The following is a 230,686-nucleotide window of genomic DNA, read 5'->3' as shown; positions in this document are numbered from 1 at the left end:
CCAACTGGACAAACGGGTGGGGATTTCTCTGTCTCCCGTTTCTATTGGCAAATTCCGCATCCAGATTCACACGAAAATCGCCCCGGGAAATACTTTTCAATGCCTGAATCATCTCATTAAAAAATTCATACTGCCTGCCTTTAACTAGCGGACCGATGATTGTAATGCATATTCCAAAGAAAATGAACCCGAGCATGGCATTGATCAGAAAAGCAAGCAATTCATGCGGTTCCCATGGGATAAAGGAATACACATATCTCGTAAGGTAGAAAGCTGCTGTCCAGCAGGCAAACAGGGCCAGAGATACCAGAATGACGTTTCTGGCAATATGAAGAAATCCAGCCTCCTGCTTCATTGCCTTACCTCTAGGCGATAGCCCAAACCTCGCATAGTACGAATGCCGAAAGCATGCTCTTCCTCCGGAAACCGTTCACGAAGTCGCTTGATATGCACATCAATCGTTCTCTCGTCCCCTTCGTAATCATAACCCCAGATCTTTTCGATTAACTGATCACGGGTAAAGGTTTTGCCAGGGTAACTCGCAAGGGTGAATAGCAGTTCAAATTCCTTGCGTGGCAACACAATATCCTGATCACCTTTCTTGCACTCAAACGTATCACCCCGCAGGACCAGTTCACCAAGCAGGATCACTTGTGAAGTCATAATCCGATATCGTTTCAATAAAGCCTTCACCCGTGCAACCAGCACCAGCGGATCAAAAGGCTTCACCAGATAATCATCCGTCCCAAGGGTAAAACCTTTGATGATCTGCGAGGTTTCCCCTTTTGCCGTTAACATCAGCAGCGGCAGATCCGTCTGCTGCCGCAACTGGCGGCAGAGTTCCCATCCGTCCATGCCTGGCATCATAATATCAAGAACGACGAGGTCGACCTTATGGTCAGCGAGTAATCGCAGTGCATCCAAACCGTCAACAGCCTCGATTACGTGCAAACCCTCCTGCTGTAAAAAATGTCCAACCAGCTCTCGGATATGCGGGTCGTCATCAACGACCAATATGCTTGTCAAAGTGACCACCTCCATTTTTTCAACCTTGCCTTATACTCCACATCCTGTCAAGAAAAAGACCTTATACCATTAAGGCATAACATCTCTTTCCTGACATGCTACACTTTTTTAGCAAAATATGATGATTTCCAATTACGTTCTGCGCATATATGCACGTACTGTCAATGGTGCAAAAATAGCTACAATAACCGCAGCTCCGGCAAGGCTAGTCACCAGATCTGTGCCCATTGTCCCTTGATTCGCCAATTCTCGTACAGCCGAGACCAAATGGGATATCGGATTGACATTGACTACCCACTGAAGCCAATTCGGCATCGTATCTACCGGAACGAAAGCGTTCGAAGCAAAGGTGAGCGGAAACAACACAAGCATGGAAATCCCTTGTACACTGGACGCTGTACGTGCAATAACACCGAGAAAAGCAAAAATCCAACTGATGGCCCAAGCGCACACAATAACCAGCAATCCTGCCATGGCGACATGACCCAATCCACCTGCAGGGCTATATCCTAATAAATATCCAATTGTAAAGGTAAGGAATGTTGCAATGGTATAGCGGATCGTGTCTGCCAGCAATGCTCCGGCCAGTGGCGCAATACGTGCTATAGGTAATGATTTGAATCGGTCAAATACCCCTTTATCCATATCCTCACGCAATTGCACACCAGTAACGACTGAGCTTGTAATTACCGTCTGCACAAGTATACCCGGAATAATGACCAACAAATAAGCTTGAATATTTCCCGAGATCGCACCACCAAAAATGTACGTAAACATCAATGTGAAAATGATTGGCTGTAGCGTAACATCGAATAATTGCTCTGGTGTTCGTCTAACCTTCAAGATCCCGCGATAAGCCATCGTTAAGGAATTCCGGACGGTTTGCCCAAAGCTTGTGTATTTTCTCAGCTTACGGCTTGGGTTTTGTTTCGCTATTGTATTGTTCATACTTGCAACTCCTCCACTGCTTTTGATTCTTGAGACGTATGAGACGTATGAGACGCATTGCCACTCGCATCTTGGCCCGTAATGGTAAGAAATACTTCATCAAGTGTAGGTTTCTGGACACTCATCTCTGCCAGATCAATGCCTGCGGAACGGAAGGCAATCAGCAGATCTGCTGCAATATTCGCATTTGCCATCGGTGCAGTAATCTTCCCTGCTTCCGCCGATACGCTGGATTCTGTGCGAAGGATCTGCTCCACAATCTGACGGGCGTGTTCAATCCGTGTCGGTTCCTGGATGCGCAGTTGAAGTGATGCAGTGCCAACGGAGGCTTTCAAATCATCCACTGTGCCTTCGGCCACAACATGGCCCTGATCAATTACGGCAACACGATCGGCCAGTTGATCCGCTTCATCGAGATATTGTGTTGTCAGAAGCACCGTTGAACCGGTCTTGACCAACTGGCGAATCGTATTCCACATCTGTGCACGTGTCCGTGGGTCAAGTCCAGTTGTCGGTTCGTCCAAAAAGATCAGCGGCGGCTGAGCAATAAGGCTTGCTGCCAGATCCAGACGGCGGCGCATGCCTCCCGAGAACCCTTTGATCGGACGTTTCGCCGCCTCCGTCAAGCCGAACTCTTCGAGCAGCTCAGCAGTCTTGCGTTTCGATTCTGCACGGCCAAGACCCAGCAGCCGTGAAAATATCATCAAATTTTCGTTGGCACTAAGTGACTCGTCAACCGATGCGTATTGTCCTGTAAGTCCAATTAGCTGGCGTACGATATGTGACTCCTTCACCACATCATGTCCAAATATTTTGGCTGATCCTCCATCGGGCCGAAGCAGCGTGCCCAGCATCCGAATGGTTGTTGTTTTCCCTGCTCCATTCGGGCCCAGTACGCCATAGATCGTACCTGCCTTCACGTTCAGATTCACACCATCCACTGCACGCTTATCTCCAAAGATTTTTACAAGCCCCTCTGCTTCAATGGCCCAATCTCCAAGTTCATTACTTGTTGTTCTTTGCTGTATGTTTGTCAATTGTGGTTCCTCCCATATCGTTTATAGGGGAAGAATATCGTACTTTTATGAACTGAATATGAATGGAATCGGAAAGTTTTCAATTTCAAATCACAAAACCCCGCCAAGGTCCAAATGGACACCGGCAGGGTTCGAATCGGATTATAATACTCTAATTTGCAGGTTTGATATCAAAGAAGTCCAGTTCTCCATATCCTTCACCTTTGGAGAAGCGAATTTTGTTCACACCAGCCTTTAGCTGAACTCTCGCTGTAGACAGTCCCCAGTTCTCCCATCCCTTGTTCGTAATGTAGAAAGGACTGGCTGTGCCTCCATTCACACTCAGCAGCAGGTTGGACCAGTTGCCGCCTGCTGTGCCATTCGCTGTCCTCGCCAGGAGAATATATGTGCCCGCAGTTGCTGCATTGACGTTAAATTCTACATAGCTGTCCGCCGTATCGATATGACCAGCTTTCATGCCGCCTGAACCAGAAGGACTCTGGGATGCATAAGCGATCCCACCAAAGGTTCCCTCTTCTCCTTCATATCGAACGATTGACTTTTCTCCCGAAGGTAGAGCAATAGGTACGTTGGGATTCACCGGTGTACCCAAATTCGGTGTATTGTCGGCATTCCAGGTGAACTTCTGTAAGCGGATCTCACGATTCCATCCGGAATTATTGAATTTCGCTGTGTGGTACATGATCCAGTCCTCAGTCCCGTCAGGTGATTTCGTAAAAGAATGATGACCCGGACCGTACAAGCCGTTGCCGGATTGGAAGATAGGCTGAGTGCGCTTGCTCCAGGATGCCGGATTCAGCAAATTGCTTGAGGCGTTAGCGGTAATAAGCCCCAGACAATAGTCGTTGGTCCAACTGCCACTTGCCGAGTACACTAGACTGATGATACCGTTTCGAACGATCACCTGCGGTCCCTCATTTACATTCGGGGAATGATTGGTTTCCCAGGCGTAGGTTGGTCGTGCAATTTCCACGCGATTTGAATCGATAGTCCAGGGATTACTCATTTGGGCAATGTACAGATTTTGCCTTACATTCGTATCTCCTTCCCAGCCCGACCAGATGAAGTAGAGCTGTCCGTTCACCTGTAATACCGTCCCGTCGATAGCCCACTTGTTGTTGGGATCCGTAATCTGTCCTTTGTATTGCCAGGTTCCCTGTGTGGGATCAGCTGATGTATTTTCCATAACGTACATGCGGTGATTTACGTTGTCTCCACTATCCTTGGCATAATAGATGTACCATGCACCGTTGATGTAATGAAGCTCAGGGGCCCAGATGCCGCAGCAGCCGGTATTAACAACTGTGGTTGGAGCCGCATCAATGGTTGTTAATTGAGCTGACTTCCAGATGGTAACATTACCACCTGTTGTTTTAGTGAAATAATAGAATCCGTCTGTGTGCTTGTATACCCATGGATCAGCTCCATCCTGCATCACCACATTGTAGAAGTTATTCTGAACGGTAGCTGCATGCGTCGTCTGTCCCATTGGGAAAATAAGAAATGCACATAAGGCCAGCAACAATTTGTTCCTGTAATTCATTATTTTCATCTACAGTCACGCTCCCTATAGGATTATGAATCATGCGCGCTTCTGAAGTTCAACGTTCAATCTTCGATGGCAGCCTTGCGGGAATTAATGCGACGAATCGTTTCCGGATTGAATTTGGGACGCCGGTCATAGGTGTAGAGTCCATTCACTTCCTGTTCCACATCATATAGCTGGGTATAACAAAACCCGAACATCTTTGGATGGTCCAGCAGGACATTGGTTAGTCCCTCATAACGTTTAATAAAAGCTTCTTCGGATTGTGGTCTGTCTCCGTACCCCCAAGCTTTTTCATCTTGCTGATCCGGATTCCACCAGATGCCACCATACTCGCTAATAAAATAAGGCTGTCCTTCATACGTCTGCCGCTCCGGAAAGGTATTGAACACTTCGCCGCCGCTTTTCATCGGTTCATATCTGGCCCGGAACGTTTCCGGGTTCTGATCATAGTCATGCAAATCGAAGATATCCGTCACTACATGAAAGTTACCGCTGGTATCAATGACTGGACGTGTCGGGTCCATACGTTTAGTCATCTCATAGACAATGCGGAGCACGTCGTTATCCTGCCGGGTTCCATCACGATCCCACGTTTCGTTGAACGGACACCAGCCGATAAGCGATGGATGATTGAAGTCACGTTCCATGCCTTCCATCCATTCCGGCAGGAACCGCGCGAGACTTTCGGTCGTTGTGATATCCTGTCCCCAGTTGGCGTGTTCTCCCCATACCAGGTATCCAAGCTGATCAGCCCAATACAGGAAACGTGGCTCAAACATCTTCTCGTGCAATCTGGCTCCATTAAAGCCAAGCTCCATGGAGATCTCAATGTCCTTGCGCAGATCCTCGTCGCTGGGTGCCGTGTAGATCCCGTCCGGGTAAAAGCCCTGATCCAGCACAAGCCGCTGAAAAACAGACTTCTCATTGATGCGGAATGCCATGCCGTCCAGCCTCACTGTCCGCAGTCCGAAATAAGTGGCAACCGTGTCGCTGGTCTGATCCTGCCCATGCAGCTTCAGTTCCAAGTCATACAGTTTGGCATTCCCCGGCTCCCATAAATGGATTTCGGATAATGGGACGGTAAGCTTCACAGCAGGTCCATGAACAACCGCCGTTGCCGATCCAACATCCTTGCCGTCAAAGCAGGCAGTTGCAGCCAGTTCCCCTCCAGCAGCGTTACCGCATATCTTCACGTCCAGGTGCACGCATGCATTATCCGGATCAGCCGCGACTTTCATGTCGGAGAGATACACCTCTGGCACCTGCTCCAGCCATACCGTTTGCCAGATGCCGGTAGTCCGCGTGTAATCGCAGCCATGTGAGTGGAATCGTCCGCTCTGTTTGCCTCGCGGCTGAAGTCCAGAACGCACATCGTCTTCCGCATAAACCGTGACTACATTCGTTCCCAATGAAACATGGGATGTGATATCAAAATGGAATGGCGAATAGCCTCCCCGATGCTTGCCAACGGCTTTCCCGTTGACCCAGATCTCGGCTTCGTAATCAACAGCGCCAAAATGAAGCAAAATGCGTCCATTCATCCAGGTATCCGGGATTGAGAATTCCCGTTTGTACCATACTGCTGCCATAAAATCGGTATATGCCACCCCTGACAGCTTACTCTCTGGACAGAACGGAACAGTGATTGTTCCAGAGAGGGGATGTTCGGACTGCTCATAACCGCGTTCTTTCCCACTTTTGCCATGATCCATTTCGAACTGCCAAGTTCCGTTCAGATTGATCCAATGGTTACGCACCCACTGAGGGCGAGGGTATTCCGGGCGTGGTGTCAGTGTCATCTTGTCTTTATTCATACGTAAATCACTCCTATTAGCCTTTGATTGAACCGATGTATACTCCTTTTACAAAGTACTTTTGTAGGAAAGGATATACCATCAGTATTGGAATGGTGGACACAACAATGGTGCAATATTTGTTCTGTATTTGAATCAAAGTATAATTACACAATAATTAGATGTCAACGTTTTCAATTTATTTTCTTGTAATAAAATACGTCTGGTATTCTTGCTTACTTTCCCTTCAAACAGCATGAGAAAGTTAATTATTCACTGGGAAACTCCATTAAAATGCTGTTTCAATGCGGTAAAACCCAGTTTGAAGCCAACATATTTTTTACTTTCTTCGCCTAATTACAGCATGCGTTTTCACCAAAGTATTTATATGCTTTGCTTTTTAATTACAAAATAATTGTAACTATAGGCATACCTATCCACTATTCTCGAGTCTTATGTCTTACTCTCCCGATGGAATTTGAAGCGCATGATCATCGCTGAAAGGCACACCAAAATCAGGTGTTCCATCCCTGTTCCATTCAAATTTTTGAATGCGCGTTGCCCGTAAACCGGTATCTGCACCCGGCGCAGGAAGGGCATGAAATACGATCCAGTCTTCCAGACCATCCGGTGATGTAGTAAAGCTGTTGTGTCCTGTGGCATATACACCATTTTCCATACTCTTCCGAAAAACAGGCTGCGGGGATTTGGTCCATGATGAGGCTAGCATCGGATCATCTTCTTCATTCATGGTCAACATGCCAAGTGCATAATCTTCCGACCAGGTTGTGCTGGCCGAGAAAATCAGAAAAACTCGTCCATTTCGATGCAGCGTAACCGGGCCTTCATTAATCGCCATCCCGCCTTGCTTTTCCCAGGAAAGGGTCGGCGCTGTTAACAGCACATGGTCACCTGTAAAAGAGTAAGGGTTAGACATCCGCATTATATAGATCGCTGACCCATATTCCGGAAAATGACCGTAGCCTGCGTACAGAAAATAGAGTTGACCATCCAGTTTCAGCACGGTACCATCCAGACCAGGGACAGGAGTGTCCAGGGCCCCCTTCCATACCCAATCGCCATCCATGGGATTCGAGCTTTCATTCTCCAGCACGCAAATCCGCCGTGAATCGTCCCCTCCCCCATCATTGGCCGTATAGTATATGTACCATTTTCCGTTCAAAAAATGGATTTCTGGTGCCCACAAATGATGGCTGAAACGCCCGCCAGGCTCCGGTGACCAGATGATTTTCCGATTGCCTTCGTCAATGTGAGATAATCGGGTGGACTGAATAAGCTCCAGGTAATTGGAGCGCGTACGCATAAAATAATAATGACCATCGGAGTGCCTGTAGACCCAAGGGTCTGCGGATTGCAGTGCCACCGGATTACAAAATGTACTGGTTGTCATCTCTATTCTCTCCCTTCATGTCGTGCTATTTTCTATTATCTGGCAGGATTTGTTTGCAGACAATTGTGAAAACGATTTAATTCGGTTGTGAAAAAAGACAACCTTCAAGCGATTTCGTCGGTCGAAAAAAAACATCCTGGAGACGGTTTTTCCTGTTGAAGTTTTACTGAATGCTTTGCATCCGCCATTCCAGTGGGGTAACCCCGACAGATCTGACAAAATAATCATAAAATCGGCTGGACGAAGTGAACCCTACTTCCGAAGATATCATTTCAACCGCTTTGTTGGTTTGTTGTAACAGCCGTTTGGCTTCCATTACACGAAGATTGATAATGTATTGCTTCGGAGAAACCCCCACCGATTCCGTGAATTTCTTTCGCAGATTGCTTTCTGACAGGAAATGTCGAGAGGCCAATTCACTAACTGTAATCGGCGTGTAGTATGCCGAATGAATCTCTTTCAGGACTTCCTGAATGATACCTTGACCGGTTGGATCGATCACAGGATGAGGAGCTTCGATTGAGCAATTTCGCTGGAACAGTAGCAGTGCTGTCTCCAGCGCTAGACGTATTAAATGATTGGAGTCAATGCTCCGCTTGTCTTCGGACCGCCACTCCTTCTCCAATTCGGATAAACTGATATCTGCCCAGCGAAGACTATCTTGATTGAGATGGGCAAGCTGAATGCGATTCCTCTGATGGTCCTGCCCATTGAAGAGATATCGACAATGCACGGGCAGGTAGTCATGATAATAATGCACGGAAATGCCCTGCCATGGCTCGGTACACACATAACCGTGATAAAGCCCTAGCGGGATCATAATAAGGTCACCCGCAACTACTTTGACATTCTGCTCTGGTGAACTGTAATACCCTTCTCCATCCAGTATAAGTGTCAATTCATCATAAGCATGTGAATGGGACTTGAATATACCTTCACCCTTCTCCAGATGAAACAAGTTCGGTTTAAAACGCTCGATACTCACGATACATGAAGTACCGTTATTTGGCATATCTCGCATCCTTATCACCCGCATTCATCGTATACCTTACCTGCATAATAATGTTCTGTTCATGATCCCCGAACTCATCGCCAAACAGGTTAATGCCTCCCTGATGCCTGGCATCCGGATGGATTCCAATGCGTAATCTTAACTTGGGTTTATCCTCAAGATGAAGATCTGACAGGGATACATCCGAAATTTTCTCCTTGTCCAGCGTGGTCATGTTGTCGTCCACACGCCACTTTTTGAGAATGCCGTATTGTGTGGAACCATCAGACCACCATGCCGGATTAAGTTTACCTCGGCGGTCGCCCAAATCTCCGGGACTAGTCCACATCCCGATCTCAGTGCCATTCACCCAAACGGAAATATCCGAGGGCCAATCATTGTTATAGGTTGCTACTTCAGAACAGATTTCCATGGACAATTCCAAAGCTTCAATCGTTGCACCTTGCGGAATATCCATCGGAAGCAGATATTCCAGATAACCTTTTGCCAGCCAGATGATCTGAGCATCAATATGCTTAGGATGATAGAAGCTTGCCGGGTCGTCTTCCTTCAGAATCATGTCCTCCGTGCTCGCCATGCCGCATGTTGGCGCGACTTCACAGTCGCTGTAATGTCCTATCGGCATCTGTACTTCATAGACATTTGTATCCCGTGTGGGAAAGGAAGTCACTCGATCCAGGGCGATATGAATATCATCATAATTGCGGCTGCAAACCTTCATGGCCCCTCGAGAAGCTGGGAGCATTTCCGTATGTATTAAATTGGCTGCCTCCAACACTTTAATATGGTTGGCTACCGTTGACACCGGCAGGTTAAGTGCTTCGGCAATTTCGATAATGTTTAATTTGTTGGCATTAAGAAGCTGGAGAATGTCAATCCGGGAACGAGTCGACAGGGCATGGGTTACAGTTACCAGTTTTTCCGGGTCGTTAAAGCTGAGTTCCAGCACGTATTTGCTCTCCTTTGGAAAATATTAATTAAAATAATTCTACTTAATAACAGGAATAAACACAATGTTGCCATGTTCCATCCTGCTTGCGAAAGAAATCATTTGAGAACATTTTCCACGTAATCTTTCCTATAGTATAGGCAATGAATAGAAGTAATCTGCATTTCTTGCATTTCTTGCGAAAGGAAGGTTATACGTGATAAGTGAAATCAACAGTTGGATCAGGCATATTGCTTCTAACTATATATTGATTATTGCGGCAGCTGTCATTTTCTTCGCAATTAAGGCTGTGATTGGTTTCTATACCTACAAGCATTACAACAAACAATTGGACCATCTGCACCATAAAGTCGATCTGCTCATCAAGGAACAGCAGCGTCTCGCTCAGCAGTTTTCCGTTCCCAACGGAAACAGCGACATGTCGCAAAAAGAAGACCACTTCGAGTCTTCATCGCAAACTCCTCTAATGTGATCTTCTCATATAATATGGAATGGATGCTCTTGTAAGTCCCTCTCTACTCTGTTACGTAAACAGCTGTTTTATCATACGTATGATCATTTGCCAGCTTTAGCATAAATTCAGCCAAATTACTACGGGACAGCTTCAGTTTGCGTGAGTTATCCCCATGAATCTCTGCCTCATGAATATAGTTTCCATTGTGTGCATCCGATGTAAGAACCGGAGGTTGGATCAAAACCCAATTGAGCTTGCTGCTGGTGATGATTGCATCCTTTTCCCTGTGATCACGAAGCAAGTTCGTCATAAATGTGGGGATGATGTACTTGTATAAAAAGCCCAGTTTCCCTGCGTCTGGATGAACACCGATAAAGGATACGTGAATGAGTTTCCCGGTATCGTTATTCTCCGCCGCCTGAACGATGTTCTTCATGGCATCGATCAAGGGCAAGTCCCTTCTGAACATTCCTTTGGCACCCAACACAGAGAAAACTGCGTCATATTTCTCCTTGCTCAGCACATCGTTGATATCCGAATAACGGGTTGCCTCACCCTTCTCCACTCTCAGATTACGAGGCGATACACTAATCTTGGATGGATTTCTGACAAATGCAGTAACCGTATGGCCCGCTTCCAGCGCTCGTAACATCAGTTCATTTCCTGTTCTTCCGGTTGCTCCAAAAATAATGATATTCACATACTCACTCCCCTTTGGACGATTCGTTCTGAAATTCATTAAGAAAGGCTTCAATATTACCAAAAAGTACTCTAAGCTTCGAAAAATCACTTTTCGTAATATCCAGAAAATAAAAATTCATGGTGCCTTCCCGACTTACTTCAATAAGATTTGCATCTTTTAATATCTTCAGGTGATGGGAGACCGCTGGACGAGATAAATTTGTCTGTTTGGCCAGATCCCCCACACGGATTCCCCGATCACTGTCTATTTCACTCTGAATTAATGCCATAATAATGGATTGACGTGTCTGATCTCCAATAGCAACCAGTGCTTGTAGACAATCGTTGAATTCACTTGCCAATCTTTTCATGCGATCCTGTTTAGCCACGAACCTTCCCCTCTGTCAAATGGTTTAATTCTACGAACCATCCTAGCACAAAAAACAACTAAATAATCATTGGGAAAGATAATCGAGACGAATGAACAAGATCTCCGTTTATTGAAAATGAATATAGCCGGGCCAGACATTTCTGGAAAATACCTTGAACGTTATAAAAGCCGTGATTGTTTGTTGTTAAACATCCAATCACGGCTTTTATATATTGACTGTATGATATTAATCTTTCTCCTAGTGCACAATCTTCACAGGCAAGTACGTCAGAGACTGGCCTGGAGCCGAGACGGTAAGGTTATTTTCCAAATCAAATGATTCAACCGATTCGATGAAAGGTACCCTTTCTACAAACGCGGTCAAAGCAACACTTAATTCCATTCTCGCCAGTGGAGCACCCAGACAGAAATGCGGACCATTCCCAAAGGTGAGGTGTTTTTTGTTATTAGGACGGTGAATATTCAAGTCGAACGGATTTTCAAATATGGTTTCATCCATATTCGCCGCACTCATCCAGGAGATAACGACATCCCCTTTTTTCAATTCTACACCCAAGAGATCATTATCCTTCTTAACAGTCCGATGTCGCTTGGCATTATGGAAGCGATAACGAAGCATCTCTTCCACCGCAAGTGGGATCAGCTCAGGGTTCTCTCGTAATTGCACATACAGGTTGGGGTCATCATAGAGAAAAGAATAAAATGTATTAGATACCATGTGACTGGTTGTTTCGATACCAGCACCGAGCAAAAGCATGGTGGTTCGAACAATCTCATCATCGGAAAACTTCTCGCCGTCCACATCCACTTTCAACAGATCTGTAATGATATCGTCGCCAGGCTGAGTCCGTTTCTGAACGACAATAGGGTACAGGAACTGGTAATACTCCTGTGCTGCGACCTGCTTTTTCAGTTCCATTTCCTCTGCATTTTCTCTATTGGCGGGTTGAAACAGAATATCTACCCAACTTTTGAAGCGGTGGCTGTCCGTCAGCGGTATGCCCAACAAATCAGACATAACCATGGAAGGCAATGGTGCTGCCAGTGCTTGCACGATGTCGATCGTTGTATTGAGCTCGATATCCTCCACCAGTTGCTTCGCAATGTTCCGAATCCGTGGCTCCCAGTTTTTCAGACTGCGTGGTGTAAAAGCAGCTGAGAGCAACGAACGGCTTTTTTGATGACGCGGAGGATCTATGCTCGAAATATTCATTTTGTCCGGCGGTGTGCCTTCCTTGTTTTTAGCTCCGACTGAAATGGTTGTTCTTGAGCCTTCGGATGAAAAATATTCATGATTGCTTAGTACCTGCTTGACATCGTCATATCTGAACACATTCCATGTGTCCGTATCCTCATGATAGTAGACAGGTTTCTCTGACAACATTTTCCGAAACCAGTGAAGAGGAAAAAACTCTTCCGATCTGGACTGGAAATTGGTAATATCGTGAACACGAATCACTTCTTTGTACATCCAGTACACCGCCTCTCGAACTATTTTATCCAAAGGAAAGAGGGATTTCTTCCATGCCTCTGATAATCATCCCCAGCGCCACTTCAGTTCTTCGCCTCCCTTTGATTCCTCCTTTGTTGGCACATGAATTGACAGTTCAGCGCACAACCAATTTTATACTAATCGTATATTATTTGGAATGAAACTTTCGAACTATATTCATAATCTGGATAATTCAAGGTATATTTTTATACTATTCGTATATTTAATGACGAGAATTAAGTTCTTAAGGGTTATGTACTTTTGGGCAAAATAAACAAGCTCAAGAAATGAAAACATCATTAATCTGGGATTACAGATAGACAGGGATGAACATGTCTAAACCTCATACGTAGACCATATGGTTTACTATGGTATGCTTGAACACTAGACTCATTCTTTGCACATCGGGGTTACGTTCGGGAGGGATACAGTGAATTGGATACGTCCAGTGAATAGAGGAGAATCTGTCTTTAAAGTTAAAAATAATCGCATTATCTACTTTGCAAAATTATCTATTCCACTTAATGCCCTTATCGCAGTTGGAAAAATACTTTTAGGAATCTTTACGCTCTCCTTCTTTTTATGCATTAACGCCTTTTATAATATTGGCATCGCTGTTGCCAAGTATTACGCAGCAAAAGCACATGAGGACTCGAATCTTGATGATTCCAGCCCGGAGGAAATCCTAAAAAAACAATACGCGGCATACCGATTTATAGGCAATATTGTGCTCGCTTCAAGTACGGTGTACATCATTTATTGCAGTAAGTTATTATTCGTTACAGGCAGCAAAACACATTATCCTCACTATGTCGCCTTCATCATAGCTGCCGTTACTTTTACCGAAATCGCGGTATCTCTTGGGGGCGCCATTATGGCGAGACGGAATAATGAACCGGTCATTGAAGCCATCAAACTGACGAACTTCTCTTCATCATTGATCTCACTTTCATTAACACAAACTGCGATCATGTCATTCTCATACAAAGGAGATCCTACATTTTACAATGGACTGTCAGGCATCATTTTTGGTGCTCTGGCAGCACTCATCGGGCTGTATATGATATTACGAACTCCGACAGGAGATTAGCCCATTTATAGTCTGTTGAAAAGACATCTGCGTATAGTTGAGTCTGACTATAGCTGGATGTTTTTTTGTTATATCAAGTCATTGTAAGAATAAGCGCGAATTAAAGAGAACTGTTTGGCAAGGAAATGCGGTGCATAGGGCATGTCATTACGAAGCCAGGATACAATGGTACCAATCAGAGCTGAGGAACTGTACCAGATAGCGATTTCCTTATGAATACCCGCTTGTGAAAGAGAGCTTCCCAGCTCCAAGCTTTCGATCTTGGCCGAAACGAGTGTCGTTAGTAATTTCATGAGCCTCTCCGTAAAAATGGGGGTTCGTCTGGAAGCGAGAACGACGCGATAGAATTTGGAATGTTCAGCAAAGTGTTCAAGCAATTTCACAAGCACTGGCCAACCATCGTCTTTGGCAGCATCTTCAAATTGAGGAGCATATTCGTCCACAATTCGTTCAATGTGCTCGATCATCTCGTCCGCCATTTTCTCCATCATGTCTGTGATGTCCCGATAATGCAGATAGAAGGTCACACGGTTGATCGTCGCTCGTTCTGCAATCCGGTTGACGGACAATTTCTCGATGTCCATTTCCTGCAACAGATCTACAAAAGCATCACGAATCAACTGTCTTGTGCGAAGTATACGAGGATCTGTAGAAGACTTCTTTTCGTTTTTCATACAATATCACTCCTCAAATTTTAAAAATTACAATTTTAAATGATCAGTCGTTTATTTCCGAATTAGACGACATATTTTATTATTTCGTAAAATAAGCAACGAAAATACCCAAAATCGTAAATTGTAATCTTCGGGAATATGTATATAATTCAATAGATACAATGTAAACTATACAACACGTTGTAAATTTAGTCACGTGTGGATTGAAAGGATGGAATGGATTGAGCCAGGCTAGATTAAAAGAAAGAGATGACGTAAAAAAGGGCCCCATACTGTTTGTTATGATTTTGGGTGCATTTCTTGCCACATTGAACCAAACCGTTATGAGTGTGGCAACTCCGGAGCTGATGGGTGATTTTAATATCTCGGCAGCAACAGCCCAATGGTTTACGACAGGCTACATGCTGGTGAATGGTGTACTCATTCCTATCACGGCCTATTTCATGCAACGCTTTTCGACACGGCAATTATTTCAAGCTTCGATGTTTATTTTCCTCATCGGTACCATTATATCTGCCCTTGCGAGTAATTTCGGTACATTGTTGACAGGACGTATGGTTCAAGCAGCCGGTGCTGGTATTATCATGCCATTGTTAATGCATGTCATTCTTACCTTGTTCACTCCTGAGAAAAGGGGCGCCGCGATGGGGATGGTCGGCTTTGCCATCATTTTCGCTCCAGCGATTGGGCCAACCCTTGCTGGATATATTCTTGAGAACTACACATGGCAAACGATGTTTTACGGGATGATCCCACTAACCGTTATTGTTATTGGTTTTGCGTTTGTATATCTCAAAAATGTATCGGAACGAGTCAATCTCAAGTTCGACACACTCAGTGTGTTACTGTCCACGATTGGATTCGGCGCATTGCTGTATGGCTTCAGCCGGGCAGGAAGTCTGGGATGGTCAAGCGCAGAAGTAATCATATGCATTGCAGCAGGAGTCATTGCTCTTGGACTGTTCACATGGAGACAACTCGCGTCTGCAAATCCGCTGCTCGATCTGCGGGCTTTCAAGTATAATATGTTCTCACTGACAACAATCATTAATATCGCGATCACGATGATCATGTATGCTGATATGATGTTGCTTCCTTTATACCTCCAAAATGCACGAGGTTACACAGCATTGGAGTCCGGATTATTATTGCTTCCAGGGGCGCTTGTCATGGGCTTCCTGATGCCGATAACGGGTAGATTGTTTGACCGGTTTGGCGCAAAATGGCTGGCAATTATCGGGATGGTTATCACGATCGTAACCACCATCGGTTTTATCGATCTAACGGATTCTACTAGTTATACCTACCTTGTATTAATGTCAACAGGTCGTCGAATTGGTATGGCCCTGCTTATGATGCCTATCCAAACGGCAGGTTTGAATCAACTGCCACCAAGACTAGGACCACACGGTACAGCAATATCCAACACCGTCAGACAAGTAGCTGGCGCTGTGGGTACTTCATTGCTCGTAAGTGTAATGACCAGCCGCACAACAGCACATGTTCAAGATATGGTTGCAACGGGTGCAGCCAAAGGCTTAACCCAGCAGCAGTTGGGAATGGAATCCATGATCCAGGGAATTAATGATGCTTATGTTGTCATTATCGGCATTGCCGTTCTCGGATTGCTACTTTCCTTCTTCATCAAACGTACCAAACAAGCGACGGAGGAAGACTCCAAGCAGCCTGCAAGACAAAAAGTCTCGATGAATACAAATTAAAAATAGCATTAACATGAATTGCATTATGTAGGGTCTATTGTATCTTATATAAAAAGCGGCAGATCAGGACACTAAGCTTTACGTCCAATCTGCCGCTTTTTTTGTGGTGTATTACATAATATAAATGAACAATTTGCCTGCACACGTAAGTAAGAACAGCTGCGTTAACTCGTTCTCTCCATGAGGATCTGCCTGAATTGTTCGAGATACGATCTGCAATCTTTGACAATCCTGTTTGCCTCACACTGAAGAGAAGACGATTCAAATTCCGTTTGAAACGCCTGTAGCGTTACTTCCAACATGGAGATATTGATCTCTTTCTGCTCAACTAAAACAAGCAGCCCTTTGGTCAGTTCTTTCGCTTTAATAGGTACTTCCAATTGGAGAATAGAATGACTGAATTTCTGAAGACCTGCAATCAGGTTATTTTTATCCAACACTATTTCTTTGGAATCAGGAGCGATCATCAAAAGACTTGGAAAATCAATAATATGCTCTTGTCTTTCCAGCATGGAACGAAGCAAGATTTCAATGTAGTTCAGGATTTTGGGCACAAGATAGTTCCAATCCGGTTGGTCAAGATGGAAGTTTCTCCACATGTTCGAGATTTGATGGATCATGCCAAAACCAAAAATAGCCCCTTCATAAGCAAAAGGTTTTAATTCTTTCCCAAATACCTGTACCAGTCGTTCAGATAACCAATTTAACTGCATGCGAGTCAAATTTTTCAGATCGCATTCTCCAGAGTAGAAGCCTGTCCAGAATAGCTCCACAACAAGCTTTTTTTCTGGCAAAATCATCGGCACCATAATCTGATCCACCAGTAAATCAAAATCGGAAGCATAGCTTTGGCTCTCCAAATCTTTGCGAATCATCATATCTTCCTGTACACGTTGCTCCAGAATAGCAAGAATACAATCATCCTTGGAACCAAAGAATTTATAAAATGTTCCTTTGGACACACCTGACTTGTCTAAGATCATTTGTATGGAGGTGTTCGTTACTCCATGTTTCTCAAAGAGCACAAGCGCTGAGTCCAATAACATTTGTTTCCGTTTATTCATAAGTTCCCCCTGGATGATTTAGGTGGTTCACGTTACGCTATCTAATAATCTACTGCAAATCCACTGCAAACATCACATGTTCCTTCCCTATTCCCCTGATTTTAATATTTTGGTGGCCCGTCTCCTGGAAGCCAGCTTTACGTAACACTCGAATCGATCCGGCATTGTCGGGCAGTGCGCCTGCCTCCACTCGTTTTATTCCCGCTTCATTCATGGCAAAATCCAGTGCTAGCCGAAGGGCTTCACTCATGTATCCCTTGCCATTCTGCACTTGATCAAGCACATAACCAACAATCCATTTGGCTGTGGAATCCAGTTCAAGTTCGAACAGAGAAATCTCCCCAATGAGCTGATGCGTATTGTTCATGAAGATCCCGAAAGAGTAACGTTTCTCTTCTTCCCTGGCCTTGTTCCAACCTTCAAGAAGAGCGACCTGACCCTCCAATGTATAGAATGTCTCCAATCGTTCACTTGCCGATATTTCTTCGAAAACAGCCCGGTTACGGAACTGCAAATCCAGCAGTGATGCCGCGTCCTCCACGTTCAAAAATCGTAAATAGATGCGTTCCCCATGATTGCCCATCTGTATGTTCATCCTTGTCTCTGGTTGTAGTAGATTTCATTCATCAGAAATACGAGAGTTGCCTTTTATAAGCCATATCCCAGAACAGATATTCAAATTCAACACTTCTTCTGAATATGTCTTCAATGGCCTCTAGTTCCTGCTCTGTTTTATGTTCACATAATGCATCCAGTGTATCATAGAACCATTCGAATGAGTCGCGGAATTCATCACTTGCATAATTTTCGATCCAAGTCTGATAGAAATTGCCCTCTAATGAATCTCGATATTGTTCTTTTAATCTTGTGGCATAGTCGTAATACGTCCACGCACAAGGGAAAATGACGGCGATGATTTCGGCAACCCCACCTGTTTGTGCAACACTCATCATATTCGACGTATAGGCCTTGTTGTAAAGAGATGGTTTGACAGCATGATTTTCATCCAGCGTAATCCCAAATTCATTCATGTAATTTCGATGCAAATCCATTTCTTCGTATAGAATAGCGTGTTGAATCACCGTAAAGTTCGTCATCAGTTTTTCATCTGTCGCCTTCACCGCACCCATGGCAAAAATCTTCGCATATTCAATCAGATATGTATAGTCCTGAAGAAGATAAAACTTAAACGCTTCCTGATCCAGTGTGCCTTTCCCCATTTCGTGTAAAAAGGGATGGTTGTATCCATCTTCCCATACGGTTATGGACTTATCTTTTAACGTTCTTGAAAATGACATGATCATTTCTCCTTTTATTAAAATCATAATGTCCCAGCTTCAAATCAAGCTATCGCGTCCTGTCCAAAAGCAAACCAAAAAGCCCTTGTCCTATTTTCGGCAAGGGCAAAATAACATGAGTACATGTCATTTGCTCCCTACGTCAGTATTAACTAACAGGTTCAAAGGGTCAGGTTTTAACCTTCTCAACTGCGAACAGTCCCCCTGCAAATAGCTCAGGCTTATTACAACATGTGTTTTTCCAAATGTCAAACCATTCCTATTAATCTTCAAGTTCCCCTAAATCTTCTTGCAAGTTCTTAAGTCGGGTGCGGATGGTCTTAATCATACTTTGCACCTTGTTTAACTCATCCACCAATTTATGCTCATTCGAGATGTTCGTTGCAGAAGTTGAACGATACGCTGGAGATGTCCTTAACTGATCTAAATCCGATTCGTATGTCCGCCGCTCTTCCTCGGCTTTTGCCAATTCCTCCTCGGCGATGCCAATTTGGTGCTCCAGATAAATAATGTCTGATGAGTTGCCGTGAGTTAAGCGCTGTGAATACGTCATGGTTCACCTCATTTCTGATCATCCATTGCTTTTCCAAGATCATATGGCTGAATATCGATATCCAAATCTATACCAAGAGCCAACTTGGCCAGTTGACTTCCAATAAAAGGCCCCATCGTTAGACCGGACGCTCCAAGCCCGTTGGCTGTGATCAAGCCATTCCAACCAGGAACAGCACCCATAACCGGAAGAAAACCCGGTGTAAAAGGACGGAAGCCTACTCTTACTTCCAGAAACGTGCTATCAGCTAAACCGGGAGCTAGTTCCAATCCTTTATTCAAAATTTCCTGCATTCCGCCTGCGGTTACTCTTGTATCATATCCTTCAATATCATTTTCGTGAGTCGCCCCGATCACAATCTTCTGTTGATCAAAGGCTAACAGATATTGATCCGAAGGAGGTATGACCACAGGCCAGTTACCAGTGTCTTCTCGATCATGAACCTGCAAATGCATAATTTGCGCCTTCTGATAGTGAACCTTAAAATCAATGCCCAAGGGCTTCAACAGTTCATTAGCCCAAGCGCCGGCACACACAATAACCTCGTCAGCCGATATGACTTTACCGTCAACAACCACTCCAGTTACTCGGTCCGATTCATATTGAAGTGTCGCTTCCCCATCCATCAGGACCGCTCCATTTCGTTGTGCGGATCGGATTAAGGCATCACGCAGTGCACGTCCATCGATACGCGCAGCACCACTGATGTAGACTGACTGAACATTTTCCTCCAGAAGAGGAAAACGCTCATGGGTTTCTTTTGCATCCAGACGAGTAATATCAGCAATCTCCGGTGCATCTTCTTTACGAAGGTGTGCCCGCTCCTGCATCTTGTTGATTTTCTCCACATCCGTATGAATACTAAGAGCACCCACTTGAGCGTAACCTGTCTCTGTTTCCCCTTCGCTCTTGAGTTCTTCAATCAATCCGGGATAAAAACGTGCACCTGCCTTGGCGAGCTGATACCAATCCTGGTTGCGGCGCTGAGATAACCAGGGACAGATGATCCCGGCAGCAGCATCCGTAGCCTGCCCTCGATCTTTCCGGTCTATAATAAGAACTTCCGCACCCCGTTTTGCCAGTTGATACGCTGTGGAAGCCCCAAGAATTCCTGATCCTACGACGATGACTTTCTTCATGACTGCATCCCTTTCCTAAATCACTGTATCCATTATAGCGTATACTGTTTGGTCTGATAATGGCAAGGCACCGACATTATGATACATATTCCTAAAAGGTTTTCGATGAGAGGTTATCGAATTGAATAGACCGTTTAAATTAATGTTATTTATGTAATAAAATTCAAAACAAGTTTCTTTTAACTCTGTATCCGCGCCATTTACGCACACGACCTTTAACGAAATGAGGAATAACACAACGATGCCGAAACCTAGTATGGGGAATTCGCTGGATACCGATATGCCGCTTATGATTACAGGTCAAAACCAGCTGACCGTAGATGAATTAATGAATTGGAACGGCCACTCACGGGATTACAGCATTGTGCAGTGTATCGGGGGAACAGGGAAAATCGCAGCGAAAAATCATGAATTTTCAATTCGGGAAGGAACAGCTCTTATTATGTTCCCGGAGGTGACATACCGTTACGACAATCTGAGTGATTCATTGTTGTTCGATTGTTTGTCCTTTAATGGCTATTTATTGCCTCGCTTTCTGCATACCTTGCAGATCGGGGAGCTGCGCGCCTTCAAGCCGGACGGAATGCTTCATATCCTGTTGCATGAAATAACGTTGGCGCTACAGTCCCGGCACAAGGATCAGATCTGGCACGTATCCGCATTGCTGTACATGCTTCTGGTCAGGCTAACTATTGATGGAGATCGTTATGGTGCTTATGAACGCTCGGATGCCCGATTAAAGCTAGCCGGACTTGTTACTTTTATCAAGCAAAATTATGATCAGGATATCTCGCTCTCCATGCTTGCTCACCAAATGGACGTCACCGAACAGCATTTGAATCGGATATTCAAAAAGGAATTCCAACTGACTCCGCTTGAGTATCTGACACGATATCGGTTGTTAAAAGCCAAGGAAATGCTCGTCCATGACGCCGGAATAACTGCCCACGAGATTGCCCGGGCTGTCGGTTTCAACAGCGCCAGTTATTTTGGATCCGTATTCAAAAAATATGAAGGGATCTCCCCTATCGAGTTACGCAAGCAATACCAAAGTTAAAGGATTTCCATCGTGATCTCTGCCAGCGAGGTTAACCGCAGATCATACTTCGAGAATTCCAGATTACGCGTTACCTCGTTAGGCACAATGACACAGCGAATCCCCGCGGCTTTGGCTGCCTTCAGTCCATTCGGCGAGTCTTCGAACACAACCGCTTCGGATGCCCCGATCCCGAGACTCTCCAGGGCGAGCAGATACAATTCCGGGTCCGGTTTGACCCGCTTGACGTCCTCGGCTGTATGAATGACATCGAATAATTCGAAAATGCCGAGAGTACGTAAATAACCATGAACCCAATCCCGGGTAGAGCTGGAAGCAACGGCAAGTTGAATTCCCTTTTTACGGGCAGACTGGAGCAACTCATGCACGCCTGGAAGAATTGCTGCCTGTCCCAGGTAAGCTTCGTATTTCTGTTCAGAGAGCAACTTGATATGATCGTGATCGATCGGTTTTTGCAGCGCTTGCTCCAGGTATAGAAAAGGATGAAATTCTTCAAACGATGTTCCTACGTTTTTCGACCAAAGCTCCAGGCCAAGTTCAAGTCCATGCTCTTTATAAATATCGCGAAAAGCATAGAACCAGGGAGTCTCCGTGTCCACAATAAGTCCATCAAAATCCAAAATAAAGGCTTTTACCATTCCGCTTTTCTCCCTCCAATGATCAGCCGATTGGCAGGGAGATGGGCTTAAAAGCGTGCAGTCACGTCCGGACGGGTAACATTCATCGATAAAAAGTGACAAGTGCATCCCGTTCCGGCTGGTGACTGTCCAACAACTCCAGCCCGGATCTCCCCCTCTATCGGCATGCCGAAATATCGGATTAATTTCCACTCCACCCCATCGGGTGAATAAAAAAATGAAATGCAGTCCTCCACTTTGCGTATGCGCAGATAAGGATTCGTTACGGGAACTTCAACCGAATTGCAATCGTCGGATGAACCTTCCTTCGTCACCACCGACACAATAGTAGCTGCTTTTCCATCATACTCAAAACAAAGCTTGCACCAGTTTCGTTCATCCGCCATAACCATCAAACATCCGGAATCATATTGATTTTTCATGTCCACGGTTAGCTGGGTCGTCATTTCAAAATCGTTAGGCACGGGCATCGACAGAAATGGCGCAGTTGCACGGATGTGTTTACCCGCTGGGTCCCGGAAAAAGTCCGTATCGGCCTGAGCTTCTACAATCAGAACTCCTTGATCGGTATAAGACCAGCTCTTCGGCTCATTGATCCAATTCATTTGGTTTCTTGTTTCTGTTGCAAATACGTTTGTCATCTCTTTGCCTCCCAGGTTCATTTTCTGTATTATATATTCGTTCGATATACAGAAAACCCCTTCTCCTACATATTTTTGTAAGTACTGATCGCTTGGGAGTGTTTCTGGGGATCAGGGAGGAATAACATTATGACCATGAGTACGATGTAAAGTGCAAGAATGACACTGAACAACAGCACGGGATTATAGTGATACAGCAGCCCTGTAAGGTAACCTGATGGAATTGCTGTTAACGTCATGACGGTCTGCACAGCCGAGAACATATCCGCTTTTTCATGTGTACCCAATCGGTTCATAAGCAGTGAGTCCCGGTACGTTTGCAAGATGAAATTGCCTGCCGCCAGTACAATTAGAGTCAGAAATAACATGGCTATATTCCCCGCAGGGATCAACAGAAAAAGTATTGCACCCACTGTACTCAGAATGATCGAGGAACTGACATACTTTTCTTCTGAACGCCGTTTCATACGCGGGATAATGACCAAATACAAGAGCATGACGGTTACTGCGGTGATGACCGGGATAAATGAAATAATCTGATCATTGAATTTTAACTGTTCCTTAAAAAAAATCACCTGAAAAAAGTTCAGCTGCAGGATCAGATTGGAAAGCACCGTGATGAGAATAATCGGTAAAAGCCTCCGTTTGTAGAACGATTTGCCGAAAAGTCGCAGACTGGAAGCCAGACTCTGTATCACCCGTGTCTGGCTATGCATTCCCATAAGTTCCTTCCCTACTGCGGTCTCATCCGTATATCGGTTGCGAATGAAGAACATTACGGTCATGAGGATGCCACCGACAAAATAAATACTGGCTAGTGTTGGCACAATGCCAAAATCGGCAATCACTACCCCGGCGATCGGTGTCAGTACTCCAGCACCCGTAATGATCATGTTGAGAATGGCGAATACCTTGGATCGCTTGTGTTCTTCAACATCCTCAATAATTAGACAGTTGAAGGAAACCGTCACAAATTTGGAGGTTGCATTCAGCAGGTAAGCGATCAGAAACAACCAAAAATTCTGAGAAAAAGCCCAGATGAACATGGGAACACTCCAGGCAATCAAATCAAAAATCAGTGTTGTTCGCTTGCGACCAAGCTTATTCGTGATTGAACCCGCAAATAACTGAAATATAAAGGCAAAATAAAGATTCACCGAATTGATCAAACCAATTTCAATATCCGAAAGTCCGGCTTCCTTCATATATAAGGGAGCATAAAAAAGAACAATCGTGCCCGGAATGGCCCATACCGGTTCAAGTAAGATGGAGTACCGCGGATTTCTCGGCAAATCCTGTAGCAGCTTCAATCGATATCTCCCCCTTTACTGCGGTGTTTCACCGCTGCGAATTCCTGCTTTTCGCAGCGGCAAAACCACCAATTCTACATGCTTACAAGATCAGAGCTGTTTTAACCGAATTCATGGGCAACTTCTCTCCGGTACGCAGATGATACCCGATTGTCCCATTGAATGCCTGTTCATAATCACTCAGCAGTTCCGTAGAGGTAACCATTTGCTCCAGTTCCGAAATACTTTGTGCAAATTTCAATGCTGTACTGATCATCGAGTGATTAGCTACCGCACCAATGATACTGATGCCATCATTAATCACGGCAGTTGATTTGAACGTGACCTCATAGCTGTCGTCATAACCCATAGGAATGATCTTGCCGCCTTTGGCAATCATCTCAAATCCTACATGAAGCTGGTTACCAACCGCGTCCACTACAATATCAAACTTCTTGTTATTATTGATCTTGTATACTTTATCGAGCGTCAGTTCCTGAGGATAGAACACATGATCCGCGATCTCTGAAGCGAACTCTTTGCGGAATGGATCAACTTCCGTGCCTACAGTAAGCCTTGCCAATCGTTTGCTCACAAGCTGACATAGGGAACCTATTGCACCAGACCCGAGGACCAGTACAGAGTCACTAGGCTTAGTCCCTGCTTTCATGAACGTCTGAAGTACACATCCCAGTGGTTCGATCATCATGGCCGTTTCCCAGCTCATGGAATCCGGGATGGCATAGATATACTTTTCGTCCCCAACAAAATATTCAGCAAAGGTTCCGTGTGTCGTCATCCCTACTTGATAGTCATCAAAATTCTCGCAGTAGATGAACAATCCTTCGCGGCAATAGGAGCAGGTACCGCAAGATTGCGTGGGATCAACCAATACCCGATCACCTACCTTGAAACCGCGAACTTCGTCGCCAACCTCAATCACTGTACCTACACCTTCATGACCAATAATCGTTCCTTTATTCGCTGGCACTTTGCCTTTGACAATATTCAGGTCTGTACCGCAGATGCCTGAACCATAGATTTTAATTTTTACCTGGTTTGGCTTTTGTATGGTTGGCTCCTCAATATCCTGGTAAGTCACCTGTTTAAGATCCTGATATACGAGTGCTTTCATTGAATATTCCTCCTAGTCGATGTTCTTATTTGAATAAAATTTTAAACGTTTTCGTAAATCTCAATTCGAAAGGTGTTCCTGTTTCAGCATTTCTTTCCAGTCGGAAAGTGTCTGCAAGAGAGCTTCCTCCACCCACAACAATTCATCCCGGGTATGAGCATCTGAGAAAATAAAGTACCCTTTGGTAAAAATTCCGAAGTGGGCCATTCGTTTGACCATAAACTCTCGGAAAGGATCGGTATGAAAGTTTTCCTCCGAAATAGAGCTAATGGAGAAGCTCGCATAGGTACCCTTCAACACCAATTGATCGGTTAATCCAAGAAGTACGAGTTCAGCTTCAATCAAATCCATAATCCGAATAGTAGCCTCGCGCCAGCTAGGCCATACTTTAGCGCTTTTCATCAATCTCTCACATGCAATCGCTGCCGCGAGTGCAGTGGTCTCGCTGGAATGCGCGTTGCTGAATCTGACCTGACCTGATAACGACATCAGATGTTCCGGTCCCATCACGGCTGCGAGTGGCAGTCCATTCGCCATGCCTTTGGAAATACAAAGCAGATCCGGCCAGATGTCATACTCCCCAGCTGTAGCTTGCTTGCCCATTCGAATACCGGAGGTGACTTCATCAAATATGACAATGATATCCAATGACCGACATAGGGATACAACTTGCGCCAACGGGTCACGTTTCCATTCATTCGGACAAAGGACAATGCAGGCGATATCCTCGGGAGAGGATTGGATTTGGGCCTCGATACGCTCTGGTGAGGGCTTATCTATCCAGATTGTTGTGCGTTCGATATCCACGGGGATGCCTCGCTCTTTCGTTTCGCGGCCAAGTACCCATAGGCAGACCAGTCATGCCACCCGTGATAGGCCGTCGCGATGACCCTGCTTTTGCCACTTCCAGCACGAGCCAGACGTACGGCTCCACTGACGGCATCGGCGCCGCTTTTGGTGAATCGCAATGAGGGGTAGCGACCTTCAAACCGCTCCAAAATCAATTCAGCGCATTCAAGTTCAACATCAGCAGGAATAGAATAACTTGTCCCTTTTTTCAGCTGATGGATGACGGTTAATTGAACTTCGTGCCGTGCATGTCCCCATGGCGCCGTACCCATGGCCATCTCACAATCCAACCATTCATTTCCATCGATATCTATAAAACGGGAATTGCGTGCTTCTGCGCAGCATACGGGTGTATATCCCGGAAATAATCGTTCTGGTGCTTTGGCTAACGTACTGCATCCGCTCGGAATTACCTTTTCGACATGTTCCAACCACTCCAGATTCCGTGTAAACCTTACGGCACGATCCAGCGTGCTCTCTTTTGATTTCACCTTTGGTTCCTCCCTGTTTACTTGGTTTGTGAGTTAGCGAACTTTGGAGCCAGGCCAGCAGCCATCATATATACGATCCATGGTAATGACATTGCCATACAGATCAATAATCAGATCTTTGGCTCGATGAGCATGTCTCATCTCGATCCAGTAACGGTTTTCTAGCAAACGAGCGAAATTGTCCACCAGAAACAACAATCGGTTCTCGCTATGAATCAGCTCCTTGCCCAGAACCTGCGGCAGCCAGATGGCTCCATTAGAGTTAAAGCGGTTGGAATAGTCACGCACCTCAGCAACAGGCGCAATGTCAGCTTCCTCCAGCTTGGTCCAGAATGTATCTGCGTCGCTGCGCACTTCTGCAAGATCAATACCAACGATCGGCAAATGTTGATATTCACTCTGGCGATCAAGCTGTTCTTTCAGATGACCGAATACGAATGGCCAAACATCGGCCTCAATTTCCCCACCCCACTTTTTCCAGAAACGTGCCAGATTGTTTTTCCGGTTGAAGTTGCGATGAATGCCACTGCTCCGTTCCCAGTGATAGGCGAGAATATTCGGATTAATAACCGTTTCATATCCGGCTGCCCTTGCTCGCATCTGATAATCAAAATCCTCATAACCGTTAAAGAACTTCTCATCCAGTTCGCCTACCGTTTCATACACTTCCCTCTTCATACCAAACATGGCGAATACGACAAGCTGAACTGAAAATGTTTCCTTCGGAATGTCTTCAGGCGAGGCGTTCAGAAATAAGTGGCGGCCAATTGTATCGGCAAATGCAATACCACAATGCTGCACACCTCCCGTTTGCGGATAGAGCAGAACACCGCCAATCATACCGATCGTAATGTCGCTGTCCATCGTCTCTTTCATCATTGATTGCCAGTTCGGTTGAAGGATCGTATCGGAATCCAGGAAGAAAATATAATCTCCCTCTGCTCGCCGAAGTGCGCTATTGATTGATACAGCACAACCGAGTGGAAAATCATGCTGAAGTATTTCAATTGTTACACCTTCCCTTACCTCTTGCTTCAGTTTCTCCAGATGCTGTAAGACTGCAGAACCGGAACCATCGTTGATAAAAATGATTTGACTTGACGGGCTTACTGTCCGTAGCAATGAATCGGTGAACAGGTTCAGAATGTTATAGTCCTGGTTAACTGGCACAATAATGGTGTAAAGCATGGAATCCCTCCTGTTGGATATGACGGAATGAGTGCAAAAGCGAGTTGAAACGGTATCGCGTTCAGTGCAGATTATCGACCTCCTTGTCGCAAATTCACTGTCTTAATTTGGTAATGATTTGAATCTACTAGAAATTTATATCATTTTTTGTAAGTTTGAAATCTTAAATTCTGAACTCTGTTAAAATTTGAATATGTACTGAAAAGAAAATATGCGCCTTTCAAGTATCGCTGATAGCTCTCCACGCAAAAAAACACCTCCAAAGTGAGTCCGTATCCAATGACACGACCGACTCCACAATGGGGTGTTATATTGCATTATTATATGTTGTTATAAGGTAGTGGCTACTTATCTGGCCCTAAAGCCATGATAGAACGTATCCACAACCAGAGAAGCTGCTGATTTACGCGCAATATCACCACTTACAACCTGCTGCCACGTCAGAAACAAGATAGAATATAGCACATCTACAATCCAGTTTTTATTGACATCCTGACGAAAATAATTCTTTTGCTGCAACAAGCTGACCGCATGCAGTATAGGCTCTCTCAGCTTCAAATCTGCTCCCTCAATCTCAGGGTTATAGTGTATAGCTGCATCATGGGTAAGGAAGAATATTTTATCTCCTAACGGAATAAGCACTTCAATCAATTGCGGAATATATGTTTCACAGTTTTCCTCATCCAGCTGAATGTTTTGCATGGCCTCACTTACCACCTCAATCGCACGCAAGCCCAGATAAACCATTAATTGTTCGCGACTTTCCACGTAACGATGAAGAGTCGCAATGCCGATTTTTGCAGAGTCTGCGATATCATTCATGGATGCATTGGGCTTTTCAATCAGCAGTTTGGTTGCTTCGTCCAGAATCGAGTTAAGTCTTGTTTGCTTCATCGATGTCATTTCTTTTTTCAACGGGTTTACACCTCTTGCGGAGTTTATTCTATAAATTGATTCAATGATCCATCATTTGATTGGAATGTGACTTTAAAATTATAGCATAGTTGCTCACAATTCCGATGGCTGAACACGTAACAAGCATCACCTATTGATTGGTTATGTATTGCAAAGATATATGTAATGATTAAAAGCCGCCAAGCGGCGGCTCTTAGAATTTATATCTTTTATCTTTCCTTTTGCTTATAGCTCGATAATTCTCGTTGCAATATTTGCGCAAAATTCACTGTCATGCTCTACAAACAGAAGGGTCGGGGAGTACTCCAGCAGCAACTCTTCAATTTGCATGCGAGAAATGACATCTACAAAATTGAGAGGTTCATCCCAAACGTGCAAATGAGCTTTCTCACTCAGACTTTTGGCAATCAGAACCTTCTTTTTTTGGCCAGCGCTAAACGTCGAAATATCTTTCTCCAATTGAAGTCTGGAAAAATCAAGCTTTCTTAGTATGGATTTAAACAGGCTTTCATCGATTCCCTGCGTGACAGCATAATCCGATAAATGGCCTCCGAGATCAGACGTATCCTGTGACACATACGAGATCTTAACCTGATGATCCTTTCGAAAAAGGCCTGTATATGGGATATTCTCATCACAAATCAATTTAAGGATGCTTGATTTTCCAGATCCGTTTTTACCATAAAGCGCAATACGATCGCCTTTTTCAACTGTGAAACTGACGTCCTTACATACCGTATTGGAGTCGTATGCAATCGATACATGTTCCAATTCGACGAGTTCTTTCTTGTGAAAATCCAGTTGATGAATCTGGAGGCGTTCTGCATTTTCAATATTTTTGAGCAGTTTGGACTTTTCTTGGATGGCGGATTGCTGCCTCTGCTCGATATTTTTGGAACGTTTCATCATTTTGGCAGCCTTGTGTCCAATATAGCCTTTATCCACCTTTGAACCGGAATTTCTCGTACCATTTTTGGTTCTTTCCACTTCATGTGACCATCCGCCCGTCCGTTTGGCTGAGTCGGATAAACGCTTGATGTCCTTTATTAATTTCTCATTACTTGCAAGTTCAAACTGATCTTGCCTTTGTTTATTTTCCCACCAAGCTGAGAAGTTCCCTCTCTGAATCTCAATGTTATTTTTATTGATGGACAGGATGTGGTCTACGCTGTTATCCAGAAAGGATCGATCGTGGGATACCAAAATAAATCCACTTTTGCTGCGAAGATAATTACTGACGAGTTTTCTCGCATGAATGTCGAGATGATTGGTAGGCTCATCAATGAGCAAAAATCGATTATCCTTCAGGAACAAGGCAGCCAGCATCACCTTCGTTTGTTCTCCGTTTGATAAGGAATCGAAAGGTCGATACAAAATATTTTCCGAAACTTTTAACAGGTTAAGCTCTCGCACAAGCTGCCAGTGCAAATATTCAGGATAGACCTCTTCAATGACATCGAGGGTCATAGCTCCTTTATTCTCAACCTGAAAAGGAAAGTACTCAAAGCTAACATTCGCAGAAATAGTTCCGCTGTATTCATATTTACCAAGCAGAAGATTGAGGAATGTCGTTTTGCCTCTGCCGTTCCTTCCGGTGAAACCCAATTTCCAATCGGAGTCCAGCTGAAAACTCACATTTTCAAATATATTATCGTAACTGCCATCATAGGCAAAGGTTAGGTTGGTAACGTTGATTAAAGACATAAAGATCATCCTTTTTATGTGAAATATAAAAGTTAACCGACGGGATATTTACCACGACATGGTCCCTCACTTTATATTTGAACATAATCAGAATTTTAATCGCTCTTGAATGAATGACACCATTCCCCGTGTCACTGAGTTATTAGAATATCCTCAAATGAAAAAACGCAAAAAAGCCCCCATTCACCGGTGCTTTTTTGCGTAACTACATCAACCTGACTATACGATAAAATAAACCTGGCGCCTGAGAACTTAACGCCAAGATAATCTATGCATAGGAGGATAAAGTGCCGGATTCTGATTAGTTATGTTGTGAACCATGTCAGTGTTCATGTTCGTTGACAGGTTCACATAAACATCTACAACCTCTAATTCAGTCATCGCTCTATCCCCCTTTAAAAGCTCAATAATTTAATACCAGAAACTTAACATGGAATACAACCATGGGTCAAGGCGAGAAATCATGTCGATCCCTTTTAAACTCCACCTTCCACCCGACCCTCATGGATTTATAGTCACCATGCGCTGTATTTAATTTATTTCAATTATTAAACGGCCGCATACAGCGGTTTGTACACCGGATGCCACATGGCAGCTTTTACCGCCTCTTCAACGTCTTTCAGCTCTACACGCGCAACGCCATCTTCCACTGCCGCCTTGGCGACTGCCACTGCAACTTTGTACGAAACAGCATGCAGCTCTTTCACTCTTGGCAGAAGTGGAGCACCTGGTGCAGAGGAGTCTACCGAATTAGCTACGGCCACTGCAGCTGCGGTGAACATGTTTTTGGTGAACTTCGATGCTTTTGCAACAATCGCTCCCAGGCCCAAACCAGGGAACACAAAAGCATTATTGGATTGACCAATTTCATATAAAGTGTCATTAAACATGACAGATTCAAATGGACTGCCTGTTGCAATCAATGCTTTGCCATCCGTCCATTCAATCAGACTTCTTGGTGCTGCTTCGGCAAGCGAAGTCGGGTTGGACATTGGCATAATGATTGGACGTTCCACATGCTTCGCCATTTCTTTGATAACTTGTTCATTAAAGGCACCTGTCACACCAGAAGTGCCGATCAGAATCGTTGGTTTGATTTGTTTCACAGCTTCCAGCAAACTGACCTGTCCCTGCTCATTCAATGCCCAATCTTTCACTTCCGCAGCTTTACGCACATATGGTTTCTGGAATTCAAATAGACCTTCCGTCTCATCGGTAAGGATTCCGCGGTAATCGAAAGCCCAGAACCGGTTCTCCGCTTCCTCCCTCTCAAGCCCTTCTTCCATCATGGCGTCAAGAATCTGATCCGCGTTACCAATACCAGCGGCCCCTGGACCAAATACAAGGACACGATGCTCACGAAGAGGCACACCCGTCACTTGAACTCCGGACATGATTGCCGCAAGCGTTACCGCACCCGTTCCCTGAATATCATCATTAAACGTAAGCAGTTCTTCCCCATATTTCTGTATAATATTTCTGGCATTCACGCTGCCCAAGTCTTCCCAGTGAAGCAGGATATCCGGGAACCACTTTGTTGTTTCTTTCACAAAGGCTTCGATAAATTGATCATATTTTTCCCCGCGAATCCGTTCATGACGGTTGCCCACATACAATGGGTCATTCAGCAGTTTGGGATTATTGGTTCCGACGTCAAGCACGACAGGCAAAACGCGGCTTGGATCAACGCCTACGGCTGCTGTGTATACCGCGAGTTTACCAATCGCAATATTAATGCCGCCAACGCCCCAGTCTCCGATGCCCAGAATACTTTCCGAGTCGGTCACAACAATCAAATCTACATTTCCAGCGTGTAAACCACTGTTACGGAAGGCTTCCTCCAGCCCGTCCATATCATTAATGGATAAATATAAACCACCAGGTCTGTGATACTGATTGCTATATTCCTGAATAGCTTGGCCAACCGTAGGTGTATACACAATCGGCAGCATTTCACTAAGGTGATCCTTCATTAGACGGTAGAATAATACAATATTTCGGTTGAACAAATCACTAAGCATGATGCTTTTCCGCAAATTATCCGATTCATTCTGCAATTGCTGATATACTCGACTCACTTGTTCTTCAATATTTAAAACCATCGGTGGCAAGATGCCATTCAGGTTAAGCTCTCTTCTTTCTTCTTCGTTAAAGGCAGTACCCTTGTTCAACATGGGATTGGACAGAACATCCTTACCTTTCAAAGAGGTTTTTAAGTTTCCATTGGAATCTACAAAAAATGAGTTCATTTACTAATTGCCTTCTTTCATGATGTCTCTTGACGTTTTAACGCCTTTTTAATTTCTTTTTAACACTTAATAACTTTTGGTTAGTTATAGTTCTTCCGATGACAATTATAAAATATTTTCTATGGCATGTAAACGAACTCATGAAACTTTCATGAATGAAATTCAATTTCGTTTCGATAAATAAAATTTATCACTTTGTCATTTTTCAACAAATTCATTTTATAAACAGATTCTTTTGGAATACAAAAAAGCCACGAAACTTCGTGGCTCTACCACCTTTTATGTGGGCACAAGTATTGCTCATTCTTTTTGGTTGAGTGCTATTTGTACTCAGTACAAATAGCCTAAAAAATCGAGTTCTCCTTCACTCCATGACATGGTTCCGACTTCTCTAACCATCAACCCCTCGACCTTCTGAATTCCAACTCCAATTGTAGTTAAGGTCTCATGGTCAATTTTCAACCACTTACATGTGTTGTTAACCGTTTTGAATCCATTTTTGCTATATAAGTCCTCTTGATCAGCAAATAATAGCACAAAATCAATATGCCCTTTAGACAGCTTCTCCACTTCCGCTAGCAAAAAGGAACCGATTCCTTGAGAGCGATGTGTAATGGAAACACACAGATCAATGATCCCTAGGACTTTTATTGCATTTCCATTTAAATTCATTATTCTGTAATCTAATCCTACATGCCCAATCAGTTGATTATCTGAAGTGAATGCTAATATTCTGCAATGTGGAATTTGCTTGAAATACAATCGGTCTTTCGGAAAAACCTCTGGAAAACTGGCAACAAGCAATTCCTGAAGAAGCGTTGACCATTCTTCGTTCAAATCCATATCATAAGCTTTAATTAATTTCAAAAAATATCCCCCTTGATTAAATCGATTTCTGTTCTTTATTTCGTCTCTGCAACCTTACACACTTCTACGTATATCTTGATGATATACTCATCCGGATTATTTTCCGCAAAATAACTGAGCAGATCCATGGCATACACGTTTCCACAGATCTCAAATCCCTCACGTTCTATATACTCTTTGATGATTAGATACGTTTTGGGCATGCTTTCATATGATCCTCGATGATTCATGACAGCATACAATCCTTTGGGCTTGACTAGCATCGCTTCGCCAGGAATCGGTGCTTTTATTTGGTTGCAAAAGTAGTCCGGATAGAAGTGTCCCGTCTCAAAACTCTCCTGACAAACTACAGTCCATACCGGAAACTCATATTCGATCATTCGCTCTTCGCAATGGTTTCGATATTCGACAAACTTGCGGGAAAACTCCTTGTCTCCATCCCCCCGTTCCAGTTGAACGGCAATAAAATATTCTTTCTCGCATTCTTCAAAAGCCAGACCTTCATATGAAGCACTCATAGCTTGCCGTGTCATGACAATGGCACCATTCAAGAGCTTTTGCATACGTTTGATTCGGAGTTGTTCTAGCTCCAGTTCCTTCACTTTCTGTTCAAACAGCTCGATTAATAAAGGCGTATTTTGATTTTGAATAAAAGACTTAATTTCCTCGAGAGAGCTTCCCGCCTTCTTTAGCACATGGATTACATCAAGTACATAGGTTTGCTGAATACCGTAATAACGGTAACCGTTGGAATTCGTAAACTCCGGCTTTAACAGTCCAATCTCATCATAATGAAATAAAGTATGTTTAGTGACTCCGCAGATTTTTGCAAATTCACTGGTAGTAAATTGTTGTGTATGGTTTCCCGACATTGTACATGCCTCCGCTAGAATCTATGGTTCAAAAGTAAATTTGACTATAGGGTTACCCTATAGTTTATGGTTTGAAAATGCAAGTTATCTATATATATTGTTGGAGGGAAACATGTCAAAGTTAAAACGTTGGATGATTCTTGTTATTGTATCAAGTGCACTATTACTAATTGTGATGGACATGACCATCCTTTACACCGCTTTACCTAGCTTAACCCATGATTTAGGTGCGTCAGCCTCAGAAAAATTATGGATTCTGAACGGTTACTCCCTCGTCATGGCGGGGCTTCTGCCTGCAATGGGAACGCTTGGGGACCGTCTTGGTCATAAGATAATATTCACCCTGGGATTGCTCGTATTTTCTGTCGCTTCTCTTACTGCTGCCTTTTCTCCAGTACCGGCTGTACTGGTCATGAGTAGAATTCTTCTTGCAGTTGGCGCATCCATGATGATGCCAGCGACATTGTCGATCATCAGGGTTACCTTTACGAATGAACGAGAACTTGCACTCGCGATCGGCATTTGGGGCTCCATTGCATCAGGTGGTGCGGGACTGGGTCCGATTGTCGGCGGGATGCTTCTTCAACACTTCTGGTGGGGTTCTGTGTTTCTGATTAACCTCCCCATTGCCCTTCTCGCGTTTGTTTTCGCCTTAAAAATGATTCCTAAACATCAAGGTGATGCGTCGAAAAAGTGGGATTTCACCAGTTCCATTCAGATCATGATCGCCATGGTGGGAATCATCTATTCCATCAAGGAATTCACAAGACGCGAAGGATCTCTGACATTAGCCAGTATCGCTGCAATAATAGGTGTGCTGTCCCTTATCATCTTTATTCGCCGTCAAAATAACAGCACCAACCCGCTTTTGGATCTGTCCTTATTCAAAATCCCAAGATTCAGCACCGGCTTTATCACCGCACTGGTCGGTTTGTTTGCGCAAATGGGTGTGCAATATATGGTCACTCAACGCCTTCAACTTGTGGAGGGCATGTCACCGCTTCAAGCAGGACTTTTTACCTTATCTATACCCGTTGCAGCACTCATTGCTGGCCCTATTGTCGGTTCCATCATGCATCGTGTAGATGTCGTATATATCAAAAGTCTCTCTCTCTTGATCGCCGGTCTGGGCATAGGGATATATCTGATGCAATTCAATGCAGGGTTTACTGGACAGATCCTCGGTTTAGCACTGCTTGGCGCAGGTCTTGGCGCAGGGATGACCGCAGCATCCCATTCTATTATGAGTTACGCACCTCCGCACAAAGCAGGTATGGCAGCATCGATTGAGGAAGTGGGTTATGAGCTGGGTGGAGCATCAGGTATTGCCATCATTGGGAGCATGTCTACTCTTGTATACACGCTTGCTATGAGGATTCCTGAGGGGATTAATGTGCCAGCTAATGTGAAGGACAGTCTAGATGAAGCTCTTCTCGCTGCCGAAAGTTTACCTACTGAGTCTGCGGAGTCACTCAAACTTGCCGCCTTTGCTGCTTTTGACCAATCCTTCTTTGTGGTCATTGCAGGATTAACTTTATTTTTACTCGTTGCTGCTCTGATCATGAGCTGGGTAGCCTTGCGTTTAAAACGCTCAAAAAGAAACGGTGTTGAAACATAATGCAATGCAATTCATTTCATGAAATGAAGCGAGGTATATACGATCATGTGGTTTCCAATAATAAATGGAATTATTATTTTAATCGGTATGTATGCTATTTATCTGATCGTTAGAAATTTGTCAAAATAAGAGGATTGATTACTCGCCTAAGGAATATAGGCATCCTCTACCTCAACTTTTCGTTCATTTCCGTTTGCTATGTATCTTACGTGAATGACATTTCCTTTCTGGAATTGGGGAATATGTGTAACCGGGATATATGTCTCTACAATCGTCGGAAAGGTACGGCCGTCAACTTGGGTAACGGTCAAATCCAGTCGTATTCCCGGCCTTCCATCCATACTGGATGAAGTTTGTGTAATGTCATGAATAATCGCCTCTGCGGGAATTCCCTCCATTAAAATGCTTTTTCGAAGGTGCTGTTTCTGTTTATTGTTATGGAGCAGTTTAAATATCATAATCATAGTGATTGTGCCTGTTATCAGCCCAAAGCCAATAACAGCAACAATAGCAATTAATGTAGTCGACATAATGGCCTCCTTTTATTGAAACTTATGTTTACTATTTCTTGTTTATATCTCTTATTCCTGCAAATTTGCTTGATCTGGAACACCTCCATATCAAAAAAACCGCCTTATAGGCGGTTTCTTGTTTCTGAATGAAGTTCTTGCGTTCTATAATACTGGCATGAACTCTAACCGTATATGTTGAACTCAATCTACTTTCGCACCATAAGAGCGTACAAACAATATCGCTTGTTCGCGATCCAAACGTACGCCTTTAATATCCAATGATTTCAGATCGATTCCTTCCAGGTTAGCGCCTCTAAGATCGGCCCCTTGCAGCTTGGCTCTACTTAAAACTGCTCTTGTGAGATCACAGTCTCTCAGATCCGCTTTGGTAAAATCTGTGTCCGTAAAGTCGGCTTCAAAGAAACGAATTCCTCGCAAATCCTGTTTCCCTAATCGGGTATGTCTCAGATTCGTATAAGACCAATCGCCTTGACTTAGTGTAATACCATCCATTTGCGCACCGGAAAAGTCCGACCCCGTCATCTTGCAGGAGGTGAATTTGGAAGCGAAAAGATTAGCACCACCAAATAAGCAGTTTTCAAAAGCCGACTCTCTATGGATGGAGCCATTCATGGAAGCACCTTTAAAGTCACACTCGATAAAACGGCAGTTGCTTGTCTCGATTTCTTCCATCGAAGCGTTCATAAAGGTACACTGTTTGAAAACACAGCTGATTAGTTCTCCATACCGCAAGTCACGTCCTTCAAAATGTACACCTTCATATTCCTGATCCTTATATTGAAACATCACGTACACCCCATCTTGTATGATTATCATGTTTTCCCCATTAAAGAGCTTTTTATAATATACCATACGGCTGTCAAGTACCTGCTTAAACGTCTGCAAAAGTCAAGTCACTTTTTTCTGAAAAACATAGCTACTTCTAATAAAAAAACCGCGAAAATCGCGGCTTTTTGGCTCCATAAATGTGTTTAGCTAGTACTTCAATCAGGTTCTCTCTATAATTCCTTATCTGCATATGATCTAAAATTTTCCGTAATCGCTAACCTTTTGCTTCCTTCCAGGTAAAAGTGATCATCTGCTCTCCAGGTATGACTTTTTTTATTTTGTCTTCGGTGATATACATAGTTAAAAGGTGATGTAGCATACGTTTTGAAACCTTTTTTTCTGCATTGTCTTAGAAAGGTTACATCTTCTCCAATGGAACGATCCGTGAATCGGACCTTCTTTAATATCTCCCTTTTGAACAGAAGTGTGCCACCTTGTATAAATTCCACATGTTTATTCTTTTCTTTGGGTGATCTGACCAGCAGCGTTTTTGAGGCACCCAAGTAAACCAGACACGAATGTTTGCCCACGATATCGCTTTTCGTTCGTCTTAGTCCATTCACTTGTTCTTTCAAATAAAAAGGCGAGTAGTAGTCATCATCATCAAATTTGGCGATCAACGGGAATCGGGCTCGGGTAATCCCAGCATTCAGGCTTTGTCCGAGCGATATGCTTTCTGGTACTTGATAGACGCTAACATTCGCATGTTTTCGAACGCGATTTTGATATAATTGCAGATTCATGCTGTCATGATTCAAAATGATGATTAGCTCTTTTGCCTTATAGCGCTGTCGATAATAATTTTGCAGGATGTTGTCAAAGAATTGTGGCCGATTGGTACATACAATGATGGAAACACCGTTTCCCGCTTTCTTTGTGATCATGACATCCCCTCTTTCCTGCTCATACATATTTTTTCATCATACGTTCAGAAGTAGAGAATGGTATAGACGAATCGATAGCGTATAAAAGACCAAAAAAACCTTTATCCTCATCAGGAGGATAAAGGTTTCTGAAATTCATACTAGGCTTGATTGGATTCGTTCATATATACTGCTTTACCTGTACGAGCGGATTCATAGAGTGCCTCCAGTATTTGCGAAACAACCAGAGCCTGTTTAGGCGTTACGACCGGTTCCAGATCCTTATCGATTGCTTCAATCCACTTTCTCATCTCTACATCCGGTGCACTTTCACTCTTTCCATCGTAGAAAGCGACCCCGCCTGCACTCAGTTCAATTTCGTTGGTGTACAAACGGCTGAATTTCTCGCCATTGATGCGTAGGCCATTCTTCATATCTGCGCCCGCTTCGCTTCCGCTCAAGCTGCATTTTGCTTCATCCACATCCAGTGAATTCAATGCCCAGCTGGATTCCAGCATGATCGTCGCGCCATTCTCCATTACAATCATACCGAAAGCGGAATCTTCAACCGAGAATTTTTTCGGGTCCCATGGGCCCCATGCATTCGCAGCATTTTCTCTTTGTGAAAGCTCGTGATGAGTTGTGCCCAGAACAACTTTTGGTTGATAGTTATCCATCATCCACAGTGTCAGGTCAAGTGCGTGTGTACCGATGTCAATCAACGGTCCGCCGCCTTGTTTCTCCTCATCAAGGAAAACACCCCAAGTAGGTACCGCTCTTCTTCTGATTGCATGTGCTTTGGCAAAGTAAATCGAACCCAGTTCGCCAGCTTCACACATCTGCTTCAGGTACAAGCTGTCTTCTCTGAAACGGTTATTGTATCCGATAGTCAGTTTTTTACCCGTACGCTCGGCTGCTTCGAGCATTTTTTGCGCTTCAGCAGATGTCTTGGCCATCGGTTTTTCACACATTACGTGTTTTCCGGCTTCCAGCGCGGCAATAGAAATCTCAGCATGGGAGATATTTGGAGTAAGAACATGAACAATATCAATCGTTTCATCCTGAAGTAATTCTTGATAATCCGTGTATACCTGTGCTTCGGAACTACCATACTTTTCTTTGGCTTCGTCTGCACGTTCCTGAACGATATCACAAAAAGCAACCAGTTCCACATTATCAAGCTTGCTCAGACTTGGCAGATGCTTGCCATTTGCAATCCCGCCACAGCCAATAATCCCTACACGATACGTTTTACTCATATCCAATCACCCTCACTTTTGGTTTGGTTGTTTCATTTTACGGAAAGCCGATGGGGTCATCCCCAGACGCTTGCGAAAAACAGCATGCAAATAATTTGCATTGGTAAACCCTGAAGCCAGGGCAATTTGTTCGATGGAAACATGACTTTCTTCCAGATTGCGGCAAACCGCGCGTAGGCGAATGTCCTCCAACACACGGCTGAAAGGCATTTCCGGCTGAACCTGATAAAAGATTCGTTGCAGTTGTCTGCTGCTAATATGTAGCTTTTCCGCTACATTCTCCAGCGTTACTGCTGAGGGATGATTAGCCTCCATATACTGAATGGCATAATCGTACCTGTACACAGACATGTCTCGCACAGGAGCCTCCGCCCGATTCCCCCCGATATCGTAGGCTCGGACGGTCTTCAGCAGAATACTGATCACCTGCTGCTTAATGGACGTGTAATATCCGATCAGTTTACGGTCACAAGCCTCATAAGCTTCCAAGAAACAGTTCATGGCGCGATGATAATCATGTACCGGAGCAAGAGGAAGCGTTCTAAGCTTTTCGATCGTTTCCTCTGATTCTGCTGCCTCCCAAGGATCTACACCCTCTCTGGGATGTTCAATGATATCCACATGCAGACATAATTCATCCATGGCCTCCTGGGAATCCGCCTCCTGATAATGAACAAGGCCCGGACCCGTTAAATACAGCATGCCTTCAGAGAGCGGATGCATCTCATCCCCCAGAATGACTTTTCCTTTCCCTCTCGGGATGAAATGTAACTCGAATTCCGCATGGTTATGAAAATCAACGATTCTGCCTGCCGGAAAAGAAGTCAGATGAAATCGCAGAACCCGTATCTCGTAGTGCCCCCACAGGATCGAGACATCCAGTCTTTCCAGGATATCCTGTCGTTCAAGCATTTTCTCAAAAGGATATCGGCTCAATGCGGCACCTCCCAATACCCTATCCCTGTAACTCCTTCAAGGAGATTTTGCGCCCTTCCTTCGCAGAAAGGTTGGCCGCCTCCATCAGGCGAGTTAACTGAGTAGCCGTCTGCAAATTCTCGGTAGCAATCGTATCTTTTTGAATATGGGATACCCACTGGCTGAATGCGCTTTCTCTTCTGTCCAGCAAAGGAATCTCCGTCCATTCTTTCTGTTGATCTGAACCAACATTCGTGCGAATCAATAGCTTATCCTCCGGTGTGCCGTATAACAGTGTGCCCTCCGTACCATGAACCTCTATCGCAAACGGCGAATGACTGTTCACAAATCCAGCCTCGACTACACCGATTGCTCCGGAATCCGTAAATAAGGTAGCAACCGCGTTATCTTCCACTTCTTTTCCAGTAACATATCCGAAATTAGCATTAACCCCTGTCACTTCTTGACCCAGGAACAGATTCGTCAGATACATCGGATGACAACCGAGGTCAATTAATGCCCCGCCCTGACAATCTTCCAGATGATAAAAATGCTCAGGCAACCAATTGGCAATAGCACCGTTATGGGACAGGCGCACACGAACATAAGTCACCTTACCAAGTAATCCTTGGTTCAGAATATCTTGAATTGTCAATGTATATCCATCGTTCAAACGCGGTAAAGAAACCGTCATTTTCACTCCGTTATCCTGTACATCAGAAATAATTGTATTTACCTCTTTAAGAGTTGAAGCAATAACTTTCTCTGTAAATATATGTTTTCCTGCTTTCGCAGCAGCGGTGATTACCTCATCATGAAGACGAGTCGGCGCATCCACAATAACCGCATCAATGTTGTCCTGTGCCAGCATACCTTCAAGCGAAGCATAGAATGGCACGTTCAGACGTTCAGCTGCTTCCTGTCCGCGCTCGGCATCTTCATCCCATACAGCAGCAATCACCGTATCTTCGTGCTCCTGAGCTTGTTTAATATAATCCCAGGCATGTACGTGCCATAAGCTTATTTTACCTATTCGAATGGTCACTATGTTTAACCTCCATACTATATGATATTCTGACATCTAACTATAAATTAACACAGACCTGATCTAATTTTAATAGGAACTTACGACAATAAATATATAAAATTACGACATGATTTAGAATAAGCTTTTAAAAATAAAAGCAAAAAAAGCTTCCTGCCCACGCCAGTGTGATGTAGGAAGCCTTCTCTTCATGCGTAATCGTTAATTGCCGATTTCAGCGAACGCCCTTATGCGTTTCCGAGTCTGGTTTCCATCCCTTAGGAATCCAGACTATTCTCATCACGTAACAGGTTGGAATCAAGGATGTCCAACGTTTGGCTGGAGACATTATTGCTTCTGACTAGCATGGCGGAAGTATCGGATTACCTTGCGATACATCGTCTTATCTTTTAATTGATTAAATATATAAGGGTCCGGCTTGGCATTCACTTCAATGACCCAGGGTTTAAGACTTTGGTCCAGTCCAATATCTACGCCAATCCCCTTCAAACGTTTGTATTTCTTATTCATATGAGATAGCTTCGCTGATTCACAACGTGTGCAAGACTTTTATGGAACGAATCGAAGCTATTAAATGTCAGACGTTTTTTATTCATCTGATACGCAAAATTCTGTTGATTTTCCATCTCAGCCTTAATGACGCCCACTCCATGAGTTCCTATTTCAGGCTTGATATATAACATCCCATATCTGGCTATCATAGATTTTAGATTCACCTTGTTAAACTTTTGTGTATCAGGTATGAACGGTTTTATTGAATCATTATTGATAAGCTGCTTTGTTTTTAGCCATTTGCTTCTTAACGGTTGTGATTTCTCAATACCCACAGTTCGTTCCTCCCGTCTTCATATCCAACACATATCGCTGTTTCATTAAGTTCATGCATCATATGCAATTTCATTGAACGAGTCTTAGGCAATAATTCTTGAATTTACACACAAAAAGCCGACAAACCCCTATTCTTTGGGCTTGTCGGCTTTTCAACTTAACATTTTCAAATCATCGTTTCCGTTTCAATTTGAAGCTGGATTATAAGCACATCCGTGATACTTAAATTAAGGCAACAGATTTTCGTCGGATGGCTCGTTCGTGTCAGGAACTTCTGCTGCAGATACGAACAACCGTCCTGGCGCTTCCACTTCGACTTTGTTCCCTGCTGCATCCTGAGCACGGACCACGATCACTCCACCCTCAAGCACCAGCGAAGAAGCAGTGGTATAGGTGCCTGTATAATGACCAGGTTCCGTTTCTACCAATGGAATCTCTGCCCCAGCCTGTGTGCTCAGATTGGATGGCAGTTCAATCCGGAAAGAAGCCTGCAATTTGGGGACACTGTCGAACGAAACCGTTACGGTTTCTCCTGCCACAATCCGTACATCCTCAGCCGGAGAAATATTGGTCAGTTCAGGCAAAGACGTTTCCACATAAACAGTCCGGGTCACGGTTGTTTTATTGCCTGCAATATCTGTCGCTATTATTGTGATCGTGTTCTTTCCCTCATTCACAAGTACGCGGTGATTAAAACTTCTGTCTTGCTCCAATTTCACCTTCTGTCCGTTAATGGTCACCTTGTCGAGAAATTGGTCCTGTACATCGCCGGTTACATGAACCACTTCTGTGTTGGTTCGACTTCCTTCTTCAGGTGTAAGGACCGTTAACACAGGTGCTGTCTGATCCAAGATGATCACAACTGGAAGGGAACGATCCGTTGTTTTTCCGTTAACTATCGCTTCGGCAGTAATAGCATTAACTCCTGCACGAAGTTTAACATTCAGCTTGAACTTTCCATTCTCCACTGTTGTTGTTCCCGCTACTTCTTTCCCGTTATATATCTTGATTTGGGCTCCAGAAGCTGGAGAAGTTCCCGATACATCAAATGTCGGCTGGTTGGTATAGGTGTTCGTCGGTTGGGTAAGTACAGGTGCATTCACCGGATATTTCACCACTGCACGAATCATATAGTTTCCCTCTTCTGCTGGTGCAGTACTCCATACGCCGCCTACACGCTGCCAGCTCCGCCCTGCATTCACACCATTTTCATCGGTTGCGAGTCCCGGTGCGCTCGTTCCGACAGCAGTCTGCACATACACGATATAGAAATCGCCTTGTACAACTACAGGCTCTGGAAATTCAACGGTTGTCCACTGATCATTGCGCAATGCCGTACCGTCGAACGGTCCAGCCAGCAATCGGCCTGGTGCTCCACCTGATCCGGAGGCATCATATACGGCATATTTGAATGCTGTTCCACCTGGTACAGGCCATTGTGTATTCCAGAATCGAAGTGATGCACCTGTAAGCTGTGCTGTCTCCAATTCTGGCGTCATACGTACAGCCCATGCGTTATCTGCGGCCACAAAGGCTCTTGCATTTTCAGCAGTTCCATCATCATAGGCGATTTCACCAGGAAATCCGATAAATGGTTTTAATGCAACTTTCGCTTCAACTGTACCATTTCCAGGTACCGTTACATTTACAGTTTTGCTATAATAGTCCGTCGCGATGATCGACAGCGTATAGCTTCCTTCCAGAACATCCAGAACGAATTTGCCGTCTGTTCCTGTGCGAACAGCGCCTACTTGAGCATCTTCCAATACGAGAACAGAAGCTCCAGCTATAGGTTTTCCTGTCCGCTCATCGCTCACAGTGCCTTCAATCTTTCCTTGAGGAATGGTTTCCAGATTGAAGTTGGCTGTTGCTCCACTACCATCCGTTATGGTTACCGTCTTCGTTTGAGGATAATATCCATAGGCCTCAGCCTTCAACGTGTAATCACCCGCCACGTGAGTGAAACTGTATTTGCCTGTCGTCGGATCCGTCTTCACTGAACGTCCTGTTTCCAGAACGGTAACCGTTGCACTTGCTGGCAAGCTTTGCGGCGTTACAGAGCCTGTTTCAGGTTTCTGTACTTCAGGCTGCTCCTGCTTGGTTTTATTGAATTCAGCCTTGTCCGTACTTGAGATTTTGTACCAAGAATTATCATATTCCGGCTTAGGCTTGTCGCTGTTCAGAACAACCGCCGTATCTTTCGTAACCGTCTCAGCGGCGATACCCAGAATGCGGAAGTCATCGATGTACCAGCCTTGCTTGACGACACTACTGTCCGAAGTCAATCTGAACCGGAATTGAACTTCATTACCCTTCAATGCAGCCAGATCGTAAAATACCGGAGTCCATTGTTTTCCATTTGAAGAATGAGAGAATTTGCCGAGCTCTGACCATGTGTTGCCACCGTCTTTCGTGGCTTCAACATAACCGTAATCGTATCCACTTTCGATTTCATACCAATGATTGAACGTCAGTGTAGCTTGATCCGCCTGGGTTAAATCCACGACTGGCGAAACCAGAGAATAGTTTGAACCGTTCTCGTAGGTGCTGTCCAGATCGGTTGCCCAAACATTCGGCGGAGAAACCGCACTGGCAGGTCCAACGACGGGTACTCCGCGTTCCCACTCGTCCTTGGTGCCCGAATGAGTCCACCCATTGTCGCTGTTACCATCAAAGTGATCGATGAAGATATCTTGAGGGACCTCCACGGTCACGGATACCTCATTCGACTTGTCACTCTCATTGCCACTATAATCAAGAGCGGCTACCGTATAAAAATAAGTCGAATCTGTTACTGTAGCCGTATCCGTAAATGTCGTTGCAGATGTATTTCCGAGCAATTCATAACCTGAGCCGGAATTCGTTGAACGATACACGTTATAGGATTTCAGATCCTCTTCGTCCGATCCCGTCCAGGACAAGTTTACGTTCCCCAGAATGTCGGCAGAAGCGGACAATCCGCTTGGCGCTCCCGGAGCAATATCATCTGGAGCTTGTACAGAAAAGTCATCGATATACCAACCAGCCTTTTGAACGGAATTGTCACTGGTCAGATTAAACTTGATAAACACCTGTTGACCTGCGTAGTCACGTAAGTCAATATATTGCGTTTTCCAGTCTCCACCGGCACCTGTAAAGCTCAATGCCTCTTCAAATACGAAGTCAGTATCCTCTGTTGCAATGTACACTTTGCCAAAATCGATGTTGCTCTCCAAATCATACCAGTGCTTGAAGGATAACAATGCTCCCTCAGAGCTCTGGGTAAGATCAATTGGTGGCGCGAGCAGGTAGGCATTGCTGCTGGCAGCATAAGTCCCAGTCAGATTGGTTGCAATCACCTTGTCACCTGAGTAGGCACTGCCCGGTCCACTCGTTGGTGCTCCCCATGCCCAGGTGTTGCCAACTCCACCCGAAGTAAAGCCCAGATTGTCTTCCTCAAAATCCTGCAGATACCCAGGCTGGACTCCATTCGATACAGTAACCTTATAAACTTCACTCTCGAATCCGTTATTGCCATAATCATTGACCCGGATGTAGTATTCCAAGCCTTGTGACTCGATCAGAAATGCCGGAATTGTCGCTGTGTAGGTTCCATCTTTGGCATCTCCAGCTACTCGATTCATCGGCAGATATACGTACTGGCTCGTGCCCGTTGTTTTGGCAAAAGCCTCTACTGTGGTTACACCGACATTATCGGTAACACGCGCAGTCAGTGGAATATCAAGCCCCGTAAAAGCAGAATTTACAGGCGTATGTTCCAGGACAGGTGCTTCCAGATCGTCACCTGCTGTGACAACCCTGCCGGACACCGTGCCTATACCTTCAAGGACGGAGCCCACAGCATCCAGTGCATTAATAATGCCGTGACCGTAGCCGTTATTTGGCGAGGTTGGATATCGGCTGTCTGTTCTCGGTGTCGCTGTATCCATAATGATCTGCTCCAACTGATCAACCGTAAGGGAATGATTGGCTTGAAGCAGGAGTGCGGCCAGTGCAGTGGTATGCGGGCCTGCCATGGACGTGCCGTTCCAGCCACCCTCATATACTCCGCCCGGAACAGAGGAACGGATGTTAACACCTGGAGCCGAAACTTCTGGCTTAATCTCCTCATAAGGGGATGGACCAAGAAGGGAAAAAGAAGCCAGATTCCCGTTGATATCCGTTGCTCCCGTAGCGAAGCTCTCTGGATAGTTCGCAGGGTTCGCGACTGAACCTGGGCCTCCCGGATTCGTCAGTGTCACATTCCCGGCTGAGAATTCCGGAAAGATCTGTGCATCACGCCAAGCCTGTACCATTGGACGGAACCACTCGTCCAATCCTGCACCACCACCCCAGGAATTGTTAACCACATCCGGGGCAAGCTCAGGGTGCAAGTTTCCTTCAGCATCCACTGGAGCAATCAGCCATTGACCGCCATCCAGTATAATGGCATCAGTGGTACTCGGATTGAAAATCCGAACGGCAATCCATTTTGCTCCGGGAGCAACCCCGATCTTGTTGGTGCCGTTTGCTTCGGAGCCTACCATTGTACCCATCGTATGTGTACCATGACCGTCTCCATCCGCAGGAAGGGAGGCATGGCTATGGGGATCATACCAGCTTAGCTCGGGATCAACGATATTTCCCGAAGCATCGAGTCCTCTCCATTTGCTGCGGAGTGCCGGATGGGTATAATCAACCCCGCTGTCCAGGTTGGCAACAACGATTCCCGTACCGTCGATTCCTCTATCCCATACTGCTGGCGCATTGATAGAATCGATGTTCCATTCAACGTTCTCTGTCTGCAGGCTCTTATCGTTAGCAGCTGCACTTTCCTTCGACTCTGCCTCTTTGGCTGGTGCCTTGGCAGACTCCGTTGCTGGAGCAGCTGTTGCATTTTCGCTGCTAATCTCGGTTTTCTGCATATAACGCTGCTCGTTAGGCAGTATTTTATCCACCTCGGGAAGAAGTGCAATCTGTTCCATGACTTCCTTTGTACTTGTTACTGCGAGTGCGTTAACGATGAAATAACTTTTATAATCTTTGACTTTGCCAAGGTCAAGTTCCTGTTCAAGAAAACTTTCCAGGGTGTACTGGGATCGTGAGGCCGTTTCCCGCAGAGAGCTGACAACCGTGCTTCGCACGGACAGTTTCGTTGCCGAAGCCGTTTGCTTTTCGATTGTTGCCTTTTGCAAGGCTTGTTTGGAAACAGAGGCTGTATCTACCTGTTCTTTCATTTTCACCAGATACGTAACATAATCATTACTCTCAAATTCCTTGCTCAGCTTAGCGTTGACTTTGGAGGTGGTGATTTTGCCCGAACTGGATTTCATGTCGATCTTCTGCGATGCGGCGTTTTCAGCTGAAACCGGATGAATGATAGATAATGCAAGGAGAAGCGACAGGCCCATGGAAAGCGGCTTGCGTAAACGATTCATCTTTATCAAACTTTTCCACTCCTTTTACCCGGTTTTTGTGATACAGTGATTCACTGTATCCATTTCTTTAAACGAAACGATGAAACGGCCTCAACTGGACAGACTTATTGCGTTTATTTACATCAAGCCTCACCTCCTTTACAGGACAGGTTATTAAATTCCAATCGTATGTGAAAGATTATAGATAGCCAATTTCAGCGTATATGGAAGAGGTGGATTTCAGATCAATCTATCTTGTGAGCGGAAGTTTATTCGCATGCATTAAGGAGGGTAATCACCGGCGTTAGCAAGAACGCATACTTTACATGGGAGTATTATGGATCTGGGTAGATCAGGAGATTTCTTTATCTATGTACAAACAAACTCTTAAAATTACATATAATATAAAATTTAGAATCTAATTGTATATTTATGGTATATTATAGAGTCACAAAAAGAGATATACAAGCACTTTTATAGAAATATATAGAAAATAAGCCTTTTTAATGCTTTTGTAAGTCTAATGACTCTCCGTTATTCATCTGCTTTTCGCAAATGCGAACACCCTGACTTATTGATTGATCCAAACAGTTCTTTATAACTATGTCTGATTCATTCGGACATCAAAAAGAACGACGCGAGAAACTTCGCGCCGTTTTTTTTGGGTTCTGATATTTCGGTTACGCGTAGCATCGTTCCCCCAAACAAATCGTTTCATGTGCGCTGCTTGAGACGATCCAACACCAGATACACAACGATGGCATCATCCAGATAACCAATTGGAAATAGATAGTCCGGGATCAGGTCAGCAGAAGAAATAAAGTATAACAATGCACTGCCTATCAGGGAACGATCATTCTCAGGTGTAATCTCATCACAGTATCGAATATGCATTTCCTTCAAATGTTCTATGAACGGTCCTGCACCGTTTATCTGATTGATTTTTACATCAAACTCCTTACAGATTATTCGATGCCCTTCATCCGTACGTGCATATTGTTCGTACTTAACCATTTCCTGTTCAATCCGTTCTGTTGTCACATCGAGGTCAAATAATTTCGTATGTTGCAGGACCGTCTTGATTGATTCAAGCGAATCCAGAATACCCTGCTCGGCCCCTCTTTTTGCATGATTGATTTTGTAGCCTGCAGCCTCAATGAGATGATCCAGGGAAATGTCCAAATGTTCGGAAAAGATCTGCAAATGTGCGAGCTTCGGTTGCTGCTTCCCGTTCAGGATCCGAGAAATGGTAGCCGTGTCCATTCCGCATAGTGTACTGAATTTGCGCATCGAGAGAGAGCGTCTGGCAAGCAGAGGCTTGATCAAATCTCCGATATGGCAAACCTTTGTTTGATCATTTGCTCTCACCAGCATCCCCCCAGAGATATGATCGATAGTCTAGTATATGGGACAATGTGGTGAAAGTTTACCTTATTCTTTCTTCATCAGCAGTGTTTTGTTGCATTTTTCTCAAGGACGGGCACATGAATCTCAACACTACATACATTAAGAGCAGACTAAAGATCATGAGGTGATTTTATGGCGTGGATGCTTATTCTTGCTTTGGCCGTCTCTTCGAGTCTTGACAATCTGGGTGTCGGACTATCGTACGGGATCAGAAAAATCAGAATCAGCCTATTTTCGAATTTTTTGATCGCCGTTGTTTGTTTATTGTTCAGCTATTCAGGCATTTTGTTCGGGAAATGGATTTCGATCGTGCTTCCTGGCGTTTTCCCTATACTACTGGGGACATTTATCTTACTCGTTATCGGTTTTCGTATCATCTTGTTATCTGTTCCCCGCAAGAGGAAAGATCACGAAGAGACCGATTCCCAAACCCTCGGGATCGGGTCTATTTTGCAAAATCCTGAAAGGGTAGATTTGGACAAATCAAACCATATTGGGGTTCTGGAAGCATTGATCCTGGGCGTTGCCCTTTCGACAAACGCACTGACGAATGGCCTAAGCGCCGGGCTAATGGGCTTATCCCCCTTGTATATTTCCCTTACAGCAGCTATCGGCAGTTTTGTCACCGTATGGTTTGGCGTGTGGATGGGGTCCAAAGCGGCAAACGTTCGTATTGGTTCGTTCACATTGGGACAGTTCGGAACGCTTGTCAGCGGGGTTCTCTTATTGTTGATTGCAGCCAATAATTTGTTCTGATCATTTATGGCAAACTCCAAAAAGGAGACATCTGATCAGATGTCTCCTTTTGAACATTTTCCACCGTGTAAACATCACTTGCTTGATGTTAACAATATATTATCAAGAAGGAATTTCGTGATTGATTCCCCAAAAAGTATCGTCTTTGAATTAATTCAATTTGTTAAACGACCATCTTTGTGCATCTGTACCATTATCATTCCATTGCTGAATTGCAGCCCCGTCCGTCGTTGAAGAGCTTGAGACATCTACTGCCAATCCATTCACCTTGGAAATGATTTTATAGTAACCGTTACCCGCATCCTGGATGCTCCACCTTTGGGCGTTAGAGCCGTTATCATCCCATTGCTGGAGCTGCACGCCGGGTGATGCTGTTGAGTTAGGCACATCCAGAACTTTTCCGCTGTGAACAGCCGTGAGTTTATAGAAACCATCCCCTGTGCTGTCGACTCTGAACGTTTGGTTGCTTGCGCTGTAGTTGGTCCATTGTTGTACTTTGGCTCCACTTGCCGTGGATACATCCACAATATCCAACACTTTACCGCTTGCTTTGGAACCGATCGTGTAGAGACCCCCGCTGACAATGTTCGGTGTACTCGCTGCTTGATATACCCGCACATAATCGACAAGCATTTGTGATGGGAAAGGGGTCGCATTATTAGGGCTGCCAGGCCAATTTCCACCCACAGCCATATTCAACAGAAGGAAAAATGGACGCTGGAACTCCTCGGTGTTGCCTGTTCCATTTTCGATGTAAAACTCATTGAATTGTTTGCCATCCACAAACCATCTTATATATTTGGAATCCCATTCGATGCTGTATACATGAAATTGGGAAAAATCAAGATTCTCCGATATCTTTCCATAATCGGCATGCCCGTTAGCATCCCAGTGCACGGTACCGTTTACAAAAGCATTATTGTTGACCCGCTCCATAATGTCGATCTCTCCGCTCTTAGGCCAGCCGACGGAATTAATGTTGCTTCCCAGCATCCAAAAAGCAGGCCACAGCCCCTGACCCGACGGCAGCTTGATGCGTGCTTCAACTTTCCCGTAAGTAAAATTCTTCAAGCCTTGGGTTTTGATTCGTGCCGAGGTATAGTTGCTGCCATTGTAATTTTCTTTGCGTGCAGTGATGACCAGATTGCCACCTGTAACTTGCAGGTTTTCGGTGCGATTCGTGTAATACTGCAATTCATTATTTCCCCATCCACCGCTGCCGGTACCAATCTCTGCAGACCAATTCGACGTATTCAGAGAACTTCCATTGAATTCATCACTCCACACCAGATTCCAATTGGTCGCAGCGTTTGTCGTCGTGCCAGGCAGTAAAGCGATTAGGAAACTGAACAGCACCAGCATACTTACGATTTTTCTTTTTCTCAACAATCTTTTCCCTCCCCATATTAACGGACTGATTCTGAACGAGGATACCCCATTTTTCTCAATCCGTAACAACGTTTACATTAAATGTATTCCGCATGCAACTTGATTATTTCTACCATCGAACAGGATATACCATGGACAAGACAGCATTTGAAGTATTTTAACAGGCCTGTGCGAATGAACGGTCCATACCTTGTTGGCTTTAATATATTGGGGACATGGCAAATGATTCGTTCTCAACGCGAGGAAGGAGATAAGAGGCATGAGTAGGCAAGTTATTATTAACGCGGACGACTTCGGATTGTCGCCTGCCGTTAATGAAGGGATCATTAAAGCCTATCACGCAGGGGGAATTACGAGTACTTCAATGATGGTCAACATGCCGGGCTTTAATCATGCCGTGCGCTCTGCCTGGTCATTACCGGACTTCGGAATTGGTTTGCATTTCAATCTCACTTACGGGCGATCTATTTCCGATCCGGACAGCGTACCATCTCTGGTGAGACCCGACGGTACTTTTCATAATGGGATGAGGACCTCTGTGCGAGATAGCGATGATGTTGCCAGAGAACTCGATGCGCAGTGGAATCGTTTTGTAGGAACCTCCCTTTATCCTGCACATTTAGATTCCCATCATTTGTTACACCAGAACGATCCATTGATATATAAGGTTATGGCGGAGAAAGCGATTCGAGAAAATATCCCGCTCCGAAGATCACAAATCGTTCATTCCATTCCTAATGTACCTAACCCCCTAATGAGCAACACGATTCTGTTGGATACTTACGGAGATCAGGAGGGTTTGCAGCGGCTGCTTCATCATTTGTTTTCGCTCCCCGAGGGCATTACCGAGATTGTATGTCATCCTGGCTATGTCGACGACGTTCTGCGTGGAATATCAGAATGGACAGATATTCGGGAGGACGAACTTTCTGTGTTCATCAATGAGGAAGTTCCCCAAACGATACAGGCGTTGGGTATTGTGCCGATAAGCTACAAAGCGATGATGGATACTCCAGATGAACCATGTGAACTGTCTGAACTGCCAGAAATCCCAAGACCTTCTCAACCTATAAAAAAGAAAATCCTCCTTGCTGGCCCGCGTCCACATCGCGAATTAAAACGGAAGCGGAAGACACGTCGATGGTTCAAAAAACGAGGCACTAAGCCTCGCCCATCAGCGACAAGAATCCGCAAACGAGTGTGAATCATTGCAGGATATTCATATGTAAATAGGCGTACCCATAACCGTCAAAAGGCGATACTCAGAGATAAATCTCTCAGTATCGCCTTTTCTTTCATTACAATTCACTCTCTAAGCAGCCTGTTAGGACTACTTCCCATGGCATGTGAGAAAACTGTATTACTCTTGGTTAATCAAAATGGACAAAGCACTTTTGGATTCGAGTTGGAAACTTAACAGTTCTTCTTCTCTTAGCTGAATCTGCACATTTCCTGTCTCTTCTCCGTCATTGAAAAGCACGAGAGCAATCGAACCATCCGTATTTTTGAAGGCTACGGAACGAATGGATGCCTCATTGGAGGAAGAGTCAATGCGTACTGCTTTTGGACGAATCAATGCACTGAAATGAGCCAGAGCATAATAGTCCAGTGTATAGGTAAGCTCTTTCGTTTGCTGGTTAACCTTCACAATGCCGCGGCACGTACTTTTCCCGAAACCAGGAACGGCAGGGCCGTTGTTCTCATCCAGTGCCATATTCCAGAGCACAAAAGATTTGCTGTAATTGCGAAGAATCTCAATACCTGTTCTGATCACATTGGAGAAAGCCTGTTCGAATGGAGGAATCCATTCTCCTCCTGATCCTTCGGTGAAGTGTACCTCTTTACCGGCAAAGGCTTCATACACCTTCGTTTGTGCCGAGGCTTCGCCTCCATACCAGTGCCAAGCGACTCCATCTACCTCTTCTGCCGCCTCATCAAGCACGGTCACTGGGTAATCCGGACGATCCCAGTTGTGATCATAACAGAGGATTTTGGACTGAATGTCATTTCTGACCAAAGCCGGCTTGAGATGATTTTTGATAAAGTCTGCTTGTGCTTCGGCTGGCATCAACATGCCGGGATAATGACCTGGTTCATAAAGTGCCTCATTTTGTGGTGTTACTGCATGGATAGGCAATCCATGGGATGCGTAGGCTTGGATATATTTCACAAAATAATCCGCATACGCTGGATACCACTCATTTTTCAATTGACCTGTAATCATGGAGCCGCTTGTTTTCATCCAACCCGGGGCGCTCCAAGGTGAAGCAAACAGCTTCAGATCAGGATTCAACTCCAAAGCCTTCTGAGTCAAAGGAATAACGTCCGCTTCATCGTGTGCAATGCTGAACCCGGATAATTCCGGGTCCGTTTGATTTTCTGGCAGATCATTATAGCTGTATACCGTTCTGGCATAGTCTGAAGCTCCCATCGGATTGCGGATGACCGACAATCCGATGCCTTCCTCGGGATGGAACAACCGAGTCATGACTTCAGCTCTCTGCTCTTCGCTTAATATCTGGTTGATCAGATAGGCAGATGAGTCGGTAAAAGAAGCTCCAAAACCATCCATTTCCTGATATGTTTGCTGATCATCCAGAAGGATAGTCGTTGTCTCCATGCTGGAGTCCTGCGATTTCAATTGATCCTGGGACACGGATACAAACAATGCATCTTCTCCCGTGGATTTGTACATTTTGAATTTCGTCATATGCTTTCCCTCCACATTCCTCTTATTGGATACCCAATTTCTCTTTATTCTGTTTCATTTTCTCACTACGGACCTTCAGGATATCATCCCAACGGTTTTCACCTAAAAATGACTTGTATGCGGCGAGCGCATTGTCAAAAGAGGCATCATCTTTGGCACGTACCATGCTTACCAGTGTTGAATTCCACTTGGCGTTGATCGCCGACAACGCACGTGCTTCAGGTGTTCCTTGATTCGGACTAATATTCTCCAGAATGAAGTGTGGTTTCAGTTTGCCTTTGCCCCACTCTTGCATTTGTTTAATCGCTTCCGGGAAAGCATCTGCACTCAGTGCTTTGTAACGGTCATGGCCAAAGAACATGAATTCACCCATCCGGTATTCCTTCTTGAATTTGTCCGCATTATGCAGTTGCAGGTCTTTCACAGCTGGCAGCAACTCAACCGTACCATCTGCATTCTTTTTATACGTCTCGCCTTCAATACCATAGTTCATCAGAAGCTGTCCTTCTTCACTCAACAGGTACGTAAAGATTTGAATCGCTTTGGCTGGATCTTTGGCGTCCTTGGAGATGAAGTTGATCATCCAGCCTGTAATACCGGATTGATTGAGTGTCGGTGCATTACCCTTGGTGCTTTGTGGTCCATCAACGGCAACATACTCTTTGCCTTCATTGGCACTCAGATAAATTTGCAGATTTCCTCCCTGTTGAGGTGTACCATCCAGCAGCATCGTTGCATATTTTCCGGATTTCACTTTTTCCTCAAAAGCCGTACCATCATCAGCAAAGCTGTCATCACTGATATTTCCGTCTCTATATACCTTATTTAAAGTCTTCAGCCATGTAAGATAATCTTCATCCTGATTGCGATCATAGAATTCTCCATTTTCAGTTTCAAGCGGAACGCCAATGAAATCTTGCAACGTGTCTCCGAGTGAACCTGTTCCTTCCCCAATAGAGTTAAAACCAAATGGAATCAGCGTTGGGAACTTTTCCTTGATCTGTTTCATCACACTTTCGAATTCCTCTGGTGTTCCCATGACAGGACTTCCCAAAGCCTCGTACACATCTTTACGGATGATAAATGCCGTTTTGGCCGGGATGTTGCCACTATCATAATCCGCTTGCGTATTGGAGTAGTTTGGATAGCCATAAGTCTTGCCATCAGCTAGTTGGAACCAGTTCAGGGTGTCGGCAGCCGCGACTTTGTTGAAGTATGGATCATATTTCTCCGCAAGATCATTCAGCGGCATAGCCCAGGTTGCGGCTTTTTGCACCACAGGAGAGTTAGAGTCAAACACTGTCAGCAGGTCAGGCATATCTCCACCGGCAAAGAACGTATTTAACTTCGTGTCATCACCTGTAATGAATTTGATATTGATGTTCAGATCTTCCTTGATCTTCTTGGTTACAATGTCTTTGCCGAAATCCGTGTTCCACCAGTCGGCATTAACGTACCAAGTTAAGTCTGTAGCTTCTTCCTTTTTATCCAGCTGCCAAGCTGGTTTTTCCGGATCGACTGTATAGCGATCTTCAATGGAAACCCAGTTCCCTTCGCTCGAACCCCCTGATCCACTACTGCAGCCTGTAATCATGATCACCGCTGTCAGCAATGCCGCGCACAGTTTAACTCCTTTTTTGCCTGCTGCCTTATTCATCTTGAACATATTGTTTCCTCCTTAAAGTTAGGTGAGAAATATTGAATAGAGCGAACTTTCGAACAAGCTTAGAGTCCTCTTACTCCTTGACTGCTCCCAGCATCATACCCGAGATAAAGTATCTTTGAAGGATGGGATAAATCAGTATGATCGGCAGTGTAGTAATAACAATCGTAGCCAGTTGCACCCCTTTAGTCGTTGTTTCGATGACTGCCGAGCCACCCACATTTTGCATGGATTGCGTTTGGGACTGAACAATGATCTCGTACAGCATCATCTGCAGCGGATACAGCGACTGATCGGTAATGTACAACTTGGTTGTCATAAAGTCATTCCATTGCCCTACCCCATTGAACAATGCAATGGTTGCCATCGCTGGCATGGACAGCGGGATGAAGATTTTGAGAAAAATATGCCAGTCTCCTGCACCATCGATTTTGGCTGACTCCTCCAGGGAATCCGGTACATTCCGGAAGAAATTCATCAGAATGACGACATCATAGAAGCTGAACAATGCCGGAATAATGTACACCCAGAAGCTGTTGAGCAGGCCAAGTGATTTGATCAATAAGTACGTTGGGATCATTCCGCCAGAGAAGAACATCGTGATAACCCCCATGGCAACGTACAGTTTACGGCCACGTATGTGCTTTTTGCTCAGACCGTAACCGACCATGGCACAGAAGAACACGTGTGTAACGACTCCGATTGTTGTTTTGGAAACGGAGATGAAGAACGCTTGCCAGATGCTCGAATCGTTGAACACGGCTCTATAATTCTCCAGCGAGAACTCCGGTGACCAGAAGATGAACCCGCCTTCCGCCAAAGCCTTGCCCGAGCTAAAAGAAGAGATAATGACATTCCAGAGCGGAACCACAATAATGACAGTACAAATAGCGAGTAAAATAATATTTAAGGTATCAAAGATCCGACTATCGAGATCTTCTTTAGCCACCTTTCCATTCACACGGGATGCCTCCTTCTACAGCACAGATTGATTATCGTTTAATTTGCTTGTAATTTTGTTCGCGGTGACCAACAGAATAACGGACACGATCGAGACGCCCAGACCAACCGCGGTAGCATACGAAAAGTCACCCTGTGACATCCCCATACGATATACATACGAATTGATAACTTCTGCCTTGTCACGGTTTTGCGAGTTCATCAGAACGAGCGTCTGGTCCAGATTGGAACCAAGTAAACCGCTTACAGTAAGAATCAGATTAAGGCTAATGATCGACTTCATGTTGGGCAATGTGATATTCCAAATTTGTCTGAGACGGCTTGCACCATCAATTTTGGCTGCCTCGTAATACGTAGGATCAATCTTGGACATAATCGCCAAATACAGAATCGTTCCCCAGCCGGCCTCTTTCCAAATATCTGATAAAACTGCAATCCACCAATACTTGCCTGCATCCAGCAAAATGTTCTGCGGTTGCGAGATCACTCCCAAGCTGAGTAGCAGCTGATTAAACAATCCCGTTGTTGAAAACCAGGTGATCAGCATGCCGCCCAGTACGATCCAGGACAGAAAGTGTGGTAGGTATGAAACCGTTTGCACAAACTTTTTAAAACGTCCGCTGTTTAATTCATAGATCATGATCGCCAGGATAATAGGAATAACGAACCCGATACCCAATTTCAAAAAGCTGATCCCCAACGTATTCACTACGGCATCCCAGAAGTATTTGTCTGACATAATGATTCTGAAATTTTCTAAACCGACCCATGGTGCGCTGGACAGCGTATCAATAACGGTGTAATTTTTGAATGCAATCGTCAATCCGTATATTGGAATGTAACAAAAAATAATCATAAAAATGATGCCGGGTATAATCATCGATTGAATTTCCCATTGTCTTCGATAATCGATGACGAACTCTTTCACTCTTTGTCCGATTGGCTTCCTTCCCCCCGGTCTTACAGGCTTTTTACCGGTTGACGACGTCTCTACGGCTAATTTACTCACGCTCTTTTTCTCCCCTCCAACTTAAGCATTTTCTCATAAAAACGTTTTTATTTTCCGACAAAAAAACCCCCTAATCTCAAATCAATAATTAAAAAAAGACCGGAAATGATTACATCCGCTATGTTAAAAAATCACTCCGGTCCATCTTCACATGACTTGAACCCCGTATGATAAGTTCACCCGCCAGTTTCTGTGAAACCCCATGTTCCTTCTTCTTGATCATGCGAACTAGGTGATTGATCGCCAGGATACCCTGCCTTGCAATCTGGTTTCGTACGGTACTTAATGGTGGGGAAAAATATTGGGCAATATCAATATCATCGAAGCCTACTACACTTACATCTTGAGGAACTTCGAAGCCATGAGACTTCAGCGCATGGATGCAGCCGATTGCACTCACATCATTTCCTGCAAGAAAAGCATCAGGTAGCTTGGCAGGATGCAGATGAAGAAAAGATTTCACAGCACTGTAGGTGCCCTCTTCCTCAAAATATCCCTGTAAAATGTAATCATCATCCAGCGGAAGTTGGTACTCACGTAAAGCGGCCAGATATCCATCTCTACGCTGATTACTGTCAAACATAGTGTCCACGCCGGATATGTAAGCAATTTTCTTGTGCCCCAGTCCAATTAAATACTTGGTCGCTTCATAACCCGCTACATAGGAGTCAAAAATGACGCTTCCCATCGTATCGCTCTGAAAGACCCGATCCAAGAATACTGCCTTGATCTTGTCTTTCTCCATAGCGACAATATCCTGTTCATCAATCCGCAGTTCTTCGTAGATGATGACGCCATCCACACGCCGTCCCAGAATATTACTCATAATGACCTGCTTATCCTTGGTCACAAATACATTTAGTCCGTAACCCAGACGATCGCATTCTCGAGACATGGATTCAACCAGCTTATAAAAATACGGACCCGACACACTTGTGGTGAAAAAGCCCAGCATCTTGGTTTGCCCGGATTTCAGCAGTTTGCCGTTCAGGTTGGGAACGTAATTTAAACGCTCTGCCACCTTCAGGACATGCGATTTGGTCTCCGGATTCAAGACATCTACGCCATTCAAGGCGTTGGAAACCGTAGAAATGGATACGCCGGCTTCCCTTGCAACATCTTTAATCGTAATCTTTCCCATAATTTTTTGGTCCTTTGCTATAAAAACGTTTTTATATATTTAAAATTAGCATAAAACCGTTTTCAATACAACACTTTTTCCTTTAATTATTTTTCACATTCTTTTGCTTATGCAAAAAAAGCAGCTCATATAGGAGCTGCCGTGAATCATGCTTCTTATCACCCGTTCTGGGTGTACATATGATAAATTTGTTGTACCTGCTCTTCCAATCGATCAAAGCGAACAAAACGATCGGCACGAATATATTCCTTCTGCTCCACCAACATAATCATCGTGGGAACTGTGAAAATAAGAAATCTGGACGCCACCTCTTCCACTTGGTTGGCGTTGATGTGTACCAGGTGCACCATCGGATAAGGTTCAAGTAACTCCCTAATCTTGGGGAGCAAGGCGTGACATACACCGCACTCTGGCCGTGATACGTACAAAAAAACCAAATCATGTTGTTGAATCATCTCTTCGATCATTTCTATGGATGTTATATCATTAATCTCTTTCATAAGGGTCATCCCTTTCAGTCATTTCGCGAGTGTATTGTAGACTATAGTTTATCACGAATGTCTAACTGTACAAATCTCGCGCTCGCTTAAACATTTTCTTTTCAAACACAGCCTATCTGCATTAAAATATAGTTGGAAGATCATCCCATATGAAAAGAGGTTATTGTATGAAAAAATCATTTCTTTTTCTGCTTACTGCCCTGGTTGCTGTAATTTCCTTCTCCGCGTATGCACCTGTATCTGATGCCTCTGCCGATATTGGAGTTAGCCTGCTATCAGATCGTCAGCAAGGCACCGTAAAATAAGCGTTCACACTCTTTCCAAAAAAAGAATTTGCATAGAAACCAGCAGGCGACCAGTTCGGATAACATCCGGAGTTGGTCGCCTGCTGTCATTGTCATTGTTCTTTTCAGCAATCCTTACTTCCAATCTCTCTTGCGAAGATAGGATTCGAATACAAATGTTCCGAAAGGCAATAAATCTGCTACCAATCCCATGAACCAGCGTGAAGCTTTCCACTTCTTCACAACTGCCAAATGCACAAGTGCAATCAGATATAGCGGAAAAAGAATACCGTGAATCATACCCATAATGGTTACTGGGGAAGACATATCGGCAAATATTTTAGCGGCATGGCTATAAAAATCAACAGCAGTAATGATACACCTTCCCATATGCCTGCAATTCTGAATCGACCTGTGACTGTCTTCATCCTGTTCAATCTCACCTTTCCAGCGGCTAGTTTGTGAAATATGTAACTTGTTACAAGATGTTTCAACTTGAAGCCACATAATCTGTAATAATGCAGCTTCTCTTGAAACTTCTTGTTCAGTATACCGCATGGTTCTGGTCCGGAAATGCTTCAATTTTGAATAATTAATGACTGAACTATCCGTGAATGAAATGTTGAGTCTTAAATTCGAAAATCGCATCAACAGCATAATGATATCCGCCTGATTTTCGAAAGGATTCCCTCAAATTCGCAGCAGCTTTCTCAAAAGAAGAAACGCTCAACACAGTATCCACAGCTTCACGCAGCTGACTGGCAGTCAAGGTTTGCATTTGTAAACGGAGACCTGCTCCCCTACTAACAACCTGCTCTGCGATGATCGGCTGATCCGCGCTCTGAGGGAGTATAATGAGGGAAACCCCGTAATATAAACCTTCATTGGTACTGTTCATCCCGCCGTGTGTGATAAATAATTTAGCAGACTGCAATACATCCATTTGTGGAACATAACGTTTAACGATGAAATTTTCCGGAATTGCTCCCAGATCCGTAATTTGTGTTCTATCCCCTACAGACATGACAATTGTATGATTGGTATTCCCCAATGCTTCCAAGCAAAGCTTATAGAAATCAAGAGCTTGGTTAAAAACCGTACCCAGTGAAATGTAAATAAGTGTTTTCCCTTTAATGGCTTCCATGTCGAAGTCTTCATGCGTTAGTCGCGAAAATATGGACGGTCCTACAAATTGATACGTGTGATCGAATTCTTCTCCATAGGGCTGGAATTCCCTTGTAGTATATACGATGGTAAGCGGCGCGGGATTGCAAAACACCTCGTAGGGAGAAGCAATCTCCACATCATATTTTTCCTGTAACCTGATCGTCAGGCTATGGAATGTATCGTTTATAGGTTGGACGATTTCGGCAGGAACATTTAAGAAAAAGTGTTGCATCAAATGATTGAATGATTCTTCGGTCTGCGCAAAAGAAGTGCATGAATTAATTGCAGGCAGCTTCAGAATTTGCGCAAGCAAACGTCCGCAGCCAAACATGGAATCATGGATAATGTAATCAAAATGTTCACCCTCGATCTGTTCAAGCACGCTCGGAATGACGATATCTGCTGTAAGCAAAAGACCGTTGACTCGCTCGAGCAAATAAGTTCTGCCACCTGAAACAAAGGCTTTAATAAATTTTTGACCGTCAAAGGTTCGAACTATAGCACCCGTCTTCACCATACGTTCCCGATACGCTTCTATAGTGAAGTACACGACCTCTTCCCCGCGTGAAATAAGCTCTTGTATCACGCCAATCGTTGGATTGACATGTCCCTCTGATCCACCGTTAATAAATAAAACACGTGCCATAACGATCCCTCCTTTGCTATGCTACGTTCTCTAAATGGTGTAAGAATTCGTAAGCAATGATGTGCGTTTCCCCCAAAAAATTCAGGTGGTTGCACGTTCTATCAGTTGAAATTCCAGTTGCTGAGGATGTAACTCCTGCTTGCCAAGGACGGCCCATAATTGATGAAAGGCCTGGGTAGCCTGTTCTGCAATTGGATTATGTATGGTCGTTATTCCAAGCACACGGGACAGTTCAATATCATCGAAACCAACAATAGCAAGTTGTTCAGGAACTTGTATATTCTGTTTGCGTGCTTCGGACCAGATTCCGATTGCTGCATAATCATTCGAACATAACACCGCTTGAGGAAGTTCTGGCCCACTTGCCATTCTTCGCATCGCCTCTTCTCCGTCAGATGAACTGAACACGGAATATTGATAAGCTTCACGCAATACAGGCAGCCCCTTATCTGCCATAAATGATTCATAGGCTTCCCGCCGACTCTGGGTATTCAGGCTTTCTGCTCTGCCAAAGGCATTGGCAATGCGGGTATATCCTTTGGACACCAGATGTTCAAGAGCCAGCCTGTAGCCTTGCGCCTGGTCCATAGCCACTGACGGAATTTCGTCATCTTCCATCCGCTGCCAAGATACAATCGGACCATACTCGCAATAGGCTTTCAGTTTATCTGGATGATTGACACAGGTCATAATCACCAGTCCATCCACCCGTTTACTCCGCAGATCCTCGAACGCCTGCAATTCAATCTCTTTATCTCCACGCGAAGTATAGATGAGGGTCTGGAATCCATAATCCATCGCTGTATCAATGAATTGATTCATAAACGTAAGAATAATCTCGTTGGTTGCGGATGTGACAATTCCAATTTGCTTGGTCTGTCCGGTGGATAAGGAAACGGCATTTCGGTTCGGGATATAGTTTAGCTGTTTCATGATTTGCGTTATTTTCTGCCGGGCCTCGTCACTCACATGTGGTGAATGATTAATCACTCTGGACACCGTGGCCTTCGAGTAACCGGACAGCTTCATAATTTCATCGAACTTGGACACATGAAGTCTCCTTTCTTGCTGACTTTCTATGATGAATTACAGTTTGCCTCAAAATAAATAAAAAGTAAAACTTGACGTGTAACCCGTTCCAACGTTTAAGCTTTTTTTATGCAGTGCTGCTGTATGTAATATCCACAACGAATTCATAACGATTGGAGCGATACACATGACTCATTCTCAACATCCATCATTTCATTTCCCCGAAAACTTTCTGTGGGGTGGTGCCATTGCCGCCAACCAGGCTGAAGGTGCATATAATCTAGGTGGCAAAGGTTTGTCCACTCAGGATGTGGCCCCCAAAGGTATCATGGGTCCCATTACTGAAGAACCGACTGAAGATAACATGAAACTGATCGGAATTGACCTCTATCACCGTTATAAAGAAGACGTGAAGCTGTTCGCTGAGATGGGATTCAAGGTATTCCGCACTTCCATCGCCTGGTCCCGTATCTTCCCTAAGGGCGATGAGCTGGAACCCAATGAAGAAGGCCTTCAATTCTATGATGATCTCTTTGACGAGTGTCATAAATACGGAATCGAACCACTGGTCACCCTTTCCCACTACGAGACACCTCTCCATCTCTCCAAGGAATATGATGGTTGGGTTAATCGGAAGATGGTCGGCTTCTACGAGCGTTATGTGACTGCTGTATTCAAACGTTATCAAAATAAAGTGAAATACTGGCTCACGTTCAACGAAATCAATTCGATTTTGGAAGCACCTTTTATGAGTGGTGGTATCTACACACCAAAAGAGAAATTGAGCAAGCAGGATCTTTATCAGGCAATACACCATGAGTTTGTAGCCAGCGCTTCTGCTGTAAAACTCTGTCATGAGATCATTCCAACTGCACAGATTGGTTGTATGATGCTCAGTATGCCGACCTATCCGCTAACACCGAATCCCGATGACATGATTAAAGTGATGGAATTCGAACACAGCAATTATTTCTTCGGAGATGTACATGTGAGAGGCCGCTATCCTGGATACATGAAACGTTACTTCCGTGAAAATGGAATCCAGATTCAGATGGAAGATGGCGACGAAGACATGCTGCTCCATACCGTCGACTTCATTTCTTTCAGCTATTACATGAGTATCTGCCAAACGGCTGATCCGGAAAAACAAGTTGCAGGTGAAGGTAACCTGCTTGGCGGTATACCTAACCCTTACTTGCCTGCAAGTGAATGGGGATGGCAGATCGATCCGCAAGGACTGCGCTATGTGCTGAACATGTTCTATGACCGTTATCAGAAACCACTCTTTATTGTGGAAAATGGGCTGGGCGCTGTGGACGAGCTTATTACCGGACCTGATGGTGAAAAAACAGTTGAAGATGACTATCGCATTCAGTACTTGAATGATCATCTTGTTCAGGTCGGGGAAGCCATTGAAGACGGCGTTGAAGTTATGGGATATACGTCCTGGGGATGTATTGATGTGGTCAGTGCTTCGTCAGCACAATTGAAAAAGCGTTATGGTTATATCTATGTTGATCGCCATGACGATGGTTCAGGAACACTCGAACGGTATCGCAAAAAGTCGTTCCACTGGTACAAAGATGTCATCGGCAGTAACGGCAAGAGCCTGAAACGTTAAGTAAGTGATACAGCTGTAGCAGGTGTATTCCTGCTCTCCCCCAGCAGAAAACAAGGACATGCATTGGTATACGATGTGATGATGTATTGTTTGCTGCTGGGGGATTTTTATTAATATGGTGAGTCGCGTTTTCAGTTGAATTGGACCAGATCCGGTTCCAACGATTTCAATGTTAGCCATCGCATCCCTGCTTCAAAGTCTTCCCGGAAAGAATCATTCAGAATGACGTCAGGATAAGATGGCATCGCCAGATCGGCTTGATACTTTTGCCATGCTTGAACCACTGCATCTTCTTCAACCATCTTCTGGTAAATTACAACCTGGTCTGGAGCAAGAATCGCATTTACCGTTTGAATCATTTTGCATACCGTTGCTACAAACGTTTCCTTTTCCACTGATTTATACCAATCAATTCCCATGGGAAGGTATTTGACCTCCCCGGCCATGCCAAGTTTTCCTTTGATCACTTTACCATCCATATAAATGCCCATACCTGGAGGGTATTGGGTTGGAAAATAAATTCCGATGACACACTGATCCTCGTCTAACTCTTTTTTTGCGCAATATCCACTGATTGCAGCATTCACATCATTTTCCACCAGGACTGGTAATCCGAACTGTGCTTCAAGATCTTCAATCATGCGGATACCTTCTAACTGCTGGTGACTGCTCACCTTAATTTCTCCATTCACGGTTTGCCCCGGAATACCGATACCGATCACTTTAATGGAAGCATGTTGAGTCAGCACGTTCCCAATGATTTCATAGAAGTGTTTCTGGTCAAAGGTAGGCATCGTATATTCTTCTCTGAACACCATGTTATCCTCTAGGTTAATGACGGTGGCGGTGATCAGATCCTGCCCCTGCTTTTCGTTGATATACATGACCAAAGCCAAGCTGAAATCGTAATTGTATCGATAGGTTAATGCAGGTCTCCCCCCGTTGGAAGGCACCATCTCGTCCTCAAACAGTTCACCCAGATCACACAACTCTTTTACCAGTGAATTGACGGTTACTACACTGAGCTTGGTTAAGGAGGCCAGTTGTGGCTTGGTTGCTGTTTCCACCCGTTTCATGACCTGGCGTACATGGTTTATATTAATTTCTTTCATCAAATACGCGTTCGCTATTTTCATAAGCACACCTACTCCATAGTTTCTTCTCCAATGTAGTAACTATACAATATCTCCAAAGGTATTAAAAACACCCGATGAAAAACATCGGGCATTCTGAGGGTTAGTAAACACTTGGTGATTAGCTTCTTCTATACTTTGTTTTGTCTGCTTCCGTTATTTTGCGAATAACTCTGCATGGATTACCCGCAGCAATTACATCAGAAGGAATGTCTCTGGTAACTACACTTCCCGCCCCGATGATTGTGTTATCTCCAATGGTCACACCCGCAAGCACAGTCACGCCGCCACCGATCCAAACATTATTGCCCACTGTGATGGGACCTACAATTTCAAGACCTTCATTACGTTGTTCCACATCATAAGGATGACCAGCAGTATAAAATCCACAATTCGGTGCAACAAAAACGTTGTCACCAAAACTGATTTTTGCCCCGTCCAGCATAACGATATTATGATTGCTATAGAAGTTCTCACCAATTTCAATGTTATAGCCGTAGTCACATACAAATGGCTGCTCGATCAGGAAACGATCCGTCGTTTTTCCAAGCAACTTTTTGAGCAGCGCCTCTCTCTCAGAGATCTTACCTGGATGAAGTTGATTATACTCGTAACAAAGTCCCTTCGCGTACAAACGCTCATCAATCAATTCTTTGTCGTAATTCGCATTATACAGTAGTCCCAGTTGTGATTTCTCTTTTTCTGTCATGAATTCCTGTGCCTCCAACTCTTCTGTCCAAAATGAATAGATCAAAGCTCTATCTCTCTAATGATTCTAGCAGGATTTCCACCAACAATCATGTTATCCGGGACATCTTTTGTGACTACGGACCCGGAAGCAATAACGACATTGTTTCCAATAGTGACCCCTGGATTAATGACTGCCCTGCCTCCGATCCATACATTATTCCCGATGTTCACTGGTTTCCCATACTCTGCACCTGTTATCCGTTCAAATGGATTCAAGGGATGAGTAGCGGTATATATGTGAACATCAGGTCCCATTAAACAGTTATCCCCAATGTGCACTTCACATACGTCAAGTATCGTACAGTTAAAGTTGGTATAGAAATGCTCTCCAACATGAATGTTGTAACCATAGTCAAAATGAATATTCGGTTCCATGCTCAGGTGTTCACCCGTTGAACCTAACAGTTCTTTCAAAAATTTTGTACGGATCTCACCATCTGTTTCTGTGGTCTGATTGTACAAGCGTGTCATTCTTCTTGCATGTTCCCTCTCTTGAGACAATTGAGGATCGGAAGCCAAATACAGCTCACCATCGATCATTTTTTGTTTTTCCGATTTTGTTGTGATATTGCTCATGATTGTTTCCCCTTTATGTCTATATTAATTTTCAAACTGTTAAATTAAGATACTTTATAAAGCTATAATAATTATATGGGATAACCTAAATAAATCAAGTTCTTTACAAATTGAATGCAAAGATATTATGCCTAATGTTATAAAAAAACCTCTGCAAATCCACTAAATTATTGGATCGCAAAGGTTTGTTTGCTGAAGTAATACAATATAGAGCAGTTTGCATAGACAACATTTAAACTAACGCATTATCACGCCGCCTGCACAGTTTGCTCCTTGCGACGAATTGCATAAACGGCTGACACAAGACCCATCAGGATCAGAACCGATCCCACCCATCCTGTATACATAATGGACGAGTGATCGATAACCACCCCGCCAATATAGGTTCCAAGAGCAATACCAGCATGTGCAATTCCTGAATTGGTGCTAATTAACGTTTCAGCCGTTGCCGGTGAGGTTTTGATAATCAGACTATTCTGTACCGGGGTAACGGTCCAGCTTAGCGCACTCCAGATACTTAGCAGGATCAAGAAAGCAATTAAAGGCAACCCGGTACTAAACGGAATAACCGCCATGCTTATAATAAAGGGTATCAGCACGATGATAATGGCTTTGGCTGGGTGCAAGCGATCTGATAAAATGCCGCCGATTCCGCCCCCTGCTACAGCAGCGATACCAAACATCATATAGATAAAGGTAACCATTGTTGAGCTGGCTCCCAACGCTTCCTGGAGAAATGGTGTGAAATACGCATATAACGTCAAGTGTCCTGCGAGCACAAGCAATGTTGTAACATGGATTGCCAGCATTTTCGGGTTCCATAGAGCAGTAAGCTGCTTCTTCAGGGATACTGCCGGAATCGGCTGCACACGATCCATGGCAATGCCAATGGCAACCATGACCACTGCAGTCAGAATCGCGATCAACATAAACACTTCACGCCATCCGGCCAGGTTACCCACAAAGATTCCGATAGGTACACCCAGGATCAGTGAAGCACTTCCTCCCATCGTGATAATTCCCACAGCACGCCCTTTATACTGCGGCTCCACAATACGGGCTGCGAGCGTCAGAGACAGGACAAAAATCAGAGATCCCGTTGCGGCCCCCAATGCTCTGCCTGCCAAGAGCATATAGAAATTGGCACTGAACGCAGAGATTAGATTGCTGATTAGAAAAACGAATAAAGTGCACATATATACTTTTTTACGTTCGAATCTAGCCGTCATATTTAACAAAATAGGCGCAGATAACGCATAGACAAGTGAGAAGATGGAAATTAAATACCCGGCTTTTGCCAAAGTCAGATGAAGATCTGTCGCAATCAAGTCCAGAATCCCGCCTAAAATGAGTTCAACGGTACCAACCACAAATGCCGCGATTGCCAGGACATATACTTTTTTATTCATTTTTGAATCCTCCTCGAAAGTTACAACTACGATAGTAACTTAATCAAGAGAAGATTTCAATACAAAAAAGCTATTCTCAGAAAGAATAGCTTTTGGTACATCAGTTTAATAAATTAATCGCGCCAGCAGACGTGCAATTTCTTCATCCTGAAGCAGCTGGTTACCGTATTTTTTGGTAATTTGAGTAAGAGCGACGTCATGATAGAAATAATCCGTCATTGCTTTAACAATCGGTTTGGACGTTGTCTTGATGGCCTTCCATGAATCATGTTCGATTCCTGCAAACAAAAGATAGCCATGGTCAACAATGATTAACTGCGAGGGCTCAAGATTACTGTCCTCAAGCATCGGGATTAACGAATATTTATGGGTTAGAGACGTTTGCAGTCCTCCTACAGCCAGGACCTCTACATGTACCCCTTCTGCCTCTTTTCTCTCCAGAAGCTCCCGGTATTTCTCCATTTGCTCGTTCCAGGCCAGAAAAAGGATAGATGAATCCGCCTCTTCAATAAGCTGTTCTATATTCGATGCAATGGATGATGCATCCTTCAATGTCCAGATATGTTCATCTGTGAATGTACGTTTGATTTTATATGTCTTTAACTCCTCAATATCCTTCTCAAAGTCGGCTCTTATTTTGAGGATAATGGACTGAAGATCAACCGCCATGTACAATTTTTTCTTCCCATGCATGGTTGTTAGGACCGTTCCCTTATCAATAAGCCGATTAAGCACTTCGTATATTTTAGCCTTGGGTACATTGGAGTAATTAACAATGGATGTGGCATCGAGCGGTGCATCCTGCGCAAATATGGCCTCATACACCTGACTTTCATATTGTGTAAAACCGAATTTCTGCAACATGGTTCGATTCGGGCTCCTTCTTGTTTGTATCGTTCTATATAGTTTAGACGCCTGAACTTCCCATGTCCAGTTTATCCCACCGACGCTCCTTCCTAGTCGTATACGGATATTACGGTCAGAGTGGAGCATTCAAATATAATGACCTCCCAATGGTTATATTAAGATTCAAGCTACACATTTTGATTTTTTGAAGGAGGTATGCTTAAACATGGAGAGTACCCATGAATTTGTAAAAAAAGTGAATGAGAATGCCGAAAAAGCTCGTCATAACAAAAACAATGGTAAAGGTACACCAACGGATAAACTGCCGTCGAAGCAGCATAGCACCAACAAGTAAGCTTATAATGGCGTTAGAGAAATAATGCTCATTTTTTCTTTCAGCAAGAAAAGGACCTCTGGAGGGAGATCCTTTTCTTGCTATTCGTAATTTGATCGTTCAAAGGCATCCAGTCTGACTAAGTTCGATCCCAGAAGCGTTGCTGGGTCATTGCTTGAATGAATTGCTCTGCAAACGTTCCTGGCTGTTGCTCCACAATGACACCAGGTTTTCCGATAATGCCGACTGGCTGAATCAGTAGAGCCCCCGTCGGTGTAGCTCCTATCGGTTTAAAATGGTTGTACGTTTCAATGGCATAGGATCGGGTGTATTTTTGAAAATAATCATCTTCCTTCTGTCCTCCAACAATGAACAAACCATCATATACCAAAGGTGATCCGGTCAAAAAGCTGTCGTCCACTTTCAACTCCACACCGCCCGTTCCATGGACCACACCTTGTCTTTCATGAACAATGACTGGACGAAGTCCCGCGCCCTTAAGCTCATCCAAAATGTATTGTGTGCTCGGACCATCGAATCCTTCACCGACAATCACCCCGACACGCAATGTCTTGGGAGAAAATACGGTATTAGCCATACTTAGCGCAGGGGAGGACTTTGTCACTGAAGATTCGTGAATGTGAACGTTTGGTACAGCGACTCCAAGCTCGTGGGCCAGAATGGTAGCCGGCTCTGTGCTGATCTTCCCTAACATATCAACAACCTGTTGACGAATCGAAACGTCCTTTACCTTCCCGAGCTCAAATGTGAGTGCCTGAATGATATGAATCCGCTCCACGCCTGTCATGCTGTTCCAGAATAAACGTGCCTGCGAGAAATGATCCAGGAAACTAGATGCCGTTTTCCGTTCCTTGAGACCTTGCACCGTGGAAGGATAAGTTACAAAACCCCCTTTGGTACCAGGAACAGTATAGGGAGAATTATTGGCAAGAGAGTTTTCGTGATAGGCGACTCTCCCCCGATCAATGGTATACCGTGAAGCGCCGTCTCTCTGGTTGTTATGTACAGGGCATACGGGACGATTGATCGGCAATTCCTGATAATTCGTGCCCACCCTTGCCAATTGTGTATCCGTATACGAGAATAGTCGGCCTTGAAGCAGTGGATCATTGCTGAAATCAATGCCACGTACAATGTTGCCTGGATGGAAAGCCGACTGTTCCGTTTCCGCAAATACATTCTCAACATTTTGGTTAATCGTCATTTTGCCAATGATTCGTACCGGGATGTCTTCTTCAGGCCATAATTTCGTTGCATCCAAAATATCAAAGTCAAACTTGAATTCATCTGCTTCCTCCAGCACCTGTATTCCAAGTTCAAACTCCGCAAAGTTACCTGCATTGATATTCTCCCACAGGTCCCTGCGATGAAAGTCCGGGTCCGCCCCTCCAAGCTTCTGCGCCTCATCCCACACAAAAGAATGCATGCCAAGTACCGGCCGCCAATGAAATTTCACGAATCTGGATTTTCCTTCTTTGTTCACCAGCCGGAAGGTATGCACTCCAAATCCCTGCATCATTCGAAAGCTTCGCGGTATCGTGCGATCCGACATAATCCACATGACCATAGCTGCTGACTCCTGGTTATTCGCAATGAAATCCCAGAAGGTGTCATGCGCAGTGGAGCCCTGTGGAATTTCATTATTGGGTTCCGGCTTCAGCGCATGAATCAGATCCGGGAACTTGATTCCATCCTGAATGAAAAAGATAGGAATATTGTTGCCGACCAGATCAAAGTTGCCTTCATCCGTATAAAATTTTACTGAGAACCCACGTACATCCCGATTCGTTTCGTTCACTCCTTTGGAGCCTGCAACTTCGGAAAAACGAACAAACAGCGGTGTTTTCACACCAGGATCCTGAAGAAAATGGGCCATCGTTAACTCTTCAAGTGATTCATATAACTCAAATTCACCGTAGGCTCCATATCCCCGAGCATGCACAACTCTCTCCGGAATGCGTTCCCGGTCAAAGTGCGACAGTTTCTCACGCATCAGAAAATCTTCAAGCAGCGTGGGTCCCCGATCCCCAGCTTTTAGCGAGTTGCTATCATCCGATATTTTAACCCCTTCGTTGGAAGACATCTCTTTTCCGTTATTATCCCGAAGAAAGGTATTTCTCTGCTCTATCTTTTTGTTCTCATCTATGGGTTCCTTGCTCATTCCAATCACCTCCAACATTATATGTATGGGACTGGAAGTACACTTATGATTGACTGATACACCCATACTTTGATCCGAATCATGTGTGTGATTACAAATACGAATAACATGAGCTGTGCCATGAGGCATAGCTGGCGATTGTCCATTTATTAAATATCGCGTCCTTTGTCTAGCACCTTCCTCATTTCCTTTTCATTTACTATTAAGAATCTAATAGAAAAGAGATGATGAGGATGGCTAGTGTAAAAGCTGTTCCACAACCGGATTTGGTATTGATCTATTGGTCCAGAAACCCGCTCGTTCCCGGTTCTGCACGTAGAATCAGAAGTGTGCGTGTGATTGGGAACACATCGCCTTGCACCTTCACACTGGTGCGTGGTGCATTGCTGATCAATGCCTTAAACTGTTTGCTGGACAATGATATTGGTTTCAAAGTGGTCTATAGCAAAAAAACATCGAACATCAGCGGCGTTTTATTGTTGAAACGCAGATCATAAACGAACAAACAGGTGCCCTCCTTATTAAAGGAGGCGCACCTGTTTGTTATTCAATGAAATATACGACGGAACTCCAGTCTATTTTACGTTCATATAACGTTCAAAGGCATTATTACGGATGGTCAGTAACTGTTCAAGTCCCATATCATTCAACTTTTTGATATAAGCATCCCATCCGTCTTCGATGCCGCCTTTAGTTACCCACTGAGCTCGCATCGTTGCTACATAACCGTCAATATCTGTTGTCAGCGTTGGCAGCTCCTGGAACTCTTCAGCATTGTACATAACCTTCGGATAAGGTGTCGTTACATCGGCACTGCCCAACTGATCGATTTGCAGCTTGAGTCCGTCACCAGCCTTCGGATTAAGCTTAATTTTCTCTTCAAAGGAAGGGCTTACATATTTGGGTCCGAAATCACGCAGGGATTGATCCCAGTACCAAGCATCGGCGCTGGTGCCTGCCGGCGGGTCCATCAACGTGTATGTGCCATCATCGTTTTTCTCGATTACAGTTCCGATCGCACCCCAGAAATTCTGGATGCTGGCTTCACTGGAATAGAATTGATCGGCCCAGCGTGCCGCTACTTCTGGAACAGTACATGAACTTGTAATGAGCAGTTCATTACGGGCCAGGTTCATACCGCCTGGATCCCCTGGCTGATAGCGTTTGCCATCAGGTCCGGCAATAGGTGCAATCGCTTCGTATTGATCGCTCCACTTGCCAAATACCGCATCGGGTGTCCACTGGTTGCTGAAGCCGACGATTGGAATATCTGCATTTTGCCATTTGGCTGATGTCATTGTATTGTCTTGTGTGAACAGTTCCTGATCAATCAACCCTTCTGAATACAGCTTGTGTGTATAAATAAGAGCTTCTTTATAGGCGTCAGTCGTTGGGAAGAAGACCGGTTTACCGTCCTGGACAATCATACTGCTGGCATTAATGTCAGTGATTCCGAATGGATTGAGGAAATCCACATTCAGACCCGTTTCAGTGTAAGGAATTTCGTCCTGTTTTCCATTTCCGTTCGGATCTTTTTCCTTAAACGCTTTCAACACCTGATACAGCTCTTCTGTTGTCGTTGGTGCTTTCAGCCCCAGTTTATCAAGCCACGCCTTATTGATTACAGGCTGGTTCCGGCTCTTCGGACGGGCAGGCAGCCTTGTTGGCATGGAATAGATTTTGCCATCAGGAAACGTACTGATTTTCTTCATATCTGGCGTCTCTTCCATAGCTGCCTTCAAGTTGGGCATATACGAGTCAATGTACTCATCCAGTGGACGGAAATAGCTCAGGTTGTTTACAATGTCCGAATCGCTGAACACCTGGTCGCCCAGGATAATGTCCGGGAGCGTACCACTGGCAAGCATAATGGATTTCTGCTCACCCCAGTCATTGGAGGACATCACCTGCCACTCAATCTTCACATTGGAATCCTTCTCCAAATCCTTGAGCCATTGGTTCTGTGTAAAGGTGTCGCCCATATTCCCCCAACGAACCGTCAGTACCTTGAGTGTAACCGGTTTATTGACAATTGGCAGACCTTCCTGATTAAAATCACTTGAAATCGTAGTCTCCGCAGGTTCACTACTATTTCCACTACTACAGCCAACAACGCTGACCAACATGGCCGACGCGAGAAGCAGGCTGCTCATTTTGGTGAATAACTTCTTGCCTATCTTTTTCCCCATTTGGGAACCCCCTTGATTCGTAATGAATTTCAACCCGCCTTATTCCTTCACTGCGCCGATCATCACCCCCTGATTGAAATACTTTTGGATGAACGGATACACACACATGATCGGAATTGTAGCGATGATAATAACGGAATACCTCATCAAATTGGCAAGGCGCAGGGCAACTTGTGCTGCTTCTCCTGTACCCATGCCGGACTGCATCTGATTCGTGATGAGGATATTACGCAGAATCAGTTGCAGCGGATACAGATTCGGATCTTTTAGATAAATTAGGGCGTTAAAATATGAATTCCAATACCCTACAGCAATCCATAGTCCGAGGACTGCGATGATTGCTTTGGACAGCGGCAATACAATCAGTACAAAATACCGCAGGTTACCACAGCCATCGATCTGGGCCGCTTCCCATAGATCTCCCGGAATACTGGTCTGGAAAAATGTCCGGGCGACGATCATGTCGAAAACCACCACGGAGAACGGAAGCACCATCACGAGGAACGTGTTGTATAGATGGAAGTCGCGGATCGTCAGGAAAGTTGGGATCAAGCCCCCGCTGAAGAACATTGTAAAGATAAAGAACAGCGAGAAAAATTTACGCCCCACCAGATCTTTTCTCGATAATGCATAAGCCGCCGAAATATTAACGACAAGCCCGAAGAGTGTTCCCACTACCGTATACAGAATGGTATTTCGATATCCGATCCAGATATTTTCGTGTCGCAGCAGTTCCCTATACCCTTCAAGCGTAAAGCCTTTGGGGAAAAGCCACACCTGTCCGTTAGCCACAGATGAAGGATCACTGAACGAGGCGATGACAATAAAATAGATTGGGTAAATGATAGCAATCAGAAAAAGAACTGCAAAGGCATACAGTACAACTTCTGCAACCGTAACGCGTGATCGACGTTTTGTACGGGGAGCTCTGGTCATTGCTGCAGGTTCCATAACGCTCATCTTGTTTGTCTCCCCCCTACCATAGACTGTTTTCACTGTATTTCTTGGACAACTGATTGACCAGAATAAGCAAAATGAAATTAATGACTGTATTAAACAGGTTGATCGCCGAGGAGAAACTATATTGGCTGCTCAGTAACCCGATTTTGTATACATAAGTGGACAGAATCTCACTAGAGAGAATGTTCAGGTCGTTCTGCATCAGATAAACCTTCTCAAATCCTACGCCCAGTAATCCGCCTACCCGCAGAATAAGCAGCGTGATGGCTGTCGGCAGCAACATCGGAATATCAATATAACGAACCTTGTGCCATCGACTTGCTCCATCAACCGTGGCCGCTTCATAGAGGCTTGGATCTACGGCAGACAGCGCGGCAATATAGATAATGCTGTCCCAACCGACATGCTGCCACACATCAGACCAGACATATACACTGCTGAACAGAGCTGATGAACCCATTAAGTCCGGTGCTTGTGCTCCAAACAGCTGATACATATTGCCAACGAGCCCTGTACTTGGCGAGAACAGGATCAGCATCAATCCGACCATAACTACCGTTGAAATAAAGTGAGGCATATACGAAACGGTCTGGAATAACCTTTTGAACCTTCCCGACCTCATCTGGTTCACCAGTAGTGCAAGCATTATCGGAATTGGAAAGGTAGCCAGACTGTACAAGCTAATCACAAGCGTATTGCGTATCGTATTCGTAAATTGATAGGAATGAAAGAATTTCTCAAAGTATTTGAATCCAGCCCAAGGGCTGTCTCCGATCCCCAACGCCGGGCTGTAGTCCTTAAAAGCGATTAATACGCCGTACATCGGCTTGTAGGCAAATAAAAGTGTCAACAGAACCGCTGGAAAAAGCAAAACGTAAAGACCCCAGTTTCGCCTGATTCTCTCCAACGTTCTTCCGATATAAAGTGGATTGGTCCTCATGGTTCTTCCTTCCCTCCTGTAAATATACTGATGCTGTTCTCCCGTAGGACCTGTCATCTCTGGAATAGCTTCAGTATAAACCGCTTCAGATTGGGTTTATCGGACCCCTAAGGACGTTATTCGGACTTCTGTGGTTCCATCTATGAACTTTACAAGTAGCCGAGACGCTTACGAGCAAAAATCATATCGTTATCCAGACTTTCGTGTGTGTAATCCGGACTTCTGAATCAAAAGATGCAAATCTTTATGTTTTTTTCAAACAAAGGTTTTATACTATTCCTGAGATATTAAAGCGTATTCATAACCAAGCAATCAAGAAAGTGGTGCATTGTTCCATGGCAAACCTGAACACTATCAAACCCTACCCCATCCGGCATTATATCCGCATGATGTTCGTCATTTCCTTTGTCGTGCTCATTTTGGATCTCGTGATCAGCATTGCTTCCATCTCCATGGTCAAACAGCAGTCCACCCAATACTTGCAGGATGCGGCCGATCTGTACATCAATCGTATTAATCACGATTTTGCGTATATTAATCATTTCATGGGGTGGACACTGGCGAACGACGAGAATCTCGACAACATGAATACATATGGTGTGAACAGTATCCCGTTCCTAAAGGCCAACGAGAAACTACATCTGCTCTTCGCCGAACTACAGCGAAACTACGGGCAGTCGTACAATTTCTTTTATTATTTGGAGAATAGTGAATATTTCCTCAACTGCGCGCCAATAAGTATCTCCTATTCGGATTATTCAGAAGTGAAAAAACAAATCATTACACTGACCCGTGATAAAGGTGTATATGAGAAGTTCTATTCCCATTGGACACCGATTCACGTGAACGGCACTTCTTATCTTATCAATATTGTGCCGTACTACAACCGTTATCTTATTGCCTTGATATCCGCAGATGAACTGATCGCCCCTCTCCAGCAGATTAATCTGGGTGCCAACGGATATGCCTCTCTAGTAGACGAGAATGGTGTGCAACTTTCCGGACCTGCTGGCGGGGATCACATACCGGAAGAGAGACATTCATTTCTCGATCTGTTCCAGTCTCACAATATAGTCAGCAGCGACTTCTCCAATGCGGCATTCAGCGCGCATATGGTCATCAAGTTTGGCGCATTCGAGAAAATCATGGTTGCTCAGCTGCTCATTATGCTGCTTTTTCTGATTGTGACCTCCACATTAAGTGCAATTATGATGTTTTTCAGGAGAAATCTGCTTGTTCCCATTCAGCGATTCTCCAAAAATCTGGCGCGTATTAACGAAGGTGACGAAGCGACAGACTTCAAGAGCAGCCGGATTATGGAACTGGAGCAGGTCAATGCACAGTTTAAAGAACTGGTAGGCCAGATTAAACGGTTCAAGATCGATCGCTATGAGCAGGAATTGGAGAAACAAAAAATACGTTTGGATTATATGAAATTGCAGATTAAGCCCCACTTCTTCCTGAATTGTTTGACGAGCATGTACAGTATGGCGCAGATGCAAATGTACGAAGAAATTGAGAACATGGCGATGGCTACGTCCCGATATTTCCGATATATCTTTCAAAGTGGGGAGAATTTCGTTCTTCTGGAGAATGAGATTGAGCATGTAAGAACGTTCCTGGACATACAGAAGTCGCGTTACCGTGATGCTTTTTCCTATCGAATTGAACAGCCAGAGGTCATCACGGGCATCGCTGTGCCACCACTCGTCATTCAGACATTCATCGAGAATGCCGTCAAATATGGGGTCTCCCGGGACCGGGAATTATGTATTACTTTATCCGTGACGGAACAACGACAAGAAAATGGTGATCATGTGCTCATCCGGATTTCGGATACAGGTCCAGGCTTCAGTCCAGATGTTCTTGACGCACTGATGCGTGGAGAAGCGCTGGAACAAACAGGTGGTAACCGGATTGGCATTATGAATACCATCCAACGTTTGGAATTATTATATCGAGATGAAGCGAATATTACGTTTGCAAACGACGCAAGTGGCGCCCGAATCACACTTTCCTTACCTAAAATGATACTAAATTCAGATACTCCGGGAGAGGTGACAAACCATGAATGCATTGCTGGTTGATGATGATTATTTTGTAGTTATGGCTTTGGAAAAGAAAATTGACTGGAAGGCCTTGGGGATCAACACGATATTCACAGCCTACAATATAGCGCAGGCCAAAGAGATTTTGCAAAATCATCCCGTTCAGATTCTCATATGTGATATTGAGATGCCCCAGGGCAGCGGGCTGGAATTACTCGCATGGGTCCGGGAGGAATCGCATAATGTACAGACGATATTTCTGACCAACTATGCTGATTTCAACTATGCTCAGAAAGCAATTGAGCTGCAAAGCTTTGATTATTTTCTAAAACCTATTGAGTTTGACAAGTTAACTCTTATTATTCAAAAGGCGGTTGCCAAAGCTCGAGACCAGCAGTTTATTGAGAAAGCCATTCATGAAGGTGAACTGTGGCAGAAAAATCGGAGTAAACTGATTGAGGACAGCTGGCGCAGGCTGATCTCAGGTAAAGCTTTTCCTTCCGGCCCTGCCGACGTCTCTGCCTTTTTGACAGAACAAAATCTACCTTATGAAACAACAGATCTGTTTCTTCCTATTCTGGTTAACCTGTTTCCGTATGATCATACGCTGGGCAAGACGGACAAGAACCTGTTCGATTATGCTTGTTTGAATGTGATGGTTGAACGGTTCCAGGACACTTTGTTCTCCATTGAAGCCATTACCGAGATCAAGGATCATAACTGGATGGTTATTCTAAAATGGAACGGAGCACCGGATGCACAGCTGATCGAATCCATGTGCGGTTCGTTCATCCCGGAGGTTAATAATTACCTGAAGTCGGATGCCTGCTGTAGTATCGGGTTCTCTCTAATGCTGGGTCAGATTCGCCATACCATCAACGAGTTGTTGCTGATGAATGAAGAACGAATCAAACACCGCAACCAAACCTTTTTACTGGAAAACTATAATAGACCCGAGTTGAATTACGTACCACCTGATCTGGGACTACTGGAGCAATTGTTGAATGAAAACCGCTTTCAGGCGTTTCTGGATGAAACGGGTCGTTATATGCATCAACTTGTCCGTGAAGGTGTGGTAGGTACCGCTGTTCTAAGTTTGTTGCGTCTTGATCTGGTGCAACTTGTGTATGCCCAATTGAAGAGTAAGGAGATCGAAGTGCACAAGCTGTATATGGGCAAAACGAATGATCAATTGTTCATGCAATCTCTGCATTCTATTGAAGATATGCAATCCTATATTGCTTACCTGGTTAATACAGCTGCCGAATATCTGAATGTCGCCGAACAGCCAAAGTCGGTTGTACATGAGATTACCCATTATATACGCACTCACTATGGAGAAGATTTAACGAGGAATAATCTGGGGGAGATGGTCTATCTGAACCCGGATTATCTGGCACGGCTGTTCAAGAAAGAGATGGGAATTTCACTGGGCCATTATGTCATTCATACCCGTCTTGTGGCGGCCAGGCATCTACTGGAGACCACCGCACAATCGGTGCATACCATTGCTGGAAATGTCGGTTATACCAACTACTCTCACTTCACCAAACTGTTTAAGCAAGAGATGGGCTGCAGCCCCAATGAATATCGCAAGAAGCAGAAAGAAAGCTCTCATGAAACCGGATGATCTTTCTCGCCGTAATGAAAAATGCCACCCTGCGTATCGTACGCAGAGTGGCATTTGCTGTTTTGCTGTGCCTTATTTATTCGCATTAATGACTTCATTCACTTCCTGAGTGATCTGGTCGCCACCAAGCTTTTTCCAATTTGCAACAAAATTATCGAACTCGTCAATAGACAGGTTGCCGTAGATGATTTTCAGAAACGTCTCAGCGCGCAGTTTATCCAGGGTTGCCTGTTTGGTGTTCATGGTTCTCGTAGGGGCGTAGATAAATTCATTCATGACAATGAGATCGTTATCCCGATAATATTTAATGACGCCCTGCGAGCTTTCCGGTCCAAAAATACGTTCCATATGCCACTTATCCAGATTTCCATTGCGGTAATCCATAATATCATCGTAGAACAGCTTCGCTTCAAGTTCTAATCCGGAAGTATCTCCCGTTTTGAGCGCCTGCTCAACTTCATCCTGTGCCTTCACGTTTTTGTTGGCAGGCAGATTGGATACGGTCGCATTATGAAAACCAAGTCCGGTCAAACCGTTCAAATACGCAGCACGCTCTTCCTTGGCCGACTCACCAAACATTTTCTCTGCCTGGAAATTCAGCAGTTTGATCAATGCTTCTGGGTGCTCATAACCTTTACGTACGGCAAATATGCCACCCAAGCTTAGGTGATTCTGCGTTTTGGCAGGCTGATCGTCGATCGATTGAACCGGATAAGGCAGCCAATCCACGTTCTTATCCTTCTTGATCATGCTGCTAACCTGAAATGGTGCCCATTGTGGCAGGAAGAACATGCCTGATTTGCCTGCATTCACATCTTCCATCATCTTCGTAAAATCCTTAACGCCAAACTCAGGGTCGAGTACACCCTTCGAATACAGATTTTGCAGTTCGCGTAATCCTTCCTTCACCTCAGGCTGAATGGTACCATTCACAACCTGGCCCGAAGTATCCTTGATCCAGGTTTCAAGATAACCATGATAACCGAGCAGGAACGCATTAATTGGCAAATCCTTGTTGAGTGCAATACCATACGTATCATCTTTGCCATTTCCGTCCGGATCTTCAAAGGTAAAAGCTTCCGCAATCTTGATAACATCCTGCATTGATTTTGGTGCTTCAAGTCCGACCTTTTTCAACCAATCCTGGCGAATCCAGATCATATCCGAGGAATCCAGCGAGCCTGGGAAACTGACCATCGCGTATATCTTGCCATCCTTGGTTACAGGCTTCAAACCTGCCCCATCCTCAGCGGACATAAATTCCTTAACGAGGTCAGATGCATACTTATCATAGACTTCAGTCAGATCTTCCAGCATTCCCGCGTCATGCAGCTGTTCAAATTGCACAGCACTCACTTTCAATACATCTGGCAGATCGCCGCTAGCCAGGGTGACGTTCATTTTGTCGTTATAATTGGCATCGGGGACAATCCAGTCGTAGGTGACATCAATACCCAGCTCGTCCTTATATCCTCTGGTCCAAATGTTATTGGCATGCGTATCACCTTCGGCGAGCGATTCTTTCCCTGTTTCATTCATGGTCGATGTTAGTTTAATAGGTGGATCATATTTCGTAAGCGGACCTCCGGCATCCTGCTGTGTGTTCGGTTGGGCTTCATTCTCAGCACTACCCGTACCCGATGAACAGGCTGCAATCGTGGTTGCCAGAACCATGGTTAACGTTAACAGTGAGAATTTCTTTAATGACATGTTCATGCGAATCCCCCTTTTTATTCCTCCCGTGAGGTATATAAGATGAACTAATGAATATTAAACGTTGCACTCCGATAGCAGAACAACCTTTTGATCGCTGTTATCCCCAGATTTCCTTTATCCCTTTTTGAAGGGAGAAATCCGGTTATAAAGGCGAACGCTCCGCTTCTACAGGTCTCTTCTGCTCTCTCCGTTATGGTTTAATCTTCTTTCATCTTATATATAATTTTATTTTAGTAAGAAAGCGCTATCACTTCGAGTGTACCCCGTTGACATCTGGTATCTTTGATTTACCATTTCAGACTTGATCTAACTTTTTTGATCCCGATATTCCTGCGGCGTGCAGCCAGTGGCCTTTTTGAAGAAACGATAAAAATAATGCTGATCACTAAATCCGACCTTGGCGGATATTTCATGCATTTTGCAGGTGGAGCCGAGAAGTAATTCCTTGCTGCGCTCGATGCGCCGGTCATGAATATAGTCGGATATGCCTTTGCCAGTAATACGTTTGTACCAACGGGATAGATATGAGGGATTGAGGGAAACTTCCTGTGCAATTCGAGTTAGCGATAGGTCATCCTCCAGATGGTGCTTGATATAATGGTGAATGGTGATGAGAATCTGCGACTGATCATGGATGCGTGTAACACTTCTTTTGGAGATGATCCATTCATATGCCGATTGATAGAAAACTACCAGATCAGACCAAGGCGTATGGATGTCAAAATAAAGCATACGAGACAACGCAATTTCCTCCATCGCTGATTCGTACAAGCCCAGTTCATGAAGAAGCTCAATCAGTCCATTACCTGCGCCTGAATAGATCTTCATTCGAAAGAATGGGTCCTGAAGACCTTCTTTTGAAGCTTCTATCCACTTGTGAAACGACTCCATCCACTCCCTGTCTCCTGCTGTAACGCGCTGCCTGATCTGATCCAGATGAAGAGTCGCAACACTCTGCTGATTCAAAATATTGGGGGTGTATGGCGAATCATGCTGCACATTGACCCGAAGAAGCTTCTCCATCCCAAGTCCAGGGCCCTCATGGATCGACAGGCGCAACTGCGCAATGGCCTGACTTAGCTCCATCCACTCCACCGCCTGTTCGCTCACCATAATGGAGACGGACAGATTCAGACAATCCGCACAGGATTGCTGCACAGACTCCAGCGTTCCATAGACGAAACGCAGCGTCTGTTCCCACTTCTCCTGCCGTCCAGTATGGAGGCTCGATAGCTCTACCTTGGGTTGAACAAAGCAAGCGATCACCTGATAATCCAGATCAATAGCTTTGACCTTGGCCTTATCCTGAAGCAGCTCCTCCGCAACGTTGGCAACAGCATAGCGAATTAAACTCCGGTCCGCCTGGGATTGATAGTTGTTCCACTCCTCAACCCGTATGATGACCGGGATTAACGGCTCATTGGACATGAAAGGTAACTGGACCGCATCCAATTCTTCCTGAAGCGAGGCGATATCATGTCTTTCTGTTCGTTTTAGGAGATCCAGCAGCAATTGTCTTTGTAGCTGCGGCAGCGCTCTGGGCAGCTTGCTGCGAAACCAGGCATGCTGGTAACGGAAATCATTTTCCTCCGAGATTTGTGTTAACGCTCGCTCTACCGCAGCGCGGATATGACTCATGCCCTCTGTCTTTAACAGGTAATCCACAACACAAGGGTTACGTATCGCTTGATGTGCATAATCAAATTCGTTATGACCTGTCAGCAAAAGGACTTTACACCGTGGCCATCGATCCATAATTTTCTCGATCAGCTCCATGCCATCCATACCAGGCATACAGATGTCGCTGAGTACGATATCAATTTTAACGGAATTCAACCACTCCATTGCTTCAAAGGCAGAGTACGCCTTAATGATCTCCATATCCTGAAAATCCGCTTTTTGAAAGAAAGCATAAAGTCCATCCAAAATAACCGGTTCATCATCTACAATTAACATCCGCTGCATACGATTACTCCCGTCTCCATGGAATATTTAAAATCATGCATAAACCGCCCAACTCACTTCGTTGCGCACAAAGGCCAAAGCCCGTCCCGAACTTGATCCGCAAACGTTGATTCACATTCATCAGTCCAGTAATCTCTTCATTTCCATGTCTCTGATTCGCAGATTCCTGAAAGGATTCTTGCAGGCTGCTCAAGACTTCATCTGTTAATTGATCGCCATCATCCTCTATCCGAATGGACAATTTGTGGTGTTCGACTTGATAGGATAATTTCAGAATCCCTCCCTGACTGCGTTTGGCAAGGGCATGTTCGAAGACGTTCTCGACGATTGGCTGAATGATGACTCTGGGAATGGCGATGTCCCGATACTCCCTACTTAGTTCCTCCAGTTGCAGTTGGACTCTTGAGCCAAATCGGATTTTCTGAATGGAAGCATAGACCAAGGCATGGTCCACCTCTTCACCGAGCGATACCTCGGAATGAGAATCCCTGGACATATACCTGAAATATTGACCCAAATAGTCGGTGAATTCCTGAATCAATTCAACATTCTCGACCTCGGCCATTTGCTTGATGCTGAACAGACTGTTATATAGAAAGTGAGGCTGAATCTGGGACTGCAAATGTTTGAGTTCTGCCTCGCTGGTTCGAATCCGGGCAACATAATTTTCATCAATCAAAATATGTAAGCGCTCTATCATGTGGTTGAAACGAGAGTATAAATAACCGAATTCATCGCGTCTGGATTGCGGAATATGAATATTTGTCTGGCCCTGCTCCGCCATTCTGAACCCGCGAATGAGCACAGATAACGGCTTGTGAATTGACCTGTAAATCGAAAAAGAGAAGATCATAATGATAACAATTGAAATAAGCGTCAACGTCCACAGCCATAGGTTGTATTGTTCAAGCGGAGCTTGGAGCACATCATTAGGGATACTGGCCGTCAGCGTGAACGAGTGATCGGGATCATACAGTGAATAATACAGATATGGATCAGATTGAAATCTCGTCACTTGCATGGATACCGATGATTCCGGTGATACCTGTTGTAATTGTGCTGGCGATGCAGGTTCATCAGAAGAAGAAATGGCCACATTATGCTGCTCTCCGAAGCTCAGTGTAATATCACTGCCCCCTGTTTCCGCGAGCTGCTGCAAGCTGTGTTTCAGTTCTTCCGCAGACAAGCGTATGCCTAATATAAAATTGGGCGGTTCCTCATGATTCATGTTATACGGATTGCTTTTGAGAAAATAAAGATTGTTATCCGAATAAGACAACTCACCATTCAGGTTCCCCATTGTTGCCAGCAGATCCTTCCATTCTGTATCCTCCACATTGCGAATTCCGTCCACCGCGCTGACCCGTTTATGCAGAGCCGGAACGTAATATACAACATCGCTGATATAGGGACTTGTCACCATGATCTGGCCCAGCTTGTTGTGGATATTATTGAGACTGGAAGTCACCTCATATCTGCTCATAATCGCAGCTCGTGTACTTAGGGTGGACATCGTTTCATCGAATGAGAATTCAGTAACAAGTCCACTCATTCGCTCCAGTTCGAATTGCAGATGATTGTGGTAAAAATAAAGCTTTGATTCATGCGCCTTCTCCACTTCCGACTGCATTTGCTTGGAGCTGGTATGCGTGATCATAATGCTGATTCCATATAGGGGCAGAATGACGAGCACAAAAGCAATCATCAGTTTGACGACGATGGATGCATTTTTCCAGGTGCCCACCGCAAATCTCATTTCCCTTCACTCCTCTCCTCAACGGCAAAAAGGAGCCGGAAATCGGCTCCTCCCATTGGTTTTCCTCCATCGATCTTATCCCTTTACACTACCGACAACAAGTCCATGAACGAAATACCTTTGCAGGAACGGATACACGAGCAGAATGGGTATTACGGACAAAAAGATTTGGGATGCCTGGGTCGTTCTATCCGATACCTGACTTAATAGCGTTGCATCTTCCAGGGTCATCATTTCACTCTGAATCATCGTCACTTGCTGGAGCATCGATTGCAGATACGTGGCTAGCGGATAACCTTCCGGACTCTTCATATAGATCATGCCATCAAACCAGGCGTTCCAGTGCCCCACCATGGCAAACAGTGTGATGGTTGCAATACTAGGCAATGAAATAGGAAGGTAAATGCTCCATAGTGTGCGGAAATGGCCTGCGCCATCCATCCAAGCCGCCTCTTCCAGCTCCTTCGGCAAGCCCCTGAAGAAATTCAGCATAAGCAATACATTAAAGATCGGAACCGCTCCCGGTAATATCAGGGCCCAGATCGAATCCAAAAGACCTGCTTCCTTGACGATCAGATAACCCGGGATTAATCCTCCACTGAACAGCATGGTAAAGACAAAAATCCACGCATAGAACGTTCTTGAACGAAACTTCGCTGCCTCTTTAGAGAGCGGATAGGCTACAAGAATCGTGAAAATCAGGTTGGTCGCAACTCCGAGTACCACACGGAGAAGACTTGTACCGAATGAATTTAGAAACTGCTGATTTTCGAGAATGTATTTATACGAAGACAAGGTGAAGTCCACCGGCCAGAATGTGACACTCCCCGCCTTGACTGCATCACTCGAACTAAACGAAATTGCCAGAATATTCACAATGGGAAACAGGCACAGCAAGGCAAGAAGGGTCAGGATGACATAATTCATTCCCAGAAACCAACGATAGGCTCTCGAAGCGTGATGCATGTTCTTGCCTCCTTTCTAGAAAATCCGATAATTGGCTAATCGATAGGCGAGGAAATAACCAAGCCCGATAAAGATAAACGAAACGACTGACTTAATGAGACCCAATGCGGTTGATACCGAATATTGCGCATCCTGCAGACCGATCCGATAGATCATCGTATCCAGAATGTCTCCGGATTCATAGACCAGCGGATTGTAAAGGTTGAACACTTGGTCAAAACCACCGTTAAGTACGTTACCCAGACTCAGTGTAACCATCAGAATCACGATGGGACGAATGCCAGGCAGCGTAATATGCCAGGTCTGCTTCCATCTTCCTGCTCCATCCATTACAGATGCTTCGTACAGGGATTTATCAATGTTTGTCAGTGCGGCCAAATATATAATCGTGCCAAATCCGAATTCTTTCCATTGATCGGTAATGACGAGTATGTAAGGAAACCATTCGTTACTGGCCAGGAATTGAACAGGTTCAACCCCTATCGCCTTAAGCAGCATATTTACAATTCCTGTGCTAGGGGACAATACGTCTACAATGATACCGGCCAATATGACCCAGGAAAAGAAATGCGGCATATAGATGACCGTCTGAATCGTTCGTTTAAAACCTGTTTTACGTACCTCATTCAGCAGTAGGGCCACAAGTACCGGAATGACCAAACCGGACACAATTTTCATCGCGGAAATAAATACCGTATTCCATACGACCTGACCGAACCCCGGCAGATCGAACAGATACCTGAAATTGTCCAGGCCGACCCAGTTCATATTTTTGAACCCGGCAATGGGAGAGAAATTCTGAAAGGCAATGGAGAGTCCCGCCATCGGAATGTAACCGAATACAATAATGATGATCAGTCCAGGCAATATCATGAGATGAAGCGGAACGTTTCGTATAAATTGTCTGTAGTTGGAACGCATAAGATGTCTCCTCCTTCAAATTCATTATAGAATCCGTCAGGAATCGGCAATAGTGTAGGCTATTTACTTTAGGTATCTTTTGTTGACTCTCTTCCCGGAACACCAAAAAACCGCGAGTATCGCGGTTCTAAGACTAAAGCAGATTATTATTGAGATATTAACTATATAATTTGAACTAGACATTTACATGATAACGGAGAGGTCAGAAGGAATCTGGAGAAGCGAAGCGTTCGCCTTTATCACCGGATTTCCCCCTTTAAATAAGGAATTCAAAAAATCTGGGGATAACAGCGATCGGAAGATGGTTCTGACCACGTAGTGACTTCGTATGAAAATTATTGGTTCAACTTATATAATTATTTCTGAACATCCATAACCAATACATTGACCGAATAAGCAAGAAGTTGCAAAACAACCGAATCCTCCTGCAGATGTATCATTTGTTCTTGTGGAACAATTTTCTCATCATTCTTCTGGTTCACATTAGGAACATGTAGCAATTCTTCATCTCCGCTAAGTGTTATCAATTTCGCAACAGAGGTAACGTTCAGATTCTGAAGGCAAATTTGGGTTGCTTTGTCCACCCCATCTGCGTTCACCAGCTTCACATACACATGCTGCTCATCTCTCGTAACGGAGTGGAATACGTCCCGGTTGTACGCTTCCAGCTTGTAATCCAGAATTCTGCTGGTAGTGTAACCATCGGTATAAGAGCAGATCAGATTCTTCCCTGTGTCACCACCATAATTCACCGTAATCGTATAATTCGTCTCGTTCTCCAGCGGTTCATAGTTGGCTGCCCGGAGATTTCCCGCCGCTGAACTGGAAGAATAATCACCCAGTGTATAGCCTTCTACACCTTGTTTATATACTTTGACTCCTGTTGCATTGCCACCATATCCGATTGCGTATTCGATGACATCCTTGTTATCAGAAGATATATCCGTCAAGCCAACACCGATGGTGAAGCCATCCTCACCCGCTATGCGCTGAGCCTCGACTTCCACTTTATAATTCGACCATTCATCGTTCAGTACATATAACCCATTCAAGCCGCTTGCCTGGGCTTTCAAAATCAGTCCTTTTCCCGTCTCCAGCGTGTATCCCGACGATCCCGGAATCCAATTCCACGCCTCATTCAAAGCTGTCTGCTCCCTGAAATCTTCTGTAAACAGCACGCTGCCATCCTGGTTCGATGTAACCGTAATCCGTTTCACCACACTGTCGGCATTGCCTGTCGCAATCTCAATTCCGCCACGTGGAATGAGTTCCATCGGTTGCCCCTTGCTGTATGTTGAAAATGAAGTGCCCAGCACCTGCTCACCCACATACTTGGCAAAAAGCTGCTGCACATAGTAATTCGGTGTGTACCACACCGTTTCATCATCAAACCAGATACAATCCGGCGTCCAGCGATAGGTGCCATCCGTCAGTACTTTGTTGAACAGCGGCGCATAGGCAGCCAGACGAACAACATCCGCATTATTTTCAAATCCGGTCATGACCGCAGCTTCTGCGATCGCACCTGCCAGTGTATTTTTGTCCGTGGATGCATATTCTCCCACAAATACCTTGGATGTCTCTGTCCAATCCATACTGCCGTCTTCATGATAAGCCCGCTCATAATAGTTGTACCGATCCACGTTGTTCAGCAAATAGTCATTGGAGCGATAGTAGTGCTCATCCGCAATGGTATCCATATAGTTGTCTTGATTCTCATACCAAGTGACCGTCTCTTCAATCACCTCTTTGCCATCTGCAAAAGCCACCTGAGCTGATCCGGTCAGATTGCCGCTCAAGAATTTCCATCCCTGCTGGTACGCATCATCGTCTGCCTGGGCGCCGACTGTCGAAATGATATGAAGCTCATGATCAGGATAATTACGTTTCATATAGTCATCAATTGACGTCTTGAATACTTCAAAGTTGGCAAAAAATTCGGTTCCCCAGTTCTCATTGCCTACGCCAAGATAACGCAGATCGAATGGTTCAGGATGTCCCATGCTGTTTCGGATGGCAGCCCATTCGTTATGTTCAATATCCGAGCTGAGCGCGAAATCGATCAGGTCTGTAAAGTTTCGGATATAATAATCCCTCAAAGCGCCACCCGCCGGGTGTGCGTAATCCGAACGAGCCTGGCACAGAACGCCACAGGCCATAACCGGAACCGGAGCAGCATTCAAATCTTCTGCCAGTTGGAAATACTCCATATACCCGAGACCCATCGTCATCATGTAACCCCAGACGTTATAGTTCTCTTTGCGGAGCTCCACCGTTCCCACCGAATCCTTCCAGTCATACACATTGTCCCAAATAAACGAACCTTCGGAAATACATCCCCCCGGAAAACGCAGAAACTTCGGATGCAGATCGACAAGGGCCTGAACCAGATCTTTTCTGAGTCGATAGTTCGGATTACCCGTGTAGTTGGCATGTGCTGACGCGGATACTCCCTGCTTTTTCGGATCGGCTCCCCATACATCCTGCGGAATCAACGATACCATGTCGATGGAAATGTCTCCTTCAAAGGTAAGTGCCAACTGCCCCAGCGCGGTCTCCGTTCCGGTCAAGGTCACGTTCGAATTGGTGATATGGGGAGAATTGGGGTGAGTCAACACATGACTGCCACTTGCATGACCGCTGAATTCGGCATTGGCCACAAGGACGCGGGTATCGGAATAGGCGATCCCGTACTTCTTCCATGTGTTACCTCCCTCAACTTGCAGCGTAACTGAATCACTGATTGCATCACCGTTCCCGTCCTGCAACAGAATCGTAATCGTCCCTGCGGATACTGCCTTGGCCCAGACGGTAAAATCATATGCCTCCCCTTTCTTGATGGACATGGCACAATGCTGATTGGAATCCGAGAATCCGCGATTTCGAATCGTGGCACCCGCCTGAACCGTTACATAATAAGCGTTCACTTCCGGGTCTTCCACGTTAAGATGAGTGTGTATTCCATCGGTATGCTGTACGATCATTTTCTCGGTATCCCCGGACCAGGCAAACAAAGGATCACGGTTCCGACCTGTCGAACAACCACATTCGCCAGAGTCATGCGAGTACGTATCGAATGCAAAGGATTCGAACGAGCGGTTCTGAACTAACTCCGCATAGATTCCCCCATCTGCTGCATTGTTGATATCTTCGTAGAACAGGCCATACATCACTTCACTAATATCCGCCACCTGCTGGTCTCCATGGATTGTAACGGTATAAGGCGGAAGGTGTTCTGGCACAACAGACACATCAAAACTTTTGTTCAGCGTATTTCCACCCTTGGTTAAGAGCGCATTCAAACGAATCTCCTGTGCTGAGCTCAGGGGTTGAACTTCTCCATTTGCTGACAGAACTTCAGGCTGACTTGAATTCCATTGAACGTTTACCTTGCCCCCCAGTAAATCTACAGGCAATGACACATTTTTGGTAATAATCCGAGCTGGAGCAGACAAATATTTATCTCCTGCCAGCTTTACAATCTCTTCATCCGTCAGGGATTCGCACATGACTTCGATCACTTCATCCATGGACAGAGCGGCCTGATAAATCCGAAAATCGGACAGTGAACCTGCAAAATCCACATCTGCTGCGTACTGAGAGCGTCCAATATAATTGCGGCTATAATTCGTAGGATCCACGAACGAATCAAACCATCTGCGCAGCTTGGCATAATTGCCACTGGACGTCTGACTGATAGAGCCATCCGCTACTTTCTCTCCATTCACATATACAATGGGACCCGCGCTGCTGCGTGTGCCGCCTTGACTGCCTGCCACCGACAATGCAATATGCATCCACTCCCCACTGGCAAATCCGCGTCCCGGGTCTACAACCAGATCATCGCCTGCAAATAACGTGCCACGCATCTGACGAGTCAGAAATAAATAGGGGCCCTTTTCTCCTTTGCCGAAGTCGAAAATCCGCTCCCACACGTTCGATCCCTTGCCCAAATGGACCCATGCTGTAACAGTCACTCCAGTGTTGTCGCTTACATTTTGCAACAAATTCGAAGGCAGTTCCAAATAGGATGTTCCGTTCGATCCTCCAGTAAAAGTCACCGCCCATCTGCCATTCACTTCGGAAATATCGGGTATTTTCTCTCCTGCAGCGGCTCCAACGTGCCCGTTCCCTGAACTATCCTTGCCAATGTTGGCTGCATCTTCAAACTTATAGTGTGCGATTAGTTGATTATGATATGTAGTCATGTTCATTCCTCCTATGTAGCGTAAATTATCATAGATGAGCTTTATTTAATTCGTATAAATATAAATTGATTGATAAATATATAAACACATGATCTAATCGTATAGTATCTTATTCCGAGTAAAGATTTCAATCCCAAAATTACAAAAAATCCGTTGCAGCATAGGAATTCTTTAGAATACAACGATCTTTTACTTATATCCTTTTCAATCAATAAGACACCCTTACCATTATATTTATGGTTTACAAATATATAAATTGATTGATAATATAACAAATGAAAGCGCTTGATAATTTATGGAAACCAAAAGGAGGGCTGTTCGTCCAAATAACGTTTGCGGCAATGAATAGGGTTATTTTCATTTCAGGTATTGGGAAAGGGGAAACGTATGAAACGTTATTGGGTAAGCATACTTAACATTTCTTTACTGAGCTCTGCATTACTTACGACAACAGCTTTGGCTCCCGTCTCCGTATTCGCGGATAGTCCGGGGGCAATCAGTTCCAACCCGCAAGTTTCCACATCCATTGAGAATGCGGTTCCAGCATTCAGGAATGTTTCCGTTCATGACCCTTCCGTTATTAAGGTGGGTGATACCTTTTATATTTTTGGTTCACATCTTCAAGTAGCAAAGTCCAAAGATTTGATGAATTGGGATTCGGTCGCCTCCGGAGTTACGGATGACAACCCTGTTGTGCCCAATGTAACCAAGGAATTCGCTGAAGCCCTGCAATGGGCGCAGACCGATACATTATGGGCAGCGGACGTAATCCAGTTGGCGGATGGCAAATTTTATATGTACTACAATGCATGCAAAGGGGACTCTCCCCGCTCTGCGTTAGGCGTTGCTGTGGCAGACAACATTGAGGGGCCTTATAAGGATCAGGGTATTCTGCTCAAATCGGGCATGTGGGATGAGATTAGTGAGGATGGCACTATATACGATGCAACCATACATCCGAATGTGGTCGACCCTGATGTATTTTTCGATAAAAACGGCAAGCTCTGGATGGTATACGGTTCCTATTCCGGGGGTATTTTCATTCTGGAGATGGACGAAACGACGGGAAAACCTCTCCCTAATCAGGGTTATGGCAATAAACTGACCGGAGGCAATCACAGCCGAATTGAAGCACCTTATATGCTCTATAGTCCCGAAACCGACTATTATTATCTGTATCTGTCCTATGGCGGATTGGGTGCTGACGGGGGATATAACATTCGCGTAGCCCGTTCCAAAACACCGGATGGTCCTTTCCTCGATGCTGAAGGAAACGATATGATCAACGTCAAGGCGGACAAGGACAAACCCTTGTTTGATGACCTCTCGATCGAGCCTTTTGGCGTCAAATTACTAGGAAACTTCCTGTTTCAAAGACAGATCGGTGACCCCGGCACAGGTCAAGGTATCGGCTATGTATCACCAGGACATAACTCCGCTTATTATGATGCTGAAACGGGAAAACAATTTCTGATCTTCCATTCCCGCTTTCCAGGGCGCGGAGAAGAGCATGAAGTCCGCGTACATGAGATGCATATGAACTCGGAAGGATGGCCTGTCGTTTCTCCCTATCGCTATGGGGGCTCTGAAGAGGATACTGCCCCATTGACAACCCAGGATATTGCTGGTCAGTACAAATGGGTGAATCACGGGAAGGAAATCACGGCCGAGATCAAATCTTCACAGACCGTTCAGTTTACAGCAGATGGGCACATTAGTGGTGCGGTGACGGGAACATGGAGTCTTGGTTCAGACAATCAGGTGCAAATCACATCGAATAACGTTGTGTATAAAGGTTTCTTCACGCATGAATGGGAGCCAGACTCCCAAAAGACGGTTCTGACCTTTAGCGCTCTCTCCTCCTCTGGCGTGGCAATCTGGGGAAGTCAGATGGCTGCACTGAAGGATCAGGATATTGTCAATGCGGTAAAAAAGGATCTGAGCATCGGTGACACAGGGAACGTATTCTTCAACCTGTCCCTCCCGACCAAGGGAACACGTGATGCAGAGATTACGTGGAAATCTTCCAACGCCTCTGCGCTGTCCGCTACCGGAGTAGTGAATCGCCCTCGCACTGGTAAGGGAGATGCCAAGGTGGCATTAACCGCAACGATCCGCAAAGGTAGTGCGGTAAGCTCCAAAACGTTTAACGTTATCATTCCACAGCAGGCGGTTAGCCCTTTGCTTGGAGAATATACTTTTAATCAAAAGAAACTTGCAAAAATCGCACAGGATTTCAGCAAAAATGAATATCATGGACAAGCTTTTAATGTGACGACTTCTGCTATTAGCAGCAAAAATCAAGCTGCTGCTTTTAACGGAACCGACAGCTACATCCAGCTACCCGGAATCATTACCGATACGACGGATTTCACCTTTAGTGCATGGGTCAACTGGAGTGGCGGCGGAACCTGGCAGCGAATTTTCGACTTTGGAAATGGCCTGACCAGACATATGTTCCTTACTCCCGCCCAGCATACTGGAGCTCTGCAATTCACCATTCATGATCAGGGACGGGATCAGAGTCTGATTGCTGCTGAACCGCTGCCCTCCAATCAATGGGTGCATGTCGCTGTTACCCTTCAGGGAGATACCGGCACTCTGTATGTGAATGGAAAAGCCATAGCAAGCAGCACCGAAATCACGTTTAACCCGAAGGATCTGCAAGTGACGGAAGCTTATTTGGGCAAAAGCCGTTATACAGCCGATCCCTTCTATAAAGGCTCGATGGATAACGTAAAAGTATATGATAAAGCGTTAACCTCCACAGAAATACAGCGTCAGGCAAAAGAAAAGCCATAATCAAGAACCTTGCCTTGGGATTTGATTCGTTAACGGAACGCCAATAAAGTAGCCGATTTTAATAGGCTACTTTATTGGTATCTCCATTTTTTAATTGAGTTACTGATATTATAATGTTAAACGACTTAAAAATTATTTGGTTAATTGAAACCCGGAAAATTCATAAGCTCACTGCGTTGGATAATCAAGACTAAGAAAGCCAAAACAGCAATCAGAACAATAGGGAACGTTTCTTTCATTGAATCTTTTGCTCGCAAATGTGTCAATGTTCCCCCAACTCCTGTAACGCCGAGCAACAATGCACCAGCAGCAGTCCAGCTTGATTCCCAATAGCCCACGATCAGTGCTGCAGCTCCCACAATTTCCACGAGTCCTGTAACTACACGGAACCATTGGGGAAGTCCCCATTTTTGAAACCCTTCAACATGCATTTTCGATCCTGTAATTTTTCCAAATCCTGCCATCAAAAAGATAAGCACAAGCAGCGATTGTAAAACGATAGATAGAATATTCACTTTCATCACTCCCTGATAATTTTATGCAACTTTTATAAGCACATTTAAAAAACGAAAAGTCTTATTTGATGTATCCCACTCTCCTTACCCATCTGAAAATCTAATCTAATTAATATGTGCTTTTTACAGGCACAATTAACGGATATAAAAAGCAGTTATATGCAACTGCCATGAGCACATTATAAATGCTTTATATTCGTTTGACTAGTACTTTCTCAAAAAAATAATTTATGAACAAAAATCAACCCGTCCCATCACATCTCTAATCGTGTAGTTACGCAAGTATTCAATGGTTCGTAATTCAGCTTCGTATAGAATCTTCTCCAATTCCAAATCAAGCTGTTCCCCCGTTTCACCACCACAGTCCACATCGAATTCAAGTTCTCCTGCAGCTGCATTAACAGCGGAGTAGATATCTCCCAGTGTAATCTCATCAGCGGATTTCAACAGGCTGTACCCTCCTTCACGTCCACCTTTGGATTCCACAAATCCTGCATTCGACAGCGCCTGCATCACTCTGCGCATGAACGTAGCATGTGAATTCACCTGGCTTGCAATCATTGCGCTCGACAGAACACTCCCGCTTTTTGCCAACCAGACAATGGAATGTACTGCTATTTTGAAACGTGGTGGTCCAATATTCACACCACGATTGGCTGTGCTCATAGATGTCACTCCTTAATTGCAACTTTATAAAGCACATTGTACTGCTTAACATCCATGAGTTCAAGCGGGAGCAGGATCGATATCGATCCTGCTCCCTCAGACGTCTGCACATTCATCTGCCCTGCTACTTTTTGCAGCGCATCATTTCCATCAACCGTTTCAATCGTAAGAAAGCCCTCTTGTTTCAGGATCGTACTTACAAGTTCGCGGATATAAACATCATCATCGACAATCAGAATTCGATTCATTACCGGCCCCCCTTTCTCTCATTCAGGAAGATTGTACGACACGAATTTAAACAAAATATAAATAGCGTAGAATCTATTCGTATGACCATCTCATTTTGAATAATGGATGACCATGCTTAATTTATTCGCAGAGGCACCCGAATTTTTATAGCCATGGGGCTTGTCCGCGCGAAAACGGATCGATTCTCCTTTTTTTACCGTATGTCCCTCCGCCCCAACCCGAATCGTAACTTCCCCTTCAAAAACCGTAATAAATTCCTCTGCCCCTTCTATATGTGGTTCAGCACTCAAAGAAGACTCTTCATCCATCTCCATCATGTACATTTCAAAACGGCGCCCCTCTTCGAAGGGAAAATGCGGATAAATCCGAATCTTTCCCTCATCCTCCATCAATGCTTGAATATCACTGCCCGTTACAACTGTAGTGTCCGACTTTGGCTCGTGGATCAAGGCGGTAAAAGAAATTTTCAGGCCGTTCGCAATCTTCCAGACTGTCGCAATTGTAGGGTTGGATTCACCCCGTTCAATCTGACCAAGCATCGTCTTGCTGATTCCAGACATCTCGGCAACCTTGTCCAGACTAAGCTTTCTTTGTTCCCTGAGCTGCTTCAAATTCTGTGCCAGAACAACATTAATGTTTTTCAATATTCAGTCACCTCTGATTTAAAAGATTATATTGTGCTATATAGCGTACATATTGTACAATTATAAAGAACGTACGTTATGGCGCACGTTTCAATTAAATATAACATACAAGAAGAATCAAATGTGGAGGACTTATGAATATCATTCCGTTACTGACTTACGCAATTGTGGCTTCATTCACACCAGGTCCCAACAACATCATCGCCATGACTCACGCAAGAAACGAGGGATTCAAAAAAATTCTTCCGTTTATTGCCGGCGTAGCAGCTGGCTGCCTGCTAATTATGTTTCTGTCCAGTTATTTCAACCTTATTCTGCATCAATATATCCCGAGGATCAAACCCGCCTTGAACGTATTGGGATGTGTATACATGATCTATTTGGCGATCAAAATCATGCGAAGCAAACCTGCGAATACCAAAGATCCCAAGGTCAATCGTTTTACGTTTCTCTTTGGCTTCACCCTGCAATTCATCAACCCCAAAGTCATTCTGTATGGTCTTACGGCCATCTCGGTATTTGTTATGCCTCTTGGAGAGTCTCATGTTCATATGATCGTATTTTCGTTACTTCTAACTATCATTGGCATCAGTGCCAATATGACTTGGGGGTTATGCGGTATGTTATTTCAGAGCTTTTTATTGAAATATGAACGTCCCTTTAATATTCTAATGGGTGTTTTGCTTATCTATAGCGCACTATCAATTTTAAAATAAATGCAAGAGAAAAAGCGTCCTCTCATCTAATGAGCTGGACGCTTTTATGTTTATTTCAAATTACCTCAGTTTGATCTCCACCACGGTTGGCTCGGGTAAGCTCCCGTATGCAGCACAACCTTCTCACCGATTTTGGGCGTTGCAATAGTGACATTCAGGGCATGTGCAGCCTTGGTGATCCGTTCAACCGGCTCGTTCCAGGCATGATAGGCCAACGTAAAAGCGGCCCAATGAATCGGAATGAGCAGCCCTCCCCTTACATCCAAGTGTGCCTGTACTGTTTCTTCTGGCATCATATGAATGTTGGACCAGCGCTCATCATATTGTCCGCATTCCATCAAGGTCAGGTCAAAGGGTCCGTACTTACTGCCGATTTCCTTGAAATGAGGACCGTATCCGCTGTCCCCACTAAAGAAAACCTTCGTTTCTTGTCCAGCAATGACCCACGAACACCATAGTGTAGAATTACGGTCCAACAACCCTCTGCCCGAGAAATGCCGCGCTGGCGTGCAGGCTAATGTCAAACCTTTGAAAGAAAGCTCATCCCACCAGTTATGTTCGGTAATCTGTTCCGAGGGCACACCCAGTTGAATCAGTCGCCTGCGCACGCCAAGTGGGACGATAAACCGCTTTGTTTTATTCTTTAATCTGCGGATGGAGGAATAGTCCAGATGATCATAATGGTCATGCGATATAATGATCGCATCCAAGGCTGGAAAATCCTCGGGTTGAATCGGCAGGTTAGTACTGTATCGTTTCGTACCCGCCCAGGATACAGGAGATGGACGGTTGCCCAACATTGGATCAAAGAGCAATCTGTGTCCTTCGATCTCAAGCAAAAAGGCCGAATGACCGAACCATGTCACCTGCGGATTATCGGATACATTTAACGATTCCGCTGGTTCATATTTCTCCATGGGAATATTGCCCGCAGGTCTCCGCTCTATACTTCTCCGCATGGAATCTTTCAACATGCTCACAAGGGAGCTGAAGCTCATACCTGCGGATGTAGGAATCTGATTTTCGTATTTTGTCATTATTCATACCTTCTGTTCTCTATAATCAATAATTCAAGCAATAATTCAATCTTGAGTAAAACAGGAGCAATATTAGCCTTTATATTAAATCATTGTTCGTTTATAATCAATTCGCCTTCGGTTATCTGCATTTGAACTTCAATCAATCCTAATGAATGGAGGACAAGTTATCATGATTAAACTTATTCAGGACGTTGTTGAGGACATGAACAAGCAGCTAGAACGCATTGAAACCAGCTTGAGCAGGTTGAACGAGGAACAGATTTGGAAGAGACTCCAGCCTGGCATGAACAGTGTGGGGAATTATTGTCTGCATTTGGCGGGCAATGAATATCAGAACCTGGTGACAGGTATAGGGAACCAGCCTTTAATCCGGGAACGCTCCGCTGAATTCAACACCAATGGCGGTCTGAGCCGGGAGGAATTGTTAGCCAAGCTCCGCCATGTGCGAACAGAATCAACCGCGATATTATCGAGTCTGGAAGAGGAGGATTTGTTCAGGGAAGTGACCATTCCCTATGAGCTGACAGATTGGAATCGTATGAACCGCAGTGAGGATGAAGCTAAAGATGCGCATGAGCATAAAATCGTACGTTCTCTGTTGATAAAGGTTGCTACGCATTATGGCTACCATACAGGCCAGATCGTACTGCTGTCTAAGATTTTACAGCCTAGTGACGAACGTCTCACAGGACTATATCACTAATTTATTCGAGTAACCCAAAACAAAAGGGGTTTTCTATAAAGGGCTGTATGACGTAAGGGGTTATAACAGCTCCCTACAAACGTAGAATAAGAAAAAGATAGTGCCCTTCTCTTCAAGGATACTATCTTTTTCTATTTATCATATTATTTAGTACAAAGTCTACTTCCTTATATAAAGTTCCATCTGTACATCCTGCATCTAGCTTCTGTTCATTCTACTACTTCAAATGGAAACCAGACTACCCAACGCCATTTTCAAACTATTCGAAGCGGAATCAACATCGTTCTGGTTTGCTTCCAGATCCGTATCAACCGCAGCTGCAGTCGTGACAGCAGCATGTAACTGCGCATAGCTCTCTCCGGTGTAATCCTCCTCATTCACTGCATTTGCCCGTTCCATCAGCAGTGTAAGGAGCGTTCTATCCACATTCTTCTCATAGAACTCCAGCTCACCGATATTGGCGAAGCCGTTTGGCGTATAATAGCGCAAATAACGATAAGCATTGCTGCTGCTCAAATTCTGCTTATGCCACTTGATCTCGCTTACACCACTTATGGTATAAAGCGTATCAAAGTTCACGCCATCATTGGAGCCCTGTATCAGGGCTCCATTCATACGGGCGGCATTGCCGGTGCGTGGAATAAACCTGATACTGCCAACTACCTTGGTGTGGTCTGCTCCCAGGTCGACTCGGATCCAGCCTGCTGCTGTTTTGGTGTCTGGCGATGTGGCAGGATCCCCGTCAAATGCGCGATATCCGTTCGTCATCGCATCAACCTTTCCATCCCAGGAAATGGAGGATGCAAGCACCATCGCAGTGTCTACATGAATAGGAGGAAATAAGTCAGCGACAGAGATTAGCAGGGTCTTGGCTGCAATTAACTCTTTAAGCAATGCCATCTTGTTTGCATCCGGTTCGGTTAATGAAGCTTTGATGCGGTTAACCTCCTGCATATACAGGTAGTAGCTTCCCTGGGTGTAGCCTTCAGGCGCAACCACTTTTGAAGCCACAACCTCCGCATCGTAGTCTATATCACCATAAAACTCAACTTCAGCAACGTTACCACTCCATGCCGAGTTGTTGTACAGTTTCAAATATCGATAATATCCATCATTCAGAAGCTGATCCTGTCGAATATCGGACCACGTTCCTTCTTGTGAACCTTTTAGAGGCTGTGTTAGATCCGTCCAGTTTGAATTATCGTTGGAACCCTGAATGATAAGCCCATTCATTCTTGAGCTGTTGGAAGCTCTTGGCATCAGCACAATTTCATCCAGCTTCACAGACAGACCTTCACCGAAGTCCACCGTGTAGAAGGAACCAGATGATGTATTCAGATCCCCATAGGTGGATGTGTCACCATCGAATAGCAGATAACCCACCTCATCCTGGGATAACCCGTTACCCGGCCATTGTTTATCTGAAGCCTTTACTTTCGCCATCATGGATACATCAATATATCTGCCGCCATCTACAAGGAATAGCTTCGAATCGTCAGTGGTTAGCACTGTCCGCTCCCCTGCTGTTCCGTCACTCTGTTCGTAATCCACCGTAAACTTGACCGTACCTGTAGGTACATCATCTCCCATAGCAGCCACCGCCGTCCAATGGATCTGATCCTGAGTCGTAACGGTTGCTGCAATTCCCTGAATGGTCGCCGTTACATTCTGGATTGCTTCCTTGGCCTGAATCTTCAACTGTACAGTGTCCCCAGTTGCAATCTTGCCACTTACACTTTGATCCGAAAAGATGGAGACGCACTCCAGCTTATTGCCTGTCTCATGACGTTCACCATAGATCCGGAACTCGGTCATTTCGAACAAATTCCTGACGATGCCATACAATACATCCGGCTGTGGATGAAGCAGCTGAACCTTGATGAACCGGAACGAATCGTCCTGGTATTCGGCAGCAACATCCAGGGTCTGAAAGCTCTGTGTAAATGCCGTTAACCCCGGGGTCAATCGTACCCAGTTCTCCCCATCATTGGAGCCAAAAACGGCTGACTTCGCGAGACGATCGGCAAAAATATTACTTTGGAATCCAAAGGACGTAGCCGATACTTTGAAATCTGGCCCAAAATCAATCATATGGTATAGGTTTGGCGCACGTGCATACGAAACCCCCGTCTGATTGTCCCCGTCTACCATATTGGCAATATCTGTCCCAAAGGTCGATGACGCAACGATGTTGTGGTAATCAATACCGCCGCCCTGTTCCAGCAACGGAGTGACCAGCTTCATCGCTTCCGCTGCTTGGGCTAGCTCCTGCAGATGCCCATAGAATACTTCATCTGAAGCTGTGTCAAGCTGGTCCAGGATATCCTCATACACTGCATGAAATGAGTTGAGTGTCGCTGCTACATAGATTCGATCCTCATCATAAGTAGCTATGGCCTGCTCCACAGCGGAAGCCCGATTCGCAGAGACTACTATCTTTACATCTCTTGTCGTGATTGTTGTACCGTCTGAAGCGGCGACATGGAAGGAATGAGTTCCAGTCTTTGACACTCCCGGCTGCCAGAGCATCTCACCCGTGGCTTCATTCAATGCTGCTCCTTGAGGCAGATTCGGGCTGGAATAGGTCACCACATCCAATCCCCCAGCATCCGTTGCTTCAAAATCAACACGAATCGGCGAGCCAGGATAGGCGAATATGGAGAGATCAGAATTTCCTGTTTTGAATACTGGCGGTGTCAGCTGTTCACTTGCTTTGACATGAATGTGGTCCATATCTACTGTCGTATCCGAACCTGTGACCTTCATATACAGAATATCGTTCAGGCTCTGGAAGCTGTCCAGCGTGTATGTTACATATCGCCACTGTCCATGCGTATCCGGCAAAGTCAATGTATCATTGATTCCCGGAGTAAGCTCCAAGCGGGCAGGCCCAGTGGTACGAATGCGGAAACCAATGATTTTCTCACTGCTGGAACCGTTAAGGAATGCTATCCGGCTTCCCACTTGCGTCGCCTGAAACCGCACAAACGACGTATCTCCTTCCTTTATGGTGGTTGTGTTGCCGCCAAGCTTCGTATAACGATCTTCAATGTCGATCAGTGAGCCACTTGTCTGTTCACGAGGCAGATATTCTGCACCTTCAGACGCTGCCTCCTCTGGCATATACAGCCAGAAGTCTCCGCCTCCGTCCACGTTGTCCCAGTTTTTGTTCAAGGTACCACCATAATAAAAGTTGGAAGGTAACCGCTTCGTAAATGCTTCATAATAATGAGGAGCCTTTTCTGCAATATTAATGCCTCTGACATATGTGTAGTAATAATACATATCCCAGAAATTTGCCGTATTCATTCTACCTTTGTAGGCATTGGATATATGATTATACGTATCCCGAATCGTTCCATCTGGCGAAATGGCATAGGCCACTGGTGTCCAAGGCGTATCATAACCAAGCATGAATTGCCAGAAGAAGTCTGCGGCCGCCAATATGCGATCATCCAGGAACTCATACGGTCCGACCGCATTTGCCGCTGTTGAAACGGTACCATCCACGGGATCGACCTTTGTTCCCTGAGCAAGCAGCATACGTGATAGGATGGCAGCGTTAGTGAGATCTCCACCACCATGCGCCTGATCCCTACCCATCTCCACATGCTGAATCACCGGCTCAACCAGTGGCTCTCCAGTCAGATCATTGGTATTCATCAGACGGAACAGCTGCTTGATCGACCCATTAAAGCCTTGGTCTTGCGCAGTGCTATTGACGGTGAACCACTCAACTGCTTCGTCATATCTGCTCTGATTGTTGGTAAAAATATACCCTGCCATCGCACCAAGCAAAGGATAGTTATGCTGATTCATGAAGCGATTGTTGTCATGCTGGAAGGTCTCGATAACCGGATTAATCAGGTTGGTTGTAAAATTCGTTGTATCCTGCGCTGTCCATCCCAGTTCTTCAGTCTGATAACTTGTATATCTTAGAATCTCAGCTGCCGTAACCATGCGATTCAGCGGAATCCCGGTATGAATGTGTGCATCATTAAAGTAAACATATTTGCTAGGGTCCATCTGCGACCAGATCCGAATGATACGCATCGCATTGGATCTATACGTCTCATCTCCTGAAATATAATACATTAACGCTTTTGTATACGCTTTCAATCCATCGCTTATAAAACGGGAGTTGAAACCTTGGCTGTTGAAGGCATCGCTTGCCGGTTTTGTTGGGTCCGTTTGACTCGCATTGCTGGATGTCACTGTCTTGGAAGCAGCTGCCGAGCTAGTCATCGCCACATAGTAGGAGTACCATGGTTCCTGCTGCAACAGCACCTGCTCTCTCATGTTCTCAAGGACTTCCTTGGTTAGTCCAACTCCGGGATGGGTGAAGCCACCTGTAATCGTTTCATTGATCTGAACTTCATATCCTGACACAGTAACATCGTTTGAATCCGCAGCAGCTGCGATGGAATGGGTACCGACCGGTAAAAGTGTTACCAACAGACTGATTGCAGCAAGTAAAGCAATCACCCGTCTCCATCTTTTTCCCTCATGAAATCCGCTATTCATTCCCATATCAAACCTCCTCATTTTCATGGAATTCGATGTTCTTCCCTTGAAGCCCGCTTGTGCCAGACCTTGAAATTACACATCCCCCCCTTTCCTGTTTACTCGTCGTATTTTCCTATTGAACACCCCTAGTGGAATGAGATGCCACGTACATACTCGTTCATTTCAATCGCTGGATGATCCGGGCTGTGCACACGTTGACCTGCAATCGTCAGATTATTAAACGTCACTCCTTCGATACTGCGCTCTTCGTCATAACCATAGATCCGGGAAGGATATAACGTCCCTCCTGCGTACTCGATATCCTCAAATACAATGTGTTTAATCCGCCGACCAGGAGCAGGATTGTAATCCTTGTTCCTAATCACACGCAGATCGAACAGCTGACCTTGCTCAAAGGTTTCCACTCTGATTCGAGAATAAACAACGTTCCGCACGGTATTATGATCACCCGCGTTAATGGCCATGGCTCCCCAATAGTTGGGTTGTGGCTCGTGATGTTCCAATATGTCGATATCTTCGTACCGGATATCCTCAATCACATCCCCGTTTGCCTCGTGGTCCCCGTGCGTGCCAATCATAAGTGGATGTGCAACATCAGCCCACAGCACAGCATGTCTAACCCGGATACGACGCGAGTCACCACGGTAACCCCATCGGCTGCCATAGATCGCGATGCAATCATCCGAGTTGCGCATGAAAACATGTTCGATCTCAATATCCGAGCTGGACATGATATCAATACCATCCGACCAGCCCCGTGTACTGAATGACTTAATACCCTTGATGGACACGTACTGTGAGCTACCGATGTACACACTGTAGTGCGGCACGTCGATGATCATAATGCCTTCAATGGCAATCCGGCTCGCATGGATCAACCGAACTCCGCGGAATGCAGAGAAACGATGAAAGTCGGCCAGATAGACCATGCCTCGCCCCCGGATTGTAACGTTCTGAACCCGATCACAGACGAATGAACCGGCGACAGCAGCACCGCCATCAATATAGACCGTCTTGCCCGATGGAACGCGTAGGATGGTCTCTTCAATGTAATGCATGCCTGGTGCAAAATAGAGTACTTCAGCCGCTGTCTCCAGCCATTCCGTACGATGGATGCCAGGCTGTATGACGTGAACACGTGGATCGTGCATGCTTGGAGCATCCGTCTCCAGCCCGTTTCCGAATAGATGCAGATTGCGAAACCGTTCGCCATTTACCTCGATGGACAACTTAAGAGGTTCTTTCAGTTCAAATGAGATTACATTGCCCCGTATCTGTGATTGGATTTTATAAGATAAGGGTCGAATATCAACGGTCTCAACCTCCGTGTATCTGCATTCAATTTCCAATTCAATAGGAACACCCATATCAAAATAAGCCATGCTCGCCTGCCGCACATGGTGCATATCAACCTTTACTCCGTATACATTTACATCAGACCACGGTCCGTCACTGCCAGCCTCACGAATACGAATAATGTAATCTTGGGATTGGGGAATTTTCTGAATCAGGGGATAACAGATGATGGGCTGCACAAGCATTCCTCCAGCTATAATATAGGTGTAGACCCCGGAGTATCGTGGGGTCTACAGGCTAATCGATACTTATATAATTAATTCGTTCAAATGTCTCCACAATTCTACCAATCTGAGTCTATTACTTTTTGTTTGCCGCAAAAGCATCCAGTTGAACCTGTAATTCAGCCATAAACTTGTCGAATCCAGCGCCCTCCAGCTGTTTCTTCACATTGGCAAGATCGGCATCGATATCCTTGGTAATGCCCACTGACAGAGGAACGATATACTGCGATTTAACCGTCTCCATGCTTGCAAGCTCTGCAGCCACATTAGATGTGGCAAGTCCGAATCCGGCCAGTGGACTTTGACCATTCTCTTCCGCTTTCTTGGCACCTTCATTCTGCAATTTATCGTTAATGGATTGCCATTCGTCTGGATATTTCTCCTGCAGGTTCATATATCCATCATATAGCCCCGTCCAGCCTGGCTTTTTGTTCTCCGATTTGATGCCTTCATAGCTAACGAATTCGCCATCCAGCTTGTAATTCTCTCCTTCAACTCCGTACTGCAACAGATTGTAATACGTCCGATCGGTATGAGCTTTTTCGATAAGCTTTAGAACCGTTTCGACGTGTTTGGAGTGAGCACCAATCGAGATCATGGTGATATTATCCGGTGCCATGAACGGCATGTAGGCCGGAATATTGTTGAAATAATAATCAAACCAACCATACTCAAAATCAGGATGCAGCTCTTTCAGTGCACCAACATAACTGCTGCTGACAGCGCCAAAGTGGTTGTTAAATTCAAGCGGCTTTTTGTCGGCTTTCATCAATTCCAGCGTCTCACTTGTCGCATTGCCCTGAGCAGCCAAAATATCGTGGCTCACAATGCCATCTTCATACCACTTTTTGGACCGCTCCAGAACCTGCTTATACTCAGGTGTGTCGTACATGCCGATCGCCTTGTATGGCTCATCCACGGTGGCAACAACGTACCCTTTTACCAGATCCAGATACTTGGAGCCCGCAACCAGAGTCCAGACGTTATCCGCGAACCGCTTATCATTAATCATCGGCGTGTCTGGATAAGCTTCTTTGGCCTTGTAAAGATATTGTTCTACGGTATCCAGATCTGTAATTTCCGGTAATCCCCACGCTTTGCGCAGATCTTCACGGAACAACAGGCCTTCTCCGCCGCCTCCGGGCTTATTGTATTGTGGAATGCCGTAGAGACTACCGTTAATCTTTACGGTATCCAGTGTGCCTTTATAATGCTCCACCAGATCAGGCACATCTCCCAGCAGTGGGGTCAGATTCGCAAATGCATTCTTGGTGGCGAACGATGCAAAGTCGGACCAGGCGCCGCCAACATAAACGTCGTATTCCTTCGCGGCGATAGCTCTGCTGATCTGATTCTTTTCATCTCCCCAAGGCACAAAGTCAAAACGAATCGTTGCCCCCAGATCCTTAATCGTTAGCTCATCCAGTTGCTTGTAAAAGTTGTCCATGCCACTGGCGGGAGCATTCCCCATCGTGATACCCTTCAATTGCACAATCGTCTTGCCATCGGATGTCGTTGTGCTTGAACCTTCGGTAGTACCTTTGTCCGAACCCCCATTCGAACATGCGGAAAGGATAACCGTGAATACCATGAGACAAGACAGAAGTGATTTTCTAATATGTAGCGCTTTCAAAACAATCCCCTCCATTATGATGATATTTTTGTATGTGAAGCGACCAGTGACAGCCTTTCACCCTATCCTGATCGTGTAAACCCATTATCATTTATCCCTTCACGCCTCCAACAATCAGACCGCTGACAAAATGACGCTGCATGTACGGATACAATAGGATAATGGGGCCCGTTACCAGCATGGTCGTTGCCAGCTTCATCGTCTCACTTGGCAGCTGATCCACGACAATCTGAGCGTCTCTGACGGCATCCGTTACACGGGATAACATACGATAAAGCAGATACTGCAATCCCCATTTCTCCTGATCCGAAATCAGGTACAGACTATAACCAAACCAGTTATTCCAGTAACCCAGTCCAAGAAACAGTCCGATTGTTGCGCTAACAGGCTTCGAGAGTGGAAGAACAATCTGCCAATAGATTCTGAAATCGCCTGCCCCGTCGATTCGTGCGGACTCCATTAAGGAATTGGGGATGCTTTTGACATAGTTGCGGAACAGGAACACATTAAATGGAGAGAGCATACCCGGAAGGATAATCGCCCACAACGTATGATTGAGATGCAGCACATTGGCGACCACCAGGTAGGTGGGAATCAGTCCGCCGCTGAACAGCGTGGTAAAGTAGATAAAGAAAGCAACTTTCTCCCGGTGCTTAAAGTCCGGACGGGATAAAATGAATCCGCTCATGGACGTTGTCAATAATCCGAGCAACGTACCCAGCACCGTAACATAAATGGTAACCAGATACGCCCTGCCAATTTCCCCTCCCAGGGTGGTAAAAACAATCTTGTATGCATCCAATGTGAAATCCTGTGGCAGTAGTGAGTAGCCATTAACTACAATTTTGGATTCATCACTCAGTGATCCTGACAGCATCAGGATAAATGGAGCGACGCAGATTAGTGCTACCAAGCCAACAATGACCACAGCCATAACATCGAATATTTTCGAGCTTGCATCCACTTTTAACTTGTTCTTGTCAGATGTTGCAGCAAGTTGTGCCATCAGGCTTCCTCCCATTCGGTTGACGATTAAAATAATGAATTTTCACGATCCACTTTACGCACAATTGCGTTTACCGTCACAACAAGTACCAATCCGAACATCGATTGATATAGCCCTGCCGCCGTTCCCAGTCCGAGACTGAAATTCACGGTTAATGAACGGTACACATACGTATCGATAATGTCGGTTGCATTCAGCAGCAGTCCGTTGTTGCCGATTATGTTCCAGAACAGATCGAACTGTCCCCTCATAATTCCTCCGATAGCAAACAAAACCAGGATGATAACCGTCGGCTTCAAAAGCGGCAGTGTAATGAACCGAATCCGTTGCCACTTGCTGGCGCCATCGACATAAGCTGCTTCGTATACGCTTTCATCAATACCCATAATAGATGCTAAATAAATGACCGTACCGTACCCTAGCCCCTTCCAGATTTCGATAATGACGATGATGAATGGCCAGACCTCAGGTGACTGGTAGAAGTCAAAGCGCTCGAAACCCAATGACGTAAAAACGTTGTTAAACACACCATACTTGTAGTTGAACAGATTGTATACAATGGAACCAACTACGACCATCGAGACGAAGTAAGGCATGAACATCAGCGTCTGCGACGTTTTCATGAATTTCTTGAATGTCAGTTCCCTAAGCAGAACGGCCATGGCGATCTGACAGATGTTGCCGAGTACAATGAAGGCCACATTATAGAGCAGCGTATTGCGAGTCAATTTCCAGACAATCGAATCCCAGCCTCCTTTGAACAGGAACTCAAAATTTTTCAACCCCACAAAAGGACTGAACAGACCCTTGCTAAAGTCATAGTCGGTAAACGCGTTGTAAAGACCCGCCATGGGAAGGTAGTTGAATAAGGTGAAAAACACGACCAGGGGAATGAGCATAATATAATATGTTTTGTGTTCCCTGAGGTCTGCAAAGCGCCTTTTCTTCTGTTTGAGCGCTTTTGTCATTGCTATATTTGGTTCTGCCATCGTATCACCCTTTCCTTGCTTCCTATTGTAGTCCGGCACAACACCTCTCTACTATTCGAATTTCACAAGATTTCTGGTACTTTTCGATGAAAATGCAAAACAAAAGCGACAGGTATAAATACCTGTCGCCATGCTCTCATCTTATTCCATAAAAGGCTGCCGTTGTCTGCTTCGTTTACGGCGCCCAATGTTACCGCCATTTTTTTCATCAAAATCATGTACTAGCTTGCTTCAATTCATGTGTATCCCGAAAAACCATCGGAACATTGATGATTACACTTGTGCCTCTGCCCTGAACTGATTCATAATGTATTCCATCCGTTTCATTATAATAAAACTCCAGCCGTTTGCGGATGTTATGTACGCCGTATCCGCTGCCTTGATTGCGGTGTAGCCGAGAGGGGGATTGCTCTAAGCCAGGGCCATCGTCAGTGACCACGATCCGTACTCGCCCCTCCTCTATGCCTCCCGTAATTGTAATGATGCCACGGCTATCAGGCTTTTCCAGAATACCGTGTACAATCGCGTTCTCAACTAGAGGCTGGAGCGTAATTTTGGGCAACATACATTCCATTACCGCTTCGTCTACGTGTACATCGAATTGGATTTTGCCTTTGAATCTCTTCTGCTGAATGCTTACATAGATCTCAGATAAGCGCAGTTCATCCCTCAGAGTTACGAAGTCTTCCCCTTTGTTCAGAATCAACTTGTAATAATCAGAGAGAGCGTACACGACCTGCTGGACGTTCTGCTTCTCTTCTTTCTGAGCCATCCAGACGATCATATCAAGCGTATTGTAGAGAAAATGCGGATTAATCTGGGACTGCAATGCCCGCAGTTCTGCCCCTTTCTTATCTTGCCCAAGCCTGTACTGACTGTCCATCAGTTCCCTGACACTGTTAATCATATAATTGTAGCTAGATACCAGATGACCTACTTCGTCCTCCCTATTGGGAATATCCAGCGTGTTTAATCTGCCTTGCCGAACCTGACTCATTCTGTTCATAAGCAAGAATATGCGACTCGTAATGGATTTCGTCACCGGGATGATGCATACCAGTAGAGCCAGGCAGACAAGCAAGTATACGAAGAGCACCTTGTTTCGCACCTGATTCACGGCTGTAGCTGCCGTATCCGGAGATATGACGGAATGCAGGAACAGATTGCTCGATCCAACTCTCGAATCTCGGACGATATAAGAGGAGTCACCCACTCTGACCTCTTCAAACTGGTTTCGGCTCACCTGAGATCTGTATCCATTTCGTTGTTCCAACTCCGCATGTCCATTGCTGATGACTACTTCTCCCTCATCCGTATCCAAGTAGACCAGCTGCTCCATGGTTAAGTTCATGATATAGGGCTGAAGCTGAGGCAACTCCACACGCAGCGTTACGATGCCTACCGGCTTGGAATAGTCATTAATATTCCACAGCACTCTTCCCAGCGCTAAATAACTCACGGACGATGTGCTGCTCTCATCTTTCATCATTACCCACACCGCTTCGCCGCCCCCTGCAACGATCTTCCTGACCCAGGGCAATGACGACACCTGAGCATATGGACGATACATCGTTGCATGTGGACCCGTTATGACGAAGTCATCATTAATATAATATACGATACCGTTAATCTCAGAGTTTGTCTGAAGAATACGTGTATAATCCGTGATCCGTTCAAAGGCGGACAGCTGCTCCCACACCTGCATACGCTCCGGGTCCTTGGAGAAAACCGCATTGATTTGCTCGTCAATCGTAATCATCGACGACACTTCCTCAATATGGGAGAATTTGCTGGACAGCAGTGATAAAGTTTGGTCAAAACTTTGGTTGGCTGCATAGTTCTGTCCAGTAATTACAGAATTACGAAGTTCGCCGTATGTCGCCGAGAAAGTAATCATCAATGGAATAATGCCTGCGAGTGCCAGCAGAATGACCAGTTTTTTTTGCAGAGATAGATTGCCCAGCCACTTCAGAACCCTCATTGGGAAAACTTCTTTCGATATTCCACAGGTGTTACGCCCGTAGCAGCCTTAAACACCTTGGCAAAATATCCTGCACTGGCATAACCGGACATTTTCGAAATATCGATCATTTTGAAGTGCTCCTCAAGAATAAGCCTCTTGGCAAGCTCCAACCGATAGTCATTCAGATACTGTTTAATCGTAGTTCCTGTCTCTTGCTTGAAGAGAACACCAAGATGGGCGGTGGATAAGTGCACATAGTCGGCAATCTCCCGCACATCCAGGTCTACATCACTGCAATGGTCAGATATATAGTTCATCACACTACGAGTCAAACCCGAATATGGCGATATCCGTGTGAACTCCTCCTGATACGCATGAGACAGCTCAAGCATGTGATCCTTCACCTCAAGCATTGTACAGCATTCGTTCAACTGCTTCTCCACATCTTGAATCTGAACCATCTTCCCCATGTGGATCAGTACACCATTTCTCTCTTTGAACAGCGCATTGGCAAACGTGATACACATGGACAGCACTCTTTCTCTTGCCAAATCCCCTTCCTCCAGCACTCTGTTACAGAACGTCTCCATCCAGTTGATCAATCCTTCCGGTTCCTGCTTCAGCAACCGGTAGAATTCAGGATATATGTCGCTTCTGAGCCCTTGTGGTGAGTAATTCACCGGATCATATTTGAGGTAACACAGATCTGGCTTGAAAAAAACACGTTCCATGGCCAGTGCCGCTTCGCGGAAACTTCTGGATACTTCCTCCAGTCCGGCCACTACCAGCCCGGCTGCAATACGAAGCTCGCTGTATTCCCTGCATAGCGTTTCTGCCAGTACCCTCACCATCTCCTCATTCGGTCGGGGCAGTGCCACGACAAGCAGCAAACGGTCATAATCCAATTGCTCGCCGATTGTAGCAAGATTATGTTGTTCCCAGTAGTTCTGGATGTTGACGGCATCGACCAGCATTTCCTTGTTGAACTGGGATACGATCAGGCATACATAGCTCGCATGTACCGGATAACCGATCTCCTGGGCTTTGCGTCTAAGTTCATCAGCGGGGTGGGACTTCGTTCTCAGCGCATTAGCCAGCTTCACACGCTCCAGGTCCATCTTCTGATCCAACAGCAAATGCTGCGCCCTCCGCTCGGCGATATAATGTACTGTTTTCTGGATGGCGTTCTCCATCTCCGGTAACTTGATCGGCTTTTCCACATAATCGACGGCCGAGAGCTGAATCGCGCTCTTCAGATAAGCCACATCCATGTACCCGCTCATGAATAACAGCTTGCTATCCGGGCAGACTGCCTCGAACTGCTCGGCAAATTCGATCCCATTCAGCTTCGGCATGCGTATATCCGTAATGACAATTTCAGGCCTTTGAGCGGTTGCAATACGTAAAGCCTTGGCTCCATCCTCGACCTGAAGCACCTCATGTACACCGAAGCTCTTCCAGTCGATAGCCTCCACTAGCCCTTCTCTTGTATAATCGTCGTCATCGGCAATCAATACTTTCATCGCGATGCCCCCCTTTTTACAATGTACAGCTAAGGTGTTCGTTAAGATAGCGCTTACATTTATAAGCACGATCCGCTTCCTCGCCCTTTCTATCCTTCATATCGGTATATTATATCAACAGGGTCGCCTTTGGCTATCAATCAATTCTGAGAAATATACATTTCATCCAATTAAATCGGGCAAAAAATAATTAAGGTGGAATTAAGACTCTGTTTTCTCTCCAATAAGATTGGGCATATATGATAGAGAAAATACAGAGAGAGTATGTGAGAGATGATGAAAAAATTTCGCAGAAGATTATTTAAGACGTTTATATTCGGAGCAGTGGCTTTACTTCTCCTTCTGGTTACGGGCTTGATCTATCAACAAGTGAGTACCCGTCAGGATCAGAAAACGTTTATTCCGCCTGGCAAGCTCTACAGCATACATGGAGACAATATGCATTTATATACGGGTGGTCAAGGAGATACAACAGTTGTCCTTGCATCTGGATGGGGTACAGCTGATCCTTATGTGGATTATTATCCGCTCTATGAAAAGCTTGCACCTTACACGAAATTCGTGGTTTATGATCGCTTTGGCTATGGTTATAGCGATATGACCGATAAGAAACGCGATGTCGATACCGTGGCAGATGAATTGCACGAATTATTAGAGGTATCTGGGCAAAAGCCACCATACGTTCTGGTGGGTCACTCCCTCGGTTCGCTGGAAACGCTTCGGTTTGCGCAAAAATATCCGGATGAAGTACAAGGTATTGTCATGTTGGATGGGGGAAGTCCGGAATATTACGCCAATGACACTGACGATATGGCAAGTGTGATTGGTGGCTTCATGAACCAATTCCGTATCAAAACAGGTTTGTTTCGGTTGACTTTACAGTCTGACGCTGTTGTGGAAGCTTCCAATGCCAATCGCAACGGCCTGAAGTTTGTACCAGATGATCTGAAGAAAATAGATACAACGGCTCTATTACTTAACTATGGGAATGCCAACACCGTGGATGAGTTGCGTGAAATGACAGCCAATGCCAAGGTTGTCGTCGACAACAAAAAGCCCTTCCCGTTTCCGCTTACCATAGTGACAGCAGATTACTTCGGAGCCAGTGAGCCTATATGGGATAAAACCCAAGCTGAATTTACGTCCTGGTCAGAACATTCCAAACATGTAACTGTTAAGGACACCGAGCATTATATTCATCAATATCACCCGGATCTTGTAGCCGATGAAATATTGGAACTGGTCAAGAAGTAGATTCCCTGAACAAACGTTAAACAAGCAATACAATTCGTTTCAAAATATAACCCTAACGATTCTGGTAATCGTCAGGGTTTTTATTTCATTAAAGGTCTCACTGTGCTAGTGCCGTCCTCGGTGTTTGCGATCTGAAATGTGCTAATGCCTCTTGGACCTCCGCGGTCGTGAGACCGTGTCGATCAAAATAATGCACGACCTCCTCCAGGTCAGCTCCATCACCGCTGTATATCCGCTCAATCTTTCGAATAATCTCTTGTTGTAATCGCTCTCGAATCCGCAGGCAACTGACAGGTTCACATAGCCAAAAATCAGTTCGTTTGACCTCCCCTGTTGCAGTCCATAACAAATTCTCATATCGTATGACATCCCAATCGAGATAACCCGCCTGTATCTGCTGAAGTTCTGTTGAAAACATATCATATATTAGATTGTGCGGTATGTGTCCGTACGCTGCCCGATACTGTCTCAGGTTGAATCCTTCAATCCACTCTGTCAGTAGAAAATTCCCCGGAGCGTACGCATACAATTCGGGAACATGATGATTGTTTTGCAATGACAAGAGCGCCTCACATTCCAATTCTCCATTCACTTTTCCACGAGGTGTATATACCTTAAGGCAGTACTCTTGTAAACGATAGACAACCGACTGCTTTCCCATTAGTGAAGCTTGCATGGTCAGATGACCGTTTTTATCATAGCGATCTAGCAATTGTTCAATATTCGCAGGTATAGATTTAACGATTCTCATAAAGACGTCTCCTTGATTATAAAATACATTCTAAAACGTTTTCCTCTATCCGTTATCATTCATTAATCTACTCTCTATATTATCTTTAAAATTCCATATGAACATATACAATTTCACCAGAACATGAACTATTTGCTTCCAACATCGAGATTTATTTTATTCGACTGGCAGGTTTATTTTCACTCTAATGGATGGAACCCGTTTCATGTCAAGGTACAAAAAAACGATGCCCTCTATTGAAGAGAAAGCATCGTTTCATTTCTTATATGACTTTCAATTAATGCATAGGACCTTGTTGGCCCTGCTGAGCACCGACCTTAACTCGTTTTACGAAGAGTGAAGTGATCAGTCCAATCACAGCAAGAACCAGTGCGAAAATAAATGCATTTTGTACACCGGATGTGAAACCTGCCAACTGATTCTCTGGGCTCCCAGGATCCGTCACTCCGCTCAAGAAGCGGGTCTGACCTGCACTCAGTATACTTACCGCAACAGCTGTACCAATAGCCCCGGATACCTGCTGCAATGTATTCATAATTGCCGTTCCGTGAGGATAGAAATCAGGTGGCAATTGATTCAAGCCGTTGGTTTGTGCAGGCATCATAATCATTGAAATCCCGATCATCATGAACACATGCAGCGTAATAATCTTACTCAAAGTCGTTGTCGGAGTGATTCCTGTGTACATGAAGAGTACAACAGTCACGATAGCAAGACCAATAATCACAAGCCATTTCGGACCGAATTTGTCAAACAGACGCCCCATAACTGGGGACAAGAATCCATTCAGCAAGCTGCCCGGCAGCAAAACCAGACCGGCAGTCAGTGCCGTAACTGCCATACCTTGTTGCAGGTACATCGGCAGGATCAGCATGGATGACAACATCATCATCATACAAAGGAAGATCAGAATCAAGCCGACTGTAAACATTGGATATTTGAACGCCCGCAGATCCATCATCGGCTGTTTCATTCTCAATTGACGGATGCTGAACAGCAGCAAAGATAATACTCCAATAACCAGTGTGGCTACAACGATAGGACTGGTCCAGCCACCGCCACTTTCCCCATGTCCTCCTGCACTACTGAATCCGTACACGATTCCACCAAAGCCAAGTGTGGAAAGTACAATGGAAAGAACATCAATTTTGGGCTTCGTCAATTTCGAAATATTCGGTAAGAACAGCAAGCCACATACCAATGAGATTATGAAGAACGGCAATGAGATCCAGAAGATCCAGTGCCAGCTCAGGTTAGCCAGAATCAGACCGGAGATACTCGGACCACTTGCTGGCGCAAACATGATAACCAAACCAATCAGTCCCATGGCAGCACCACGTTTTTCGATCGGGAAAATAACCAATATGGTGTTAAACATCAGTGGCAACAACAGAGCTGTACCTACTGCCTGTAGTACTCGTGCCACTAATAGAATTTCGAAGCTAGGTGCAAGCGCAGCAACAAAAGTTCCTGCTATCGAAAAAATCAGGGAAGTTGTAAACAGCTGTCTTGTAGTAAACCACTGCAACAGCATACCGGATACCGGTACCAAAATTCCTAATACGAGCAAATAACCTGTCGTTAACCATTGAATCGTTGTAGGTCCAACTTCCAGCAAGCCCATAAGTGGTGTCAAAGCCACATTTAGTGCCGTTTCACCGAACAGACCAATAAAGCCGCTGAGTAGCATGGCGAATAAAATCGGAAATACTTTATATTGTTTTGTTTCTTGTTGATCTTGTACAGATCCAGCCTTCATTGAAGCCTCCACGATCCCATCCTCCTCAAACAATCTGACGATTTCTATTTCTCTCTTTACGAAGCTTATTGCTTCTCTTTTGCATTCTTCGCCACAACGGACAAATAATCAGCAGCCGTCAGCAAAGGCTGTTTGTCCTGGTTGGTCAGGCTGATAATCAATGCGCCCTCCATTAAGGAAATGACGAGAAGTCCCATCTCTTGTGCTTTCTTTTCACCTATGCCATCCAAAATCAGATGTTTCGTAATGATTTGCTGCCATCCTGCAAACACGTCCTGACAGGCAATTCGCAATTGTTGACTGATGCATGAGGTCTCCACGGCTGCCCAGAAACTAAATGGAAGAAAACCCGTAAAACCTGCCGCCTCCGTTTCAATCGCTAAGTCATGAATAAATTGCTGAATGGCATCCCCCGTATTATCATGGGCTGCAAATATTTCTTCAAACTTCTGCAGAATGTTTTCATTGGCTTTTTGAATGCATTCATGAGCGAGCTCTTCCTTGCCATGTGGGAAATAATGATATAACGAGCCTTTTGGCGTACTGCTCTCCTTAATAATCTGATTTAGACCGGTCGCATGATATCCTTGTGAAAAAAACAGTCTGGCTGCTGTGCTGACGATTAGTTCTCTAGCATTAGACTTTTCACTCAATAAAGCCACATCCTTAAATGAATTATAACAATCGGTCTATATAATTAAAACCGTTTCGAAAAACACTGTCAACCCTTATATTTAGGCCGATTTTCATGATAGCGCTATCAATTCAGTGCTTAGAAAGAACAGGAACAAATTATCCTTGATAACATTTTAAAAACATAATATCCTATTGGGATAGTATGCATTAAGCATGATATACTGATCATTACAATAATGAATAGAAAGGTGTTTGCCATGGAAATGCGAATGATCAAGACCTTTCAAACGATTGTAAAGCTCGGGAGCTTTCAACAGGCAGCAGAAGCTTTGCAGTATTCACAACCCGCAATTACGCTGCATATGCAGAAACTTGAGGCCGATCTGGGTATGAAATTACTGGATAGAGGAAAAAAGATTAAATTGACGGAAGCGGGGAAAATATTCTACGCCAGAGCCGATCAGCTTCTGAAGGAATACGAGTATTTAACAAATACAATCACCGACATTCAACAGGGACAAGCGGGGTTTGTACGAATTGGAGTATCCGAGCCAACAGCCAGCCATCGGCTTCCTGCTATTCTGTCTTCTTTTGTAAAACAGAATCCCAAGATTAAGCTCAGCGTGCGCATCGGGGACAGCAAGCTGCTTAATGAACTGCTAATTGATGAGCAGCTTGACTTTGCCGTCTGTCCTTCTCCTGAAACCAGTATGGATACCGAGTTTCAACCGCTGCTTTTTGAACCGATGGCGTTGCTGTTGTATGATTCACATCCATTTGCTCAGGGTGATGAAATCCATTTGGCAGATCTGAAAGGACAACAATTTCTGTTCACGCCCCCCAATTGCCCGATTCGCATCCGCATTGAGCAGCTATTGGCCGAGAAAATCGACAGCGATTATCAGGGAATCGAAATAAGTAATATCCGATCTCACAAGTATTATGTACAAGCCAAATTAGGCATAACCATTGCTCCGATTGCAACAATCTGCCCAACCATTCCCGGTACCGTTATTCAAAAAATTGCCGATCTGAGGGTCGGGCCCATTGCAGGCATTTTGCGTAAACGAAATATACCGCTTGGCTCCGCCAGCGAAAAGCTGATGCTGGACATTCGAGCTGCGCTGCTTCAGAGCAATTTATATGTTCCTGAATTTGAACTCCCTTCCCAGCTGGCTATGCCGTAATGGACTCACCAGCTGCCATTGTATTTTCTTTTTCAGGGTGCAGTCTGCTACTTGAGTCTGCCTGCCGTGCGTCCACCATCTACCGTTAATATGCTGCCTGTAATAAATGAAGCCTGGTCAGAGGTCAGATACAATATCGCTTGGGGAGCGTCATCCGGACCTGATGTCCGGCCAAGCGGTGTAATTTTGATCATATGTTCCGTATGCTCCTTCGTCATCACACTAACCTCGCTGCCGGGTGCATAACCCGGCACAACCGCATTTACCCGAATGCGATAGGGCGACAACTCCAGGGCAAAGGTTTTGGTCAGCATCTCGATCCCTACTTTCGAAACCGAATAATTCCCCATGCCGACACCTGCTGTGGAAGCTGCTCCAGAGCTTATATTAATGAAGGAACCTTCTACCTCGCTCGCAATCATCTGATTGGCAAAATGCTGAGTAAGCAGGAATGGTGCTGCCAGATTTAGATCCATCGTCTCATTCCAATGTTGAAGCGTCATGTTCATGAGTGTGCGGTATGGATATATTCCCGCATTATTGATGACGATATCCGGCGCTTTCCATTGCTGTTCGACCGCTTGAACCAATTCATTAATGGAGTGTTCATCCAAAAGATTCGTTACATGCCAGTGAACATCCACTCCCTCCTGCTTCAGCTTATCTACTGTATTTCGTAGCGCATCCTCCCGGATATCGGACAGATAAAGGCTCGCGCCTTCGGCGGCGTATGCTTGCGCAATCCATTGGCCAAAGACACCTGCCGCTCCGGTAATGACTACCTTTTTCCCTGCAAATGTTCGTTCCGGCATGACAGTCGCTCCTCTATACCATGATGTTCTTGCTGTAAACAGGCTGCTTCACCTTGGGTTAATTCCAAACGAGATTATTTTCGGCCTCCACGACAAGTCGCTCTGCCTGCTTTATCTCATAACCAATTCGATTCACCTGACGTATAAGTGATGTTTGGAGTCTGAAAAAGGCTTCACTGTCTACTTCGGCTACCGCCAGAAGTTCGATGTCTGACAGCGCAGGCACAAGCGTATGACTGCCTGCGGCATCATGATCATACCGGCTGCCTCGAACATAATTAATGGGAACCAGCGATCTGCTAAGTGACAATATCGTTCGGTTCGCTTCATTAACAGAAGCATCCGGCAGGGACGTAGAGCCTATCCGGTCATAGAATTGGTCCGTGGCATTCTGTAGCTGCTGGACCCTGCTTGTTAAGCGCGAAAGATCAAGCTTGTCTCCGATAAGCTCTCTATAATAGCCAATTCGTTCGGAAAGGGTTCGGATCGCCTGTCTCTGATCAATTGGAATAATGGGAGCAGAAGCAGTATTATAGACGGCAGCTACGTACACTTTGCAATCACGGGCCAGATAATCTCCATCAATTTTGTCCAGCGTATCCTCTGTCGTATGCCACCACCAGCCAAACCAGCCCTCAGGCTGATAGGACAGCCCCATAAAAGCAGACGGAAGTCCAGCACCCCAGAAGGACTGATCTCCCGACCTCCCAAACGGGGAACCGCAAAAAGGTTCATCCGTGACGATACGTATGGCATCTGCACAAAGTGTCCGTGTCTCTGCCATTGTGTTTGCTGCACCGAGATGACTCGCTCCCTTGGCGCCCACGGAATCAATATTGATATGCAACACCCCATTTTCGTGCAAATCTTCCCAATGAAGATCGCTGTAGAACGCAGAGCCGGCATATCTGCCGTGGGAATGGCCTGACCAAAATGCGAACCGAACGGAGCGCCGAAGCGTGTCGCGATGCAATGATAATACCCGTGCCGTCTCCACGATGACTGCATTGGCGGAGCCGTTATCCATCGCGCCATAATGCCATGAATCCACATGCCCGCTAAACAACACAAAGGATTCAGGCTCTTCCGTCCCCTGTATCTCAGCAATCAGGGTCGGAATGTTCACCCAGTCTGTACGCACTTCCGCGGTCAGTGTAATCTCTAGAGTCTCTCTTTCTTCCGCGGCGATTAAAGACTTGATCTGCTCTCCATCCGAATGGTTGACCGACAGAACCGGAATGGACGGATAACCATCATCCTCTGGTGTCGGATTTCCCCACACGGAGGAAACGATCATTTCATGCGTGTACGAACCGCTATTGATAAATATGACCGCCGCTGCACCCAACTGCTGCAAACGATAAATCGTGGGCCCATTCGCAAGTCCGTGAACGATCACCGCATGACCTGTCACTTGATTGGCCCAGACGCTCTGTTCTGAATCCTTTAGCTCTATGAATCTCAAAAACGTGTTCAAACGTTCCGCCTGGGCTGACATGGAATGTGTAATAGCTGCAAAAGAAATGCCTCCGACCTTAAGTTCTGCTCTGACAGGAATACTGATGTAGGCTTTGTTAAACGTAAGCTCTGTGGTCAACCCAAAGTCCTCAAGCTGTTCCTTAATATAACGAAAAGCCCGTAATTCCTCTTCGGAACCCGACAAACGAATTTCCTTCGCAATCTGTCTGTTGTATTCAAGCAGCAGATCACGGTCGATCTCATGCAGTATCGAGTCTACCTCCGACTGTTGCTGCAACTCAGTCATGTCGATCCCCCCTGTCCTCATTGCCTGCTGCAACACCTAGCGCAATCCTTGATTCATCCTCACTGCTCTTGTTCAAGTAACGGATGGCTGCTTCTCCAAGAACCGATATTCCTGTAACAATCGCTTGCTCATCAAAAATAATGGAATCACTGTGAAGGGGCAGCTCTGAACGGGCATCTTCTTCTGTAATCGTGCCGAGCCGAAATATGGCACCCGGCACATATTCGAGATACGCACCAAAATCTTCGGCGCCCATGGATGGCTCCTTCAGATACACCACAGCTTCCTGACCAATGGTATCTGCCGCTGCCTGTTCAATCACATCGACGATATGATCATCGTTTATTACAGGAGAACCGCCGCGGTAGTAATCAAATTCCGCTTTACCACCGAACCCTTCCGCAATGGTCTCAATGAGTCGCTTCATATATACTGGCACAGCTTCACGCGTCTCAGGATTGTGCGTACGAATGGTACCTCTGAGTTGGACCTCCCCAGCGATAACGTTATAAGCATTGCTATTGCTTTGCAGTTTCGTGATCGAGATGACGGAAGAATCAAGCGGAGACAAGTTTCGGGATACTACCGTTTGCAACGCAGTTATAATCTGGGCTGCAATGATGACCGGATCGATGGTTCGATGCGGATAGGCAGCATGTCCACCTTTCCCCGTCACTCGAATATCAAAAGCATCTGCCGCTGCCAGCATGGCCCCTTTTCTCAAACCAATCTTGCCAGCAGGCAAATCCGGCCACACGTGGAGCGCAATGATCGCATTCACTTCCGGATTATGCAATACACCTGCATCAATCAGATCCGTTGCCCCTCCCTGAACTTCCTCAGCAGGCTGGAATATGAACTTCACCGTTCCCTGAAGCTCATCCCTGTGCTCACTTAATGCCGCTGCTGTTCCAAGAAGAATGGCGGTATGCACATCGTGCCCGCAAGCATGCATCACCCCTTCGTGAACGCTGGCAAACGGCAATCCTGTCTTCTCTTCAATAGGTAGTGCATCCATATCGGCGCGAATTCCAATGGTTCTTCCCTCACGTCCTCCTTTCAAAAGCCCAACAACCCCTGTTCCGCCTACACCCGTCTGTACTTCGAGGCCAACATCCTCCAAAAATTGAGCAACCAGCTTGGCCGTTTCAAATTCCTGGTGCCCAAGCTCAGGATTCTGGTGAATATGGCGGCGAAGCCGTATAGCCTCGGCCTTCCACTTTTTGGCTGAACTACGAAAACTCATTGTTTCATTCCTCCTCTATTCATCGTATAAATGACACTGCACTTCACGGTCTGGAGTGACGAACCGTTTTTGCGGAACGACCTGTCGGCATGTCTCCATAACGTATGGGCATCGGGTATGAAAAACACAGCCCGCAGGCGGATGAAGTGGCGATGGAATCTCACCGCTTAATACAACTCTTTCCCTTTTAGCACGGGGATTCGGGATAGGTACCGCAGACAATAATGATTTGGTATAGGGATGCAAAGGATCGGCGAACAAAGCTTCCGCTGGCCCCTGCTCCACCATCTCTCCCAAATACATCACACCGATGCGATCTGCAATATGGCGTACAACGCTAAGGTCATGTGCAATGAATAAATAGGAGATGCCGAGCTCCTCTTGGACCTCTTCCAGCAAATTAATGACCTGAGACTGAATCGATACGTCCAGCGCCGATACCGGTTCATCACATATAATGAGCTTCGGCCCAAGGGCCAACGCTTTGGCGATGCCCAGCCTTTGACGCTGACCACCTGAAAATTCATGAGGAAACCGCTCGTAATGTTCTTCACTGAATCCAACTTTGCGCAGCAACGACATAGCTGTTTCCATTCTGTCCCGCTTGTTGCCCTTCTTGTGGATTAATAGCGGTTCTTCAATGGAGTATCCGATGCGTTTACGAGGGTCCAGCGAGGTGTACGGGTCCTGAAATACCATCTGCATATGCTGCCTGTAGCTTCGCAGTTCTTTTTTGCTTAACCCCAGAATATCCGTGCCCTCATAAAATGCTTCCCCTGATGTTGGCTCAACAAGTCTGAGAATCGATCGACCGAGTGTGCTTTTACCGCAGCCGGATTCGCCCACCAGGCCAAAGGTTTGTCCTGTGTGGATGTCAAAGGATACCCCGTTGACGGCCTTGACTTGCCCCCTGGTTCTGCCAAAAGAAGATCGCACAGGGAAATGTTTATTCAGATTGCTAACTTGTAGCAGCGGCTTCGACTCAACCAATGATTTCAAGTTCATGTGTCTCCTCCTGAATCGTTGCTATTCCGGGATACCAGCAGCGTACCGAATGGTTCTCGTCCACCTGTTTCAAAGAAGGCGCTGCTTGCAAGCATTGTTCATCCGCATAAGCACATCTTGGAGCGAATCTGCAGCCTGTCGGAACCTGATGCAGCGCGGGTACCGTTCCCTCAATGACATGGAGCTTGCTGTGCTGCTCGCCATCAATACGGGGAATGGATTTCATTAAACCTGACGTATATGGATGCTGGGGATTGAAAAATAAATCGTCCACGCTCGCCTCCTCCACGACCTGTCCAAGATACATGACGGCCACTCTCGTACACGTCTCTGCGACTACACCCAGGTCATGTGTAATCAGGATAACACCAAGCCCGGTCTTCGCTTGCATACTTTCGATCAGCTCCAGTATTTGCGCCTGAATCGTCACATCCAGTGCCGTTGTCGGTTCATCCGCGATAAGCAGTTTCGGATTACAGGCAAGTGCCATGGCAATCATGACCCGCTGTCGCATCCCTCCCGAAATTTCATGCGGATGCTCATCCACCCTCTTTTCAGGTGAGGGGATACCTGTCATACGCAGCAGATCCACGGCAGCAAGACGCGCCTGTCTGCCATTCATGCCTTGATGCAGCTTCAAGCTCTCGGCAATTTGTTTGCCAATCGTCTGGACCGGATTCAGGGAAGACATGGGGTCTTGAAAGATCATGGAGAGTTCATTGCCACGTATGCGTTCCATTTGTCTTTTGGACAAGCTTAAGAGATCGGTTCCTTCGTAGAGGACTTCACCCGAGTAATCTACGTAATCTTCGTCAAACAGTCTGAGAATGGATTCGGCGGTTACGCTTTTCCCGCAGCCGGACTCACCTACGATACCCAGCGTCTCCCCGGCAAGGACGTGGAAGGATACGCCTTCCACCGGGTGAATGGTTCCTTTTTCGGTTGAAATAGACACTTTCAGGTCCTTCACCTCAAGCAGCGGTTGTTTTCCCACGACGTCTCCCCCTTTTCACCTTATTCGCATGCGGGTCGAGCAGATCTCTAAGGCCATCGCCGAACAGGTTCAGACCCAGTACAACGAGCACCAGGAAAATGCCCGGGAAGACAGTCATCCACCAAGCATTGTAGATCACCGTTTTTCCGTCAAAAAGCATATTCCCAAGACTTGGGGATGGGGAAGGAATACCTGCTCCAAGAAAACTTAGAGAAGCTTCTGTCAGGATCGATACGGCAAAAATAAAGCTGGATTGGATAATGAGCGGAGACATCGTATTGGGCGCCATATGAATCCAAATGATACGCCAGCTGCTTGCTCCCTGTGCATGTAATGCTTCGATATAAGTCAATTCCCGAATGACCAGCGCCTTGGAACGAATAATCCGGGCCATCGATGGAATGAAGATAATACTTAGAGCGATAATGACATTGCCCGGATTCGGGCCAAGAGCCGCCATGATGGAAATGGCAAGCAAAATGGACGGAAATGCAAACAATCCATCACAGATGCGCATAAAGATATGATCGAGCACCGAATAACTTGCAGATAACAGCCCCACAATCATGCCGATAAAAGAAGACACAACCGTAACAGCGAAACCAACCAAAACCGAAATACGCAAACCATATACGGCGCGAGTGAATACATCACGTCCAAAGTTATCTGTACCAAATATGTGCTGTACATTGGGGCCTTTAAGTCGATTCACCGGATCAATCTGTAACGGCCCGTATGGTGTAAGCATCGGCCCGATGATTACCAGAAGCACAACAACAAGCAGAATTCCCGCCCCTGTGGTTAACAACTGATTATGCATAAAGCGTCTGAATACGATGCGCCTGTTCTTCCTTTTGTGAAGTCCTGACGCAGCGATGGTGGTATCCGGATTGGTTATCAAGTTGTCTCCACCCCCTTCATTTCTTGCTTAATCGAACTCGCGGATCGACCAAACCATACATCAAATCAACGATTAGGTTTACGAACACATAAGCTACCGTGACCAGCAGCACCGAGCCCTGAATAACCGAGTAATCTCTTCGACTAATCGAATTGACGATGAGCTGCCCCACTCCCGGAATATTGAATAGCGTTTCTATAACCGCAGCGCCAATAACCAGCCCACCGAACGATTCCCCAATAACCGTGAGAATAGGGATGAATGCAACGCGCAACGCGTGTGTATACACGATCGTTTTTTCTTTGACTCCCTTGGCTTTGGCGGTTTTGATAAAATTGCCGGACATTACATCCAGGATGGAGGATCTTGTCATTCGGGTAATGAGCGCTGCCTGAATGATGCCGAGCACGATGCCAGGGAGCAACAGATACTTGATATGCTGCCACAGACCTTCTGTGAGCGGTTGATACCCTGCAACGGGAAGCCAGCGCAGCTTCACACTAAAGAACATGACCAGCAGTGATCCCAACAGAAAACTCGGAATGGAGATGCCCAGCATGGAGAAACCCATCACCGATTGGTCCACGATGGTTCCTCTTCGCTTAACCGCAGTAATGCCAAGGAACAAGGCAAGAAACACACCAATCACCTGGGCAATGATCGCAAGGGACAAAGTAGGCGCCAATCGTTCAAAAAAAGCCTCTGTCACAGGCTTGTCCAGAAAGATGGACTCCCCCAAATTCCCGGATAACAGCCCCAGCAACCAAATGCCGAATTGCTCATAGATCGGTCTGTCCAACCCCAGCTTGCTTCTTAGCTCATCAATATCGGCTTTGCTCGCCTCTTCACCCAGCAGAATCGCAGCGGGATCCCCTGGTGTGACATGAATGATGGAGAACACCACGACTGCTACTACAAACAGGACAGGTATCAAGGACAATAACCGACGAACAATATATCCACCCATATGAGGGCCACCTCTTTCCAATGGCAAACGGAAAGGCGTATTCCTGTGGAAGCAATGCTACGCCTTTTCATCCGCTGCCTTTCCTTTTAACTACTTGTTATTGGTTGTATTCCAGAAGATCGGGCCCAAAATGTTCTGGAAACCACTTATATTTTTCGATAGCGCTGTAACCTGTTTGGTATGCCCGATCTGAGAGAATGGAACTTCGGTCCATACAAATTGCTGCAATTCATCAATGAGCGGCCTTGCGGCCTCTACTGAATCTGACGTCCGGATTCCTTGAAGTAGCTCGCTCAGTTTCTCGCTTTTCAGCAGCCCTGCTCCGCCTCCCCAGAACGCATACTGGTAGAACGTAGGCCGGAACGCATAACTCATGGGGTAGATATCCCACCCTGTGCCTGTACCGAGTTTTTCCTGCAAAGTAGGCCAATCATAGACATCCAGCTTAACCTTGACGCCAATCGACTCCAGCTCCTGCTGCAAAACAACCGCTACGTTATATTGATCCACATAATCTCTCGTCGTGAAAATTTTGATTTCTTCGCCGTTATAGCCTGCTTCTTGAAGCAATTGCTTTGCTTTATCCGCGTTAGCTTGGCTGTACGATTCTTTGCCTGCTTCCGAATACCAGTTCGGATATTCGGGTAGAACCAGAGAGGATGTCTTCACATAAAATTGTGGATCACGGAATGCCGATGTCAGTATGTCATCGACGTTCTGAATGGCATTGACAGCCTGACGAAGTTTGACGTTCTTGAACAAGCCGTCATTGCTGTTATAGAAATATCCAATCATGCCTCCCGGACTGAGGAAGGTTTGCAAGTCAAGATTGTCCGCGATCTGCTGTTCATTATCCACAGAGATATTCAGTGCAATGTCATATTCCCCGGAAGTAATCCCGGCAAGACGGGTCGACTCGTCTGTTACGAAGCGGAAGTACAGGTCATCGACCAGCGCTTCCTTTTTGCCGCCTGCTCCATCACTCGGCTCGGTACGGGCGGAGTAATCGTCATACTTTTTCAAATGAATATACTGATCCTGCTTCCACTCCTCCAGTTGAAACGGACCTGTACCAATGAATGATTTGATCCCTTTATCATCTGCCTCATCAACCACTTCTTTCGGGTAGATCGCCGCTGCGGGAATCGGATCAGCAAGCAGTTGCAGTGTTAGCAGAAACGGCGTTTTCAATTGAAGTACGACGGTATAAGTATCTGTTTCTTTGGCCTCGGCACCCACAAAGTTTGCTTTACCATGACTAGACAGTTTGATCCAGCGATTCAGGGAAGCAACAACGTCCTCCGCTTGCAGTTCCTTGCCATTATGAAACTTCACACCTTGGCGCAGATGGAATGTATAGGATAATTTGTCGTCGCTGATCTCATAAGATTCTGCCAGCAGCGGAATGACCTGTGCATCTTTATCCAACGTTACCAGTTGCTCATAGATCTCGCGTGAAATATCCTTGACCGCTGTATTGGAAGACACATGTGCATCCAGTGTGACCGGTTGTGTTGGATAACCAATGTTCAGCGTCCCGCCTGTCTTTCCTTCAGCCGATGTCTGCTGTGACGAACTTTCACCGGTTGTTGAAGAGGCTTGTGTACTCTGCTGACCTTCTCCACCTGAAGCGCAACCTGCCAGAAGCAGGAATGCCAGAATCATCATTAAAGCAGGCTTGGTATGTTTTCTCATCATGTAACCCCTCTCGCTCTCATGCATAATGTTAAATCCGATTTCACTGTCCTGAATGATATACAAGTGTTCATGTCGGATTAGTGAAAATTGGTATTTTCAGGCTAAGGGAACAGAGGTCTTTTGTAAAATAAGCAATCGTAATGTGTTAATTCATTTTTTGTAATCTACGAAAAAAGCGTGATTCTCTGTACTTCCAACTATTCCGATGGTAATATACAACTTAAATTTCATCCTTTATCTGGAAGGAGTCACGAACATGACAACGATACAACGCTTGGATGCTGCACTTGCGGCACATATCGAGAAGGTCGAACATTATAAACAGGTACAAACCCTGCTTGCCTGGGATGCTCGCACAGGGGCACCTCGAAAGGGCGCATCCTACGCCGCACGAGCCAAAGCTACATTGGCTGGAGAACTTTTCAAGTTACAGACCGATGCTGATTTCGGTTTGCGATTAGAGGAAGCAGCACAACAAGAGGACCTTGATGAGCTATCCAAGCGAATTATTGCAGAGCATTGGAAAACGTATAAACGCTGGAGTGCCATTCCAATAGAGGAATATCAGGCATTTGTACAGCAGCAAGGTCTTGCAAACGCCGCTTGGCTGGAAGCCAGAGCTGCCAATGATTTTTCCATTTTCGCTCCGCATTTGAAACAGATCTTCGATGCAAGCTTGAAGTTTGCCGGATACTGGGGATACGATCAGCATGCATACGATCCACTCGTGCAGCAGTTTGATCCTGACCTGGATAAGGTAACGTTGGATCGCATTTTCAGTGAGCTGAAATCCGCTCTAATACCGCTAATCCGTCGTGTCACATCTTCCGCTAAACAACCGGACACATCCATATTCACTCATCCCTTCCCACTTGAACAGCAGCGGCAGCTTGGGATCGAGCTGTTACAAGCCATTCGCTACGACTTTGATGCCGGGCAATTCGGTGCAACCGTGCACCCATTCAGTTCTGCCATCAATCCTTACGATGCACGGCTCGCAGCCAAATTTGTTGAAAATGACGTTCGCGTTTCATTGTGGAGTGCATTACATGAAGGAGGTCACTCGCTCTATACACAGAATATTGACCCCAACCTGATACATACCGGACTTGGCATCTTCACTTCGTACGGCATTCATGAATCCCAATCGATCTTTTTCGAGAAATTCATTGGCAGACACAAGGGCTTCTGGGAAAATAACTATTTTATTTTGCAAAAAATCAAACCTGAAACGTTTGGCAATGTGAGTTTGGATGACTTCTATTTTGCCTTAAATGCAGTAAAACCAACGTTTAACCGTTTTGAGGCCGATGAGCTCACCTACAACCTGCATCTAATTATTCGGTATGAGCTGGAACAAGCTATTATTGCTGGAGAAGTGGATTACGAAGGATTGCCTGAAGCATGGAATGATAAATATGAGGAATATCTGGGTATTCGTCCCCCGACTCATCTGGAAGGTATTTTACAGGATGGACACTGGAGCGCCGGATTTGGATTATTTCCTTCCTATACACTCGGGTTTGTCTATGCAGCACAGATACACAAAGTCATCCGCCGCGAACTTCCTGATTATGATCATTTGATTGAATCAGATCATATCGAGACGATTACCGGATGGCTGACAACTCATATTCATCAATTTGGTAAATCAAGATCGGCGGACGAGCTAATTAAGTCCATCACCGGAAAAAGTATTGATACCGCTCCATTGATTCGTTACTTAACGGATAAATATGAGCAGCTCTATGAACTGTAATGATTCTGCACAACAAAAAAAGCGAGAGTTGTTCCTCGCTTTTTTTGTATATTATTTTTTAAATGGAAAATCGTATCGCTTACTCGAAGAAATCATCGAACGACCGCACAGGTTTTACATCCATGGGCTGCTTGGACGCAGCCAGACATCCATATGCCCCCACATATACGATCAAACATAACAATATTAATGATAGCATGTTAAGCTCTCCCTTTTCTTCATCTCACAATTTCATGACCAGGTGCTGTCCCTGTTGCTCCCCACCAGCTCTACCCATTTAGAATCCTCTTTTTCAAAATACGATTCACTTGCTCTGAGCTGGCCAGCATTAGGATAAGGAAAACAAGTACAACCAGCGGGAAAAATCCGATATTGGTTTTCGCAGCAAGAACGCCAAAAAGCGGAGGAAGCAATGTAGTTCCTGTGTATGCCAGTGCCATCTGGTATCCCATCAATCGGGCAGAATTCGCTTTGCCGAATCGAGCTGGAGTTTCATGAAGAAGTCCGGGATAGATGGGTGCAAGCCCCAATCCAATTAGCATAAATCCAGCCAGCGCAAACGAAATGGATAATGGAAGCAGCAAGATGATTCCGCCCACAATGGCAGTCACTTGACCCGCCAGAATTAACACCCGATTTTTTATTTTTAACGTGATAAAGCCTGTTATCAACCTGCCCATCGTAATACCACCGTAGTATAAGGAGATCCATCCCGCAGCCGTTTCTGCCGAAATGTTTCTTGCTCCTACCAGATAGCTGGCTCCCCATAAACCAACCGTCGTCTCCACGCCACAATAAAACAGAAATGCAATCAGTGAGTTTTTGACTCCCTTAATCTTCAATACATTCCGTTCGGGTCTCTCCTCATGCTGTACTAACGTGTTGTCTGCTTGCACATGATCTGATTCGTTGTTCAGACTCGCACGCTCCCGACTTGCAGCCACACGCTTCCACAACGGCAACGTGGCAAACAAAATAAGGACGAGGCAGCACTGGACGACAGCTACAGCTGTATAGCCGCTTCTCCAGGAATGATGTTCCGCAATGTAATATGACATAATAATCGGCCCTGACGTCGCGCCAACACCCCAGAAACAGTGCAGCCAGTTCATATGGTGTGCCTTGTAGTGCTCTGCGACATAATGATTCAGTGCAGCATCAACGGCGCCGGCCCCTAGACCGAGCGGAATGGCAAGAATGACGAGCCACACCAATGAAGGGGCGAAGGAAAATCCAAGGAGTGCTCCGGCAGTCAGACAACAGCTAATTAACGTAACCTTGCCTGTTCCCCATTTTTGAATCACCGTGCCACTTGCCAAGCTTGAAACGATGGTTCCCGCTGCAACGACCATTGACAGGATTCCTGCTGACCCAAACGAAGCGCCAAGTTCAGGCCACATAACGGGCCAGGCTGAACCTAGTAGGGAGTCCGGAATCCCCAGACTGATAAACGCAAGGTAGATAATGATAAGAAACCAAGTTGCCATAAATAGATCCCTTCCCTGCATATAAATTAAAAGTAAATGAAGATAAGAATGCTGGTTAAACCACTTTATTTATATACTTTATAAAGTTTATTTATTATATTGCGTCAAAAATTTTTCTTTGTCAAGAGATCGTATCAGCCAAATTAAAACAGCCGCCGATCTGGATGAGAAACTCCAGATCAGCGGCTGTTTTTCGGATAGGTAGCATTATTCAATGATTAATTGATTAATAGTTGACATAACCCTCATAGGTAACAGTCCACGTATAGCCAGTCTGACCATCGACTGATTTTAATGTAAGTGTTCCCCAGTACGGATCAACATTATAACTTGCTGTCATAGGGATATCAGCAAGCGTTGGGAATTGAGATTTGGGTAGAATGGTCTGCCAGGTTATATACTTTTGTGCGTAAGGAACTACTTGTGTACTTTCTGGTAAACTACTTGTTGAAGTTGAAGGTACACTAGCTGCAAAAGATGTAGAGCCTAGCGTGAAACATGCAACAACAGTTAAAAGACCGACCATAAGTTTCTTTTTCATCTTCATCTTCCTTTCGTTTTGGAGTACAGTTCTATCATATATGACAGGCTTCTATTAAAATGTAATATTTGTCATATAGTGAAAATATTCGATGTAAAATATGTGAACTATTATTTGATTTTTAAGTATATAACTTAATTGATGTGAACACATACGATGTTTTCTCTTCTCACATCTTCCTATAATATAAGAAAAAGGCGGATTATCGCCGCCTCCATCTTAATTTGTCTCAACGTACAGAGCCTTAGCCGATCCAACGGCTCGTTTACCTGCCCATACATCCTGGACGTAGCGCCCTTCCGACTGAAGCTGATTGAGCCAATCTTTTGCCTCCTGGAGGGTTGCTCCTTTTGCGTTCTGATATGCTTGCCGCAAAGTCTCCTCCACGGCGGGAGCCATTTGGCTCCCATCCCCGCATACGTAAATTCTCCCTTTGGCATCAAGCAAATGAAGCAAATGCTCGGCTTCCTCTATCAACAGATGCTGCACATAATTTCTGGGCTTACCCTCAACACGTGAAAAAGCCGTATGCAGCTTGACGATGCCCGCCTGTTCGTATTGTTCAAGTTGTTGACGATATATGAAATCCGAATCATTCCTGCACCCAAAGAACAAATGTGCTTCACTCAGTGGTAATCCCCTCTCTTTCAGGACAGATCTGGCCTGGAGGAAACCTCTGAATGGTGCAACACCTGTCCCTGGACCTACCATAATAATTGGAACATCCGGCTCTTCCGACAGCTCAAATCCGGATTCTGGCGTACGTACAAACATCAGAATACTCTCGCCCGTCTGGCAATCGGCCAGATAGGATGAAGCTACACCACGGAATTCACCGTTGCCGCTCCAAGCAGGCTCTCTCACAACGGACACTGTTATGCTCGCCTGCTTGGCATTGAAGTTTGGAGAGCTGGAGATGGAGTAATACCTGGGCTTGAGTGGAGGCAACAGTTCAAGGAACCTTTCGAACGGCAGTTCACAGGCCTCATACTTTTCCAACAATTCCAGCATGGTAGTTCTGTTTTCAAGTATATGTTCCCTGTAGTTGTTTTCTTCCAGCATCGCCTCCAGTTCACGCTTATGAGGCGGGCACACCGTATGGTTGGCCAACTCTTGCAACTGCGCTCTTGTAACAGGTGCTTGCAGCTCAACACAGGAACGGAGCATCTCATTCACTTGAACAGGACGGTTCAAAGGAAGATGTGTCAACTGTGTTTCGTTCGAAGTTAATTGGATCTGAACCTCTCCTTTTAATTCGAAACGATGAAGGATTCGATTCAGGATTTCATTTGTATTTAGTGGCAATACGCCAAGATGATCGCCTTCTTTATAGGTCATGCCTTCAGGCAGCAGCATCTCAATGTGACGTGTACTCCGCCCACTATCCATTGCCTGAAGCTCTTCATTTACCACTATAGTGGCATAGCTGGCATTGTAGGTTCGTGCAAGTGGTAGATCGGCTTTCTCGCGAACAAATTCCATTTGAAGTGTACTTCGTGAGGAGTATTCCATAGATTCCTCGCTGATTCCCAATGTGTTTAACATCTGAGGCCACAACACCCGCTGCCACTCTTCCACTTGTTTCTCCATATCCCCGCCTGCATCGACTTCTCCCCGAGGTAACAGCCTGTTGCCTCCCAAGCCCGCAAGCTTCTCATCGACCATTCGAGGAATGCTCTGGTATGTACCGGACCAGCTCCGATCCCCGCAGCCCAGCACTGCATAGGTCACACCGTGCACCTTCTCTGACTCCGCTTCCTTTAACCATTCCATAAATGCCGTTGCATTTTGCGGAGGTTTGCCATTATACGATGCTGTCACGATGAGAACGATCCCCTCTTTGGGCAAGCGGCCAACCCATTCATTCAATGTTGCGGCTTTGCTTGGAATTCCATAGGAACGGGCTTTCTCTACAAACGCTCTGGCAATGCCTTCTGCCGTCCCCAGGTTGGAGCCGTATAGGACCAGTATTGTTGGATTAACATCCTCTGTAGTGGTCATCGATTCCTTCATAGCGCCGTGACCAGCTACATTTGTATGAATAACCTGATTCGGCTTCTCATTCAAGTGGGCAACAGATGTACTCAGTATGGGTGAAACTGTGCGTGCTCTCACCTGTATCCGAAAATCGCCTGGTTTTAACGTTAACGTTTGTTTCACATCCAATCTATAGTCGCTATAGTCTACCAGTTCAAAATGTTTAAGTACCATACCGAGCACAAGGGTTGCTTCATACAAAGCAAACTGCATGCCGATACACGCTCTCTCCCCATTGCCAAACGGTTTATACGCATGGTGAGGCACTTGAGTCGTATCTTCAAAACGTTCCGGGCGGAATAGCTCAGCATCCTCTCCCCAGGCGCCTTTGTCACGGTGAAGCTGAGGCAGAAGAATACTGCAGCTCTCCCCTTTTTTCAGTGGATATTTGCCACCTATGACGGTGTCTTCTTTGGCATAAACGTCAAATCCCGGAGCGGTTGGCCATAGACGCAACGATTCGCTAAGAATCATGCGGATATAAGGAAGCTGAAGGATTTCTTCGTACTGTGGAGAGTCACTCACCAATACCCGGTCCACCTCATCATAGGCCTTTTGAAGTGCTTCTGGATTGTTCAGCAAAAAATAAAGGGCAAAAGATAACAAACCACTCGTCGTTTCATGTCCGGCAATGAGGAACGTAATAATCTGATACCGAATGTTCTCATCGTCCAGCGTTTCTCCGGTTTCAGGATCTTTGCCATTCAGCATACGAGCGAGCAAGTCAACCTCTTCAGGAGCAGCACTTGCTTTGCGTTCCTCAATAATCTGATCGACCAATGAGAACATCGTTTGGATGTCTTCCTCGAACTGTCGTTTGGTTTTCACCATCAGCAGATTTTGGATTTTCAAGCGCGAGCTTTTCTGCATAGCTTCATTTAATGCACGAACCATACTTTCGATAAAAGGACTGTGGTCCTGTCTGTAAAAGCTGTTAAATCCATAATTGAAACCGCACAGCCCAATGGTATCCAGCGTAAGTCGTGTCATGTCGTCTGCTACATCAATGGTGTCGTTAGAATTCAAACGTGCCCATTTGTTTATCAATTGTTCGGCTATGTCGACCATCATCGGATGATAACCCTTCATCGCCTGTTTACTAAAGGTGGGAAGCAAAATATTATGTGCCTTTTTCCAGTTTGGCTCGGATGTTCTGCTTGTAAATAAAGCATCACCTCCAAAGGCACGTACATTTTCGAGTTCATTGTATATAAATTTATCAAAACGAGATACGTCACATAATTCAGCCACCAGATCTGGGCCAGATACGATCAATCCGGAATAACCAGGAACGGACAGTCGATATATCGGTCCATACTCCTCAGCTAGCTGTCCAAGGGACAATGTTGGTTTCTCTTTATCAATCAAGGGCAGATTCCCGAGTGGTCCATACATTTTGGGCTGTGGAACGTTAGTTGCAATACTCATTTTAAACACCCTCTCCCAGAGTCTAAAATGATAGTATTATCTATCATTTGATACAATAATAAACCGTTATCGAATGAAAATCAAATATTGGGCTTATACCAATAACGGTCAGAACTAGTACACTTAGCGACGCAGAAGATCTACTAACACAAAAAAGGAATTGCGTTTGCAATCCCCTTTTTGATCTGATCTATTATGTTGACTTATTGTTTGTGCAAAGTACTGGAGAAGAAACTGTACATCGTTATTCTACGGGTTTAAATGTTTACCGCGCTCATCCCAAGCCTCCATATTTAGCTCACTGTTGATGGTTACAGCGGTTAATGCACCAAGGGACGCCGCAGTAATGGCCTGGTACAACTCCGATGCTGCATCTCCAGCGCTGAACACACCTGTTACGGTCGTTTTACCGAAATCATCTACAACGACTGTACCCGCATCCGTAACCTCACAGCCTATCGTCTGCGGAAGTTCTGATCCAGCCGTTAGTTTCGGTCCAAAGAAAATTCCCGTGCACGAGAATTCGGTGCCATCCTCTAACACAACCTTTTGCACCATCCCATCGCTTGATTCAATGGATCGAATCGGGGAGTCCCATACCGGAACACCATGCTGCTTCAATTCCTCCCGCTGCTCATCCGTTAATTCATCAGGTCCATTCGTGCAAATGGTAAACTGGCTTGTCCAGCCGGAAATTGTCTTGGCCATATGAAATGCCTTCGCTCCATTAACAATGATGACAAGCCGTTGATCTCTTAATTCCCAACCATCGCAATAAGGACAGACAAAAGCACTCTTGCCATATACCTCTGTCAACCCTTTAATATCCAGCGGAAGGTCTTTTTTTCCTACTGTGAACAACACTTTCTTCGTACGATGGACTTCTCCTTGGGCCGTTGTAACTTGAAAGTCGCCATCTGTTCCTGTCACTGAGGTCGCTGTGTCCCCTACAAAATGAACGGACGGATAAGCGCTAATCTGTTCTTTCGCAACCTTCCGAAATTCACGTGGACTTGCGCCATCTCTCGTCAGAAAACCGTGTGTTTCACGCGTAACCCAATTGCGCGGGCGTTCATCATCTATGACCACAACATGTTTGCGAGCTCGTCCTAGTACAAGTGCAGCATTAAGACCCGCTGGTCCTCCGCCTATAATTAATACATCCATCTTTTGATTCATATTTAACACCCTTTCCAGATATTCAATGTCCTTTATCATTTCAAAAAAAAGGTCTATCCTGATTACATCTTGCCCTTGCAGCTGTTCTCTAATAGCAACAATACAAGAGGAGATCACTCAATACTATTAAATATCTCTTATATCTACAATAAACAAATAAAACTCAACATGCAAGAAAAATATTCTTTTCTTGTTATCGCTGCTATTAGGTTTCAATGACCTGTATCACAGAAAATCATTTTTAACAATTAAAAAAAACCTTGTTTTTAAATTGTTCACAATCAAATGACATTATTTTAAATACTAAATCGTTAATTAATTCACATAGTGTATTGGATGCTATAATAAAACCACGAGATATATAAGTATAGATATAGGAAGTGAGTTCTTGAAAACATTGAATAAAGGGTCACGGCCCGAAATCAACCTGGAGTATACTAGCTCGATTCCGAAAGTATTCTTTGATACGATCAAGATCGGAATCATCAAATCCAATCTGATCGCCATGTTTGCCGGTTTAAGTTTGGCTTTGTATGTATTTGATGCATCCATTTTAGCTAATATTGTACCCATTATCCTTTCTGTCATCGGGTCTTCCCTGATTATCGGAGCGGCCGGGGTGTTTAACAATTTGTACGATCGGGATATCGATGCGATCATGGAACGCACCAAAACACGTCCGACGGTAACTGGTCGTGTAGATACCAAAACAGGATTGATCCTCGGTATTGCCATTACGATTATCGGAGGCATCATGTTGTATATCGCTTCCCCTTCGGCTGCCGTATTCGGCATATTGGGACTGTTGCTGTACGTGTTCCCTTATACGATGTGGACCAAGCGGACAACGGTATACAATACGGAAGTAGGAAGTCTTTCAGGCGCTGTTCCTCCACTCATTGGTTGGGCAGCCATTTCACCAGAGCTGGGTCACTATGAAATTTGGGCTTTGGTTGTTACTATGCTGTTATGGCAGATGCCTCACTTCTATGGCATTGCCATCCGGAGATTCGATGAATACAAAGCGGCTGGCGTTCCCATGCTTCCTGTCGTAAAAGGAATCAGACGGACATACATCCAGACGAATGTTTATCTGGTATTGTTGTTATTCTCCAGCTTCTTGTTCTGGCCGATGAGTCCGTTCATTGCCATTGTTGCGTTTCTGGTAAGCTTGGCCTGGCTTATTCTTAGTGTGGCAACTTTCGATAAGAAAGAAACCAAGAAATGGTCACATAAAATGTTTATTTTCTCCATTAACCACATCACGATTATCTTCCTGGTCATCATTGCTTATTCATTGATTGCACAACTGATCAAATAAAGATTGACCCAATGAGCAATAATAAAAGCCGTACAGATCTTAACTCTTTCGAAAAGAGTTATCTGTACGGCTTTTTTCATTTGTTATATATCATATATCTTATCCTATCCCACTTTAACCGGTGTTTGCTCACCTTGCCAAAGTAGTTGCATCTCTTCGTTTGTAGCAAGCAATTCTGATAAGCTGCCCTCGGCCTCAATTCGTCCATCCTTCATGACAATGATATGATCTGCCTTGGCAAGTGCTGCTCTACGGTGAGACACCGCAATACATGTGACATCTGGCTCCTGGAACAAACCTTCCCAGACCTGTTGCTCGGTTTCCACATCCAGTGCACTGGACAGATCATCGAAGATGAACAAGTCCGCTTCCGTCATCAGCATACGCCCAGTTGCTGCGCGCTGAATCTGACCACCAGACAGCATGACACCTCTTGGACCTACGGACGTTTCGAGTCCTTGATCCAGGTTTTGAATATCCTTATCCATTACAGCCAAGCGTATGGCTTTTGCAAGTGCGACTTCCGTACGGCCCTGTTTACCCTGAACAATATTCTCTTTCAGCGTATCACTGAACAGTCGAGGTACTTGCGGCGTATATGCTGCTCTAGGCGGCATCAGGAAGGTAGCGGGATCTACATCTTTACCATTCCAGCGAATCGTGCCCTCCTGTTTGGGCAGCAGTCCCAGAAGTGTGCGGACCAGTGTCGACTTGCCAGAACCGATCCGTCCAGTGATGACCAGAAATTGTCCCCGCTTCACACGGAAGCTGATATCCTGTATTCCATTTGCAGAATGAGGATATTGGTACGCCAGATTGCTGATCTCCAGCTCTCTTAGCTTCTCTTTAGGATCTCTCTGTTCATTAGGAAGCTCAGGCGGATCTTCATTCAGATAAGTCTCTCTGAAATCCATGATCCGGTCTTCCTCACCAGGACGAAACAGGGTTCGCATGCGATCAAAAGATACTTTGAGCCGTTTATGCTGGAATACCATATAGCCAAACAATGAAATGCTAAAGCCAATATTGGCAAGATAACTGGTGAACAAGGCAAAATTACCTACGGTGAAATTGCCTGATTTCATCTCGGCTGCACACATCAGAAGAATGAGACCTGTACAAATACTCATAACATGCTGATTAAGTGATCTCATCCACTGTTTGAACAGATTATCCCGGAGTGCGGCCTGACGACGTTCTTCATTCAGTTTGTTAAAACGAGTAGAGACATGTTCTTCTGCCTGCCCAAGTTTCAGTGCCTGCACCGCTCCAAAGGTTTCGGCAATGAAACTGGTGATTCGCCCTGTGGACTCACGATTGACTTGAGCATATCGACGAGCCCGATTACCAGACAAGTTATTCAGCAACGTTACGACTACCAGCGGCAATACCGCAACGAGAGTGATTTTCCAGTTAATGTTCGCCATGATGACGATGGATACAATGGCGAACACGAGCCTTCCCCAAAAATCCACCCAGGATTCCACATACTCAACCACTTCATCCACATCATCCCGAAAGCGACTCATCGCCTCCCCCGGTGAAGCTGGCAGATTACGTCCTGGCCAGCGCATAATCCCAGCGAGCATATTGGTACGCAGAATGGCCTGAATATGGTAGATATACGTGATCCATGCATAGAATGCGGCAAAAAACGTGCCTACTCTTGTCGCTCTGATCAAAGCAATGAAGATCAGCGGAGCTGCGAGCCACATATAATCACTGGAACCCGCCGTTGCCCGGTCAAAGAACCACTGCATCCCTATTCCTATTGCCAACGGCAAAGAATGAAATATACACCATGACAATCCGTTAATCAAAAATAGAAAAGGCCGGAATCGAAACAAACGGCCTATAAATCCTGTTACAGTCACGCCAATTCCTCCTCTCGCCCCGTAATCAGCAATCTGGCATAATGTGACGTCGGATCGCTGGCGAGTTCTTCTCTGGCTCCGAATTCCAGTACCTTGCCATCACCCAATACCATAATCTGATCGACCTTTTCCAAAGTAGCCAGGCGATGTGCAATGATAATTCCGGTACATTGCTTCATCAGCTGATCAATGGCAGACTGAAGCATGCTCTCTGTAGCGGCATCCAGCCGTGAGGAAGGCTCATCGAGAATAACCAGGCTAGGTTCAGTCAGAAATACTCGCGTCAAGGCAAACAATTGAGCTTCCCCTGCGGACAATGAAGAACCGCCTGCCTTCAGATGAGTGTCCAACCCTGAGGGCTGTGATTCAATCCAATGACTTAACCCAAGTCGATCCGTTGTCTCCTTAATGATCTGATCCGAGACATCCTGGTTGAACAGGGTTAAATTGTCTCGCAACGTACCATCGAACAGCTGTACATCCTGCGTAACCATACCAACCCTGCGGTAAAGTGCAGGCAAGGTAAGCTCTGAAATATCTTTGCCACCCACACGGATTGTTCCGCTATCCAGATTGTACAGGCGCAGAAGCACACGACTGAGACTAGACTTGCCGCTACCTGTACGACCGATGATGCCAAGCCGTTCGCCAGGTTTAATGGCAAAGTTAATATTTTGCAATACAGGTTTATCCTCGTTATAACTGAAGTTCACCTGCTTGAATTCCAGACCAAGCGGCCCTTCTGGCAGCTTATCCTCTCTTCCGTTTTCGATCTCACTACGCAAAGACAACAGCTCTCTCGAACGAAGCATGCCGGATTTCGCCTTCTGAAACTCTTGAACCTGATCGCCCAACATCTCAATCGGATCATTAAGCATCTGTGTGTATTGATATATCAGAAACAGTGTTCCGATGCTGATAATGCCTTGCATGTAGTAATGAACACCGAGCAGAAGTACTGCCGTGACTGCAAGTGCGAACAGAATGACTGTCGTATTCCATGGAATAACCCGAAGCAGCCAGGCTTTCCTTCCTTTTTGAAATACAACACGCATCGAACGATAAAAGCGATTCATCACATACGGGACATGCCCGTTCGCTTGAACATCTTCAATTCCCGCAATACGCTCTTCAATTAATCCGAACAAGGATGCACTCGCTTCCCGCTCATTTTTGGAAGAGTTTACTCCCAGATTCCGAATGAACACCATAAACAGAATCGATAACAATGTAAACACCGTCATGACAATTGCAATCGGTACGTTTACGCTGAACATAAATCCGAGGATTCCGGCAAGCAATACAAAGCTCCCAACCACTTGCACAATGAACATGGCAAAGAAGTTGGAGATACTCGTTACATCACCATCCACCCGTTCTATCATCTCTCCCGGTGTCTTCACATTATGAAACCGCATATCCAGACGCAGACAATGCTTCAGGAGATCTCCCCGTAATCGGTTTGTTGCCCGCCACGCCACATCGTTACCTAGATAACTTACGGCTACTGTAATCAATTGATTTACGACGGCAACAACCAGAAACAATCCGGCAAGCTGGAACAGGTTAGAAAGGACTCCCCCACTTGCGGCCGTATCAATGAATCGTTTGATAATTTGTGGATTCAGGAGCTGCAGTCCCGTTGACGTTAGCAACATCACCATAAGCAAGGCCAATCGGCCTTTAACGGGTTTTAGATATTGCAGCAGCCAGGACATGGAGCGTTTCTCTGTTTTGGGCATGGCCCCTCACCCCTTCGTATAGCATTTCTATTCCATTTTTGCGATTCAAAGCATTTTGGTCCCTCACTAAGATGAATCATACATAACAACAATAAATGCAACATTTCCAACCCGTGGATGAATCTTACCAAGTGTGTTTACCATTTAACATTCTCCCAATCCCTCTGGCATTCTTCTCGAAATCTTTGCACCCATTGTTCAGAAATCTCGTCTGCGATCGGGTCAAAGAACGGGGGCGATACGGCAACACCGTCAGATGGAACATCCAAAAACTCTAGCACTTTCATGACGGTCCCTTCGTAATCTTGTATAAAATCCTCATAAACAATCGTCAGCGGCACAATGCCTGACTCGGACAGGAAATCTTCGATTGCAGCTTCGCACATGTTACTCTCCACAAGCAGATGTTTAATCGCATCAAAGTTATATTGATCTGCAATATCTTGTAACTGAGGACTGTCTCCGTGCTTGCGGTGCCATTCACCCGAGACAATGGCTCTCCACCATGACACAGCCAATCTGGCTTTGTTGCGACGCGTCATGTAGATATGTTTGGTGCAATTAGGGAAGCCCGTACTCCATACCTCAGCCCGCGATAACGCTGTTGGCAGACTATAGAGACTGCGGAATGCGTCAATCCATCGTTGTTCAAAATTAATTTTGATTCCGAATACTCCGTTCGACGTTGTTCCCTGATCCCAGATCTGCTCTAGATCTTCACGCTTTAATGTGTCTGGGCTCTTATGCTGATAATGCAGCCACTCGCTTGGATATCCTGCGACACCCGTAGAACTTAATGCTTCACCCAGCAGGGTACTGCCGGTTCGTTGGGAAAACCAAATGGTATAACTTTGAGCAGGTCGTTTCATATCGCTGCCTCTCTTTCTCCCCTAGGGGTAGTTTCATACCAAAAAGCACTACAAAATCTCCCTTCCATGTGCAACAAATTGGGTGGAACGCATGCAAAAAAAGCCATAGATGAACTAATGTTCATCTACAGCTTGTAACAATAAGAGAACCATATGAAATAAGAAGCGTTTCCGGATTTCTCCTCTGCACGCAATAATGATGAGCGTCCACGACAGGGGTGCACAAACATGACTGTCCAAACGCCAACACAAAAAAAACATTGGTTAAGTCACTTGCTCATGCGTATTCAGTTATCGATTCAGAATGCGCCCTGTCTGGAACATGTTCATCTTAACCACCCGTCACACATATTTGTTGTTTATTGTATTCGCTCCACCGTAATCCGTCAAGATAATATTAACTCAATTGTTATTTCCTTCATGCCACAGAACATCATATGCTGCTACTTCAACGATCATAACCCAAATAGGGAATTTCTCTGAGATTAAACATTAACTGATTCACTTTCCATTCACCATTAGTGTAAACAAATTCAATATTTCGATCATTAACATAATGAGAATCACCCGTTAATGTATTTCCGATTACGAACGATTGGGATAACGTCGCTGTTGTACTGCTTGTATAATAAACGGAAGTCTCTGGAGCATCATACGCCATCCAATCACTTACTAGATCCTGCCTCCTGAGAATAAATTGGATTAAATCTTCTGTAAAATAAGGCTTGAAATACGCACCGACCTGCTTAATCTGAGACAAGCCTGAAATTTCATTCAATTTCTCTGACAAAACATTTAACCGCCCCTGGGTTATTTTCGCAGAATTAGGTACCTGGATCGTCTCCTCTTGCATACTTACAATCATGTTTTGATTATTCAAGTGGATGGTGGCCTGTTTAGTTTGTGGATTCCACTCTAGCTTGGCTCCTAACGTTTGGCTGACAAATCTCAGCGGAACATATGCAGTATTGCCAATTATTTCAACAGGAGAATCCATTCTAATGATCTGTTCATTCACTCTCGCATTTTTAAAGTTAACCACAAGCCAAATTTCTTTTTCATCCGTTTGAATTCGAATGCTCTTCCCTTCCTTATACCACGTTACGTCTGCTCCCAAGTTGCTGGACACAACCCTCAAAGGAATTAGTACTCGGTTATTGGACAACACGCCAGTCCCAATCTCTAGCGTGGCATTCTCAGCTAAACTCCGCGTTGAAAACGCGGCAAACATAACACACGCCAGCAATGTTAAAGCGAAATTTTTAAATATCATTTGGAACCCCCATGAGAAAATGTTTAACTAATTAAACGCTGATTTCTCAATGAAAGTTACCTTTCTCCAAAAAAAGTTAAAATAGCTAATGCTTATATGCCATGCAACTGGCATCGCTTAAGCTAGGCACTCACTTGTATTGGTGTTGTTTCCCTCTCCCTGATGACAAGGCGTTTGTTCGCTACCATTAGAAAAGGCAGGCCGAGTGCTGTCGTCAGTGCCAGCGGTACAAAGATGAACAGACCATTGCCCACTCCAAATTGGGTTAATAACAGCCCTCCCAGAATCGGTGCCATTACGTTGCCCAAGTTATTGAATCCAATCGTGCCAAAGTAGGTTCCTTTCCATTCCGGTTTGGCAATACGGTCAATCAGCATATCCATCATGGTGAACATGAGTACTTCCCCAATTGTGAACACAATGACGCTGATCAACAGCAGCATAATGCCTTCAGCTATGCCAAACAGGAACAGACTTGTAGCGACTAGCAGGTTTCCAAGGATGAGGGGCACAACCGGTGGGAATTTGCTGGCCACCCGCACGATCGGGTATTGTACCACAAGTACAGTCAATGCATTAAGTGAAAGCATATAGGAATACACTTGACTTCCATGTTCAAAAAGTGGATTCTGCGCCACATACTGTGCCAGGGTCGAGCCAAAATGTCCGTAACCGAGTACGCAAAAAGTAGTCCCGATAAGTACCGGCAAAAATACGCGGTCGCGGCCGGTGGTAGCCAAGGCATCTCGTAAACGAGGCGCAGTGACCTGAACGTGTTCCGGTAGGGTTGCACGCTGTGATTGAAATTGAAGGAACAAGACCAGGCCGTAAACAACATATACCATCCCGGAGATCATAAATGGAAACGGCGATTGGGCTGATCCAAGCTGAAGTCCGATAATGGGTCCGAACACGACACCCAGATTAATGGCGGCATATCTGAGGTTGAAGACAAGCAGTTTATTTTGCGGTGGAGTAATATCCGATAGAAGTGCACGTGACGTGGGCTCAAACACGGCGCGGCATAAACCGTTTAACGTATTGGCTACAAAAAATACCCACAGATGCTCAGCTGCTGAAAAGATGAAGAAAACACATGCCCAGCCAAATACGGAGACCATCATGACTACTTTGCGACCGATTCGATCGGAAATATAACCTCCATAAAAGCTGACCATGACCCCCGCCAGAGAACTGACCGCGACGGTAACTCCAGTCTGTGTTGGTGTAGCTCCCAGTACCTGAGTCAGATAAATGGATAAAAACGGGATGCTCATGGACGTAACAAGACGTCCAAACATCGTTCCAACAATGATTGTCCATGCTAAAGGGTGAATTTGACGTAAATGTTGCTTCATGCGTATGGTTCTCCTGTTCTAGATGTTTTTGTCTCAGATGGGCTACCCTTGCCCTATCCCTTTATGTATAATTGTATGGATCAAAGGGGGAAATAAAAGTGTAAGAAAACGTAAGCACATTTCACCCTTTAAGAAGGAGCACTTCATATGGATACAGCAACAACCCATTATCTGCGTCTTGCCACAGCAAAAGAACTTTCTCTTAAATTTCATGAAGCGGTTCCGGTAACGATCGAGAGCCTTTCCGCTGCCCTATGCTGCACCCCACGCAATGTGAAGTTTATTCTGCGCAAGCTGGAGGAACAAAGCTTTATTCACTGGCAGCCCGGGCGTGGCCGGGGACATCATTCTGAGATGACATTGCTGCGCAGTGTGAATGAGGCGCTCGAGGAGAGCTTTTTGGAGCTCATGGGCAGAGGCAAAATGAAGGAAGCGATCGAGTTGATCGGCAGCACAGAGAAGAACGACGCTCTCCGGGAGCGGCTGCTGAATTCGTTGAATAAACAGATGGGATTTCACAGTCATGCTGAAACGGCCTCCGGTCAGGATGTGCTGCGCATGATGAGATCACGCAGACTAACAGGGCTGGACCCCGCTTATGTTTACACCGCTTTTGAAACCTATCTGCTGGGTCAGGTTTGCAGTACTCTGATCACCTATGATGTCAAAACCGAAACCTTCCTTCCAGAATTGGCACATATGTGGGAGTCCAGTGAGGATCATAAGATGTGGACTTTCTATCTGCGTAAAGGAGTGCGGTTCCACCATGGCCGGGCGATGACCTCCCGGGACGTCAAAGCAACCTTGCAGCGAACTCAGGATCTGGACAGCCCAATGAGCTGGCACTATCGGGATGTCGAGCGTGTCGAAGCTGATGGAGATTACTGCATCCGCTTTTATTTAAGTCGTCCCAATCGCTTCTTCCTGCACTTGTTCAGCTGTATTCCCATGACGATTCTTCCTTATGATGTAGATGTATCCAAAAAACTGATCGGTACCGGACCCTTTCAGATCATTGAAATGAATGAAGATGTTTTGGTGCTTAGTGCCTTCGATGGGTATTATGGCATCCGTCCGCATCTTGACCAGGTGGATATTTGGTTTGTACCAGAGCTGGGCCCTAATGAACATCATTATGAATTACCAAGAACTGACCGAATGAAGCTGAATACAAGCAACAATGAAACGACCCTTGTCAATTATCCAGCACTGGGTTGCCGATATATTTTATTTAATTTCCACAAAGCAGGGATCCATCACCAATTGGAATTTCGACAAGCACTTAGACTTGTTTACGATCCAGTTCGTTTAGTAAAAGAGCTTGGCGGAAACCGAATTACACCAGCGAACAGCTTTCTTCCCTGGAAAAGCGCGGTAACAACATGGCATGAAACTTCGCTTGTGGATGCCAAGAAGCTGCTGATGCGAAGTGGTTACGAGGGAGAGCCTATCATTCTGTCATACCCGGTGAATAAAGGTTTAAAAGAAGCCAATTGGTTACAACAGCGCGGAAAAGAGATTGGTTTGAACATTGAGCTTCATCTCTCTGCTCACTATCCCCATCCTGATAAATACAAGGATGCTACATTGATGATGGCTGAGGAAATTTTGGAGGATGACTGGCAATTTGGTATGATTAATTACTTCAAAAACAAATCCAATCATTTGCACGCTTACCTAACGCCTGCTGTACAGTTCATCCTGGACCAGAAATTAGACCATTTCGCCCAGCTGGATAACGAGAAACGATCGGTACTGCTGGATGAAGCAGAGGGATTGCTGCGAGATAACTGTTGGATTTTACACGGTTGTCACATGAACAAAAAAGCCCAGCTGGACCAAAGTATCTTCGGCATGCAAACGGCTGAGTTTGGGTTCATGGATATCTCCAAACTATGGATCAAAAATCAGTAGTGAGGTTTGGTTCTCACCCAAAAAATCCCCCTAAAGAATTTTTAGGGAGATTCTCCTTAGTTCACTGCATGGTTATGGCCTCGGTTTAAATGCATCCCGATACTCTTCCAGGAATGCATCGAGCGAGCGAGGCTCTCTGCCGAGCAAGCGTTGAACGGTATCTGTCGGCTTCTCAGACACAACGGTAGACATCGTCTGGATTTCCACAACGTGGTCTGCGAGCCAAGAAGGCATCTGTCCATGTTCGATCAGATCAGTTCGCAACGCCTCAGGTTTGAGGTTAACGAACTCGATCGGTCGATTGAGCAGGATGGACAATTTATCTGCAATCTGTGGATAGGTGAACGTTTCTGAACCCGTCAACGTATATATGCTGTTATCCGGCTTGAACCGTGTCATTACTTCCGCGGCAACATCTGCGATATCCCGGCAATCGATGAAGTTACACGGTGAATCTCCAATACAGCCGAAGAACATATCCTGGGTTGTTATGGTTGGTGCGAGACGCAGCAAATTTTGCATGAACGCATAAGGCCGCAATATGGTATACGTAATTCCGGATGTCACGAGAGCTTGCTCGATATCGGCATGCCATTTTGCTATAGCTACAGGTGAACGTTCCTCATAAGCTGGACTGGATATTTTGACGATATGCTTCACTCCCTCTTGCGCAGCTATCTGAATAATAGATGTCTCTAATTCCACTTGTCTTGGACTGTTGGATAACGCAAGGAATAGTTGGCTGGCACCCGCCAAAGCTCTGCGCATTGATTCAGGATCATTCGCATCGGCAATACAAAGTTCAACACCGGACAATGCCAAGTTCACGATTTGTTGACGAAGCTGATCCAGCTCTCTGCTTATTGCCCGAACGGGAACGCCGCCCTCCATCAAACGTCTCAAAAGTGCATTTCCAATCATACCTGTTGCTCCAATAATAGTAATCATGTTTTCATATCTCCTTCTCAAGTGAATTCATTTATTTTGTAAAGGAAGCTCTCCAACGCCAGGTCATGATCGTGCAGGCTAATGCACCGGACAGGGGGAAATCGAACCCGATATGATCCAGCCAAGTCCATGAAAGACTAGGGTTTACGATATGCAGCATGTTGGAAATCCCCCACGAGGCCATAAGGCCAAGCATTGCGCCTGCAAGTGCAAAGCAACCCACGACGATCACACGAGGCGTTTTCGCCACCCAGCGTCTACGGCTTCCACGATTACGCAGCCAGAGTCCAATACCGAAAGCCATCAACAGGGACGCCCCTCCAATCGTTGTTAGGGCTCGTAACTGAAGCACTTTATCAGCGGTAACGATTCCCCCGATGCCTGCCATAATGGCAGGCGATAAGTAAGCTGGGATTAATTCTCGCCATAACACAAACGGTTTTTGGCGAGGCTTTGCTGATCGAACAGCATAACTTTCCTCTGATCGAATGGGGTCTTTTTGGTTCAACATATCACTACTCCTTTTATTTGAAATTAAACTCTATGTTTCACTATGTAATTAGGCGCCTAACTATATCGCGATGAAAATGGGCTAGCTGATCTAGCCCGTTTCACCTTTCTTGTTATGCTCCTAGGATTTGGGTTCAGAGAGGTCGATTGAGTCATCTGTAAGTGCCGAGATGCCTTGGGTTACACGCCCCAGCAGATCGAGAAACACACTCCGTTCCTCAATTGTAAGCAAGCCGACCATCGCTTCCAATCTGGCAAAATGCTCCGAAGCCATATCCGTCAGCTTTTTGGCGCCTTTGGCTGTCAAGATGACTGACTTCTGACGGCCATCGACGGAACTCGTCCGACGAGCGACCAGTCCATCGCGTTCGAGAATCTCAATTAGACCAGTTACGGTTGCACGAGTAACGCCCAGATTTTCCGCGAGTTGAGAGGGCAGCTCTTCACCATCGTTATCCTCTAGATCTGCTAACAGACGATAACGACCTGTCGATAAACCAAATCTGGCGAAGTGAATTTCCGCAGCATGCCCAAGCTTGGCTCCCGCTACCATCAGCCTGGATGCAACAAGCACGGCTTGTGCATCCACATCTAATTGATAGCGATCAACCTGTCGCTTCGTTTGTACTAACGAGGGGATGAGATACATGTCATTTGTTTCTTTATTATGGTTGCTCATAGATATAATATGGCGCCTAACTATATATTTGTCAACTTTTATTCAGCACTTTCTATCCACTCCGATTTCCGTCTAACGTTAAAGAGCCGTTGACTTATCACAAGGATAAGTCAACGGCTCTTTTGTCCAACAAAAGAGAATCCGTTCATACACATAAAGAAATCTTAAACCATGGGCATGTCTGCAATGGTACATACTATATATTCTCCATTGTCATGTTCGTTTGCAAATCATAAACGATCCGTAAGTTTCTTGATTTTGTAAAACTCCTCCATCACTTGCATAATGGATTCACTTTTAATTGGTTTGCTTACATACGCATCCATTCCAGCCTTCAGACATTTGTCCATATCCCCTCTAACTGCGTTCGCAGTAACGGCGACAATATAAGGGCATGCCTCTGGCCGCATTGATTCCTTAATGGCTTTGGTCGCTTCGAATCCGTTCAGTCGAGGCATGTGCACATCCATAAACACAATATCGTACGCACTTCGTTTGACAGCTTCCACTGCCTCTATTCCATTCACTACATAATCGACAAGATGTCCTTTCTTCTCAATCATCCGGCGCAGAACAAGCTGGTTCACTTCATTGTCCTCGGCAATCAGAATTCGAAGTTGATCTGCTTTATTCTTTTTCTGCTGAAGATCGTATCTGTTGAATTCCTCCATGTTGCTGGCTTTAAACGACGCTGTAAAAATAAATGTGGTCCCCGGATCGTCGGACTCTTCAATCCAGATATCACCCTGCATGAGCTCTACAAGCTTCTTGCTGATGGCCAATCCAAGTCCAGTACCTTGAGGCTTGCGTGTCATGAAATTCTCCAATTGGTAGAAGGCTTCGAATAAATGCTCTCTTTTCTCCACTGGAATTCCAATCCCTGTATCCTTCACCTTGAACTGAAATTGAACGTCATTATATTCTTGTCCGGTAACCTTCACCTCGATCTCAACACGGCCTTCCGGTGTGAACTTTACTGCATTACCAATGATGTTGGTTAGGACCTGTTTTAGACGGTAAGCATCCCCATACAGGGGAACAGGAATGGCGTCATCCAGGCATAGACGAAGATCCAACTGCTTCTCCCGAATCATTGGCGTTACAATATTAACCGTCTCCGTCACGATTTCCTTAAGATCAAAAGGTTCATCCACCAGATCGGTTTTACCCGACTCTATTTTGGAAAAGTCCAGAATATCATTGATAATCGCAAGCAGCGAATCCCCGCTTTTTTGAATGATTTCAATGTATTCCTTTTGTTCTCCGCTAAGTCCAGGCGTATCCAGAAGCAAATCCGTCATCCCAATCACTCCGTTCATGGGTGTACGAATCTCATGGCTCATCATCGCCAAAAACTCACTTTTTGCCTTATTCATTCGTTCGGCAGTCTCTTTGGCTACAAGAAGCTTTTTCTGTTCCGTTATATCCTTCGCAATCAGGTAGAACCCTACGTTTTTCTCATTAATAATGATAGGTGCAAGGGTTGCCAACACTTCTGTCTCATAACCATCTGTGTGCTGAATGGAATTGATTTCCTTTTCAGCCATCTCATACTGGCTATTGAGAATAAGTCCGAGATGATACGGTCCGATGAACCTGCATATACTTGTTCCAATCATTTCCACAACCGGGCATCCAGTCATTTTCATAGCTACCGGGTTGGCATTTATGATATTGCCGTCCATATCAAAAGAAATGATGGCATCATGATTATATTTTTTGAGTGAAGTATAACGTTCCACCGATTCCTGAAGTTTGAATTCGACGAGTTTACGCTCTGTAATATCCTGCAAAGTTCCGTTTAACTGTATCGGTTGTTGATCTTCATCAAAGGTAATTAATCCCCGCAGATGAAGATACTTTTCTTTACCATCTGAGCCCAGATGTCGATATTCAAAATCAAGCGGTTGACCCGTTTTCACCCATTCAATACATTCCTTCAATCGCTGCCCCTCTGTCGGCTCCATAAATGTATAGATATCGCTGGCCTTATACAGCTTGTTTTGATCTAAGTCAAAAATCTCGAATATCTGATCAGACAAGGAAACATGGCCACTCAGCATGTTCCACTCCCAACTGCCGATCATGGCTATCCGTTCAGCTTCTGCACTAATTTCCTCATGTTTCTTTCTCTCCGATATATCCCGACCAATGGCAAGAATTTGTTGTTCCTGCCCAGGGTCTCCGATAACCTTATAGGTGGTTTCAAACCAAAGACTATGTCCATCTTTATGGCGAACCTGCATATTCAACATATGACCTGTGCTCAAATCAATCTGTGAGACACGTTCCAGATCCTGCGGGTGGAACACGGCGGTATTGTTATTCCCCACCACTTCTTCTGGCGAATAACCAAGCAGATTATAAATGGAAGGAGAACAATAACGACAAATACCGTCAAAGGTCGCTAAATAGATGATTTCCTGTGCATTATCGGAAATAAGTTTGAACATTTCTTCCGTTTGAAGCAGCTTTAGTTCGGTTGTTTTATGATCCGTAATATCTACAACGTGGCAAATAAAATACAGAGGTTCACCGCTGACTTCGTTCCTAGCCAAGGATATATGCAGTGATATCCATAAAACATCTCCATTTTTCTGAATATAACGCTTTTCATATCTGTACTCTTGAGATTTACCTTCACACAGTTCGCTCTCGTACATCAGATCCTGTGCTAAATCATCGGGATGGGTGATCTCCTGGTAATGAAGAAGGATTAATTCTTGAGCTGTATAACCGAGCATACTGCAAAAAGCAGGATTCACTTTCATCCACTGTCCTGTTGGAGCAACAAGTGCAATCCCAATAGGTGCTTGATTATAAATCTGCTCAAACAATCCATGATGATCGACCTTTTGAACCTGCATCTTAAGCTCTCCTTTTGGTGTATAAACACAATATTTGCTTAATACCCGAATTTTCAATTGTTGAAACATCTCATTTTCTAAGAGTTTGTGTCATTAAAGCAAAATAAGACCTGGATTCTATTCGCATGGAATCCAGGCAACTTTGTTTTATTTCATATAAATCATGCTGAGCATGGGATTAGTCAGGAAAAAATCTCAACGTTCCCGTCCAATGATGTAATCCAACAGATGCCTCAGAAAAGAAATCGGCTTTGGCATTTCGTTCAGCGCATCGGTTGCGAGACAGTAGTGCTCCCACATCTCTTTCTTCGCGCCATCTTCACCCAGAATGGATACAAAGGTTGAGCTGTTGTTCCGTACATCCTGACCTGCCGGCTTACCGAGTACCCGATGATCCCCTTCCAGGTCCAGCAGGTCATCCTTAATTTGAAAGGCGATACCCGCATGATACGCAAACTTCTTTAAGGAGGCAATCTCCATTTCCTTCACCTGAGCCAGAATGGCTGGCATCACAAGTGCAGCCTCGAAAGCAATGCCTGTTTTGTAGAAACAGATCATGTTCAATTGTTCCAGGGTCAATGCTTTGCCTTTGGCATTCAGATCCATCGCCTGTCCCATACACATATCTTCTGCTTTTTCAGCGGAATATTGAATCAGGGTAAGCACGGTTGCGGCATCAAACTGATTGAGGGAAGATTGCTCGCCAATGGCCTTTTGAATGAGAAATAAACCTGTCAATTCCGCTGTTGCGCTGTTATGCACCTGATGTAAGGTAGAGCGCCCCCGCCTGGTCGAAGCATTATCCTGGGTAGGCAGATCATCAAAGATCAGTGAAGCCGTATGCATGTATTCCAGTGATCTTAGAAGAGGAATGATAGATGATTCATGCAGACCATATTCACGCACACCCATCACCCAGGTCAGGATCGGCCTTAGCCGTTTTCCATCTCCTTGTAAACTGTAATTCGCTGCATCAATAAGTGTGCCTTTCATCTCCGGAAGTCCACCCGGCTTGGATATCTGCAATTCAATATTGATCTGTTCACGAACCGTGCGAATCGTATCCAGAAAATCCTGTTTTTCCTGCTTGTCATTCTGCAATTGAAGGATGACCTGATCCCGCAGCAATTTATCCAGGAAATCCACATCATCGGCTTTTCGCACCATTTGCTGAATGAGGCGATTGAATTCAGGTTGTCCGGAGGCAAAGATGTTCATCACTTCGTTGTATTGTTCTTGACCCAAACGCTCTCTACAACGCTTAAGACCATTAATAGCCCGATCCAGTATGACCTCCCGGGTCTTCGCATCTGAATGGTACACCTCATGAATCAGATAAGAGATAACCGCCCAGTATAGTTCATACGGATTGATCAGATCGGGCCGCAGGTCACGATACTTCAGATAGTAAGTATATGGAGTCACTGCTCTCTCCTCCATATCGTCAAACATATCAGCGAAATCGTCCGCGAGCTGATTATAAATGCCATAGTAGAATGTCCGCAGATCAAAACCTTCATCCGCAGATGCACTGAGCACGGAACGAACAATGAGTCTGGAGGATGAGGATTTAATAATGATTGGAATATAAAGTTCTTCATTGGAGTAATTCGCGTTCGATAGTTTCTTGGCACGGTCTATTTCCTGAGATTGAAAGAATACATAGGATTGCTCGAAGAATGTGCGCTGCGTCTCAGGGCGCTGGTAGTTCTTGATATACTCGAACGCATCACGCAGCTCGGCATGAACATATTGAATGACTTTGAGATTGTCTCCCTTCCATTCGCCGATATCCGGCACAATCCCGGTGAGAAGCGCATTGCGAATTAAGAGAGAATACTGTTCCTTCTCTTGCGCAGTCAACGCCTGCGAATCCAGCAGGTCATCAATAAATGGATAGGTCAATCCGTAAGAATAACCGAGCCTAATCGCAGCGTCCAGCCTCTCGGAACGTTCTACCTGGGGAGTCTCATCATTCATATCATCGTTCACATGCAGAACAACACCAAGAATGATCTTGAGCAGCTTGCGCTGTGCCTGTTCTGAATCCAGTTCTTTGGGAATATTGGAAGCAACATTTTTCAATTTGCTGATGACCCAGATAACAGCTGTTTCCACGTTCTCCTTCTGGGCCCAGCGATACAAAGCGGCCAGACTGATATAATCTGGGCTTCCCTTGCGGTGGGTTGTATTTGAACGCATAAAATACGCTTTGGTATCCTGAGCGACACGCTTAATGCGTGCTTGGGTATCCAAGGAGTCCAGGGCTTTGCCCAGATCTCGCATATAAATGTAAGAAATACTGCGATCCAAGTAATCATCCAGTTTGCCTGTAACATTAAGCCAATGGATATATCTATGAGCATCCCGGGAATCCGGTTTTCTTTGACTTGGTGATAAAAAAGATAACCAGGAAAAAGGTTGAATATGTTTTTTTTGCCACAAGTGAATATCTTGCGTAAGTGCAGTGGTATACGTGTTATTCAGAAGTTGTTCATGAAGAGAAGTAAAATACTGAGCTGCCTTCTGCTCAGCCAACCGATATCCTGCATCAGCCTGATCTGTGAGTACGTTATTCATAGGATGGATACCTCAACTTCTCATAATGTTAAACATGTATCCATGAAAGGAGTTTGAGGGTGCTCCATGGACGAAAACTGATGTGAATTCATGCAACAACAAATTCGCCAGCTCATGTTCATAACCTTTATACGGCATTCCATCCGTTTGGTTACGAAATCGTCATGGACGCTTCAATCCTGTGTGGTTTTACAAAATCGAAGACCATACCTTCACTGCTGTAATGGCGATAAGAACCATCAGTCCGTACCTAAGAAGTCTCACATTAATCATTGAACTCACTTTGGAACCAAGTGAAGCACCAAGCAGACTCCCGATAACCGTATAAATGATGGGCTCCAACGGAATGTCCCCACCCAGAATTTTTCCCACCACCCCACCAATGGCGGAGATGAATACAATCGCAAGCGAAGAAGCAATGGTCGTCCGGGTAGGGATCTTAAGCACGGTGAGCATGATCGGAATCAATATAAAAGCACCACCCGCACCGACAATTCCCGACACGATCCCTACGGCAAAAGCCGATCCCGCCGCAACATATGTGTTAAATGTCACCTGTTCAGCCGAGCCTTCTGTTCCCTTACCGGGAATCAGCATAAGTACAATTGCGATAATGGCCAGAATGCCATAGATCAGATTGATGACTTCTCCATTCAGGTGACCGGATATGAAGCCGCCAATCAGGCTGCCGACCAGAATACTGGAGCCCATGTAAGCCACCAGACCTTTATGAATGAGAACTTCGCTCTTTTTTCCGTTCCCTGCTCTTCTAAGGTAGGCAATCACACCAGCGAGCGAGGCAAAAAACACCTGAAACATGCTGATCGACGACACCTCATGTGCCGAGAACGGTTCCAGCCCCATGAGAGAAGGTACATACAACAACAGCGGGTAATTAATTATGGCTCCACCTATACCCAACAAACCGGAGAAGAAGGAACCGACCAGACCCAGTATAAACATGATGACAAAAAGCAGAGTATCCATCGGTTTTTCTTCCTTTCTTGCGGTGTAAAAAATGATGCAAAAAACAGTATACGCAGTTAAAATAATCGGCTATAATAAAAACCAAGTAAATTAATCCGAAATGAGTGATTAAGCATGTTTAACGTGTTGAAGACTCTTTTTGAAAATAAATGCCCGCAGTGCAACGAAAAATTACAATTTCACAGTGATGCGTTATGCGCTACAAAAACATGCTCCCAATGTCACTACAAAGAAGAGAGCTATGGCTCTCTAGGTGTGCGTATTGTCTATGACACCACAAAATGATAAAAGACGCATGCCTGCTTATTGTATCATGATCTCTGAACTCCCGGGATGACTATATAGAATTATTTTCATAATAAATACTCTTCTTATATTGATTGCAAAAAAACGGTGCAGAACGATTTATTCGTTCTGCACCGTTTTTTCTTTTATTTTTCAGAGACGGACTGCACTACCTTACTGTCCAAATCTTATTTTGTTTTGAAGCTGAGGAATCCATCATCTACTGCAACCGTTGTACCATTCACTGCACTGGCAGCGTCACTGAACAGGAAGGCTACAACACTCGCAACTTTCTCCGGTTGAATGAGCTCTCCGCGCATATGTTGGGTGGCAAGCGCATCCTTCATCGCTCTGTCATCACCCAAAATCGGTGTCTCAATAAAGCCTGGCGCTACACCAACCACACGAATGCCATGCTCGGCAAGTTCCAAAGCACCGGATTTGGACATCATCACGACAGCTGCCTTGGCTGCATTGTAGTTAAAGCTTCCCACCGCAGCAATACTGCCATAGATCGAAGCTGTATTTACAATGGTACCCTGTACATTCAGTTCAACCATTTTCTTGGCGCCATAATACATGCCGTAATACACACTGTGTTGGTCAACATCGATTACTCTGTGATAGGATTCCGGGTCCATCTCCAGAAATGGCTTCACGAGTCCAATACCCGCGTTGTTGAAAATACCGCTCAATGTTCCGTATTTCTCTACGGTCCAGTCGATCAGAGCTTTGATCTCATCTCCTTTGGACACGTCCACTTTGTATGCCCCGGCTGTGCCGCCACCTGCTTCAATCTCCGATGCAAGCTTTTTGGCACCCTCTTCGTTATAGTCTGCTATGACAATCGTTGCACCCAGATCCGAAAGCTGAAGCGCTGTTTCTTTACCAATACCACTCGCTCCGCCGGTGATAATGATTACTTTTCCATTTTGTTCAGACATAACGTAGGTCTCCTTTGATAAGAACATATTGTCATATCGTGCACACAAATCCATTACATAGTCTTGCTAGTGTGAAGCTAAATATTCATCTGACTCGGATGCAGGGTCAAATTTTTCCTTACTCATAAACCAAGCAGCCAATAGAGCAATAACGGCCGGAATGATGGCCCAGGCAAACGTATGAACGATGGATGAGGACAATGCTTCTGTAATCTTATCCAACATTGGCGCAGGAATATCAGCACGAGTGTCCGGTTTTAGGACTAAGCTAGGATCACTCAGATTCACGCCACCACCCTGCTCACTACCATTACTATTTCCAAAGAAGGAAACCAATTTACTCGCAAATACGTGACTCTGTACGATACCAAATACCGTAATTCCCAACGTCATACCGAGTTCCCTATTGAAGTTAAGGGTTGAGCTGGCAGAACCGCGCTGTCTTGCTGAGAAACCGTGAATGGCTGCATTGCTCAATACAGAGAACGAAGACCCAATGCCCAGACCAACCAGAATCATGAAAATGGTCACCATAAATCGGGAGGAATCCGTCGTTAACGTTGTCAGCAAGGCGATACCAATGACCAGCAGCGCAAGTGTGGGTAACATGATGGAGCGGTATCTGAGCTTGGTAAGCATGGCTCCTCCACCCGCAGCTGTTACAACTGATCCAAGCATCATCGGCAGCAGAACCAGACCGGAGTTGGTAGCTGATCCACCAAGTACGCCCTGAACATAAATGGGGATATAGATGGAAGCTGTAATAAAGGCTGCACCGCTAAATATAGCCATTAGATTGCTGGTGGAGTACAGCCGGTTTTTGAACATGCTGAATGTAATAATTGGTTCTGCCACACGCCGCTCTATGAACACAAATGCAGTTATCAGCACGGCGAACGAGGCAAACAAACCCACGATCATACTGGAATTCCAGGCATATTCCTTGCCTCCAAGTTCAAGTGCAAACATGAGACACACGATGGAAGCTACCAGTGTGAATGCGCCAAAATAGTCAATTTTCTGTTTGGAATGCTCTACGGATTCTTTATAGAAGAATGCAATCATGACAAAGGCGATCAGACCAAGTGGCAGGTTGATATAGAAAATCCAGGACCAATGAATGTAATCAGTGAGATAGGCTCCGAGAAGTGGTCCGAAAATACTGGATAAACCAAAGACTGCACCAAATAGTCCCCCCACTTTACCCCGTTTGTCTGCGGGAACGACATCGAACATAATGGTAAATGCGATCGGCATCAACGCTCCGCCGCCGATTCCTTGAATCGCACGATAAATGCTGAGCTGAATGATAGAATCCGCTGTCCCGCACAATGCAGAACCAATCATAAATACAATGATTCCAAAAATGAAAAATCGCTTGCGGCCATACATATCCGATAGTTTACCGAAGATCGGCATACCCGCCATCTCCGCAACCATATAGGCAGAGGTGACCCACATTAATTTATCAAATCCGCCAAGATCACCCACAATGGTACCAATTGCAGTGGCTACGATGGTGTTATCCATCGAAGCCATGAGAATGGCAAGCAGCAAGCCTGCAAGAATAACGCCTAATTTATTGCTTTTTACCATGATTATTTTTCCCCTTATCCATTCTGATTAAAGCCCCTCGGCTAATATACGCTTCAAAAATTGTCCTGTATGGGAGGCTCTGACCTCCGCCACCTGCTCCGGCGTGCCTTCGGCTACTAGCTCACCACCCGCTGCGCCACCTTCTGGGCCAATGTCAATAACCCAATCGGATTCCCGAATCAATTCCAGACTGTGCTCTACAACGACAACGGTATTCCCCGACTCAACCAGCTTATCCAGCAAAATATGGAGTTGCTTGATGTCTGACGGATGAAGGCCGGTTGTTGGCTCATCCAATAGATAGAGCGTGTGTTTTTTGGTCTTTTTACTCAGCTCTTTTGCCAGCCTGATCCGTTGACCCTCACCGCCTGACAATGTTTTGACGGATTGCCCCCATTGGAGATAACCAAGTCCAACTTCACACAACATCTCGACGAGATCGGCGATTTTGGTCTGACTTTTCAGGACAGGCAGACTTTCGGCTACTGACATATTCAGTACATCGGATATCGAGAATCCTTCGTATTGAACCTGTAACACCTCATCCATGAATCGTCTGCCCTTACAGTCATGACAAGTTACCTCCAGATCAGGCAGGAAGTTCATGTCCACAGACAACACTCCCAGGCCTTGACAGGTTTCACAGCGCCCTCCGGGTATATTGAACGAGAAATGCTTCGCAGTAAGCTTTCGTGCCTTGGCATCTGGCAAACCAGCGAACAGTTGGCGCAGGTGCGTAAATACATCTGTGTAGGTGGCAACATTCGACCGTTGCATTCTGCCCATTGGCGTTTGGTCAAAAATAACGATATCACCTACGTTCTCCAACCCTGTTATCTCTTCACAACCTGATGGTTTCTGAAGTGATTCCATTCCCTGTGCGAGGATATCAAATACAAGCGTAGATTTGCCGGACCCTGAAACACCCGTTACGGAGATCAGCGTGCCTAATGGAAAAGATACAACCGGAATATCAATGTTGCGCAAATGCGCTCCCCGAATGGCAAGATGCTGCCCCGTACCTGTTCTTCGGTTATAAGAAGGACTAGCCACAGATTCATTTCTCAGATAAGCTCCCGTAACCGAAAGCTCACTTGCCATTAAATCCTCCAGGCTCCCTTCACCAACAACCATCCCTCCATTGACTCCAGCACCAGGTCCAATGTCGATCACATGATCAGCAGCACGCATCATCTCAATATCGTGTTCAATGACGAGGATCGTATTGCCCAGATCACGAAGCTCCTGAAGTACGCGAATCAGGCCAATGGTATCTTTCGGATGAAGCCCTGTCGTCGGTTCGTCCAGAATATACAATACGCCCGTTAAACCAGAGCCTAGAAGCGATGCAAGTCGTAATCGCTGAGCTTCACCACCAGATAAAGTTACGGTCTGACGATCCATGGAGAGATAGCCAAGTCCAACATCCATAATGCGTTTCAACTTGGTGGGCAGATCATGAAGGATTGGATCAAGCAGGTGATGTGCCTCGGGTGAGATCACTTCTTGTAGGCCTACCGTCCATTCCAGCACTTTACTGAATGACCAGTTGGTTACGTCGGAGATGGATGCGCCAGCTACGCTTACCAAAAGAATTTCTTTTTTCAAACGAGCACCCTGACATTCAGGACACTGTTGTTGATGAAAAAAACGTCCGTCTTTTTCCGTTCCGCCACCTTCTCCTTCCTTTTCTTTATATCGTCTCCACAATCCGGGGATCACACCTTCGAACTTGGTTCCCTGAATGGGCTTGATATTAGGGTAATGCTGCTTAAACGCTTCGCTCTCGACGCCGTAGTACAGCAAATCGCGCTCGATTTCACCAAGGTCCTTCAATGGACGATCCGGATCGAATCCGAATCCAAAATGCTGTCCAGCTGCAACCAGAATTCGGATCTGGATATCCCGATGCACACCATTTAACGAAGCAACACCTCCATCCCGCACACTAAGCTCAGGATTGAATACAGCCGCTTCGTTGATTGATGCCACATGACCAAGCCCACTACATACATCACAAGCACCCTCCGGTTTGTTGAACGAAAAGTGTGACATGCCCCACTTCTCAAGCACGGCATTGCAATGTGGACAATGTATAGTCTGATGACCCATGTATTCGTCTTCCTCGGTTAAATGACCAGCCGCTTCCCACGATGGTGATATGGTGCCATTACAGGATGGACATATACGCTCCCCAAGTCTGGAAAAAATGAAACGAACGTAAGTGTAAATGTCTGTCACTGTTCCTACTGTTGAGCGTGGATTCCGATTAGTAATGTGCTGTCCTACGCTGATGGATGGAGAAAGACCTGTGATGGACTCCACTTTTGGTTTGCTGATCGAATCCGATGTTAATCCCATCGATTCCATGTATTGTCTCTGGCATTCTCGCTGAAGGGTATCCATTGCCAGCGTGGATTTGCCGGAGCCGGACGGACCCGTTAGAACAACCAGCTTATACTTCGGAATCGAAAGTGAAATATTCTTCAGGTTATTCTCCCGTGCACCTTTAATCATCATTGTGTCTCTCAAAATCGATCGTCCCCTTTGCAAATAAGTACAGAGTTCGTTAAAATAAGTTGAAATTAATCATACGTCAATCTAGTATCTCCAAAATTTATTATCTCGTTTATCTAATATCTCGATAATCAAGATATATGTCATCTTAAGAGGAGGGTTATCTTTTGTCAAGAGATCAACAACAACAACAACCTACCGAATTACAGGAGAATTTTACGTTACGAATGCGGAGCCTAGGTACCCGAACCGTTTTATATCAGCAGCATGTGGCTGCCTCTTTGGGCTTGTACAATAACGATTTCATATCCGTGGATATCCTGCGCGAGAAAGGTCCAATCACTGCAGGGGAGCTGTCAAAACTTACCGGTCTGGCCACAGGAAGTGTCACGACATTAATTGACAGGCTTGAGAAGAACGGCTTTGTCCGTCGGGAAAATGACCCCAATGACCGCCGTAAAGTCATCATTGTGCCTTTGTACGAAAACAAGGAAGAGGTCAGTAGCACGTACCTCACCCTTCACGCAGCTATGGTTAATCTGGCTTCCACATACACAGAGGAAGAGCTGGAGATTATTACAGGGTTTCTGAGTAAAGCAGGAAATGTTCTGGATGGACAGATTGAAGATCTAAGCTCCAAAATTCGTGGCAAATCATCATCGTGATCCATGTTTATATTTTGTAAAAAATGTGAGTTATATTTGAAAAACAAAAAGGACGATATCCGCAAGTGATCAAAATCACTCCGGTATATCGTCCTTTTTGGGCATGAAGCCGCTTTTGCTCAAGGCCTATCCTGATTTAAATCTTAATTGGCTTCGATTCCAAGCCCGCTTAAAGGATCTTTTAAACCATTAATATTGGTGATCAATTCGGGAATCCCTGTCTTCTCCCAGTTTTCTGCCGTAAAACCATGCTCTGCAAGGGTGTTCTCAAATTGACCCACAACTTCGGTTAATTGATTGTTGTAACTGACCAGATTTTCGTGAATGCTTTCCCCTATCGCTGGTGCTGTCAGCTGAGAGAATTCGCTGGCTTCCGCCTGAATCTGATCTATTTTCTCCTGTACCTGAGTTGTTATTTCAGGGTTACTCACCGCTCCTGATGCGAGTTCTTGCAGATCGGCTCCGGCGTTCGATACTTGCTCTATATAATCAGTAGCCCCACTAACGTAATTCAAACTTTGATTCGCTTGTTCTACAACTGAACAGGCGGATATCACAAGAATACTTGACGCAATGAGGCCTGCCATCATCAATGTGTGCTTTCTTTTCCGTTTAATCATGACCATCTCCCCTTCTTCATATTGAAGTGTTTCTTCCAGATTTATGATACCTGCTCAACATGCTTCATTGCAAATGGGTCTGCATTCAGCGTTATTAACATGTATAATAAAGGAATCATACGGTAAAGGGATGTCATGAATATGCTTCAGGCCTTAAATGTACGCTTGAACCGCATCATGCCACTGATTACCCCAATCAGCATTATTATTGGCGTTCTTTGCGGGAGTCTTCTTTCTTCTTATACCTTTTTGTCGCCATGGCTTTTTGCGTTCATGACGTTTGCCGGAAGCATCAGTCTCGGGATCCGGGATTTTGTGAACGTGCTGAAGAAGCCTTTTCCACTGTTTGTCTGTCTGTTTATTTTGCATCTGGCGATGCCTCTGATTGCTCTGGGCATGGGTCACCTGGTCTTCCCAACGGATGCCTACACGATAACGGGCCTTGTTCTGGCTGCCGTTATTCCGACAGGTGTGAGCAGCTTTATCTGGGTTAGCATCTACCGGGGCAATATCGCTCTAACGCTGTCGATTATCCTGATTGACACCATGCTTGCTCCTTTCGTGGTACCCGGTGTGTTATCCTTGTTGATTGGCACTAGCGTATCGCTGGATATAGCAGCCATGATGAGCAGCCTATTCTGGATGATCGTTGTTCCCTCCTTGCTCGGGATGCTTTTGAATGAATGGACCAAAGGGGCCATTGTTCCGGTCTGGGGGCCCAGACTGAATCCGTTCTCCAAACTGTTCATGGCAGCGGTTGTCGCGATTAATGGCTCTGTTGTTGCCCCCTATTTGGCTGACTTTAACTGGCAGCTCGCTGGTCTAGCAGCCATCATTATTTTCCTGGCCTCATTTGGATATGCTCTAAGTTACTTCGTTGCCCGATTACTCGGTTGGAATGAAGCCGATCAGGTCGCACTTGTGTTCAACGGTGGCATGCGCAATATTAGTGCGGGAGCGGTGCTTGCTGTATCGTATTTCCCTCCACCGGTTGCCGTCCCAGTTGTACTCGGCATGGTATTTCAGCAGATGTTGGCCTCGCTTGCAGGATACCTGCTTGGGCGCCGCTCGCAGACTCTTCACAATGCTGATAAGACGTCTGCAGCCTGAATGCGAATCCGCCAATTGTACCGTTTTATCTTAATATGCTCTAAACACAAACAGCAGATCAGAATATACTGATCTGCTGTTCCCATGTCTAGAACATGATGAAACTCTAATCTCTACCGTACACTTCTACTTCGTAGAGTGAATATCCATATGGGGTGGCTCTTTTCTCACCCGTGAGTCGCACATATTTGCCTTTTCCGTTCACTGCAAGTTCTTCCAGGCCACCTTTACCCTCTTGCGTATGATACACTTCCTTCCAAACGGTACCATCTTCCGATACGTCAATGCGATAGGCGGTAGCATAAGCTGCTTCCCAATTCAGCTTGATGCGTTTTACTTGCTTGACCTCTCCCAGATCAATCGTAATCGTCTCCGGCGTATCTCCAAATCCGGAACTCCAACGTGTCTCGGGATTGCCATCGACCACATTTGTGCCAACAAAAGGATCTTCCGTTGAAGAAACGGTTACATTTTTGTTAAGTGCAAAGTTAACATTCGTATCCCCTCCATCTCCCCCACCTTCATTTCCTCCGTTTTCTCCGTTCCAGGGAATCCATGAATCAGAAACTTCGGTATTTTGGGTTGGATCGACACGTACCAGAGACTTAGGCCCAACAACAGCTTTTCCAGTGGTACCGGATGCATTTTTGAAAGTGACCGTTACACTCTCATCTGTCGGATTCCAGATTTGTGCAGTATACGTTCCATTTTTCTTGTAGACGGTTGCACCGCTCCATCCGGTGGCCCAGATGTCTTTCGTCCGTTCACCAAGTGTTGCCATACTGTTTACGAACCAGTACGTATTAAAAATTTCATTTTTTTGCATAGATGAAGCATTCCACTTGGCAAGCACTGCAGCCGGATCACTTAGTGCCTGAATAGGCCATACAATATGCTGCCATTCTCGTTCAGGTCCACCATTATCGGCAACAAATCCGTTATACAAGCCAGCAGCCTTCGTTTTGTCCAAACCATAACTGGTCAGATATTCACTGGTTGGCAGCCAGTGGATACCATAAATATGAACCGGTTCACCGCTAAAGAAGGTACCAAAGAAGTACGAACTTCCATAGACTTGCCCTACAGAAGCGTGTTTCCACTCATCGAGCCAGTTATCCCCATCATAGTTGAACCAGTATTGCTCAATTGCCTTCAGTTCAGTTGTGAATCCGTAAATCGCAGCATCCCGGAAATCCAGATCCTTGGTTAACAAGCTCCACATATACTGCCCTACCCAGCCAAAGAGGGATTCCCCAGCAGCTTCCTGATTGTTGCCACTATCATTATCTGCATAGCCTCCTGCCCAGGAATGGCCCTGATAAGGATCAAAACTGCGGAAAGACGGATACAACGGATCGTTCTTGGACGGATTGCCATAATCCCGAATAAGATGATCCACCATATCGCCATAATCTGCCCGGAACTGCTTATCAAAGGTAGCCAGCACCGCTGATGCAAACACATAATACCCATAAGTGAAATGATGATCAGTAATTCCATAGTTTGCACCAAACTCACTTGTCTTGTAGTACATCGTTCCCCAATCATCATTGTAATAGAGGAAATAATCAGGTTCACCTTCTGTGTACGTATACCAATCGACCAGAATCTCTTTCATGCGGGAAAGGAACAGGTCACGGTATACGGTCTCACCCATTTCGTTCGCTGCAAGTACACCCATGGCAAGAGGATGAAGTTTTTTGCCTTGCCAGTAAGCGTCAGCAGCCATCAGATTGTTGTCTGTCTCCGTTTTGAGCATTTCAAGATAGGCTACCATCTCTTCTCGGTTGTATTCCGCATTGGTAGGTTCCGTGAACTGGGGAACCATGCCATAGAAATGATCCTCCACGGTAAACTGGTTACCTTCCCGCACTTTCAACGTTCCACGTATGGACGGATATGTGAGCGATGTAAGTGGAGAATTCGTAATTTTCCATTGATGTGGATACAGGGCCTGCAATGTGTTCGCTGAGAACCCTGGGCGCTTCACTTCGGTCTCGGCTTTGAAGTTGGTCGTAACGGTAGACGTTTGCTCGTTATAGTTGTAAGTAACCTCTGTGTTCGTTACAAAGGCATAAGCGTGCTCATGGAATTGATTCAGATCTGTTAAAGACGGCATTGTGGCTGCAGATAGATAACCTTTTCCGCCTCCAAGCTGGAGTTTGATCTTGGCTCCCGCTTTTTTGAATACGGTACCTTCCGGCGCAAAAATTCCGTAGTACCGTTCCTCTTTTTGCCCTGCCGGATCACCACTTTGATTCTCCAATTGAATGCCAATGTGATCCCCCGTAAACGTATCACCATCCGATTGCAATACGGTCTCTCCATTTCCATTTACAACTTTGGTAATGAGCGAAGAGAAGATTTCGGCTGTATCAGGATTGTTGAATTCCATAAATACGTAAGGGGAACCCTTTACAAAGGTCGTTTTCATTTTCGCCGAAGCATCATCACTCAGAATCGCATCTACCGCATAGTCACTGTACCCGCTTACTCGGGTTTCCATATTCTTGGCATTAATATTGGTGGACATAAAATACAGGTCCGGGTTGCCGTCTGCGTTCACTGCACTTCCATCTCCATTAATCCATCCTTCCCCTGGGTTCAAGAGGCCGAGCCCTTGGGGGTAGAACTTGGATTTGAGTGGCAGTGTAATAATAGAATCGCTGAGCGGCTTAATAAGCAGGGATTGCCACCAGTCATTGGACGCGATAGGCGCCTGAACGTTATCCGTTTTATAAGTCGGGTATTTGGGCTGTGGCATACGGATGTCATTCGTTAGATAACTGCCCTTTCCTACCTGAACCGTGCTGGGACTTGGCAATTCAGGAATAGGGTAGGATGGCTTCGGCGTTCCTTCTACATAGTCGTATACTTCAAAATCAAACAGGGAGTAACCAAAATTGGTCGCTCTTCCGATGCCTTGCATTTTGACATAACGACCTGAAGCATACATCGAAATATCCTGCTTCCCTCCATTGCCATGCAGCTCCCGGTACACGGTGGTCCAGGCATTGGCATCATCGGAGACTTGCAGATCAAAGGCACGTCCTGCTGCCCCTTCCCAGTTCAGAACCACTCTTCCAATGTTCCGCTTGTTGCCCAAATCCACATAGATCCATTCGTCATCCGTATGATTTGAACCCCATCGAGTAGAAGAATTCCCATCGACTGCATTCTCCGGAAGTGTCGCCCCAGGGGGCAGATAATCGGATTGTTCATAGGAAGAGACGGTAACTTTCTTACCCCGGGCTGCATCCGGTCCATATGTAACAGGTGGTACACCGGTTCCACCCGTTCCGTACACTTCCAATTCAATGATGGAGTAGCCATAATTCGCGAGAGCTCTTTCTGTCCCTAATACACGTACGTAGCGGCCGCTTCCATTAACGGTAAGCTCATCAGTCCCACCATTGCCTGTTGCCGTATTGTAGATGTCAGTCCAGTTCACTTCATCGGTTGAAACCTGAATCTGATACGCCTTGGCATATGCTCCCTCCCATTGGATGCGTACTTTGTCAATCGCAGCAGTGTCACCCAGATCTACATACAGCCACTGCGGATCTTTGCCCCAGGCACTTGACCATCTCGTTCCACTGGAACCGTCAACTGCGAGATTCGCCGTATTATTCCCTTCAGTTGATGAAGCATAAGCTGGTCTATTGCTAGACAATAGATAGGATGCAGGCTCAGCCTGAGCTTTGGATGGGACAAAGCCCGGAAACATGGTGGTAAATAATGCAGCGATCAATGCAAGCGCCAATCCTTTGCCAGCAAATGCTCTTCTTTTGCTTCTTGATGCCATGTCTTAAAATACCCCCTTCATTGGGTGATAGGTACCGAAGTCATGATGTGAAATATAGAGATGTATCGGCTCCTTCTCATTTTAATTTGGATACGCTTACAAAAAATACTATACCGTGCAACGATAAATGTAACTTTGCACCGAACTACTCCTGCCTGGAAGTTGGAGACTTTACCGGAAAAACAATCGTAACTACCGTACCTGTTCCCACTTCACTACGAATACTCACGCCATATTCCTTGCCATAATGAAGTTTGATTCTCTGGTCCACGTTCCGTATTCCGTATCCTATACCGCCTGCTCCTTCGGTGAAAATCGCGTCTATAATCTCCTGTTTCATCCCAAGTCCATTATCGTGCACCTCAATGTGTACATGTTCTGCATGCTTCTTTACCTTAATATGAATCTCGATCTCATCGTCATACCAGGCATGTTCCAGCACGTTTTCTACAAATGGCTGCAGTATGAATTTAACTGTTTCCAGCCCTAATGTTTCCGGCTCAGCCTCCAACTGATAATGAATTCGTTCTGCATATTTAATATTTTGAATATCAAGATACGTTCTAACAATGTGAAGCTCTTTCTCGACTTGAATCAGCATTTCTCCCTTGTTTAGGGTAAGACGATAAAACTTCGCCAGTGCACGAATCATCTCATGCAGCTTATCAATTTCCCCAAGCTTTGCCATGCGGCTAATCGAAGAAAACGTGTTGTATAAAAAGTGAGGGTTTATTTTTGAATGCAAAATTTGCAGCTCTGCTTCCTTCTTCTCCAGCTTGCTCGTATAGACTTCATCAATCAATTGCTCTGTAGTGGAAGCCATTTCGTTAAAGGACTCCGCAATAATGGCAAACTCATCATTGCCCGTATATTGAATTCGCCGTTGTAATTCCCCTTCTTTGAAAGCTTCAAGCGATACTACGAGTTTGGAGAGGCGGCTGGAGAACATACGTGCCATAATGAAACTGACAAGGGTCATGACAAGAATGCTGATAACACATATGATGATGGTCACATTCCGAACTTTCTGAGAATTGTCCTTAAAGGATGCATTGGGGACCAGCGCAACGATCTGAACAGGAATATTGTGAATCGGTTTGGAGATTTTCAGATAATCACGGGATTCATTCAATTCCTCGGCAGTATATGGCAGGGAACCGCCAGGCGAACTCGAATAGAGGAGTTGTTCATCCTGATCGAGTACAAACAACTTCGTCCCTTCCCCTAATTGATTGAAGTCAACATCTTCAAAAATATCTTTCAACTTAACTGAAGCCCGTATAAGGCCAATGGACTGAAACGTTTCGTAATTAATGGCATGTCTTAACAAAGAGATATATCCGTACTCGGCATCGTTCTCGATTTGCTGCCACTTCATTTCGTCGTAACCTATGCGCAGATTCTGATACCATGCCTTATCCACAATCCGGCTGGTATGCAGAATCTCATACTGTCTTTCTCCAGCGATCAGCGATTGCTCCGTTTCATTGTAGTAAAATTCGCTGATGGTAGGTGCATGCAAATACAGAGAGAGCTTGATTTTGGATTTGGGCAGATTGGTAGCAGATTCAAGTCTTGGCATCACATATTGCGTTGTCACCTGATACTTCTCCCAGTCCAGATAATAGCCCGAAAGCAACGTAGATAACCCCTGATCCTGATAGATTTCATCCGAACTGCGAATAATCTCCCCTACCCTGTATTCCACATTGCTCTGAATCTGACTCACTGCTACTTCAAGGTTATTTCGTGTATGTTCCTCCACAGAACGTGCTGAGGATATATAGGCATAGCAACCAATTACTATAATTGGAATAATTACAAGTGCGAGATTGGATATGAGTAATTTATATAAAATGGGCAGGAAGCGTCGTCGATTGCTGTGTTTTATCATGCATCAACTCTGCTTTCTGAAATCGCCGGGCTTCATGCCAAAGGTTTCTCTGAACAATCGGCTGAAATAGGTGAGACTTCGATAACCAACCTGATCGGCGATTTCATAGATTTTGAGATTGGTGGACTGCAGCAGATGTCTGGCATGTTCAAGCCGCCGGGCGGCAACATAATCACTGAAATTTTTCCCCACCTTATCCTTGAACAGAAATCCAAGGTGATTCGGAGAATACGAGAAATGGGCAGCCAGATCCTTTAGAGTTACGTCTTGTGACAGACGCTGCCCAACATAATGTTCAATATCGGAGAATAACTTCCAATTGGACGTTTGCTTGCGCAAATAGATATGTTCCGACCATTCGAACACAGTTCGTCTTAGCCAAGATTTAATATCATCCACCGTATCGAACTGCTGAACAGTCTCAAACCCTTCCGCTTTCCACCTCGCAAAGTGAGGAAAATTATGTTGTGCCTCTGCATTCAAATATCCTTCGAGCCGTGACAGAACGTGAGTAGAGAAATGGTGTACTTTAGACGAATCAGAAAAGGCTCGCACATGTTCAAACAGCTCCTCGACGGCATCACAGATAGTGACGAGATCATACGTGGACATCGCTGTAAATAGCCGATCCAGCTGACTATTTACGTCCAGTACATCTCTTACAAGTGGAATATGTATCTCCCCCGGAGAGATAAGTCGATTTTTACCAAGAAACATTTTGCAGCCGATTAAATTTCGCGCTTCATCAAAGGATACCGGCAGCTCGGTAACCCGACTCGTTTTTTGTCCAAAGCTGGCCGTAATGGTAAAGCGGGAGCGATCACGTATGTAATGGATAAGTTCGTTCAGATTCAATTCTATATCCCCAGCGTCATGGGAATACATGAGTCCAATTCGGTCCGTAGATAACCGGCACCACGCTCCCCAATTTTTGGTTTCAATCCAGGACGTAATTTGGCGGAAAGTCAGCTCATGCCATCGTTCATATTCTTCATCTGTGAACAAGTGCTGCATATGATCCATTTCTATAATAACGGCATGGGCCGTCTCCGTTCGTGGGGGAAGCGGATAAAGCCGGGTGAAGGACTTCAGGGTCGGCGCATCAATACTGCCTTCCATGAGATGCTTCAAAAAATCCTGTTTCACAAAATCAAAATGTTCAAGTGCATTGCTCCCGTTTTTTGTCTCCAATCTGGCATTCTCTTCTTTCAGAACATGAACGATTTTTTGCAGAGTTGTCTTAATTTCATCGTCATCCACCGGTTTCAGAATATATCCATCCGCTTTCAAATGAATAGCCTGTTTCGCATAATCAAAGTCCTCATAACCGCTGATAAATATGATCTTAAGCTCCGGCTGTTTCTGGAGTGCCATTCGGGCAAGCTCCAAGCCAGACATTACGGGCATTTTAATATCGGTAACGAGAATATCCACATCATGATTCTGAAGGTAATGCAATGCGGCCAGTGGTTTGTTTCCCATGAAAGCGATCTCAATATTAAGTTCGTCCCAGGGAATAAGCTCACGCATACCGACCAGATCGTAGTTTTCGTCATCGACCAACGCTGCTTTATACATGATCGTTCGACTCCTTGTAATTAGAGAATAAAAGGGCGTGCCTCAGCACACCCACCGTTTTGACATCGTATAGCTTCTACTATCATTTCCCCATAATTTTAAGATTCTCCTGCCATTTGGCGGTTTTCCATTTCAGCACTTTATCATATCCAAGCTTCACAGATTCCGCCTGAGCCTCCGCCAGAATACTCTTCACTTCTTCATCATTTCCGGCGAATACAAGACGAGGAATGACCTGCTTATAATAATCTTTCAACCTTTGGAGAATAATCCCTTCTTCCGAAGTTGCAAGAGGATCCAGATTAGAGAATTCAGTCATGTTTTTGGATGTTTTAAAGGAGACGGTGGACTGGGCAACCGTTGTCCAGTCCTGTGCTTCTTCGGGCAGAAGCTCTTCCCGTTTGGCTTTGACCACATCGACGTAACTTGTGTTACCGTACCAGTTAAACTCTCCGATCTTCATTTCGTCATATTTCTTCGGATCACGGTTGACATAGGCTTCATTCGGGATCGGAACGCCGTCTTTAACCTCATCATAGAACAATCCTTTCGGTCCAAAAAAGAGGACTTGCTGGCCTTCTTCACTGATGGCCCAGTTCATATAAGCAAAAATGGCTTCCGGGTCCTTGGCATTCTTCGTAATGACATTCACGTTCCAGCCGAGCGTATTGTATCCACTCGGATACACCTTGTTTTTGTCCACGCCATCAGCATGAACCGGCCAGATGACATCATATCCTGCTTCCGGGTCGGCAGCTTGCAGATGATTGTTGGCTTCACGGCCAATCCCTTCGACCACCGAATCAAAGGCACTGAATACAGCCACCTTACCATTTTTCAGTTTCTCCAGAATTTGATCACGTGTCTGGGTAAACGCATCTTTAGAAGTTAATACCTCACGGAATAAACGACTTGCATACATGACAGTTTGTTCAAAAGCAGGATCTGTATAAATAGAAGTTAGCTGCGCTCCCTGCGGTACTCCAAATACACCTCCAGAACCCGGTGAAATAAACCCACCTGTGCGATCTTCCGCGGCTCCGCTATAAAGCATGCTGATCATCTGAGACTCACTGTCACGCATTTCGCCAAAATCAATCGGAACGATACTGCCGTTATACTTCTCCTTTACCTGCTTCAGATAAGCCTCAAGCTCGTTCCAGGTTTCCACCTTCGGTGATCCCAAGTCCTTGTATATTTTACGATTCACAAGATAGGCGGCATTGCCGTTTCCGTTATCACCACTAATAAACCAGTTTGGAATTTGATATAATTTACCGTCCGCGCTGCGGAGCATATTAATCGTCTCTTCCCCTATTGTCTTTACAAACTCGGGATACTTCTCCAGATAAGGGTCAAGCGCTACAAGTTGACCTGCACTGACTAGTCGTTCCACGTCTTTGCCTCGGTCAAGTACAATTGCATCAGGAAGTTTTTTGGCAACAATCATGGAATTGAGTTTGGTCGCAGCCGCTCCGTTGGATTGTACGGGTTCCATCACCACTCCAAGCTCATCTGTTATCCATTTACCGTGCGGGCGTTCTTCCCATGTCGGAGCTGTGTACCAGTCATAATTGACAAATTGGGTGAAGCTGACTGGTCTTACTTTTGATTTTGGATCTGCATTTGGAGAGACGGTTTCACCTGTCTTTATCTGCTCCTTGGTGTTTACGCTTTCATTTGCAGATGGACTTTGTCCCTCTCCACCCCCGGTACATCCACTGATCATTAATGCTGCACTTAGTGCCGAAAGGTGAAGCCAGTGCAGTGATTTTCGTCGTTTTTGTTGTTTTCGTTCCATATTTGCCTTGCCCCTCTCTTATACAGTTGTATGTTACACGTCTTCCTGTCCATCAGACAAGAAGGCTTCATAACCATTTTGCGAGCAAGCTACTCTTTAAGTGAGCCTACCAGAACGCCTTTCACAAAATACTTCTGTAAAAATGGGTAAATCATGAGAATAGGTAGCGTGGCTACCATCATCGTGGCCATCTGCAAGGATTTTACGGTAACCGTATTTTGCACCATACTTTGCGCATAACTGTTCAGATTGGTCATCAGCGAAGCCGTCGTTCCTGCGTTGATAATCTGGACTAGCAACGTTTGCAGAGGAATCAAATTTTGATTGCTGATGAACACCGCGGGGATAAACCAGTCATTCCACAAAAATACAGCAGTAAATAGTCCAAGGGTCGCCATCACGGGGCCTGACACAGGTAGCACAATTCGAAAAAAGACACCAAAGTTGCTGCATCCGTCCATTTTGGCCGATTCCTCCAGCCCGTCCGGAAGTTCCATAAAAAAGGTACGGAAGATGATCATGTTATACACGTTAACCATGCCATGAAGCACGAGGAATAAGAACGTATCATACAATTGAAGGTGATAGACAAGGATAAAGTACGGAATAATCCCCCCGCTGAAGAACATGGTAATCACGGCAAGAATCATATACGTTTTCTTGAACATGATCCCTTTTTTGGACATCGCATAAGCGAATAAAGAGGTAAACAGCAGTGCACATACAGTGCCAATTACTGTCCGAAGGATCGTGATCAGATACGCGCTATAGATATTTTTTTCCTGGAACACAACTGCATAATTCTCCAACGTAAATTGCCTTGGCCAAAAGGTGACCCCACCTGAAGAGGTATCGGAACCTACGTTCAACGACAAGACAAGAGAATTCCAGAACGGATAAAAAGTAACAAATGCCAGAATGCTTAACAGGGCATAGATCACGAATTTGAGAATACGATCTCCTGCAGACAGTTTCATAGACGATCTCCCACTCTTTCACTCGCGGTTTTACCACAAGCTTGTTTTTCCAAACTTTCTTGCTAATGTGTTCGCTAGGACCAACAGTGTTACGCTTAATAACGATTTGAATAATCCTGCCGCGGTAGCATAGGAGAATCGTTGATTAACAATCCCCATCTGATAAACATAGGTGTCGATCACATCCGCAACGGGAAGAACGATGCCGTTACTCAGGTTTTTCGTCAGTACCAGAATATCTTCATAACCTGCATTTAGAATGTTACCGATCCCCAAAATCAGAAAGATCATCATAATCGGCATGATATTCGGGATCGTAATTCGAAAGATCTGTTGGAAACGGCTCGCCCCATCGATGGAAGCAGATTCATATTGGGCCGGATCAATGCCGATAATGGCCGCTAGGTAGACAATCGAACCGAAGCCTATCTCTTTCCAGACATTTAAGGATACGAGAATTCCCCAGAAATACTCGGGTGTGGACATCCAGTTAACCGGCTCATTAATCAGATTTAGTGCGAGCAGAAGCTCATTAACCGCCCCATTATCAACCGCAAGCATAGAGAATACAAGACCAGAGATTACGATCCATGACATAAAATGGGGAACATAAGTGACCGTCTGAACGACTCGTTTGAACTTGCCTGCCACTTCATTCAACATCAGAGCCAAGATGATCGGCGCGGGAAAACCGATGCACAGCTTGAGCAAACTGATGGCAAATGTATTTCGCATCACGCTCCAGAATTCCGGAGATTCAAAGAACATGCGAAAATGCATGAATCCGACCCACGGACTATTCTTCATGCCTGCGAACAAATTGTAATCCTGGAAAGCAATGAAAATCCCCCACATGGGTCCATAGCTGAAGATCAGCAAGAATAACAGAGCAGGCCAGATCATAACCTGAAACTCCCACTGCCCCATAAACCTCTTCCACCCTGAAACCGATTTGGTCTGCGTAACTCCCTTTCCCAACAATTGTGGGTGGTCCGGCACATTTACTTTCTTCATTTTCCTCATCACCCACTTCGTCGCTTGATATTTCTATCGTAATCCCAATCCTCTTCATGGAATAGAACTACAACTAACGAAATGTGTACCTAATCAACGAACATGAGAGAAAAACAAATTAAAAAACGCCGACATTATTGTCGGCGTTCAAAATGAAATTTTATCAAGCTACGTATTCATAAACCTAGTAATCAGAGAGCGAAATTCCAGCTCCAATGATAAGCACGAACACTAGAATATACACAACAATTCCGATCGCTGCCCACAGCAACGCTGCTTTGGCATAATTGGCTTTGGAAGGGTTGGAATCTCCAAATGCCCATACAAACAACATAATAATGTTTACAAGCGGAATCATCATAAGGAACAATGTGAGCATCCAACTACCGAAACTTACTGGCTGTGGTCCTGGCTTATGTACTCTTTGACTAGCAACTTCTGACATAATATTTCTTCCTCCTTTCTTCTTCATTTCAATTGCTACCTGCTAAGACAATCTACTTCTACTTTATAAATAAAAGTTTTCCGTTAATAAAAATACCGAAAATCTCATGAATTTACAATGTAATATTTACCATATTAGTTTCAACATAAAATTTTTATAATATATCCTGATTCTGTAAAACACAAAGGACCTGCACTAAGTGACACTTATGATTAAAGTGCCTACTCTGCAGATCCACGTTCATTCTATTTCTATTTTCCTCACAGTAATTTACAAGGTATCACAACGATTTCAAAAAGCCCACGATTCTGGAGGCAATTCTTTCATGTCCGGCCTGGTTGGGATGGAGCCCATCAGGTACACCGTTATCACCTGTAAAGTATAAATCTTTGTGGACTGGCAGCAATGGCTGGATTCCAGCAATGTTCCACAGATCACAGACTGGGATGGAGTACAGCGACGCCACCTCTCTAATCGCAGCGACATAGTCACTGTATATCCGTCTGGTTACCGTATTGGGCAGGTCTTCTGGGACAGCTTCACTTGATCCATGGGGCGGAGTAAGAAACACGATCAGCTTGGTTGGATAGCGCTGGATCAACTCTTCTGCTATATGTTTAAGCGCCCCATAAAAGGTATCCTTCGAATTAGACGAAGTGCCGATATCGCCAAATGCGGTCGTACCACTGGAGAAGTCATTTCTTCCGCCCATGAAAAAGATAACATCCGATTCTGCGTGCATCTGCCCAATGCGATTACACATCGGTTCAAACCCTCCGTCCGCCACACTGCTTCCGGAAATGCCATGATTCTCATAGGATTGAAATCCCCATGCTCTGCTAACCAGCTCCGGATACGGATGTTCCCCTTCCTGGAGTCCATATCCGAAGGTTATGCTGTCTCCCAGAAAAACAGCCTTTTGCCCTTCATAGGATGATGATTGTAACGACATGAGCAGATCCCTTCTTCCCTTGTAACAGATATGTATAGTAACGATGTCATCCAAATACCGAAGCAAAACGGCCTTTCCAGCCTTTCATCGTTCGCTACACTATTGTAACAAAAGTTTTCGTGCCACACGATACCGAGACAATCTTAATGGAGAAGAAGATCAGAATCTATCGCTCATACGTTCCAGGCATTCTCCATAAAATATTACCTTGTTAAATCACGCATTGTGCTGTTCCTCGCCTGTACGATGTCTCCAGCAGAAGCCATCGGTGTATCACCTGCTACGGTATGCGCCAGCATTCCGGCTGTCGCAGCAAAAGAGATTGTCTCCGTTGGCATCCACCCCTCCAGTTCACCATACATGATGCCGCTCGCAAACGCATCGCCCGCGCCGATCCGGTCATAAACGGAAAAGGTCAGCGGCTCGGAATAAGCGAACGCCCCTTCCTTGAACATATAACCCTGTAAACAGTGTCGGTTATCGCTGTATATGGTACGATGCGTTCCTGCTAGGGTACGCACGCCATACCGTTCGGCAACCAGGGGAATGAGCTCAACCAGTTGCTCTTCCCTTTGTACTTTGTCCGTATTTAACCCCAGAATATGAAGAGCATCCCGCTCATTCATCAGGACGATATCTGACAAATGCAACATTTCCTCATAATGCGGCTTCGCCGTGGCATAACACTGATCACCCCATAAAGCAGGACGATAATTACAATCAAAAACAACTGTGCCGCCTTGTTCTTTGACCGCCTGTGCCAAATATTTCATCGCCAGTCTCACCGAATCATTCATCGCCAGCGTGATTCCGCAGAAATGAATAGCGTCCATGCCCGATGCAACTGTCGCAAAGGGATACGTGCCTTCAGGCGCAATATTAAAGCTGCTCTCCATCCGGTTAGAGTAGGTCACCCGCCCAGGTCTGGCCCCATAACCATTCTCCAGAAAGTACATCCCGATATACTGCCCTCCGCGAAGCACATACTCGGTGCTCAGGCCCAGTCCGCGCAAATAGGATTCGGCGGCATCACCCAAGGGATTGACTGGAAGCCTCGAAACCAGCAGGCCTGTGTATCCGTAACGTGTCATCGCCGACACCACATTGACCCCACTCCCCGAGAAGGAGTATTTCAGCCGATTACTCTGAATCAACAGATCGTGTCCCGGTACTTCGAGTCGCATCATGACTTCGCCAAAAGCCCCTACGCGTTTAACCATACTTCTTCGCCAGCGTCTTCATCGATGCATATAACGACTGCACATCACTTACAATGGTCAGACCCTCCTGATCAATAATGGAGGAATACACATGTGGAATAACCTGCGGAACCCCCGCCTCCAGTGCGATTTCGAGAATGGCTTCAAAATTATCCATATCTATGCCACCGGTAGGCTCCAACGCAAAGTCCGCTTCTGCACACGCTTTCGCTACCGCTCGCAGTTCCTCTTCCCGCTTCAGACCCTGCATCGGGAAATACTTCAGCGCATTGCCACCCATATCCCGCACCAATGCGATGGCCGCGTGTACAGGCACCACGGCAAGCTCGGATTGGTCAGCGCTCACTGGACCCGTGGAAATATTGACAAAGCCCGGCTGACCTGTCGGGGAGACGAGACTGTTAATCCAGCTGTCCCGGTCTCCGAGATTCGCCCGGGTTGCGCCGACTGCCGGAAATACCTGATTGATATGACTGCCCGGAAAATGCTTTACGATTTCGGCGACGACAGCAGCCTGTCGATTGTCTCCGGCACCTAGTCCAATTGAAACGGCATTGTCAATTTCCCGCCCATAGGCTTCCATCGCTTCGACTGCTTCAGACACAGTAGCATAATCCTTGGAAAGAACGCCAACCAGGACATGGCCCTCAGCCGCATCAAAAACCTCTTTTGCATTCGTAATGTCCTTGGCGAGCACATTCAAAGCCACCCGATTGTTATAAAATCGTTTTGCGATCTCAGACATTTCCTTCTCCTCCTGTCAATTGTCGAATTCGATCTTCAATGACCCGCATGTCATCCCCCATCAACGGACGGGGATCAATATCGAAATACCCCTGCCTTACGCCATAGTCACGTGTATAAATGGCAATAGGACCGCCCCTCAGCTCCTCATTGAGCTGTTTGGCACTGATCCCCGCCTTCGCTTCATCGACCTGGATGCGCCCCCTGTAAATCGCTCGGCCCGCTTCGTCCTGGACAATCGATACCTGAATCCCGGCTATCTGATTGAGTGACATTAGCGCCTGCAAGGAATCCTTTTCCTGCTCACTATGGTCAGCTTTGACTGCATATTCATCCAGTGCCTGAAGCAGGCCAAACGTAGTTTCTTTACCTACCTTCATGCTGCGCCCGATCCCGTGAAGCTGAACCTTCAACCATTCGATATAGGTTCGTTTGCCTGCCACAATGCCGGAAGTTGGGCCTTCAATGGCCTTGGACCCGCTGTAAATGGCTAGATCCGAATACTTCACATATTTGTGCAGGTCCTCTTCCGCAGCCGCATCGACAATGAGGGGTACCTCGCACTTCTGGGCAACCTGCCAGGCTTCCTCTACGGAAATCATGTTTTTCTGTACCGCATGATGGGATTTGACGTATAGGATCGCAGCCGTTTTGTCGGAAACCGCATCCACGATATGCTCCGCCCGACCTTCATTGGCATATCCGGCTTCGATCAGCTTCCCACCGCCAAGGTAAATCATCGTTTCCACAGGAGCTCCGTATTGTACATTGTGGCCTTTCAGCATAACAATTTCATTTTTCGTGATGACTTCCTGATGGAGCTTCAAACTTGCGTGGCGGTTACCCTTTGTTACCATGGCAGCTACGGCGAGCGCGATGCCGCTTGAAGCGGAATTGACAACAACGGCCGCTTCGGCACCGATTAGACGGGACACATAGTCCCCTGATTTGTCTACAAGGTCTGCGATCTCCACATAACTCTGCCCGCCTTGCTTCATAGCGTTCATGACTTTGTCCGTCGGTGCCGATACGCCAAGGATACTCATCCGGCCGCTGGCGTTGATAACACGTTTCAGTCCATATTTAACATTCAATGAATTGGTCACCCACAATCGCTCCTTTTACTTCAATTTGACGGCTGGCTATCTTGCTTACGCCCTCAGAGTCCACAAGTGTTACAGGCTTGTCTACTACTTGAAAAAGAGTCAAATTGGCCGCATCACCTGCCTGAATTCTCCCCAGCTGCGGTCTGCCCAGCCACTCGGATGCCCGTACAGTTACCCGTTCTATCGTCTCGCTCAACGAGTAGCCTAGTGCCAGAAACTTGCTTAACAGATTAGCCATGCTGTAGACCGGGCCGTTCAGACGATTGCCCCTGTAAATATCCGTACTGATCGTATCCGGGTCAATGCCATGCTTTTTGGCAGCTTCTGCAACCTGAAATGAAAAACTCGCTGTCCCATGTCCTACATCCAAATGCACACCACGCTTGATGGCATCCTTCAATACTTCCAGCGGCGCGACTCTTTCATCGAACAAATTATTGCTTTTTCCATTCAAATAGTGAGTGACCACATCACCACCCTGTAAGAGCGGCATGACCTCACGAATATCCGGTGGGGCTGATCCAATGTGAACCATAAGCGGCAGGCCTGTTTCCTGCGAAAACTCTCTTGCCAAATACAGCGGCCGCAGGCCGCTTTTGCCAACCACACTCCCACTGATTCTCGCTTTTAATCCCACGATGAATTCAGAATATGCCCGGGTAGCCTGTAACAACTTGTCCCGATCAATCCAGTCCAGATTCGACAATTCGTCAGTACGCAGTAAGCCGAGGCGAGATATGTTCAAAAAGGCAAACAGCCGGGTAGCCGCCTTATGAGAGCTTATCACCAGATCGCCAATTCGATCAGCCCCGCAGCTGCCTGCGTCCACAATCGTAGTAACGCCCTGTTTTACACCGATTTCATCAATATCGTCCCCGTAAGGATCAAACTCTGGAAAAGCATGCACATGCATGTCGATCCATCCGCTGGATATGTAAGCTCCAGACGATTCCCATAATCGATCTCCGGTTGCCGTTCCACCAGGAGCGACCTTCACAATCAGCCCCTCATTGATAACCACATCCACCTCTTCACCGCTTGTAAGACGGACTCGACGCAATACCAGCTGACCGTCCATCACAATCCCCTTCCTGTTCTGGAATTTGGATTCACGTGTTCCTGCTTCATATGTATTGATATAAAAATACCCCTCTGTTCAACAAAAATAAATTCATCTTCCCAGATGCTCATACTCTTGTCTACTAAAAGGGGTAGCCTGTCAGTGATATTCTATTACTTCTATTCCTATTTCCACAATGCCTGTTTATTTCGGCTGAATATATCCTTCAGCTTTGAGCAATTCAGCGATCAGAACAGCACCGCCTGCTGCTCCCCGCAGCGTGTTGTGAGACAGTCCTACAAACTTGTAATCATATAGGGAGTCTTCGCGCAGTCTGCCCGTTGAAACGCCCATACCGCGCTCGATGTCACGATCCAGCTTCGTTTGTGGTCTGTTCTCTTCTTCAAAATACGTAATGAACTGTTTCGGTGCGCTTGGCAGACCCAGTTCTTGCGGACGACCTTTGAATTGCAGCCAACGGTCCAGAATTTCTTCTTTGGATGGTTTTTTCTCAAAGGATACAAATACTGTCGCCAGGTGACCATCTGTTACCGGAACACGAATACATTGTGTTGTAATTAATGGTGAGGACGCTTTTACAATCTCATTATTTTGAATGCTTCCCCAGATGCGCAGCGGCTCCTGTTCACTTTTCTCTTCCTCGCCACCGATGTATGGAATCACGTTATCCAGCATTTCCGGCCAGTCGGTAAAGTTTTTACCTGCGCCTGAGATCGCTTGGTATGTGGAAGCCACCACTTGAGTTGGATTGAACTCGCGCAACGCGTGAAGTGCAGGTACATAGCTCTGAATCGAGCAGTTTGGTTTAACTGCGATGAATCCGGTTTTGGTTCCAAGACGTTTGCGTTGAGCTTCAATCACGTCCAGATGTCCTGGGTTAATTTCCGGAATAACCATTGGCACATCCGCTGTCCAGCGGTGAGCCGAGTTGTTGGAAACAACCGGAGTTCCCGTTTTGGCATAAGCCTCTTCGAGCGCTTGAATTTCATTCTTTTTCATATCTACAGCACAGAATATAAAATCAACCTGGCTCGCAAAAGCTTCCACTTGGGAAGCATCCTGCACAACGATGTTTTTCACTGCTTCCGGGATCGGGACAGCGAGCTTCCATCTGCCTTGTACGGATTCTTCGTATGTTTTGCCTGCCGAGTTAGCACTTGCTGAAATAGCCGTTACTTCAAACCATGGGTGTTCATTGAGCAGATCTACAAAACGCTGACCTACCATCCCCGTTCCTCCGACGATACCGACTTTCAATTTTGCTGACATAAAAACATCATTTCCTTTCGGTGTAAGTTTTCCCTTATTAAACACTATTCAGGCATTTCCAAAGCGTGTAGCCAACATCCCGGAAAAACCAAAAAATCCCATCCCCAAGACAAAAGTCTCAGGGACGAGATTGTTACACTCGTGGTACCACCCAGATTCGCCAGTAGGTCGCCATACCAGCCTCTTCGAGTTAAGGATAACTGCATTCAATCATGCCGCATCCGCATATACTCTCGCTCTGTAACAGGAGCTCCTGTCACACCATCCCTCAATCATTAAAGTTCCGATGTGCTGCTCTGAGTCTTTATTCAACAAAAAATTCTTTACCCCTTTTCAGCTGCCGGAGCTCTCTGTGAAAGAAACCTTTTATTTACTCATCTCTTCGTCGCATTTGATATTGCGATTATAATATCAAAATTACCATCGTGAAGTAAACACATTTTTTTTAGATAATGGAATTTATACGTTTTCAGCGGAGCTGAACAATTCAATTATCGCAAGAAAAACTTCAGCTAAACGCGGTCTGTCTTCTGTGAAAGTACGTCGATATACGTTTTTCTTATAAATTGCTGAAAATGGCTATTTCTTTACTTCTTTTTGGCAACAATCGCATACGTTCCCAATGGACTGCCAGGCCCTGAGGCATGATGTGTCCTAAGTAATTTCAATTCGGAAAGAAGGAGTGTTTTCACCTTATCCGAGATCGGAAGCATTTTCAGTTCCACAGGCGCTTCTGCCAGTGTCATTTCGGTTTCCCAGCGACCGTCCTGCAGCTCGGGAGAATGGATTGAAGCCTCTTCCTTAATCGTCCAGCCTGCCGCAGAGACAAGCTCTTGGATATCCTCCGGTGTAAAGAGCGTGCGCACATTAGAGAAGCTCTTCTCCTTGTAACATTCAACCTGGGACTGAATCAGAACGGATAACCAGTGCGAGAGCTGTCTCACATCTGTAACTCGTGCATCCCATTCGGCAAAACATAACTGATGTCCCCACGTCCTAACCTTGCTAAGAATCTGGGCGAGTTCGTCAAATGATTTCAAGTACCACGAACAATGGGAAAGCACAATCACATCAAACTCATTCTCGGCGAATTGGGCCTGATCACTTAGAATGTCAAAACCATAATCCATTCGAATTCGTTCACCCAGCGGAGATTTCCGCAGCTTGGCTGCCGCTTCCCCTACGGTCAGTGGTGCACCATAATCCTCAGGTGCAATGTCTACACCATGAACGTACCCATGCTCCCCCACCAGATGTGCAAGCACGGCCGTTGTATCCCCCTGACCACAACCGATTTCCAGAACGCGGCTGCCTTCCTGGATTCCCCAAAAGAGTCCCAGCTTCATCCGATGCTCCGTCTGAATGTATTGAATGGCTGCGTTATCCTCCACGTCCATATACTTAATAAGATCCCTGATGTTAGACTCATTCATGATTCCTCACTCCTCAAAGAGCAACTTGAACTTCTTGCTAATTGTAGCGTTACAGGATCCATTGTACAATGCTGGAGTCTATGCCAGAACCATGGCACACAGGAGACAAAGTCTTTAAATAGATATCAACCTCTGCTACATATCAATCCCTATCCCCACTGGGTTGCAAGCTTCTGAAGATATGGTGTCAGCATGGGCTGTAGTTCCTTACGCATCAGTCCGATCTCCAGGATCGCCTGAATATATCCGAACTGATCACCAATATCGTACCGGCGCCCCTCCAGTTCAAGGGCCAAAAGCTCTTCCACCTGGCTTACTTCTTTCAGCGCATCAGTTAGCTGATATTCTCCTCCAGCACCTCTCTCGATTCGATCCAGAATGGGAAAGATGGAAGGTTTCAGAATGTAACGTCCCATCACGGCGGTTCGGGAGGGCGCTTCTGCAATTGAAGGTTTTTCTACCAGATTGGTAATTCGGTGAACTCGATCCTCTGCCCCCTGTGAATCGATAATTCCGTATTTACTCACATCAGCAGGTTGCACCTGCCGCACGCCAACAATCTGGCTGCCTGTCTTTTCATATAAATGAATCATCTGTGCGAGCGCTGGTGGATCAGACACCATAATATCATCTCCAAGCAGTACGGCGAACGGATCATCTCCCACGAACTGACGTGCACATCCAATGGCGTGGCCCAATCCAAGCGGCTCTTTTTGACGGATAAAATGAATACTTGCCATTTCGCTGATCGCTTGAACCTCTTCAAGTAGTGCTTGCTTGCCTTTGGCGTACAGGGAATGCTCCAATTCAACCGATTTGTCAAAATGATCTTCGATCGATTTTTTATTGCGTCCGGTTACGATGATGATATTTTCAATGCCCGATTGTACCGCTTCTTCCACAATGTATTGGATGGCCGGTTTGTCCACTATCGGCAGCATTTCTTTGGGTTGCGCCTTGGTTGCCGGCAAGAATCGGGTGCCAAGCCCCGCTGCCGGAATGACTGCTTTTTTAATTCTCATATCATGAAACACTCCTTTCATTAGCATCAGATGAAGGGTCAGATCCTTGGGAAGGATCTGACCGGAACACCCAATACCGACTGGCGATATAGTTTATAACCATGCCGGAGAGAGTCGCCAGTATTTTACTCATTACAACGCTCCAACCTAAAGTGCTATTGCAGATGTACAGAATCAGGGAGGATAACGCCAGAACCACCAGATTGGTGATAACAAAACGCATGATTTCGTTTTTTTTGCCCTGTCTTCCCGCACCCTGGAAGGTCCACCTGCCGTTCCACCAGTAACTGTTCACGACCCCGCAGCTATACGAAATTACCTGGGCAATTAGAGCAGGTGTGCCTGCGGCAGCGAGCAACGTAAATACCATTGCATCCACCACCGTATTCAGGACACCCACAATTCCAAACTTAAATATCGTGACCAAACGATTAGTCATGATGAGCAACTCTGCCCGTTAACCGTGCCTGACTCGACTGACTTTCCAACTGATACACATCTCTTACGATATATAGCGGACGCGCCTTCGTTTCATCATAGATCCGTCCGACATATTCCCCTAGAATACCTAGCATAATCAGAGTGAAGCCGTTAAAAATCAGCATGATGCTAACCATTGAAGGCCATCCTTTGATCGTTGAATCTGTAAATATCGCTGAAGCGATGACACTTAGCATATAGATGAAGCCGCCGATGGATAGAACAGCACCAACGTAACCTGCAAGCTTGAGCGGTTTGTGTGAGAATGATGTAATGCCGTCCAGACTCAGCTTTAACATGCGTTTCAGCGGGTATTTCGTCTCCCCTGCCAAGCGCTCATCACGTTCATACTCAATGGCCGTCTGACGGAACCCCACCCAACTGACCAGACCTCGGACAAATCGATTTTTTTCCGGAAGACGTTTCATCTCATCACATACCTTGCGATCAATCAAACGGAAATCCCCGGTATCCACCGGAATATCCGTATCCGTCGACGCACGCAGTATGCGGTAGAACAGGCTTGCTGACCATTTCTTGAAGCGGGTCTCCCCGCTTCGTCTGGTCCGGCGGGCATAGACAACCTCATAGCCCTCTTTCCACTTGGCGATCATGTCCACGATCAGCTCGGGAGGGTCCTGAAGATCCGCATCAATAATGACGACGGCATCGCCTGCTGCATAATCCATACCTGCTGTAATCGCGATCTGGTGACCGAAGTTGCGTGCAAAATCAATCAGCTTCACACTCTCGTCCCAACGCGCGTAGTCACGGATCATCTGTGCACTTTGGTCCACGCTACCGTCATTGACAAACAGCAGCTCGTAGCTCTCTCCCGTACTGCCCATCACTTTTTTCAGACGCCGATAAGTCTCCTCAATCACCGCTTCTTCGTTATACATTGGAATGATAATGCTGTAACGGCACTTTTGAGCCATGTTCGTTCCCTCCCTTATACCATCCGATCACGCTTATAATTTCACTTCATATAAAGTAGTTTGACCGCCGAAACCGGAACCGCTGTCCGTACCCGTCTTCCACTCTGACGTTGGAATTTCGGTACCATGCTCCTTGATCCAGTCACCGATATCAGAACTGCCACCTCGGCCGCCCATGCCACCTACCATGAAGTATTTCACTTGTCCACTCTTCACAAGTTGTTCCAGTTTTTCCGTGGTATACACCGGATCTGAGCCCGAGAACCCGCCAAGTGTAATGACTGCTTCATTTTCATCGATGATATATGGAGCTGCCTGGTTATAGTCCGTCGTTGCGAAGAGATAGGTTTCACCTGTGTTATGCTCTCTCAGGTAATTCAGTGTTGTAGTGTCCACTTCTTCGTTGCGGTTTCCCGCTCCACCTCGACCACCTGTCGTCGGCATGCCTCCGCCGCCATTCATGTTTCCTCCTGAATTCGGAGCTGTTCCCATGCCCGCCTTATTCGGGTCAGCTTCATCGGACGATGGGAAAGCCTGATCGGTGTCGGTGTCAGTTGATGCGTTCGACGGAGCCATACCGCCACCATTGCGATCACCTTGTCTATCCCCCATTGCCATGCCCATTCCACCGAACATCCCATTGGAACCTGTAGGTCCAGCCGCCGGAATCATGCTGTTACCTCCATACGTGATAGGTGTGAATGCCCAATAGGTCGGACCGATCAGCATAACCATGAAGCCTGTGATAATTAACCCCTGTTTCCATGGGTGTGAACGATTAAGCATCACAATCAGAATAACCGTGATCAGAATGCCTGCAATTAATTCACCTATGGACCAACCTGTCCCTATAGTTTCGTTATACACCTGCATGATGTACCAGCCGAAGATGGTCGTAAGCAGCACGGATAACGGAAGCAACCAGGCTTGCCAGCCATTTCGTTCACGATACGCCGTCCACATGGTTGCAAATCCTGCTCCGGTTAATGCCGCTACCGGAGGTGCGAGCATGATCAGATAATATTGATGGAAGAAACCAGCCACACTGAAGAAAGCAGCTACCGGAAGCAGCCAGGCCAGCCAGAACAAAGCTTCCTTGTGCTTATCCGTTATATTTCTCCGTCTTAACCCTGCAAAAATGGCGATGCAGCCGAGTAATACAATCGGCAAAAGCCAACTGGCCTGACCGGACAGTTCGGTCTGGAATAACCGCAGAGGACCTTTCTCCCCGGTACCAAACATGCCACCCATGCCTCCACCGCCGCCATTACCGCCTCCGAAATTTCTTCCATTAGGCATCTCGCCACCGTTTGGCATCTGACCGCCTGGGAAAGTCATTCCGTTCATGCCACCCATTTCACCATTTCCTGGTGCATTGCCTGTTGGAGTCGAGCCGCTGCCCGACTGATCGGATCCTGATGTCTGGGAAGCAGCGTTGCCACGCGTCTTGCCTTCATCAGAGGCGTTTGGCATACCTGCATTCGAAGATCTGTTCTGTTGCCCTGTGAGACGGGATAAGCCGTTATATCCAAAAGCCAGTTCCAGCACCGAATTGGTTTCACTGCTGCCGATATAAGGCCGTTCATCTGTCGGTATAGAATCCACAGTGACTGCCCAGGATAAGGAAACGACTGCCAGCACTGCCGTACTTCCGATCAGCAAGACGATTTTTCTTCTCCACTTTGCGTTGAATGCAAGCAGATAGAACAAGTAGAAAGCCGGAAGAATCATGTAGGCTTGCAGCATTTTCATATTAAAAGCAAGTCCAATGAGTGCAAAGGCAACCAAAATGCGCCATGCACTGCCATGTTTGCTTCCCTTGAACAAAAACCATGAACCCAGCAGCAACGTGAACACCAGCATGCTGTCAATATTGTTGGTACGGCTGACCGCTGCCACAACAGGAACAGTCGCCATCGCAAGTGCTGAGATTCGCGCCGCGGCAAGACCAAATGTAGGCTTGACCATGAAATATATCAGCAGCACCGAACCGATCCCCGCTAACGCTTGCGGTAAAATAACACTCCATCCATGCAATCCAAAAACGTAAGCAAACGCGGTTTGAATCCAGAAGACAACCGGTGGTTTGTCTACGGTTACCGAACCAGCCGAGTCGAGCGATGCGTAGAAAAAGTTATGGAAATTCCTCAGCATGCTCCCTACGGCGGTCGTATAATAGGAATTGGCATATTGATCATTCCAGATGCCATACCCATTCAGAAATGCCGCCAGTAAAACAATCGGCAGAAGGACAAGATCAATCCTTCGTTTGGCGTTATTCAATCTCAATCACTCCTTCAAGTTCTTCATGTCTACTATTGTGACATGCCAAAGTAAAACTGGGATGAGTGCCCGCTGAATGTTGCCTGAGGATAACTTGCAAACTTTTCAGCTAATTTTCAGTTTGGCGAGCGATAATACAGCATATAGACCTCTAGAATGGAGGGTATGTAATAGATGGATTCAACGGGGAGGAACGCCTGCTTATGAAGCTAAGTACTGGCATTAAAATACTATTGGCAGATGATGAACCACATATTTTGCAATTTCTGGAGCTTGGACTAAGCAACGAAGGCTTTGACGTGCGTACGGCCCCGGATGGAGCCGCTGCGCTTGAATTGGCACTCGACTTTCGTCCACATATGGCAATTCTGGATGTCATGATGCCTGAGATGGATGGGTTTGAGGTTGTTGAGCGTCTGCGCAAGAGCGGGGCTCAAGTCGGGGTGATCATGCTGACAGCCAAAGATGAAGTTGAGAATCGGGTAAAAGGCCTATGGCTTGGTGCTGACGATTATATGATTAAGCCTTTTGCGTTCGATGAACTGCTTGCACGGATTCAGGCAAGGCTGCGTAATCAGTTTCCTTTATTAATAGGGGCAGTGACTCATGGTCCATTCCGAATTGATGATCAGCGCAAAGAGATTACCTATCATGATCAGATTCTGGAGTTATCTCCAACCGAATATGAACTATTAAAATTCATCGTGCTCAATCATGGTATTGTCCTAAGTAAAGCGACCATTCTGAACCGCGTGTGGGGATATGATTTTGGTGGAGAAGAGAATATTGTGGAGGTGTACGTCCGCTCCTTGCGTGACAAACTGGGGGATAAAGAACATAAGCTCATTCGTACACTTCGAGGTGTCGGATACAGGGTGGATCTCTAATGACCTCTTTATTAAAGAAAGATAAACATCTTTGGACATGGCTTCATCAATGGATATCGCCACGTTCGCTCCGCTCTCAATTACTCGCGCGATCCCTGTTTATTATGGCTGCTCTGTTATTGTTAATTGGCATTCTTCAATTCTGGATTATGGAAAGCTTTCTGTATCGCAACCAGGCGAAAACCATGGAAGAGCAGCTCATGTCCATGCCTCCTGTGTGGCTCGGATCGTCTTCACGAAGTGCTGCGACGAACAATCCTTTTGGTGGGCAATCTGGATCAGATCCAAGAGGATCAGGCAATCGTTTCTTATACATTCCTGATCGTTCACTGGCCTTATTCGATAATCAAAGTGGCTTCGAGGACATTTTTGGTGAAGACGGTCTGACCGCTCCTCGCTTGACATCAGTTGAATATCAGAACATCACAGATCGGATCAACGATAAACAACATGTTCCGTACCGGATTGTAACGGATAACCGAGGCAATGAGCAGCTAATCGTCTTCTCTTCGCCTGGACCACGTAATCGCGGCTTACCCATGGTACAGATGGGCACCGCTACGAAACCGCTAAAAGATCTGATTGTGAAACAGCTTCTGATCTTCTTGATGTTATCCCTTCTGGCTATGGTAGCTGGACTCGTTCTATACGCCAAAGCACTTCGCCGGACATTGATTCCCTTGTCCAGTATGGTAGATACTGTGCAACGGATCGATGCAGGCAGCCTGGCCGAACGCCTTCCTTCTGTCCAGGGACAACAGGAAGTGGATCAACTGGCGCTTTCATTTAACGGCATGCTCGAGAGGCTTGAAGACTCGTTTGAAGCGGAGCGGGAGTCAAAAGAGCAGATGCAGCGTTTTCTGTCCGATGCTTCCCATGAACTGCGTACCCCTCTTACCTCCATTCACGGATTTATTGAGGTGCTCAGGCGAGGCGCAGCCTCCAACAGCGAGCAATTATATAGCGCTTTGAACAGCATGTATGGTGAATCGGTGCGGATTAACAAACTTGTAGAGGATCTGCTGATGCTGACCAAGCTGGATCAGGCACCTCAGCAGGAGCAGGAAGTCATCCAACTTGACAGTCTGCTGCTCGAAATGCAGCCACAGTTGATCATGATGGCTCAGGAAAGACAGGTTCATCTCGACCTGACCGCTGAAGTTCATGTAATGGCTGATGCTCACAAATTGAAGCAGGTTGTACTCAATCTGTTCCACAATGCAGTACAGCACACCGATTCAGATCGGGGAACCATTAGCATCACGTTATATGCCGCTCAGCATAAAGCCGAGTTAACCGTAAAAGATAACGGCTCAGGAATTGAACCGGAACATCTCCCTCATATCTTTGAACGCTTCTATCGCACAAGCTCTTCCCGTTCGAGAAAACAAGGGGGCGCGGGTCTTGGACTTGCCATTACCCGGTCGATTGTGGAATCGTATGGCGGGAAAATTACAGTGCGCAGCCAAGTAGGCGCAGAAACGGAATTTACGATTTTGCTGCCTTTGGTCAAGAGTGAAGCCTAAGCTGAACGAGGGTTGTAAGACGGAGCTTTTCGTTTTCTTGTGGCTCTTATCGCATGACAAATAACCCTTTCATTTCTGTGGAGAAATGAAAGGGTTATTTGTTTAGTATCGGATTGGTGGATTTGTATGTAGTGCATCTGTACCGGGGGTTATCGTTGGAGCTTTAACAGTTGATAATGGTTGTACGGTTCATTCTCGATTTCGATCATATTCAGCCATTCAAAATTGCATTTCTGTATTACCTTATTCGATGCCTGATTCGTTATTAAAGCGATGGCATTCAACACTTCAACGTTTGTATTTTCAAATAAATATTGTGTTATTCCTTGTACTGCCTGCGTTGTATAACCACGGTTCCGGAAGTGTTTCGAAATGCCGTACATAATCTCCCGATTGGGCGCTGGCAGTTCTTCCTTGATCCCCGAACAGCACCATCCAATAAACTCATCATTTTCTTTGAGCACTATAGCCAAACGTAAATACAGGTCTCCGATGTCCCCTCCCGCCAAAACAGCTTGTTTAAAATTCTGATTCTCAGGGATTTCGTATTGAGTGAGCCAAAGTGCTCTCTCTTCAACCGTAGCATTCCATCCCGGCAAAAATTCGTAAACCTCAGGTTGCCAGGTAATTTCCTGCAATTTCTCCAAATCCTCAGATCGATATTCGCGCAAATAAATATCTTTGCAGTCAATGATTAATTCATCACTTTGTATGGTTTGTTTCATAATGCCTCCTGGTGTACATCTTATCTACCCTTTTGCGTCTCACTTTAAAGCTCGATAACAAAAAATCAATTCAAATTATAAGCTTGTATTACGTTGTTCTCTTCATCAAGAGCATACACATTCGTGAACGTTGTAATTAACATCATTTCGTCTTCACTCTGGTAAGCTTCCGGCATTTTCACGATAAACGTATTATTGCTGGACTCAACCTCCTGAGTCTCACCGTTTGTGTATTCAATCTTAAACTTGTGTACAGGCATATCGGAATATAAAGCGCCCCATATAAAATTCCCTTTGTTGTTCTTCGGTTCCGCTTGTACCAAAAAGGCAGGCCCCAGATCTGAACTCGCTGTCCAACCTGATTCACTATCCGTATCATAGTGATATCTCCCATTCTTATGTTCATAAGCAGCGAAAACATATTGTGTTTGATCCAGTGACAAGACCAGTTCATTTTGCTGATCTACATTTACCACTTGAAGGGGGTACTTCCAAGTAGACTGAACAGCCCTCTCTAACGTTTTATATCCAAAAATATCATTCCAGAAGAATACACTAACACTAACCAGTACACATACAACAAAGCACGAACTTATCCATAACAGCTTCCTCATATTTCACCTCTTGCACATTGTCAGTTACCTAACAAACATTGGCAGATCATAAACACCGTGAAACTTTGATTTTAAATGGGACTCACGCAAGTCCTTCCTTATCGATAAACTCGTCTTTGGTTAATCCGAACAGGATCATATCCTGGTATTTTCCATCGGTATAAATAACCTGACGACGCACGCCTTCCTGCACACATCCAAGCTTTCTCATCATGGCTGCAGATGGTTCATTGCCTTCGAGAACAGAATCATTGAATTTATTAAGCCGACGCTCGAAAAAGGCATATTTCAGCAAAATTCGAATGGCTCTCGTCCCGTATCCTTTTCCGCGATGGTCCCTGTCAATTTGAATTCCAATGCTAAAGGTACCATTCCGCTCATCGATGCTGTTCAGATTCACGCCCCCAACATTTACACCATCCATATTTTCAATCGTGAACATGATCCGTCCTCTGTCTAGAGAGAAATCGGAGAATGCTTCCGTAAATTTCTTTGCCTCAGCATTCGTAGGTGGCAGCTCTACCTCACATTCCAGTAAACGACGAGCGGGTGAATCAAATCGGTTATAATAATGATCCTCCCAATCTTCCTCACGCAAAGCACGTAATCTGACCTTATTATCCTGCCAAAAATACGCGCTATAGTTAATCTCTCTCATTCTGATATCCCCCATTATTTAGTTTTCTAGCTTTACAAATACATCTTCTTTGTTCCTCAGATCTTCAATAATTTGCTTGTGTGTAGGTAAGAAATGTTCTGGTATGGAATGTATATCAAAAAATCGTGTTTCTATGGACTCTTCACTCTCTTTTATCGTTCCACAAAAGTCGTTGCTTTTGAACATTACTTGCACCAACGCAACTTCATCTCCATTACTATAAACCACCTCGTATTCAGGACCTGAGTATATCGAGAATAATTCTATTGAATTCAGTGTTAAACCTGTTTCTTCATATACTTCTCTTTGTGCTGTCTCCTGAACGGTTTCTCCTATCTCCATAAATCCACCTGGAAACCCCCAAAATCCATTATCCGATCGTTTTTGTAATAGAACTCTGCCAGTCTCATCGAGTACGATAGCCCCTGAAACCACCATGATAACTTTGGCGTTCCCCACAAATGACCGCATATACTGAATATAGTCCTGATCCATGGTTATCTCCTTATATTGTTATAATTGATATTCACAAACTTTCTTAATATGAGCTACGCCTATGATAACCCATATTGTGGAATTTGAGGAGATTTGTTTTCATAAACGATACAACTAAAAATAGCCCCCGGACAGGAAGATCCTGCCGAAGGCTATCATCTATTTTATAATACGTCATTATGATTCTTATTCTTCCGGGTATTGAGACTTGGTTACATTATCGGGGACCGTTTCATCATAGACGTCCTGACCGGGATAATCCCGAACCTCACCTTCGTGCAGCTCATGATTTTCATAATCGAAACGATGCGCGGTCCTTTGATCCACTCGCCACGGCGAGCTTTTGCCAAGAGATTCAGACATTAGAGATGAGCCGTAAGGACCTTCAGGGAACTCTTCGAGTGTGATATCATTTCGCTGCGACTCCACCGTGGACACATCGGTATATTCTTGTCTTTCTTCTTGCAGAAATTTATCCTTCATCGTTCGTCCCTCCATATCTGCTTCGTGGTGATCAAAGCATGTTTATTTTGAACGGAAATGAAAGGATTTATGCATGATCAATGGCAAACACTGCGTTTCAATCTCTGATCCAGAAATAAAATACAAAAACAATAAGTCCGATTATGCAAATCCTTGTATCTCGTTTGGACCATACCAATAAGGAGGAACGTGCTCCAAGCAGTGAATTCTCTCTAACTTTCCGCATTTCCATCGCAATCGTCATATCTTCTGCACGCTGAAACAGCGCCATGAGCAAGGGAATGACCATTGGACCAAGATCACGTAGCCGTACTGTATTCGGTCGTAATGCAGCTTTGCCACGTGCCCGGACGATCAGCGAGAATCGCTGCCATTCACTCCAGATCATCGGGATAAAACGAAAGATTAAAGACACGGCGAGTGCAAACGACGACACGGGCAGCTTGATTTTTTTGCCGATACCAAGTACCCAATTCAGTCCCTCGACCATACGGCCATAAGGCGTAGTCAGTGAAAACCAAAGACTTGCCAACGTGACGATAAACAAACGGTATACATTCAGTAACGTCCCCTCCGCCTGCATCAGGGAAAATCCGAACTGTAGGCCGCCGCCTTCTGTAGAAAGAGTCGTCCCCGACAACGCGGTTGATACGAGAAAGAACAGTACGAGCGGTTTCATTAATTTCAAGCATCCCATCAGAGCCTGCCGTGGCAGCACAACGAGCGCCAAGATGACTGGCACCAACGTAAGAGAGAGACCTAACCATTCGTGTTGAAGCATCGCCGCAGTCACGAGCAAAATGTATAAAATCCATTTCAGACGCGGGTCCATGGCACCATACAATCCTCTGCTTGATCCTGATTCTGCGTGGGTGTATATGGTTTCCTGTGTGCCTTCTCCTCCCGAAGTGTCGGGGCTTGAAAAGGCAAGCTTTGCTTCATCCATTTTGAGTTGATCCTTATTGCCAATAACATCAACCTTCTGCTCTAAAGGCTCATTGACGGACTGAACAATACCTTCAGCCATTTCCTCCGGGGTCAACGCAGTACACGGAAAATGAATGCCCGCCGCCGCAAATTGTTGTGCCAGTTGCATAGAAGGTGGCAGACCAATTCCGGCAAGCTCCAGCAGATCTGGTCTTGTATGAAGTTCCCGAGGCGTGAGATCAGCAACAAGACGCCCCTCCTGCAACAAAAGAACCCGATCTGCATGCGGTAAAAACGTGTCCAGATCGTGTGTAGCCACAATGGCTCCCTCACCTGCAGTTCGATGCTGGTTCAAAGCATCCAGCAGCATGATCACACTTTGTGCTTCCAATCCGGCGCTGGGTTCATCGAGCATTAGCCATGAAGGCTGCGTAGCAGTTCCCAGGGCAAGCCCCAATCTTCTCCGTTCACCCCCACTTAGAGCAAAGGGTGATCTGTCTGAATGGAATCGTTCTTCCTCTCCATGACCCGCTGGAGAGTCCCAGCGCTCCAGTGCTTCGGAAATCTGCTTTTTCTTTTGTTCATCCGGTAGCCGATATGGACGCAGGGAATAAGCAAATTCACGCCCAATGCTTCGGGCGAACAGTTGCTGCTCCGGGAATTGAAAGACCAACCCCATTTGCAACAAAATGGACTGTGGTACTTTCCCATTCTGCCAGAAAGGCTCTCCGTCCAGCTTGAGGCTACCCTCATCTGGAGGTTTTAGGCCAGCGATCGTTTGCAGCAGTGTGGTTTTTCCTGATCCTGTGCAGCCTAATAATAAAGTGATTTCGCCACGGTTCAGTCGGACAGTGATATCTTGAAGCAGCGCTCTTTTGTCAGGTTGTGATGAAGCTATACCTACATGTTCTAATTCGATTGCCAAAGGGCTACCTCCTTAACCAACTGCTCTGGTCGCAGAGGTGTCACATGTTGCAGCAGACCTTTCCGTTTCAGGAGTAGAGCCGTCTGTACTGTAAAAGGCGGAGCAAGCCCAAGCTGTTCGCAGGGTGATGGTTGTTGTGCTCCTTTTCCAGCGTCAGCCGTTGTCTCTTCCTTATCTTCTCCATAGAAGAAAGCCGCAGGCGCTCCATCGTAGACACAGCGTCCCTGTTCCATGGCAATAATTCGATTGCAAAGAGTCGCTTCCTCCAAATGATGCGTAATCCAGATTACCGCCGTCCCCTGCTGGACAATAGTTTGAACTACAGCTTCCATTCGATCTCTGGCTCCCGGATCAAGCATGGCCGTAGGTTCGTCCAGAATGAGTACATCCGGCTTGGCCGCCAGCGCTACCGCGATATTAAGCAACTGCTTCTGTCCTCCAGACAGCATCGATATTGCCGCCTGTGGCGGGTGTTCAAGTCCTACCGTATGTAATGCGTGCTCTCTCCGACGTAATTGTTCATCAGGAGATTCTAGCAGTGAGGATAAGGCAAAATGAAATTCCTCCTCAATGGTATCTCCAAGTACCTGCGCATCAGGCTGCTGGAGCACTCCACGAACAACCAGTTCTGGAGCAGCCATTCTTTCTCCGCCGGATAGCGGAGTGAATCCAATCAGCAGTCCAGCCAGCGTACTTTTGCCGCTACCATTGGCTCCCACAATACTTATCCACTCACCGGGAGCTAAATCCAACGAAACCCCATCCACTGCCTTACGAACACGTCCTGACTCGGAAGCATAATGAACACGGACATTCTCTAGTTTTATCAAAGGTGTAACGTCTTGCATCGCAAATTGGTCCTTTCCCTTTTGAATCTTTTGTGGTACGATCCAAATCGTTAACCACATCCGTTTAATCGGTTAACAATAAGATTACCAAAAATGAAAGGAATGTTCAAACATGAAATTATCTTTGCGAGGTATTGTATTCAGCGCACTGATGGCAGCCATACTTGTTCTTTTTGGTTACATAAGTATTCCCATTGGTTTCTCTCCTGTGCCGATTACATTGCAAACACTTGCGGTTATGCTGGCAGGAGGACTGCTTGGCCCATTATATGGTTTTCTAAGTGTCGCTTTGGTCGTAGTCCTGACTGCAATTGGCTTCCCGCTTCTGCATGGCGCAGGCGGACTTGCAGTACTCCTTGGGCCTACCGGGGGATATGTCATGATGTGGCCCTTCTCCGCATTGCTCATTGGGTTATTACTCAGCAGAATCAAACTGAACGGATTCGTTGGTTATTTCCTGGCCTTTATCGTATTTGAGGTATTTGGTTCAATGTTGATCTATGTTTCGGGCGTGCCCTGGTTGGCCTATGCCTACAAAATGTCATTACCCGAAGCCATGATACAAGGGTTCTATCCCTACATCATCGGTGATCTAATCAAAGCCTTGTTCGCTGCGATCATCATCGCACCTGTGCGCATGGTCTTCCCTCCGCAACGACTGACAGGCAACATGAACTCAACAGTGGTAAAGGCCGACTCCTGATATCGCTAGTTGTATAATGTAATCTTGAACTGAATTTACGAACAAAGCCGTACCCACGTAAACAGAATATCAATCTGTTCACGTAGGACACGGCTTTTGTCTATCGTTTATTATTCCTGACCATTCCCACTATAAAAGGATAAAATTTAGCAAGAATTAGGGCCAGTCAATTTTATTAGCGTGACGTATATCCTGCATCGGCGTGGATCGTAGTGCCTGTGATATAGGAGGCGGCGTCAGATGCCAGCCAGAGACTTGCTTGAGCAATTTCATTAGGTTGTCCAAAACGATTAAGCAAGCTCAACTGAGGAGCATATTCCTCTGCCGTGAAACCGAATTGATCCAAAGCACCTCGTAGCATTGGGGTATCTATTGCTCCTGGAGCAACCGAGTTAACCCGAATGTTGTGTGGTCCGTTTTCCATCGCGGCTACTTTGGTCATGCCAACCACGCCATGCTTGGCAGCTACATAAGCAATGTTGTTGGGTTGAGGACGGAATCCGCTCACCGATGAAATGTTAATAATGGAACCGCCTTTGCCTTGTTTCAGCATTTGCTGAAGTTCATATTTCATACACAACGCAGTACCTGTCAGGTCAACCGAAATCAAGCGATGCCAGTAGGCTTCGTCAAATTCAGCTGCTGGTTTGTCATCTGGCGTGAGTGCGGCATTATTAACGGCCACGTCCAGTTGTCCATAAGTCTCAACTGCAAATTTCACCATTGCTTGTACTTCTTCCGATTTGGAAATATCGACTTTCACGAAAGCGGATTCACCACCAGCCGCACGAATGGATTCAACGACAGCCTGTCCTTTCTCTTCGTTAAAATCTGCAACGACTACTTTTGCTTTGGCAGCTGCAAAAAGTTGAGCAGTTGCTTCACCCATGCCCATCGCTGCCCCTGTTACAATGGCCACTTTACCTTCCAATACGGGAAATGTCATATGAATACCTCCATTAATATTAATTTTAAACAATCCTCAATATATCTATATCATTGACCTTATTCAATCCGTAATATGCCTAGAATTGTACGTTACTGTACACTTGATCGTATTTTGTACACCAAGTTGCAGAATTAAGTGACATGAACGATACTGTAAACGAGGTGAACTATTCATGACAGATCGAATTGACAAACGCATCTTGCGTTCCAAGTCGGATATCAAAGAAACTTTTCTACGCTTGCTTTCACAAAAGCCTTTTCAACAGATCTCCATATCTGAAATTGTCCGGGAGGCCAATTATAATCGGGGCACATTTTATGCCAATTTCGCAACCAAAGAGGATTTGCTTCGTGAGATTATTTAGGAGGTTCTAGTCGAATTTGTTCAACAGATCAAGAATCCCTACAGGTACATTACCAAAGTCAATTTAAAAGAAATGCATGCCGAAGATATCACGCTGTTTACATATTTGAAAGAACAAGCTGCATTATACAAATTGTTATTAAGTGATCATATCCAGGTGGATTTCCGCTACCAAATGGCGAGAGTCATTGAGGATCTTTTTGTAGCAGAATACGAGTATGAGCTTGAGGAAGGGTCGGTAATTGATCCCAAATGGTTATATATCTATCGGGCACATGGAGTCGCAGGTCTTTTGATTCGCTGGATTGAAGAAGATTTTCCAACGCCCCCGCAATATATGAACACACAAATTGTAGAATTAATGCTGTTATCCACAGAAGTTTTTCATGTAAAAAAGTAATCTGTATCATACCCTACGATATTCCATAATTGTCATAATCACTAATTTTCACATGAATTATCATCCAATTATCATGGTATTTTCTTTGAATAAATCATGATATATTTGCATTTCGGAAAACGTTTTCAATACTTAATTTGGTGGTGATTCCATTTAAATCAATCTAGGTTCTTGTTCTATGCTAAACTTAAATCGCCAATTTTTGTAAGCGCTCTATTTTTAGTTCATCGATTATAATTACAAAGGAGAATATGTTAATGAACAAAAACCGCAAATCGGCCCTCTCACTCACTATCGTAACGGCAATGATCCTATCCCTGTTCTCATCAGCCTTCGCTTCTGCTGCTACAGATGACTCGATTCAGGCAAATGCAGCCGCTGCTCCAACCAATATTCAGTCCTATGTTACTGCGATGGAGCCGGGCTGGAATCTGGGTAACTCGCTGGACGCTGTTGGTACAGATGAAACGGCCTGGGGTAACCCTCTGATCACTCAGCAACTGATTCAAAATATCGCCAATCAAGGCTACAAGAGCATTCGTATTCCAGTGACCTGGCAAGCTCATATAGGAGGAGCACCTAACTACACTATTGATACCGCTTACATGAATCGTGTACAACAGGTTGTAAACTGGGCCCTGGATGCCAATCTGTATGTCATGATCAATATCCATCACGATTCATGGCAGTGGATCAGCTATATGGAGAATGACCATGCCAATGTTCTTGCTCGTTACAATTCTGCCTGGACTCAAATTGCAAACAAATTCAAAAACTCATCCACTAAGCTGATGTTCGAAAGTGTAAATGAACCACGCTTCACCGAAGGTGGTACAACGAATACCGCTACTGCTTACGCTTTGCTGGATGAGTTGAATGTATCTTTTCATAACATCGTGAGAGCATCGGGCGGAAATAATGCAACACGTCCATTGGTCCTCCCAACGATGCATACCTCTTCCGCTCAACCAGATCTGGATGCATTATCCCAGACAATTGCGAAATTGAATGACCCTAACATTATCGCTACCGTTCACTACTATGGTTTCTGGCCATTCAGCGTTAATATCGCAGGGTACACCAAATATAATGCTGAAGTGCAACAAGATATTACGGATACATTTGACCGAGTGTACAATGCATTCACAGCCAAAGGTATTCCGGTTATCGTCGGTGAGTATGGCTTACTCGGCTTTGATCAGCACACAGGCGTCATTGAGCAAGGTGAGAAGTTAAAATTCTTTGAATTTATTGGCCAGTACCTACGTCAGAAACAGATGACCACCATGTTATGGGATAATGGACAGCATTTTGGCCGTAGCAGCTTCACCTGGTCTGATCAGGATCTGTATAACACGATGAAAGCAAGCTGGACAGGTCGTTCCTCCACAGCTGAATCGGATCTGGTTTATCTGAAAAAAGGGGCTGCAATTCAGGATAAAACAGTAAAACTGAATCTCAATGGCAATACATTTAGCTCTCTTGCTAATGGCAGCACTACCCTTGTTCAAGGTACAGATTATACGATCAGTGGTGATGTGCTGACATTGAAATCCCGTCTGTTGACCAGACTGACCACTTCAGGCAATCTTGGTGTTAATGCCAAGTTGACCGTAAAATTCAACAAAGGCGCAAACTGGAACCTGAATATCATCAAATATGATACGCCTAAACTGAGCAATGTAACGGGCACAACGAGCTCGTTTGCGATTCCGACTACCTTTAATGGCAATCAGCTGGCCACCATGGAAGCAACTTATACAAGTGGCGGAAACGCAGGTCCGCAAAACTGGACTTCTTTTAAAGAATTTTCCTACGCTTTCAGTCCAAATTATAGTAGCAACGTCATTGAACTGAAACAAAACTTCTTCAACGAAACGAATAATGGCGAAGTCATTCTCAAGTTCCACTTCTGGAGCGGAGACGTCATTACGTACAAAATTACGAAGAATGGTTCCAGTGTTGTCGGAATCTCTTCCTAATAGAGTTTCACAGCTCAATGTGTAGCACATAGGAATTCAATTCACGAAACGTTGTGTCCAGGGCAACAGGCTCTGGACACAACGTTTTTTCATTTATACTTGGTTAAGCCTAATGACGACGGGGACCCACTATCAGTGGCTTCACAATAAAAATGAAATATCTCCACTCCGGCTGTGAATGACATATGTTGCTCCCAAGCCTTTATAAACAAGCCCAACATGAGCCCTGTTGCTGGAAACGACATAGAGTTGTTGCGGACACAAGCTGCGACACAGCTCAATGTCCTGACAGCACTGCGGCAAGCTATTTTCGAATACAAAGGCGTTTTTTACTACAAATTCGAGCGGAAGCTGGTTACGGTCTGCCATTTCCTGAATGTAACGAACGGTGACTGCACCAAGCGATTGAAGTTGTTCCCCCTCTTCTTCGCTGTGTGCAAGCACAACAACCGCAAATCCCCTCTTCAATAATACATCCACAAAATTCTTTCCCGCCTCACCGTGCCCTGTCGATACCACCATCATTGCTTCATCCATTGCCGCCAACCTCGCCTTCACATCAGATCCTGCAAATGCCATCTGGAGTACGTTATGTGCGAATCATAGTCCTCTGTCTGCATCTCCGCAATTGAACTGCATCCGATTTCTGCAGCGTTCTGATCGATTCCAGGCAATCCAGGTGAGCATTTCTTGCCTAATCTCCTCTTTTCGCTGTCATACGGCATGTTGCTCGGTCTGTCATGAGCGGAAGAAAAAATCGAGTTATTCGTGTCCAAAATGCAGATATATCTCTTGTTAACCGCTTACATGTGTGAATTCCAAACCAACAATCGGAAAATCAGGCGTATATCCATCCCATTTGATTTTACTTGAGCTGTGTTCAGTCGTAACATAATCGGCAGGATAACGAAAACAATAGAAAACAATAAGATGATTTTTCCTACGGAGGTTGGATCGTGTGATTGCAAGTTGTGATGTGGAGATTCGATCGGAGATTCGTGTTGATGCTCGGATTAGTTCCATGGAGATTATTCGGTACGATATGCGAAAATTACCTTTCATAGCGCGGGAACATTCATCCTGTTACTGCGGGTTGTTCAAAATCTCATGCGGGAATGTTCATGGTTTTGCCGAATTTGAATTACCTGAGGGTTCCCATCCCCCTGATCTGGTAAAATGGGCTTCGGTGTTCAGAGCTTTAAAAGGCATGGAGCTGTCACAGGTCACGCAATATATTCAGCAGCATCAAGAGCTATGGGGAAATAAACGCATGCTGTTCCTGCACGAAGCCTTTAGCGATTTGCTTCTCAACCTGGTGCAAGGCAGCGCATCTGATGTGATGTTAAGCCGGGAAGAAATTCGTGCCTTCCTGATGCAATATGCACTCACGTACTATTCTTTTTGACACCTTCCGTTAAGTAGAAAAGATACATAAAAGTGCAAAGAAACCTTGGTGATATACACCGGGTCTCTTTGCATTTTTCAACCTGACTTTTTCAAAAGTTTACGCTTATTGCGGTTCAGTAAATTTCACAACAATTAGTGCTTCCCCATTGGCTTGAACTGGGCCAGTCATAGTTGCCATTACCTGTTTAATCCTTTCGTTCCCATTCGGGATGAGCACAGGTGTAATCAATGGCAGCCCGGCAGCCTGGATCGCTTCCATGTCAAATTCAATCAACACTTGTCCTGCGGTAACGGTGTCTCCGCTATTCACATATGCGGTAAAACCTTCACCCTTCATTCCAACGGTATTAATTCCAATATGCACAAGCATCTGAACACCTGTTTCATGTTCCAGAATTACGGCATGTTTGCTCTTGTTCATTACATGAGCGATGACACCGTCAAAAGGTGCAAATACTTTGCCCTCAGAAGGCTCAATAGAGATCCCTTCTCCCATATGCTTTTCCGAGAATGCAGGATCAGGAACCTGCTCCAAAGCAACAGCTGTACCTGTAATCGGTGATGCAATCTCCAACATATCTACCTTGGTGCGATGGTTAACGGCCTGGCTGGCAGATGAGTTTGAATTTTGTGACAGAACTTCCGACTTGCTCTCTTCTCCTGCATTGCTCGGAACTTCCTCCGCAACAGGCTGATCCTTATATCCGAAGAACCAGGTAAGTGCAAATGCAATTCCCATAGCCACTACGTTGGACAAAATGTACAAAGGCAATTGACTATTCAAATACAAGAGCGTGCCCGGAATAACCGTCACCGCCATACCTGTACCTTGCAAATGGAACAAAGATGCGATAAATCCACCCACAGCGCCTCCGACAAGACCCATGATGAACGGTTTCATGTATCGCAAGTTAACCCCGAAGATTGCAGGTTCAGTAATCCCTAGAAATGCAGAGAATGACGAAGGAAGTGCGAGTGCCTTCAGCTTTGTATTTTTGGTCTTCAACCCCACCGCCAGACAAGCTGCTCCTTGCGCAGCCATGGCACATGTAATGATCGCGTTGAACGGATTAAAGCCCGTTTTCTCCAGCAATTGAATCTCCAGAAAGTTAAAGATGTGATGTACACCGGTAACAACAATAATTTGATGGAAGAAACCAATAATAATACCCGCAATACCAAATGGCAGTCCCAATACGGCTGTTGTCCCATGCAGCACCCACTCCTCAAGGGAATGGAATACCGGACCAATCGCGAAGAGACCAAGCGTAATCATAACCGTCAGTGTAATAAAAGGGGTGAGAATTAAGTCAAGCGCCTCTGGTACGCGTCTTCTCAGAACCTTCTCAAACTTCGCTCCGATCAATCCTACGAAGAATGCAGGCAGTACGGAACCCTGATACCCGACCACCGGTATGAATCCGAACATATGCAGCGGTTGTGCTGATCCATCGGCCACAGCGTATGCATTCGGCAGCGCAGGATTCACAAGCATCAGACCCAAAACGATGCCGAGAACCGGACTCCCGCCAAACACTCGGAACGCAGACCAGGCTACCAGTGCAGGCAGAAATGCAAATGCCGTGTCCGTCAGGATCTGAGTAAATAACAGGAAATTGGGCGAAATGTCCTCCGGTGTTGCACCAAACAGCGATAAAATTTCATTTTGAGTGAGCAGCCCCCGCAGACCCATGAACAGTCCCGTTGCTACGAGCACAGGGATAATCGGTACAAAAACGTCACCGAACGTACGAATGGCCCGTTGAAAAGCATTGCCTTCCTTTTTACCCTGACTCTTCACGTCCTCCTTGGAAGACCCTTCGATGCCCAGCTTCTCAACCTCTTCAAATATCCGGTTCACTGTTCCTGTTCCAAAAATGATCTGATACTGGCCCGAGTTGAAAAAGGCCCCTTTAACTTTGTCGATGTTCTCGACCTGCTTCTGATCGATCTTGTCCTTGTCATTCACCATGATGCGAAGACGTGTTGCACAATGTGCAAATGATGCGATATTTTCTTTGCCCCCGATGGCACGAATAACGTCCTGGGCAATCTGCTGATTATCCGACATGGTTCTTCATTCCTCTCACGTTATATCTAATAATCCCATTTTGATGCCTGAAATCCTGCCTTACCCCCATGTGCAAAGAAGCGAATCTCCACACTTTCCTTGCTTGGGAAGATACGGCTTGTGAATACCTCTTCTCCATCATTGACAAAGATCTCAACGGAAGAAGAATCCACAAAGATATGGAACTTAAGCACGTCTGCATTCAATGCGCAGCGCCGTACATTCCCATTCTGATCCGCGAGCGTGGCGCCTGACTGGGAGCGATCCAGGATTACTTTCTGTGCCAACCGATCATACTGCAGCACGGTCTTCTCTTCTGCACTCGCCCTCAATTCAAGGCCTACAACCTCTGCGTCAAAATCACGGATTTCACACTCCAATTCATAAGCCATTCCAGCAAAGTCTGCGAAAGATCGAGTCTCATGATCAAGTGTGAATTCCATATGAGTCCCTTCAGAATCCCCGCGCAGCTTCACCATTTCAGAGACTGGCTGCTGAATTAACTTCCCCTCTCGGAGTGACAACTGCCGAGGAATCGTGAGGCAATGTGCCCATCCACTCTTATCTGTCGGATACTCCAAATCGGGAAGTCCCATCCAGCCCACCAAAATTCGTCTTCCATCCGGCGACTGCATCGTCTGCGGGGCATAAAAGTCAAATCCACGATCCAGCTCCTGAAACAGACCATGTTCGAAGTGCCTTGTCTGAAGATCCAGTGGTTCACCAATCAGATAGCCCGACTGAAAAATGTTCTGATACTCATCTTCCTGACTCTCTATTCCTTGTGGCGAAAAGATCAGTACACCTTGACCCTGCATCTCCAGATAATCGGGGCACTCCCACATGTAGCCAAAGTTAGGTAGCCCAGTATGAATCTCTCCTAGAAACGTCCAGTTTCTGAGATCTGACGAGCGATATAATACCGTGCATCCCGTTTCATCTACACGCTGGGCTCCAATCACACAATAATACGTGTCACCCTGCTGCCAAACCTTGGGGTCTCTGAAATGTTCCGTGTAGCCAGAAGGTACTTCTGTGATCACAGGTTGATGCACTTTGGTTATTGAACCGCTTTCATCCATAATCGCCAGACACTGATACGGATGCCTGATCCAATCTTCATCTCTTGTATTGCCTGTGTATAACAGATTGAGCTGGCCTTCTTTTTCAATAGCACTGCCCGAATATGCCCCGTGTGAGTCATATGTGTCGCCCGGCTGAATTCCGATTCCAACTTCTTCCCAGTGCACCAGATCCGTTGAACGGGTATGGTACCAATACTTCAATCCATGCTCGGTCCCGAGTGGGAACCACTGGTAGAACAGATGATAATACCCCTGATAATAAGAGAATCCGTTAGGATCGTTAAGCAGTCCGGTTATCGGCTGGATATGGTAATGCTGTCTCCATGGACAAGCAGAGATCAAACCTTCCAGCTTGCCTATTTCTCCAGGCTCTGCCTGCTCGATTCGTCTGTAGCGTTGCTCTCTAGTCATTTTCATAAAAAGTGTTCTCCATCCTAGCTAATATAAATTAGACCAAGAAATTTTACACTTGGCCACTTCGATGGCAGAACAATCCTCCGATCGCTGTTATCCCCAGATTTCCTTGATCCCTTTTCTAAAGGGTGAAATCCGTTGATAAAGGCGAACACTACGTTTCTATAGATTTTTTCTGCCCTCTCCGTGATCGTGTAACTCTTAATTTAATTTATTTTAAAAATCCAAAAATTAGAGGAACCGGTTCCAGTGCGCTCAAAAAAATAATTCCATATGGCTTTTTCGCCTGCCACCATGTTCCCATATCCGTAGTGGACATTTAGTGTGGAACCGGTTCGATGGAATTATCATAAAGGATTCATTTATATCTTGTCAACGCTTTCTCGTGGAATAATCTCCACATCAAGGATCGTGCACTGCTCCACTGGCTCACCTTTTACCAGACGAATAATGTGCTGGGCCGCCACTTGACCTGCCTCAAAATAATGATATTTTACTGTCGTTAGTGTAGGATGAATCATCTCGGTAATTTCATAACCGCCAAATCCGGTAACGGATAAATCCTGCGGGATTTGTATCTTATTGGAAAAAGCAATCTTCATCACACCCAGTGCGATGTTATCTGTTGCGCCCACAATAATCGTCGGTTTGCTTTCTTTCAAAATCGCTTCTGCGGTAATGATCGCCTCGGACATTTTGAAGCTTGTCTCATAATACGTCACATCACATCCGCCACATTCGTCGATCGCACGCTTGAACCCCTGTTTGCGATGGATACCCACCGCCTGATCTCTCTCGGTAACCCCAATATAGACGATTTTCCGATGTCCCTTTTCCACAACATGCTTACCCATCTCATACCCCGCCTGATCATCATTATGAACCAGACTGTGTAGCTGTTCATGCTGCTGTCCTACCAATAGCACCGGAATTCCAATGTCTTCAACGGCTTTGAGATGTGCGTCGGTCACTTCTGCGGCAAGCAGAATAATGCCGGATACCTTCTGTCTGGCAAAGTCATATATGGCATCAATCTCACGCTGCATATCCTGGCTCGTATTTGCGATCAGCATCTGATACTGATTATTTCTTAATTCTTCATCGATACCGATCAATGTCTGAGAGGTTGCAAAGGAATCCAGACGAGGAACAACCGTTCCAATAATACTGGTTTTTTTTGCCTTGAGACTCTGTGCAAACGTATTGGGTACGTAATTGTATTGTTTAATAATGCGCTCAATTTTCTCCCTTGTATCCTCACTAACAGAACCACCATTCAGGAAACGAGAGACTGTGCTCTTCGCCACGCCTGCCATTTGGGCGATATCCGAAATCGTTTTATTCATAACTTCTCCTCTTATTCTCATTCGCTTGAATTCACTTATATTACCTTATATTATACTTCGAATGGCAAACCCTTGCGAATACTATTCCCATGGAGTCATTAGTAAATCTCACAGAACACTGGAAGCACATGGATAATGCATCACAGTAAAGCGTTATTGATGCATGGCATTAATTCAGCTTCTTGCAGACAAGGAACATGAGATGCTAGTATAACTTCAATTCATAACGTGCATCATGAAATACAGAACAGAACATCATTATTCATACAGGCTATGACGGAAAGAGTACGCGGAGTTATCGTTCATTACAGGGACGTGGTGCCAAAGACTGAGAGCACCCGAAAGGAACACGCCGCCGAAGTTCACTCCCGAGCCGATTGCTGAAGAGCTGCTCCTCATGGATATAGCTTCTAGGACAATCCGTTCCTTGCGTTAAAAGGTCAAAGTGAGAAACAGATCGGCTGTATTCAATCAGCAGTACGTTTCTAATTAGGGTGGTACCACGGCTTCTTCGTCCCTTACGGATGAAGGGCCTTTTTGTGTTTTTTCATATATCTAAATTGAAGGAGTGGATCAGCATGGATCAAAGCATGAACTTGGAACAATTAAGAGGCCGATTGAGTGAGATTAATCATAACCTCCTGCACTTGTTGTCAGAACGGGCCCAAATTACACAGGAAATTGGTCAAATCAAGGAAAAACAGGGTGTCCCCAAATTTGATCCGGTTCGCGAAAAAGAAATGCTGGAGGAACTGACTGCCGCCAATCCGGGGCCTTTCCAAGATGATGCCATCAAACTTCTGTTCAAACAGATTTTCCAGGCTTCCCTGAATCTTCAGGTCGACGAACACAAGAAACAGCTGCTCGTGAGCCGCAAAAATCAGCAGGAAGATACTGTCGTGTCCATCGGAAACGTCAAGGTTGGCGCAGGCAAACCAATTATGATCGCCGGACCGTGCTCGGTTGAAAGTTATGAGCAGGTACGCGAGGTCGCAGCAGCGCTGAAAGAAGCCGGCATTACCGTGATGCGCGGTGGTGCATTCAAACCTCGTACTTCCCCATATGACTTCCAGGGACTCGGAATCGAAGGATTGAAAATTCTGAAGGAAGTTGCCGACGAGTTCGGATTGAAAACAATAAGTGAGATTGTGCATCCAAGTCATATTGAGCTGGCTGGCCAGTATATTGATGTAATCCAGATCGGTGCCCGTAACATGCAAAACTTTGAACTGCTCAAGGCTGCCGGTGATGTTCGGATTCCTATTCTGCTGAAACGCGGTTTGGCGGCAACCATTGATGAATTCGTTCATGCTGCGGAGTACGTCGTCTCCCGTGGGAACAAACAGGTCATGCTGATTGAACGCGGCATCCGCACCTATGAAAAAGCAACACGAAACACACTAGACATCTCTGCTGTGCCGATTCTGAAACAGGAAACTCATCTGCCTGTGCTTGTGGACGTCACTCACTCGACCGGGCGTAAAGATATCCTTGCCCCTTGTGCTAAGGCAGCTCTTGCAGCGGGTGCAGATGGTGTTATGGTTGAGGTTCATCCGAATCCAGCGGTAGCCCTCTCCGATAGCGCACAGCAATTGAACATTGAGCAGTTCAACCAGTTCCTCTCCTCTGTGAGACAATCTGGATTGCTGAAGGATCAATAGGTTATTAACAATAAAAGCCTGACTGAAATGTGTGGTTCATACGAAAAACGGTATGATCCGACATTTCTCAGGCTTTTGACTATCTTAAACTTAATCTCTATACATCGCTCTGCTCCACTTTTCTCAAACTTCAATAATAATGGGCAGGATCATCGGTCTTCGTTTCGTCTGGGCGTAGATGTAATGACCGATCTCGTCTTTAAGCTTTCTTTTGATCACATTCCACTGATTCGCTCCGCCTCCGGTTAACTCATCCATCTTGTTCTGAACCAGCTCATGAATCTCTTTCATGAATTCTTCGGAGTCTTTCACAAACACAAAACCTCTGGAGATGATTTCAGGTGAAGTAACCATATGCTTCTCCGTTTTGCTCAGCGTAGTCACAATCACCAGCATTCCATCGGAGGACAGTTGCCTGCGATCACGCAGCACAATATTCCCGACATCTCCCATAATCAGACCATCGACAAGACTGTTACCTGAAGGAATTTTGGGGCCGGGAGAAGCCACGCCGTCTTTGTACTGAATCATATCCCCATTGTTCACGATAAATACATGATCCCGTTCGATCCCCACAGACTCCGCCAGTTGTCTATGCTGATACAGCATGCGGAACTCACCGTGAACTGGAATTAGATAATCAGGCTTCATCAGGGTTAGCATCAGTTTGAGCTCTTCCTGGCTGCCATGACCGGATACATGCATGCCTGCTGCACCGCTCGAACCATATATAACGCGTGCACCGAGCACATACAGATTATCAATGACATGCGCAAGATTGCGTTCATTCCCTGGGATTGCTCCCGCAGCAATAATGACAGTATCTCCAGGTGTGATCTTCACATGAGGATGCTTGGAGGCGGCCAAACGGGATAATGCAGCCATCGTTTCTCCCTGGCTTCCCGTACAGAGCACAACGACCTCATCAGGTGGAAACTGATCTGAATCAATGGCCTCAATGAGCAGCCCCTCAGGTACATCCAGGTATCCCAGTTCACTGGCTACGGACACTACATTAATCATGCTTCTGCCCAGCAGAGCCAGCTTGCGCCCCGTCTCGAATGCCGCATTTACAATCTGTTGAACCCTGCTTACGTTGGACGCAAAGGTTGAAATAAACACTTTTTGTTTCGCACGAATGAACGCGTCCAATATGTGATCACCAACGATCCGTTCGGAAGGCGTAAACCCGGGTCTCTCTGCATTAGTACTCTCGGACAACAACACATGCACACCTTGTTTGCCAATCTCGGCCATACGGTGCAGATCAGGATATGGCCCATTTACGGGAGACATATCAAACTTGAAATCCCCAGTATGGACGACATTCCCGCCAGGTGTCTGAAAGAAAATACCTAGACAATCCGGTATGCTGTGACTGGTCGCAAAAAAAGAAACCTGAATTCCACCCAGCGTAATGCTGGATTTGGAATCAACTGTATGCAGATCCGCTTTGCGCAGCAGCCCATGCTCTTTCAGTTTCAGTTCAATCAATCCTCGTGTCAGTCTGGATGCATACACAGGGATATTGATTTGTTTTAACAAATAGGGAATGCCGCCAATGTGGTCTTCATGTCCATGAGTAACCACAAGCGCCCTCACCTTGTCCTGATTTTCCAGCAGATACGTTACATCCGGAATGATGAGATCAATGCCCGGCAGGGTTTCATCCGGAAATTTGGAACCACAGTCGATGACAATGATGTCCTGATTATACTGGATAAGATACATGTTCTTGCCTATTTCATTCAAGCCGCCAAGTGCCGCGATATACAATTTGTTGTTGGCGAGATTCAAATCGGATTGATCCTCCTCTGCGTGCAGTATTAGCATTGCTGCTTTGCATTTTTCTATGTATTTTTAGTATGGAAATTCTGACCGCAGTTATGCATTTCTGAGCTATTTCCATGCAAAAAAGCCACAGCGGAGAACTTCTCCACTGTGGCCTGCATCATCCTATACGAAAGATTTATCTCGTTGAAGCAAAACTTCCTGCTCATAGTTTTTGATCTCAGCGATCCACTGTTCACGTACAGGTACTTGCTGCTGGGCGCAATAATAATCCCAGATCGCGCCGAAAGGATAGGACTTGAACTCTTCCGTCAAAGCAAGGCGAAGGGTGTAATCCCCTTCCAGCTCAGCTGATTTCAGAGCATCCACAGGTTCCAGCATCGCACGTAGCAACGCTTTAATCGTGTTGCGTGTGCCAACTACCCACGCAGCAACCCGGTTGATGCTTCCATCAAAGAAATCGAGTCCGATATGTGTTGTTGGAAGCAGATCATGACGTACCAATTCGCGGGCAATTTCCAGCAGCTCATCATCCATAATGACAACATGGTCACTGTCCCAACGCATTGGACGGCTGACATGCAGCAGAATGCTGTTGGTAAACAGGGCCAGTGAAGACAGTTTGTTAGAAATGACTTCCGTTGGATGAAAATGTCCGGCATCGAGGCAGATTAACGTATCATTTTGCAGACCATAGCCCATATAGAATTCATGAGAACCAACGACATACGCTTCGGAACCGAGGCCAAACAGCTTACTCTCGACCGCATCCAGATGATACTTCGGATCAAGCTTCTCGGCAAACACCTCATCAAGTGAATCTTTCAACCGCTTCCGCGGTGTCATCCGATCGACCGGATTATCCTTGAACCCGTCCGGTACCCACACATTGGTTACACAGGTCTGGCCCAGCTGCTCACCAAAGTAAGCGCCAATGCGGCGGGATGCTTTGCAATGATCGATCCAGAACTTGCGAATCGCCGGATCGGCATGACTTAGCGTGAAGCCGTCACTTGATTTTTCATGTGAAAAGCAGGTTGGATTGAAATCCAGACCAAGCCCCTGTTCTTTGGCCCATTTCACCCAGTTCTCATAATGCTTCGGCTCAATCCGATCCAGCTCCACTTGTTCGTCCGTATCCGCATAGATCGCATGCAAATTGACCTTATGTTTGCCGGGAATCATGGAGAAGGCTTGCTCCAGGTCTGCCCGAAGCTCTGCAGGTGTCGTTGCAGCCCCCGGATACTGACCTGTAACGGATATTCCGCCCGTAAGTTCCCCGTCTTTATTCAGAAAACCTTTCACATCGTCCCCTTGCCAACAGTGAACAGATACTTTGATCTCCACGAGCTTCTTCAGCACTTCATCCGTATCAATTCCATGCTGAGCATATAATGATTTGGCTGCTTCATATGCTTGCTTGACCTGATTTTCCATGTGCGAGAACCCTCCTTATTATCGTGTAAATGCTGCTGGCACACCGCCGTCAATCGTCATCATACATCCGGTTGTTTTTTCCGATTTGGAAGAGGCAAAAAAGGCGATGCCTTCCGCAATATCTCTCGGATAAATATTGACGAGCAAAGTCGTACGTTTACGATAGTACTCTTCCAGTTGATCGGGTTCGATACCATAGGCCGCTGCACGTTCATTCCTCCATGAACCGTTCCAGATCGCTGAACCTTGCAGAATAGCATCCGGGAGAATCGTATTTACACGAATACCGTATTCCCCACCTTCAGCCGCGATGCAGCGGGCCAAATGAGCCTCAAGTGCTTTGGCCGAGCTGTAAGCAGAAGCGCTTTTACCCGCATATACCGAGTTTTTGGACCCGATAAATACCATACTGCCGCCAATCCCCTGTTGTTTCATCAGCTTGAAGGCTTCGCGTGCCACGAGGAAGTACCCTGTACCCAGCACATTCATGTTCAAGTTCCATTCTTTTAACGATGTTTCGTCGAATGGACTCGAGGTGGCCAGTCCTGCATTGTTCACGATAATATCCACGCCGCCATATTGTACGGCAACTTCGGCATACGCAGATTGCACGGCTTCCTCATCAGTCACATCCATCTTCAATGCATATGCTCGATTGGCACCATATTGGTCGTTAATTTCCTGAGCTACCTTCTGTGCTCCTTCAAGGTTGAGGTCCGCGAGAACGACATGTGCCCCTTCGGATACCAATCTGCGTGCGGTTTCACTTCCAATTCCACCGGCACCCCCGGTAATAAACGCCACTTTGCGGGAAAACTCAGTCTCCGCCGGAGCCAGCGATAATTTGTAAAGCTCAAGCGGCCAGTACTCTACATTGTAGGATTCATTGGCGCTGAGGGATACGAATTGGCCCAAACTTGTCGCACCGCGCATCACCGCAATGGCTCTATGATACAATGCCCCGCTTACCTGGGACAGTGCCCAGCTCTTGCCTGTGTTGATCATGCCCACACCTGGGATAAGAATGACGCGAGGTGCAGCTTCGAACATCACGTCACCATCATTTTTGTTGCTCTCAAAATATTGTTGATATTGTTCTTTGTAGGCGGCCACGCCTTCCACCAGCTTGGATTTCAGCCCTTCAATATCCTCCGCGTCCGGTGTCCAATCGATGAATAGAGGTACCACTTTGGTATGCACCAAATGATCCGGGCACGCCGCGCCTACCTGTGACAGCTTCAGCGAATCCACTCCACCAACAAAGGCAAGCACATCCTCCTGATCGTCAAAGGACAAAATCATTTTTTTGCTATCCGATACCGCTCCCCGAATGGTCGGCATTACTTTGGATACGATCTGGCGACGAACTTCTGCCTCAAACGCAGGATGCTTCTCTCCGCCAAACAGGTTTCCTTCGTCAACACGTGCTTCAATGAAGGCTTCCGCTTCATTAATAATTTTGATCGTCTGCGCGTAACATTCTTCCGATGTTTCTCCCCAAGTCACAAGTCCGTGTTTCTCCATCAGAACCAGTTCGGCATTGGGATTCGAGAATACGCTTTCAGCAATCATCTTGGATAGTGTGAATCCGGGACGCACATAAGGAACCCATACAAATCGATCCCCGTAAATCTCTTTCGCCAGTTCTTTTCCGTTATCTGCACAACACAGACTAATAATCGCATCCGGATGGGTATGGTCCACATGTTTATATGGAAGGAATGCATGCAGCAATGTCTCAATGGATGCACGCGGATGCTTGGAATCGATCATGCAATGTCCCAGATATTCGACCATCTCTTCATCAGACATGGATTCACGTTCGATTAATGGACGAATGTCTTCAAGTCCAAGGCCTGTAAAATGCTTCGCCTGCATGGAAGCCAAGTCAGATCCACTGCCTTTTACATACATCACTTCTATATCACGGCCGCGAAAATCTTTCACCGTCGTTTTGGTAGACGTGTTGCCTCCGAAAATGTTACATACACGGCGATCTGACCCAATCAGATTGGATCGGTAGACCAGCTGCTCCAGTCCGGTTGTTTTCTCCGAAGCCTGAGATGAATTCCATAAACTCTGTACCATTTGTTCCCCTCCGATAATGTTTGTTTTATTCCTAATCAGAGTTTATCATCTTTGTTTTGTTTTGAAAACAAAAGATTTTAAATATAAACGGAAAAATTCAAAAGAATTCTGTTTTGACAATTTTTCTTTCAATATAAAACACCCTGACGTGTTGGTCAGAGTGTTTGGAAGAGATTTTTTGCTCACAACAAGCTTAATGTCGCTAGTGGATTGGATGAATCATTTTAGCAAAACTAGACCCTAGTAGATCCCTGCTTTCTTTGAAGTATTTTTAATTCCGTAAGTGTCGTTGACGACTGTGTTTCCAAAGCTTGTCAAACTTCCGTTAGGACCCGTAGCCAAATCCAAATAGTTCAAATCGGAGCTGTTGCCATACCAAGACCATGCGAGCCAGCCTACGCCTTTTTCCTGACCATATTTCATGATCGCATATTCATCGACGTCACCGTTCGTGTGGTATCCACCGAACTCACCGATGATCAGGGCAAGTCCTTTGTTCAATACGCTTTCCATGTTGGATTTTACGGTTGCAGCATCTTTACCGGCATATTCATACATGTGAATCGAGAATACGGTGTTTTTCTGTGAATCCGCTGCAAATACACTTTGTCCATAGTCCACGATGGATTGCGGGTACTGCCCCCAGCCCGCTGCATCCACGATCAATGTATTGTTAATACCAGCATTTCTCAGCTTCGGAATCGCTTTTTTGTACCCGTCAGCCCAGGCACTGCCATTCCATGTTCCATACCATTCGTTCGCAATATTTACGATAACCCTGTCTTCTTTGCCAATGAGTGCTTCCTTGATGCTAATCCAGTAGTTTACTGCTGCATCCAACGAATTATAGTCATCCTTACCTGTTGCATCATGTACTTCGAGCACCGCAATCATTTTGTTCGCGCTTACAACATTAATGATGTTTTTAACGGAGTTCAGATCGTCTTTGGTGTACTGTGTGCCATTGGAGAGCACAATCCGTACGGTGTTGGCACCTGTTTTGGCAATTGCAGGAATAGCTGTGTTCAGGTCGTTCTTAAACCATGAATGTCCATGATTGACACCTCTCATAACAAATGCCTTGCCAGTGGAATCGTACAATTTGCCTCCGCTTACATAAAATCCTGTAGCAGCAGACGCTTTGGGTGCAGCACTCCCCAGAATCACCAACATAAGTGCAGCTATTACGGTAAAGACTGTACACTTTTGCAACTTGACCATTCGCTAGAACCTCCTACATTTTTTTTATTTATTTCAATTAACCCTGCTCAAGGCAATAAGTTAACTAAAATCAAGAGTAACTTATAATAAATAAGGTTATTGAAATCAACAAGTAACTTTACATAAAGATAAATAATTTAATTTTATTTACCTTATCGTTAAGGTTATGGACATATAATAAAATGAAAACGCTTACTGGTCAAGTTATTTTTACCATGATAAGGAATTTATTTTGTACTCGCTACCTCCCCCATCAACACACTCCCTATTTGGCAATCGACCCCCTAAACACTTCAAATCGTTTTCAAAACAAAGAGAGCACCTCGTTCACCCCTAAAAGAAGTGAATAGGTACTCTCTGTTTCATATGGATGGTCAATGAATATCATCTGCGCCGGGCAAAGTCCACAAATCTGAACTTGTCCGGGCGATGCCTTGCCTCTGTGAACTGGAATTGACTGGCATCCTCCAGGTAAACCTGGCTCCTAACCACAACTACATTGTGGAACCCTTCAAGATCAAGCAATTCCCTATCCTCAGCGGTAGGCTCCTCCACCAAAATTTCCTTTTTGGCAAAAGAGATGGTCAGCCCGAGCTCTTCCTCAATGTACTCGAAGATGGAGTCATTACATATTTCCTTGCTCAAACCGGGAATAAGCCTCTGGCTTATATGGTCCTTATCGAGAATGACATGTTCGCCATCCACTTGCCGTACACGTCTGATCTCCCAGACCTTTTCATTCAGGCCAAAATTGATTTTCTTGAACAAGGCCTGATCAACCTTTTTTTCTTCAAAAACCTTAACGTACGTTTTGGCCCGATGTCCCATTTTTTTAGCCAGTTCCTTGAAGCTAACGAGGCCCGAAATAGGAAAATCAATTTTACGTATATCCAGTACAATGGAGCCCTTACCTTGGATTTTCTGAATATAACCTTCTTCAGACAGCATTTTAAGCGCTTTGCGAATCGTCTCTCTGGACGTTTGATAACTTTCCGATAAATCCAGTTCCGAGGGAAGCAACGTGCCTGCTTCAATTTCTCCAGTCCGAATACGAGCTGCAATATCTTCATAGATTCGGATAAATTTATTATTCATCATTCATCACCACTGTCCATTACCCTTTTTTATCATATTGGCAACCTATTATAACATTAAAAGTCGAATAACGGATAATGTGGCTACTGAGGATGATGAAATGATAAATTTCCATGTGATTCAATCCAAGTATTTTACGCCAATTTTGACGTGTTAGCCTTACCGTCTATATCAATACTCGTTCCTTTATCATCCATAGTTCGGTTCTCTTCCTCCATAGTTTGACCTTCTTCTATAATACGGATCAGTTTGTTCAGTCGGAAGATCAGGGCTGCGGCCTCAGATCTGCTCAGATGCTGCATTGGTCGGAAACTGCCGTCTTCGTACCCGGTAAGCATGTACATTCCAGCAAGCTCTTCAACCTCCTCTTTGGCCCAATCGGACACATCCATCTGATCCGTAAAAGCACGACGTGAAGTTGCGGATTCCGGCTTAATTTTGCGAATAACATTCGCAATGATCTTCGATGCCTGTTCCCGGGTTACCAGCGCATAAGGAGCAAATTTACCATTCCCCATGCCATGTACCATACCAAGACTTACGGCTGCTTCGATCTCTGGAGCAAACCAATCCTGATCGTTCACATCCCGAAAAACATGCTGATAATCGGCAGATGTATCCAGACCCATTAATCGCACAATAAGTGCTGTGAACTCAGCTCTTGTAATGGGACGACGGGGTTCGAAACGGGTTTCACTCACACCTTGAATGATGTTTTGCTCTGCCAGCCATATAATCTGATCTTTATTGAATGTTTGACCAATATCAATGAACTTAACCTCTTTCTTGGCTGTTGTTTCCACTTTATCATTTTGATCAGCTGGAGACACTCCAGACTGAACATCCTCCGGTTTAGAGGAAGGTGCAGATGAACCAGCTCCACTTCCGCTTGGAGGTGGATATGGCAGAGTCACGGCAGTGGCCTGCTGGCTTTCACTTTTTTCCCCGGCTGAATTTTCAGTCCACAATATGACATCATAGCGCTGCCCACCCGCTAGTCCTGTCCATATGTAGCTTCGATCCTTTCCGCGATAAATCTCCCGCCCACTACTAGAAAGCACGATCGTTTCATTCAAAGATTCCAGCCTCCAGCTCAACGCAATGCTGCTTGTGCTCTGGGAGATCGCTGTAATGGTGAATTCTTCTGATGGCAATGTCTCGAACTCGGGTACATTAACTGTCTCTCCGTCTCCCGCCTCATTGAAAGGCACAATAGAAAAGTCGGAATAGCGCTGGGCACTTTCCAATTCAGTTACATGTATTGACGTTTCCGTTGTTGTCGCAATCAGCTCGTCTTCCTGATAGATGCGATAGCCTGCTGCCCCAGGAATCATATCCCATACAATATCTGCACCATGCTGAGAGCGTTCTTCCACCTGAGGTGGAGAAGGAATTTTGCCAGGCAGTGTTACTGCTGTTAGATTGAACCCGACCTCGCTCTTACCGGAAGCATTAGCGGTATTGATGGTATACACATAATTTACACCAGGTTCAAGCCCCTGGTCCTCGTAATAAGGCTCGTCAACAGACACTCGGCCGATCTCCGCACCGTCACGTTCAATGATGAATTGCTCGGCCCCCTTGACAAGGCTCTTTTCGAACTGAAGTTGTATGCTATCCTGTGTCGAACGATATTCCACTTGCTTGGGAGCTTCCGGTTTGGTTAACAGCGTATACTCAAGTTTATGTGATGTATCCCCCTGCTCGTTCTCGGTATACATTTCGATGGAATAGTTCGTTCCGCCCTGCAGCTCATTAACGATATACTCTTTTTGTTTGCCTCTATACAGCTCAATATCATCCATCATAACCACAAACGTTTCGTTGAGATAAGGGAACTCCCACTCCAGTCTGGCATGATCCGTCTCCGGATATAGCTTCATCTCAACAGAATCGACATGAGGCAGCGTGAAAAATGGAGCAACGACCATTGGCCTTCCAATCCCCGCCGTATTATAAGGAACGATCTTTACTTGATCATATTGGGCTGCGCTTGTAAGACCATTAAGGGTAACCTCAGTTAAATCACTCTCTGTAATGATTGTGAATTCATCATCGGCTATCATTACAATGTAACCCTCTGCCCCTTGAACCTTTTTCCACTTAATCACTGCCTCCGTCTCTTCAATCACATCTGGATGCAGCGTTTCCGTGATTGTTGCAGGCAACGTACGTAATTGAACATCAAATCCCATATCGCTATCGCCAGAAGCATTCGTAGTCTTAACCGTATAGGTATATCTCTCCCCCGGCGTCAAATTCTTGTCTTCATAAGAGATACTGTCAGCCGGAATACGGTCAATTTCAATACCATCTCGCATAATGATCAATTGTTCTGCGCCTCGTGTGGCGCTGCCACTCAGATCCAGCGTTGCCGATTGATCGGTTACCACAGCAATACTTGCTGTTTGTGGGGATATGGGTTTGGTCAACAAAAGAACCTGAACAGGAGAAGAACGGTGACCATCCTCATTCATAACTGTAAGTTCAAACGCATACGTTGTGCCATCCAATAAACTGGCGAGATGGACCAATGGTTCGGACACGGTCTGTACTTCCCCCGTTGTCTGATTGCGTATTTCATATGCGGCGGCTCCCTTTACTGCTTCCCACGCCAGATCAAACGCGTGCGTTCCCTTGATCACTGCAATCCCATCTGAGGATAGTGGCAGGGTTTGAGTTGTTATTCCATAGGTAAGGGAAGCACCCGAACCACTTGCATTAACCGCCCGGATCTTATACGTATATTTCGTACCTGGCGACAAATTCTCATCTACGAATCGGGTTTCGCTCGCATCCATGCGAGCAATCTCTCGCCCATTGCGTTCAATGATGTATGTGTCTGCACCCTTTACCCCTGTTTTGGTAAAATCCAGACTAAGACTGTTTTCCGACACTTCCAATGCCTTAATCTCAGCTGGTTTCTCAGGCAATGTCAATACAGATACATTCGTCGCTTCGGATCGGGTCCCTTGTCTGTTAACTGCAACAAAAGTGTAATGTTGCATCGTTCCATCCTCAAGTCCTGAAATAAGGGTCGTCAGCTCTGTTCCACGGTAAATCTCTTTGTTCCCCTGTTGAATTACATACTCCGAGGCACCTGCTACCGAGGCCCATGACAAGTTGGCGTTATGTACCCCTGGTTCAACTACGATTTCTGAAGGCGATGCTGGTTTGGATAATCGAATCAAGCTGGCGGACCGACCGACTCCAGAAGTGTTCACGGCCTGTACTTCCACTAAATACTCCATGCCTGGCGACAATTCTTCAGCCGTATAGGCAAGTCCAGAAGTTCGACCCATTTCGGTCCCATTGATACTCACAATATAGGATTCGGCTGTATTTACAGATTCCCATTCCACCCCAATACTCGTTTCATCCGTACGTGTTACTGTGAGTCCTTCAGGTCTGGTTGGCAAAGTAAGCAGTTCACCACTTGTGGGTGCACCGTAACCGGCAGCATTTCCGGCCTGCACCTGATACGTATAGTGGCGGCTGCCTGATAACTGATGGACTTCAAGCTGTGTATCTGATATCTCATAAGTCTGATCCTCAAGAACGACCCGGTACTTCGTCGCGCCGGGGACTGCATCCCATCTGAGTATTGCTCCCGTTTCAGTCGGCTGAACAAAGTGAAGACCTGAAGGACTCTCGGGAAGCGTCGTTCCAGATACTCGATTGGATTGACCTTGCCCACTACCATTGCCTGCCTGAACGTCCACCTGATACAACGTTCCCGCGGTCAATCCCGTTAGCAGATATTCATGGCTTCCAGCAAGCAGCGTCTCCCGCTTCTCCCCATTCACAAAGACTTCGTATCGCTCCGCGCCTCTTACAGGATCCCAACTGAGATGCATGCTCGTTGTTGTAGCATTATCTATACTCAAGCTTTCAATGGCCCCCGGCAATGTCAGCAGCTTCTGCAAACTTGTTACCGGACCTTCTCCTGTCTCGTTTGCGGCCAGCAATTCATAGCTATACTCTGTTCCACTATCCAGACCTGCGTCCACATACTCCGTTTCCAATCCTTCGTAGACTCCTGCTCCACTGCGTGAAAGGCTGTAATACGTGGCTGAAGTTACCGTCTCCCATGCCAGAGAGATCTCATGCTCCCGAATCTGCACTGCCGCAAATCCACCGGGTGCTGCAGGCAATGTCAGGAATCCCGCCCTGCTACTTTCTCCCGCACCACTCTCATTCAGAGCTGTGACCGAAATCGTATGAATGCTCCCCGGGACCAGATTGGTCATGTACGGAATATTGGAAGAATCGGAGATCGTCTGGTCAAAAACAATACTTCCATCCGAAGTTGCAGCCGTGATACGGTACGCATTAGCACCTTGAACCGGATCGAAATGCAATTCTGCCAGCTCAGGCTGGGAATCGACTTTTCGAACTTGTAATGATCCCGGTGCCGCAGGGATTGTCAGTACACGGACAGTTAATGCATCACTTATACCAGTATGGTTTCGAACCCTCACTTCGTAATCATAGACTTGCCCACCACTTAGAGAATAATCAATGAGCGTATGTTTAGGATAATCCAGTGTCCAAGACTGGCCTGTCGTATGGTTTATAATTTCATACTGATACCCGTCGGTATACCATTCTCCTGTGGGCAAATCCCACGTAAGTTCTGCCGAAGTCTCACTGATCTGTGTAATGCTCGCATTTCCCGGTTGCTGTGGCTTGTGCTGGATCTGATAAGGGGCTGATACGGTCTCATATGTATTCCCTGCCATATCCATTGTTTTGGCATGGATATACCAAATGCCTTCGGATTCAATTGAAATTACAGGCTCATTCGAGCGGGCTTCATTCCAGTTGTCTGGCGATGCGATACTGTTGGTCACACTGTACAATCGCGAATTCTCATTGATACCCGAATGAGAATCTTCATATTGAACGGTAGCAGATATATTAGTGTCACTCCAACCTTGTCCATTCGGTGTTAATGTAATCGTTGGAGCAACCTGATCGACATAAGCCGTACGACTGATCTCCTTACTAACGTTTCCGACAGCGTCTCTCGCTCTGGCTCGAATTACGTTGGAACCGTTTGAACTCACTGTGCCTGAGTTTCCTGGAATATACGGGGCACCATTCAAACTATATTCATACGAAATGGCATGTTCATCTACGCTGCCAACAATCGTAAATTGTACAGCTTCCTTGCTCCAGCCGGACTGACTTAATGTAATAAGCGGTTCTGTTGGAGCGGTCTTATCCAATCGAATGATTGCTTTTGCAACAGTACTTACATTCCCTACCCGGTCAAGCGAGCGCGCATATACTGTGGTTTGTCCTTCTTCGGTAACCTTCACTTCTCCAGTGTAATCGATCCAGGGGCCTTGTTCGTTTAGACGATATTGGCTTTTGGCAAGTCCACTGCCTGTATCTTCACCGCTGGTTATTTCAAAGGATACATCCTGATTCGTCCATTCATCATCACTGAGTGTAATCTTTGGCTCATCAGGCCCTGTCTTGTCGATCCGGGCAGTGGCTGAAGTTGACGCACTGACATTAGAGGCCCGATCCACACTTCGCGCCTGAATCTCGGTTATTCCTTCCGTATTGATGGTAAATGGCTCTCGATAATCGACCCAAGTTCCTTCACTTCCAAGCCTATATTGCGTAAGACCCACTCCACTTGCTTCATCCGTACCTGCCGTTAACGTCACCGTTACTGCCGAATGGGTCCACTCCGTAGGATTTAACGAGATGACGGGAGGTGTCGGAGCTGTACGGTCCACTCGCGCTGTAACAGAAGCCTCCTGTCCTGTATTGCCGAATGCATCTATACTTCGTGCAATAATGAGTGTGTTTCCTTCAGAAGCAACCGTAATGGGAGCAGTGTATTCCTTCCATTCTCCCCCAATCCCCAGCTTGTACTCAGTCTTCTGTACACCACTTAAGGCATCCGTGCCTGCTGTAATCGTAACCAGGACATCTTCCTTGGTCCAAGAAGAAGGATTGACTGCTATAGAGGGAGTGGTGGGACCAGTTGTGTCCTTTGTGATCTGACCTGCAGAGGTAAATGCAGTCTGTATGCCTTCTCCATTCAGTGCCGCTACATATACGTTATACAATCCGTCTGCAAGTCCAGTTAACGCAAGTTCAGTCCGAGTTGATGAAGTTGTACCCGATGCAAGCACTTGTCCGACTGAGTTACGTATTTCTGTTTTGTAATTCGTTCCCGCAGGATTTCCATTATTGTTCCAACTAGCCGTAACGGAGTTACCCGACTGGCTCACAGCTGCATCGCTAGGTGCATTTGCTAGTGTAAATTTGCTACTTGGACTTGAATACCCTGTATACGAACCGACCGAATTTTTGGCGCGCACGGCAAAAGAATGTTGGGTATTCGGTGTAAGCCCGGTCACCTGCCGACTATTTGATGTACCAGTATCGAAGCTCTGATTCGTCGTTACATTTTTCAGTTCATACGTAACGGAAGCATCATTTGCCTTCTTGTCCCAGTTCACCGTCAGATTATTATTGTTAACTAATGTAAATGTCGGCGTTCCCGGAACAACGAAACTTTTCACCGTGAAGTTGACAGTGCCCGCTGAGGAGACTCCCCCCTTGTCATCCATAACCCACACCTGCAACGTATGTGCGCCATCTACGAGCGTATCCGGCAATGTGTAATTCGTATTAAATGACTGATTGGAACCTGTAGCCGTCATCTGTGTCAAAATATTTTCAGAGCCTCCGTCGATTGACCATTTGACAGTCAGAAGATCTCCCACATCCGTATCCCGGGTTGTACCGGAAATTTGAAGCTGTTCTCCTTTGTAATAGGTCTGGCCCGAAGAGGGAGCCGAAAGTGCAAATGAAGGCGGTGCATTTTTGGGACCAATCCCCACGATCGTCGAAAATTTGCGTGAAGCCTGGTTCGCGGTTGCTTTGCCGTTCCACCAGAACTGCGCAGCGGTATCCGTTGCAGTAACGGTCTGCCCTGGCGTAAAGGAAGATGGAGAAGATCCACCTGTCAGCTGTGCATTGTCCGGGCTATTGTACTGCCCCATAAAAATGCGATCTGCGTCCACAACGTTATACGTGTTGGCATAAAAAGCGGTTACCTGAACACCTCCACTGTAATTGCGCCAGCCGTTCTCAATCACTTCAAACGGAGAAGCATCGTTGCCATTCACCATCGTATCCCAATAGAACGTACCTCCCAGATTGAGTGTAGAGCCGCTGCGGTTAACAGCCTCCAGCTCCACCTTCATATAACCGCCCTGAGATGTAGCATTAACGATGGACACGCGCAAAATATACTCTACATTGTCTTTCTGCCTGGACATTTCGATTACATTGTTATTGATTCGATAATAATTAAGGGGCAGCGACTTAAAATTAACGGGCGTTCCGTTATGATCAATAATGGTGGATACATTCCCGGTATCGCCACCGTAGAATACGTTTGTATTAGGAAGCAACACAATTCTATATTTGCCATCACTATTCATTTCCACTTTCACCTTGGAGGATTGAACAGCCTTCATGCTGGAAGTATCGGATACAATACTGATGGTTTCCACAGCTTCAGCCATAATGGCCGTTGAACCCCATTCGACCAGCAAGGCTTGGGGTGACAGCAGAGCAAATGCAAGTACCACTTTGGTAAGCTGCTCGGCCTGCTTTTTAATACGTTTCTCAGATTTCTTCAACGTCTGCTCTCCTTTTCTGCACACCAAAAAAGGAGGCACCCCAACAAAGGAACAAAGTCCTCTGTTGGGGTGCCTCCCCTAACAAGTGTCATTTTTTCTTGATTATAACGATTCGAATAACGAAAGTAAATACTTAATACTGCTGAATATTGTCAATTACGAACGATTGATTATAACGTATGGCTGAGAAACCACTTGTACAATTCCGGGTTGTCATACGTTTCGGTCCAAGCATCATGATTACCTTCAGGATATATCGTCAGCTTCACATCCGCGTTCAACGCTTCAAGCGCATGAACAATTTTCTCGGATTCCGTAACATAAACGATGTCATCCTTGGCACCATGGAATGCCCAGATCGGTATATTATACAGTTCTTCCGCTTTGGAAGGGTCTGCTCCCCCACATACAGGAGCCAATGCTGCAAATGTATTTGGGTAAAACAGTGGCAGATCCCAAGCACCATACCCGCCCATACTCAGACCTGTAAGATACACCCGGTTCGGGTCAGCAGCTTCGTTTTCCAAAACATGTTCCAGAAGGGCCATAACAGCTTCGCGATGCATACCCCAAAATTCGTCCACAGGACATTGCGGTGAAATCACGATAAACGGGAAACTCTTGTCCTGATCGGCAATAACCGGAACCCCGTGTGCTTTAAGCATTTCCAGATCATTACCGCGTTCCCCAGCACCATGAAGAAACAAAATGACAGGCCATTTTTGGTCCTCTGCAGGTGGTTCCTCCTTCTCAGGAATGTGCAGCAAATAGTCCAAAGTGACGGTTTTGGTGATTTCCTTTACCAGTCGATGCCCGGTTTGGGACATATGCTCGCCTCACTTCTCATCTCTAATTTTCAGCAATGCTTCATCCAATGCTCCGACCACCTTGTCACACCATGCATCAAATTCGGGATCTTCGGTCTGCAATTCAGGATGTGCAAGAATATATTCTATAGTACTCCGGATTCCTTGATCAGCCCTGATCGTTGCCACAAATTCCGGAACAAGCCTTTTTAATTTACTGTTATCAAATACAACCGTATTTGCCTTGTCTCCCAGCAGACCGCCTCGAAGATCCTGATCACTGCACGCCGCCAAAAACTCGGAAGATACATGAACCGCATGAAGCTTGACACCAAGCACTCCTGCAATAATCTCATAGATCTGATTCCAGGTTACTGACTCGTCCGAGGTAATATGTACCGATTCACCAATCGCGTGAATATTGCCCATAAGGCCAATAAATCCTTTGGCAAAATCACGGTTATGCGTTATGGTCCAGAGAGATGTACCATCTCCATGAATGAGTACGGGTTTATTTTCACGTATGCGCTTGAGGACCTGCCAGCTTCCCTCTGCCCCGTGCACACCGAGAGGTACAGAACGTTCACTATACGTATGGCTGGGACGCACAATGGTCACCGGAAATCCTTCTTCACGATACTGTTTCATCAAATAGTCTTCACAAGCAATTTTGTTGCGCGAATATTCCCAATACGGATTGGATAAAGGCGTACCTTCCGTGATCCGATAATCAGCAAGTGGTGTCTGGTAGGCAGATGCCGAACTGATAAATATAAACTGCTTCGTTTTGTCCTTGAACAAACGGTAATCTCTCTCCAGCTGGGAAGGTACAAACGCGATAAAGTCTGCGACAACATCGAACTCCAGGTCGGCAATCAGCTCCGCTACCCGTGCTTCATCGTTAATATCGGCTTGCAGCACTTTGATTTGCGCAGGCAAATTGCCATTTTGATTTCCCCGGTTGATCAAATAAAGTTCACAGCCTTGCTTGGCAAGCTGATCGGTAATTGCTGTACTGATGGTACCTGTTCCTCCAATAAATAGCGCTTTCATATTTGGCCACCTCCAGATGAAATTGATCACTAGTCCATGATATCACGCACACAAAAGAGGAGCAAAGATTCAATTGAAGAATCTTTGCTCCTGTCCATTATATAACTTTAACCGTTCCGTAAATCATGTACATACCGCAGTGTATCTCATATTCCCCAGGCTGCAGATCTTTGTCCAAGGTGTAGTAATTATCACCCTTTTGCATGTACAGATCCATGCCAAGCTTTCTTGATGCCACCGATTTAACGTGTGTGACCTGCCGGGTAAGAATAAAGTTGATTTTGGTAGGGACTCCGGATTTAACTTCAATAACATCAGGTTCAAAACCGTCATTGCTTACGTTAACATTAACTACTTCATATCCCTTCAAGTCCTCTGGCGTCTCGGCTTTGGCCGTTACGGCACTTCCTGAGCCTGGGGACATGTCCTTGCCCATAAAATACACCATAAAAGATCCAAGCAGCACAACTACAGTAATTCCCAGCGTAAGCCAAGGCCAGGTTTTGCTAATCCAGCTTTTCATCTCAACGCTCCTCTGTCTATGTTCCCATTCTATTGCAACTCTTCTTCAGCATACCCCATCCGGTTAAAATTGAAAATGACTCGAATGGGCCATATCGATGGGACGTCACTTAGCCCAATAAATATATTCATCAAAAAAGAGCCTGAATCACTCAGGCTCTTTCAGTTATAGCTATTGTCTTTATCATTCTATCTAGTCCCACTCAGGAATATAGAGGTGTATTTCGACTTCGTCTCATCCGCAACTTATAAATCTCTGGCAACGCTACACCAATTAGCACCACAATAACCCCGATCCATTGCAATGGGCTCACATGCTCGTGAAGCACAATGGCTGAGAGCAGCACCGCGATTGGGAGCTCAACTGCACCAAGAATTCCGGCCATGTCTCCACCAATATGAGGCACACCTACTGCGAACAGTACTGGTGGGATAAAAGCTCCGAAGAAGCCAAGCAACAATCCGAAGACAAGCAGCTGGCTCCAAATCAATCCGTTAAACAGGAACGTCGGCGGGAACAGGATGCACAGCAAGACCAGACCTCCGGTCACCATCCATGCACTGCGAAAAGCCGGATGTGCTGATGGAACCGCTTTACCACTGAACATTACAAACAGGGAGTAACTTACAGCCGCCATCAAGCCAAGTGCTATGCCCAAGCCGTTAAACTCTCCGAGTCCCTGTTCCAGGAAACCTGCTGCCAGCAATGTTCCGCCAAACAGGATAATCAAAGTCAGGAACGTTACTTTGTCTGGACGCTGACGTTTGCTCACGGCCTGAATCAATACGCTAATCCATGTAAATTGGAACAAAAGAATAATGGCTAGTGACGCGGGAATGTATCGTAAAGACTGATAATAGACAAGACCGGTAATAACCGTCGGCGTCCCCGCAGCCATCAACACCAAACGCTGCTTCCACGTTAATTTCTGAAATGCTTTTGCCACGGCTGCTGATGTTTTTCCATCTGCCTGTGATTTCCGTTTCATTCTAAACTTCGAGTATAATGCCAGCATCCAGGACAGAATGAAGCCCGTGATCAGCTGTGTGCCCACGACCTCTCCAAGTTTGTACCCTTCGCCGTAAGCCAGAACCACAATTGTGGATAATATGCCATAGCTCATCGCTCCTGCGAGAACGGACAGATAATATTTCATTGTAGATAAACCTCCTGATGATCGAAAAATGCGTCTGCATGTTTGATCCATGCCAAGGTCACAGACACCATCCAAATGCAAAAATCCTAACTACGAGCAAGGAATACAATGATTCCTGGCATCGTAGTTAGGAAGTATAGGCTTCCCGTAGAGACCCTCGCCCTGTGTACACTTTCGGCCTGCGAGGTTATACGAAATGAAATATGCATTTGTTGTTTGCGATTCGTGTGTGACGACTTTTCATATATTACATGGCAGGTGAGGTGGTGTCAACCCTGATTCACAATTTAAATTTTTTTAATTCAAATTAAAAACAAAAGGAATACGTTATTGCGTCATTTCATAGATGAAGAATCCCATGTTAACGTTTGCTGCAATCCTTCTTTGAGACCATTTAAATCCAATCCGTCCACTGCAAAGGCCTCTCGGATCAAAGGAGGAGCCACAAATTCATCGTATTTACCAAGATACGGTGCTTCATCTTCTGAAAGTAACGCAGATGCGTCTTTCGCTGTTCGACACTCACTCATAATCTCGGCCAAAAGTGTGCGACCATCCACTTTTCCTGACACGACAAAATAATAAGGCTCCATAGGTACAACAGATCGCAAGGCAAGCTTTTCAGACAAATTGTGCTTCATTAAACGTTCCAGTGTGCGGAAAGATTTGCTTCCCACCCAGGGTAATACATACAAGGAATCTCCTCCAGCTGGAATGACAACCTGTTTCAGCAACCCACTTTCACGTGCAAGTCGACGGGCGCGTTCCAATCGATTTACCGCTTGCGGAGACAGATACGGATATATCACCGTGTCGGACAGTACTTCACGCATTTTCTGGACGACCGTCGTATGAATGTCCCCACCCGCACCAAGCCATAACGTATCCACTTTGCCTTTGGCCGCCTTCACATACACGGATTTATGCTTGTGATCCACCTCTTCCACTTTCCACAGTTTTCCGGCAAGGGAGAAACAGTATCCAGGTGGGGGCACGGTTGTAATGGAGCCGATCTCCTCGGAACCGTTCAGCACTTTGTGCTCTTCATCATCTTTGAACACCGCGTAAAAGCGATAGTTATTGACGGTTTTCTCACCCGTAAGCCCGATGATTAAAGTCCGATCTTCTGTCCATTGCAGATGATCAGTCTCAATCAGATAATTTAGAAAAAGCTGATATTGATCTGCACGAATCTGCGCGAATGGTGCCAGCGAAAGCATGGCCTCAGCCAGTTCTTTGGGTTCGGCCTCCCCCATACTTTTCAGCATGCTCATCGTCTGATGATAGAGCACGCCCATCGGCATCTTACGGGCCTCAAGCGGTTCAACCCACTTGGTCTTTACATACAATTCAATAACAGCAATAGCCCGCATGAGTGTCCATGGCATTCGAGCAGGCAATTGAGCTTCCTCATCCTCTTCTTCCGGACATACAAATAGCATCTCGGAAGCCATATCCTCACGCCTGCCTGATCGTCCAAGACGCTGAACAAAACTTGACGCACTATAAGGCGCTCCAAGCTGTACAACCCGCTCCAGTTCACCCAGGTCAATCCCCAGTTCCAACGTTACGGTAGCCGCAGCTACTGCTGGCCCTGATCCGGTTCGTAAGGCGGCTTCGGTCTCTTCTCTCAACATCGCGGAAATGCTCCCATGATGAACATGGAATACGTCCCGCTCCTGTCTCCGTGCGGCGACACGCCGCATCTCAAGTATAGTGACTTCGGCATCCGTCCGGCTATTGGTGAATATTAAAGCCTTTTTGCGATGTGTACTCTCATAGATGAAGTCGTAATAGACTTTACGTGCGTTATGCAGATGTTCCGCTTGTTCTTCATCTCGTGCATCCGGAAACGAGAAATGCTCCACCCGCAGACGCAGCTTGCGGCCACCGGGTGAAGAAACCACATCCACCCCCTGGTTAGTTCCAGCAGCGAGCCAGGCTGTAGCAGCATCATAATCACTTAGTGTCGCAGATAATCCCACTCTTCTCGGTTTACATCCAGCCATACGTTCAATTCGTGCCAGTTCGCTCAATACCTGAATGCCTCGATCCGCTCCCATGAATGCATGAACCTCGTCAATGATGACATATCGCAGATCATGAAATAACGCCGGAATGGCATTGGGACGATTCATCAACAGACCTTCGAGCGATTCAGGCGTAATCTGAAGCACACCGGATGGACTTCGCATGAGACGTGTTTTCTCTGCCTGAGGCACATCTCCATGCCAGTGCCATACCGGAATATTGCCCTCGGACAGCAAGTCCTTTAGTCGCTCGAATTGGTCGTTAATGAGTGCCTTAAGCGGCCCGATGTACAAGATGCCCACGGATTTGGAGGGCCGTTCATGCAGCTCGGTCAGTGCAGGAAAAAAAGCCGCCTCCGTCTTACCGGAGGCTGTGCCTGCCGCAATCAGCATATGATGCGGGGTATGAAAGCAAATGTTGCAAGCTTCAATCTGGGCAGGCCGAAGTGATTCCCATCTTTTTTTATAAATAAATTCCTGTACAAAAGGAGCCAGTCGATAGAAAGGGTTCTTACTCATAATTCAAACTCCGCCAGAAAATCATCCAGATCATCAGCAGATGAAGAATCCGTTCCTTTTCCTGCTTCCTTCGGTTTGACTGCTCGCTCACCAAGCAATTGAACATAGGTCACTTCAGGATTCTGATGGAGAGTGTGCAGCACATCCATGAAGTCCCGTACCACTTCACGTGTGGTCAGTAACTCATCCGCGCCGAGCCGGTTGACAGCTGTTTGCATAAAATCAACTAAATCCTCATCCGTTAGACTTGCACTATATCCAAAATGCAGGGCATGAATCTGACGCAGCTTTTGCAACAGAATCAAAATCTCTTCATGGGATAACATTGAAAGTTTCAGGATCGGTCCGGTATAATTCGCATATTCCCTTGCTGCATAGCGGCCATCAATGAGTCTCGAACGAAGTGCTTCATAACTGAAGAGTCCGCGTCTTTCATCCTCCACGAATTGTGGTGTACCGCCCACAAAAATGCCGAGGTGTTCTGCTTTGCCCTGCATCGTATCATTGAACATGGTAAGCAGTTTCTCGTAGTTACTTTGCCGGGATATGCTGTTTGTAATTTTGTACAGATTCACTGCTTCATCTATGAATAATAGTAGTCCTTTGTAACCGATCCGTGCCGTAAATTCGGACCACAATTTGAAGTAGTCATACCAGTTATCATCATCAATGATGACGCCGACAGCCAGCTCTTTCTTTGCTTCCGTCTTGGTTGCGAATTCGCCTCTCAACCAGCGCAGCGCCGCCTGTTTGCGGTCATCATCCGCCAATTTATAGCCGTTCCAGTACGAAGCGAGCACTTTGGCAAAATCGAATCCATGGACCAAATTCTGCATTTCGTTTGTCACCGCATAGATCTGCTTCTCGACTTCAGCAGGAAGAGCCGGATCATCCGGGCGCAAGCCCTGACTTTGCATCGCTTGTTGTTGAAGACCCGCGATCCATTTCTGCAAAATCGGTTCCAGCGCCCCGCCATCCGGACGTGTACGGGTTGACAAACGAGTCATCAGCTCACGGTATGTTGCGAGCCCCTGACCTTTGGTTCCCACCAGTCTGCGCTCAGGTGACAAGTCGGCGTCAGCCACAACAAATTCCCGATCCATCGCATAGTTCCGAATCATCTGCAACAGAAAGCTTTTCCCGCTTCCATACCTTCCTGTAATCAGCTTAAACGCTGCCCCGCCTTCGGCAATGTTGTCCATATCCCGCAAGATCGCATCCACTTCAGACTTCCGACCAACAGCAATCTGCTCCAGTCCGATTCGTGGCACAACGCCCGCGGTCAACGAATTCACTAGTGCGGTAGTCAGCCGCTTCGGTATTTTAAGTTCTGCCACTGCCCAATCACCTCTTCACATGTTCAAACACATTCATATAATCCGAAACTATACGATCACCATCAATCAGAAGGTCACCAATCGTTTCCATGGCCACATCATTAATTTCATCCAACAGGAGTGCAGGCATAGTTCCATATTGCTCAGCTACCCGCATCAGCTCCGTATCCGGGTTGACATCAAGCAAGGCATAAATGGCCTGTACATGCTGCGGAGACAGCATTTCAGAGAACTGTATCCACTCTTCATCCAGATCAGCAGAAAAATCCGCCTCCCATTGTAATGATAATGGCTCGCTATTCCCGTCTCCTTGACCTCCGTCAGTTTTAAGCGCTCCCTCAACGTCAACTTCCGATAGATTAGACTGCTTAGCACTTTCAGCTTCATCCGTTGAATTCTGGATCGCCATAGGGGCTTGGCTGCCCACATTGTTTGTATGCTCAACTTCGGAGGGATGATTTTCCTCGATCATGAGTGCTCTGCGCACATATTCGCTTTCCTGTTGCAGCGATGCAAGTTTCTCCGCATCAATTCGAACTATTCGTTGCTCTACTACTGGCATTTGCTCGACTGCAAATGCCTTGTCCAGGTATCGTTCAATCACGTTTGCAAGCTCAGGTTCAAGGGTCTTTCCACGAAGCCTCCCTCTGAAACCGAGCAGTTCACGGCATTTATTTTCCGTGCATCGAAATACTCGGGTTACAAACTGGACAAAATCTGCATGATCTCCAATCGGAACATATGTTATTCGAACCGATTTTCCATAAATGGATTCGTCATATACGGCCTTTCGAAACAATGTACGTTCGATAGTCCTTTCATGATTTAGCTCGAACTGATCCAATATGCCCGCCTTGCGTGTACGCAGCAGATAAGAATCCACCAAAACCATAACTCGGGGAATGTACTGTTCCAGAACCTTCTTGCCGCCATCTCTGTAAAATTTGCTGAGCGTAATGTCGTAGTCATAATATCTTTGTAACAACTTCAGCGAGATATCCGATATATTGCTGCTCAACAGCCGTTGCAATTCCATATCCAGAATCTCAGGTGGAAGATTGCCATTCGAAAGCTCCACCATCTCGGATAATGACATGTTCAACTCATGGACTAGATCATAATCAATAATCCATTCCTGCATGTACACATCCAACTGCGGAAGCCGTTCACGATAGTTGATCCATAGCTCTTTTAATTGGTCGTAACCTTCCTCTTGTTCCTGCCAACCAATTCCGTTTATCAGCTCATAAATATGAACAAACAGATAGGACAGATCCGTATCAGGGAACCGTCCTTGCCGGACTTCCGTCCTCCAATACATATACCACTGGCGCTGGGGTTCGTTCATTACACCATAAGTCGGCCAATAACTCATAAAAGGAACCCAGGGAGCCTGCTCCCCTTCCACTTCAATGAGTTGCCTTGCTTCCTCTACAAACCTTTTCTCAGAAGACAATATGCCGCCAGGCAATCTTATATCAAAATCAGCACGGACAATCGATGAACGATCAGGAACCGGGACTGCCGCTGTGATGGGCTCTTCGCTTAGATCTATCTCCATAAATTCCAGTTGTCTTGAATCCTCTTTCATTGAATTCCGTTTCACCGTCCTCTACGTGTGAATACGAACAAGTGTATCCATATTCATCATTATAACACTTGTCCTGTGCCTGCGGTGATGAAAATAATACTTTCCTTATTAGCAGAAAAAAGAAAGACATTCAAACTGATATCCAGTTTAAATGCCTTCCCTCTATACCATTTTGCTGCACCCTTAACAGCAAGGTTAGTACAACCTCGTATCAAACCATGATAGCCCGATTTTTCCCGTCACTCCTGGCTTGAGCAAGGGCTAGGCTGGCTTTCTCAATTCTCAAGCAGTAAGGGCGTGCCAGTTACTGTGGTGAAATACGCCTGGTTGGTAAACAGACAAGTATTATTGAGCTTCAGTTCCTCCAGGTTTTGCTGCAAAATGGTTCTCGTCTTGTCGGGCACAAATCCCCTGAAATCCTTGCCGATGAGATTTTTGGCATTTTCATAACCAAGCAGTTCAGCTGCAATGTTATTACAATAAATAATGAACTCTTTCCAACTTACAAATGATCTGTATTTGTATTGATCCATTGATCAAGCAATCGGAACGTTTCCGAAGCCGTGTGCACCATGATGTCGTGATCTTCTTCCGCCGTGATGGATTGACGCAATAGTTCCGTGAACTCCGCCCATCTCGTTCTGGTTTCCGTACCATACGCATTAAAATATTCCAGCCCACGATCTACTTCAATCGGCAGGAACTGCGACAAGCGTTTGGTCATGATCTGACCTCCGTTCGTAGATCCTTCAATGACGTATAAATAACCGAACAACCTTGCTGGTGTCGAGATATCCGGAAGATCCTTACATAAAGGAACCTGGCTGATCTCCTCTTCACTGGCGCCAAGATTCCTCAGGTCATTTTCAAGCAAATTCGCTTTTCCTCTAATCCCGATATCCAGTCCCGTGTTTTCCCAGAAAGGCTGCTGTACAGCTTGATCTTCCAATGGTTTCAG

Annotated in this window: 180 protein-coding genes, 4 pseudogenes, 1 riboswitch and 1 other annotated feature (2 of these 186 only partly in view); of the genes and pseudogenes, 31 read left to right on the top strand and 153 right to left on the bottom strand. The window is 45.5% G+C overall.

Annotation, left to right across the window (positions count from 1 at the left end; genetic code table 11):
- From AC3ITG_RS14625 to AC3ITG_RS14580, 10 genes and pseudogenes are all read right to left on the bottom strand, one after another.
- Window positions 1-355 carry the beginning of a sensor histidine kinase gene (locus AC3ITG_RS14625; protein ID WP_489254162.1) on the bottom strand. 719 nt of this gene lie to the left of the window's left edge, so the window shows 355 of its 1,074 coding nt (coding positions 1-355); its start codon is at window positions 353-355; the stop codon falls past the left edge of the window.
- Window positions 352-1,026, bottom strand: coding sequence for a response regulator transcription factor (locus AC3ITG_RS14620; protein ID WP_489254161.1), 675 nt, complete (start codon window positions 1,024-1,026; stop codon window positions 352-354). Before AC3ITG_RS14620 ends, AC3ITG_RS14625 begins: the two co-directional genes overlap by 4 nt.
- 132 nt (window positions 1,027-1,158) lie before the next feature.
- Window positions 1,159-1,974 (bottom strand): ABC transporter permease, encoded by an 816-nt coding sequence (locus AC3ITG_RS14615; RefSeq protein WP_489254160.1) that lies wholly within the window; start codon window positions 1,972-1,974, stop codon window positions 1,159-1,161.
- The gene (locus tag AC3ITG_RS14610) at window positions 1,971-3,002 is read right to left on the bottom strand and encodes an ATP-binding cassette domain-containing protein (protein ID WP_489254467.1); all 1,032 of its coding nucleotides are present in this window, start codon (window positions 3,000-3,002) and stop codon (window positions 1,971-1,973) included. The genes AC3ITG_RS14615 and AC3ITG_RS14610 overlap by 4 nt, the downstream gene beginning before the upstream one ends.
- A gap of 160 nt (window positions 3,003-3,162) precedes the next feature.
- Window positions 3,163-4,563: a family 43 glycosylhydrolase gene (locus tag AC3ITG_RS14605; RefSeq protein ID WP_489254159.1), complete on the bottom strand. Its 1,401-nt coding sequence runs from the start codon at window positions 4,561-4,563 to the stop codon at window positions 3,163-3,165.
- A 56-nt stretch (window positions 4,564-4,619) separates the two neighbouring features.
- On the bottom strand, window positions 4,620-6,374 hold the full coding sequence (locus AC3ITG_RS14600; RefSeq protein ID WP_489254158.1) for a glycoside hydrolase family 2 protein: 1,755 nt from the start codon (window positions 6,372-6,374) through the stop codon (window positions 4,620-4,622).
- A gap of 16 nt (window positions 6,375-6,390) precedes the next feature.
- A pseudogene (locus AC3ITG_RS14595) lies at window positions 6,391-6,495 on the bottom strand (carbohydrate ABC transporter permease); the annotation flags it as partial.
- Between the two features lie 318 nt (window positions 6,496-6,813).
- Window positions 6,814-7,764: a glycoside hydrolase family 43 protein gene (locus AC3ITG_RS14590; protein WP_489254157.1), complete on the bottom strand. Its 951-nt coding sequence runs from the start codon at window positions 7,762-7,764 to the stop codon at window positions 6,814-6,816.
- A 163-nt stretch (window positions 7,765-7,927) separates the two neighbouring features.
- On the bottom strand, window positions 7,928-8,776 hold the full coding sequence (locus AC3ITG_RS14585) for a helix-turn-helix transcriptional regulator (protein ID WP_489254156.1): 849 nt from the start codon (window positions 8,774-8,776) through the stop codon (window positions 7,928-7,930).
- Window positions 8,766-9,725, bottom strand: coding sequence for an ArsR/SmtB family transcription factor (locus AC3ITG_RS14580; protein ID WP_489254155.1), 960 nt, complete (start codon window positions 9,723-9,725; stop codon window positions 8,766-8,768). Before AC3ITG_RS14580 ends, AC3ITG_RS14585 begins: the two co-directional genes overlap by 11 nt.
- Before the next feature lie 196 nt (window positions 9,726-9,921).
- On the opposite strand from AC3ITG_RS14580, the gene AC3ITG_RS14575 reads away from it, so the two are divergent.
- On the top strand, window positions 9,922-10,197 hold the full coding sequence (locus AC3ITG_RS14575) for a hypothetical protein (RefSeq protein ID WP_489254154.1): 276 nt from the start codon (window positions 9,922-9,924) through the stop codon (window positions 10,195-10,197).
- Window positions 10,198-10,240: 43 nt separating this feature from the next.
- Here AC3ITG_RS14575 and AC3ITG_RS14570 read toward each other — a convergent pair whose 3' ends face one another.
- From AC3ITG_RS14570 to AC3ITG_RS14560, 3 genes are all read right to left on the bottom strand, one after another.
- Window positions 10,241-10,879, bottom strand: a complete 639-nt coding sequence (locus tag AC3ITG_RS14570) for an NAD(P)-dependent oxidoreductase (protein ID WP_489254153.1) — start codon at window positions 10,877-10,879, stop codon at window positions 10,241-10,243.
- A 4-nt stretch (window positions 10,880-10,883) separates the two neighbouring features.
- Window positions 10,884-11,249, bottom strand: a complete 366-nt coding sequence (locus tag AC3ITG_RS14565; RefSeq protein WP_489254152.1) for an ArsR/SmtB family transcription factor — start codon at window positions 11,247-11,249, stop codon at window positions 10,884-10,886.
- A gap of 240 nt (window positions 11,250-11,489) precedes the next feature.
- The gene (locus AC3ITG_RS14560) at window positions 11,490-12,722 is read right to left on the bottom strand and encodes a cytochrome P450 (RefSeq protein ID WP_489254151.1); all 1,233 of its coding nucleotides are present in this window, start codon (window positions 12,720-12,722) and stop codon (window positions 11,490-11,492) included.
- A 451-nt stretch (window positions 12,723-13,173) separates the two neighbouring features.
- Here AC3ITG_RS14560 and AC3ITG_RS14555 point away from each other — a divergent pair, with 451 nt between their 5' ends.
- Window positions 13,174-13,833 carry a hypothetical protein gene (locus AC3ITG_RS14555; RefSeq protein WP_413378395.1) on the top strand — a complete coding sequence of 220 codons (660 nt, stop codon included), beginning with the start codon at window positions 13,174-13,176 and terminating at the stop codon, window positions 13,831-13,833.
- A 68-nt stretch (window positions 13,834-13,901) separates the two neighbouring features.
- Here AC3ITG_RS14555 and AC3ITG_RS14550 read toward each other — a convergent pair whose 3' ends face one another.
- Window positions 13,902-14,507, bottom strand: coding sequence for a TetR/AcrR family transcriptional regulator (locus AC3ITG_RS14550; protein ID WP_413378392.1), 606 nt, complete (start codon window positions 14,505-14,507; stop codon window positions 13,902-13,904).
- Window positions 14,508-14,788: 281 nt separating this feature from the next.
- Between AC3ITG_RS14550 and AC3ITG_RS14545 the strand changes: the two genes are divergently transcribed.
- Window positions 14,789-16,228: a DHA2 family efflux MFS transporter permease subunit gene (locus tag AC3ITG_RS14545; protein WP_489254466.1), complete on the top strand. Its 1,440-nt coding sequence runs from the start codon at window positions 14,789-14,791 to the stop codon at window positions 16,226-16,228.
- A 164-nt stretch (window positions 16,229-16,392) separates the two neighbouring features.
- On the opposite strand, the gene AC3ITG_RS14540 is transcribed toward AC3ITG_RS14545, so the two are convergent.
- From AC3ITG_RS14540 to AC3ITG_RS14520, 5 genes are all read right to left on the bottom strand, one after another.
- Entirely contained in the window at window positions 16,393-17,292 is a 900-nt protein-coding gene (locus tag AC3ITG_RS14540; protein WP_489254150.1) for a TetR/AcrR family transcriptional regulator, read from the bottom strand.
- Between the two features lie 49 nt (window positions 17,293-17,341).
- A complete protein-coding gene (locus tag AC3ITG_RS14535) occupies window positions 17,342-17,875 on the bottom strand; it encodes a GNAT family N-acetyltransferase (RefSeq protein WP_489254149.1) in 534 nt (177 codons plus the stop codon).
- Between the two features lie 43 nt (window positions 17,876-17,918).
- Window positions 17,919-18,590: a thiaminase II gene (tenA, locus tag AC3ITG_RS14530; RefSeq protein WP_413378386.1), complete on the bottom strand. Its 672-nt coding sequence runs from the start codon at window positions 18,588-18,590 to the stop codon at window positions 17,919-17,921.
- A 117-nt stretch (window positions 18,591-18,707) separates the two neighbouring features.
- A riboswitch (TPP riboswitch) is annotated at window positions 18,708-18,806 on the bottom strand.
- A gap of 46 nt (window positions 18,807-18,852) precedes the next feature.
- Complete coding sequence (locus tag AC3ITG_RS14525) at window positions 18,853-19,143, bottom strand: hypothetical protein (protein WP_413378384.1); 291 nt, start codon at window positions 19,141-19,143, stop codon at window positions 18,853-18,855.
- 8 nt (window positions 19,144-19,151) lie between these two features.
- Entirely contained in the window at window positions 19,152-20,282 is a 1,131-nt protein-coding gene (locus AC3ITG_RS14520; RefSeq protein ID WP_489254148.1) for an NAD(P)/FAD-dependent oxidoreductase, read from the bottom strand.
- Window positions 20,283-20,523: 241 nt separating this feature from the next.
- On the opposite strand from AC3ITG_RS14520, the gene AC3ITG_RS14515 reads away from it, so the two are divergent.
- Complete coding sequence (locus AC3ITG_RS14515; RefSeq protein ID WP_489254147.1) at window positions 20,524-21,339, top strand: AraC family transcriptional regulator; 816 nt, start codon at window positions 20,524-20,526, stop codon at window positions 21,337-21,339.
- Here the strand turns inward: AC3ITG_RS14515 and AC3ITG_RS14510 are convergent.
- The 12 genes from AC3ITG_RS14510 to AC3ITG_RS14455 all read right to left on the bottom strand — a co-directional run bounded on the left by AC3ITG_RS14510 (window position 21,336) and on the right by AC3ITG_RS14455 (window position 34,177).
- Complete coding sequence (locus AC3ITG_RS14510; protein ID WP_175382711.1) at window positions 21,336-21,977, bottom strand: HAD family hydrolase; 642 nt, start codon at window positions 21,975-21,977, stop codon at window positions 21,336-21,338. The two genes, AC3ITG_RS14515 and AC3ITG_RS14510, sit on opposite strands and share 4 nt — an antisense overlap.
- A 47-nt stretch (window positions 21,978-22,024) precedes the next feature.
- Window positions 22,025-22,618 (bottom strand): DUF1349 domain-containing protein, encoded by a 594-nt coding sequence (locus tag AC3ITG_RS14505; RefSeq protein WP_413378378.1) that lies wholly within the window; start codon window positions 22,616-22,618, stop codon window positions 22,025-22,027.
- Between the two features lie 65 nt (window positions 22,619-22,683).
- Window positions 22,684-23,928: an MFS transporter gene (locus AC3ITG_RS14500; protein ID WP_489254146.1), complete on the bottom strand. Its 1,245-nt coding sequence runs from the start codon at window positions 23,926-23,928 to the stop codon at window positions 22,684-22,686.
- A gap of 82 nt (window positions 23,929-24,010) precedes the next feature.
- Complete coding sequence (locus AC3ITG_RS14495) at window positions 24,011-25,042, bottom strand: zinc-dependent alcohol dehydrogenase (protein WP_489254145.1); 1,032 nt, start codon at window positions 25,040-25,042, stop codon at window positions 24,011-24,013.
- Window positions 25,043-25,102: 60 nt separating this feature from the next.
- Window positions 25,103-25,849: an aminotransferase class III-fold pyridoxal phosphate-dependent enzyme gene (locus AC3ITG_RS14490; RefSeq protein WP_489254144.1), complete on the bottom strand. Its 747-nt coding sequence runs from the start codon at window positions 25,847-25,849 to the stop codon at window positions 25,103-25,105.
- Window positions 25,819-26,382 (bottom strand): aminotransferase class III-fold pyridoxal phosphate-dependent enzyme, encoded by a 564-nt coding sequence (locus AC3ITG_RS14485; protein ID WP_489254143.1) that lies wholly within the window; start codon window positions 26,380-26,382, stop codon window positions 25,819-25,821. The genes AC3ITG_RS14490 and AC3ITG_RS14485 overlap by 31 nt, the downstream gene beginning before the upstream one ends.
- 33 nt (window positions 26,383-26,415) lie before the next feature.
- Entirely contained in the window at window positions 26,416-27,570 is a 1,155-nt protein-coding gene (locus AC3ITG_RS14480) for a glycosyltransferase family 2 protein (RefSeq protein WP_489254142.1), read from the bottom strand.
- A gap of 348 nt (window positions 27,571-27,918) precedes the next feature.
- Complete coding sequence (locus AC3ITG_RS14475; protein ID WP_063565199.1) at window positions 27,919-28,485, bottom strand: TetR/AcrR family transcriptional regulator; 567 nt, start codon at window positions 28,483-28,485, stop codon at window positions 27,919-27,921.
- Window positions 28,486-28,710: 225 nt separating this feature from the next.
- On the bottom strand, window positions 28,711-30,189 hold the full coding sequence (locus tag AC3ITG_RS14470) for an Lsa family ABC-F type ribosomal protection protein (RefSeq protein ID WP_489254141.1): 1,479 nt from the start codon (window positions 30,187-30,189) through the stop codon (window positions 28,711-28,713).
- Window positions 30,190-30,737: 548 nt separating this feature from the next.
- Entirely contained in the window at window positions 30,738-32,438 is a 1,701-nt protein-coding gene (locus AC3ITG_RS14465; protein ID WP_413378367.1) for an NAD-dependent malic enzyme, read from the bottom strand.
- A gap of 330 nt (window positions 32,439-32,768) precedes the next feature.
- Complete coding sequence (locus AC3ITG_RS14460; protein ID WP_489254140.1) at window positions 32,769-33,305, bottom strand: GNAT family N-acetyltransferase; 537 nt, start codon at window positions 33,303-33,305, stop codon at window positions 32,769-32,771.
- Between the two features lie 35 nt (window positions 33,306-33,340).
- Complete coding sequence (locus tag AC3ITG_RS14455) at window positions 33,341-34,177, bottom strand: MerR family transcriptional regulator (protein WP_489254139.1); 837 nt, start codon at window positions 34,175-34,177, stop codon at window positions 33,341-33,343.
- A gap of 112 nt (window positions 34,178-34,289) precedes the next feature.
- Between AC3ITG_RS14455 and AC3ITG_RS14450 the strand changes: the two genes are divergently transcribed.
- Window positions 34,290-35,795, top strand: a complete 1,506-nt coding sequence (locus AC3ITG_RS14450; protein ID WP_489254138.1) for an MFS transporter — start codon at window positions 34,290-34,292, stop codon at window positions 35,793-35,795.
- 146 nt (window positions 35,796-35,941) lie between these two features.
- Here the strand turns inward: AC3ITG_RS14450 and AC3ITG_RS14445 are convergent, their stop codons facing one another.
- The 10 genes and pseudogenes from AC3ITG_RS14445 to AC3ITG_RS14400 all read right to left on the bottom strand — a co-directional run bounded on the left by AC3ITG_RS14445 (window position 35,942) and on the right by AC3ITG_RS14400 (window position 48,836).
- Window positions 35,942-36,325, bottom strand: a complete 384-nt coding sequence (locus tag AC3ITG_RS14445) for a hypothetical protein (protein ID WP_489254137.1) — start codon at window positions 36,323-36,325, stop codon at window positions 35,942-35,944.
- A 183-nt stretch (window positions 36,326-36,508) separates the two neighbouring features.
- Window positions 36,509-37,114 (bottom strand): pentapeptide repeat-containing protein, encoded by a 606-nt coding sequence (locus AC3ITG_RS14440; protein ID WP_489254465.1) that lies wholly within the window; start codon window positions 37,112-37,114, stop codon window positions 36,509-36,511.
- A 212-nt stretch (window positions 37,115-37,326) separates the two neighbouring features.
- Complete coding sequence (locus tag AC3ITG_RS14435) at window positions 37,327-38,040, bottom strand: glycosyltransferase family 2 protein (RefSeq protein ID WP_489254136.1); 714 nt, start codon at window positions 38,038-38,040, stop codon at window positions 37,327-37,329.
- Window positions 38,041-38,180: 140 nt separating this feature from the next.
- Window positions 38,181-39,278, bottom strand: a complete 1,098-nt coding sequence (locus AC3ITG_RS14430; RefSeq protein WP_489254135.1) for a Gfo/Idh/MocA family protein — start codon at window positions 39,276-39,278, stop codon at window positions 38,181-38,183.
- 12 nt (window positions 39,279-39,290) lie between these two features.
- Window positions 39,291-40,214, bottom strand: a complete 924-nt coding sequence (locus AC3ITG_RS14425) for an AraC family transcriptional regulator (RefSeq protein WP_024634223.1) — start codon at window positions 40,212-40,214, stop codon at window positions 39,291-39,293.
- Window positions 40,215-40,233: 19 nt separating this feature from the next.
- Entirely contained in the window at window positions 40,234-41,238 is a 1,005-nt protein-coding gene (locus AC3ITG_RS14420) for a Gfo/Idh/MocA family protein (protein ID WP_489254134.1), read from the bottom strand.
- Window positions 41,239-41,565: 327 nt separating this feature from the next.
- Window positions 41,566-41,721: pseudogene (locus AC3ITG_RS14415) on the bottom strand (YheC/YheD family protein); the annotation flags it as partial.
- Between the two features lie 23 nt (window positions 41,722-41,744).
- The gene (locus AC3ITG_RS14410; protein WP_413378338.1) at window positions 41,745-42,065 is read right to left on the bottom strand and encodes a YheC/YheD family protein; all 321 of its coding nucleotides are present in this window, start codon (window positions 42,063-42,065) and stop codon (window positions 41,745-41,747) included.
- A gap of 228 nt (window positions 42,066-42,293) precedes the next feature.
- On the bottom strand, window positions 42,294-47,492 hold the full coding sequence (locus tag AC3ITG_RS14405; protein ID WP_489254133.1) for a S8 family serine peptidase: 5,199 nt from the start codon (window positions 47,490-47,492) through the stop codon (window positions 42,294-42,296).
- A gap of 684 nt (window positions 47,493-48,176) precedes the next feature.
- Window positions 48,177-48,836, bottom strand: a complete 660-nt coding sequence (locus tag AC3ITG_RS14400) for a DUF1232 domain-containing protein (RefSeq protein ID WP_413378334.1) — start codon at window positions 48,834-48,836, stop codon at window positions 48,177-48,179.
- A 165-nt stretch (window positions 48,837-49,001) separates the two neighbouring features.
- Between AC3ITG_RS14400 and ytaF the strand changes: the two genes are divergently transcribed.
- A complete protein-coding gene (gene ytaF / locus AC3ITG_RS14395; RefSeq protein ID WP_413378332.1) occupies window positions 49,002-49,625 on the top strand; it encodes a sporulation membrane protein YtaF in 624 nt (207 codons plus the stop codon).
- A gap of 150 nt (window positions 49,626-49,775) precedes the next feature.
- On the opposite strand, the gene AC3ITG_RS14390 is transcribed toward ytaF, so the two are convergent.
- The gene (locus tag AC3ITG_RS14390) at window positions 49,776-50,987 is read right to left on the bottom strand and encodes an RICIN domain-containing protein (protein WP_489254464.1); all 1,212 of its coding nucleotides are present in this window, start codon (window positions 50,985-50,987) and stop codon (window positions 49,776-49,778) included.
- Window positions 50,988-51,273: 286 nt separating this feature from the next.
- Between AC3ITG_RS14390 and AC3ITG_RS14385 the strand changes: the two genes are divergently transcribed.
- A complete protein-coding gene (locus tag AC3ITG_RS14385) occupies window positions 51,274-52,218 on the top strand; it encodes a carbohydrate deacetylase (RefSeq protein ID WP_489254132.1) in 945 nt (314 codons plus the stop codon).
- 156 nt (window positions 52,219-52,374) lie between these two features.
- Here the strand turns inward: AC3ITG_RS14385 and AC3ITG_RS14380 are convergent, their stop codons facing one another.
- From AC3ITG_RS14380 to AC3ITG_RS14355, 6 genes are all read right to left on the bottom strand, one after another.
- Window positions 52,375-53,724: a glycoside hydrolase family 30 protein gene (locus AC3ITG_RS14380; protein WP_489254131.1), complete on the bottom strand. Its 1,350-nt coding sequence runs from the start codon at window positions 53,722-53,724 to the stop codon at window positions 52,375-52,377.
- A 22-nt stretch (window positions 53,725-53,746) separates the two neighbouring features.
- The gene (locus AC3ITG_RS14375) at window positions 53,747-55,390 is read right to left on the bottom strand and encodes a type 2 periplasmic-binding domain-containing protein (protein WP_489254130.1); all 1,644 of its coding nucleotides are present in this window, start codon (window positions 55,388-55,390) and stop codon (window positions 53,747-53,749) included.
- A gap of 70 nt (window positions 55,391-55,460) precedes the next feature.
- On the bottom strand, window positions 55,461-56,348 hold the full coding sequence (locus tag AC3ITG_RS14370) for a carbohydrate ABC transporter permease (protein WP_489254129.1): 888 nt from the start codon (window positions 56,346-56,348) through the stop codon (window positions 55,461-55,463).
- 15 nt (window positions 56,349-56,363) lie between these two features.
- Window positions 56,364-57,356: an ABC transporter permease gene (locus AC3ITG_RS14365; RefSeq protein WP_413378322.1), complete on the bottom strand. Its 993-nt coding sequence runs from the start codon at window positions 57,354-57,356 to the stop codon at window positions 56,364-56,366.
- 118 nt (window positions 57,357-57,474) lie between these two features.
- On the bottom strand, window positions 57,475-58,497 hold the full coding sequence (locus AC3ITG_RS14360) for a LacI family DNA-binding transcriptional regulator (protein ID WP_413378320.1): 1,023 nt from the start codon (window positions 58,495-58,497) through the stop codon (window positions 57,475-57,477).
- A 158-nt stretch (window positions 58,498-58,655) separates the two neighbouring features.
- Window positions 58,656-58,997 carry a thioredoxin family protein gene (locus tag AC3ITG_RS14355; RefSeq protein ID WP_489254128.1) on the bottom strand — a complete coding sequence of 114 codons (342 nt, stop codon included), beginning with the start codon at window positions 58,995-58,997 and terminating at the stop codon, window positions 58,656-58,658.
- 167 nt (window positions 58,998-59,164) lie between these two features.
- On the opposite strand from AC3ITG_RS14355, the gene AC3ITG_RS14350 reads away from it, so the two are divergent.
- A complete protein-coding gene (locus AC3ITG_RS14350; protein ID WP_489254127.1) occupies window positions 59,165-59,302 on the top strand; it encodes a hypothetical protein in 138 nt (45 codons plus the stop codon).
- A 114-nt stretch (window positions 59,303-59,416) separates the two neighbouring features.
- Here AC3ITG_RS14350 and AC3ITG_RS14345 read toward each other — a convergent pair.
- The 3 genes and pseudogenes from AC3ITG_RS14345 to AC3ITG_RS14335 all read right to left on the bottom strand — a co-directional run bounded on the left by AC3ITG_RS14345 (window position 59,417) and on the right by AC3ITG_RS14335 (window position 62,144).
- A pseudogene (locus tag AC3ITG_RS14345) lies at window positions 59,417-59,709 on the bottom strand (DUF3817 domain-containing protein).
- A 176-nt stretch (window positions 59,710-59,885) separates the two neighbouring features.
- Window positions 59,886-61,094: a macrolide family glycosyltransferase gene (locus tag AC3ITG_RS14340; protein ID WP_489254126.1), complete on the bottom strand. Its 1,209-nt coding sequence runs from the start codon at window positions 61,092-61,094 to the stop codon at window positions 59,886-59,888.
- A gap of 81 nt (window positions 61,095-61,175) precedes the next feature.
- Window positions 61,176-62,144, bottom strand: coding sequence for a LacI family DNA-binding transcriptional regulator (locus AC3ITG_RS14335; RefSeq protein ID WP_413378311.1), 969 nt, complete (start codon window positions 62,142-62,144; stop codon window positions 61,176-61,178).
- 166 nt (window positions 62,145-62,310) lie between these two features.
- Between AC3ITG_RS14335 and AC3ITG_RS14330 the strand changes: the two genes are divergently transcribed.
- Entirely contained in the window at window positions 62,311-63,744 is a 1,434-nt protein-coding gene (locus AC3ITG_RS14330) for a glycoside hydrolase family 1 protein (RefSeq protein ID WP_489254125.1), read from the top strand.
- A 131-nt stretch (window positions 63,745-63,875) separates the two neighbouring features.
- On the opposite strand, the gene AC3ITG_RS14325 is transcribed toward AC3ITG_RS14330, so the two are convergent.
- The 5 genes from AC3ITG_RS14325 to AC3ITG_RS14305 all read right to left on the bottom strand — a co-directional run bounded on the left by AC3ITG_RS14325 (window position 63,876) and on the right by AC3ITG_RS14305 (window position 68,476).
- Window positions 63,876-64,880, bottom strand: coding sequence for an ROK family protein (locus tag AC3ITG_RS14325; protein WP_489254124.1), 1,005 nt, complete (start codon window positions 64,878-64,880; stop codon window positions 63,876-63,878).
- A 118-nt stretch (window positions 64,881-64,998) separates the two neighbouring features.
- Entirely contained in the window at window positions 64,999-65,586 is a 588-nt protein-coding gene (locus AC3ITG_RS14320; RefSeq protein WP_076288349.1) for a sugar O-acetyltransferase, read from the bottom strand.
- 41 nt (window positions 65,587-65,627) lie between these two features.
- Complete coding sequence (locus AC3ITG_RS14315) at window positions 65,628-66,203, bottom strand: sugar O-acetyltransferase (protein WP_413378303.1); 576 nt, start codon at window positions 66,201-66,203, stop codon at window positions 65,628-65,630.
- Between the two features lie 248 nt (window positions 66,204-66,451).
- On the bottom strand, window positions 66,452-67,612 hold the full coding sequence (locus tag AC3ITG_RS14310; RefSeq protein ID WP_489254123.1) for an MFS transporter: 1,161 nt from the start codon (window positions 67,610-67,612) through the stop codon (window positions 66,452-66,454).
- Between the two features lie 105 nt (window positions 67,613-67,717).
- Window positions 67,718-68,476: a TrmB family transcriptional regulator gene (locus tag AC3ITG_RS14305; RefSeq protein WP_489254122.1), complete on the bottom strand. Its 759-nt coding sequence runs from the start codon at window positions 68,474-68,476 to the stop codon at window positions 67,718-67,720.
- Window positions 68,477-68,684: 208 nt separating this feature from the next.
- Between AC3ITG_RS14305 and AC3ITG_RS14300 the strand changes: the two genes are divergently transcribed.
- Window positions 68,685-68,813, top strand: a complete 129-nt coding sequence (locus AC3ITG_RS14300; RefSeq protein ID WP_413378297.1) for a DUF4023 family protein — start codon at window positions 68,685-68,687, stop codon at window positions 68,811-68,813.
- A 118-nt stretch (window positions 68,814-68,931) separates the two neighbouring features.
- On the opposite strand, the gene AC3ITG_RS14295 is transcribed toward AC3ITG_RS14300, so the two are convergent.
- Window positions 68,932-70,974 (bottom strand): catalase, encoded by a 2,043-nt coding sequence (locus AC3ITG_RS14295; protein WP_489254121.1) that lies wholly within the window; start codon window positions 70,972-70,974, stop codon window positions 68,932-68,934.
- A 233-nt stretch (window positions 70,975-71,207) separates the two neighbouring features.
- Here AC3ITG_RS14295 and AC3ITG_RS14290 point away from each other — a divergent pair, with 233 nt between their 5' ends.
- A complete protein-coding gene (locus AC3ITG_RS14290; protein WP_413378293.1) occupies window positions 71,208-71,471 on the top strand; it encodes a hypothetical protein in 264 nt (87 codons plus the stop codon).
- A 78-nt stretch (window positions 71,472-71,549) separates the two neighbouring features.
- Here the strand turns inward: AC3ITG_RS14290 and AC3ITG_RS14285 are convergent, their stop codons facing one another.
- The 3 genes from AC3ITG_RS14285 to AC3ITG_RS14275 are packed head-to-tail and all read right to left on the bottom strand — an operon-like array spanning window position 71,550 to window position 75,063.
- The gene (locus AC3ITG_RS14285) at window positions 71,550-73,163 is read right to left on the bottom strand and encodes a type 2 periplasmic-binding domain-containing protein (protein WP_489254120.1); all 1,614 of its coding nucleotides are present in this window, start codon (window positions 73,161-73,163) and stop codon (window positions 71,550-71,552) included.
- Between the two features lie 39 nt (window positions 73,164-73,202).
- Window positions 73,203-74,099 carry a carbohydrate ABC transporter permease gene (locus tag AC3ITG_RS14280; protein ID WP_489254463.1) on the bottom strand — a complete coding sequence of 299 codons (897 nt, stop codon included), beginning with the start codon at window positions 74,097-74,099 and terminating at the stop codon, window positions 73,203-73,205.
- Between the two features lie 40 nt (window positions 74,100-74,139).
- Window positions 74,140-75,063 carry an ABC transporter permease gene (locus AC3ITG_RS14275; protein WP_413378289.1) on the bottom strand — a complete coding sequence of 308 codons (924 nt, stop codon included), beginning with the start codon at window positions 75,061-75,063 and terminating at the stop codon, window positions 74,140-74,142.
- A 335-nt stretch (window positions 75,064-75,398) separates the two neighbouring features.
- On the opposite strand from AC3ITG_RS14275, the gene AC3ITG_RS14270 reads away from it, so the two are divergent.
- The gene (locus tag AC3ITG_RS14270) at window positions 75,399-77,150 is read left to right on the top strand and encodes a sensor histidine kinase (protein ID WP_489254119.1); all 1,752 of its coding nucleotides are present in this window, start codon (window positions 75,399-75,401) and stop codon (window positions 77,148-77,150) included.
- Entirely contained in the window at window positions 77,131-78,741 is a 1,611-nt protein-coding gene (locus tag AC3ITG_RS14265) for a response regulator (RefSeq protein ID WP_489254118.1), read from the top strand. The genes AC3ITG_RS14270 and AC3ITG_RS14265 overlap by 20 nt, the downstream gene beginning before the upstream one ends.
- A 72-nt stretch (window positions 78,742-78,813) precedes the next feature.
- On the opposite strand, the gene AC3ITG_RS14260 is transcribed toward AC3ITG_RS14265, so the two are convergent.
- The 6 genes from AC3ITG_RS14260 to AC3ITG_RS14235 form a co-directional block, all read right to left on the bottom strand.
- Entirely contained in the window at window positions 78,814-80,457 is a 1,644-nt protein-coding gene (locus AC3ITG_RS14260) for an extracellular solute-binding protein (RefSeq protein WP_489254117.1), read from the bottom strand.
- 306 nt (window positions 80,458-80,763) lie between these two features.
- On the bottom strand, window positions 80,764-82,422 hold the full coding sequence (locus AC3ITG_RS14255) for a response regulator transcription factor (protein WP_489254116.1): 1,659 nt from the start codon (window positions 82,420-82,422) through the stop codon (window positions 80,764-80,766).
- A 4-nt stretch (window positions 82,423-82,426) separates the two neighbouring features.
- Entirely contained in the window at window positions 82,427-84,178 is a 1,752-nt protein-coding gene (locus AC3ITG_RS14250; protein ID WP_489254115.1) for a sensor histidine kinase, read from the bottom strand.
- A gap of 75 nt (window positions 84,179-84,253) precedes the next feature.
- Window positions 84,254-85,144 carry a carbohydrate ABC transporter permease gene (locus AC3ITG_RS14245; protein WP_076288339.1) on the bottom strand — a complete coding sequence of 297 codons (891 nt, stop codon included), beginning with the start codon at window positions 85,142-85,144 and terminating at the stop codon, window positions 84,254-84,256.
- Window positions 85,145-85,159: 15 nt separating this feature from the next.
- Window positions 85,160-86,065, bottom strand: coding sequence for an ABC transporter permease (locus tag AC3ITG_RS14240; protein ID WP_064638694.1), 906 nt, complete (start codon window positions 86,063-86,065; stop codon window positions 85,160-85,162).
- 356 nt (window positions 86,066-86,421) lie between these two features.
- Window positions 86,422-90,273 (bottom strand): alpha-L-arabinofuranosidase C-terminal domain-containing protein, encoded by a 3,852-nt coding sequence (locus AC3ITG_RS14235; protein WP_489254114.1) that lies wholly within the window; start codon window positions 90,271-90,273, stop codon window positions 86,422-86,424.
- Window positions 90,274-90,660: 387 nt separating this feature from the next.
- Between AC3ITG_RS14235 and abnB the strand changes: the two genes are divergently transcribed.
- Window positions 90,661-93,075 (top strand): arabinan endo-1,5-alpha-L-arabinosidase AbnB, encoded by a 2,415-nt coding sequence (gene abnB / locus AC3ITG_RS14230; RefSeq protein WP_489254113.1) that lies wholly within the window; start codon window positions 90,661-90,663, stop codon window positions 93,073-93,075.
- A gap of 140 nt (window positions 93,076-93,215) precedes the next feature.
- Here abnB and AC3ITG_RS14225 read toward each other — a convergent pair whose 3' ends face one another.
- From AC3ITG_RS14225 to AC3ITG_RS14210, 4 genes and pseudogenes are all read right to left on the bottom strand, one after another.
- On the bottom strand, window positions 93,216-93,596 hold the full coding sequence (locus tag AC3ITG_RS14225) for a DoxX family protein (RefSeq protein ID WP_489254112.1): 381 nt from the start codon (window positions 93,594-93,596) through the stop codon (window positions 93,216-93,218).
- A gap of 222 nt (window positions 93,597-93,818) precedes the next feature.
- Window positions 93,819-94,256, bottom strand: coding sequence for an RrF2 family transcriptional regulator (locus tag AC3ITG_RS14220; protein ID WP_413378268.1), 438 nt, complete (start codon window positions 94,254-94,256; stop codon window positions 93,819-93,821).
- A 125-nt stretch (window positions 94,257-94,381) separates the two neighbouring features.
- Window positions 94,382-94,504: pseudogene (locus tag AC3ITG_RS14215) on the bottom strand (DNA-binding response regulator); the annotation flags it as partial.
- 90 nt (window positions 94,505-94,594) lie between these two features.
- Window positions 94,595-95,149, bottom strand: a complete 555-nt coding sequence (locus tag AC3ITG_RS14210) for a helix-turn-helix domain-containing protein (protein WP_413378266.1) — start codon at window positions 95,147-95,149, stop codon at window positions 94,595-94,597.
- A gap of 134 nt (window positions 95,150-95,283) precedes the next feature.
- On the opposite strand from AC3ITG_RS14210, the gene AC3ITG_RS14205 reads away from it, so the two are divergent.
- Window positions 95,284-95,865 (top strand): LysE family transporter, encoded by a 582-nt coding sequence (locus AC3ITG_RS14205; protein ID WP_413378264.1) that lies wholly within the window; start codon window positions 95,284-95,286, stop codon window positions 95,863-95,865.
- Between the two features lie 65 nt (window positions 95,866-95,930).
- On the opposite strand, the gene AC3ITG_RS14200 is transcribed toward AC3ITG_RS14205, so the two are convergent.
- Window positions 95,931-96,902 (bottom strand): MBL fold metallo-hydrolase, encoded by a 972-nt coding sequence (locus tag AC3ITG_RS14200; RefSeq protein ID WP_413378262.1) that lies wholly within the window; start codon window positions 96,900-96,902, stop codon window positions 95,931-95,933.
- Between the two features lie 172 nt (window positions 96,903-97,074).
- Between AC3ITG_RS14200 and AC3ITG_RS14195 the strand changes: the two genes are divergently transcribed.
- On the top strand, window positions 97,075-97,608 hold the full coding sequence (locus AC3ITG_RS14195; RefSeq protein ID WP_489254111.1) for a DUF1572 family protein: 534 nt from the start codon (window positions 97,075-97,077) through the stop codon (window positions 97,606-97,608).
- A 222-nt stretch (window positions 97,609-97,830) separates the two neighbouring features.
- On the opposite strand, the gene AC3ITG_RS14190 is transcribed toward AC3ITG_RS14195, so the two are convergent.
- The 7 genes from AC3ITG_RS14190 to AC3ITG_RS14160 form a co-directional block, all read right to left on the bottom strand.
- Window positions 97,831-102,138 (bottom strand): discoidin domain-containing protein, encoded by a 4,308-nt coding sequence (locus AC3ITG_RS14190; protein WP_489254110.1) that lies wholly within the window; start codon window positions 102,136-102,138, stop codon window positions 97,831-97,833.
- A 122-nt stretch (window positions 102,139-102,260) separates the two neighbouring features.
- Window positions 102,261-103,676, bottom strand: a complete 1,416-nt coding sequence (locus AC3ITG_RS14185; RefSeq protein ID WP_489254109.1) for a glycosyl hydrolase family 28 protein — start codon at window positions 103,674-103,676, stop codon at window positions 102,261-102,263.
- 115 nt (window positions 103,677-103,791) lie between these two features.
- Window positions 103,792-105,348, bottom strand: a complete 1,557-nt coding sequence (locus AC3ITG_RS14180) for an ABC transporter substrate-binding protein (protein WP_489254108.1) — start codon at window positions 105,346-105,348, stop codon at window positions 103,792-103,794.
- 91 nt (window positions 105,349-105,439) lie between these two features.
- The gene (locus AC3ITG_RS14175; RefSeq protein ID WP_489254107.1) at window positions 105,440-106,354 is read right to left on the bottom strand and encodes a carbohydrate ABC transporter permease; all 915 of its coding nucleotides are present in this window, start codon (window positions 106,352-106,354) and stop codon (window positions 105,440-105,442) included.
- A 26-nt stretch (window positions 106,355-106,380) separates the two neighbouring features.
- Complete coding sequence (locus tag AC3ITG_RS14170) at window positions 106,381-107,343, bottom strand: ABC transporter permease (protein WP_489254106.1); 963 nt, start codon at window positions 107,341-107,343, stop codon at window positions 106,381-106,383.
- 214 nt (window positions 107,344-107,557) lie between these two features.
- A complete protein-coding gene (locus AC3ITG_RS14165) occupies window positions 107,558-109,324 on the bottom strand; it encodes a sensor histidine kinase (protein ID WP_489254105.1) in 1,767 nt (588 codons plus the stop codon).
- Window positions 109,321-110,829: a response regulator gene (locus AC3ITG_RS14160; RefSeq protein ID WP_489254104.1), complete on the bottom strand. Its 1,509-nt coding sequence runs from the start codon at window positions 110,827-110,829 to the stop codon at window positions 109,321-109,323. Before AC3ITG_RS14160 ends, AC3ITG_RS14165 begins: the two co-directional genes overlap by 4 nt.
- Window positions 110,830-111,102: 273 nt before the next feature.
- On the opposite strand from AC3ITG_RS14160, the gene AC3ITG_RS14155 reads away from it, so the two are divergent.
- Window positions 111,103-112,083, top strand: coding sequence for an alpha/beta fold hydrolase (locus tag AC3ITG_RS14155; protein ID WP_489254103.1), 981 nt, complete (start codon window positions 111,103-111,105; stop codon window positions 112,081-112,083).
- A 97-nt stretch (window positions 112,084-112,180) separates the two neighbouring features.
- Here the strand turns inward: AC3ITG_RS14155 and AC3ITG_RS14150 are convergent, their stop codons facing one another.
- The 3 genes from AC3ITG_RS14150 to AC3ITG_RS14140 all read right to left on the bottom strand — a co-directional run bounded on the left by AC3ITG_RS14150 (window position 112,181) and on the right by AC3ITG_RS14140 (window position 115,246).
- On the bottom strand, window positions 112,181-112,834 hold the full coding sequence (locus AC3ITG_RS14150) for a protein kinase family protein (protein ID WP_489254102.1): 654 nt from the start codon (window positions 112,832-112,834) through the stop codon (window positions 112,181-112,183).
- A gap of 277 nt (window positions 112,835-113,111) precedes the next feature.
- Complete coding sequence (locus AC3ITG_RS14145) at window positions 113,112-114,593, bottom strand: DHA2 family efflux MFS transporter permease subunit (RefSeq protein ID WP_413379635.1); 1,482 nt, start codon at window positions 114,591-114,593, stop codon at window positions 113,112-113,114.
- Between the two features lie 65 nt (window positions 114,594-114,658).
- Window positions 114,659-115,246, bottom strand: coding sequence for a TetR/AcrR family transcriptional regulator (locus tag AC3ITG_RS14140; protein WP_413378242.1), 588 nt, complete (start codon window positions 115,244-115,246; stop codon window positions 114,659-114,661).
- A 240-nt stretch (window positions 115,247-115,486) separates the two neighbouring features.
- Between AC3ITG_RS14140 and AC3ITG_RS14135 the strand changes: the two genes are divergently transcribed.
- A complete protein-coding gene (locus AC3ITG_RS14135) occupies window positions 115,487-116,416 on the top strand; it encodes a LysR family transcriptional regulator (protein WP_489254101.1) in 930 nt (309 codons plus the stop codon).
- 47 nt (window positions 116,417-116,463) lie between these two features.
- On the opposite strand, the gene AC3ITG_RS14130 is transcribed toward AC3ITG_RS14135, so the two are convergent.
- From AC3ITG_RS14130 to AC3ITG_RS14095, 8 genes are all read right to left on the bottom strand, one after another.
- The gene (locus tag AC3ITG_RS14130) at window positions 116,464-117,228 is read right to left on the bottom strand and encodes an SDR family NAD(P)-dependent oxidoreductase (RefSeq protein ID WP_489254100.1); all 765 of its coding nucleotides are present in this window, start codon (window positions 117,226-117,228) and stop codon (window positions 116,464-116,466) included.
- A gap of 58 nt (window positions 117,229-117,286) precedes the next feature.
- Window positions 117,287-118,993: a M28 family peptidase gene (locus tag AC3ITG_RS14125; RefSeq protein WP_489254099.1), complete on the bottom strand. Its 1,707-nt coding sequence runs from the start codon at window positions 118,991-118,993 to the stop codon at window positions 117,287-117,289.
- Window positions 118,986-120,239 (bottom strand): M20 metallopeptidase family protein, encoded by a 1,254-nt coding sequence (locus AC3ITG_RS14120; RefSeq protein WP_489254098.1) that lies wholly within the window; start codon window positions 120,237-120,239, stop codon window positions 118,986-118,988. The genes AC3ITG_RS14125 and AC3ITG_RS14120 overlap by 8 nt, the downstream gene beginning before the upstream one ends.
- Before the next feature lie 15 nt (window positions 120,240-120,254).
- Window positions 120,255-121,244, bottom strand: coding sequence for an ABC transporter ATP-binding protein (locus AC3ITG_RS14115; RefSeq protein WP_489254097.1), 990 nt, complete (start codon window positions 121,242-121,244; stop codon window positions 120,255-120,257).
- The gene (locus tag AC3ITG_RS14110) at window positions 121,222-122,238 is read right to left on the bottom strand and encodes an ABC transporter ATP-binding protein (RefSeq protein WP_489254096.1); all 1,017 of its coding nucleotides are present in this window, start codon (window positions 122,236-122,238) and stop codon (window positions 121,222-121,224) included. The genes AC3ITG_RS14115 and AC3ITG_RS14110 overlap by 23 nt, the downstream gene beginning before the upstream one ends.
- Window positions 122,216-123,139, bottom strand: a complete 924-nt coding sequence (locus AC3ITG_RS14105) for an ABC transporter permease (RefSeq protein WP_489254095.1) — start codon at window positions 123,137-123,139, stop codon at window positions 122,216-122,218. Before AC3ITG_RS14105 ends, AC3ITG_RS14110 begins: the two co-directional genes overlap by 23 nt.
- 16 nt (window positions 123,140-123,155) lie before the next feature.
- Window positions 123,156-124,106 (bottom strand): ABC transporter permease, encoded by a 951-nt coding sequence (locus tag AC3ITG_RS14100; protein WP_489254094.1) that lies wholly within the window; start codon window positions 124,104-124,106, stop codon window positions 123,156-123,158.
- A 90-nt stretch (window positions 124,107-124,196) separates the two neighbouring features.
- Complete coding sequence (locus AC3ITG_RS14095) at window positions 124,197-125,804, bottom strand: ABC transporter substrate-binding protein (protein ID WP_489254093.1); 1,608 nt, start codon at window positions 125,802-125,804, stop codon at window positions 124,197-124,199.
- Window positions 125,805-126,060: 256 nt separating this feature from the next.
- Between AC3ITG_RS14095 and AC3ITG_RS14090 the strand changes: the two genes are divergently transcribed.
- Entirely contained in the window at window positions 126,061-127,563 is a 1,503-nt protein-coding gene (locus AC3ITG_RS14090) for a carboxypeptidase M32 (RefSeq protein WP_489254092.1), read from the top strand.
- 269 nt (window positions 127,564-127,832) lie between these two features.
- Here AC3ITG_RS14090 and AC3ITG_RS14085 read toward each other — a convergent pair whose 3' ends face one another.
- The 4 genes from AC3ITG_RS14085 to AC3ITG_RS14070 all read right to left on the bottom strand — a co-directional run bounded on the left by AC3ITG_RS14085 (window position 127,833) and on the right by AC3ITG_RS14070 (window position 134,235).
- Window positions 127,833-129,050 carry an MFS transporter gene (locus AC3ITG_RS14085; RefSeq protein ID WP_076288315.1) on the bottom strand — a complete coding sequence of 406 codons (1,218 nt, stop codon included), beginning with the start codon at window positions 129,048-129,050 and terminating at the stop codon, window positions 127,833-127,835.
- 226 nt (window positions 129,051-129,276) lie between these two features.
- Entirely contained in the window at window positions 129,277-129,591 is a 315-nt protein-coding gene (locus tag AC3ITG_RS14080) for a hypothetical protein (RefSeq protein ID WP_413378218.1), read from the bottom strand.
- Between the two features lie 219 nt (window positions 129,592-129,810).
- Complete coding sequence (locus tag AC3ITG_RS14075; protein ID WP_489254091.1) at window positions 129,811-133,056, bottom strand: bifunctional cytochrome P450/NADPH--P450 reductase; 3,246 nt, start codon at window positions 133,054-133,056, stop codon at window positions 129,811-129,813.
- A 249-nt stretch (window positions 133,057-133,305) separates the two neighbouring features.
- The gene (locus AC3ITG_RS14070; protein ID WP_489254090.1) at window positions 133,306-134,235 is read right to left on the bottom strand and encodes an NAD(P)/FAD-dependent oxidoreductase; all 930 of its coding nucleotides are present in this window, start codon (window positions 134,233-134,235) and stop codon (window positions 133,306-133,308) included.
- 397 nt (window positions 134,236-134,632) lie between these two features.
- On the opposite strand from AC3ITG_RS14070, the gene cyoE reads away from it, so the two are divergent.
- Window positions 134,633-135,556: a heme o synthase gene (gene cyoE, locus AC3ITG_RS14065; RefSeq protein WP_413379633.1), complete on the top strand. Its 924-nt coding sequence runs from the start codon at window positions 134,633-134,635 to the stop codon at window positions 135,554-135,556.
- Between the two features lie 104 nt (window positions 135,557-135,660).
- On the opposite strand, the gene AC3ITG_RS14060 is transcribed toward cyoE, so the two are convergent.
- The 5 genes from AC3ITG_RS14060 to AC3ITG_RS14040 all read right to left on the bottom strand — a co-directional run bounded on the left by AC3ITG_RS14060 (window position 135,661) and on the right by AC3ITG_RS14040 (window position 142,672).
- Window positions 135,661-137,430, bottom strand: coding sequence for an ABC transporter ATP-binding protein (locus AC3ITG_RS14060; RefSeq protein ID WP_489254089.1), 1,770 nt, complete (start codon window positions 137,428-137,430; stop codon window positions 135,661-135,663).
- Window positions 137,427-139,172: an ABC transporter ATP-binding protein gene (locus AC3ITG_RS14055; protein WP_489254088.1), complete on the bottom strand. Its 1,746-nt coding sequence runs from the start codon at window positions 139,170-139,172 to the stop codon at window positions 137,427-137,429. The genes AC3ITG_RS14060 and AC3ITG_RS14055 overlap by 4 nt, the downstream gene beginning before the upstream one ends.
- Window positions 139,173-139,309: 137 nt before the next feature.
- A complete protein-coding gene (locus tag AC3ITG_RS14050; protein WP_489254087.1) occupies window positions 139,310-140,041 on the bottom strand; it encodes a Stf0 family sulfotransferase in 732 nt (243 codons plus the stop codon).
- A 448-nt stretch (window positions 140,042-140,489) separates the two neighbouring features.
- The gene (locus AC3ITG_RS14045) at window positions 140,490-141,314 is read right to left on the bottom strand and encodes a stalk domain-containing protein (protein ID WP_489254086.1); all 825 of its coding nucleotides are present in this window, start codon (window positions 141,312-141,314) and stop codon (window positions 140,490-140,492) included.
- Window positions 141,315-141,436: 122 nt separating this feature from the next.
- The gene (locus tag AC3ITG_RS14040) at window positions 141,437-142,672 is read right to left on the bottom strand and encodes an MDR family MFS transporter (RefSeq protein WP_489254085.1); all 1,236 of its coding nucleotides are present in this window, start codon (window positions 142,670-142,672) and stop codon (window positions 141,437-141,439) included.
- Between the two features lie 147 nt (window positions 142,673-142,819).
- Between AC3ITG_RS14040 and AC3ITG_RS14035 the strand changes: the two genes are divergently transcribed.
- Window positions 142,820-144,586 (top strand): ABC transporter substrate-binding protein, encoded by a 1,767-nt coding sequence (locus AC3ITG_RS14035; RefSeq protein ID WP_489254084.1) that lies wholly within the window; start codon window positions 142,820-142,822, stop codon window positions 144,584-144,586.
- A 72-nt stretch (window positions 144,587-144,658) separates the two neighbouring features.
- Here AC3ITG_RS14035 and AC3ITG_RS14030 read toward each other — a convergent pair whose 3' ends face one another.
- The 9 genes from AC3ITG_RS14030 to uvrA all read right to left on the bottom strand — a co-directional run bounded on the left by AC3ITG_RS14030 (window position 144,659) and on the right by uvrA (window position 158,514).
- Entirely contained in the window at window positions 144,659-145,534 is an 876-nt protein-coding gene (locus tag AC3ITG_RS14030; protein ID WP_489254083.1) for an SDR family oxidoreductase, read from the bottom strand.
- Window positions 145,535-145,565: 31 nt separating this feature from the next.
- On the bottom strand, window positions 145,566-146,045 hold the full coding sequence (locus AC3ITG_RS14025) for a hypothetical protein (protein ID WP_489254082.1): 480 nt from the start codon (window positions 146,043-146,045) through the stop codon (window positions 145,566-145,568).
- Window positions 146,046-146,165: 120 nt separating this feature from the next.
- Entirely contained in the window at window positions 146,166-146,723 is a 558-nt protein-coding gene (locus AC3ITG_RS14020) for a MarR family winged helix-turn-helix transcriptional regulator (protein ID WP_489254081.1), read from the bottom strand.
- A 230-nt stretch (window positions 146,724-146,953) separates the two neighbouring features.
- Entirely contained in the window at window positions 146,954-149,590 is a 2,637-nt protein-coding gene (locus AC3ITG_RS14015) for a PAS domain S-box protein (protein WP_489254080.1), read from the bottom strand.
- A gap of 195 nt (window positions 149,591-149,785) precedes the next feature.
- Window positions 149,786-152,170, bottom strand: a complete 2,385-nt coding sequence (locus AC3ITG_RS14010; protein WP_489254079.1) for a polyprenyl synthetase family protein — start codon at window positions 152,168-152,170, stop codon at window positions 149,786-149,788.
- Between the two features lie 189 nt (window positions 152,171-152,359).
- A complete protein-coding gene (locus tag AC3ITG_RS14005) occupies window positions 152,360-153,157 on the bottom strand; it encodes a sulfite exporter TauE/SafE family protein (RefSeq protein WP_489254078.1) in 798 nt (265 codons plus the stop codon).
- Between the two features lie 473 nt (window positions 153,158-153,630).
- Window positions 153,631-154,386 carry an SDR family NAD(P)-dependent oxidoreductase gene (locus tag AC3ITG_RS14000; protein ID WP_489254077.1) on the bottom strand — a complete coding sequence of 252 codons (756 nt, stop codon included), beginning with the start codon at window positions 154,384-154,386 and terminating at the stop codon, window positions 153,631-153,633.
- A gap of 66 nt (window positions 154,387-154,452) precedes the next feature.
- Window positions 154,453-155,982, bottom strand: coding sequence for an MDR family MFS transporter (locus AC3ITG_RS13995; RefSeq protein WP_489254076.1), 1,530 nt, complete (start codon window positions 155,980-155,982; stop codon window positions 154,453-154,455).
- 27 nt (window positions 155,983-156,009) lie between these two features.
- Window positions 156,010-158,514, bottom strand: coding sequence for an excinuclease ABC subunit UvrA (gene uvrA / locus AC3ITG_RS13990; protein WP_489254075.1), 2,505 nt, complete (start codon window positions 158,512-158,514; stop codon window positions 156,010-156,012).
- Window positions 158,515-158,726: 212 nt separating this feature from the next.
- Between uvrA and AC3ITG_RS13985 the strand changes: the two genes are divergently transcribed.
- Complete coding sequence (locus AC3ITG_RS13985) at window positions 158,727-159,164, top strand: MarR family winged helix-turn-helix transcriptional regulator (RefSeq protein ID WP_489254462.1); 438 nt, start codon at window positions 158,727-158,729, stop codon at window positions 159,162-159,164.
- A gap of 143 nt (window positions 159,165-159,307) precedes the next feature.
- Here the strand turns inward: AC3ITG_RS13985 and AC3ITG_RS13980 are convergent, their stop codons facing one another.
- Window positions 159,308-159,784: a DUF6376 family protein gene (locus AC3ITG_RS13980; protein ID WP_064638739.1), complete on the bottom strand. Its 477-nt coding sequence runs from the start codon at window positions 159,782-159,784 to the stop codon at window positions 159,308-159,310.
- A gap of 141 nt (window positions 159,785-159,925) precedes the next feature.
- Between AC3ITG_RS13980 and AC3ITG_RS13975 the strand changes: the two genes are divergently transcribed.
- The gene (locus AC3ITG_RS13975; RefSeq protein ID WP_063563531.1) at window positions 159,926-160,894 is read left to right on the top strand and encodes a bile acid:sodium symporter family protein; all 969 of its coding nucleotides are present in this window, start codon (window positions 159,926-159,928) and stop codon (window positions 160,892-160,894) included.
- 106 nt (window positions 160,895-161,000) lie between these two features.
- Here the strand turns inward: AC3ITG_RS13975 and AC3ITG_RS13970 are convergent, their stop codons facing one another.
- From AC3ITG_RS13970 to AC3ITG_RS13885, 18 genes are all read right to left on the bottom strand, one after another.
- Window positions 161,001-164,699 (bottom strand): discoidin domain-containing protein, encoded by a 3,699-nt coding sequence (locus AC3ITG_RS13970; RefSeq protein ID WP_489254074.1) that lies wholly within the window; start codon window positions 164,697-164,699, stop codon window positions 161,001-161,003.
- 145 nt (window positions 164,700-164,844) lie between these two features.
- Window positions 164,845-166,593, bottom strand: coding sequence for a sensor histidine kinase (locus AC3ITG_RS13965; protein ID WP_489254073.1), 1,749 nt, complete (start codon window positions 166,591-166,593; stop codon window positions 164,845-164,847).
- A 3-nt stretch (window positions 166,594-166,596) separates the two neighbouring features.
- Entirely contained in the window at window positions 166,597-168,171 is a 1,575-nt protein-coding gene (locus AC3ITG_RS13960; protein WP_489254072.1) for a response regulator transcription factor, read from the bottom strand.
- 82 nt (window positions 168,172-168,253) lie between these two features.
- The gene (locus AC3ITG_RS13955) at window positions 168,254-169,972 is read right to left on the bottom strand and encodes an extracellular solute-binding protein (protein ID WP_413378183.1); all 1,719 of its coding nucleotides are present in this window, start codon (window positions 169,970-169,972) and stop codon (window positions 168,254-168,256) included.
- An 89-nt stretch (window positions 169,973-170,061) separates the two neighbouring features.
- Window positions 170,062-170,949, bottom strand: a complete 888-nt coding sequence (locus AC3ITG_RS13950; RefSeq protein WP_413378181.1) for a carbohydrate ABC transporter permease — start codon at window positions 170,947-170,949, stop codon at window positions 170,062-170,064.
- 30 nt (window positions 170,950-170,979) lie between these two features.
- Window positions 170,980-171,876, bottom strand: a complete 897-nt coding sequence (locus AC3ITG_RS13945) for an ABC transporter permease (RefSeq protein WP_413379630.1) — start codon at window positions 171,874-171,876, stop codon at window positions 170,980-170,982.
- A gap of 271 nt (window positions 171,877-172,147) precedes the next feature.
- Window positions 172,148-172,408, bottom strand: coding sequence for a hypothetical protein (locus AC3ITG_RS13940; protein WP_240321307.1), 261 nt, complete (start codon window positions 172,406-172,408; stop codon window positions 172,148-172,150).
- A gap of 280 nt (window positions 172,409-172,688) precedes the next feature.
- Window positions 172,689-173,360 (bottom strand): SGNH/GDSL hydrolase family protein, encoded by a 672-nt coding sequence (locus AC3ITG_RS13935; protein WP_489254071.1) that lies wholly within the window; start codon window positions 173,358-173,360, stop codon window positions 172,689-172,691.
- A gap of 203 nt (window positions 173,361-173,563) precedes the next feature.
- Window positions 173,564-174,580: a sugar kinase gene (locus AC3ITG_RS13930; protein ID WP_489254070.1), complete on the bottom strand. Its 1,017-nt coding sequence runs from the start codon at window positions 174,578-174,580 to the stop codon at window positions 173,564-173,566.
- Entirely contained in the window at window positions 174,573-175,325 is a 753-nt protein-coding gene (dagF, locus tag AC3ITG_RS13925) for a 2-dehydro-3-deoxy-phosphogluconate aldolase (RefSeq protein WP_489254069.1), read from the bottom strand. The genes AC3ITG_RS13930 and dagF overlap by 8 nt, the downstream gene beginning before the upstream one ends.
- A complete protein-coding gene (locus AC3ITG_RS13920; protein WP_489254068.1) occupies window positions 175,318-176,430 on the bottom strand; it encodes a DgaE family pyridoxal phosphate-dependent ammonia lyase in 1,113 nt (370 codons plus the stop codon). Before AC3ITG_RS13920 ends, dagF begins: the two co-directional genes overlap by 8 nt.
- The gene (locus AC3ITG_RS13915) at window positions 176,408-177,508 is read right to left on the bottom strand and encodes an amidohydrolase/deacetylase family metallohydrolase (RefSeq protein ID WP_489254067.1); all 1,101 of its coding nucleotides are present in this window, start codon (window positions 177,506-177,508) and stop codon (window positions 176,408-176,410) included. The genes AC3ITG_RS13920 and AC3ITG_RS13915 overlap by 23 nt, the downstream gene beginning before the upstream one ends.
- A gap of 186 nt (window positions 177,509-177,694) precedes the next feature.
- Window positions 177,695-178,780 (bottom strand): aspartate-semialdehyde dehydrogenase, encoded by a 1,086-nt coding sequence (gene asd, locus AC3ITG_RS13910; protein WP_079694404.1) that lies wholly within the window; start codon window positions 178,778-178,780, stop codon window positions 177,695-177,697.
- A 117-nt stretch (window positions 178,781-178,897) separates the two neighbouring features.
- Window positions 178,898-179,175: a binding site (T-box leader), on the bottom strand.
- Window positions 179,176-179,367: 192 nt separating this feature from the next.
- Complete coding sequence (locus AC3ITG_RS13905; protein ID WP_489254066.1) at window positions 179,368-180,213, bottom strand: class I SAM-dependent methyltransferase; 846 nt, start codon at window positions 180,211-180,213, stop codon at window positions 179,368-179,370.
- Between the two features lie 149 nt (window positions 180,214-180,362).
- A complete protein-coding gene (gene galU / locus AC3ITG_RS13900; protein ID WP_413378165.1) occupies window positions 180,363-181,235 on the bottom strand; it encodes a UTP--glucose-1-phosphate uridylyltransferase GalU in 873 nt (290 codons plus the stop codon).
- A 1-nt stretch (window position 181,236) separates the two neighbouring features.
- Complete coding sequence (locus tag AC3ITG_RS13895; protein WP_413378163.1) at window positions 181,237-181,674, bottom strand: GtrA family protein; 438 nt, start codon at window positions 181,672-181,674, stop codon at window positions 181,237-181,239.
- On the bottom strand, window positions 181,667-182,653 hold the full coding sequence (locus AC3ITG_RS13890) for a glycosyltransferase family 2 protein (RefSeq protein WP_489254065.1): 987 nt from the start codon (window positions 182,651-182,653) through the stop codon (window positions 181,667-181,669). The genes AC3ITG_RS13895 and AC3ITG_RS13890 overlap by 8 nt, the downstream gene beginning before the upstream one ends.
- 33 nt (window positions 182,654-182,686) lie before the next feature.
- On the bottom strand, window positions 182,687-184,936 hold the full coding sequence (locus AC3ITG_RS13885; RefSeq protein WP_489254064.1) for a glycosyltransferase family 39 protein: 2,250 nt from the start codon (window positions 184,934-184,936) through the stop codon (window positions 182,687-182,689).
- A gap of 203 nt (window positions 184,937-185,139) precedes the next feature.
- Between AC3ITG_RS13885 and AC3ITG_RS13880 the strand changes: the two genes are divergently transcribed.
- Both AC3ITG_RS13880 and AC3ITG_RS13875 read left to right on the top strand, forming a co-directional pair.
- The gene (locus AC3ITG_RS13880) at window positions 185,140-185,823 is read left to right on the top strand and encodes a response regulator transcription factor (protein ID WP_063563521.1); all 684 of its coding nucleotides are present in this window, start codon (window positions 185,140-185,142) and stop codon (window positions 185,821-185,823) included.
- Window positions 185,823-187,349, top strand: a complete 1,527-nt coding sequence (locus AC3ITG_RS13875) for a sensor histidine kinase (protein ID WP_489254063.1) — start codon at window positions 185,823-185,825, stop codon at window positions 187,347-187,349. The genes AC3ITG_RS13880 and AC3ITG_RS13875 overlap by 1 nt, the downstream gene beginning before the upstream one ends.
- A 149-nt stretch (window positions 187,350-187,498) precedes the next feature.
- On the opposite strand, the gene AC3ITG_RS13870 is transcribed toward AC3ITG_RS13875, so the two are convergent.
- The 7 genes from AC3ITG_RS13870 to AC3ITG_RS13840 form a co-directional block, all read right to left on the bottom strand.
- Entirely contained in the window at window positions 187,499-188,074 is a 576-nt protein-coding gene (locus AC3ITG_RS13870) for a GNAT family N-acetyltransferase (RefSeq protein WP_489254062.1), read from the bottom strand.
- A gap of 65 nt (window positions 188,075-188,139) precedes the next feature.
- Window positions 188,140-188,688, bottom strand: coding sequence for a hypothetical protein (locus AC3ITG_RS13865; protein ID WP_489254061.1), 549 nt, complete (start codon window positions 188,686-188,688; stop codon window positions 188,140-188,142).
- Window positions 188,689-188,770: 82 nt separating this feature from the next.
- Complete coding sequence (locus AC3ITG_RS13860; protein WP_489254060.1) at window positions 188,771-189,346, bottom strand: GNAT family N-acetyltransferase; 576 nt, start codon at window positions 189,344-189,346, stop codon at window positions 188,771-188,773.
- 18 nt (window positions 189,347-189,364) lie between these two features.
- Window positions 189,365-189,841, bottom strand: a complete 477-nt coding sequence (locus AC3ITG_RS13855; RefSeq protein ID WP_489254059.1) for an NUDIX hydrolase — start codon at window positions 189,839-189,841, stop codon at window positions 189,365-189,367.
- A 186-nt stretch (window positions 189,842-190,027) separates the two neighbouring features.
- Window positions 190,028-190,324: a hypothetical protein gene (locus AC3ITG_RS13850; protein ID WP_489254058.1), complete on the bottom strand. Its 297-nt coding sequence runs from the start codon at window positions 190,322-190,324 to the stop codon at window positions 190,028-190,030.
- Between the two features lie 97 nt (window positions 190,325-190,421).
- Window positions 190,422-192,176, bottom strand: a complete 1,755-nt coding sequence (locus tag AC3ITG_RS13845) for an ATP-binding cassette domain-containing protein (RefSeq protein ID WP_489254057.1) — start codon at window positions 192,174-192,176, stop codon at window positions 190,422-190,424.
- Window positions 192,161-193,024, bottom strand: a complete 864-nt coding sequence (locus AC3ITG_RS13840) for an ATP-binding cassette domain-containing protein (protein WP_489254056.1) — start codon at window positions 193,022-193,024, stop codon at window positions 192,161-192,163. The genes AC3ITG_RS13845 and AC3ITG_RS13840 overlap by 16 nt, the downstream gene beginning before the upstream one ends.
- Before the next feature lie 112 nt (window positions 193,025-193,136).
- On the opposite strand from AC3ITG_RS13840, the gene AC3ITG_RS13835 reads away from it, so the two are divergent.
- A complete protein-coding gene (locus tag AC3ITG_RS13835) occupies window positions 193,137-193,727 on the top strand; it encodes a biotin transporter BioY (protein WP_090949578.1) in 591 nt (196 codons plus the stop codon).
- Between the two features lie 175 nt (window positions 193,728-193,902).
- Here the strand turns inward: AC3ITG_RS13835 and AC3ITG_RS13830 are convergent, their stop codons facing one another.
- Window positions 193,903-194,673, bottom strand: a complete 771-nt coding sequence (locus AC3ITG_RS13830) for an SDR family NAD(P)-dependent oxidoreductase (RefSeq protein WP_413378138.1) — start codon at window positions 194,671-194,673, stop codon at window positions 193,903-193,905.
- A 175-nt stretch (window positions 194,674-194,848) separates the two neighbouring features.
- Here AC3ITG_RS13830 and AC3ITG_RS13825 point away from each other — a divergent pair, with 175 nt between their 5' ends.
- The 3 genes from AC3ITG_RS13825 (at window position 194,849) to AC3ITG_RS13815 (ending at window position 197,421) form a co-directional block, all read left to right on the top strand.
- Complete coding sequence (locus tag AC3ITG_RS13825; RefSeq protein WP_489254055.1) at window positions 194,849-195,040, top strand: TetR/AcrR family transcriptional regulator; 192 nt, start codon at window positions 194,849-194,851, stop codon at window positions 195,038-195,040.
- Between the two features lie 72 nt (window positions 195,041-195,112).
- On the top strand, window positions 195,113-195,439 hold the full coding sequence (locus AC3ITG_RS13820; RefSeq protein WP_489254054.1) for a TetR-like C-terminal domain-containing protein: 327 nt from the start codon (window positions 195,113-195,115) through the stop codon (window positions 195,437-195,439).
- Between the two features lie 257 nt (window positions 195,440-195,696).
- Window positions 195,697-197,421: a cellulase family glycosylhydrolase gene (locus AC3ITG_RS13815; RefSeq protein ID WP_489254053.1), complete on the top strand. Its 1,725-nt coding sequence runs from the start codon at window positions 195,697-195,699 to the stop codon at window positions 197,419-197,421.
- A gap of 141 nt (window positions 197,422-197,562) precedes the next feature.
- Here the strand turns inward: AC3ITG_RS13815 and AC3ITG_RS13810 are convergent, their stop codons facing one another.
- Window positions 197,563-197,958: a hypothetical protein gene (locus tag AC3ITG_RS13810; protein WP_413378132.1), complete on the bottom strand. Its 396-nt coding sequence runs from the start codon at window positions 197,956-197,958 to the stop codon at window positions 197,563-197,565.
- 421 nt (window positions 197,959-198,379) lie between these two features.
- On the opposite strand from AC3ITG_RS13810, the gene AC3ITG_RS13805 reads away from it, so the two are divergent.
- Window positions 198,380-198,826, top strand: a complete 447-nt coding sequence (locus AC3ITG_RS13805) for a hypothetical protein (protein ID WP_489254052.1) — start codon at window positions 198,380-198,382, stop codon at window positions 198,824-198,826.
- A gap of 105 nt (window positions 198,827-198,931) precedes the next feature.
- Here the strand turns inward: AC3ITG_RS13805 and AC3ITG_RS13800 are convergent, their stop codons facing one another.
- The 3 genes from AC3ITG_RS13800 to AC3ITG_RS13790 form a co-directional block, all read right to left on the bottom strand.
- On the bottom strand, window positions 198,932-200,899 hold the full coding sequence (locus tag AC3ITG_RS13800; RefSeq protein WP_489254051.1) for a sucrose-specific PTS transporter subunit IIBC: 1,968 nt from the start codon (window positions 200,897-200,899) through the stop codon (window positions 198,932-198,934).
- A 26-nt stretch (window positions 200,900-200,925) separates the two neighbouring features.
- On the bottom strand, window positions 200,926-202,401 hold the full coding sequence (locus tag AC3ITG_RS13795; protein ID WP_489254050.1) for a glycoside hydrolase family 32 protein: 1,476 nt from the start codon (window positions 202,399-202,401) through the stop codon (window positions 200,926-200,928).
- Between the two features lie 359 nt (window positions 202,402-202,760).
- On the bottom strand, window positions 202,761-203,744 hold the full coding sequence (locus AC3ITG_RS13790; protein ID WP_489254049.1) for a LacI family DNA-binding transcriptional regulator: 984 nt from the start codon (window positions 203,742-203,744) through the stop codon (window positions 202,761-202,763).
- A gap of 578 nt (window positions 203,745-204,322) precedes the next feature.
- On the opposite strand from AC3ITG_RS13790, the gene AC3ITG_RS13785 reads away from it, so the two are divergent.
- Entirely contained in the window at window positions 204,323-205,405 is a 1,083-nt protein-coding gene (locus AC3ITG_RS13785) for a bifunctional 3-deoxy-7-phosphoheptulonate synthase/chorismate mutase (RefSeq protein ID WP_489254048.1), read from the top strand.
- A 123-nt stretch (window positions 205,406-205,528) separates the two neighbouring features.
- Here the strand turns inward: AC3ITG_RS13785 and AC3ITG_RS13780 are convergent, their stop codons facing one another.
- The 15 genes from AC3ITG_RS13780 to AC3ITG_RS13710 all read right to left on the bottom strand — a co-directional run.
- Window positions 205,529-207,238 carry a ribonuclease J gene (locus AC3ITG_RS13780; protein WP_489254047.1) on the bottom strand — a complete coding sequence of 570 codons (1,710 nt, stop codon included), beginning with the start codon at window positions 207,236-207,238 and terminating at the stop codon, window positions 205,529-205,531.
- A gap of 123 nt (window positions 207,239-207,361) precedes the next feature.
- A complete protein-coding gene (gene rhaA, locus AC3ITG_RS13775) occupies window positions 207,362-208,633 on the bottom strand; it encodes an L-rhamnose isomerase (protein ID WP_489254046.1) in 1,272 nt (423 codons plus the stop codon).
- Window positions 208,634-208,651: 18 nt separating this feature from the next.
- Complete coding sequence (locus AC3ITG_RS13770; RefSeq protein ID WP_489254045.1) at window positions 208,652-210,721, bottom strand: bifunctional aldolase/short-chain dehydrogenase; 2,070 nt, start codon at window positions 210,719-210,721, stop codon at window positions 208,652-208,654.
- A 240-nt stretch (window positions 210,722-210,961) separates the two neighbouring features.
- On the bottom strand, window positions 210,962-211,894 hold the full coding sequence (locus AC3ITG_RS13765; protein ID WP_489254461.1) for a glycoside hydrolase family 5 protein: 933 nt from the start codon (window positions 211,892-211,894) through the stop codon (window positions 210,962-210,964).
- Between the two features lie 432 nt (window positions 211,895-212,326).
- Entirely contained in the window at window positions 212,327-213,037 is a 711-nt protein-coding gene (gene treR, locus AC3ITG_RS13760; protein ID WP_079694432.1) for a trehalose operon repressor, read from the bottom strand.
- Window positions 213,038-213,171: 134 nt separating this feature from the next.
- Complete coding sequence (locus AC3ITG_RS13755; protein ID WP_489254044.1) at window positions 213,172-220,713, bottom strand: fibronectin type III domain-containing protein; 7,542 nt, start codon at window positions 220,711-220,713, stop codon at window positions 213,172-213,174.
- Between the two features lie 170 nt (window positions 220,714-220,883).
- Window positions 220,884-221,540, bottom strand: coding sequence for a carboxylesterase family protein (locus AC3ITG_RS13750; RefSeq protein ID WP_489254043.1), 657 nt, complete (start codon window positions 221,538-221,540; stop codon window positions 220,884-220,886).
- A 9-nt stretch (window positions 221,541-221,549) separates the two neighbouring features.
- A complete protein-coding gene (locus AC3ITG_RS13745; protein WP_413378112.1) occupies window positions 221,550-222,572 on the bottom strand; it encodes an SDR family oxidoreductase in 1,023 nt (340 codons plus the stop codon).
- 97 nt (window positions 222,573-222,669) lie between these two features.
- A complete protein-coding gene (locus AC3ITG_RS13740) occupies window positions 222,670-223,095 on the bottom strand; it encodes a cupredoxin domain-containing protein (RefSeq protein ID WP_413378110.1) in 426 nt (141 codons plus the stop codon).
- 202 nt (window positions 223,096-223,297) lie between these two features.
- Window positions 223,298-224,251: an EamA family transporter gene (locus AC3ITG_RS13735; protein WP_489254042.1), complete on the bottom strand. Its 954-nt coding sequence runs from the start codon at window positions 224,249-224,251 to the stop codon at window positions 223,298-223,300.
- 335 nt (window positions 224,252-224,586) lie between these two features.
- On the bottom strand, window positions 224,587-226,800 hold the full coding sequence (locus tag AC3ITG_RS13730; RefSeq protein WP_489254041.1) for a DEAD/DEAH box helicase: 2,214 nt from the start codon (window positions 226,798-226,800) through the stop codon (window positions 224,587-224,589).
- Window positions 226,797-228,137, bottom strand: coding sequence for an ATP-binding protein (locus AC3ITG_RS13725; protein ID WP_489254040.1), 1,341 nt, complete (start codon window positions 228,135-228,137; stop codon window positions 226,797-226,799). Before AC3ITG_RS13725 ends, AC3ITG_RS13730 begins: the two co-directional genes overlap by 4 nt.
- A 7-nt stretch (window positions 228,138-228,144) precedes the next feature.
- Window positions 228,145-229,728 carry a TerB N-terminal domain-containing protein gene (locus AC3ITG_RS13720; protein ID WP_489254039.1) on the bottom strand — a complete coding sequence of 528 codons (1,584 nt, stop codon included), beginning with the start codon at window positions 229,726-229,728 and terminating at the stop codon, window positions 228,145-228,147.
- Between the two features lie 275 nt (window positions 229,729-230,003).
- Window positions 230,004-230,261, bottom strand: a complete 258-nt coding sequence (locus AC3ITG_RS13715; RefSeq protein ID WP_489254038.1) for a PAS domain-containing protein — start codon at window positions 230,259-230,261, stop codon at window positions 230,004-230,006.
- Window positions 230,231-230,686, bottom strand: partial view of a biliverdin-producing heme oxygenase gene (locus tag AC3ITG_RS13710; RefSeq protein WP_489254037.1) — the 3' portion only. The gene runs 150 nt beyond the window's last position; the window shows 456 of its 606 coding nt (coding positions 151-606); its start codon lies beyond the right edge, outside the window; it ends in the stop codon at window positions 230,231-230,233. The genes AC3ITG_RS13715 and AC3ITG_RS13710 overlap by 31 nt, the downstream gene beginning before the upstream one ends.

Source organism: Paenibacillus sp. GL_099_B (genome assembly GCF_057835695.1).
Note: the sequence above shows the minus strand (reverse complement) of the source record. Positions and strands in the feature narration are given on the sequence as shown.

Coding starts and splice junctions, on each gene's coding strand:
- AC3ITG_RS13905 (WP_489254066.1), bottom strand. CDS start 180,213: ATGAATGAGTCTAACATCAGGGATCTTATTAAGTATATGGACGTGGAG.
- AC3ITG_RS14520 (WP_489254148.1), bottom strand. CDS start 20,282: ATGAAGAAAGTCATCGTCGTAGGATCAGGAATTCTTGGGGCTTCCACA.
- AC3ITG_RS14445 (WP_489254137.1), bottom strand. CDS start 36,325: ATGTCGACTACATTAATTGCTATTGTTGCTGTTATTGGCTTTGGGCTG.
- AC3ITG_RS14195 (WP_489254111.1), top strand. CDS start 97,075: ATGATTAAACTTATTCAGGACGTTGTTGAGGACATGAACAAGCAGCTA.
- AC3ITG_RS13825 (WP_489254055.1), top strand. CDS start 194,849: ATGACAGATCGAATTGACAAACGCATCTTGCGTTCCAAGTCGGATATC.
- dagF (WP_489254069.1), bottom strand. CDS start 175,325: ATGTCTGAGATCGCAAAACGATTTTATAACAATCGGGTGGCTTTGAAT.
- AC3ITG_RS13795 (WP_489254050.1), bottom strand. CDS start 202,401: ATGAAAATGACTAGAGAGCAACGCTACAGACGAATCGAGCAGGCAGAG.
- AC3ITG_RS14535 (WP_489254149.1), bottom strand. CDS start 17,875: ATGGGCAATCATGGGGAACGCATCTATTTACGATTTTTGAACGTGGAG.
- AC3ITG_RS13860 (WP_489254060.1), bottom strand. CDS start 189,346: ATGAGAGAGATTAACTATAGCGCGTATTTTTGGCAGGATAATAAGGTC.
- AC3ITG_RS13855 (WP_489254059.1), bottom strand. CDS start 189,841: ATGGATCAGGACTATATTCAGTATATGCGGTCATTTGTGGGGAACGCC.
- ytaF (WP_413378332.1), top strand. CDS start 49,002: ATGGCGTGGATGCTTATTCTTGCTTTGGCCGTCTCTTCGAGTCTTGAC.
- AC3ITG_RS14525 (WP_413378384.1), bottom strand. CDS start 19,143: ATGACGTATTCACAGCGCTTAACTCACGGCAACTCATCAGACATTATT.
- AC3ITG_RS14540 (WP_489254150.1), bottom strand. CDS start 17,292: ATGAATAAACGGAAACAAATGTTATTGGACTCAGCGCTTGTGCTCTTT.
- tenA (WP_413378386.1), bottom strand. CDS start 18,590: ATGTCATTTTCAAGAACGTTAAAAGATAAGTCCATAACCGTATGGGAA.
- AC3ITG_RS13850 (WP_489254058.1), bottom strand. CDS start 190,324: ATGAAGGATAAATTTCTGCAAGAAGAAAGACAAGAATATACCGATGTG.
- abnB (WP_489254113.1), top strand. CDS start 90,661: ATGAAACGTTATTGGGTAAGCATACTTAACATTTCTTTACTGAGCTCT.
- AC3ITG_RS13800 (WP_489254051.1), bottom strand. CDS start 200,899: ATGTCGGATAATCAGCAGATTGCCCAGGACGTTATTCGTGCCATCGGG.
- AC3ITG_RS13985 (WP_489254462.1), top strand. CDS start 158,727: ATGCGGAGCCTAGGTACCCGAACCGTTTTATATCAGCAGCATGTGGCT.
- AC3ITG_RS13880 (WP_063563521.1), top strand. CDS start 185,140: ATGAAGCTAAGTACTGGCATTAAAATACTATTGGCAGATGATGAACCA.
- AC3ITG_RS14190 (WP_489254110.1), bottom strand. CDS start 102,138: ATGGGAATGAATAGCGGATTTCATGAGGGAAAAAGATGGAGACGGGTG.
- AC3ITG_RS13810 (WP_413378132.1), bottom strand. CDS start 197,958: ATGGATGAAGCAATGATGGTGGTATCGACAGGGCACGGTGAGGCGGGA.
- AC3ITG_RS14095 (WP_489254093.1), bottom strand. CDS start 125,804: ATGATGAGAAAACATACCAAGCCTGCTTTAATGATGATTCTGGCATTC.
- treR (WP_079694432.1), bottom strand. CDS start 213,037: ATGAATAATAAATTTATCCGAATCTATGAAGATATTGCAGCTCGTATT.
- AC3ITG_RS13935 (WP_489254071.1), bottom strand. CDS start 173,360: ATGTCGTTACAATCATCATCCTATGAAGGGCAAAAGGCTGTTTTTCTG.
- AC3ITG_RS14585 (WP_489254156.1), bottom strand. CDS start 8,776: ATGCCAAATAACGGTACTTCATGTATCGTGAGTATCGAGCGTTTTAAA.
- AC3ITG_RS13930 (WP_489254070.1), bottom strand. CDS start 174,580: ATGGTTAAACGCGTAGGGGCTTTTGGCGAAGTCATGATGCGACTCGAA.
- AC3ITG_RS14030 (WP_489254083.1), bottom strand. CDS start 145,534: ATGATTACTATTATTGGAGCAACAGGTATGATTGGAAATGCACTTTTG.
- AC3ITG_RS14435 (WP_489254136.1), bottom strand. CDS start 38,040: ATGATCACAAAGAAAGCGGGAAACGGTGTTTCCATCATTGTATGTACC.
- AC3ITG_RS14330 (WP_489254125.1), top strand. CDS start 62,311: ATGACTCATTCTCAACATCCATCATTTCATTTCCCCGAAAACTTTCTG.
- AC3ITG_RS14155 (WP_489254103.1), top strand. CDS start 111,103: ATGATGAAAAAATTTCGCAGAAGATTATTTAAGACGTTTATATTCGGA.
- AC3ITG_RS14225 (WP_489254112.1), bottom strand. CDS start 93,596: ATGAAAGTGAATATTCTATCTATCGTTTTACAATCGCTGCTTGTGCTT.
- AC3ITG_RS14010 (WP_489254079.1), bottom strand. CDS start 152,170: ATGAATAACGTACTCACAGATCAGGCTGATGCAGGATATCGGTTGGCT.
- AC3ITG_RS14075 (WP_489254091.1), bottom strand. CDS start 133,056: ATGAGTATTGCAACTAACGTTCCACAGCCCAAAATGTATGGACCACTC.
- AC3ITG_RS14325 (WP_489254124.1), bottom strand. CDS start 64,880: ATGAAAATAGCGAACGCGTATTTGATGAAAGAAATTAATATAAACCAT.
- AC3ITG_RS14550 (WP_413378392.1), bottom strand. CDS start 14,507: ATGAAAAACGAAAAGAAGTCTTCTACAGATCCTCGTATACTTCGCACA.
- AC3ITG_RS14045 (WP_489254086.1), bottom strand. CDS start 141,314: ATGATATTTAAAAATTTCGCTTTAACATTGCTGGCGTGTGTTATGTTT.
- AC3ITG_RS14185 (WP_489254109.1), bottom strand. CDS start 103,676: ATGCTTGTGCAGCCCATCATCTGTTATCCCCTGATTCAGAAAATTCCC.
- AC3ITG_RS13765 (WP_489254461.1), bottom strand. CDS start 211,894: ATGTTGGTGATTCTGGGGAGTGCTGCACCCAAAGCGTCTGCTGCTACA.
- AC3ITG_RS14015 (WP_489254080.1), bottom strand. CDS start 149,590: ATGCAGGTTCAAAAGGTCGATCATCATGGATTGTTTGAGCAGATTTAT.
- AC3ITG_RS14340 (WP_489254126.1), bottom strand. CDS start 61,094: ATGGCACGTGTTTTATTTATTAACGGTGGATCAGAGGGACATGTCAAT.
- AC3ITG_RS14080 (WP_413378218.1), bottom strand. CDS start 129,591: ATGAAAAAGAAACTTATGGTCGGTCTTTTAACTGTTGTTGCATGTTTC.
- AC3ITG_RS13840 (WP_489254056.1), bottom strand. CDS start 193,024: ATGCAAGACGTTACACCTTTGATAAAACTAGAGAATGTCCGTGTTCAT.
- AC3ITG_RS14005 (WP_489254078.1), bottom strand. CDS start 153,157: ATGGATACTCTGCTTTTTGTCATCATGTTTATACTGGGTCTGGTCGGT.
- AC3ITG_RS13735 (WP_489254042.1), bottom strand. CDS start 224,251: ATGAAATATTATCTGTCCGTTCTCGCAGGAGCGATGAGCTATGGCATA.
- AC3ITG_RS13780 (WP_489254047.1), bottom strand. CDS start 207,238: ATGCTAATACTGCACGCAGAGGAGGATCAATCCGATTTGAATCTCGCC.
- asd (WP_079694404.1), bottom strand. CDS start 178,780: ATGTCAGCAAAATTGAAAGTCGGTATCGTCGGAGGAACGGGGATGGTA.
- AC3ITG_RS14390 (WP_489254464.1), bottom strand. CDS start 50,987: ATGCTGGTGCTGTTCAGTTTCCTAATCGCTTTACTGCCTGGCACGACG.
- AC3ITG_RS14590 (WP_489254157.1), bottom strand. CDS start 7,764: ATGACAACCAGTACATTTTGTAATCCGGTGGCACTGCAATCCGCAGAC.
- AC3ITG_RS14360 (WP_413378320.1), bottom strand. CDS start 58,497: ATGGGAAAGATTACGATTAAAGATGTTGCAAGGGAAGCCGGCGTATCC.
- AC3ITG_RS14470 (WP_489254141.1), bottom strand. CDS start 30,189: ATGTCTTTAATCAACGTTACCAACCTAACCTTTGCCTATGATGGCAGT.
- AC3ITG_RS14020 (WP_489254081.1), bottom strand. CDS start 146,723: ATGAGCAACCATAATAAAGAAACAAATGACATGTATCTCATCCCCTCG.
- AC3ITG_RS13790 (WP_489254049.1), bottom strand. CDS start 203,744: ATGAATAAAACGATTTCGGATATCGCCCAAATGGCAGGCGTGGCGAAG.
- AC3ITG_RS14305 (WP_489254122.1), bottom strand. CDS start 68,476: ATGTTGCAGAAATTCGGTTTTACACAATATGAAAGTCAGGTGTATGAG.
- AC3ITG_RS13980 (WP_064638739.1), bottom strand. CDS start 159,784: ATGATTAAACGGAAAAGAAAGCACACATTGATGATGGCAGGCCTCATT.
- AC3ITG_RS14175 (WP_489254107.1), bottom strand. CDS start 106,354: ATGGCACAACTTGCTGCAACATCTGACAAGAACAAGTTAAAAGTGGAT.
- AC3ITG_RS14315 (WP_413378303.1), bottom strand. CDS start 66,203: ATGAGCAATATCACAACAAAATCGGAAAAACAAAAAATGATCGATGGT.
- AC3ITG_RS14170 (WP_489254106.1), bottom strand. CDS start 107,343: ATGGCAGAACCAAATATAGCAATGACAAAAGCGCTCAAACAGAAGAAA.
- AC3ITG_RS14260 (WP_489254117.1), bottom strand. CDS start 80,457: ATGAACATGTCATTAAAGAAATTCTCACTGTTAACGTTAACCATGGTT.
- AC3ITG_RS14280 (WP_489254463.1), bottom strand. CDS start 74,099: ATGACCAGAGCTCCCCGTACAAAACGTCGATCACGCGTTACGGTTGCA.
- AC3ITG_RS14605 (WP_489254159.1), bottom strand. CDS start 4,563: ATGAAAATAATGAATTACAGGAACAAATTGTTGCTGGCCTTATGTGCA.
- AC3ITG_RS14250 (WP_489254115.1), bottom strand. CDS start 84,178: ATGAGATTTGCGGTGGGCACCTGGAAAAATGCATCCATCGTCGTCAAA.
- AC3ITG_RS14265 (WP_489254118.1), top strand. CDS start 77,131: ATGAATGCATTGCTGGTTGATGATGATTATTTTGTAGTTATGGCTTTG.
- AC3ITG_RS13965 (WP_489254073.1), bottom strand. CDS start 166,593: ATGATAAAACACAGCAATCGACGACGCTTCCTGCCCATTTTATATAAA.
- AC3ITG_RS14100 (WP_489254094.1), bottom strand. CDS start 124,106: ATGGGTGGATATATTGTTCGTCGGTTATTGTCCTTGATACCTGTCCTG.
- AC3ITG_RS14310 (WP_489254123.1), bottom strand. CDS start 67,612: ATGAATAAAAAAGTATATGTCCTGGCAATCGCGGCATTTGTGGTTGGT.
- AC3ITG_RS14430 (WP_489254135.1), bottom strand. CDS start 39,278: ATGAGTAAAACGTATCGTGTAGGGATTATTGGCTGTGGCGGGATTGCA.
- AC3ITG_RS13890 (WP_489254065.1), bottom strand. CDS start 182,653: ATGGCTCAAAAGTGCCGTTACAGCATTATCATTCCAATGTATAACGAA.
- AC3ITG_RS14050 (WP_489254087.1), bottom strand. CDS start 140,041: ATGAAACGACCTGCTCAAAGTTATACCATTTGGTTTTCCCAACGAACC.
- AC3ITG_RS14380 (WP_489254131.1), bottom strand. CDS start 53,724: ATGACGAAATTCAAAATGTACAAATCCACGGGAGAAGATGCATTGTTT.
- AC3ITG_RS13745 (WP_413378112.1), bottom strand. CDS start 222,572: ATGAAAGCGCTATTTATTGGAGGAACAGGTACCATCAGTACAGCAATT.
- AC3ITG_RS14295 (WP_489254121.1), bottom strand. CDS start 70,974: ATGAGCAAGGAACCCATAGATGAGAACAAAAAGATAGAGCAGAGAAAT.
- AC3ITG_RS13815 (WP_489254053.1), top strand. CDS start 195,697: ATGAACAAAAACCGCAAATCGGCCCTCTCACTCACTATCGTAACGGCA.
- AC3ITG_RS14320 (WP_076288349.1), bottom strand. CDS start 65,586: ATGACAGAAAAAGAGAAATCACAACTGGGACTACTGTATAATGCGAAT.
- AC3ITG_RS13945 (WP_413379630.1), bottom strand. CDS start 171,876: ATGGGGCAGTGGGAGTTTCAGGTTATGATCTGGCCTGCTCTGTTATTC.
- AC3ITG_RS13895 (WP_413378163.1), bottom strand. CDS start 181,674: ATGACTAATCGTTTGGTCACGATATTTAAGTTTGGAATTGTGGGTGTC.
- AC3ITG_RS14450 (WP_489254138.1), top strand. CDS start 34,290: ATGTCAAAGTTAAAACGTTGGATGATTCTTGTTATTGTATCAAGTGCA.
- AC3ITG_RS14205 (WP_413378264.1), top strand. CDS start 95,284: ATGAATATCATTCCGTTACTGACTTACGCAATTGTGGCTTCATTCACA.
- AC3ITG_RS13770 (WP_489254045.1), bottom strand. CDS start 210,721: ATGGTACAGAGTTTATGGAATTCATCTCAGGCTTCGGAGAAAACAACC.
- AC3ITG_RS14150 (WP_489254102.1), bottom strand. CDS start 112,834: ATGAGAATCGTTAAATCTATACCTGCGAATATTGAACAATTGCTAGAT.
- AC3ITG_RS14375 (WP_489254130.1), bottom strand. CDS start 55,390: ATGTTCAAGATGAATAAGGCAGCAGGCAAAAAAGGAGTTAAACTGTGC.
- AC3ITG_RS14145 (WP_413379635.1), bottom strand. CDS start 114,593: ATGAAGGCTGGATCTGTACAAGATCAACAAGAAACAAAACAATATAAA.
- AC3ITG_RS14085 (WP_076288315.1), bottom strand. CDS start 129,050: ATGGCAACTTGGTTTCTTATCATTATCTACCTTGCGTTTATCAGTCTG.
- AC3ITG_RS14495 (WP_489254145.1), bottom strand. CDS start 25,042: ATGAAAGCACTCGTATATCAGGATCTTAAACAGGTGACTTACCAGGAT.
- rhaA (WP_489254046.1), bottom strand. CDS start 208,633: ATGGAAAATCAGGTCAAGCAAGCATATGAAGCAGCCAAATCATTATAT.
- AC3ITG_RS14440 (WP_489254465.1), bottom strand. CDS start 37,114: ATGTTTCAATATAAGGATCAGGAATATGAAGGTGTACATTTTGAAGGA.
- AC3ITG_RS14220 (WP_413378268.1), bottom strand. CDS start 94,256: ATGAGCACAGCCAATCGTGGTGTGAATATTGGACCACCACGTTTCAAA.
- AC3ITG_RS14040 (WP_489254085.1), bottom strand. CDS start 142,672: ATGAAGCAACATTTACGTCAAATTCACCCTTTAGCATGGACAATCATT.
- AC3ITG_RS14545 (WP_489254466.1), top strand. CDS start 14,789: ATGATTTTGGGTGCATTTCTTGCCACATTGAACCAAACCGTTATGAGT.
- AC3ITG_RS14515 (WP_489254147.1), top strand. CDS start 20,524: ATGCCGAAACCTAGTATGGGGAATTCGCTGGATACCGATATGCCGCTT.
- AC3ITG_RS13865 (WP_489254061.1), bottom strand. CDS start 188,688: ATGAGGAAGCTGTTATGGATAAGTTCGTGCTTTGTTGTATGTGTACTG.
- AC3ITG_RS13975 (WP_063563531.1), top strand. CDS start 159,926: ATGCTTCAGGCCTTAAATGTACGCTTGAACCGCATCATGCCACTGATT.
- AC3ITG_RS13950 (WP_413378181.1), bottom strand. CDS start 170,949: ATGAAACTGTCTGCAGGAGATCGTATTCTCAAATTCGTGATCTATGCC.
- AC3ITG_RS14290 (WP_413378293.1), top strand. CDS start 71,208: ATGGCTAGTGTAAAAGCTGTTCCACAACCGGATTTGGTATTGATCTAT.
- AC3ITG_RS14165 (WP_489254105.1), bottom strand. CDS start 109,324: ATGAGGGTTCTGAAGTGGCTGGGCAATCTATCTCTGCAAAAAAAACTG.
- AC3ITG_RS14400 (WP_413378334.1), bottom strand. CDS start 48,836: ATGCTGGTGAGAGCAAATGATCAAACAAAGGTTTGCCATATCGGAGAT.
- AC3ITG_RS14135 (WP_489254101.1), top strand. CDS start 115,487: ATGGAAATGCGAATGATCAAGACCTTTCAAACGATTGTAAAGCTCGGG.
- AC3ITG_RS14455 (WP_489254139.1), bottom strand. CDS start 34,177: ATGTCGGGAAACCATACACAACAATTTACTACCAGTGAATTTGCAAAA.
- AC3ITG_RS14055 (WP_489254088.1), bottom strand. CDS start 139,172: ATGCCCAAAACAGAGAAACGCTCCATGTCCTGGCTGCTGCAATATCTA.
- AC3ITG_RS13715 (WP_489254038.1), bottom strand. CDS start 230,261: ATGGATCAATACAAATACAGATCATTTGTAAGTTGGAAAGAGTTCATT.
- AC3ITG_RS14510 (WP_175382711.1), bottom strand. CDS start 21,977: ATGGTAAAAGCCTTTATTTTGGATTTTGATGGACTTATTGTGGACACG.
- AC3ITG_RS14505 (WP_413378378.1), bottom strand. CDS start 22,618: ATGACAAACGTATTTGCAACAGAAACAAGAAACCAAATGAATTGGATC.
- AC3ITG_RS13750 (WP_489254043.1), bottom strand. CDS start 221,540: ATGTCCCAAACCGGGCATCGACTGGTAAAGGAAATCACCAAAACCGTC.
- AC3ITG_RS14130 (WP_489254100.1), bottom strand. CDS start 117,228: ATGCCGGAACGAACATTTGCAGGGAAAAAGGTAGTCATTACCGGAGCG.
- AC3ITG_RS13730 (WP_489254041.1), bottom strand. CDS start 226,800: ATGAGTAAGAACCCTTTCTATCGACTGGCTCCTTTTGTACAGGAATTT.
- galU (WP_413378165.1), bottom strand. CDS start 181,235: ATGAGAATTAAAAAAGCAGTCATTCCGGCAGCGGGGCTTGGCACCCGA.
- AC3ITG_RS14090 (WP_489254092.1), top strand. CDS start 126,061: ATGACAACGATACAACGCTTGGATGCTGCACTTGCGGCACATATCGAG.
- AC3ITG_RS14035 (WP_489254084.1), top strand. CDS start 142,820: ATGGATACAGCAACAACCCATTATCTGCGTCTTGCCACAGCAAAAGAA.
- AC3ITG_RS13955 (WP_413378183.1), bottom strand. CDS start 169,972: ATGGAACGAAAACAACAAAAACGACGAAAATCACTGCACTGGCTTCAC.
- AC3ITG_RS14275 (WP_413378289.1), bottom strand. CDS start 75,063: ATGAGGACCAATCCACTTTATATCGGAAGAACGTTGGAGAGAATCAGG.
- AC3ITG_RS14350 (WP_489254127.1), top strand. CDS start 59,165: ATGAAAAAATCATTTCTTTTTCTGCTTACTGCCCTGGTTGCTGTAATT.
- AC3ITG_RS14270 (WP_489254119.1), top strand. CDS start 75,399: ATGGCAAACCTGAACACTATCAAACCCTACCCCATCCGGCATTATATC.
- AC3ITG_RS13720 (WP_489254039.1), bottom strand. CDS start 229,728: ATGAAAGAGGATTCAAGACAACTGGAATTTATGGAGATAGATCTAAGC.
- AC3ITG_RS13740 (WP_413378110.1), bottom strand. CDS start 223,095: ATGAAAAGCTGGATTAGCAAAACCTGGCCTTGGCTTACGCTGGGAATT.
- AC3ITG_RS14285 (WP_489254120.1), bottom strand. CDS start 73,163: ATGGGGAAAAAGATAGGCAAGAAGTTATTCACCAAAATGAGCAGCCTG.
- AC3ITG_RS14160 (WP_489254104.1), bottom strand. CDS start 110,829: ATGAAAGTATTGATTGCCGATGACGACGATTATACAAGAGAAGGGCTA.
- AC3ITG_RS14115 (WP_489254097.1), bottom strand. CDS start 121,244: ATGAACTTGAAATCATTGGTTGAGTCGAAGCCGCTGCTACAAGTTAGC.
- AC3ITG_RS14120 (WP_489254098.1), bottom strand. CDS start 120,239: ATGAGTTTTCGTAGTTCAGCCAAAAAGTGGAAGGCCGAGGCTATACGG.
- AC3ITG_RS14615 (WP_489254160.1), bottom strand. CDS start 1,974: ATGAACAATACAATAGCGAAACAAAACCCAAGCCGTAAGCTGAGAAAA.
- AC3ITG_RS13915 (WP_489254067.1), bottom strand. CDS start 177,508: ATGGACGGTCAGCTGGTATTGCGTCGAGTCCGTCTTACAAGCGGTGAA.
- AC3ITG_RS14385 (WP_489254132.1), top strand. CDS start 51,274: ATGAGTAGGCAAGTTATTATTAACGCGGACGACTTCGGATTGTCGCCT.
- AC3ITG_RS14200 (WP_413378262.1), bottom strand. CDS start 96,902: ATGACAAAATACGAAAATCAGATTCCTACATCCGCAGGTATGAGCTTC.
- AC3ITG_RS13785 (WP_489254048.1), top strand. CDS start 204,323: ATGGATCAAAGCATGAACTTGGAACAATTAAGAGGCCGATTGAGTGAG.
- AC3ITG_RS14070 (WP_489254090.1), bottom strand. CDS start 134,235: ATGAATCAAAAGATGGATGTATTAATTATAGGCGGAGGACCAGCGGGT.
- AC3ITG_RS13960 (WP_489254072.1), bottom strand. CDS start 168,171: ATGTATAAAGCAGCGTTGGTCGATGACGAAAACTACGATCTGGTCGGT.
- AC3ITG_RS14240 (WP_064638694.1), bottom strand. CDS start 86,065: ATGCGTTCCAACTACAGACAATTTATACGAAACGTTCCGCTTCATCTC.
- AC3ITG_RS14255 (WP_489254116.1), bottom strand. CDS start 82,422: ATGCAGCGGATGTTAATTGTAGATGATGAACCGGTTATTTTGGATGGA.
- AC3ITG_RS14125 (WP_489254099.1), bottom strand. CDS start 118,993: ATGACTGAGTTGCAGCAACAGTCGGAGGTAGACTCGATACTGCATGAG.
- AC3ITG_RS14465 (WP_413378367.1), bottom strand. CDS start 32,438: ATGAACTCATTTTTTGTAGATTCCAATGGAAACTTAAAAACCTCTTTG.
- AC3ITG_RS13995 (WP_489254076.1), bottom strand. CDS start 155,982: ATGGTAAAAAGCAATAAATTAGGCGTTATTCTTGCAGGCTTGCTGCTT.
- AC3ITG_RS14480 (WP_489254142.1), bottom strand. CDS start 27,570: ATGCTTTACACCATTATTGTGCCAGTTAACCAGGACTATAACATTCTG.
- AC3ITG_RS14355 (WP_489254128.1), bottom strand. CDS start 58,997: ATGAAAGAGATTAATGATATAACATCCATAGAAATGATCGAAGAGATG.
- AC3ITG_RS13835 (WP_090949578.1), top strand. CDS start 193,137: ATGAAATTATCTTTGCGAGGTATTGTATTCAGCGCACTGATGGCAGCC.
- AC3ITG_RS14025 (WP_489254082.1), bottom strand. CDS start 146,045: ATGTTGAACCAAAAAGACCCCATTCGATCAGAGGAAAGTTATGCTGTT.
- AC3ITG_RS14560 (WP_489254151.1), bottom strand. CDS start 12,722: ATGTACAAAGAAGTGATTCGTGTTCACGATATTACCAATTTCCAGTCC.
- AC3ITG_RS13970 (WP_489254074.1), bottom strand. CDS start 164,699: ATGGCATCAAGAAGCAAAAGAAGAGCATTTGCTGGCAAAGGATTGGCG.
- AC3ITG_RS14300 (WP_413378297.1), top strand. CDS start 68,685: ATGGAGAGTACCCATGAATTTGTAAAAAAAGTGAATGAGAATGCCGAA.
- AC3ITG_RS14600 (WP_489254158.1), bottom strand. CDS start 6,374: ATGAATAAAGACAAGATGACACTGACACCACGCCCGGAATACCCTCGC.
- AC3ITG_RS14000 (WP_489254077.1), bottom strand. CDS start 154,386: ATGTCTGAACAAAATGGAAAAGTAATCATTATCACCGGCGGAGCGAGT.
- AC3ITG_RS13875 (WP_489254063.1), top strand. CDS start 185,823: ATGACCTCTTTATTAAAGAAAGATAAACATCTTTGGACATGGCTTCAT.
- AC3ITG_RS13870 (WP_489254062.1), bottom strand. CDS start 188,074: ATGAAACAAACCATACAAAGTGATGAATTAATCATTGACTGCAAAGAT.
- AC3ITG_RS14235 (WP_489254114.1), bottom strand. CDS start 90,273: ATGACTACATATCATAATCAACTAATCGCACACTATAAGTTTGAAGAT.
- AC3ITG_RS13820 (WP_489254054.1), top strand. CDS start 195,113: ATGCATGCCGAAGATATCACGCTGTTTACATATTTGAAAGAACAAGCT.
- AC3ITG_RS13940 (WP_240321307.1), bottom strand. CDS start 172,408: ATGTCAGAAGTTGCTAGTCAAAGAGTACATAAGCCAGGACCACAGCCA.
- AC3ITG_RS13830 (WP_413378138.1), bottom strand. CDS start 194,673: ATGACATTTCCCGTATTGGAAGGTAAAGTGGCCATTGTAACAGGGGCA.
- AC3ITG_RS14245 (WP_076288339.1), bottom strand. CDS start 85,144: ATGCATCACGCTTCGAGAGCCTATCGTTGGTTTCTGGGAATGAATTAT.